Source organism: Aquitalea aquatica (assembly GCF_013911085.1).
Lineage (GTDB): Bacteria > Pseudomonadota > Gammaproteobacteria > Burkholderiales > Chromobacteriaceae > Aquitalea > Aquitalea aquatica.
The window spans coordinates 1-163249 of record NZ_JACERN010000003.1; the positions used below are offsets into that span (position 1 = coordinate 1).

A 163249-nucleotide genomic window follows, 5' to 3' on the forward strand; every position below is an offset into this window, starting at 1 on the left:
CCCGGCGTGACAGGCCGGTATTCTAACCAACTGAACTACCACTCCAAACCTTGGTGGGCGTTGACGGAGTCGAACCGCCGACATTCTGCTTGTAAGGCAGACGCTCTACCAACTGAGCTAAACGCCCTGAAACCTTTTCGCTGTCTGCGTTTGCGTCTCAGCGAGGAGGCGAATTAAAGCACAGCCGTTTTTTCAGCGCAAGGGGGTGGTTTCATTTTTTTGCATAAAACGGGCAAATCTCAAATCGACGGTTCATGCTGATTGAATTTTGTCAGACAGGGGCGTGACGGATTCTTTTGCACTCATGTATGATTGCCCGATTCGCTTAATCGGATGATGTGAATAATGAAGCCGACCTTTCTCGATTTTGAGCAGCCGATTGCCGAGCTCGAGAACAAGATAGAAGAGCTGCGTTTCGTGCAGGATGACTCCGTACTGGATATCTCCGAAGAAATCGCACGCCTGCAAAAGAAGAGTCTGGAACTGACCAAGACTCTATATGCCAAACTGTCCCCCTCGCAGATCTCCCAGGTGGCTCGCCACCCGCAGCGTCCTTATACACTGGACTACCTGCGCAGCATCTTCACGGATTTCGAAGAGCTGCATGGTGATCGATCCTTTGCCGACGACCCGGCAATCGTGGGTGGCTTGGCGCGTTTCAATGGCCAGTCTGTAATGGTGATTGGCCATCAGAAAGGCCGTGACACCAAGGAAAAGATCTACCGCAATTTCGGCATGCCACGCCCGGAAGGCTATCGCAAGGCCCTGCGCCTGATGAAGCTGGCCGAAAAATTTGGCATTCCGATCATGACCTTCGTCGATACCCCGGGTGCTTATCCTGGTATTGGCGCAGAAGAGCGCGGCCAGTCTGAAGCCATTGGTCGTAATCTCTACGAGATGGCCAGACTGCGTGTGCCTATCATCTGCACCATTATCGGTGAAGGTGGTTCTGGCGGTGCACTGGCGATTGCCGTGGGCGATCAGGTCAATATGCTGCAGTACTCTACCTATTCGGTGATTTCACCCGAAGGCTGTGCTTCCATCCTGTGGAAAACAGCCGAGCGTGCATCCGAAGCGGCCGAGGCGCTGGGCATTACGGCCAATCGTCTGAAAACCCTCGGTCTGATTGACCGCGTGGTGAGCGAACCGGTTGGCGGTGCACATCGCGATCATGCGCAAATGATGAATGCCATGAAGCGCATGCTGCAGGAGCAGTTGAAGGACTTTGCCAATCGACCGATCGAGGTGCTGCTGAAAGAGCGTTTCGAGCGTTTGATGAGTTATGGACGTTACAAGGAAGATGCAGCCTGATCTGCTGGACGCCCTGTTAGCCCACTGGCCGGACAATTTGTCCGGCCTTTGTGCTTTTGAAGTCGGGCTGAGTGGTGGGCTCGACTCCATGGTGCTGCTCTCGCTGCTGGCGCGGGCGCGTCAGTACCGACCGCAGCTGCAGCTGTCGGCAGTGCATGTGCATCATGGCTTGAACGCTGCCGCAGATGATTGGGTGCTGCACTGTCAGGATGTGTGCCAACAGTTGGCCATTCCTCTGCGTGTGGAGCGGGTCGTCATTAATCGTGCTACCGGTGAAAGCCTGGAGGCGCAGGCAAGGCAGCAGCGCTACACGGTGTTTGCCCGGTCTGCGGCCGAGGTGCTAGTGCTGGCGCATCACCTGGATGATCAATCCGAAACCGTGCTGTTGCAGCTACTGCGCGGCGGTGGAGTGCGTGCGCTGTCAGGCATGCCGGTATTGCGCAGGCTGGAGAATCTGCAGCTGTGGCGACCATTGCTAGGTTTGACCCGGCAGCAACTGGAGCAGTATGCCAGCGAGCAGGGGTTAAGTTGGGTAGAGGATGACAGTAATGCTGACATAGCCTACCGTCGCAACTTATTGCGACACCGCATCATGCCGCTGCTGCAGCAGCATGTTCCGTCTTATCGGCAACAGCTTGGACGCACTGCCTGGCATATGGCACAGGCATCGCAGCTGGTGGATGAGGTAGCGGCCGCCGATTTGGCCAGTTGCATGGCGGGTACTGCCCTGGATGTGGGGAGTATGTTGTCGCTGTCAGCCGTGCGGCAGGGTTTTTTGCTGATGGCTTGGTTGCGGAGTCTGGGGCAAGCGCAAGTGGCACCCGAGCAGCTGCAAGAGTTTCTACGCCAATTACGCGTGGCGGCTGCCGCCAGTCAGCCCTGTTTGCACTTGCCAGAGATGGTCGTTGTGCGCTATCGCCAGCAACTGTATGCGGTGCCGGTGCTGTCGCAACAGTCGGCGTGTGTGTTGCGGTTTGATCCTGCTCAGTCAGTTTGTCTGCTGCCCGGCTGGGGGGGCAGTTTGCGCTGGAAACGGCGCGGTGGTTTGACTTTGCCGTCACTTGCTGGAAATCTGCAATTGCGTCCGCGCCTGGGGGGGGAGGTGTTGCAACAGATGGTGGGGCGCAAGCCGGTAAAGAAGCTGTTGCAGGAAGCGGGTATTCCACCCTTGCTGCGGCGGCAATGGCCCTTGTTGTATGCTGCGGACGGTCGCTTGCTGGCACTGCCTGGAGTGGCGGTGGCCAGTGATTGTTTCAGTCCAGAGGGTTATTGGCCTGATTGGCAGCCTGGATTGGACGATGAAAAAAAAGCGCCCCGGTAGGGCGCTTTTTGCTTGAAGTGCTTGGGCTCAGTCACGCTCACCACTGAAAGCCATCAGCAATTGCAGCAAGCTGGTGAATAGATTGTAAATGCTGATATAGATCGACAGTGCAGCTGAAACATAGCTGGTTTCGCCGCCATCCACTACTACCTTGACCTGCCACAGAATCATCAGCGAGCTGAACAGGGCAAAGGCGGCAGCAATGGCCAGCTGCATGCCAGGCATTTGCAGGAAGATGTTGGCCACCACGGCAACCATTAACACGATGGCACCGATGGTGAGGAAGCTACCCAGCGCGGACAGGTCGCGCTTGGTAGTGCTGGCGATACCGGCCATGACGACAAAAACCAGCGAAGTAGCGGCGCCGGCTGTCATGATCAGCTGACCACCATTGCTGAAGCGCAGTGCAAATTGCAGCAAGGGGCCCAGTAGCAGGCCCATCATGAAGGTAAAGCCCAGCATCAGGAATACGCCCAGCGAGTTATTGCGATTTTTCTCGATGGCAAATACCAGGCCGTAAAAAACCGCCATGATGGCCAGCATGCCCATGATCGGACTGGCTGCCATGAAGGCAAAGTTAAGATGCGTGCCAATGAGGGCACCCATCACAGTGGGAATCATCGAAAGACCCAGCAGCGCATAAGTATTGCGTAGAACCTTGTTGCGTAGGCCGCTGGTGGTGCTGGTCTGGTAGGTATTGTGCAGGTCCGGTTGCATGCTGCCCTCTCTTGATTGGATGTTTGTCGTGCTGTTGTAAAGCTAATGTGCCTGCATTGTGACATGAAACCATGACAATGGTTCATTCGACATAGTGCTTGAACAGCGGGGAATCCTGAGGTATATTTGCCGCCTCTTTCGCGGTACTTTCTGGTACTGCTGATGGGCGAGCGTGGCGGAATTGGTAGACGCACTGGATTTAGGTTCCAGCGCCGCAAGGCGTGAGAGTTCGAGTCTCTCCGCTCGCACCACAACTTGGTTTTAGTTTTTCTCTGTAGTCCCTCGACTTTCTCTATACCCCGCCAGTTATAGCTTTCCAGCTACCTGTCCTATAAGGCAGTACGCTGGTATTTCCTTTTGTCCGACCATTTCCGCGTTCTCACTGTCCCACACTTGTCCCATGGAGTGGCCCGGAAAATGGCTACATTCGAGCGTAGGGAAGGTACCTGGCGGGTGAAGGTGCGCAAGTCAGGTGTATCACGTTCTGCAACGTTTCGCACCAAGGCTGATCGAAGCTGAAGGTAGCACGAGCACGGACGTTGCTGAGTTGGACTCTAGGTCACGTGCTATCCAATATTAGGGAGCGCGGTGTGTCACATCGCTGCAAATAAGGGCTGGCAAGCTGTTCCGTCCTCTGTTGACGTCACCCGTTGGCAGAGGACGGCAAGATGGTTTGATTAAACGGTTTGATTCAACCAGCCTGCCCATCGGCGCGTGGCTTCAGGTAGAGACCGATCAGTTGCCGGCTCCAACCCAGCAGTGCCAGCAGGCCAGTAAGGGCCACGGTGGCATACAGGCAGGCTACCCATGCTGGCGGAACAAAGTCAGCCACTACCCGAGTCAGCGCGACCACATGTACTGCCAGATAAATGCGCCACAGCCATGTTCCTGCCTGCAGTGGCAAGCCGGCATGTCCCAGAGTCACGCGTGAGACAAAGGCGATGACCATGGTCATGAAGAAGCCCACCGTGATGGCGTGCAGCGGAGCCAGCCCCAGCGAGAGCGAGGGTAACAGACCGGCCAGGGTGTACAGGCCAAATGCCACGGCCAGCCAGGCAAAGGACAGGTGCAACATCCACAGCAGCTTGACCTTGCGCGCCGGTAGCAGGCCCCAGCGCCAGCTGGTGTAGCCAAACAGCAGGGTGAGCGGCAGGTCGGCCAGCAGGCTGCTGTGCTGGGTCAGCACCAGCAAGCCGTGCAGCCAGCTGCCAGCCACCATGGCGGCCAGCAGGGAGTAGGGGCGCCACGGCTGGTTCGCCGGCAACGCGCTGCTGGTGAAGAAAGGCAGCATGCGGTGGCACACGGTCAGGAATACCGGCAGCAAAAATCCCCACAAGGCCAGATCGCGCATGATCAGCCAGTAAGCGCCATTGCCGCTGAACAGCCAGCAGCCGGCGGCCACGACACCGGCCAGTCCCAGCACAAAAGCGGCCAGAACCACCAGCGCATGGCGGCGATCCTGCTGCGGGCTGCGCCAGACCAGCCCGGCAAAGCATAAGGTGAGGCTGGCAAATCCCAGACCGTACAACAGCAGGCCGGTGAGCAGCCAGCTCTTGCCGAGCGCGAGGCCAGCCAGCCAGCCGGCCACGCCGGCAGCCAGCAGGCCAGGCGTCAGCAGATAGCGTGCCCTGCTGGGCGGGGCAACGCCCAGCCAGCGCGGGCCGGCGGTAAAGATGAAGCCGGTCATGAACAGCGGGAAAATGCCATACAGCATCAACAAGGCGTGGGCCATGACCGCAGGAATCAGTGGGGTGATGGTATGCGGGCCAAGCCGGGATGCCAGCTCGGCAAACCAGGCGGCGAACAGCAACAAGGCGCTGAGCATGCCCAGCAGGAAGGCCAGACGGTGCGGTGCACGCAGCAAGGCAGGGGGGAGGGTGTCAGGCATGATGGTCGGGCTCGCAGAAGGTGGTAGCCCAGTATCGGTGGCAGTCGTGCAAAACGGAATGATTCTCGTCAAGAAAATCCAGTCGTGTGGGGCCGGTGCGGCAGCAAGGCTGTTGGCTAGTCAGTGCGTCGCAGCCGTTGACACGGCGTCTTGCACCGCCCGGTAGCGTCGGGCGATTTTTCCACCCTGCCACAAGGCATAAGCCGCCAAGGCCAGCGTGGACAGGGCAAACAGGCCATGAAAGCGACCGGGCTGCCAGCACCACAGCGTGCCGGCCAACAGCCACAGCTGATGCAGAAGCCGCACCCGGCGCTGGGCGGACTCGGGCAGAAAGCCATGGGTGGAGGGCAGCAGGCCACGTGGCGGATTCAGCCGCTTCAAATGCAGCCAGGCCAGAAAAGGCAGGATCTTGCCCAGCATGGCCAGCGTGGCACCCAGGCCCACACCACCCAGCCACCACAGGCCAGCCAGCAGGGGCAGGTTTGGCCATTCTGTCCACCTGCTGCACAGCCAGGCGGTGACACCACCCAGCAGCAGCCAGGCCATCACGCCTTGCCATTGCCACCACAGCGGATCAGCCGGCCTCCGGCTTTGCCGCAGTAGTCGCCACGACTGCACGGCATATAGCACGACCGGGATCAGCAGCAGGCCGGCGGTTAGCCATAGCTGGTCGGGCCAGAAAAACAGGGCCAGGCTGCAGGCCAGCAGCAATAGCAGCACGGCCCGGCCGGTGCTCAGCATCCAGGCCGGGTAGGGCGGGGTAATCAGAAACATCGGAATCACGGTCTGGCTGACAGCCAGCAGCAACAGGAACAGCCAGCCCATCGCCGCCCACAGCACATGGCTGTGTAGCAGTGGCATGAGCGGCAGTGGCAGCAGGCCGCTCAGCGTCAGCACCAGTCCAAGCCCCAGCAGGGCGGTAATCAGCAGTGCCAACAAGGCCAGCGCCATGCCGCGGCTGCTGGCATCCCGCGCTGGGCTGCCGGCCAGGCCGGACAGGCCGTGCCAGGCCAGACGGAGGATGGCTGCGCATAGCAAGACTGCCGCCGCCTGCAGGGCGAGTGGGGCGAAACCAAACCAGAAACCGCCCACCAGCAAGGCTGTTCCTGCCTGCCACGGCAGGAAGATACCCAGTAGCAGGGTGGCTGCCCGGCTTGCCGGTACGGCGCTGGCCACCGCCAGCATTTGCAGCAGGGCGCCGCTCATGATGTTGCCCAGTACTCCCAGTGCCAGGGCATGGGTAAGTGCCACCAGCTGCGGGTGGTAGCGGTTGGCAGTCGGCATGTCTGCGGGCAAGAGCAAGCAGCCCAGTGCCAGCAGCCATAGCAGGCCGGCAGCAAAAAAACTGGCGGGCAAGCGCAGTGGTGGGGCGGCGTCGTAGGAAAGCCAGGCCTGACTCATGCTTTGCTGATGTACAAAATCACCCCTCCATCGCCGGACAGTTCAAAGCGGTAGTCAATGCCCTGGGCGGTGAGCATGGGCAGCAGCGGCGTGGGGTGGTGCGGCAGAATCCAGGCCAGGGTTTGCTGGTCTTGCAACTGCTCGGCGGCATCCAGAATGATTTCCATCGGCTCGGGGGGGGCGAGGTGGCGCAGGTCGACCGGGCTCATGCGCTGGCTCCTGCCATCACCATCTGTTCAAACCCGGCTATATGCTGGCTGCACATGGGGTAGAGGATGTTTTCTTCTTTCATATTGTGTTGCTGGATGAGGATGAGCAGGGTTTCGGCGTGTCCCAGCCATGCGTTGGCATCGGTGGCCAGCAATGCGTCGTCCATGTCTTGCAGTAGCAGGCGGATTTCCTGGTGTTCGTTGCGCATCACCGCTGTGGGGCCGCTGTACATGCCGGTGGCGGCTTCGAAGGCCGGGAACAGCTGCTGTTCTTCCAGCTGGAAATGTTGTTCCAGGTCGGTGCCCAGGCGCAGGCATGTCCGCCCGGCGCTAGTCCAGTCGCCGTTACGTACAGCCTGTTCGGCTTGGGCAAGAATGGCGTCGCAGTCTCGATGCTGCTGGGTGAGGCAGGCTATGGCGTTCATGGATGGTGTCCTGTGAAGCTGGGCTATCAGTAAAACCGCAGTATGCGGTGTTGCGGCTTGCCGTTTGAATGACGCGGATCAAGAACTTGCTGCTGCACGCTGCTGTGGCATGTAGGCCTGTAGTTTCTGATGCAGGGTGACGATCTGTCCAATGACCAACAGGGCGGGGGCGCTGATGTGTTCTTTCTCGATCAGGGTGGCCAGATGTTGCAAGGTGCCGCACAGGCAACGCTGTTGGGCGGAGCAGGCATTTTCCACCACGGCGACCGGCGTATCGGCCGCCCGGCCGTGGGCCAGCAGCTGGCTGGCGATGCTGGCGGCTTCGCCCAGCCCCATATAGACCACAATGGTTTGCTCGGGCGTGCAGTGGCGGGTCCAGTCCAGCGTCTGCTGCCCCTGGCGGCGATGACCGGTGACAAAGCTGCAGCCCTGGGCGTAGTCGCGATGGGTCAGCGGCAGGCCGGCACTGGCAGCCGCCCCCAGCGCGGCGCTGATGCCGGGGACCACTTCACAGGGAATGCCGGCTGTGGCCAGTGCTTCCATCTCTTCGCCGCCACGGCCGAACAGCAGCGGATCGCCGCCCTTCAGCCGTACCACCCGCCGCCCCTGGCGGGCAAGGTTGACCAATAACTGATTGATGTCCGCTTGCGGCAGGGAGTGGCGGCTGGCGCGTTTGCCCACGCAGAGGCGTTCGGCCGTGGCAGGGGCCAGCGCCAGAATGCTGCTGTCCAGCAGGTGGTCGTATAGCACGACATCTGCCTGTTGCAGGCGTTGCAGCGCACGCAGGGTGAGCAGGTCGGCGGCACCCGGCCCGGCCCCTACCAGGGCAACACTGCCAGGCCGGAATTCACCGCCGGGAATGATTGGTTTTTCCGGCGGAACAAGGGGCGTGTGCAGTACTTGATACGGGCTGTTCATGCCGGCTCCTCTGGCTGGGCCTTGAATGTGATGCTGCCAGTGTGGAAGAGCGGGGGCTGGAAATCGTTGATTCGAATCAATGCTATCGGGATGTCCGAAACCGTACATTTCGCCGCAGGTGCCGGGCTTGCCGGTACACGCAATTGAGGAGGACGTGATGAGCGCGAGCTTCACCAAATCGACGGCCCGCAACATCTTTTACGGTGGGTCGGTTTTCTTTTTCCTGATTTTCCTGGGGCTGACCGTGGATACCACCATGGCGGTGCCCAGCCATAACGCCAAGGCCCAGCTGACCGATGCCGCTGTGCGCGGCAAGAAAATCTGGGAGACACGCAACTGTGCCGGTTGCCACACGCTGATTGGCGAGGGGGCTTTCTTTGCGCCAGAGCTGGGCAATGTGTATGTGCGCCGTGGCCCGGAGTTCATCAAGGGCTGGATGAAGGCGATGCCTACCAATGTACCGGGTCGTCGCCAGATGCCGCAGTTCAACCTGAACGATGCCCAGCTGGATGATCTGGTGGCATTCCTGAAATACAGCTCGCAGATCAATACCAATAACTGGCCGCCCAATATCGAAGGCTGATCAGCAGTGCGATCAATTGCTTCCGGAGAAAACACATGAGTAATGCAACCGTGGCACCACTGCCCGCCAGCAAGGCGACAGTGAATGACCAGATAAAATACCGCTCGCAAGCGGTGGCCAAGCCCTATTTTGTGGCGGCCATCGGCCTGTTCATCGGCCAGATCCTGTTTGGCCTGATCATTGGCCTGCAGTATTTCAAGGGCGACTTCCTGTTTCCCGCCATTCCGTTTGGCACTGCACGCATGGTGCATACCAATTTGCTGATTGTCTGGCTGCTGTTCGGCTTCATGGGGGCCGGTTATTTCCTGATCCCGGAAGAGTGCGAGCGCGAACTGTACAGCCCGAAACTGGCCATCATCACCTTCTGGGTATTCCTGGTGGCGGGTGCGCTGACCATCGTTGGCTATCTGGGCCTGCCATATAACGTGCTGGCCCATATCACCGGTAACGACCTGCTGCCCACCATGGGGCGCGGTTACCTGGAGCAGCCGCTGATTACCAAGGTTGGCATCGTGCTGGTAGCGCTGTCCTTCCTGTTCAACCTGTCGATGACCCTGCTGTCCGGTCGCAAGACCAGCATCAGCATCGTGATGATGCTGGGGCTGTGGGGCCTGGCGATTTTCTTCCTGTTCTCCTTTGTGAACCCGAACAACCTGGTGCTGGACAAGTACTTCTGGTGGTGGGTAGTGCACCTGTGGGTGGAAGGCGTATGGGAACTGATCATGGGCGCCATGCTGGCCTTCGTGCTGGTGAAGGTGACCGGCGTCGACCGTGAAATCATTGAAAAATGGCTGTACCTGATCATTGCCATGACCCTGATCACCGGCATCATCGGTACCGGTCACCATTATTTCTGGATTGGCACGCCGGGCTACTGGCAGCTGCTGGGGTCCATCTTCTCGGCACTGGAACCGGTCCCCTTCTTCATGATGACGGTGTTCGCCTTCAATATGGTCAAGCGTCGTCGGCGTGAGCATCCGAACCAGGCCGCCACGCTGTGGGCGCTGGGTACCGGTGTGATGTCTTTCCTGGGCGCCGGGGTATGGGGCTTCCTGGGTACGCTGTCGGTGGTGAATTACTACACCCACGGCACCCAGCTGACTGCGGCACACGGCCATATGGCGTTCTACGGTGCTTACGCCATGGTGGTACTGACCATGATTTCCTACACCATGCCGCTGTTGCGTGGCCGTGAAGCCAACAGCGCAGCGGCGCAAAAGCTGGAAAAGACCGCCTTCTGGGTGATGACGCTGGCCATCGTGGGAATCACCCTGTCGCTGACCGCCGCCGCGGTGACCCAGGTATCGCTGCAGCGCCTGTCAGCCTCGCCCCTGTCCTTCATGGAAACCCAGCAGCACATCATGCCGATGTATTGGGCACGTTTCGGTTTTGGTCTGTGCTTCTTCACTGGCCTGATGATGTATGTCACCAGTTTTTTTGTTACCGGCAAGCGCGAAAGCTGATTAGCGGTTGAACGTAACGGCAATGAGGCGGCTTGCGGGCCGCCTCTTTGATTTTGGAGGCAGGCATGCGTGAACAAAGTCTGGCGTTGATCGAGGCGCAGCCAGCGCGCCATGTGCCAGAGCCCCATATACCGGGTGATCTGGCCATGTGGTTTTTCATCCTGGCGGAACTGGCGGTGTTCGGGGTGTTTTTCCTGGTGTACGGGGTATATCGCCGGCAGCAGCCGGCCTTGTTTGCCGAGGGCCAGACCCACCTGGATTTGCTGCTGCCCACGCTCAATACACTGCTGCTGATCGCCGGCAGTGCCTGCATGGTGGCGGCGGTGAGGCGGTTTGCCCAGGACCGGCAACGCGCGGCACGGCAATCTCTGCTGCTGGCCATGGTGTTTGGCGGCGGTTTCCTGGTGTGCAAGCTGTATGAACTGGTGGGCAAATTCATGGCCGGCATCAGCTTGTCCAGCAATGATTTCTGGATGTTCTACCTCTCGCTCACGGTGTTTCATTTCCTGCACGTGGTGCTGGGCATGGTGATTGTGGCTGCCGTTTGGTGGATGGCGCGTGATGGCCGCTATGGCCCGGGCCGGCTGGATGGCGTGGAAACCGCAGCGGCTTATTGGCATATGGTGGATCTGGTGTGGCTGGTGCTGTTTGCCCTGGTGTACGTGGCGCGCTAGCGCAGGTTCAAACCCTTATCCGGTATCAAGGATGCGGTGCTGCTTGCCCCCTATGCTGTGCACATGAACTATCCCGCACCTTCCCGTCAATGGCTGTTGTGGCTCTGGCTGAGTGGCCTGACCCTGATGGCCGCACTGTTGGCCGAACAGGGCCTGTCGCTGGGGCAGGGCGCCCTGGCCCGGCTGGTGTTGCTGCTGGCCTGGGTCAAGGGCTTCACCGTGATCGAGCACTATATGGGCCTGCGCCACGCAACCCGCTGGCTGCGGCTGGTGGTGCATGGCTGGCTGCTGCTGGTGACGGGATTGCTGATCGTAAGTTTTTGCTGAGGGCCGGACATGAATGCACCCGCACCCGCTGCTGTGGCAGCGCCGTTTTACCAGGCCCAGGGCGATGAATGCCGCCTGTTCGAAGCCGCCTGGCAACAGCAGTTGCCGGTATTGATCAAAGGCCCCACCGGCTGCGGCAAGACCCGCTTTGTTGCCCATATGGCGGCCCGGCTGGGGCTGCCGCTGATTACCGTTTCCTGCCATGACGATTTGTCCGCTGCCGATCTGGTGGGCCGCCACCTGATAGGAGATGGCCAGACAGTATGGTGTGATGGCCCGCTGACCCGTGCCCTGCGCCAGGGCGGCATTTGCTATCTGGATGAAGTGGTGGAAGCGCGCAAGGACACCACCGTGGTGCTGCACCCGCTTACCGACGACCGGCGCATGCTGCCTATCGAGCGCACTGGCGAACTGCTGGAAGCGCCGCCTTCCTTCATGCTGGTGGTGTCGTACAACCCGGGCTACCAGCATGTGCTGAAAACCCTCAAGCCCAGTACCCGCCAGCGTTTTGTTGCCATGAGCTTTGATTTTCCCGCCCCGGATGTGGAACTGGCGGTGCTGATGCAGGAAACCGGCATCGCAGAAAGCCAGGCGCGTCAGCTGGTGACGCTGGCAGGGCAGTTGCGCCGCCTGACTGGTTACGATCTGGATGAGTCGGTCAGCACCCGTCTGCTGGTGTATGCCGCCAAGCTGATGATGTCCGGCATGTCGCCGCAGCAGGCCTGCCGCACTGCACTGGCCGAGCCGCTGAGCGATGAGGCCGATACCATTGCCGCGCTGCTGGCCGTGATCGACACCCAGTTTCCCGCCAGGTAGCGCGCTCATGGAAGACATCGTAGGGGGCTGGTGGGACCGGCTGGTGCGCCGCGCGGCATACCGTGGCTACCCTGCCGCTGTCGTGGAGCTGGAAAGCATCGCCGGGCAGGCCCCGCTGTTTTTCCGTGCCATGGGCGGTGATCCGGCACTGGTATTGCGCTCTACCGTTGGCACCGAACATGGCGCACGGCGGCGGCTGATCGAGCGGCTGGCCGGCACCGGCACCAAGGTGGAACTGGCCTGGCGCGACAGCCAGGCTTTTTATCTGCCGGACAAGCTGGACCTGTACCCGGATCCGGCACTGAATCGCCAGCTGTATTTCTGGCTGATGGCCCTGGCCGCCACCCCGGTGCCACCAGGCGACTGGCTGAACCGCAACCGCGCCGCCACCGCTGCTTGCCTGGCCGCCATGCCTGGGCTGGCGCTGGTTTACCAGCGGCTGCTGACGGCCTTGCTGCCCATGCGTCCAGATCCGGCCAAGTTGCCCGAGGCCGAGGCCGCGCTCGAGCGTGCCATTCAGGCGGCCTTGCGCCAGCCGGATATCGAACAGATTTTGCCGGCCATTGCCCAGCCGCCACTGCCGGTGCCGCTGTGGCTGCATCCGGCACCGCCGCTGGTGGATCAGGCGGGCGCGGCAGCGCAGCATGAAGCACAAAACCCGCAAGGCAAGCGGCCCGACCAGCGCTCACGCCGTCGTCGCTACCGCGCCCAGCGCGTGGCGCAGGACGAACGGAAAAACGGCATGCTGCTGGTGTTTCGCGCCGAAAGCCTGTTTACCTGGGACGAGTACGTCAAGGTCAACCGCCATACCGAAGAAGACGACGACAACAATGGCGAGGCGGCGGCAGAGGACATGAACCGCCTGTCGATCGCACAGGATGCCCATACCAAGTCCAGCAAGCTGAAGTTTGATCTGGACCTGCCAGCGGCGGCGTACGATGACAGCCCGTTGGGGCCGGGCCTGAAGTTGCCGGAGTGGAACTGGAAACAGCAAAGACTGGTGGAAGACCACTGCATCATCAAGCCCATGCTGCCGCGCGATGCTCATCCGGCTGCCTTGCCCGACCGCCTGCTGCCACTGGCCCGGCGTCTGCGCCGCCAGTTCCAGGCGCTGGCTCCGGAACGGGTGCGGCGCAGCGGAGAAGCCAGCGGCCCGGATATCGATATTGATCGTGTCATCCGTTTCATGTCCGAGCGCATGAGCGGCGTGGCCATCGCCGAGCCCGCGCTCTACCAGGCGTGGCCGCCCGGTGAGCGCAGCCTGGCCTGTCTCACGCTGGCTGACCTGTCGCTGTCTACCGAAAGCTGGGTAGGGGAGTCCGGGCGAGTGATCGATGTGATACGCGACAGCCTGCTGTTGTTTGCCGAAGCGCTATCGGCCAGTGGCGACGCCTTTGGCCTGTACGGTTTTTCCTCGATCCGTCGTCAGGAAGTGCGTTTGCAGGTGTTGAAGGACTTTGCCGAACGCTACGACGACAACACCCGTGGCCGCATCATCGCCATTCGCCCCGGCTATTACACCCGTATGGGCGCGGCCATTCGCCAGAGCAGCCGCATCCTGTTGCAACAGCCGGCAGCCCGCCGCCTGCTGCTGATCATTTCCGATGGCAAGCCCAATGACCTGGATCACTACGAAGGCCGCTACGGCATCGAGGATACTCGCCAGGCCATTCTGGAAGCACGCCGCGACGGTCTGCTGCCCTTTTGCGTGACGGTGGACCGCGAGGCCGGTGACTACCTGCCACATTTGTTTGGCCATCGTGGCTATGTTGTCGTGCAGCAAGCGCAGACCCTGCCGCAGGTGCTCACCCGCCTGTACGCTGGCTTTACCCGCTGAGCTTGCTGCAGCTTTCTTGACCAGTACTCCAAGGTGTACGCACCTTTTTCTCCCGGCCCTGGTGGCCGGGATTTTTTTGGTAGGGGCCGGATGATTTCTTGATATGCATCCATGAGCGGCTTTGGCCGGGCCGGAATAATGGTACATGGCTAAAAAATTCCCGCTGAATCCACCGCACCCGGAGCGCATCTGCTGGGGCTGCGACAAATACTGCCCTGCCGACTCCCTGCAATGCGGCAATGGCTCCGGCCGTACCCAGCATCCGGCGGAGGTGCTGGGGGACGACTGGTATGAATACGGCGACTGGGGGCTGGAGGTGGAGCCGGAACAGAAATCGCTGAGCTTGCCGGAAAAGAAATGAATCTCCCCCTGAATAGCGTCGCGGTTTGTGGGCGGCGCTGCTTTGTTTAAACCATTTCCGCCCTGTGGTTAAAGCGTTGATTCGAATCAAGGAGGGGTATATGCCTGCGGGATGAAGATGCCGGCAACCAAGCATTACTGTCACGCTGGAGCCCTAACCATGAAGACCCCGCGCTTGTCCTGGCTGCCAAGAAGTGTGTTGCTGGCGGCCCTGCCTTTTTCCGTGATGCAGGCCTGGGCGGATACTACCGCCACCTCGACTTCCGCTCCGGAAGCGAAATACCAGGGAGCGGCCTCGCCGCTGGCTTCCGAGCCCATGCACCAGAACATCAACCCCAAAGCCCCGCCGATGACCGAGGCGGAATTCGGTTTGGCCAAGCAAATCTACTTCGAGCGCTGCGCCGGCTGTCACGGCGTGTTGCGCAAGGGGGCTACCGGCAAGCCGCTGACACCGGACATCACGCTGGGTCGCGGTACCGAATACCTCAAGACCTTCATCAAGTACGGTTCGCCGGCCGGCATGCCCAACTGGGGGACTTCGGGTGAGCTGTCCGATGCCCAGGTGGACCTGATGGCGCGCTATGTGCAGCAGGAACCGCCCACCCCGCCGGAATTCGGCATGAAGGACATGCTGGGGACGTGGAAGGTGCTGATTCCGCCGGAGAAACGCCCGACCCATAAGGAAAACAATCTGGATGTGGCCAATCTGTTCTCGGTGACGCTGCGGGACGCTGGCCAGATCGCGCTGATCGACGGCAATAGCAAGCAGATTGTCAGCGTGCTGAAAACCGGCTACGCCGTGCATATTTCCCGCCTGTCGCAATCCGGCCGCTACCTGTACGTGATTGGCCGTGACGGCAAGATCAACCTGATCGACCTGTGGATGGCCAAGCCGGATACCGTGGCGGAAATCCGCATCGGCCTGGAAGCCCGTTCGGTGGAAACCTCCAAGTTCAAGGGTTTTGAAGACAAGCTGGCGGTGGCCGGTGCCTACTGGCCGCCACAGTACGTGATCATGGAGGGCAACAGCCTCAAGCCGCTGAAGATTGTCGGCACCCGTGGCATGACGGTGGATAACGAATACCACCCGGAACCGCGTGTGGCCTCGATTGTGGCCAGCCACTACAAGCCGGAATTCGTCATCAATGCCAAGGAAACCGGCAAGATCATGATGGTGGATTACTCCGACCTGGCCAATCTCAAGACCACCACCATCGATGCCGCCAAGTTCCTGCATGACGGCGGCTTCGATACTACCGGCCGTTACTTCATGGTGGCGGCCAATGCCTCCAACAAAGTCGCCGTGGTGGATACCAAGCTGGACAAGCTGGCCGCGCTGGTGGATGTGGGCAAGACCCCGCACCCGGGCCGTGGTGCCAACTTTGTCGACCCGCAATACGGCCCGGTATGGGCCACCGGCCATCTGGGCGACGACAGCATCAGCCTGATCGGTACCGACCCGGACAAGCACAAGGCCCAGGCCTGGAAGGTGGTGCGGGTGCTGAAGGGGCAGGGCGGTGGTTCGCTGTTTATCAAGACTCATCCCAAATCGCACAATCTGTGGGTGGATACCGCGCTGAACCCGGATGTGGCAGTGAGCCAGAGTGCCGCCGTGTTTGACATCAATCACCTGGACAAGGGCTTTACCACCCTGCCGATTGGCGAGTGGGCCGGCCTGGGCGATGGTGCCAAGCGTGTGCTGCAGCCGGAATACAACAAGGATGGCAGCGAAGTGTGGTTCTCGGTATGGAGTGCCAAGGACAAGCAATCGGCCATCGTGGTGGTGGACGACAAGACCCGCAAGCTGAAAGCCGTGATCAAGGACCCGCGTCTGATCACCCCGACCGGCAAGTTCAATGTATTCAACACCCAGCATGACATTTATTGATCTGGGATAAGTCCTTCCTGACATTCCACTGTTGAAATCCGGCAGACAGCATATGGTCTGCCGGACCAAGGAGAATTCGATGAAGCAGCTACTGATTGCCCTGGCCCTGGGTGGGCTGATGACGGCCGGGCTGGCCCAGGCGGCCAGCGGGCCGGAACTGGCCAAGCAATACAACTGCCTGGCCTGCCACAGCGTGGATGCCAAGCTGGTTGGCCCGTCCTACAAGCAGGTGGCGGCCAAATACAAGGGCCAGGATGTCACGGCCAAACTGATGCAGAAGGTAAAGGCGGGTGGTTCCGGCAGCTTTGGTGCCATTCCGATGTCGCCTAATCCGCAAGTGCCGGATGCCGATCTCAAGCAGCTGGTGGCATGGATTCTGGCCCAGTAAGGCGTGGCCTGTGGCTGCTGGTGCTACTGGCGGCCAGCTTCTGCCAGCAGGCCGCAGCAGCACCACCGGCCGAGCCCCGTGCCGGTGAGCTGTTGCAGTTGCTGCATAAGGATTGCGGTGCCTGTCACGGTCTCAGCCTCAAGGGCGGGCTGGGCAGCCCGCTCACCCCCCAGGCGCTGGCCGGCAAGCCGGCCGACAGCCTGGTGGCCACCATTCTCAATGGCCGCCCCGGCACCCCGATGCCGCCATGGCGGCCTTTCCTTTCCGAAGAAGAAGCGCAATGGCTGGTTCAACTTTTGCAACAGGGCGGCGCACGCTAGCCCGTCTGCTGGCACCGCTGCTGTGTCTGGCCCTGGCTGGCTGTGCCAGCACGCCGCTGCGCGGCACTGGCGACCTGGGCGTGGTGATCGAACGCGCCAGCGGCAGCGTGCAGATTGTCGATAACAGTCATGCACAATCGCTGGCGCGAGTGCAGGGTCTGGGTGATCTGTCGCATGCCTCGGTGGTGTTCTCGCGTGATGCCCGCTATGCCTATGTGTTTGGCCGCGACGGTGCCATCAGCAAGGTGGACCTGCTTGCCGCCCGGCTGGTGAAACGGGTGGAACAGGCTAGCAACAGCATAGGTGGTGCCATTTCCAGTGATGGCCGAGTGATTGCCGCGCAAAACTACAGCCCCGGAGGGGTGAAGCTGTTTGATGCTGACAACCTGCAGCTATTGTCCAGCGTCAGCACGGCGGCCTTTGGCGGTGGCGAATCCAAGGTGGTGGGCCTAGCCGACATGCCGGGTAACCGCTTTGCCTTTGCCCTGTACGACAGCGGGGAAATCTGGCTGCTGGATGCCAGCACGCCCAGCGCGCCCAAGGTCCAGCGTTTCGAGCACATCGGCAAGCAGCCTTACGATGGCCTGGCCAGCAGTGATGGCCGCTATTTCATTGCCGGACTATATGGCGAAGATGGCTTGGCCTTGTTTGATAGCTGGCATGCCGACGCTGGTGTGCGGCGCATTCTGGCCGGTTATGGCCGTGGCCGGCAGGCCTTGCCGGTGTACAAGATGCCGCATTTGCGTGGCTGGTCGATTGCCGGCGACTACGCCTTCCTGCCCGCCATTGGCCAGCACGAGGTATTGGTGGCCGACAACCGCAGCTGGGCGCAGGTCGCCACGGTGCCGGTGCTGGGCCAGCCGGTATTCGTGATGGCCGAACCGGGCGGGCGGCGGGTGTGGGTCAACTTTGCCTTCCCCGACAATGACAAGGTACAGGTGATTGATGTGCCGACCCGGCAGGTGATCAAGACCCTGCAACCGGGCCGCGCCATCCTGCACATGGAATTCACCCCCCGTGGCGATGCGGTGTGGCTGTCCAGCCGCGACGACAACAAGCTCCTGGTGATCGACACCGCCACGCTCACCGTGCGCCGCACGCTGCCGGCGCTGGAGCCGTCCGGCATTTTCTTCAGCAGCCGCGCCAGCAGGATGGGGATGTGATGCCAAACCAGCCAAGCCCGTCCGCGCTGCCGCCGCGCAGCCTGCATGCCCTGGACCGTTGCCAGAAGCAGTTTCCGCTCAGCGCCACGCCCTTTGCCGACATGGCCGCCCTGTTGGGGGGTGGCTGGACGGCCAATGCCCTGCTGCAACTGCTGCAGTCGGCCCAGCAAGCTGGCCTGCTGTCGCGCTTGGGCGCAGTGTTTGCCCCCAATACCGTGGGCAGCAGCACGCTGGCCGCACTGGCCGTGCCACCGGAGCGGCTGGATGCGGTGGCTGCCTTTGTCAGCAGCCATGCCGAGGTCAACCATAACTACCAGCGCGACCACCACTTCAATCTGTGGTTTGTGGTAACCGCCAGCGATGCCGCCGCCGTGGCCGAGGTGCTGTCGCGCATCCATCTGGCCACCGGTCTGGTGCCGCTGAACCTGCCCTTGCTGCGCGAATACCATATTGATCTGGGCTTTGCGCTGGATGGCAGCAGCGCCGTGCGTCAGCCCCAACGGCAGCCGGACCCGATCCGTCCGGACTGGCGTCAGCAACGCCTGCTGGCCGCGCTGCGTGGCGGCCTGCCGCTGCAATTGCATCCTTTCCAGCTGCTGGCCAGTGGCTGCGGCCTGACCGAGCAGGAAGTGCTGCGGCAATTGCAGGAGTGGCAGGTGCAGGGCGTGTTGCGGCGCTTTGGCGCGGTACTGCGCCATGCCGAGCTGGGCTATCGCCACAATGCCATGTGCGTGTGGCAGATCGACGATGCCGCCACGCGCGAGCGCATTGCCCGGCAACTGGCTGGCGAGGCGGCGGTGACGCTGTGTTACGAGCGCCCGGCGCGGCCACCGCACTGGCCTTACCAGCTGCTTTGCATGATTCACGCCAGCGATGCCGCCAGCCTGCAGGCCGCGCTGGAACAGCTCATCCAGCGCCATGGCCTGCAGCCTTATCCGCATGCGGTATTGCCCTCACTCAAACGCTACACCCAACGTGGAGCCTGTTATGGCCATCACGCATAGCCAGGCTACGCTCAACCCGCTGGAAACCAGCATCGTCAACCAGCTGCAAGGCGGCTTTCCGCTGGATAGCAATCCCTTTGCCAGCGCCGCCGCCGTACTGGGTTGCAGCGAGCGGGCCTTGCTGCAGGGGCTGGATGGCCTGCTGCAGCGTCAGGTGCTCACCCGTTTTGGCCCGCTCTACCAGATAGAACGCATGGGCGGCTGCTTTGTGCTGGCCGCACTGGCGGTGCCGCCGGCCCGTTTCGACGAGGTCGCGGCGGCGGTCAACAGCCTGCCTGCGGTGGCGCACAACTACCAGCGCAGCCACAAGCTGAACATGTGGTTTGTACTGGCCGCCTCCAGTCAGGCCGGGATTTCCGCCGCTTGCAGTGCCATCGAACTGCTCACCGGCCTGACCGTGCATGCCTTCCCCAAACAGCGCGAATACTTTGTCGGCATGCGCTTTACCGTGGGTGGCCAGGCGGCAGTGGGACAGCTCAGTGCCGGGCGTACCTGCAAGGACGACAGCCACACGCCACCACTGGACGAAGACGACTGGCGGCTGATCCGCGCCACCCAGGCCGGGCTGCCGCTGGTGGCGCAGCCTTATCGCCAGCTGGCCGACAGCCTGCAACTGCCGGAGGACATGGTGCTGGCGCGGCTGGGGAGCATGCTGGAGCAGGGGGTGATCCGCCGCATCGGCGCAGTGCCCAATCATTACGCCATCGGCTACCGCGCCAACGGCATGGCGGTGTTCGATGTGGCGGACGAGCTGGTGGATGAACTGGGCCAGCAACTGGGCCAGCTGGATTGCGTCAGCCACTGCTATCGCCGCCCGCGTCATTTGCCGCACTGGCCGTACAACCTGTTTGCCATGGTGCATTCCAGCAGCCGGCGGGCGGTGCGCGAGCAGCAGGGCCAGCTATTGCAGCTGCTGGGCCCGGCCTGCCGCCGCCATGCCGTGCTGTTTTCCACCCGTATCCTGAAAAAATCCGGTCTGCGGGTGTAAGCCGGGATTGATCCCGTTGATACGGGTCAAGGAGCGCTGCCTGCATGTCCCCGCACACTGTCTGCCGTCACCATTGCCGGAGCCTTTCATGCTGCGCCTGACACCCTATCTGCAAAGCCTGCTCGACCCGGCAGCCGCGCCCGCACGCGGCGGCAAGCCCAGCGGCCCGGTGGTGATCTGGAACCTGATCCGCCGCTGTAACCTTACCTGTCAGCACTGTTATTCCACCTCGGCCAACAAGGACTTCCTGGGCGAGTTGTCCACTGCCGAAGCCTGTACAGTGATGGACGATCTGTATGCCTTTGGCGTGCGGGTGCTGATTCTGTCCGGTGGCGAGCCACTGCTGCGGCCGGATATTTTCGAACTGGCCGCCCGCGCCAAGGCCATGGGCTTTTATGTTGGCCTATCCAGCAATGGCACGCTGATTGATGAGTGCAATATCTCCGCGCTGGCGGCAGTGGGCTTTGATTATGTCGGGGTCAGCCTGGATGGCATCGGTGCCACCCACGACCGCTTCCGCCGCCTGGCCGGTGGCTACGAGCTGGCCTTGCGCGGCATGCGGCTGGCACGGGATGCTGGCCTCAAGGTGGGCCTGCGCTACACCATGACCGAGGACAATGCCGACGACCTGCCGGCCCTGCTGCAATTGCTGGCCGTGGAAGACATAGCCAAGTTTTACTTCTCCCATCTCAACTACGCCGGACGTGGCAACAAGCACCGTGCCGATGATGCACGCCAGCCACGCACGCGCTGGGCGATGGACTTGCTGATCGAGGCTTGTTTGCAGCACATCCGCGCTGGCCAGCCGCGCGATTTTGTTACCGGCAACAACGATGCTGATGCGGTCTACCTGCTGCACTGGGCTGCGCGTCATTACCCGGCACAGGCCGCGCAGTTGCGCCAGCGCTTGCTGGCCTGGGGGGGTAACGCCAGCGGAGTGAACGTGGCCAATATCGACAATCTGGGCAATGTGCATCCTGACACCATGTGGTGGAAGGTGACGCTGGGCAATGTGCGCGAGCGGCCGTTTTCCGCCATCTGGCGGGATGAGTCTCATCCCTTGATGGCCGGACTGCGCCAGTCGCCACGGCCGGTGGAAGGGCGCTGCGCCGCCTGTCAGCATCTGGCCATCTGCAATGGCAATACCCGGGTGCGCGCCTGGGAGCTGACCGGCAACTTCTGGGCGGCGGACCCGGCCTGTTATCTGAGCGATGAAGAAGTAGGCGTGGCCAGCGGCGTGCATGCGCTGGCACCGCTGACGCCATGGCAGAGGGAGACAGCATGATGAAGCTCTGGCTTGTTTTATTCGCCATGGCGCTTAGAGCCGCTAACAAAAACCCTGCTGCTACGTTGCGCCTCCTTGCCGTACCCTTGTACTGTCTGCGTCGGCGCGCCTTGCCCCAGGGACGCTACGCTATTTTGTTAGCCGCTCTTGGCCTGCCGCTGCAGGCTGCTCCCGCGGCAGACATGGATTCATCCGCTGCCGCGCAGTTATACGGCCAGCATTGCCAAAGCTGTCACGGGGCTGACCGCTTGGGCGGCATGGGCCCGGCCTTGCTGCCGGAAAGCCTGGAGCGGCTGAAAAGCGCCGAAATCAGCAATACCATCCGTCAGGGGCGCAGCGCCACCCAGATGGCCGGTTTTGCCGGCCAGCTGACGGATGAACAGATCAGCCAGCTCACCGCTTATGTACAAAGCGCTCCGGCCACGCCACCGCGCTGGAGCGATGCCGACATGCGTGCTTCGCACCGCCAGCCGGTGGCGCTCTCCAGCCTGCCGGCCAGGCCGCAATACACAGCCAATCCGCTCAACCTGTTTGTGGTGGTGGAGGCGGGCGATCACCATGTCACGGTGCTGGATGGCGACCGCTTCCGGCCTATCACCCGCTTTGCCAGCCACTATGCGGTGCATGGCGGGCCCAAGTTTTCCCCCGATGGCCGCTTTGTCTATTTTTCCAGCCGCGATGGCTGGGTGACCCAGTACGACCTGTACAGCCTGCAAGTTGTGGCGGACATCCGCGTGGGCCTGAATACCCGCAATATCGCGGTATCGGATGACGGTAACTGGATTCTGGCCGGCAACACCCTGCCGCAAACGCTGGTGCTGCTGGACGCCCATGGCCTGGCCCCGGTGAAAACCATTGCGGTGCGCGATGCTGCCGGTCGCCCGTCGCGGGTGTCTGCCGTGTACGAAGCCGCACCGCGCCACAGCTTTGTGGTGGCGTTAAAAGATGTGCCGGAGCTGTGGGAAATCAGCTACGACCGCCACGCCGCACCGGTTTACCCGGGTCTGGTGCATGACTACCAGATGGGCGAGGCGCTGGGTCAGCCGGGCTTTCTTACCCCGCGCGTGACGCCGCTATCCATGGTGCTGGACGACTTTTACTTCGACCCGTCTTATCAGCATGTGCTGGGTGCTTCACGCAGCGGTCAGGCGCAGGTGATCAGCCTGGATGCGCGCAGCAAGGTGGCGGACCTGCCGCTGGATGGCATGCCGCATCTGGGGTCGGGCATCAGCTTCGAGCGTGATGGCCACCGCATCATGGCCACGCCCAATCTCAAGGGCGGCCAGCTCAGCTTTGTCGACATGGACAGCTGGCAGTTGATCAGGCAGGTGCAGCTGCCGGGGCCGGGATTTTTCCTGCGCAGCCACGAAAATACGCCCTATGCCTGGGCCGATTCCATGATGAGCGCGCACAAGGACACGCTGTCCATCATCGACAAGCGCACTCTCAGCGTGGTGCGCCAGCTGGTGTTGCGGCCGGGCAAGACTACCGCCCATGTCGAGTTCACCCGCGATGGCCGTTATGCGCTGGTATCGGTGATGGAGAATCCGGGCGAGCTGATCGTGGTGGATGCGCAGACCCTGCGTGAAGTGGCGGCGCTGCCCATGGCCAAGCCCATCGGCAAATACAATGTGTTCAACAAGGTAAACCGTTCGGAGGGTACCAGCCACTAGCGCGCACCACGGCCAGAAGCCTGATCCGGCCGTGTGCTTGCTTGCCGGGCCAGGTTGGGCGAACTGGGTCGGTCGAACTAGGTCGGTTGAACTAGTTTCCTCCCTGCTTACAGCGCATGGTGGCTTTAAGGCCAGTGGCCTATAGTCGCCAGCGTGGGCGGTATCGGCCGGCTGGACGTGGCACCGCTTGTTATCCACCCGGTTTGGCATACGGAAATGACCATGGCTACTGTTGATATCCCTTCTTTCTTGCGTCACCAGCCGCTGTTTCAGGAATTGTCTGAAGCGCAGATCCAGGCATTGGTGCCGTTCACCCATGAAGTGCGAGGGGGTAAGGGGCAGGTTGTGTTCCAGAAGGGCGACCCGTGCGATGGCATGTTTCTGGTGGTGTATGGCCGGGTAAAGCTGGCCATTTCCTCATCGCAGGGCAGTGAAAAGGTGATGGAGATCATTCATCCGGGCCAGAGCTTTGCCGAAGCGGTGATGTTTCTGGGCCGTCCCTGCCCGGTGATGGCACAGTTTCTGGAGGACGGCTTTTTGCTGAAGGTGGAGGCACAGGCCATTTATCAGGCGATTGAGCGCGATGCCGCATTTGCCCGCCGCTTGCTGGCTGGCCTGGCCATGCGCCTGCATGGCCTGGTGCGGGACGTGGAGCGCTACTCCATCGAAAACTCCCTGCAGCGGGTAACTGGCTATTTGCTGCAAAATGTCGATCCGCAGCGCGGGCCACTACCGCTGGTGACGCTGCCGGTCAACAAGAACCTGATTGCTTCCCGGCTCAATCTGACGCCGGAAACCTTCTCGCGCATGCTGCACCAGCTGAGCGAGGCCGGGCTGATCGAAGTCAATGGCCGTGAAATTGTGCTCTTGGACGCTGACCGCCTGCAGGGCGCGGCCGACTGAATCAGTTTTTCAGCAGGATGGCGATCAGGTCAGACTGGGTAATGATGCCGCACAGCTTGCCATCAGCATCCACCACCGGCATGTGATGCAGGCCACCATCAGAAAAAGCCTGGCTCAGCGCGGTAATCGGCTGCAAGGCGGCAACATGGCGCACCGGGCTGGTCATGATGTCGGCCACCGTGCTGCTGTCCCAGCCTGCGCTGCCGGGCAGGTGGGCTGCTTGCCCATCACGCGGCAGGAAGAAATCATGCAATGACACAATGCCGGTCAGCGTTTGCGCAGGGTTGATGACTGGTAGCGCCTTGATCTTGTGATGGGCCAGCTTGTCCCAGGCCTCCTGCAAACTGGCCTCTGCGCCTATGCTCACCACATCGCGCGACATGATGTCCGCGCAGTGAATACCCCCCAGCCGGCGCTGCTGTGCCTGCTCCTCTGCCGCCGTCAGAATGGCGAGCAAATCCTCTTCGCTGATATCCAGTACCTCGCCATGTGCGGCCAGTGCCTGGTGCAAATCCTGCTGGCTGATGGCGCGGCGCTGGCTGGGCAGGGGGTCGGCGGTATGGTGAGCGTTGCTCGCAGGTTGAGGCCGGTGTGGATAGCCGCGGCGCAAGGCATTGTTGAACAGCAGGGCCATGCCCAGCATGAGGGCAGAGTTGACCGCTACCGGCCACAACACAAACTGGTAACCCAGGGCGCTGATGGCCGGCCCGCCCAGGACGGCGGTAATGGCGACTGCCCCGCCAGGCGGGTGCAGGCAGCGCAGTTGAAACATGGCAGCAATGGCCAGCGCACCAGCCAGGCTGGCGGCCAGCGCCGGGTCGCCAATGTAGCGGGCACAGCTGACGCCAATGGCCGCCGACAGCATATTGCCGCCGATGATGGACCAGGGCTGGGCCAATGGGCTGAACGGCACGGCAAACAGCAAGACGGCGGATGCCCCCATGGGGGCAATGAACCACGGATTGACCTGACCCAGAATCAGGTGGCTCAACAATGCGGTCACTTGCAGGCCCAGGCCGGCGCCAATACAGCCATAGAGACGTTCGCGGCGCCCAGCGCCCAAGGGGGGCGGAATAAAGCCCTGCAGGTAGTTAAGGATTGGGTTCATGAAATCAGGCGCAGTCACAGCCAGGATGGGAGGGGATTTATAATATCGCATTGCGATACAAATGACTTGCCTGATTATTACCCGGTCTTGAGTGCTTGCTGGATATTCAGCAGCAAATCGGCCGATGGGCTGTCTGCCAGATCCTTGAGCAGCAACAATTCATCACGATGGGCCTGGGCCAGTTTTTCCACCAGCTCCAGCCCCTTGGGCAGCAGGCTGATTTCCACCTGCCGGCCATCGTTTCTGCCGGGGGATTTACGCACCAGTTGCTGAGACTCACAGCGATTGATCAATCCCACCACGCTGTGATGGTGGGATTGCAGCCTTTCGGCCAATTCGGCCACCGTGGCCCAGTCCCGGTCTGGATAGCCTTGTACCTGCAACAGCAACTGGTATTGCAAGGGCGTGATGCCATGGCTTTGCGCCAGCTCCTCGCTGAAACGCAAGAACTGGCGCAAACGGTAACGAAAATCGGCCAGGCATTCAAAATCCTGTTTACAAAGCGGGCTGGACATGGGCGGGCAGGGCAATGGTAATGCGCTACCTTAACATATCCAAGCCGCTGCCAAACTGCCGACAGCTGACCTACACCAGCGGCATCATCAGCAAGGCCGCCACGAACAGCCATACCAAGGCCCCTACCGAAAACACCGTGTAGGCCATGGACTGGGTGCTGACTGAGTCGTCATGTTCAAACAAGGCATCCAGACCGTGATAGAGCAGCAGGCCCGATGCCAGCAGGCCAATCAGTCCGCACGCCATATTGAACAGCGGCGAAGGCAGCAACAAGGTGAGCGTGGATAGCCAGATGGGAAGCGGCGCAATGGCAGCCAGGCGATAGCAATCAGCAAAGGCTGGCCGCGATGGTGCATGCACCGACTGGCGGATGACCCAGGCCATCAGCGGCACCGCCAGCCAATTGGTCACCATGAATAGCAGGCTTACCACTACCCAGTGGGCAAAGGAAACCTCTGGTCCATAAACGTCACCATGAAAACTGGCGGCAAACAGAATCATCGCCGTACCCAGCAGCGAACCGGGCAAGACCAGACGATAGAAACTGGCAGCGAGCGTGGGATGGGATTGGGACAGATTGTCCCAGCTGTGGCCGGACGACCATAACATGCGCAAGGGGCTAAGTGGACTCATGGCAATCTCCTTGATAAGCAGCAGTGCTGTGATTCAAATATATCGCATTACGATATAAATGCAATGCCGATTTGCAGATAAGTGCATCTGGGGAAACGCCACCGGTTTCCCGCTGAGGGTTGTGGCACGGTATGGCGGGTGCGGTTACCCCTGTCGCAATACCGGAGTGGCGCGGGGAAAGTCATCCCGGCATGCTGCCGCGCTGGTGGTGGATGGGGGTACATCTGCAGTAGCAAGGGCTGCCCGCGATGGGGCTTTGTGAGGTGGCCGAAGCCGTGTGGATCGACATATGAACTTGAGAGCCGGTTTACGCTCCAGGAGAGGATGGGTCAGGCAAGGCGACTGGGCGTGAAAAAGCGCAATGCGCATGGAGCCCATGCGCATATTGAAGGTCGTTTCGACGCAAGATCAGCCGCGTAGCGCACAGGGTAAACAGGCTCTGGGGCTAGCGGCGCTGCACTTGCTTCATCCGGCAGTTTGGCAAGCAGTGGGCTGCTGGTGGCTGAACAGTGCCATGATGTCGTGGTCGGTGCGTGGCATGGTGGCATCGGCGGCCAGCAGGCCCTTGTCCTGTGCCAATGCCACCATTTGCAGCAGTAAGGAAGGGCTGAGTTTGGCGGCCAGCAGCATCTCGCGGTCCAGCAAGATCTGGCTGCGCTCGCCAAAACCGATGACCCGGCCCGCCGCAAACAGGGCGATATCATCCGCCAGGCGACAGGCCAGATCGACATCGTGGGTGGAAAACACGATGGTGATGCCTTGTTGCATCAGGCTGTGCAAGATCGCAATCAGCTGGGCAATGCCTTCGTGATCCAGCCCGGCGGTGGGTTCATCCAGCAGCAGCACCTCCGGGGCCATGGCCAATGCCCCGGCAATGGCTACCCGTTTCTTTTGTCCACCGGAGAGCATGTGTGGTGGGCGATTTTCCAGCCCGACCAGGCCCATGGCCTGCATGGCCTGCTCAACCCTTTGCCTGGCAGCATCAGCAGCAAGCCCCTGGTTCAATGGGCCGAAGGAAATGTCTTCAAATACCGAGGCAGCAAACAGCTGGTCGTCGGCATCCTGCAACACCAGGCCCACCTTGCTGCGCAAGCGGTTCAGCCCCTGGCGCGAGTAGGAGACGGCTTCCTGCTCCAGAAACACGCTGCCTTGATTCGGCTGCAAACTGCCATTCAGATGTTGCAGAAAAGTGCTCTTGCCCGAGCCATTTGGCCCGAGCAAGGCCAGGCAGCGGCCTTGCTGTATGGAAAGATTGATGCCTGACAGTGCAATGACATGGCCAGGAAAGGTATAGCCCAGCTGCTGGACACTGAGAATGGTGTTCATGAAAAAAGGCTTCCGATCAGCAATACGCTACCCAGCAACAGGCTGGTCCATGTCAGGCGTGTCGGGGACAGCGGCTGGGTGCGCCGCAGGACGTTGAATTCGCCATTCCAGCCACGGGCGGCCAGGCCGTTTTCCATCCTGCTGGCCCGGTCCATGGCGCGTGGAAACAGATTGGCCAGCAGCAGGCCTAGTGCGCGCAGCTGTTGCCTGCGATTGCTGTGCCCCAGTCGTGCGGCCTGGGCGGTATGCATGGCGCTGGCGGTGTCCAGCAGCAGAAACACCAGCCGGTACATGATCAAGCTGATTTCGGCGATCTCGCGCGGCAGGCCGATTGCGCGCAGGCTGGCCAGGATATCGGTCACCGGGGTGGTCAGGGCAAACAGCAGCAGGCAGCAGATACCCGCGAACGATCTGAGCAGCAGGCCGCATACGACGGGCAGCCCCGCGGGCGAGAGGCTCAGGCCATGACGCCCGACGTCAAACAGCATGGTCAGCCCGGCAGTCAGCAAGAAGCCAGCGGGGATCAGGGCATAGCGCAGCCAGAGTTGCAGCGGCACCCTGGCACCCAGCAGCGTCACGCCCAGCACGCAGGCGATGATGCAAGGAGCGCTCGGGAGGGGCGGCAGGCTGACGGCCAGCAACAGCATGCCGATAGCCAGCAGGGCTTTTTCCAGTACCGGCCTTTCCCGCCAGCGACTCAGATGCGCATATTGATCAATGCTCAGCGTCATCGCGGGCGGCCAGTCCCTGGCGTTTGCCGATGACATAGCCGATGACGCCGGCTCCAATGGCTGCCTGCAAGGCAAACAGCAGGCTTTCCACTTCGCCGCTTGGCGGCTCCCAGATGGGGGAGAACCAGGGCTGGTAGCCCGGCTTGGCGTGGGTAATGGCCGCTGTGGCCTGGTCGTCCGAGCCTGCAAACTTGCCTTCGACCAGCAGCAGCGGTAGCACCACCAGCGCGACTGTGCCCAGCAGCAGCCATTTGCTACGGGATGACTTGGCCATTAGCGTGTCTCCCCGGCAAGAATGCTGACTTTCCTGATATCGGCCACCTTACCGGCCAGCGCATCCATCACCACTACTGTCAGCATGCCCTCGGCAATGGCCAATGGCACTTGCGTCAGCGCGAAAATGCCACCGAACTTGATGGCGGCAGTCATGAAGCCACCCACCGGGTCCGGATAGGCCAGCGCCAGCTGGATCGAGGTGGTGATGTAGGTAGCCAGATCCCCCAGCGCCGCGGCAAGAAACATCGACACGGCCACCGACAAGCCAAGACGTTGCCCCAGCTTCCATAAGCCATAGCTGACCCAGGGGCCGACGATGGCCATGGAGAACAGGTTGGCCCCGAGCGTGGTCAGGCCGCCATGTGCGAGCAGCAAAGCCTGGAACAGCAAGACCATGGCCCCCAGTACCGCCATGACGGCTGGCCCGAACACCACCGCGCCAAAGCCGGTACCGGTAGGGTGGGAGCAAGACCCGGTTACGCTGGGCATTTTCAGGGCGGACAAGACAAAGGCAAAGGCCCCGGCAGCGGCCAGATTCATTCTGGCTTGCGGACGTTCCGCCAGGATTTTGCGAATGCGCCAGACACCGCCGGCAAAGAAGGGAGCAGAAACGGAATACCAGGCAAGACAGTGCTTGGCCGGCAAATAGCCTTCCATGATGTGCATGATGATGACCCACTGTGAAAGTGGCGCGGACTCTGCATATTGCCCCCCGGCAGCATGACAGGCGCGCTCACAAACGCTGATGGCAGGTCTCCTGACTTCCGGCTCCAGCAGCTTTGCTCGTCTTCCCGGCTTGGTGTCTTGCTGGTGGATGCAGCCAAGACAGCCAGTGACATGATGCGCAAAGCCTAACCGATTACAGTTGCGGGGGCAGTTGCAGCCTTGCACTGCATTCCCTTTTCACCGGCGATGCCGGCACCATCAATGGCCGTCAGGATACGCCAAGTTCATGCCCTGCGCAAAATGACCACGCCCCGGTGCCCGGCATGGTGCAGGCCTGGCGGCTTGGCACATTGCCCGCCTCGTACGGGCTGCCGGCCAGCGATTCTGACAAAGGTAGGCATCATTAGTATTTGGGTACGGCCGCCTTGCTTGCGACGAGAAAGTCATCATTTTGTTGTGCATTGCATTTCAGCTCATCCCCCGGCCTTCATCATCTATTTTGCATATATTCCCTCTTATCCCTCTTTGCCAAACGTATCCGCACAGGTGGCGGAGTAGCGACATCACGGCGAGTATCTGCGGTTGCCCGGTGTCGTTCCGGGTAACTGTATAAATTATTTGATTAAAAATAGACCAGTTTAAATAAATCTCCTGCTTGCAGTACCTGTCAGTGCGCTGCTTTTTTCTCCATTTAATAAGAAAAATTACAACACTTTCAAGAAATGTCTTCCCATCAAACAAATGTCGAGTTTACAATTGTAAATAACAACAGCTTAAACGTTTGGTATCTAATGCGCTCGACACCATGGCTGTGGTGCCGGTGCGGGTGGCAAGGCTGTTGCGGGTGGTTTGCGAGTGTTCTGGCTGGCTGTGCCTGGCACAGCCGTGAGGGAAGCTTGCAGGGAAGGGCGCTAGGACTGGCGTCCTGTCTGGGGCAGTGTGCTGCCCTGTTAATGTGATGGAGTTTTAGAAAATGAAAAAGATTGTTTCGGTTTTGGTAATCGGGTTGGGCATCTACTCTGCTGGCGCGCTGGCAGCGGATGGCACCATTACCATCAATGGCAAGATCACTGCCAATACCTGCACCATCACCGGCACCAGTGGCAGCAATGTCACCGTGACCCTGCCGACGGTGTCGACTTCTGCGCTGGCTACTGCCGGTCAGGTTGCCGGTGTCACCCCGTTTGCGCTGAACCTGAGCAACTGTAACGGCACCAGTGCCCAGACCCATTTCGAACTGGGCGCCACTGTCGACCAGAGCACGGGCAACCTGTTCAATGCCAGCGGTTCCGGCATGGCCACCAATGTGGAAGTTCAGCTGCTGAACAATACCTTCCAGCCGATCAATGTCGCCACCAGCGCCAACTCGCAGACCGTTACCTTGTCTGGCAGCTCGCCGAACAAGACCGGCACCATGAACTACTACGCACAGTACATCGCCACCGGTGGTGCATCCACCGCGGGTACGGTGAATACCAGTGTGCAGTACTCGATGATTTACAACTAAGCAGTACCCGCCCGGTGGTCTGGGGAATGCCTCCCCGGATCGCCAGGGCAATCGTTGAGGCAGGTGCAGAATGAAAAAAATAGCAAAATTCGGGGCAGTCGTATTCACCAGCATGGCCATGCTGCTGGTATCCGCCGCGCAGGCTAATGTGGTGATTACCGGGACACGCATCATCTATAAGTCAGATGATCGCGAAGTCACCATCAAGATGGACAATGTTGGCCATGACCCGGCGCTGGTACAGGTCTGGGCTGACCGTGGCAATGAAAAGTCCGAGCCCACCACGGCCGATGCGCCCTTCCTGATCATGCCGCCGATTTTTCGGGTCGACCCGGCCAAGGCGCAAACCGTGCGCCTGACCTTTACCGGCGATAGCGTGCCGCAAGATCGGGAGTCGGTATTCTGGCTGAATATCCTGGATATTCCACCCCTGCCCAAGGTGAATAATGAGCAGCACAACTATGTGCAGGTGGCCTTCCGTTCCCGCCTCAAGTTGTTCTACCGCCCGGCCGGCCTGCCCGGTAATCCGGATGATGCGGCAGACAAACTCAGCTGGCAGCTGGTGTCCCTTGGCGGGAATCTTGGCTACGCCTTGCGTGCCAGCAATGCCAGCGCCTTTCATGTCTCGCTCAATTTCAGTGCCATCCAGCTGGGTGGCCATGAATACCGCAGCGAAGGCGGCATGGTTGCACCCGGCGGCAGTAGCGATTTCAAGCTGAAAGGGCTCAATGTGCGCCCCAGCGGCGAAACGACGCTGCACTATGAAAGCATCAATGATTTTGGTGCTCCGGTTGCGCACAGCCTGCCGCTGAAACCTTGATCAATCAGGACCGGGCAGCACGACGCGATGTCGTCGTTCCTGCCGGGTTCATGCCAGATAGCGTGCTGCCATGATTAAAAATCCTAGCCGACAGGCATCGGCCTGCTGGATGCTCAAACCATTGAGCCTGATGCTGATTGCCGTGTTCAGTCCGGCTGCGGCATGGGCGGTCGATGCCAATCCGGCCGACGGTGCTGTGGCATTGAACGATGTACAGTTCAATCCGGCTTTCCTGGGGCAGACTCCGGATGGCAAGCCGCTGGACCTGTCGCGCTTCAGTGGTAGCGGCGCAGCCCTGCCGGGGACTTATCGTGCCGATGTTTTCGTCAATATGGGCTGGCTGGGCCGGCGCGATGTTGTCCTGCGCGAGCGGGATGATCACAAGGTGGTAGCCTGTTTTAACCGCGCCATGCTGGACGACATGGGTGTGGACTTCAGCCGGCTGCAAGAAAGCGACGCACTGACACGGCAAGACGCCAGCGCTTGCCATGAAATCGGTGCCATCGTGCCGGGTGCGCTCAGCAGTTTCAATGCTTCCGATCTGAAACTGGATGTCAGCATTCCCCAGCTTTATGTCCACAGCCATGCCCGTGGTTATGTTGACCCGCAATACTGGGATGCCGGTGCACCCTTTGCCGGTTTCATCAACTACAACGCCAATGCCTATCGCTATGACAACGGCAGCGCCGGCAAGACGACCCAGTATTACCTAGGCAGCAATGCCGGGTTGAATATCGGTGAGTGGCGGCTGCGCTATAACGCAGCGCTGACCCAGCAAAACTATGCCAACCAGACGGGTGATGCGCGCCATTATCAGAATATTTCCACCTATGCCCAGCACGACCTGACAGCATGGAAATCAGTACTGACGCTAGGCGACAGCTTTACCCCGTCCGATCTGTTCAGCTCGGTAGGCTTTCGCGGGGCTCAGATCAATTCTGACGACCGCATGCTGCCGGAATCAATGCAGGGCTATGCGCCTGTTGTGCGCGGTGTGGCCGAGACCAATGCCCGAGTGTCGATTCGCCAGAATGGCAATCTGATCTATGAAAACACCGTGCCGCCCGGCGAGTTCCAGATCAACGACCTGTACAACACCGGCTATGCCGGTGATCTGAATGTCACGGTTACCGAAGCCGATGGCCGTACCCGCCAGTTCGTGGTGCCGTATGCCGCAGTGCCCCAGCTGCTGCGTGCCAGTCAGTCGCGCTACAGCATCACGGCAGGCCAGCTGCGTGATGAAAGCCTCAATACCCGGCCAAACTTTATCCAGGCTACTTATCAGCGTGGCTTGAACAATACGGTCACCCTCTATGGTGGGGTGATCGCGGCCGAACACTATCAGGCCGGCATGCTGGGGGTGGCGCTGAATACGCCGTTTGGCGCGCTAGCCACCGATGTAACCCAGTCACAAGCCCACAATCTGCCCAGCATGGCAGGGTTAGGCTCGGAGCTGACCGGTCAGAGTTATCGCGTCACCTATAGCAAGCTGCTGGAGTCCACTCGCACCAACTTCACCGTGGCGGCTTACCGTTATTCGACCGAGGGCTATCTGGAGTTCAACAGCTATGCCGCGCTGATCAATCAGGGCAGCGTGGTTTACCGCACGCGCAACAAGTTCCAGCTTAATGTCGATCAGCCACTGGCCGAGGGCTGGGGCCATGTGTTCGTCAGCGGATCGACCCAGGACTACTGGAACCAGCCCGGACGTGACCTGCTATACCAGGCCGGCTATTCCAATAGCTACAAATGGGGCAGTTTCAGCGTGTCGGCTGGCCGCAGCAAAGACTCCCAGAACAACAACACCACCCAGTACATGCTCAGCATATCGATTCCGCTGGGCAAGCAGCCTACTTCGCCCTTGCTCACTGCCAGCGTTACCCGCGACAGCATGCACAATGGCAGCGAGCAGCTGTCGCTGAGCGGCTCGGCCGGCGAAATGCGCAATATCAGTTACAACGCCTATGCCAGTGCCAACCAGTTCAATGGCAGAGAGGGCAGCACAGGTGGCGGTGGCAATCTGCAATACGCCACCTCGGCCGCCACCTTCTCGGCCGGTGCCAGCAGCATGGGTGACACCTCGCAGCAATCGCTGGGAGTGAGTGGGGCGCTGGTGTTCCATCCGGGTGGGGTGACAGCAGCCCAGTCGCTGGGCGAATCCATTGCGGTGATCGAAGCCCCTGGTGCGGAAGGTGCCATGGTCAATAACGTCAACGGGGTTCGGGTCAACCACAACGGCTATGCCGTGGTGACCAACCTGATGCCCTATCGGCAAAACGACATCACGCTCGACCCCAAGGGCATGAATGAAGACGTGGAATTGCAGGAAACATCCAGCAAGCTGGCACCGCGCTCCGGCGCCATTGCCATGGTGAAATTCCCTACCCAACAGGGCAAACCGATGATCGTCCGCTTGCGGCAGGCCAATGGCGACAATCTGCCGGTAGGCGCCAGCGTACAGCAGGCCGATGGCACCGAACTGGCCATGGTGGGGCAGGGTGGACGTACCTTCCTGCGTGGTCAGGAAGGCAAGCCGCTGCGTGTTAGCTGGGGTGCACAGGCCAAGCAGCAGTGCAGCTTCAGCTACGCCAGTCCAGTGCAAGAAACCGGCACCCGCAAGAACAAGGGCTATCTGCAGACTGACGCGGTATGCCAGTAGTCACCCGACGGAGCGGGCTGCCTGTCCTGATACATGGCACGCCGGCGATCTGTCCCTTACTGAAATGGTTATGAATATGCGCAAGTACCTGCAACAGACATTCGCAGCTCTGGCTTTGCTGCTGTTATTGCTGCCCAATGCCAGCCACGCGCTGGGCTGCTGGTTGAACCAGTCCGGCGGGCCGCTGAGCAGCACATTGACGCTGCCGAATAATGTGTATATTTCCTCGATTGCGCCAACCGGAACGGTCATCTGGCAGTCTCCGCTGCAAAGCATTTCGGTGTACTGCACGCAGAGTGTGGGAGAGAACGTCTATTTCTGGGTCAACCCGACAAATCAGACGCTGGCAGCCGGTGTCCAGATCGGCATCATTTTCAATGGCGTGACTTATACCCAGACCAGCGGTGCCATCAATACCGGTATTTATGTGCCGCAAGGCGGACAGGTCACCAGTAATCTGCAGTACTCCATTGTGATATTGAAGTCGTCTAATTCACCCAGCAGTGGCGTAGTCAACATCAATAGCTACCCGGTATTCCAGCTGGATGGCAAGGGCGGCCTGAATAATGTGCCGATTAATTTTAATCAGCTGCTGAACGGCAGTGTCACCTTTACCCCGGGTGGTACTTGTGCGCTCAGTGCTGCCGATGTCAATCGCAGCATCACCCTGCCCAATGCTTCGACCTTTAATTTCCCCAGCGTCGGCAGCACCTTTGGCCGGACCTATTTCACCATTACCGCCAGCAATTGTTCGACCGGGGTAAATACCGCGACTTTCCGTTTTTCTGGTACGCCTGATAGCAATATTGCAACCGAGTTTGCCAATAACGGTACGGCTACTGGGGTGGCGGTCAATATGGCATCGGCTGGCGACGGGCTGAATATCGGTGCCAATTCGACCAACAATACCCGGGTGGTGAATGTGCAATCGCAGATGGCGCAGCTGCCGCTTTATGTCGAGTACTACCGGACCGCTGCCATGGTGCCGGGCACCGTGCAGTCGATTGTCAGCGTCACCATGTTGTATCAATAGCGCGCAGGTCTGCGCCCGTGCGGGCTGCTCCACATGAAAAAACCAGCAACTGGAATCAGGCTGCTGGTTTTTTTCGTTTTGGCGGACAGTCGTCCGCTGGGGCGTATCAGTTGTAGACAATATTGACGATGCCGTTACCCGTGGTAGTACCTTGCACTTTGCTCAAGGTCAGCGACTGGGTGTTGTCCATGCCAGCGCAGGAGGGGCCGGAGACTTGTTGGCGTGCTGCCTGATACAGACGCGGCTGACTGGCGTAAGCCAGCAGGGTGGCCGCAGGAATGGCGCAGGGGCTCTTGGCGATTTGCCCAGAAAAATCGATACGACCGCCGTTGTCGGCGCTGGCAATGTTTGCTTGCAGGCAGGCCAGGGTAATCATCACACCAATCATTTTCTTCATCACACACCTCCTGCACTCATTCGGAGCGGCATATTTTGAATCGCATAATGTGATTTAAAATAAAGCCATTCATTTGTAAGTAAACCGTGCTTGCAGTGTAGGAGTCGTGTGCTTGAAAAGCAATACTGGCAATAGTTGATATATTTAAAACAAGAATTATCAAATCAAGCAGTAGGCTGACTGCGAGGCCGTTTCAGTCTACGGATGGCCATCAGGCCTTGCCTGGCGGGGATGTCGACGGCCGGCTGGCGGCCGTTGCAGAGGGGGCGTGCTTAGTCTGGTTGTTCCAGATTGGTTTTTATCTGTTGCAATAATCGCAACAGCTCACTGCGTTGCTGGGCGGCGATGCCATCCATGGCTTTGGCGGCCAGCTGACGACCCTGCTGGCGCAAGGTGCTGTGTAGGGCCTGGCCGTCTGCTGTCAGCGTCAGGCGTACCGTGCGGCGGTCGCGCGTGTCGGCATGGGCTTGCAGCAGCCCGGCTTCCTTCAGGCGAGCAATCAGCCGGGTAAGCTGGGCCTTGTCACGCCCCGAGTGCAGGGCCAGATCGCTTTGGCTGGCTCCAGGGTGGCGAGAAAAATAGCCCAGCACCTTGCCCTCCATATGCGTCAAACCGAGCTCGTCCGCACGGATGGCAGCAAACTGCAGCGCGCGATATTGATGCATCAGCGTGTGAATGGATTCGAAAATCTGCTCGGCGGTGTCGTCAACTTGGTTGACAAGGTCAACTTTATTTTGCATATTAGGTGATATTGTCAATTAATTGGAGTGACTATGTCTAGCATTTTGCCGCAACACCGCATCGAGCGGGTCAGATATGAACTGATCAAGCGCAAGGTAACCGTCAGCAAGGTCGAGCGCGCTGGCGATGGCTTTGCCCGTATCAGCTTTACCGGGGACGATCTGGCTGGCTTCCAGTCCCTGTCTTTTGATGACCACATCAAGTTCATCTTCAGCAATGCGCAGGGTGAAACCATACTGCGCGATTACACCCCCAGTCATTGGGATGCGGCTCAGGGTGTACTGGTACTGGAGTTCGCCCTGCATGGTGCGGGTGCTGCTGCCACTTGGGCGGAACAGGCTGCGGTGGGCATGATGGCCATGATAGGCGGCCCCAAGGGTTCGATGATCATTCATTCGCAACAAGACTGGCATCTGCTGGTGGGTGATGATTCGGCTCTGCCGGCCATTCGCCGCCGCCTGGCCGAGCTGCCGGTATCCACCCACGCCGATGTCTTATTGCTGCGCCCGGCCGGGTTAGATGCCTGGTCCGTGCCGCGTCAACAAGAATGGCAGCTGCAGCAAGTAACAGCCCCGGCCGCCGTACTGACTGCCCTGCGCCAGTGGCAAGCCCCTGCGGGTAATGGCTTTGCCTGGTGCGCCGGCGAGGGTGGGCTGATGCGTCAGGTTCGCAGTATTCTGCTGGAGGAAAAAGCCCTGCCACGGGAAGGTGTACGAGTGGCGGCGTACTGGCGGCAGGGCGAGGCTGATTTTCACGAACGACTGGTTTGAGGTGAGGCTGGTATTGAAGTCCAGCATGAGTCGGCCACGATAATGCCATGGCGGAGAGGTTCTCCCGTTGCTGAAGCGGGAGCGTATCAAGCGAAAAACCGATGATGACCAGGAGGAGGTCTGCCGAGACCTTGTCAATTACGTCGAGGTATTTTATAACCCGAGGCCCCGACATAGTTCCGCAAATGGGCTATCAGCAGTAGCGTTTGCGAAACAATATCTCCAGCGGCTCAAGCGTGCCTGGTAAAACTGGGGCGATTCATTTTTTCTGGGAAATGAAACAAAACCACTTCCCTGGTGTGTTTCGAGAGCCCTGTTTTTAATGGCCGGCAGCCAGTAGCAGCAATCGAGTTAGTCCCATGCCGGCAACCAGCAAGCCAGCCAGCAGGCGCACCAGCCTTTGCTGCAGCCATTGGCGCAAGGTATCGGCAAATACGCCCATCAGCAGCAGATTGGGCAAGGTCCCCAAGCCGAAGGCCAGCATCAGCAAACCGCCCTGAGTGGCTTTGCCGCTGGCCAGGGCAGACAATGATGCACTGTATACCAGACCGCATGGCAGCCAGCCCCACAGCGTGCCAGCCAGTAGTGCGCCGCGTGGGCTGCGGATGGGTAGCAGGCGTGCCAGCAAGGGCTGCAGGCGGGCCCACACCGGTCGGCCCAGTTTTTCCAGTGCGGTAATGGCGGAGGACAGGCCGGCCAGATACAAGCCCATGGCGATCAGCATCAGGTTGGCCAACACCAACAGGGCGAGTTGTGCCGGCCGTGCCGTCAGCAAGCTGAGGCCGGCACCAGCCAGGCCGCCAAGCATGGTGCCAATCAATACATAGCTGCCAATCCGGCCGACATTGTAGGAAAGCAGGATCAGCCAGCGCTGTTGTCCGGCAGGCAGGTTTAGCGTAAGCGCGGTGATGATGCCGCCGCACATGCCCATGCAATGTCCGCCACCGAGCAGGCCAGTCAGGAAAATGATCCAGAAATTTGTTTCTAACATGCGACAGCCTGTTGCTTAAACCTCTATTCTAACAGAGCGGCTAATTGCCCGGATTGCCTCAATAATAGGCAAATTGTGACATGGTAATTGTAAAATAATCTCAAATTCTGTTTGGCATTTATGCGCGCAGCCATCTAGAAAAAAAGTTGAGCATATTGGCAATCCGCGCTGGAAAAAGGCGGTGCAAGCCCTGAGAATGCTCATTCTTTCCTGTCGGTATCGGGGATGGTCTGGTTAACAAGGCCACGCGGGCAGGAGCCGCAATGTGTAACGACCCATAGAGAAACTGAGGAAACTACATGGCCAAGTATTTGACGCTTGAACATCTGGGCCAGTCTGCAATCATCACTATCAATCATCCTCCCGCTAACTTGTGGACCATCGCCAGCCTGCAAGAGCTGGCTGAGCTGATGTTAGCCCTGCAGTCGGACAAGAGCGTGCGCTCGGTAGTGATTACCGGTGCGGGCGAAGCCTTTTTCTGTGCAGGTGCCGACCTGAAGCTGTTTGCTACCGGCAGCAAACAGGAGGCCGAGGCACTGCTGGATGCTTTTGCGGCGGCTTTTGCTGCCGTGCGCGGCTACACAGGAGTGACCGTGGCTGCCATTAATGGTTATGCGCTGGGTGGTGGCTTGGAATGCGCGCTGATGTGCGACTACATGGTGGTAGAACGTGGTGCCAGGCTGGGTTTGCCGGAGGCCAAGGTTGGCCTGTTGCCAGCAGGTGGCGGCTGCAAGAGGTTAGCTGACAAGGTGGGGGTATCCTGGGCTAAGCGCATGATTCTGGGCGGTGAGATTGTCGACGCGCAAAAGGCCTACGATATTGGTCTGGCCGAAGAAATTGTCGACCCCGGCTTTGCCAAGATCATCGCAGTCAGTCTGGCAGGCAAAGTAGCCAACCAGGCTCCGCTGGCGGTGGCGCGCGCTCGGCAGCTTATCGAAGACAGCGTGACCCTGTCGCTGGAGCAGCATCTGCAGCAGGGGCGGGCCGCCTTGCTGGATCTGGTGGGTGAGCAGGAGCAACTGGAAGGTGTGGCGGCCTTTCTGGGCAAGCGCGCACCGGGTTGGTCCGACGAGGACTGATGCGGCCAGAGGCAAGCCAGTAAAAAAGGGATGCGCGAGCATCCCTTTTTTATGTGCATCAGCCGATAAGCTGGGCCGATGATTGATTACTGCTGGATCTTGGCCTGGGCTTTCAGGTCGCCCACGTATTTTTCAATACGTGCGCCCATGATGCGCTGCGTCAGTTGCGGACGGGCATCGTCCAGCGACGGCACATTGCGTTCGGTACGCACGTCATCCAGCTTGATGATGTGCCAGCCGAACTGGGTTTTCACCGGCTTGGCAGTGACCTGGCCCTTGCTCAGCTTGGCCATGGCATCAGAGAACTCCGGTACGAAAGTACCAGCTTCTTGCCAGCCCAGATCGCCACCAGTGGCCTTGCTACCCGGATCCTTGGATTTTTCCTTGGCCAGCAGGTCGAAGGCCTTGCCCTTGCGCAGGGATTCGATCACGGCCTTGGCTTCAGCTTCGCTGGCTACCAGGATGTGGCGAGCGTGGTACTGCTTGGTTTCCGGAACCGAGGCCACCAGCTTGTCGTATTCCGCTTTCAGCTGGTCGTCAGTTACCGGATTGGCTTTCTGGAAGTCCTTGATTACGCGGTTGGCCAGGGCCATGGCTTCCATGTTCTGCAGTTCGGCCTTGAAGTCGGCAGCTTTGTCGATGCCCTTCTTGATGGCTTCCTGGCGCAGTACTTCAGCAGTAATCAGCTGATCCTTGACCATGTCCTTGGTCTTGTCGTCCGCTGCCTGACCTTGGGCGGCCATCATTTGCACGACGGCATCGATGCGGGCCTGGGAGATTTCATTGCCATTTACGGACGGGCCGGCAGCCAGTACGACGGTGGTGCTCAGGGCGGCCAGCAGGGCGCTTGCCAGCAAAGTCTTGCGCATGATGTATTCCTGTTGTTACTTGCAGTGGTGTGGTGTTACTGGATTTTCGCCTTGCCGCGCAGATCTTCCACGGCCTTGCCGATGGCTTCTTCCTGCAGCTGACGCTCGATTTGCGGTTTTACTTCTTCCAGCGGCGGCAGCTTGGCATCGCGTACATCATCAACCTTGAACACGATCCAGCCTACGCGGGTCTGCAGCGGCTTGCTGCTGATCTGACCCTTGTTCAGACCCTTCAGCATCTCCGCCAGTTGCGGTTCCATGCGGGCCAGATTGCCCCAGCCCATGTCGCCGCCATTTTGCTTGGCGGCCGGGTCGAGCGAGCGGCTCTTGGCCAGCTCTTCGAACTTGCCGCCCTTTTTCAGGCTGTCGATGATTTTCTGTGCTTCAGCTTCGCTTGCCACGGTGATCTGGTGCGCATGTACGTCCTTGGTGCCAGCGAACTTGCTCTGGGTCTGGGCGTAGCGTTCCTGCAGCTGGGTATCGCTGATTTTCACTTGCTTGAGCAGGTCGGCAAACAGCGCTTCACGCAGCATGTCCTGGCGTATTTCGTCCAGGCGCTTGGTAAAGGCCGGTTGCTGGTCCAGCTTGCGGCTCTGGGCTTCCTGCAGGATTACTTCGCGATTGATCAGCGTGTCTTTCACTTGCTGGCGCAGTGCCGGGGAGTCTTGCACATTGCCATTGCTGTTCTGCACGACCAGCGCAACGGCAGCGTCCAGATCGGTCTTGTCGATGGCCTTGCCATTGACCATGGCAATGGATTCGGCCATGGCCGGAATACTGATGCTGGCTGCCAGCAGCAGGGCAGCGATACGGGAGTTTTTCATGGATAACTCTTTCTCGAAGTCAAAGTTCGTCGGGTGTCAGTGCGCGAATGGCCAGCGCATGCACCTTGGTTTTCATCAGATCGCCGAGTGTGGCGTAAACCAGCCGGTGGCGGGCCACGCTGCCAAGCCCGGCAAAATGGCTGGAGACAATCAGCACATTGTAGTGGCCGCCGCCGGAGCGGGCGCCAGCATGGCCAGCATGGGCCGCACTGTCATCCTCGATTTCCAGATGTTCGGGTTGCAGTGCCTGCAAGGCAGCTTGCAGCAGGGCGACATCATCACTCATGCGGGGAATACCTTGCGGAAGGGCTTCACTTCCACGGCAGCGTACACGCCTGCGGCAACGTAGGGGTCGGCATCGGCCCAGTTGCGGGCTTCTTCCAGGCTGGAGAATTCCGCCACGATCAGGCTGCCGCTAAAGCCGGCGCTGCCCGGGTCAATGCTGTCGATGGCCGGACAGGGGCCTGCCAGTACCAGGCGGCCTTGTTCCTGCAGGGCGGAAAGACGAGCCAGATGTTCAGGACGGGAGGCCAGCCGCTTGTCCAGACTGCCGGGATGATCCTGGCCGCTGATGATGTACAGCATTATTTTTTATCCTCGATGTATTTGGACAGGAACAGGCTTTGCGCGATGACGAATACCACCATCAGGCCCAGACTGCCGAACAGCTTGAAGCTCAGCCAGATTTCACGGCTGAAGTTGAAGGCAACATACAGATTCAGTGCGCCCATGGCGCTGAAGAAGGTGGCCCAGGCATAGGCCAGCTTGCGCCAGATGACTTGCGGTAGCTGGATTTGCTCACCCATCAGCAGTTTCAGGCCGTTCTTGCCCAGCAGGTCGCTGACCAGCAGAGCAATGGCCATCAGCCAGTACAGTACGGTGAATTTCCAGATGATGAACAGATCGTTGTGCGAAATCACGGTTGCCGCACCCAGCACCACGCTGAGGATCAGGTTGATCCACTGCATGGCGTCCACCTTGCGGTGTTTGAACCATGTCCAGGCGAACAGCAAGGTGGTGGCTGCAACCAGCACCTTGGTGGCGAGGAACATGTCGTGGGTGATCAGGTAACTGCCGAAAAACAGGGCTACCGGAAGGAAGTCGGATAAAAATTTCATGCGGCTGATTATGGGGGCAGCCTGCCCGTTATACAAGATAGGGCAAGGCTGCAGTCAGGTTGGAAATGTTAACGATTGCTTTGTTTCACTACGCTTAAGGCGGTGGCCACCAGCGAGCTGACATCGGCCACATTGGCCGGCAGGATGACGGTGTTGTTCTGCTTGGCCAGCTGGGCAAAGGCGGCGACATATTGTTCTGCCACCTTCAGATTGACCGCTTCGATGCCGCCGTCCACCTTGATCGATTCGGCCACGCGGCGCACGGCATCGGCGGTGGCGTCCGCCACCAGGCGTAGTGCTTCGGCCTCGCCTTGCGCCTTGTTGATGGCGGCCTGCTTGTTGCCTTCGGAATTATTGATGGTGGCTTGCATCTCGCCCTGCGATTTCTGGATGGCTGCTTCGCGTGCACCGTTGGCCAGGTTGATCTGCTCCATTTTCACCCCTTCGGACTGGGCGATACGGGCGCGCTTTTCCCGTTCGGCGGTGATCTGGGCCTGCATGGAGTGCAGGATGTCCTGCGGCGGCACCAGGTCCTTGATTTCATAGCGCAATACCTTCACCCCCCAGTTGATGGCGGCTTCATCGAGCGAGGCCACCACGATCTGGTTGATTTCATCACGCTCCTCGAAGGTTTTGTCCAGTTCCATCTTGCCGATGACCGAGCGCAGCGTGGTCTGCGACAGCTGGGTGATGGCCAGCAGGTAGTCGCTGGTGCCGTAAGAGGCGCGTTGCGGGTCGGTTACCTGGAAGTACAGGATGCCATCCACTTTCAGCTGGGTATTGTCGCGGGTGATGCAGATCTGGCTGGGGACATCCAGCGGGACTTCCTTCAGGCTGTGCTTGTAGGCCAGGCGGTCGATGAAGGGGATCAGGATGTTCAGGCCTGGTGTCAGTGTGGCGTGATAACGACCGAGGCGTTCGACAATATAGGCATGCTGCTGCGGGACGACCTTGACTGACTTAATGATGAATACCACCACGGCCAGGAACAGAATGATGACGAATTCCATGATTATCGGGTTTCCGTTTGCTTGAGAGAAAGAATCAGCACATTGCCGTCGCGGCTATGAATGTAGGCCTGCATGCCGGCCTGCCATGGGCCATCACCGTTTAAGCGGGCCTGCCATTCCGTGCCGCGATAGTGGACGCGGGCAAGCCCGTCATCCAGCAGCGCACTGATGCGTACTGTTTGGCCAATGTCAGGATCATCCGCCGGCCTGGCAGTGTGATTGCTGCTACGCTGGCGGGAGCGCCAGCGTGCTACCCCGAACACCCCTATGCTGCCGCTGAGGCTGGCTAGCAACCAGCAAATTGCCTCGCTGGCTCCCGCCAGGCTGCCGATGCCGGCTACTGCCAAGGCTACTGCCAGCACCAGCAGGTAAAAGGTGCCGGTCATGAACTCTGCAATCAGTGCCAGCAGGGCTGCGACCAGCCAGATGGTATGGGTCAAGGTTAAGCATCTTTCATGACGATGGATTTGGCATTCTCGTGCCGAATGCGGCGACTGACAACTGCTTTCAGCAGTGATCACGGTCAGGTAGGTGTCTGGCCAGCACGGCTTCTTGTTCCATATCAAGCCAGCACTTGTCCAGTGCCAGCCACAGGGCTTCCAGTAATAGGACCAGGACAATCAGCAGGGCTTGCATGGTATGGCTCCTTGTGTGGCGTGGTGGTGGGGCAGGGTCGGCTTGTTTGCGCAGGCAGCTAGTGTGGAATGGCGTTACCATGCAGGCCAGTCCATCAGCTTTGACCATGGAAAGCGTAATAATGTTTCAACTGGCAGCGCCTGTCGTGGCGGAAATAGAAATCAAGAAAAGCCGTTTCATCGCCGCTTTGTATCCGGTGCAGAGCCGGGATGAAGCGATGTTGCAACTGGCGGCCCTGCGAAGGGAATGGCCCGATGCCCGCCATTATTGTGCGGTGCTGCTGGTGAGTGGTGATTCCATGCTGGACGATGATGGTGAGCCGTCCGGTACTGCGGCCCGCCCCATGTACAACGTGCTGATGCATAAGCAGTTGCACAATGTACTGGCGGTGGTGGTGCGTTACTTTGGCGGGATCAAACTGGGGGCGGGTGGCTTGGTGCGTGCCTATACTCAGGCCGTCAACACGGCATTGCAAACGGCACAGTTGCAGCCGGTGGTGCTAATGCAAAGCTGTCTGGCCCGGGTGGGTTTTGCCAGTGAATCCCGTCTGCGTCATTGCTGTGCCGAACTGGCCATCAGCGTGGGGGCGGCCGAATACGGCGAGCATGTGGTGCTGGCCTTGATGATGCCGCAAGCGCAGTGCCAGGCGCTGCAAACTCGCTTGTACGATCTGCTGGCGGGTGAGGTATATTTCATGACGGATGAGAGTTGATGCTGCCTGTCACCGTGGGGTGACGGGTGTGTGTAGCGGGTATGTTTTGATCTCGGGGAGAGAATAATGTCGCAACAGCAATACCGCCTGGTGACGCGCAGTGATTTCGACGGCCTGGTCTGTGCCGTGCTGCTGAACGAACTGGGCATGGTGAATGAAATCAAGTTTGTTCACCCCAAGGATATGCAGGATGGCAAGGTGGAAATCACCGAGCGCGATATCACCACCAATCTGCCATATGTGCCGGGTGCCTATCTGGCCTTCGATCACCATCTGTCGGAAACGCTGCGCAATGGTCAGCACGACAACCACATTATCGATCCGGCAGCCCCATCCGCTGCACGCGTGGTGTATGACCATTTCGGTGGCAAGCAGATTTTTACCCGTATCAGCGACGAAATGATGGACGCGGTGGACAAGGCTGATTCGGCCCAGTTTTCCCGTGATGAAATCCTCAATCCCACTGGCTGGGTATTGCTCAACTATCTGATGGATGCCCGCACCGGGCTGGGCCGTTTCCGCAATTTCACCGTCAGCAACTATCAACTGATGATGGACCTGATCGGCTATTGTCGCGATCACAGTATCGAAGAAATCCTGGCCTTGCCGGACGTCAAGGAGCGAGTTGATCTCTATCGACAATACGAAGAGCAGGCGCGCGAGCAGATCCAGCGCTGTGCCCAAGTGCACGACAATCTGCTGCTGCTTGATCTGCTGCAGGAAGAAACCATTTACCCGGCTAACCGCTTTCTGGTCTATGCCATGTATCCGCAGTGCAATATCTCCATCCACATGATGTGGGGTCTGAACAAGCAGAACGTCGTGTTTGCCACTGGCAAGTCGATTATTGATCGCGGCTGCCGCACCAATGTTGGTGCGCTGATGTTGCAATACGGTGGCGGTGGCCACGAGGCAGCCGGTACTTGCCAGATTGGCATTGAGCAGTATGAACAGGTGCGGGACGAGCTGATCGCCCGCATTTGCGCCGAGGCTTGATCGCCAGCAGGCATGCAAAGGGCCGCTGCATTGCAGCGGCCCTTATTTGTTGGGGCGGGTGGTTTACAGTGTCTGCAGCAGCTTTAGTGCCTGGTGCAGGTCTTCACAGACGGCCAGTGCGTTTGTTGTTTCGTGTGCGGACGGTTTTACCATGTCCGGCACTAGAATCACCCGCATGCCAGCCGCCAGTGCCGCTTGCATGCCAATCAACGAATCCTCCAGCACCACGCAGGCGGCCGGTGCAACATCCAGCAGAGCTGCTGCCGCCAGATAGACATCCGGAGCTGGTTTGGTATTGGCTACTTCGTCGCCGGCAACGGTGTGCTGGAAATAAGGCCCCAGCCCGGTACGTTGCAGCTTGATGTCACACATCAGGCGCTGGGTGGAGGTGGCCACCGCATGCGGAATGGCCTGGCTTTGCACCCAGTCCAGCACCTCGATGATGCCCGCCTTGAGCTTGAGCTCACCCGTGCTCATCAGCTCATGGTAATGGTGCCGGCAGCGCTGGCTCAGTTTCTCGGCAAGGTTGCGGTCCTGAAAATGTGCAGCGACATGGTCGAGGCTCTTGTTTACCGATAGCCCGACCATGCCCAGAATGACGTGTTCAGGGATGGGTACGCCGATTTCGGCAGCAGCGCGCAACCAAGCGTGGCCACTGACGCTCTCGGTGTCGATCATCAGTCCATCCATGTCGAACAGGACGGCTTGCATGTTTGAATTCATTGGTTTGCTTTCCTCCAGCGCGTCAGCCTAATGTGGCAAGCCCCTGCCTGCAAGCATGATGACTCTGGTATAGTGGATCGATCACCAAGTGAGCGAGGTCCATTGTGCAGTCTGTGCTGGTAGCGAATCCGAAGGGTGGTAGTGGCAAATCAACTTTAGCCACCAATCTGGCAGGTTACTTTGCCTGTTCCGGCCGAAATGTCATGCTGGGCGACGTGGATCGGCAGCAATCTTCTTTGCGCTGGTTGCAGGAACGGGCTCCGGCATTGCCGGCCATTCAGGGCTGGGAAGTGTCTGCCGGTACACCGGCCAAACCCCCCAAGGGCACGGAAGTGATTGTGCTGGATAGTGGTGCCGGCTTGCATGGCAAAAAAATGGCCTCCCTGATTGCCCGGGTCGAGCGCATCATCATTCCGATTCAGCCTTCTCCCTTCGATATGTGGGCCAGTGGTGAGTTTTTTGAACAGCTGCTGGCAGAGAAAGCGGTACGCAAAAACAAGGTATTCATGGCGGTGGTCGGCATGCGGGTTGATCCGCGCACTCGCTCGGCCAAAGAGCTGGAGCGTTTCCTGGCCGAGCACGATGTGCCGGTGCTCAGCTGGTTGCGTGATACCCAGTTGTACGTGCAGGCGGCTGCTTCAGGGATGACCTTGTTTGACTTGCCTGCCTCGCGCACCCAGAAAGACCGTGATGCCTGGAAGCCTATTCTGCAGTGGTTGGGTGAGCCACAGGATGGCTGCTGGTTCGATAAATAAATCTCCATATGAAGAAATTATTGCTTGACGTGAAGATAGTGCAGGCGTAGATTCGACCGGTAATTACGTGCGAGCCCATCGATGGCGACGCAGGAGAATCCGTAAGCGGGAGCCCATGTGGCTCCCGCTTTTTATTGGGGCCCCTGCATTTTTATCGACTACAGCCTGAAGGGAATACTTGCATGATTACTACCGAACTGAACTATGGCGACGTCTACCTCGTCCCCAAGAAAACCGTTGTGGACAGCCGCAAGGAGTGCGATACCTCGGTGCAATTCGGGCCGCGCCGTTTTGACATGCCGATCTACCCTTCCAATATGAAATCGGTGGTCGATGAGGAAACCTGCGAAGCGTTTGCCCGCCTGGGCTGGTTCTACACCATGCACCGCTTCAATGTGGACGCCTGCCGCTTTACCGCGGCCATGCAGGAAAAAGGGCTGTTTGCCTCCATCAGTGTCGGTGTCAACGACGACACCTTGCAGCAGTTGGCTGAACTGAAAGCCGCCGGCCTGACGCCGGAGTACATTACCCTGGATGTGGCCAATGCCTGGTGCGTCAAGGCCGAGCGCATGATCAAACATATCAAGCAGCAATTTCCCGGCAGCTTTCTGATCGGCGGCAATATCGCCACGGCCGAAGCCGCGCGTGATCTGGAGAGCTGGGGCTGCGATGCCATCAAGGCCGGGATTGCCGGTGGTCGTGTTTGCATTACCAAGAACAAAACCGGCTTTCACCGCCCCATGGTGAGTACAGTCAAGGATTGTGCCGCTGCAGTACAGGTGCCGGTGATTGCCGATGGCGGCATCGTCGAACACGGTGATATGGCCAAGGCGCTGGCCTGCGGTGCCAGCATGATCATGGCGGGCTCGCTGTTTGCCGGTTATGACGAGTCGGCCGGTGAAATCGTCGAAATCAACGGCAAGCATTACAAGGAATACTTTGGCAGTGCCTCGCAGTTCAACAAGGGGGCTTATGTGAATGTCGAGGGCAAGAAGATACTGGTGGAATACAAGGGCAGCATCGGTAAGTTGCTGCGTGAGCTGAAGGAAGACCTGCAGTCATCGGTCAGCTATGCCGGTGGTCGTGATCTGGCTGCCTTGAAAAGCGCAGCCATGATCCAGGTTTATCGCTGACACGAGTGTTTGGTTAAGGTCGCCAGTACTGTTGCTGGCGCTCAATGCATGCTGTAAATCCTACCCGCCATGTGCGGGTTTTTATTTGCGCACGCGGCTGGTAATCGGTGTCAGGTTTCATATGCTAAGGCTAGTGCTTTGTTGTTAGAATGGTGAGATTAAATCATTTGTTTTAAATAATTAAAATCAGAGTAAGAAAACACATCAAATGAAGATCAATCTGCCGGTCACCACCACCGAGTTGAGCGTCGATCCTGTCAACCCCATCGTCACCAAGACCGATGTGAAGGGCAGTATCACTTACGCCAACCGTGCCTTCATTGAAATCAGCGGCTTTAGCGAAGCCGAGTTGCTGGGCAAGAACCACAATATGGTGCGGCATCCGGACATGCCGCCCGCTGCCTTCGCTGATCTGTGGGATACGGTAAAGACAGGCAAACCCTGGCGCGGCATTGTGAAAAACCGCGCCAAAAACGGTGATTTCTACTGGGTGGAAGCCTATGTGACACCGATTACCGAGCATGGCCGTATCGTCGGCTATATGTCTGTGCGCTCCAGGCCGTCACGACAGGATGTGGATGCGGTCGCCGCGTTGTACCGGCAGGTCATGGACAAACAGGCCGCCCTGCCTTCCACCTTGCAGCGTTATGCCAAGCAGCGCGATGTGCTGAAGATCGCTCCGGTGCTGGCCCTGTTTGGGTCGGTAGTAGCCGTGGTTTCATTCTTTCTGCCTGACTCCATGCAACTGGTGCGTGAAGCAGTTGGCGTGAGCGGCAGCCTGCTGGCCCTGGCGGGCGGGGCCTGGGGCTGGTTGCGCATGCGTTCTGCGCTGGCGGTGCTGGATGGCCGTTTTCAGGACTTGCAGGAAGGTCGCCTGGATCATGCGATCCAGGCGCAGGAGGGCGGCTTGTTGGGCAAAGTATTGGCTTCGCTGGAAGCGTTGCGCATTCATTACCGCGCCACTATTGCCGATGTGATGCGTGCCAGCCATTACACCAAGCAGCAGGCACATGGGCTGCTGGATGACATGCATGCGCTGCAGGCGCGCTCGGTCGAGCAGCGCCAGGGCTTGAATCAGATCAGCCACAATATGGAATCACTCAGCCTGGCGGTGCAGGATGTGGTGCGCCTGGCCGAGCACAATCAGCAAGACTCGCAACACACCCAGCAGGTGGCGCGCGAAGGGCGGCAGACCATGGATGCGGCCACTACGGCGGCGCAACGGGCAGTGAGTGTGGTGTCGCAGTCACGTGGTGCCATGGTTGAGCTGGACGAAGCCATGGTCCGTATCCGCAGCATGACCAGCCTGATTCGTGAGATTGCCGATCAAACCAATCTGCTGGCGCTGAACGCTGCGATTGAGGCCGCCCGAGCCGGAGAGATGGGGCGCGGCTTTGCCGTGGTGGCTGATGAAGTCAGAAAGCTGGCCGAGCGTACCACCAAGACCACGGACTCGATTGGCGACATTGTCGAAGAAATTGGCAAGATTACCCATTCTGCCGTCAGCAGCATGGATGCCACGGTGGAGGAGGTGGACGAGGTCAATGGCCAGATCCGTCTGTCATCCGGCAATCTGCAGGGTCTGATCGAGGCGGCGGAACAATCCAGTCAGCAAGCGCAGCAACTGGCGCAGGAGATGGGTAGCAAGTCTGATTCCATCAATGTGATGGCGGCGGCGCTGGAGCAACTGAATGCGCTGTCCGAGCAGGACCTGCAAACCACGCAGTCGATTGGTGACAGTGCCAGTCACCTGGCTGAAACCTCGGTCGATTTGGCGCAGCTCACCGATACCTTTAGTAAATGGCAGCAGCGCTGAGCGGCCGCTGACGCTGGCCGAGTATGAAAAAACCTGCCCTCCCTTGCGGACGGCAGGTTTTTTCATGTGCAGGCCGGGTGGTGATCAGGAGGTGGGGCGGCAGGCAACCCAGATTGAGGTTTCCAGCTGCATGGCGATTTCGTCGCGCTGGTTGAGGGTGGTCCAGCGCAGTTGCACCACGCCAAAGCCAGGCTGGCTGCTTGAGCGTTTGCCTGTCAGCACTTCGATTTCCGCACGCAGGGTATCGCCTGGACGGGTGGGCCGCGGCCAGCGCATGTCCTTGATACCCATGCCGATCAGACCGTTAGCCACGTTTCTCAGTTCGCTGGCGGTGATCAGGCTCATGGTTAGGCTGCTGGTATGCCAGCCGGAGGCGGCCAGTCCATCGAATACGCTGGCCTTGGCTGCTTCCGGATCGGTATGGAAGGGTTGTGGGTCGAACTGGCGGGCAAAACTGATGATTTCGTCCTGGGTAATGGTATGGCTGGCGCTGTGAAACAAGCGGCCGGGTGTCAGGTCTTCGAAGTAGAGCATGGCATTACGTTTGCGTAAGTTGACGCTGCAGCATACGGTGGCGCAAGCGCCCAGTCAAAGCCTGTGCCGGGCTGCCGTTGGCAACCCGGCGATGTTTCAGATGCGTAAGGCGGCGATCAATGCACTTTCCAGTGCCAGTACGGTCTTGTCGTCCTTGAGGCCGGGGCCACTGATCAGGAAGGAGTCTTCCGCACGGCTGCCCAAGGTCATGATCTTGGCTGACTGCACGCTCAGGCGGTAGTCGGCCAGCACCTTGGCAATGCGCGCCAGCAGGCCGGGGCGGTCGCCAGCCACGATGGACAGTACATAGTAATTGTCCTTGTCATCCGGTCGGATCAGCACTTGCGGCGCAATCGGGAAGTGCTTCAGGTGGCGGCTGATGCGGCCATTGGCTGGTGGTGGCGGCGGTGTTTCCAGTCGCAGGCATTCGGCCAGCTCGAATTCGATGAAGTTGATCATGTCGCGGTAATCCCCATCGTGATGCTCGGGGATGAAGACATGAAAGGTGTCCAGTGCATAGCCGTGGCGGGTGGTGTAGACCTTGGCATCGGCAATGCTGTAGTTGGTGCGGCCGAAAAAGGCACAGGTACGGGCGAATAGCTCTGGCTTGTCCGGGGTGTAGACCAGTACCTGGATGCCTTCGTGGTCGTCCGACAGCCGGGCGCGCACCATGGGTGTTTCGATGTTGACGAAACGGTTGAGAATGCGTGCGTGCCAGGCGATTTCGCGCGCTTCGTGGCGCAGGAAGTACACCATGTCCAGCTGCGACCACAGCTTTTGCTCCACGCCGGCAGGCACGGCATACAGCCGCAGTAGGCTGAGCGCCTGGGTCTTGCGTTCTTCCAGTTCCGAATTCAGATCGACTTCGCCGCCGCGCAGCAGTACGCGCAGAGTGGCGTTGTACAGATCTTCCAGTAGCTTGGCTTTCCAGGCGTTCCATACCTTGGGGCTGGTGCCGCGGATATCGGCCACCGACAGCAAATACAGCGCTGCCAGCCGGCGCGGAGTCTGGGTCAGTTCGGCAAAGCGCTGGATGATGTCGGGGTCGTAGATGTCCTGCTTCTGCGCGATGCTGGACATGGTCAGGTGCTGCCCCACCAGCCATACCACCAGCTCGGTATCTTCGGCCGACAGTTCGTGCTGTTCGCAGAATTCGCGCGCGTCGACCATGCCCAAGGTGGAGTGGTCGCCGCCACGACCCTTGGCGATGTCATGAAACAGCCCGGCTACATACAGCACTTCCGGCCGTTCGAAGTCGTTGATCAGCCGCGACAGGAAAGGGTACTCGTGGTTGAAGGCGCTGATGGCGAAGCGGCGCAGGTTGCGCACTACCATCAGGATGTGTTCGTCCACGGTGTAGACATGGAACAGGTCATGCTGCATCTGGCCCACAATGCGGCCAAAGCCCGGCAGATAACGCCCTAACACACCATACAGATTCATGCGGCGCAGGCAGCGGGTGAGTCCGGGTTCGCGCAGCATCTGCATGAACAGGCGACGGTTTTCCGGGTTCTTACGGAAACGGTCGTTGATGTGGCTGCGGCCATGCCACAGCGCGCGCAGCATGCGCGGGGCAAAGCCGGTGAGCTCCGGATTGCGCTGCAACATCAGGAAGGCTTCCAGGATCGCCGATGGTTCTTTTTCGAATACATCGGGGCGGCGAATGCCCAGCATGCCGTTGACCGAGTAAAAGCGTTCGTTCAGGTTCTGGGTGATGCGTGGTACTTGCGAATACAGCCGGGCGCGCAGATTGGGCAGCAGAATGCCATTGAGCTGGCTTACCGTCTTGGCTGCGCGGAAGTAGAGCTGCATCACCTGTTCGCTGGCGCGCTTGGCTGGTGTGTCCTGCAAGCCCCAGGCCAAGCCCATACTTTGCTGCAGATCGAAAATCAGCCGGTCTTCGCGCCGGCGCGCCAGAATGTGCAGGTCGATGCGCAGCCGCTGCAGCTGGCGGTCGCTGTGATGGATCAGCCGCGCTTCGGCCTGGGTCAGGATGCCGCGCTGGACCAGATCGCTCCAGTTTTCGCCCAGCCCGATGGCCTTGCTGATCCACAAAATGGTGTGCAGATCACGCAGCCCGCCCGGGCTTTCCTTGATATTGGGTTCCAGATTATTGGTGACGCCAAAGTGGCGGTTGTGGCGCTGCTGCTGCTCCAGGGTCTTGCCCTCGAAGAAGGCGAGCGGGTCGCGCTGGCAGTCCAGTCGGGAAATCAGCTGGCGGTAGGGCGCTGCTGCACCGGCAATCAGGCGGTTTTCCAGCAGGTTGGTTTCGATGGTGATGTCTGCGGCAGCTTCCTGCAGGCATTCTTCAATGGTGCGTACGCTGTGGCCGACTTCCAGCCCGATATCCCACATACGGCTGATCAGTGCTGCCACGCGTTCTGGCAGTGCCGCCGGAGTGGGGGTGGGCAGCAAGACCAGCACGTCGATATCCGAGCAGGGAAATAGCTGACCACGGCCATAACCGCCAACGGCAATCAGGGTGGCATCGCTCCCCAGCCCTGCCTGTTGCCATAGCTGCTGCAGGATATGGTCCACCGCCAGACTATGCTGAGCCAGGTAATGCTGCGGATCGCGCTCACCCAGATAGTGTTCAACCAGCTGCTGGCGCTGGGTGGCCAGCTGTTTGCGCAGGTCCTGGGTCAGGTCGGAGGTGGATTCTTGCATGTCAGCGTCTTTCCTGTTTCAGGATGAGGGCGATGCCGGCGAACAGAAACAGCAAGGTGGGCACCGTGGCCGAAATCACCGGGTTCCAGCTGTATAGCAAACCCAGGTGACCGAACAGGCGGTTGATGAAGTGGAAGCCCACCCCCAGACAGATGCCGGCAAACAGCTTGAGGCCGAGCTGGCCGTGGCGACGCTGCTGCGGCGTGAACGCCAGGGCCACCAGTGCCATCGATACACAGGCCAGTGGGTAGAACAGCTTACCCCACAGGGCGATGTCGTAGCGCTGGGTTTGCTGCTTGTTGGCACTCAGGTGTTCGATGTATTTGACCAAGCTCATGGCCGACATCTGTTCCGGCACCACCAGCAGCACATTCAGGATGTCGGGTTCGATGATGGAGGTCCATTGCGCCAGCGGCACCGACTTGCTTTCGGTGTGGTCGGCATACAGATGGGTTTCCACCACATTGCTCAGCTGCCAGATATGGGTGCCGCGCAAGAAACTGCCGCGCTCGGCATAGCGGGTGGTCACCAGCTGGTAGTTGTCATCATAGGTGTAGATGCGCACGCCCAGCAGGGTGGTGTCTGGCAGCATCTCATGCACATTGATGAAATTATTGTTGTCCTTGACCCAGATGCCGGAACGGAACTCCTGTGCCACCATTGAGCGCATGGCCGACAGTTTCATGCGTTCGGCCTGTTGCAGCGAGTAGGGGCTGATGAATTCGCCCAGTGCGGTGGTCAGAATGGCGAAGCCCAGCCCAAACAGCAGCAGGGTGCGGGCAATCTGGCCCAGGGTGATGCCGCAGGTGCGGATGACCGTGTATTCGCTGGAGCTGGCTAGCTGGGTCATCGCCACCATACCGCCAATCAACACCGCCAGCGGCATTAGCTCGTAGGCATGGCCGGGGGCCTGCAGGGCGATATAGGCCAGCATCTTGCCGATGTGGTAGCCACCCTGGTTCAGGTCTGGCACTTCATGGATGATGTCGAAAAAACCATAAAGGCCCAGCAGGGCTGCCAGGGTAAACAGCGTGGACTGGGTTAGCGCGCTGATGATGTAGCGATAAATCAGTTTCATCGGGCTCTGTGCTTGTGCAGGAAGTATTTCAGGGTCTGGCGCACGGTATTGGCCGGGCGGTCGCGGTATTTCAGCAGTAAAACGGCAATGATCAGCACAATGACATGCACCACCAGAATGCTGGCCATGCCCACCTTGCCCTGAGTAATCCAGTTGCGTACCAGGGTCAGGCTGTTCTGGTACAGGAAGAAGCCGAGTAGGGCGACGACCAGATTATGGGCATGGCCGCTGCGTGGATTGTAGTAGGACAAGGGAATGGCCAGGAAAGCGAGGACCAGGCAGCTCAGCGGCATGGACAAGCGCCATACCAGCTCCGAGCGATAGGCTGGGTCACTGCTGCCAATCAGCGTGCTTGTGCTTTGTGCCTGACGGTTGTTCGGGCGTGATGCCAGCTTCTGGTTATTGCCCACAACCACGCTATAGCGTTTGAAACTGCCAACTTCGTAGTTGGACTGGCCTGGCTCGCCCACGTAACGCCGGCCATCTTCCAGCACCAGTACCCGTTCGTTGTCGTCATTAACGGTAATGTAACCACGCTTGGCAAAGATGCTGGAAACCTTGCCCTCACTCATGTCCTGCATGAAGATATTGGTGGCAGAGCCATGCTCGCCGCCATAGCTTTCAATGAAATACACCTTGCTGCCCGAGCCGCTTTCCTTGAATACGCCCGGCGCAATGGCGCTGATCTCTTCGCGCCGTTTGAGAATTTCGGCATAGACCTGGCTGCGTTCTTCAGCCCAGGGCGCGATATACAGCGATACGATACCCACCAGCAGGGCCAGCGGAATGGTGAAGCGCATCACCGGCCATACCCAGTCGCGTAGCGACAGGCCAGAAGACAACCAGACCGCCATTTCGTGATCGCGCCAGATACGGGTCAGCACCACCAGAACGGTGACGAAAACGGTAAGGATCATCAGCAGCGGAAACAGACCAAGCGCCCAGAAACCGATCAGGGCAGTCACCGCTTCATTGGCGATTTGCCCTTCGGCGGCGCGGCCCAGCAAATTGATCGCCTGGGTGGAGAGAATGATGGCCAGCAGGACGACAAATACGCCCAAGGCGGTAAAAGTCAATTCTCGGGTCAGGCTTTTACGAAAAACCATTTATCAGTGCCTTTTTGACTTTTTGTGACTAGCGTAGTGATAATTTGATTTGATAACTCTGAAACGCCGTTTTCGGCAAATTTCGGGATGGACGCAGCTTCTGTCTTCGCCTGCTACAGGCAGGGCTTTCCGGCACAAAAAACGGTGCAGACAGCCTGTCAAGAAGTGGAACAACTGACACTCGCATTACACGGGAGTACAAGATGGAATTTAACATAAAAAGCGGCAGCCCGGAAAAACAGCGCGTTGCCTGCGTGATAGTAGGTGTCTATGAATCGCGCAAGCTGACCTTTGCCGCCGATTTGCTGGATCGCATCTCCAATGGCTTCATCAGCGATGTGATTCGCCGTGGCGACATGGAAGGCAAGCTGGGCAGCACATTGCTGCTGCATTCGGTGCCGCATACCCTGTGCGACCGTGTGATGCTGGTGGGTCTGGGCAAGGAGCGCGATTTCCGAGCCAAGGAATACCGCGAAGCGGTACGCAGCTCCATCCGCAGCCTGACCCAGACCTCGGCCACCGAGGCCGTCAGCTATCTGACCGAACTCACCGTCAAGAAACACGATGTCGAGTGGATGATCGAGCAGGCCACCGTGGTCACGCTGGACGTGCTCTACCGGTTTGATCGCTTCAAGAGCAAGCAGGACGAAAGCGTGCGCGAGCCGCGCAAACTGACGCTGGCGGTGCCGCGTCGCAGCGATCTGGCGGATGGTGAGAAAGGCCTGCTGCGCGGCCTGGCCATTGGCAATGGCATGAAGCTGGCCAAGGATCTGGGCAATCTGCCGCCCAATGTTTGCACCCCCACTTATCTGGCGGCCGAGGCTGAGCGCATTGCCGCCGACTTTGGCTGCGGTGTGGAAATCTATGGCCAGACACAGCTGGAAGAGCTGGGCCTGGCGTCTTTCCTGTCGGTAGCTCGTGGCAGCGTGCAGGAACCCAAGCTGATCGTGCTGCAATATCAAGGGGCCAAGGACAAGAACGACCGTCCGCTGACGCTGGTCGGCAAGGGCATCACCTTTGATTCCGGCGGCATTTCGCTCAAGCCGGGCGAAGGCATGGATGAGATGAAGTACGATATGTGCGGTGCAGCTTCGGTACTGGGCGCTTTCCGTGCCGCAGTGGAAATGAAGCTGCCGATCAATCTGGTGGCCATCGTGCCGGCCTGCGAAAACATGCCGGCTGGTAATGCGGTCAAGCCTGGCGACATCATCACCAGCCTGTCCGGCCAGACCATCGAAGTACTGAATACCGACGCCGAAGGCCGGCTGATCCTGTGCGATGCGCTGACCTTCGCCGAGCGGTTTAATCCGGATACCGTGATTGATGTCGCCACCCTGACCGGTGCCTGCGTCATCGCCCTGGGCCACGTCGCCACCGGCCTCTACAGCAACCAGGACAGTCTGGCGCGTGAACTGCTTGCCGCCGGCGAAGAAGTGGCCGACCGCGCCTGGCACATGCCGCTGTGGGACGAGTATCAGGAATTGCTCAAGAGCCCGTTTGCCGACATGGCCAATATCGGCGGCCGACCGGGTGGCAGTATTACCGCCGCCTGCTTCCTGTCGCGCTTTGCCAAGGCCTACGACTGGGCACATCTGGATATCGCCGGCACCGCCTGGAAGAGCGGCAAGGACAAGGGTGCCACCGGTCGTCCGGTGCCACTCCTGGTGCAGTTCCTGCAGGATAGAGCCGACATCGCCCTGGGCAATGTAGTGCGTCGAGGCCGCCCGCGCCGTGAATCCCCAGAAATTGTTGAAGATGACGCGGATTGATTTTTATACCAATGTGGCCCAGCCGCAGGAGTTCGCCTGCAAGCTGGCCGCAACGGTATTCCGCAAGCAAGAGCGCCTGCTGGTGTGGCTGGAAGACGAGCGGGCGCTGGACACCTTCAGCAACCGGCTGTGGTGTCTGGGCGATACCGAGTTCATTGCCCATTGCCGGCTGGATGCTGCCGAAGCGGCACAAACGCCAATCTGGCTGACGGCCGAACTGCCGCCTACACTGCAGCATCCGGTATTGCTCAACCTGGGGGTGGAATTACCAGCCGCACCACAGCATTTTTCCCGTATTCTGGAGATAGTGGGAACCGACGAGGCGGCTTTGGCCACCGCGCGCCACCGCTTCAAGGCCTATCGAACTCTGGGCTATGAAATTCACCATCACGACATGAGCCACAAGTGACCATGAACGAGTCGCCAATGCCTGATCTGCCCTCCTGGGACGAGCTGGACCTGCCGGTACTGGATGAAGTGGTGGATGAGTCCGCCGTGCCAGTGCTGGCCGAGGAAGTGCTGGATGTACCGGATTTTGACTTTTCCAGCGAACTGGACGTGATGCAGCAAAGCTTGGTATCGCCAGATCACGGGATGGCGGAACTGGAGATTCCAGAACTGACACTGGAGGATCTGGACGTCGCCAGCCCGGCGGTCACGCCAGCCGCTGCTGGCCTGGATCTGACCGCCTTGCCGTCGCTCGATCTGGATGAGCCCTTGGCTGAAGAGCTGTCACTGCAACAGGTTCTGCCAGAAGCTCTCGCCGCTATGCCGGAAGTGGCTGCGCCGCAGCCTGCTATGCAACCGGAAACCCCTGTGGTGGCGGTGGATGGCTTCGAATTCATGCTGGATAGCCATGCCCCGGTAGAGTCCGTGCCGGACAATCTGCCCGAACAGTCGTGGCCGAGCGCCGTCTCTGCCGATTCGCTCCCAGCCGATTTGACTGCTCCGCAGCAACTGGCCGAGCGCCTGGCGCAGGTGTGGCAAACGCCGGTCGAGCCGCCTGTGGCTACCGATGATGAGATGCCCGCGGCACCGTCGGTCGCATCCCCGCCGGCTTTGCCAAGTGGCTTGTCCATTGCGCTGGATAGTCTGCCCGACGGTGTGCTGGGTGGTGGCGTGGGCAAGGTAGAAGAGGCCACGCCATCTGCTGCCGAATTGCTGGCGCGGGCGCAGGCCTTGGTCGCGGCTACCCCGGGTTCTCTAGATGAGGTATTACACGCGGCCGAGTTGGCATTGGCCCAGGAAGAAAGCTTGCAGCGTTTTCATGCTGCTCCTGCGGCGGCCCAGCAAACCTTTGCTTCGCTGGGTGAGGCCGAGTTGCAAGCCGCCATGGCGGACTTGCCGGGAGCCGTCGCAGCAGATAGCCAGGAAGAAGATTGGCCCAGTCTGGGCGATGTCGATCGCTTGAACGAAACCGAAGTGGAGTTGCCGGATGAGGCTACGGTGCAGGAGGCTGCACCGCTGCTGCAAGCTGAATGGCAGGATGAGCCGCCGGAGCATGTCACGCTGGATCCCGTGGCGGCCTTGCCCGTGCTGGAGCAGGAGGAAGGCTGGCCCAGTCTGGGTGAGATAGACAAGGATAGCGAAACCGAGGTGGATGGTGAGCCGGAGGTACTGGCAGTTAAACCTGCTGCATCTACTGTGCAGGGCTTGTTTGCCGAGTCGCCTTTTGCCAGCGAGCGGCAGTCGCCCGTACCGCCGGACGCCCCGGCTATTCCCGCTTTGCTAGACGAAGTGCAGACCGAACCGCAGGCAGTGGCAACCCAGCCAGCGCCGGCAGCCGAGCCAGTATTGCAGTCTGCAGCTGAGCCAGTCATCGAACCACCTTTGCTGGAAGAACTGGCCGGTGCCAGTTTTGCCGCAGCCATGCCGCAAACCGTCGCTCTGCCTGCTGCTGAAGCCGGCAAGGCGGTGGCGGTGCTCAATGTTGCCGCAGTGACCACCGCCACTGCCGCTTCCGCGCTGATGAACCCACAGCCCAAACCGGATGCAACCGTGGCAGTGGTGGACGAGCGTGCGCTGGTGGAGGCGATGTACGAAAAGCTGCTGCCACGGATGAAGGTGGAGCTGTCCTTGTGGCTACAAGATGCACTGGAGCTGCAGGCCAAGAACATGCTGTCCGGTGTGATGCAACAATTGAAAGAAGACTACGACATGTTGTTTGGTGAAACGCTCAAAGAAAGCCTGCGCCAGGCCATTCTGGCGCTGGGGCGCGAGCAGCAGGGGCAGCATGATGCCCCACGCGGGGAGCAAGACTGATGGGGCATCGATTGTCACGCATTGTCACCCGTACCGGGGACGATGGCAGTACCGGACTGGGTGATGGCAGCCGCGTGGGCAAGGATAGCCCGCGTGTGCGCGCACTGGGAGATGTGGATGAGCTGAACTCGGTGATCGGCGTGCTGTTGGCGGAAGAGCTGCCGGATGAGGTTGCACAGCGCTTGCTGGCGGTGCAGCATGATTTGTTTGATCTGGGTTCCGAGCTGGCTGTGCCGGGTTATGCTGCACTCAAGCCCGAGCATGTTGCTATGTTGGAAGAGTGGGTCGAAACCATGAATGCAGACCTGCCTATGCTCAAGGAATTCATCCTGCCGGGTGGCTCGCGTCAGGCTGGTCTGGCCCATCAGGCACGCTCGGTATGCCGCCGTGCCGAGCGCGCCGTGGTGACTGCCGCGCATGACAGCGAGGTGTCTACTGCAGCGCGCCAGTATCTCAACCGCCTGTCTGATGCCCTGTTTGTACTGGCCCGCCATCTGAATAAGGCACTGGGGCGCCCCGACGTACTTTGGCAGCCACATCGGCGCGACTGAGTGCGCTTATGAGCAGAAAAAAAGCCGCGAGACTCCTCGCGGCTTTTTTTCATGCAGGCGGCGCTTAGGCCGGTACGTGGCAGCTGTGTTCTGCTGACGCTGGCTGATGCAGGGTGTCCAACCATTGCAGCAGCCGTTCGGCAGTGCGCTCCCAGCGGGTGTCCAGCATCATCATGTGGCCCATGTGTGGCAGGATTTCCGCACTGACATCCAGCCGCTCGGCGGTGGCCACCACATCTTCCGGTGAAATCAGCATGTCTTCCGCTGCCCCCAGCACCAGAGCGGGCAGTGGTCGGATGGGGCGGATGGCCAGCGGATTGACCAGGGTCATGTCCATGACCGCGCGCTGACTTTCCTGCTGGCAGCACTGCGTCAGCAGGGCTGTCGTTGCATCTGGCGCATCGTGCGACAGCAGCAGGTCGCGCAGCTCGCTTTCTGCCGGATTGTAACTGCCTTGCTGATACAGGTTCAGGTTTAGCAGCAGTCCCGGTGCCTGGGTCAGCAGGCGCAGGCTGGACGACGCCAGGCCCGTGGGCGGAACCGAGGCGAGAAAGGCGGCAGCCGGCAGGGTGTGGCTGGTCAGGTATTGCTGCAGCACGAAACCACCCATGGAGTGGCCGATCATGATGGGTGTGCGCTTGATGCGTTTGACCACCGCACTCAGATTATGCACATAGTCATCAATGCTGATGGCGGACAGGTATTGATGGCCGTCGCTGTCGCCGTGGCCTTCCAGACTGATGGCCCAGCAGTCGAAGCCCTGTCGGGCAAACCAGGGCAGGAAAGTGCGCTGCCAGCACCAGGCGGCGCAAAACGCGCCGTGGACAAACAAAAGGGGCGGAGCGTCGCGCTCCGTCCCTTGAGCTGCCTCATGGATCAATTCGAGGCGTGGATGCATTTAGTCAAAGTACCTCACCAGCATGATCTGCCAGACGTGAACGTTCCCCGCGTTGCAGGGTGATATGGCCGGAATGCTCCCAGCCCTTGAAACGGTCGACCACATAGGTCAGACCGGAACTGCCCTCTGTCAGGTAGGGGGTGTCGATTTGCGAAATATTACCCAGACAGACTACCTTGGTTCCCGGACCTGCACGAGTGATCAGTGTTTTCATCTGCTTGGGCGTCAGGTTCTGCGCCTCGTCGATGATCAGGTATTTGTTGAGGAAGGTGCGGCCGCGCATGAAGTTGAGCGATTTGACCTTGATGCGCGAACGCACCAGATCGCGGGTAGCGGCACGGCCCCAGTCGCCGCCATCATCATCGCTCTTGTTGAGCACGTCGAGGTTGTCTTCCAGCGCGCCCATCCAGGGTGCCATCTTTTCCTCTTCCGTCCCAGGCAGGAAGCCGATGTCTTCACCTACCGGCACGGTCACCCGGGTCATGATGATTTCCGAATACAGCTTCTGCTCCAGTGTCATCGCCAGGCCGGCGGCCAGGGTGAGCAGGGTTTTGCCGGTACCGGCCTGACCGAGCAGGGTGATGAAGTCCACTTCCGGATCCATCAGCAGATTGAGGGCGAAGTTCTGTTCGCGGTTGCGTGCGGTAATGCCCCAGACATTGTTCTTGTGGTGGCTGTAGTCTTTCAGCGTCTGCAGCACGGCGACCTTGCCTTCTACCTTGCTGACGCGCGCTTGTAGTGGCTGCGGGCCATCCTGCCACAGCATCTGGTTGATGTGCAGATTGGGCACATCCGGGCCTTTGAGCTGGTAATAGCTGCGGCCTTGTTCCTGCCAGGACTTCATGTCCTTGCCATTGCGTTCCCAGAAAGTCTGGTCGACTTCGCGGGTGCCGGTATAGAGCAGGTCGGAATCCTGCAGCACCTTGTCGTTGAAATAATCTTCGGCATCCAGCCCCAGTGCACGGGCCTTGATGCGCATATTGATGTCCTTGGACACCAGGATGACCGAGCGCTCCGGGTGCAGCTCCTTCAGCGCCATCACGATGCCAAGAATCTGGTTGTCGGCCTTGCCGACCGGCAGTGAGGCGGGGAGTACGCTATGGATGGCCTGGGTTTGCAGGATGAGTTTGCCGGTAGCCGCTTCACGGCTGGCGTTTTTCAGGGTAATGCCGGCTTCGATCTTGGTTTCGCAACCGCTGACGATGTCGTCGAGGAAGCGGCTGGTCTGGCGTGCATTGCGCGCCACTTCGGACATGCCGCTCTTGTGCGCGTCCAGCTCTTCCAGGGTGATGATGGGGATGAAAACGTCGTGCTCTTCAAAGCGGTACAAGCTGGTAGGGTCGTGCAGCAATACATTGGTGTCCAGAACGAACAGCTTGGTGGTTTTGCTTTTTTTACGGCTTACCATGATGGACCCCTTGGTGATGCAGGGCCCGGTCGGCAGACCGGGGCACTGCGTTTAGAGAGTGTTTACAAAGGCAAGAACTTCAGCGGCGTGGCCGGGCACTTTGACCTTGCGCCACTCACGAATAATCATGCCGGCAGCATCGATCACGAAGGTGCTGCGCTCGATGCCCCTTACCTGTTTGCCGTACATGTTTTTCATTTTGATGACATCAAACAGGGTGCAAACCGTTTCCTCCGTATCGGATAGCAATTCAAACGGCAGTTCCAGCTTGGTTTTGAAGTTTTCGTGTGACTTCAGGCTGTCGCGGGAAATACCGACAATGCTGACGCCTGCGGCAGCAAACTGGCTGTGCAGGTCACGAAAATCCATGGTTTCATTGGTGCAGCCAGGGGTGCTGTCCTTGGGATAGAAGTAAATCACCAGTGGCTTGGGGGCGGCAGACAGGGAAAGCGTGGTGCCGGCGGTGCCGGACAGGGTGAAGTCGGGGCAGGCGATACCTGACATGCAAGACTCCTGAAGGTGGTGGTTGATGGGAATGCAACCGCCTTGCTTTGAGCTTAGCGGAAATTTCTTACTATTGTCATCCGGATTCTGAGCCGTATTCCTCGTGCTGGCCACGGCGTATCAGTACCAGCAGCGCGCCGTCTCCCCCCATCTCCTCACTGGCCTGACAAAATGCCAGTACCTCCGGGTGATGACTGAGCCAGGAACGCACCAGTTTTTTCAATATTGGCTGGCCGTTGGAACCAAAACCCTTGCCGTGGATGATGCGCAGGCAAGGGCCGCGCCGACGGGCGCGATGCAAGAATAGCGCCAACGCATCCTGTGCTTGGTAGCGGTCCATGCCGTGCAGGTCCAGCTGACAGGCTACTGGCCAGTGGCCATTGCGCAGGCGCTTCAGCGTCTGGCTGGGCATGCCGCTGCGACAGAACTGCCCTAGCTGCTCAGCCGGTTCGAACAGGCCAACCATATGGCGCAGCATTTCCATTTCGGAGAGTGTGGAGAGCCGGTGTTGGGCGTGCCGGTGTTTCGGGTGCGGGCTGGGTTTCTTGGGCTGATGAACATGACGCGGCGGGCTTTTCAGCGGAGTGACATCGCTGAACAGCTGTTTGAAGTCGGGTTCGGGCGGGGGCGGCGGAGGCGATGCGGGCGCGGCAGACGTGTCACGTTGACGCGTCTGCCGGCGGATTTCCTTCAATGTGTCCTTGAAGGCCTTCAAGATATTACTTCAGACTGTCCAGATAGCGCTCGGCATCCAGGGCGGCCTGGCAACCGGAGGCAGCGCTGGTCACGGCCTGGCGGTAGATGTGATCCTGTACGTCGCCGGCGGCAAATACGCCTTCCACGCTGGTCAGGGTAGCATTGCCTTCGCGGCCGCCACGGGTGATCAGGTAGCCGGTGGCATCCATTTCCAGCTGGCCCTTGAAGATGTCGGTGTTCGGCTGGTGGCCGATGGCGATGAACACGCCCATCAGCTTGATGTCTTCCGTGCTGCCGTCGGTGAATTTCAGACGGGCACCGGTCACGCCGCTGTCGTCGCCCAGTACTTCATCCAGGCTGGCGTTCAGCTTGAGGGTGATCTTGCCTTCGGCCACGCGCGACATCAGCTTGTCGATCATGATTTTTTCGGCGCGGAAGCTGTCGCGACGGTGGATCAGCGTGACATGTTTGGCGATATTGGCCAGATACAGTGCTTCTTCCACGGCGGTGTTGCCGCCACCGACCACGGCCACGTCCTGGTTGCGATAGAAGAAACCATCGCAGGTGGCGCAGGCGGAGACGCCCTTGCCGGCAAAAGCTTCTTCGGACGGCAGGCCCAGGTATTTGGCGGAAGCGCCGGTAGCAATGATGAGTGCATCGCAGGTGTATTCGCCGGCATCGCCAACCAGGCGGATCGGCTTTTCATGCAGATGAGTGGTGTGGATGTGATCGAAGATCATTTCCGTACCAAAGCGCTCGGCATGCTGCTGGAAGCGCTGCATCAGCTCCGGACCCATCACGCCGCTGGCGTCGGCAGGCCAGTTGTCCACTTCGGTAGTGGTCATCAGTTGACCACCTTGAGCCAGACCGGTGATCAGCACCGGCTTCAGATTGGCACGGGCGGCATACACGGCTGCGGTATAGCCGGCAGGGCCGGAACCAAGGATCAGGAGGGGGCTGTGACGGGTGTCGCTCATCGTGGTATTCCTGTTTTAGGTCGTTGGGTTGTCATTTTAGCAGCTTTGCCATGACAGGATGGCGCAGGCCGTCTAAACTGATCTGGTAGCATTTGTTGACTTGGGAGGTGAGGGCATGGACGGAATAAGTCAAGTAAGCGGACAGAATGTTTCATCGGCGACCGAGATTTTCGCCCTGAAAAAATCCCTGCAGGCCAGCGGCCAGTCGGTGTTGTCTCTGGTGCAAGGTGCGAGTGATACCGGTACCCAGATTACCCAGGCGGCCTCTAATCCGGCCCATCTGGGACAGAGCGTCGACGTCAGGGCCTGAGTCGGTAGCAGTCAGCAGCGGCGCAAGCCGCTTTTTTTACGCCTGTAAGAAGTGTGCTGCGAGTACGACCAATCAGCAGGAGGTGCCATATGCATCGCAAAAATGGAGTTGTCCTGTTGCTTCTGCTCGACTTGGTCATGCCGGCCGCTGCTGCGGAAAAGCCGCCGCTAGCGGGTTGGGCCAGCTATCAGGCCGGCGATTATGCTGCGGCCTTTCTCATGTTCAAAGCCGGAGCCGAGCGTGGCGACCGCGTGGCGCAATATGATCTGGCCATGCTGTACTGGCGGGGCGAGGGTGTGTCACGTGACCGGACGCTGGCCCTGAAATGGCTGCAGCAGGCTGCGGCCGCGCAGTTGTCATCCGCACAGTATGTCCTGGCACAGGTTTATGAGAGCGGCGATGGTCTGCCGCGTGACATGCCGCAGGCGACGCGTCTGTTTGAGGCCGCTGCCAGGCAGGGGCATCGCGATGCACAGGTTAGTGTGGCCACCCAGTATTACCTGGGGCGTGGTGCCCGGCAGGATTATGCCAGCGCGGCACACTGGTATCAGGCGGCGGCCGAGCAGGGTGATGTGGGAGCGCAATATCTGCTGGCCAGCCAGTATGAGCATGGGCTGGGTGTGCAGGAGAACTGGCGTGAGGCAATGCGCTGGTATAAGCGTGCCGGCGCGCAGGGGGATCGCGCAGCCCAGCTGAAAGCCAAGGCATTGGCAGATGGGCATGTCGGACAATAACAGAAGTGCAAAAACAAAATAGCAGCGCGGGATGGCTCGCACTGCTATTTTTTGATGCTGAACTCAGGCGCTTTCGCTGATGCGGCGGCTGCTGGCTTGGGTGGATGACTCCAGCAGGGACTGGTTGTTCTGGTACTGCGCCACGGCGATCTGGCCGCTGCTCTTCTGATTTTCCAGTGTGGTCTGTGCCTGATTCTGTGGCGTGGTGGCCGAGGTGCTGGCGGTGCTTTGTGTGCTGGCTGGTTTGTCCGTGCCACTGGCATTGCTATTGGCAGCCGCCGCTGTGCGCGCACTGCGATTCAGGGCAGTGCTGGTGCTGTCATTATTGCTGCGGGTATCGCTACTAGCCTGGCTGGCATTCACCGTAGCGGTGCTGCTGGTACTGGCGCTTTGACTGGCGGCCAATTGCCGGCCTAGCTCCTGTTCGACTTGCAGACGGTTCTGACTTTGTTGCGAGCGGCTGTTGCTGCTTGGGGCTGGCTGGCTGGCTGCTTGAGCCTGTAGCTGCTCGGTATTGCCTTGCGTGCGGGTGGACTGCGCCGTACTGGTGGTTTCTGCGCTGCTGCTGGCGGCGCGGGAGTTGCGGCCCTGTTGTAGCAGGCTGGCTGCCGTGCTGGCGCTACTGCTTTGCAGACGATGGATGCTGTCCATGATCGCAACTCCTGAGGTTTGATGCTAACCCTGTGATTTTAGAACACTTTGCCCCTGGTTTGCTGGAAAAGTGTAGCGGTGGTCGCGTCCGGTGTGGGTTTACTTCAACAAAACCAGTGCCAGCATGCGTTCGGCCAGTTCATCGACACTCAACTCACCTTCAGATTTATACCATTGTACGGACCAGTGCAGGCTGCCCAGCAAGGTGCGGCGCAGCAGGCGCGTGTCTTGCTTGACCAGTCCGGCGGCGGCAGCTTCGTCCAATACTTCCTGCCACAGCGCTTCGTAGCGATCACGCAGCACGATCAGGCCGGGTTTGGCAGCGGCGGAGACGCTGCGCCATTCGTACAGCATGACTTCCAGCGCGGCCTGGTTGTCGCCCAGCAGCGAGCTGAGGTGGACGTGAAATAGTGCGGATAGCTTGTCGCGCGGGTTGCGCGCGCGGGCGATGGTTGCGCCCAGTTGCTCGGTGGTGGCGCTGATGCCCAGGGCCATCACGGCGACCAGAATTTCTTCCTTGGTGCGGAAGTGATAGAACAAGCTGCCGGATTGCAGGCCAACGGCATTACCGAGGTCGCGCACGGTGGTGCGTTCGTAGCCTTGGTCGCGAAACAGTTTGGCAGCAGCGCGCACCAGTTCCATGCGGCGGCTGTTTTCTTCGGGCTGATTGTTTTTGTCTTGTACGCTCATGGTCCAGCCTATGTGCTGCGGGTCAGTTGAATGGAAATATTGCCCAGTTCAGGCAGAAAGCGCTGCGCGGCTTGCCAGGCGAGGTCTGGTTCCAGCTGCTCCAAGCAGTTGGTGTGTTGGTAAGGGCAGTTGCGTTCGAAGCAGGGGCTGCAGTCCAGATTGAGACTGACCACGGCGGCCTGTTCGGATAGCGGCGGGGTGAAGTCAGGGCTGGATGAGCCGTACAGCGCAACCAGCGGCTTGCCCAGTGCGGCTGCGACGTGCATCAGGCCGGAGTCGTTGCACACGGCCAGCCGGGCCAGTCCCATCAGGTCGATGGCTTCTTCCAGTCCGGTGCTGCCGCATAGATTGATGGCCTTGCCTGCTGCCAATTGGGCAATCTGCTCACCGATTTCCTTATCCTTGCCCGAGCCGAACAGCCAGACAGCAAAGCCAGCGGCATCAAAGCGTTTGGCCAGTTCGGCAAAGTGGCGTGCCGGCCAGCGCTTGGCTGGGCCGTACTCTGCACCGGGGCAGAAGGCGACCACTGGGCGGCTGGTGTCCAGTTGCAGACGGCTGGCAGTCTGTTGCCGGCTTTGGGCATTGGTCACCAGTGCCGGGTGGGCGATGGGGCGTGGCAGCGGTTTGTTGCGGTCTTCGGCCAGCGCGCAGAAGCGCTCCACCATCATCGGCAATTCCTGCTCGTCCAGTTCGCGACTGTCGTTGAGAATCCAGTAGCGTGACTCACCGATGAAACCGGTACGCAATGGAATGCCGGCAAACAGCGGAATCAGCGCTGATTTCAACGAATTAGGCAGGATGATGGCCTGATCGAAGCCTTCGGCTTTCAGCTGGCGTGCGGTCTGCCAGCGCTCGCGCAAGCGCAGGGCTCCGTGGCCGAACGGATTGAGATGCGCTTTGGCGACTTCCGGCATGCGCTCCAGCAAGGGCAGGGTCCAGGCTGGGGCAAATGCGTGCAGCTCCAGGCCGGGATGGCGTTCGTGCAGGCGCTGATACAGCGGCTGGGCCATGACGCTGTCGCCCACCCAGGAGGGGCCAATGACCAGTATCTTTTTCTTCATGAAGTTTTCCGCTTCCAAATCAGCGCCATCCTGCAGGATGGGGCAGGGTGGCCCTGATTTGGTGGCCGATCAAGCGAAAAAGGTGCGGGGGCCCGCACCTTTCGCTTGCTGACAGCTGCCGGGGCTCAGTGATGATGACCCACCGGGCCGGTCAGCTTGTACTGGGTGCCACAGTAAGGACAGAGCGCTTCGCCAGTCTTGTGCACGGGCAGGAATACGCGCGGATGTGAGTTCCAGGAGACCATGTCCGGCATTGGGCAATGCAGGGGCAGGTCCTTTGCGGTGACTTCGATGAGGCGTTGGGTATTTTCTTTCAGTTCAGCCATGGTCTTTCCTTGTCGGGCCGGCCGCGCCGGCCCTTGCTGCTGGGGTGTGTTTACTTGACGTAGGTCAGCCAGTGTTCGTGTTCGGCGTCGAGGCCTTTCACGATATTGAAGTACTTCTGCTGGATGGCGGCGGTGATCGGGCCACGGCTGCCTTCGCCGATGGCGCGGCGGTCCAGTTCGCGAATCGGGGTGACTTCGGCAGCGGTGCCGGTGAAGAAGGCTTCGTCCGCGCTATACACTTCGTCGCGGGTGATGCGCTTTTCAATGATTTCCAAGCCCTGTTCCTGCGCGATCTGCACCACGGTATCGCGGGTAATGCCTTCCAGGGCGGAGGTGAGGTCCGGGGTGTACAGCTTGCCCTTGCGCACGATGAAGATGTTTTCACCCGAGCCTTCGGCTACGAAACCGTCCACATCCAGCAGCAGGGCTTCGTCGTAGCCGTCTGCCGTGGCCTCGTTATTGGCGAGGATGGAGTTCATGTAGTTGCCGTTGGCCTTGGCCTTGCACATGGTGATGTTGACGTGGTGGCGGGTAAAGGACGAAGTCTTGACGCGAATGCCCTTTTCCAGGCCTTCTTCGCCCAGGTAAGCACCCCACGGCCAGGCTGCTACGATGATGCGCACGTCGTCTTTTTTCGGGGCCACGCCCAGCTTGCCCGAACCATAGAAGGCCATGGGACGGAAGTAGCAGGATTGCAGCTTGTTGGCTTTCACCACGTCCAGATGAGCCTGGTTGATGTCGTCCTTGCTGAAAGGCAGGTCCATGCCGAGGATCTTGGCGGAGCGGAACAGACGGTCGGTGTGATCCTGCAGACGGAAAATCGCCGGGCCTTTGGGAGTTTCATAGGCACGTACGCCTTCGAATACGCCCATGCCGTAGTGGAGGGTGTGGGTCAGCACATGGGTGGTGGCATCGCGCCAGTCAACCAGTTTGCCGTCATACCAGATGAATCCGTCACGATCTGCCATCGACATCTTGGAGCTCTCCGTCATTGTGTTTTGTATCCTGCCGATTATACCGTCAGCCGCCGTCTTGTGAACCGTCCGCTGCGAAAAACGCCATCAGCCCAGGCTGTCCGGTCCGAAAACCTGCAGCCATAGTTGCTGTGCCTGCTGGTAGTGGGCGCGCAGCCGGTCGCTGACTTCCACCTTGCCGCTTTCATTGAGCCGGGCGGCATGCTGTAGCTTGCGGTAGTCGCGGTAGGCGGCACGGACTTGTTCGGCCAGTTGGTGGCTGATCAGCCCTGCCTCGGCGGCAACCGCCAGCAGCGCGATATTACCGGTATTGCGGGTGAAGTCGGGCAACTGGCCGGCGTGGGCCAGAATCAGGTATTGCACGATGAATTCCACATCGATGATGCCGCCACGGGCGTGTTTGACGTCGTATTCCTGTGCCGGATGGCTTTCCAGCATGCGCTGGCGCATGGTCAGCACTTCGCTGCGCAGGGTGCCTGGATCGCGCTGCTGGGTTAGCACGTCGTGGCGGATGGCTTCGAATCCTTCGCCGATATCGGCTGCGCCGGCGACATAGCGGGCGCGGGTCAGTGCCTGGTGCTCCCATACCCAGGCCTGTTTTTCCTGATAGCTGCGAAAGGCTTGCAGCGAGCTGACCAACAGGCCGCTGGCGCCGTTGGGGCGCAGGCGCAGGTCGATGTCGTACAAGATGCCGGCGCTGGTGGCGCTGGTCAGCCAGGTGGACATTTTGCGTGCCAGGCGCGAGTACAAGTCGGTGGCATCCGGGTGATCGTCGTCATACAAGAAGATGATGTCCAGGTCCGAGGCGTAGCCCAGCTCTTTGCCGCCCAGCTTGCCGTAGCCGATGATGGCGAAACGCGGGGTATCGGTGTGGCGGCTGGGGATGTCCAGCCAGGCATGGCGCAGGGTGGCGTCCAGCACGGTGTCGGCCAGCAGGGAGAGCTGGTCGGACAGGGCCTCTACCGTCCACATGCCGGCGATGTCCTGTGCGACCAAGCGGAAGGCCTGGGCGTGCTGGAAGTGGCGCAGGGTGTCCATCTTGGCTTCTACATCGCCCTCGCATTGTTGCATCTGTTCTTGCAACTGGCTGGCCAGTGCCGGCCAGTCCGGTGTGGCGTATAGCACGCGGGCATCCAGCAGTTCATCCAGCAGGATGGGGTGGCGGGTCAGATAGTTGGACACCCAGGCACTGGCCGAGCACAGGGTGGCCAGCCGTTGCAGGGTCTGCGGGTATTCGGTTAGCAGCGCCAGGTAGGAAGCGCGGCGGCTGATGGCTTCCATCAGGTTGATGATGCGCGACAGGGTGGCCGCCGGGTTGGGGAAGTGGGTGGAGACTTCGATCAAGGGCGGGATCAGCGCGTCGAATTTCTTGCGGCCGGCCAGCGGAATCTGCTGATAGCGCTGGCTCTGCGCCAAGGCGCGCAGCTGTCCGGTGACGCCACTCACGTCATCAAAGCCCAGGCCGGAGAGTTGTTCGCTTGGGTCCTGTTCGCAGATGTCGCGCCACAAGCAGGATAGGGGGTGGTCCGGCGCGGTCTCGGTTGGCAGGATGAATACTTGTTCGAAGTGGCGGGCGACCTTGCGCCGCTCGCTATTGAGGGCGTCGAGGAAGTCCTGCCAGCCGGCAAAACCCATGCTGCTGGCGATCTTGCCCTGGTTTTCCTCGCTGGTGGGCAGGGTTTGGGTTTGCTGGTCGTCCAGGTATTGCAGGCGATGTTCCAGATTGCGCAGGAAGGCATAGGCTTCCTGTAGTTCCTGCACAGCGGCAGGTTCCAGCAGGCGCAGCTCTGCCAGCCGTTCCAGCGTGGCACGCGTGCTGCGCAATTGCAGGCTTTTGTCGCGGCCGCCGCGAATCAGCTGGAAGACCTGGGCGATGAATTCCACTTCACGAATGCCGCCTGGCCCCAGCTTGATATTGTCCACCATGTCGCGCCGCGCCACTTCGCGGCGGATTTGTGCATGCAGCTCACGCATGGCGCCATAGGCGTTGTAATCGAGATATTTGCGATAGACGAAGGGGCGCACCATGTCGGCCAGCCCGGAAATATCGCCGGTGAGTGCCTTGGCCTTGATCCAGGCGTAGCGTTCCCATTCGCGGCCCTGGGTCAGCAGGTAGTTTTCCAGCGCGGCAAAACTCATCACCAGCGGGCCGGAGTCGCCGTAGGGACGCAGCCGCATGTCGACGCGGAATACCTGGCCATCCACTGTCACGTCGTTGATCAGGCTGATGATGCGTTTGCCGACCTGGCTGAAATACTCGTGATTGCTGATCTTGCGCGGACCACTGGTTTCGCCGCCTTCGGGGTAGATGAAGATCAGGTCGATATCGGAGGAAACATTCAGTTCACCGCCGCCCAGCTTGCCCATGCCGATCACGATCAATTGCTGCACTTCTCCGCTGTCTTCGCCGATAGGCTGGCCGTATTGCGGCAGCGAGCGGCAGGCGCAGGCCAGTGCCTGCTGTACGGCAAATTCGGCTAACAAGCTGATGGTGCTGACTACCTCGTCCAGATCGGCCAGCCCGTTGTAGTCACGGCAGATCAGGCGCGCCATCACCGCCTGGCGTAAGCTGCGCAGGGGCGGGGTCATGGCCTCTGGCGTGTCAAATGCATCCCAATCGGCAAAGTCAGCCATTTCGGCACTGTCAAATGGCTGTGCCAGCCTGTCGCGCAGCAGGATTTGCTGTTCCGCTCGCGCGCCCAGCAAACGGTCCAGATAAAGTGAAAAGGCACGGCTCTGGGCAATGGCATGATCCGGGTTTGCTGGCATAATGGCGAAGCGCTCGTTTGGGTCCTGTAACACTTCATTGTATCGGTTTAGCTCATTTGGAAAAGCCCCCGCATCTGTTAGCCAGAGTCCACGTCATCAGTTTGCTGCGCAAATCGCTGCAAGCCGTCGGCCTGTTGCTGCTGTTGGCGACGCTGGTGGTGGGTGGTGGCTTTGCCGTGTTCAACTGGTGGTTCCTGCCACGGCTGGAGCAGTTTCGGCCTCAACTCGAGCAGAGTTTGTCGCAGGCTACCGGCCGCCAGGTGTCGGTGGCGTCCTTGTCCGGCGAGTGGTTGGGCGTGGCGCCGCAGTTGCAACTGCGTGGCTTGCGCATTGCTAATCCGGTGACTGCCGATGCGCTGACCCTGGAGCGGGTGGCGGTAGTACCGTCATGGTGGTCGCTACTGTCATGGGAGCCGTTGTTTTCCAGCGTGACCATCGATGGGCCGAGCGTAGCACTGCTGCGGCGGGTCGATGGTCATGTGCTGCTGAACGGCTTCGACATGAGCGCGCCGGCTGTTCATCCTCAGGCCGAGGGGAGTGAGCCATCTGCCAACTGGTTGCTCAAACACAGCCGTATCGACATCCGCCAGGCGCGCATCAGCTGGGAAGATCAGGCTTTGGGCTTGCCGCGGCTGGATCTGCAGCAGGGGCAGCTGACTCTCAGCCAGACTCTGCTGGGCCATCGTCTGCGTTTGTCCGGCCAACCAGTGGCCACCTTGGGTAAGGGCTTTGACATGGAGCTGGCCTGGCGCGGCGATGATTTTCGCCAGTGGCGCAACTGGGCCGGCAATATGCGCATACGCCTGAACGGCGCACAGGCCGGCGTGGTGTCGCGCTATATGGAAAAAATTGGCCTGATCAATAGTGGCGAAGGCAGCGGTACGCTGGAGGCTGATTTTGCCGATGGCCATGTCAACAGCCTGAGTGCCGATGTCAGCATTCACAACGCAGCCTATACCCCCAGGGATGCGCGCACGCTGGTGCTGCCGGCCATCAGTGGCAAATTGCAACTGGAACGGTCCACCAATGGCAGCTATGCCATCAATGCCTCCAATTTGACCCTGGCCAGTGCCACCGGATTGGCCTTCGATAAATCCACCATTCGTGGTGACTGGATGCCGGGCGAGCAGGGGCAGGGCAAGCTGACGCTGGATAATGTCAATGTTGCCCATCTCACCCCGTTTATCCATGCATTGGGTGGCGATGGCAACTCCTTGTTTGCCCGTTTCGCGCCCAGTGGTCATCTGAAAAATCTGTCGCTGAGTTGGAAAGGACCGCTGCAGTCGCCACGGCAGTATGCGGTGGCCACCCGTTTCGAGCAGTTGGCCTGGCAGGCATTTTCTTCAGTGCCCGGTGTCAGCGGTGTTAGCGGTGAGCTGGATTTTGGCGAGCAAGGTGGCCAGTTGCTACTGAGCAGCCGGCATGCGGCGCTCAATTATCCGGCTGTGTTTCCGCAGTTGCTCGACTTCGACCTGCTGGATGGCCGCGTGGACTGGCGTAATCACGGTGAGCAGACCGAGGTTGAATTCCACGATGTGGCTTTTGCCAATGCCGACCTCAGCGGCCATTTCGGCGGTCGTTACCAGCATGACGGCAAGGGGCCGGGAGTGGTCGACTTCACCGCCGATGTCGACAAGGTGGCCGCCGTGCGTGTGCCGGCTTATCTGCCGCATGCGGTCGGGCAGGACACCTTGCGCTGGCTGAATGCCGCCCTGCAGGGCGGTACGGCCAGCAATGTACGCATGATACTGAAGGGTGATCTGGCCAACTTCCCCTTTGCCGGTGGCAAGGGCGGGCAGTTCAGTGTGGATGCCAAGATAGATCAGGGCCGTTTGCTGTATGAAAAAGGCTGGCCAACCATCGATAATATCCAGGCGGATCTGGGTTTTCATAATGAACAGATGCTGATCTCGGCGCGCAGTGCCAGCACGCTGGGCGTGCCGCTGAGTGCTGTCAAAGTAGGGATTGATGACCTGGGGGCGGCCAATTCCACGCTTAGCGTGCAGGGGCGGGCGCAAGGGCCGCTGGCCAGCATGTTGAAATTCACCACCAGCAGTCCGGTTGATGGCTGGCTGGATGGTTTTACCGGTGGTATTCAGGCTGGTGGCAAGGCGGCACTGGATCTGCATCTGGGCATTCCATTATCCGGCAAGCAGCCGGTCAAGGTGCGGGGCGACATTCTGCTGTCCGGCAATCAACTGGCGTTCAAGGGTTTGCCGATTCCACCGGCCAGTAATGCGCATGGCACGCTGAGTTTTACCGAGTATGGCGTGGAGTCCAAAGGCGTGCAGTTTGCCGCGCTGGGCGGCCAGTTCCAGCTCAAGGCAAGTAGTACCCCGGCCGGGCGCATGAATTTTGACATTCATGGCGACGCCGACAGTCATCAGGCACTGGGCCTGTATCTGCCCTTGCTGGCGCCTTATGTCAGTGGGCATTCGCCGTTTTCGGTGCAGTTTGTCGTGCAAAAGGGGCTGGAAAACCTGACGGTGCAATCCGGCTTGCAAGGTAGCGCCATTACGGCACCGGCACCGCTTGGCAAAGCTGCTGCGGATAGCTTGCCGCTTTCCTTGCGCTTTGCGCCGGGCAAAACTCCACAGCAGCCATTCCGGCTGGATTTTGACGCCGGCAGCGTTGCCAGCGGCAGCCTGTTGCTGGATGGCCATGGCAATCTGAAAAGTGGCGTGGTCGCTGCCGGGCGTGCCATCGGCAAGCAACCTGACGAGGGGCTGGCGTTGCGGCTGGCGGCACCACAAGTCGACCTGCAGCGCTGGGTGGCGGCTATTGCCAGCCCGGGCGGAGGTCAGGGCGGTGTGACGGCAGTCAGACAAATCGACCTGCCGCTGCAGATCGAACTGGAGAGTCCGCAGCTGGACGGATGGGGCGGCAGCTTGCATCAGGTCAAGGCCAGCCTGAGTAACCGGCGTGTACGTAATGGCTGGTCGCTGGATGTACGTGCGCGGGAGTTGAGTGGCAGCGTCGATTATCTGCCTGCCGGCAGCGGCCTGCTGCGCGCCAATCTGGCTTACGCCATTCTGCGGCCATCGGACAAGGGCGGTGCGGACGAGACCGACGCGGGCATGATCGACAAGGGTGACTGGCCGGAGCTGGATATTCGTGTCGGCGACCTCATTTACCAGAACAAGACCGTCGGCAAGCTGGAGCTGCATGCTCGCCGTGAAGGGCGGGACTGGCTGCTCAATCCCTTACACTTGCAGGCAGCGGAAGGCAGCCTGCAGGGCAGTGCCCGGGTGCGGCGTGGAGAAGCCGGCAAGGAGGTGCAGGCCCGCTACCAGCTGGATAGTAGTGATGTGGGCAAGCTGCTGGCGCGCATCGGCCTGCAGGATACCTTCCGCAAGGGTGAGGGCAGCCTGTCTGGCACCATGAGCTGGCCGGGCGGTTTGTTTGATGTCAGTGCCAGCCGCCTGTCCGGCGAGATGACGCTGGCGCTGAAAAATGGCCGTTTTGCCAAGGTCGATCCCGGCGTGGCGCGCCTGCTTGGTGTGCTCAGCCTGCAGTCGCTCAGCCGTCGGGTGAAACTGGATTTTACTGATGTGTTCAGTGACGGCTTCGCCTTCGACACCATCACTGGCAATGCCCGGATCAGCAAGGGTGTGTTTGTTTCTGATAATGTGCACATGAAGGGGCCGGCTGCCGATGTCGCACTCAGTGGGCAGGTGAATCTGGCCAGTGAAACCCAGGATGTGCGCATCAGGGTGCAGCCGCATCTGGCCGAGAGCGTGGCGCTGGCTGCCGGTGCCGCACTGCTCAATCCGGTGGTGGGGGTTGCCGCGCTGGCCGCACAAAAAGTATTGCAGGACCCGTTCGGCAAGATATTGTCGGTTGACTACGCCATTACCGGTTCCTTTGCCAACCCCAAGATTGACAAGCTGGCAGCGGAACCTTTGAGAAACACCAAGCGGATACTCTCGCCATGAAACAGAAATTTATCGCTGCTGCCGTGCAAATGGTGTCCGGCACTGATGTTGCCGCCAATCTGGCCACGGCGGCACGGCTGGTAGCCGAGGCTGCCGCTGCGGGAGCCCGCTTTGTGGTGCTGCCGGAGTATTTCTGCCTGATGGGCAGACAGGATGGCGACAAGGTGGCCATCAGCGAAGAGCTCGGTCACGGGCCCATGCAGGCGGCGCTGGCTGCCATGGCTCACGACAACCAGGTATGGCTGGCTGCCGGCACCATTCCGCTGCGCTGTCCGGAGCCGGGCAAGGTGTTCAACAGCACGCTGGTGTTCGACCCCGCAGGGCAGCAGGTGGCCCGTTATGACAAGATTCATCTGTTCGGCTATACCGGCAATGGCGAACGCTATTGCGAATCCGACAGCATTCAGGCGGGTAGCACGCCGGTCAAAGTGGACATCGGTCTGGCCGAAGTGGCCTGCGGCATTTGCTATGATCTGCGCTTTCCCGAGCTGTTCCGCCAACTGGCCCCGTTTGATGTGATGATTCTGCCGGCCGCATTTACCGCGACCACCGGCGAAGCGCACTGGGAAGTGCTGCTGCGCGCCCGCGCCATCGAAAACCAGTGTTATGTGATTGCCTCCGGCCAGGGTGGCACCCATGAAAACGGCCGCAAGACCCATGGCCAGTCCATGATCATCGACCCCTGGGGGCGCATTCTCGCGCAACAGGCCTTGGGCGAAGGTGTGGTACTGGCTGAAATCGACCCCGCATTGCTGCATTCGGTGCGCAGTGGCCTGCCGGCCCTGGCGCATCGCGTGCTCTGACAGAAAGACCCACCATGCAAGACGCATTCCGCATTGCCGATCAACTCCTGCTTGCGCCTTATGGCGTGGACGAGTCCGTGATCGAAGCCACCTTCTCACGCATGCGCCAGCATGCTGTTGACTATGCCGATCTCTACTTCCAGTACACCCGCAGCGAGGGCTGGAGTCTGGAAGAGGGTATCGTCAAATCCGGCAGTTTCAGCATCGATCAGGGCGTGGGTGTTCGTGCTGTTTCCGGCGACAAGACTGCCTTTGCCTATTCCGATGATATCGGTGCCGAAGCGATTGGCCGTGCAGCCGATGCAGTGCGTGCCATCGGTGCGGTTGGTGGTGATGGCTCGGCCGGGCGTCAATCGCCGCAGCGTGCGCGTGACCTGTACCCGGCTATTGACCCCTGTCACAGCCTGGAGGCTGCGGCCAAGGTGGCGCTGCTGGAAAAAGTGGAAAAACTGGCGCGTTCCATCGACCCGCGGGTGATTCAGGTCATGGCTGGCGTGGCCTCGGAATATGACGTGGTTTACGTGGCGCGGCATGACGGCGTGCGTGCTGCCGATGTGCGCCCGCTGGTGCGGCTGTCGGTGCATGTGATTGTTGAACAGAATGGCCGTCGCGAGCAGGGCTCCGGCGGCGGCGGCGGCCGCTTTGACCTGACCCGTTTCGATGATGCCCTGGTGGAGCAATATGTTCGTCAGGCGGTGAACCAGGCGCTGATCAATCTGGAAGCACGGCCAGCACCGGCTGGGCAGATGACGGTGGTGCTGGGTTCCGGCTGGCCGGGTGTGCTGCTGCACGAAGCCATTGGCCATGGCCTGGAAGGTGATTTCAACCGCAAGGGTACTTCGGCCTTCTCCGGTAAGCTGGGCCAGCGCGTGGCCGCCGCCGGGGTGACGGTGGTGGATGACGGTACGCTGGATGGCCGACGCGGTTCGCTGGCTATCGACGACGAGGGTAACCAGACCAACCGTACCGTGCTGATCGAAGATGGCATTCTCAAGGGCTATATGCAGGATGCGATGAATGCGCGCCTGATGCAGGTGGCACCCACCGGCAATGGCCGGCGCGAATCCTATGCCCACATCCCGATGCCGCGCATGACCAATACCTATATGTTGGGCGGCCAGCACGATCCCCAGGAAATCATTGCCTCGGTCAAGGATGGCCTGTATGCCGCCAACTTTGGTGGCGGCCAGGTAGACATCACCAGCGGCAAGTTTGTGTTTTCGGCGTCGGAAGCCTGGCGCATCGAAAACGGCAAGCTGACCTATCCGGTCAAGGGTGCGACCCTGATCGGCAATGGTCCGGATGTGCTGGGACATGTTTCCATGATCGGTAACGATATGGCGCTGGATCAGGGGGTGGGTGTCTGCGGCAAGGAAGGCCAGAGCGTGCCGGTAGGGGTGGGGCAGCCTACCTTGCGCATTGATGGCGGCCTCACTGTCGGCGGCACCGCTGGCTAGCCGGCATTGCATGCTGATGTGGCCGAGCAAGGCACTGCATGCCGGCAACGGGTTGTTGCTGGCATGTTTGTTGTTTACAACTGCTGCTATCGCCCAGGATTTTGTCGTGGCGGTGGAAGAGTCGGATAACCATCCCTTCGAATACGCCAAGGGGGATGGTGCGGAGCATGGCGGTTTCCACCTGGAGGAAATCGATCAGGTGGCGGCGCGCCTGGGCTGGCATGTGGTGTACAAACCCATGCCTTGGCAGCGCGCCCTGCGCAGCCTGCAACTGGGGCGGGTGGATGCGCTCAGTTATCTTGCACGCACGCCAGAGCGAGAGGCGTATACCGTTTTCATGCCGGCGGCCATTCAACACCGGCAGTATGCCGGCTTGTTTGTGCGGCGCAGCCAGCACCGACACTTTCCTGAAAGTAACCTGCCCTGTACCTATGCGGGCTATCGCATGGCGGCTGCCAGCAACTACTTTTATGGCGACGTGGTGCAAAAAGCCATGCATTCTTGCTGGCAGGTCGAGATGACCGCCAGCTCCAAGGAAGAAGTGTTTTCCAAGCTGCTGGCCGGGCGTATCGATATCGCGGTGGCTTATGGCACCTCCTTGCAATCGCTGGCCGCCAATATGCCGGAGCTGGACTCGCAGGTGGTGGCCCTGCGCCAGCCGCGCTGGTTGATCGGTGATTTCTACCTCGGCTTTTCCCGCAAGGCGATGTCCGCGCAACGTATTGCCCGTTATCTGCAGGCGCAGCAGCAGTTTCGTAGCAGCAGCGACTATCAGCGGCTGGTACGCAAATACAATATGAAGGAATTTCTGCCCTGACACAGCCTGTGCCAGCCAGCCGCCCCACGGCATGCGCATGTTGTTGCCAGAGCCTGCACCCCGTGCAGCAGGCCATCACCCAGGCCATGCTGCAGTCCTGAAAATTCAAGTATGTCCCAGTTATTGCCAATAAATGATTGATAACGGTAGCCACCGGCTGCCGGGGGAGGGGAATGATCCGGCTGGAAGATCTGCAGATATTGCTGCACACCGCACAACTGGGCAGCCTGTCCGCTGCCGCGCGACTGCTTGATATCAGCCCTGCGGTGGCCAGTGCCGGATTGAAACGGCTGGAAGCAGAGCTACATACCCGGTTACTGGTGCGCTCCACCCGTAGCTTGCGTCTGACGACAGATGGCGAGCGCTATCTGACGCATGCCCGTGCGGCCATTGAAGCATTGCAGGCGGGCGAACAGGCGCTGGCGGCTGGTCAGCAGGCGCTACATGGCCAGCTTAGCTTGTCGATGCCTTCGGATATTGGCCGTCAGCTGTTGTGGCCGTGGCTGGATGATTTCCTCGCGCTCCACCCGGCGGTGCGTTTGCAACTGCACATCAGTGACCGGCTGGCAGATTTGTACCGCATGCCGGTAGATGTAGCCCTGCGCTATGGCGTGCCGGAAGACTCCAGCCTGGTTGCCCTGCCGCTGCTGGCCGACAACCGGCGGCTGCTGTGTGCGGCGCCGACCTATCTGCAGCAGCATGGCTGGCCGCAGCGGCCGGAAGATCTGGCTGCGCATGAGTGTCTGCGATTTGTGCTCGGTGATGCCCTGCATGAGCGCTGGCGGTTTGCCCGGCATGGCGAGTGGTCGGCGGTGACGGTGGGTGGCCGACGCAATAGCGACGATGGGGAAATCGTGCGCCGGTGGGCTGTGGCCGGGCTGGGCATCGCCTACAAGTCGCAGCTGGATGTGCTGGATGATGTGCGCAGCGGTCGCCTGCAAGCCCTGCTGACGGATTACCAGGCCGAGCCGACGCCTTTGTACCTGGTATGCCCGCATCGGCTGATGTTATCGCCCTTGATCATGCGGCTGCGTGAGTTCCTGCAACAGCGGTTGCAGGATTATGTGGCAGGAGAGGGCACAAGCCTGCGGTAAGCGGGCTTGTGCCGACCGGACTCAGCCCTGGGTGCTGAGCAGATTGCCGACCGAAGACGAGTAGCTATTGCTCTGGCTATTCTGCAGGTTCTGCAGCAGAGCACTCAGGAAGGACTGCAAATTGGCGGAGCTGTTACTGCCAGAACTGCTGCCTGAGCTACTGGAGCTGGTGTCGCTGCTGCCATTGGCTTGCTGCACGCTGCTGAGCAGATTGTTGAAGTCGCTTTGCAGGGTATTGAGCGCGCTGGAGCTGCTGGTCGTGCTGCTGCCAGAGGAGCTGGCCAGCTGCTGAATCAGACTTTGCAGCTGGCTTTCAGCATTGCCATAGGCGCTGGTGCTGCTGCTATCCGTACTGCTGTCGGAACTGCTGCTACCGGATTTCAGCGCGCTGAACAGATCATGCATGAAAGTATGCATGGCCTGCATCGGATTTTGCGTGCTGCTCGTGCTGCTGGTACTGCCATCATTGTCGCCGTCATCATCCGGCGGTGGTGGCGGAGCTTGCAAGCCAGCCAGTGCGCTATTACTCGAACCATTGCTGCTGCTGGTGCTATTGCTGCTGGATGGCGGCTGCAAGGAAATACCCAGCTGGCTGAGTGCCTGCTCCACGCTTTGCATGAAAGCGTCGTTGCCGCCACGGTGCTTGCCGTGGTGACGGGTTTCGCTGCTGCTGGACGTGCTGCTGGTCGATGTGCTGCCAGTCAGCTGGCTGCTGTAAATCGACGACGTGCTGCTGATGCCCGAAATACTCATGATAAGGCTCCCTGTGCTTGCTTGTGACTTGTGCTGTAAAGCCACCTCCAGAGATCAGGACGCGGCATTGCGCCTGCGTACGGTGCAAGTTTCGGGCCATGTGTAGTGCCTGGAAATGTAAATTTACGTCAGAAAATGTTAAGAAGTGTTAGTAAAAACAGGATTTTATCGCGCCTTTGCTAGTATTCCGCCTGTTGCTGGGCAAGCCGGATAGCTGGTATGGCAAGATTTGCCGCCAACGCGGAAGTCAGCACGGGAGTATTGCCGTCTGATCATGGCTGGTTTGGCCTGGGCGTGTGCACAGTCGGCAAGAGTTGCCGCTGTTGCGGTGGGGCAGCCGCCAGAAGTGAGAGAGGGACCCGGGCAAGCGGGCGGCGGCTGCTTGAATAGCATGATGCGGGAGCTGGCGGTTAAGGAAGGTTAATAGCCGGTAAAGCGCTATAAATCAGTGTAAAAGCCAGTAAAACTTCCCCCGCCAGTGGCCGTGATGTGGATCATGTCTGCCGATAGTCCCGGGAGAGCGGGACCTGCATAGAATAATCAGGATGGAAAATGCGAATACTGCTGGTAGATGACGATATCGAGTTGGCCGACATGCTGGGCAGCTATCTGGAGCGGGAGTCCTGCCTGGTTCAGAAGGTGAGCGATGGCACCAGTGCCGTGGTACAGGCTTTGTCCGGCCAGTTCGACCTGATGGTGCTGGATGTGATGATGCCGGGCCTCAGTGGCGTGGAAGTGCTGCGCCGGGTGCGCGAACACAGCATGTTGCCGGTATTGATGCTGACCGCACGCGGTGATGACACCGACCGTGTGCTGGGCCTGGAGCTGGGGGCGGATGACTATGTGCCCAAGCCCTGCACCCCGCGCGAGCTGCTGGCACGCATCCGCGCCATTCTTCGCCGTACGGGTAACCAAGTACAGCCGGCACAGGAAAACGATGTCTTGCGCGAAGGCCCGCTCACGATGTGGCCGGGGGAGCGTCGTGCCCAGTGGGCAGACGAAACGCTGGAACTGACCAGTACCGAATACAGCTTGCTGGAGTTGCTGGTGCGCCATGCCGGCCAGCCGGTGGGTAAGGATGTGTTGTCCAAGCAGGCGCTGGGCCGGCCGCTGGCACGTTTCGATCGCAGCGTTGATGTGCACATGAGCAGCATCCGGCAGAAGTTGTCGCGGGTGGCTCCCGGTCGTATCTGCATCCAGACCGTGGTGCGCCGCGGCTATCAGTTTATCAAGGCCTGAGTATGGGACGCCTGTTCTGGAAACTGTTTCTTATTTTGTGGCTGGCGCAGATCAGCACAGTATTCGGGGTGGGCGCGGTGTTCTGGCTCAGGCATCGCATGGAAAGCGCTGCCGCTATCGAGCAGCAGCACCCCATGGATACGGTGGTGCTGGACATGGCAGCAGCGGTGCTGCGACGCGAGGGGGCTGCCGGCTTGCGCGCCCATCTGCAGGACATGGGTGCTAATGCACGCAACCATCTATTGGTGCTGGATGATCAGCAGCATGAACTGTTGGGGCGGGCACTGCCTGTGCAGTCGGGGCTGCGGCCCATGCGTGAGGTGACGCTTGGCAATGCCGCGCATTACCGCTTGCTGCTATTGCCGCCCGGGCCGCCGGGTGGTGTGCCTGGTGGTGAGCCGGGGCACGGTCCGGGTGAGCCCAGCCCCTTCCCGTTGCTGCCCATTATTGGCGCGCTGCTGGCCAGCTTGTTGTTTGGGGCCATTCTGGCGCGCTATCTGTCCAAGCCGATCAGGCTGATGAGCGAGGCGTTCCAGTCGGTGGCCAGGGGCGAGATGGATGTGCATCTGGCCAGTGATCTGGGTAGCCGACGTGATGAGCTGGCCGATCTGGGGCGCGATTTTGATGGTTTGGCCCAGCGCTTGAAGCAGTTGATCAATGGCCAGCGCCGGCTGTTTCACGATGTATCGCACGAGCTGCGTTCGCCGCTGGCCCGGCTGAATGCCGCGGTGGATCTGGCACGACAGCAGCCGGAAAAGCTGGAGGAGTGGCTGGACCGTATCGAACGCGAATCCGGGCGGATGGATGCACTGGTGGGAGAGATTCTGGCATTGGCGCGGCTGGATGCTGAAGCATCACAACATCCGGCGGAGTGCTTGCCGGTGGATGTACTGCTGGAAGAGCTGATTACCGATGCCCAGTTCGAGGCGGAAGCCAATGGCACCAGCCTGCGGCTGCTGCAAGAGGATGCGGCCGAGGTGATGGCGCAGCCAGAGCTGTTGTCACGCGCACTGGAAAACGTGGTGCGCAATGCCATTCATCACACGAGCAAGGGTGGTCCGGTTGCACTGGCGGTGATACGAGGCAGTAGCGAGGTGACCATTGCCGTCAGCGACTGTGGGCCAGGGGTGCCGGAGCATGAGCTGAAAACCATTTTCGAGCCGTTTTTCCGCAGCGAGCAGAATACCCAGCCCGGTGGTTACGGCCTGGGGCTGGCCATGGCGCAACGCATTGTCGAGGCGCACCAGGGCCGGATACAGGCGATCAACCTGCCGCAGGGTGGTTTGCAAGTCAGCATCACCCTGCCGCTGGCCTGAGCAGGTTTAGCCGCGTGAGCGCAGGCCGCCCGAGCTGCCCAGTTCGCTGAGCAGGCGGGTGGTGGTACTGCCGCTCAGACGGAAGGGGTCCAGTACCGGGCTGGAGGAGTGCCGCAGCAACAGCGCGGCATTTTTCTTGTCGATGGGGGCCTGCGCCATCGACCAGCTGGCGAATTCGCGCTGATCGATTTCCTGGTAGGCCAGCAGCGTGACATCGCGATGCCGGTTGTCGCGGCAAATATGCTGGTACAGGGCATTCACTTCGGCACGGCCACCTTCCAGTGCCTGCACAAAGACATCGTCGCCATAGCACAGCACGCCGGTTATGCCGCTTTGCGGATTGTGCTGGTGGGCGGCGTCCAGGATCTGTTTCACCAGATCGCTGGTGATCGGGCTGCAGCTGCGGCTGGCGTAAATGAGTCGGACGAGCATGGTCAGTTTCCTCTGTGCATCAGCGACAGGAATTCCCGGCGCAGATTGGCGTCGCGCAGGAAAGAGCCGCGCATCACGCTATTGGTCATTTTCGAGTTAGTGTCTTTCACGCCGCGCCAGTGCATGCAGAAATGGTCTGCCTCCATGACGATGGCCAGGCCATCCGGTTGCAGCTTGTCCATCAGCAGGTCGGCAATCTGCATCACTGCTTCTTCCTGGATTTGCGGGCGGGTCATGACCCAGTCGATCAGCCGGGCGTATTTGGACAGACCAATCAGATTGGAATGCTCATTCGGCATCACCCCGACCCAGACCCGGCCCATGATGGGGCACAGATGGTGGGAGCAGGCGCTGCGTACCGTGATGGGGCCGACAATCATCAGCTCGTTGAGCTGTTCGATATTGGGGAATTCGGTATTCGGCGGGCTGGCTACATAGCGGCCACGAAACACCTCGCGCACAAACATCTTGGCCACACGGCGGGCTGTGTCCTGGGTGTTGTGATCGTTGACCGTATCGATGACCAGGCTTTCCAGCACACCCTGCATTTTCTCTGCCACTTCCTGTTGCAACAGGTCCAGCTCATCGTCGTGAATGAAGTCGGCAATATTGTCATTGGCGTGAAAGCGCACGCCTGCCTGTTGCAGGCGATAGCGTATGCGAGATGAAGCGCTGGCCGTCGTCATGGCCTTGTCGTCCGGTTTACTCATGGTGGGGGTGGCCCTATCTGGATGGCTGGCGTGTTCTGGGTAAGGGGCGTTGCAAGTCGCTACAGCGGTGGTGCCAGGCCTGAAGTGCCAACCGCTGTTAGCCGTGATGTGTGCGGCACCGCCTGTCCGCTGCTCGTGGCTGCCGCTTGCTGCTGCGGCAGCTGGAAGCCTTGTGCTGAATGGTAATGCGCTTGGCCGGTAGGGGAAAGGAAAAATCCGACCCTGGCGGTTTAGATGGTGTCGGCGCGGGTGGCTTTCAAGAGGACGTAGCGGTTTTGTGCTGCCGGTACAGGCAGGGCTGGCCAGATGCCTCCAGCACATCCTGGCAGGGCTGACGCTTACTCTTGATCTGCAAGGCATGACAGGCATAGGGGAAGCGGGCGTCGTGGCTGATGTAATAGTGGCGGCAGCCCTGACAGCGCTGACGAGCAGCAGGGAGGTGGCTGGTGGTGGACATCGGCTAGTGTGGCTGGTGGTTGTGGGTGGATTGTGCCGCGAGTGCTGTTGAATGTGAATATTTGTTTTAAATGGTGATGTCGGCTGTCATTTTTGATATAAAGCTGGATTGCCCTTGCTGTTTACGCCCGATTCTTCCGGTGGCGCGTGGGCCTGGTTTCTCCGGCGGCTCAAAGCGGCTGACATACATCACTATGAATATCAACCCCGTATTGGTACTGGCACCCATCTTTCTCACCACCGAGTTGCTGAGTCTGGCGCTGTGCATGGTGCTGGCTTCGCTGCGCAGCAGCGGGCTGCCCGGTGTGCGCCAATGGCTGCTGGCCAATGTGGCCGTGGTGGTCTACCTGCCATTGCTGGGTTTGCGCGACATCATCCCCGATGCCATTTCCATTGTGTTTGCCAATGGCATCGCGGCGCTGTCGGCGGCTTGTTATTACGCTGGCTGCGCCCATTTCCTGGGGCGGCCACCCCGTTGGAAATACCTGTTTGCTGGCGCCGCGCTGCAAGTGCTGGCAGTGGCTTACTGGCGTTACGGTGTCAACAGCCTGCCGTTGCGGGTGATGGCGATTTCCGGCTATGGCGCGGTGGTGTGCACCGCCACCGCCTGGCTGATGCTGCGGCATTACACGGGCCGCCGCAACAGTGTGCACTACCGGCTGCTGACTGGCCTGTCCTGCCTGTTTGCCGTGGCACAAATAGCGCGCAGTATTTATTTCGGCATGTTGCACCCCGAACCGACCAACATCATGTTGGCCAGTGGCTGGAATGTGCTGCTGCTATGCATAGGTGCCGCCATCATGCCGGCGCTATCCATGGCGGCGGTGCTGATGTTGCACGAGGCGCTGCAGACCGAGGCAGAGGAGGCCGCCAACCGCGACTTCATGACCGGCGCCTTGTCACGCAAGCATCTGTTCGCCACCGGTCAGCAGTTTATCCTGCAGGCGGCGGCTACCCGCCGTCCGCTGACCCTGCTGCTGATTGATCTGGATCATTTCAAAACCATCAATGACACCTATGGCCATGCGGCGGGCGATGAAGTACTGCGCGCCTTTGCCGACATGGTGGGCGAGCATTTGCGTGGCCGCGACGTGCTGGGGCGGCTGGGTGGCGAGGAGTTTGCCGTATTGCTGCCGGATGCCAGCGTCACCTCGGCCCAGTTGGTGGCCGAACGGCTACGCATGCGGGCGCAGCAGCATCGGGTGGTCAGCAGCTTTGGCGAGTGTCACTACAGCATCAGCATCGGCGTGGCCGGCTGGCAGAGTGGGGAAAGCTTCGACCAACTCTGCCAGCGTGCAGATCAGGCCTTGTATCAGGCCAAGAACAGTGGGCGCAACCGGGTCCATACCAGCCAGGTCGTGCCAGAGCTGCGGCCGCAGTCGGCCTGAGCCTGCGCCAGGGGGGCATCCGCGGCGGTTTCAGGCCGTGGTGTCGACGCTATTGCCCAGATGGCTGGGGTTGCTGACGTATTCGTAGACACCGACACCAAGGGCGGCGGCGGCGAGCAGCGGGTGGGCTTCCACCACCGACGCGGCCTCGGTCACGACGGAGGCGGTGGCCTTGAGAATCGCCCCGCCCGATGTGCTGATGAAAGAACCTACCGCCCCCAGAAACATAGCTTTACCCCTTAGTGCATTTCAACTGCTATCGGCAGCTGCACAGCGGGCTTGAGGCGCTTTACCCGGATTTACACCGGGCAGCAAGCGGCCATTACCAAAAGCTGGATTGCCAGGCCAGCCATGGCTGGCGGCCCGGCACGGCAGCGTCAGTCGGCCTGCTTGCGCACATCCAGTAATTCTTGCAGTTGCGACAGGGTGGAATCGTCCTTGACCACATGCTGCAACCATTCCTCCAAACTCATTTCCGCCCAGCGTGCCGCACGTTCCGCCAGCGCTGCCACCGGGCTGTGTGGTTCATGCACCCGGAAATAGCGGGCAACTTCGCCCAGCATCTGCACGGCTTGTTCGCGGCTGCGGATCTGGCCGTCAAAGTCAGACTGGTGTAGCGGGGCCGGGCTATGGATGGTGGCGGTGGGCATGGCGGGTCTGCTCTCCTGCGGGGCGGGCTGTGGCCGCGTGGTGGTCGGGGCGGCTTCCGGTGTGGTCTGCTTGCGATAACGCAATACCAGGTCCTGGCAGGCGTAGATGGCATTGCGGGCGTCCACCAGGCTGGGGGCATGTTCGCCAAAACGCTGCTCCAGTTTCTGCTCCAGCAGTTCATAGCACTGATGGGATTGCACCAGTTGCTCGTGCACGGTGGAGAACCAGCCGGCACCACACAGGGTGGCGGCTTTTTCAAAGCTTTCCCCCGGCAGCTTGCCTTCGGCAATGGCGGCCTCGCGTGCGGCGGCATCCTTCAGCCCCAGATTGTCCACTTCCCGCGATTGCTGCCAGTCGTTCCAGCCATAGCCGCCAAATTCGGGCTTCAGCAGCGGCGTGGCACGAATGGCGGCGGCCAGTTGCTGATTCAGCCATTCCAGCTTGCCGATGCGTTCGTCCAGGTCTTGTGGGTCCAGCTCCGGATAGCCATTGGCCCAGTATTGATCCAGCCAGCCGTTGAGCAGGCTCAGCCCCAGTGGCAGGCTGGCGATGCCTTGTTGCTGCAGCAGGGCTTCGGCCAGCCAGACAATCAGTTGCAGATCCTTGCTTTGCTGGCTCAGTGCCTGTTCGCACAGCCGTATGACCTTGGGCCATTCGGCGACTTTCAGTGTCTGTTCCCACTCTCCCTGGGCCAGACCAGGGTCGTCGCTGCGGCGGGCTTCGCGGATCTGGTCGAACAGTACCGAGTAACTGAGGTCTTCACCCGCCGGCTGCGGGCCGGCAATCGGTGCCAGCAGTTGTTCAAGCTTGTCTTGCATGAGGTGTCCTGAAAAATGGAGTGGCTGGCCACCCATGTGCCCATGGTCAGCCAGCACTTTTGTTTTGCGCTGGGCTTAGCCTTTGCCTACTTCGGGCATGGTGGAAATCAGTACCGCGCCGCAGCTGGTTTTGTGGCCTTCCAGTGCCACCGGCTTGCCGCCGACCAGCCAGGAAGAATCGCCCTCGACGATGCTGCAGTTGCTGTGGCCATTGCGCGGGCAGCTGACACTGTCGCCAAGGCAGGCCACCTGCTTGCCGAACAGGGCGGTGCTGGAGGCAGCGCTCACCACATTGCCGCCGTGATCGGTAGGGTCGCCAAGACGGATGACGCGTTTCATGCGGGTATTTCCTCCACGGTGGGTCGTATCACGCTCAGGCAGGCTTCATCGTGGCTGAACTGCACCAGCATGACGGGGGCACCCAGCTGGGTGCTGCGGGTAATGGCCTGTGCGGTAAGCAAGGCGGTGGTGGCGGCACCGACATCACCCCATTCGCGCACGCTGTTACTGGCCTGGTCGATGGGGTGGAGCTCGATCTGATGGCGGCTGAGCGCGCCGGACAAGGCTGAAAGGCGGGTGCCACCAACATCGACATCGCCGCTGTTATGGCTGAGCCAGGCCAGGCTGGTGGCGCGGTTATTGTCTGGCTCGGCGTCTTCCTCGCTGAAGGGGTAGTCCAGCAAGCGGCCGTTGACCAGAGCATTGTCCAGCAGGCTTTGCAACTGGCGGGCCAGCTGCATGGCGCGCATGGCTGCCGGGCCACGGCTGGCGGTGGCCAACTGGGCCAGCAGGGGCAAGGCTGCCAGTGAAGCCTGAAAGGATGGTGGCACCGGCCCCCATTCCGGCGAGCCGGCAACGGTATTTTTCTCCCAGTACGGCTGGTAGGGATCGGGCTGGTCATCCACAGGCGTCATGGCACTGGCGGCTGCTTCTTGCTGCGGCAGGTCGCTACGCAAAAACAGCATGGCAACCAGTGCAATACCGGGGCGGCCGCGCCATGCCAGTTCCGGGTCCGGGCTGTTTTCCTGCCATGACGCATCGTCCTCCTCAAAGGGCAGGCCCGGTGCATCGGCAGCTAGTACCACCAGGCCGGGCAGCTCGGGTGTTTGTTGCAGCACTTGCGCCACGCGTTCGGCCAGCGGGCCATTGCCGGGAAGGAAGCGGCAATCCTGCGCTGGTGCTTGTTGCAGGCCAAGGCTTTGTTGCACGGCTTCTTGCTGGGCAGCCTTGAGGGCTTCAAGTTGCTCGATGCCGGATAGCGTGGGCAGAACTTCGGTATACAGGGGTAGCCATGCCGCACCGGCGGCCTCGGCATACAGGCGTGACAAGGCCTCCTGCAATAGCGGGGTGATGGCATCCAGCACGTTGTCTGCTTCGATATCGTCCTGGCTAATGGCTTCCCACTCGTAAGCGCTGTCGGTTTCTGTCAGCCAGTCGGCCTCATCCTTCACTGGCAGTGCCGTGCCGAACAGCCAGCGGCAGTCTATGGTGTACTGCCTTTCGCGCAGGGCGTTCAGGTGCTGCTGCCGCGCGGCTTCGCGGGTGGCGGTTCTTTCGGCTTCAGCATTGGCGGCGGCGGCTTGCTGGGCCGCCTGCTCGCGCCGCTGCCGCAACACGCCCCACCAGCGTATTGCCAGCGTGGCCGCGACCGGCGGCACGATGTGCAATAGCAAGATGGCCGAAGGGCTGATGCGCTGCCAGCTTAGCGGCAGTACCAGCCATAACAGCCCCCACCAGCCTATGGTGAGGCCCCCAAACAGGGCGGGTAGTCTCCACATGGTGCCGGGTCCTTAGCTCAGACGCACTTTGATCTGCTCGCCCTTGAGCGAAACGGCGATTTTCTTCACCGGCTTGCCGCTGGCCATGCGGCCTAGCAGGTCGCTGGAAATCTGCGCCAGCAGGGTGCGGGTCAGGATGGCATCGGCATTGCGCGCACCGCTGTCCACATCCATGCAGCGGGCAGCGATTTGCTCGGCCAGCTCCTGCGGGAACTCCACCTTGGCGCCATGATTGCTGGCGATGCGCTGGCGGATTTTCTCCAGCTTGAGGGCAACAATCGCCTGCAGGACTTCGTCGCTGATGGGGAAGTAGGGGACGATATCCAGCCGGCCGAGCAGGGCGGGTTTGAATACCTGCTGCAAGGTGGGCCGCAGGATTTCCACCAGATCGGCTGCGGTCGGTTCGCGGTTCTCGCCTTCGACGGTGACACCGTGTTCGCACGCCCGCATCACCAGCTCGGTGCCGGTGTTGGAGGTCAGCAGGATGATGGTGTTCTTGAAGTCCACCTCGCGTCCTTCGCTGTCTTCCAGCTGGCCTTTGTCAAAGACCTGGAAGAATAGCTCCATGACATCGGGGTGGGCTTTTTCCACCTCATCCAGCAGCACCACGGAGTAGGGCTTGCGGCGTACGGCTTCGGTCAGCACACCACCTTCGCCATAACCCACATAGCCCGGAGGCGAGCCCTTCAGGCCGGACACGCTGTGCGCTTCCTGGTATTCGGACATATTGATGGTGATCAGATTACGCTCGCCGCCATACAGGGCTTCGGCCAGCGCCAGTGCGGTTTCGGTCTTGCCCACGCCGGAAGGGCCCACCAGCATGAACACGCCCTTGGGCTTGCCGGGGTCTTCCAGATTGGCCTTGGCGATCTGTACCCGTTCGGCAATCTGCGCCAGCGCATGTTGCTGGCCGATCACCCGCTCGCCCAGCAGGCTGGCCAGCCGCTGCACCTGTTCCAGCTCATTGCTGACCATGCGGCCCAGCGGGATGCCGGTCCAGCCGGAGATCACGTCGGCAATGACGCTTTCGTCCACGCATTCGAAGGCCAGCGGCTGTTGCTGTTGCAGGGCGCGCAGTGCCTTGCGCTTGAGCAGTAGCGGACTGGGCTTTTTGCTGCTGGGCTTGGCGCTGTCGGTCTGCTGTTTCAGGGCTTCGATTTCACTGACCAGCTGTTGCTGTTCTTCCCAGGCGGCGTGTAGCTGCTGCAGGTCCTGCTGCAGCAGGGCGTGACGGGTCTGCAGCTCGGCAATGCGTTCGGCATGGCCTTCTTCGCGCTGCAAGGCGGCAATCTCACGCTCGATATTGCCCAGCAAAACGCTGACATCCTCCACCGGACCGGGCTTGCCGGCGCGGGACAGGGCGACGCGGGCGCAGGCGGTATCCAGCACGCTGATGGCCTTGTCCGGCAGCTGCCGCCCGGTGATGTAGCGGCTGGACAGGTGCACGGCGGCCGTGATGGCTTCATTGAGGATGTCCACCTGATGGTGATCCTGCATGGCCTGGGTGAGCCCGCGCACCATCTGCACGGCGATGTCGGGCGCGGGCTCTTCCACTTTCACTACCTGGAAGCGGCGTGCCAGCGCGGCATCTTTTTCGAAGTATTTCTTGTATTCGGCCCAGGTAGTGGCGGCGATGGTGCGCAGTTCGCCCCGTGCCAGCGCCGGCTTCAGCAGATTGGCCGCGTCGTTCTGGCCGGCAGCACCACCTGCGCCAATCATGGTATGGGCTTCGTCGATAAACAGAATGATGGGTTGCGGGCTGGCCTTGACCTCGTCGATGACCTGACGCAGCCGGTTTTCAAACTCGCCCTTGACGCTGGCTCCGGCTTGCAGCAGCCCCAGGTCCAGCGTGCGCAGAGCCACGCCCAGCAACACATCCGGTACTTCCTGCAGCACGATCTTGCGTGCCAGCCCCTCGACCACGGCGGTTTTGCCCACGCCCGGTTCGCCGGTCAGGATGGGGTTGTTCTGGCGGCGGCGCATCAGGATGTCGATCATCTGGCGGATTTCACCATCGCGCCCGAGGATGGGGTCGATCTTGCCGGCGCGGGCCTGGGCGGTGAGGTCTATCGTGTATTTGTCGAGGGCCGGGCTGCCACGGCCTGCCGGACGCGCTGCGGCATTGTCTTGCTGCTCGCTGCTGTCGTCGTCGGCTTCCTCGCTGTCGCTGACGCCGCTGGCTGCTTCGCCGCCGTGCTGGCGCAATTGGCGGTAAGCGCCTTGCAACTGGCTGGCATCCTGGCGGGCCAGGCTGCGCGAGCCGGATTGCAGGGCATTGCGCAGGGCGTCGTCGCGCCACAGCACCAGCAGCAGGTCCAGAGTGGAGATGCTGTCCTGGCCATATTCCATGCTGGCCAGCAACCAGGCTTTTTCCAGCCATTGCGGCAGCCAGGCGGACAGCACCGGGTTGCGGGTATTGCCACTGCGGAAGGCATCCAGGGCACTATCCAGCTCGCGGTTGACCTGTGCCACCGGCAGACCCAGTGCCTGCAGCGCAGACAGCGCGGCATTGTCAGCCTGATCCAGCATGGCCAGCAGGACGTGTTCGATTTCCACTTCAAAATGGGTACGCGCCAGCGCGCGGCTGGCGGCTTGCTCTACAGCCTGGCGTGCGGTGGGAGTGAGTCGTTCGATAAGGGATTTCAAAGATACCGACATAGGTTTTCCAATAAGCACAATTCAAATCAACAAGCCTGCTGCAATTACTGCAGCAGGGCGTAACGCATATCATCCGGGTCGTGCTGTTGTGCGCCCAGCCAGCAACTGCCGCCCAGGCGCAGAGCATTGTCTGCAGCCAGCCGTGCCGGTGGTACAGCCTGTTTCTGCAATACCAGGCAGACATCCACCGCCAGATTGTGGCCAACGGCAAACTTCAGCAGCGCCTGCAAGGCCTGCGCCGCCGGGCCTCCCGGTTGCAGGGCGTCGTAACGCTGGCGGTCCATGCTGCCCAGGCGCAGCTGCAGCCTGGTCTGCCTGTCCCATACCCGTGCGCCGGCCAGCACCGAAATCCCCAGTTCGCAGGCATGGCCGCCCAGGCGGCTTTGTTCGTCCAGCGGAATATTCATCCATTGGCCGACAAACTGCTGCAGGCTGGCGGATACACCGAAAAAGCCTTCCACCAGCGCAACCAGTGCCTGGCCCGACAAGGGCTTCTGGCTGAGCAGGCCGGCAAAGTAGACGAACAGATTTTCATCTATGCCATTGTCACCTTGCAATTGCTGGCGCAAGGATTGCAGACCCAAGCCGCTCAAATCCAGCAGATTCCGGCTGAAGTCGTCTTCTTCACCCGCCTCCACGCGAATCCAGTAGCGGTATTTTTGCCAGGCCGCAAAAAACAGCGCGGCAGAGCGATGGCTGAACAGGTCGAGAAAGGCGTGCAGCGAGTCGTCCTTGTATTGCTGACGTCGCTCCAGCAGCAGCTCGGTATAGGAGGTGGGCAGTACACCGCTGGGGCCGGTGAGGCCGATGAAGCTCTGCGTCATCTCACTCAGCGCATCGCCATCCTCGGCGGCGGCTGCCGGCCGGTAAGACTGCAGTTCGCTGGGTGGAAAACTGAGCGAGGCCAGGGTGCGGAAACGCAAGCGGGGCGGCAAGGCGGCGCGGCGGCCATCGCGCTTGCGCATACTCAGTCCCAGCAGCCGTACTGCCTGGAAAAAGCTGAACTGGCTGGCGTCTTGCGCCAGCTCTGCGTTCAGATCACGAGGGCTTCGCCGGCGCGGGCTGGCCATGTCGCTACCTCCTCGTCTTGTTGCACCGTATGCACGCGCAGACGGCTGAAACTGTTCGGGCTGCAATAAAGTGCGAAGAAACGCTCCAGCACCGAGGCAAACAGGTAAACGCTGCCGCCCACGTAATAGTCGGCATCCAGCGTCAGCTGGATTTCACTGCCACGCACAAAGCCGGAGAAGTCGCGGCCACTGACCCGGCTGACTGCTGCCTGGCTGCGGATGCCGACAATGCCCTGGATTTGCCGGGTATTCACTGCCGAGTCCCCCAGGTTGTACAGGGTCAGCATTTCCTGGATCGCCTGACAGCCGGAATCGACGATGGACAGGTAATTCAGCGACAAATGCGAAATCAGCCGCCACTGCACCGCCCGTCCCAGCGGGCTGCGCTGGCTGGCGCTGGGCTTGCGCAGCAGCCGTACCCGCTTCACTACCGAATGGCCGGGCAGGGAAAAATCCGTGCGCTGGGTAGCCTGGCTGCCACCAAAGGGAATCTGCTCCGGCAGGTCGCGGTTGCTGCACAGCAGGCTCAGGCTCAATACCTCGCTGGCTGGGCGCACGGCATTGAACTGCAAGTCCACCAGATGCAGTTCCATTTCACTGCCCTTGTCACTCTGGCGGCGCGAGTTTTCACGGCTGGCATGCCAGTAAAAGCGGGGAGCCTTGAGATGACTGCCATGGCGCGTGGCGTAGAAGGGGGCGACTTCCTCGCTGCGTTCGCCTTCGGCAGATTTCTCCACGCGGACGACCCGCTGCAGCTGTACCACTTCGTAGGCCAGCGGCTTGCGCGCATCCACCACCACCGGATAGCTGGCTTTCTGATGGGTCACCCGGATGGGTTCGCCCGGCTGCTGGAACAGATTGACAATAGGCGTGCAGCCCAGCTTGAGGTGTTGGGCCTGCAACTGCGCCAGCAGCCGATGGTGGCGTTCGCTGTCCGGGTAGCGTTTCAGCATGATCTGCACGACCAGCTTGTCGCCAGGCAGCCGGCTGGTCGGCTTGTCCAGTTGCAGCAAGTCGACAAACAGGAATTTGTCCGGATAGCAGAAGTATTCGGTCAGCAGGCGATAGCCCATGAATGAGCGCTCGTCATACTCCAGCATGCCTTCGTCTTTGCCAAAGCCCACCGGCTGCAGGCAGGAGGCGGGCAGCACCCGCGTGCGTGCCGGGTCCTCGCTGCCATCGCCCACCCGCACACCCAGCGCATTGGACAGCAGCATTTCATACAGCAGATGCATCAGCGCCGGCTCGCCGTCTAGGAAAAACCGCAGTGATTGTAGGCCGATATCGCAGAGCGGCAAGCCACCCTGGCTTTGCAGCTCCAGGGTGAGGATGGCGGCGGCATCCGGCGCCAGTTGCCGCAGATAAGGCGAGGCACTGGTCAGTTCCAGCCGGGCCTTGTCCAGCGTCAGCGGGTACAGGTCTACCGGATAGGCACTGCGGAATTTGCACACCACACCCTGCATGGCCGGGGCATGCACCGGCTGGCCACGCTCCACCCGGTAGCGCTTGGCAATTTCCGGCCGCAGGGGGTCGCACTCAAACTGCACGATGCTGGCCGACGGCACGGGCTGCAGATAGTGCGGGTAGAGCACGTCCAGAAAACTGCCGGCCACTTCCGGGTAGTCATCATCCAGCTTTTTGTGGATACGGGCAGCCAGCAGCGCAAACGACTCGATCAGCCGCTCGGTATGCGGGTCCTCGCACTGGTCGCCTTCCATGTGCAGGCGACCGGCAATCTTCGGGTAGCGCCGGGCAAATTCACCGGATAGCTCGCGCAGCTGACCCAGTTCGCGTTCGTAATAGGGGAGGAGGTTTTCTAGCATGCGTTATTAGTGGCTGGATCGAGATATACGTTGTTGTGCGGACTGCTCTAGTTCCTTGCGCTTGATGTCCGTTACCCGTGGCGAGCGACAGATCAGCTGCTTGTTGCTATTGCCATCGGTGAAGAAAACAGTGCGGTAACGCAAATAAGTACCGTGTGGTTCACGTTTGGCCAGTGCCGCATGCATGAACCATGCACGGGAGTCATGCACATGCTCGTCGTACAGTGCCATCAGCTCCGGGTTTTGGGTCACTGCGTTATACAAGCCCTCACCATCTTCGCGCAGCATGACCAGTTCCTCGCCGCAGTCATCGCTGAATACGCGCGAAATGCCGGTAAAGAAGGTGGCCAGACCGCCAATCACATTGAAAGACAGAGTGGTGCGGCCGACATAATCATCAGCAAAATCCTTGGCCCCTTCTTTCAACTGGGTTTTGTCCTGTGTGGCTTCGTATTCTTTATTGATATTCGGGGTGTAAGTTTTATTGCCATCGGTAGGCTTGCCGTTCTTGACCGGTGCTTCCAGGGTGACCGCCTGGCTTTTGCCTTGCTTGCTCTGCTTTTTCCAGGCGTCTTTTTCCGCTTCTGCCTGCCAGGATGGGGTGTCTCTGGAGTGTTGATAGAAGGGGGCATTTTCATAGCCAGGGCCACCCTTCTCGTGCAGCCCTCCTGCGTAGCGGGCAATACGCCAGGCGGTGATCTGGGCGGTCTGGAACTGCAGGATGTCTTCCAGTGAGCTGCTGGCACTGGCTTGTTGACGCCAGGCTTCGAAGCGAGTGATTAAAAGTTCGCTGTAAGTATAAAGTTGGGAGGTTGATTCCTTCATAAAGCGCCATTGTTCACGTTGCTGCAGCTGGGCAATGCGCTCGGCAGAGCCATGCAATAACTCCTTATTTACTTGCAGTGGTGCTCCGGCATCAAATGCCAGCCGGTACATATGCAGCAGCGGCAGCTGTGATAGCAACATGCCTTGCCCTTCGCGGGCCTTGCCCTGGTCACCTGGCGGATAGCCGCCGCCAACATCGCTGTGCATGCCCGGATACACCCATTCACCCAGCGTGCAGGCCGGATAGCTGCGGTTGGCAATGGCGATGGAGTCCAGTGCAAAGCACAGTCGCTGCTCATGTGCACTCACCAGATGGGCGCAGCGCCGGGGCAGATGCGCCTCTGGTGGCAGTTTCATGGTTCCATCTGCCCAGCCCATATGGCCTTCTGCTCCCGGGGCCAGTTCGGTCAGTCCCACAGCCGCCACGGTATCGAACAGGCCGAGAAATTCCACGCTGAGCGGAATGCCGCACAGGCTTTCGCAGCCGTCGTCCAGCTGTTCGCGCAAGCGCCAGATAAAGGCCCGTGCTTCGGCCGCCCCGCGTGAGAAGCCGTACACATAAAGCTTGATGCTGAGAATTTCCGGTTTGTAACCGTTTTGGCGTTTGGTCAGCAAGGGGGCCAGTTGTTGTTGTATCAGCTCCCGGCGTTCCTGCCGGGTGGTGCTGCGTTGTTGTTTCACCCCGTGCTCTGATTCCACATAGCTATACTGCATGGCCTTGACTAATGCGTAAGCATCTTCAGCATCCAGTTTCTCATTTTGAGCGCTATAGGCACGGCGCAAGGCATCAATCAGTCGAGTCAGCCCCCACAGGATGCGGTCCTCGCCACCAGCGGCAAAGCTCAGGCCGCTGCCGGAGGGTTTGCCTTCACCGATCTCCTTGAAAACCGTACCCACTCCCTGCATGTAATAGCTGTAATATCCCCAGTCTCTACCATCGAGATAGCCAATTGATGCATTAAACAAGCGCCGCACATTGCTGCTGTTGACCGGATTGGCCTTGTCATCCGAGTCGCCATGGTTATTGGTGCCGTCAAAAAACAGGCTGATATTCAGTACCTGCACGCAAGGCGAGGGCTGCCCCTCCTGCCGTGCCTGGCAGTGTGCTGCATCGACCTGCTGTTGTTGCTGGCTGCGATTGGCAATGACTTCGTCCAGACGGGTGGGTAGATAACCCGCTTCAGGAAAGGCGGGGGCGATCAGTGCTGGCATGTTGGCGAGGCTCCCAGGCGGCGGATGATTTCCATGGCGCGTCCTTCGCCATATGGCAAATGACCCAATACCCTGCTGTGTTCAGTTGAGTCGATCAGTGGATAGACCTTGTCACAAGGCAGAAAAATCAGTACCAGAGAAGATACCTTTTGGTAGGGGGGTATAGGCATGGTAATACTGTGCTGGGTGTAGTTGGCTTCGTGTACCTCGTACCACTTGATTCCCTCGGCGGTGATTGAGCCATATTTCCCTCTTGGTGGCTGCTTCACTCCTCCAGGGTTCTGCCCAGGGTTTGGGTCCTTGGTCCACTCGATAGTGGCCATCATGCCGGGCTGCCATTTTTTTGGCAGGCTGACACAGCACTCTTCGCCACCACCACCGCCAATGCCCTGGCCATTAAAGCTGGCATGGACAATGGTGGCGTTTGACATGATGTTGACGACACTGGCTCCTGCACCAATGGTGGCGGGCCGGGCCATGCTTTCGCAGGCGCTCAGGCTCAGGGTGAGTAATAGCGTGGTAACAACAGTTTTCCATTGCATGGTTTCAGTCTCGCTCAAGGTGCGCGGCAGGCGAAGGCAAGGTAGTGCTCCTGCGCTTACTTGAGTGGTTTGAGCAGGGAGTTTTGATCAGGGCTGGCATGTTGCGGAGGCTCCCAGGCGGTGAATGATTTCGGGATAACGATCTTCTCGGCCACGCAAATTACCAAGCACCCTGCCAAGTTCCTTGGTGTCAATCAGCGGATAGACCTTGTCACAAGGCAGAAAAACCAGCACCAATGCACCTACCTCCTGGTAGGGCGGTACCGGGATGGTGATGCTGTGCTGGGTGTAGTTGGCTTTGTGAATGGCATACCACTTGATTACTTCGGGTGTTGTCGTGCCATCGGGGTTGTATCTGGGGGGGTTGATACCGCCTGGATTCGTGTCTGGGCTGGGGTCTTTGGTCCACTCGATAGTGGCCATCATGCCGGGCTGCCACTTCTCCGGCACGCTGACGCAGCACTCTTCGCCACCACCACCACCCATGCCCTGGCCATTAAAGCTGGCATGGACAATGGTGGCGTTTGACATGGTGTTGACGACACGTGCCCCCGCGCCAATGGTGGCTGGCCGGGCCATGCTTTCGCAGGCGCCCAGGCTCAGCAGGGTCAGCAGGTAGAGCAAAACTTGTGGAGCCAAGCTGGGGTGTCTCATGGAGCCTCCCGGCGTAAATAGCTTTCCACCAGCGGCATGCGTTCTGGTTCTGACCATAGTTTGGCCTGGTCAGCGGCGTATTGGGCGGCTACCAATCTTTTCATCAGCTCTTCTTCTGAGTCCAGGCCATACATCGCAGGTAGCAGCAAATGGTTCTGCCGCCAGGTTTCAGCGGCATGCCATAGCGACAAGGTGTGAATCTGTTCGGGCAATAAGTTCAGGTTTTCATCTGGTGGCTGTGCGGGTGCTGTGTCTGCGTGTGGCAGTTGCAGGCTGCGGGCGTGGCCGTCTCTATCCAGCCAGTGCCATTGCTGAGCGCAGCCCAGCAAGAAGTGTTGTTGCATGGGTAGCAGGCAGGCGCAGACCGGGGCAAACAGGCGAGGATCATAAAAGCGCAGCACGCCCTGTTGCCGGCCTTGATCCCACTTCACCTGCAGGCAGGCTGTCAGATGTGTTGCCAGTGCCTCAAAATCGCAAGTGCTCAGCAGAGCTAATAACCTGGGCTGACCTTGCCATTTATCCAGTCGGCGCTGCCATTTTTCCAGCAGGGCTGGTGTGTGCAGCGCTAGCCGGATCAATACCGGGCCTTCGTCGGCGGCATCGGCATGTGGGGTATCCAGCAACAAGGCGCGTGGTGGGTGCATGACGGGTAAATGGCGTTGCCAGCCATGGTTGATGCCCGATTGGTCAACGATGAAATCCAGCCATTCCAGGTCGGCGTCAAGGGCTTGCTGGCATAGCATGGTCAGCCAGTCATGAGTGGTTGGCCGAGGCGAAATCAGCAGCTGCTTCATTTGGCATTCACCAACGGGTTGGCTTGCTGAAAGGCATTGGCCATACAGCTTTTGCAAACGGTATTGGGAAAACGAGGAAACGGCAGATTCAGGCTATCCGGCCCGCTCCAGTCATGGCTGCCGCCCTTGAAACTGACGGTGCCGGGGGCGTGCAGCTCGATCTTGCCATCCTTGATTCGCACATATGCGCCACCGCTGGTCAGCAGGATTTCCTTCTTGCCATTGAATTGCTGCTTGCCCTTGGCCGAGGTAATGGTCAGGTCCTTGTCCGCGGTCAGTTCCATCGCATCACTCTGCGCCTGCACCTGCACCTTGCCCTTCGCGGCAATCAGCTTCAGCGCGATCTGGTCTTTCACCCCCGCCACAAACAGGCTGATGTGCTGGCCGACGTTGTGCAGCCAACGGCGGCCGGTGGTGTGGTTGCTGTCGCGCTGGGCGATGAGGTTGAGGTTGCTGCCGGCAGAGATTGTCTGGCTTTGTTCAGTGAGGCTCGCGATGCCGGCCGGGGCGGACAGGATGAGTAGCGGCTGTTGGCCGGCCTGGTCTTTTGCCGTTTTGCCGTCCTTGTCGGTATTGCTGCCGGCTTCCCAGGCTTTGACGGCGGCGGCGTGGTGTTGCAGGTGGCCGCTGTCTTTCTTGCCGTCTTTGCTGTTGTCCGGTTTGATGCCGTCCGGCCCGGTTTCCATGGTGTCGGCCAGTTGGCCGGTAGCGACTTCGGCCAGGCTCTGGCTGAGGCTGAGGGCGGCGTCGAGCTGGCTTTGTGCATGCTCGCGCGCCAGCTGTTTGCCGCCAGCTCCGTTTTGCGCTTCGGTGCTGATGAGCAGGCCGTGGCCGGCACGGATGGCGCCGTGCTGGTCGGTGCGCAGTTCGAAGCCTTCACCGCGCGGCTGGGCTTTGCCATTGCTGCGCGGGTGGGTGAGGAAGCCCTGGTTGAGCTGGGTTTTGCCGGGCTCGGAACTGAGCTTTGCCCGTACTTCGCCGGGGGTATCGTCGAACAGCAGCTCGTTGTACTGGCCGCCCTGGTGTTCTTTGGATTTGATGCCGGACAGGGTCTTGTTGGCTGGTAGTGCACCCGCGCCACTGAAAGCCGGGGTGGCGTGGCTGCCGTTGTACAGCACGCCGACGATGACCGGGCGGTCGATATCGCCTTCAATAAAGTCGATCAGCACTTCCTGGCCAATGCGCGGGATGAACTGGTGGCCCCAGCCTGCACCGGCGCTGGGCATGGCCACGCGCAGCCAGCAGGAGGAGCTGTCGTCCAGATTGGCGCCGATGCTCGGGTGTTCGTCCGGCCGCTGCCAGTGGAACTGCACCTTGATGCGCCCCAGTTCGTCGGTATGCACTTCTTCGCCAGCCGGGCCGACCACGGTGGCGGTCTGTACCCCTTTAGATGTCGGCTTGGCCTGGCTGCTGTGGGCGTAGGCCGGAGTCAGCGGGATGCCACGGCGCTGGGCGGTAATCTGGGTCTGGAAGGGGCTGCTGTTCTGGCTATCAGTTGATGTGGTGTCAGCACCGTTTGCCAATAAATTACGCAGGCTGCTGGCCAGATCGCCCGGCAGATTGTTGTTGGCGCGGAAGGTCTGGCCGGTGACGACAAATTCGCGCTGTTCGCTGCTGTCGGCTTCGTGTGCCGGGTGCTCGTCCAGGCGGAACCACTGGCCGGCTTGCAGGCTGCGTACCGAACCGCTGCCGCTAAACTGCTTGGCCTGCACATCGTGCGCCTGCTGGCGCAACTGGGCGTACTGGCTCAGCTGCTCGGCATCACTGGCGTAGTACAGCGACTGCGGGTCGTAATCCTGCAGCGTGGATTGCAAGGCATCGCCACTGCGGCCTTGCTGGATGCGGGTCTGGTCGCCGGTGTGCTGGGTGCTCACCGGCTGGTAGTCGAAACTGGCCAGTGCCACATTGCCGGACACTACCTGCCGCGCCGCCGACCAATCCGTCAGGCCGTCTTCTTCCTCGGTGGCATCGCTGCGATGGAAACGCACCCGCTCGCTGGCGGCCGGCGGCAGGCTGAAGGCGTCGTCGAATACCACCAGCTTGACCTGCGGATGCTCGCCATCGACATGCTCGAAACGCCAGGCATAACCCTCTTCGTGCAGCAGCCGCACGATGAAATCGAAATCGCTCTCGCGATACTGCAGACAGTAACTGCGCGGGCTGGCCGTGGCGGTGTGGAATTCCAGCGTCTGCACCTGGGCAAACACCGGGTTGTTGGCCTGATGCTCAGCCAGAATCTGCTTGACGATGTCGGGGACGGATAGGTCCTGAAACACCCGCGAGGTACGGCGCAGGCGCAGCAGGGCAAACGGCGGTTCGATAGTCAGGCCATACTTGGCAAAACCGCCATCACTACCCAGCAACTCGGCGCGCGACACCACGCCACAGCGCACTACCTCGCTGCCGTCGGCATCCAGCACGCCGAGACGGGCCGCTACTCCGAGCAGCGATTTGAGCTCGATATTGCCATCCGGCGACAGACAGCTCAGCTGATAACGATAGGCTTCCGATACGCCCTCGCTGCCGTCCAGGGTGTGCGGCAGCAGCTGCTCGGCGGCGATCTGCCCACCATCCAGCTGCAGGGTAAGCAGGCGCTGGTGCTGGGAAAAGGCGGCGGCGAAGCTGGCGAGCAGGGTGGAAAAGTCCATGGCGTCTCATCACGTCTGCTGACGTGAATCTTCACATTCTGTTGAAAGTTCAACAGTTTATGCGCCTAACATGCGCCGGACAAGGTGGAATGGCATGAATGCGTAGTTCTACTGAGTGCTACACATGGTTTTGTTGGTGACGAGGAGGCTGGGTGATGCCTGCGGATGGTGGCTGGAGGATAGAGGTCTGGCGCTCATTCATGCTTAAAGAGCCGCTAACAAAAAACCGGCTGCTGCGTTGCGCCTCCTTGTCTTCCGGGCTCCTTGTACGGTCTTGGTCGGCGCGCCTTACAACAGGGACGCTACGCTATTTTGTTGGCCGCTATAAATGAAAACGCCGTGGTAGGCCACGGCGTTGTGTTTGTTGTTGCTTGGCCCTGCTCAGCATTCCACCACGTTGACCGGTACTTCGATCACATTGATGGCCAGCCCGCCACGGGCGGTTTCCTTGTACTTGGTGCTCATGTCGCGCCCGGTGTCGCGCATGGTCTTGATGACACGATCCAGCGACACGCAGTGCTGGCCGTCGCCGCGTAGCGCCATGCGGGCGGCGTTGATGGCCTTGATCGAGGCCATGGCATTGCGTTCGATGCAGGGGACTTGCACCAGGCCGCCCACCGGGTCGCAGGTCAGGCCCAGGTTATGCTCCATGCCGATTTCCGCCGCGTTTTCCACCTGTTCCGGCGTGCCGCCCATGACTTCGGCCAGTGCACCGGCGGCCATGGAGCAGGCCGAGCCCACTTCGCCCTGGCAGCCGACTTCCGCGCCAGAGATGGAAGCATTGAGCTTGAACAAGATGCCGATGGCGCCGGCGGTCAGCAGGTAGCGCACGATGCCGTCTTCGCTGGCGCCCGGGACAAAGCGTGAATAATAGTGCATGACTGCCGGGATGATGCCGGCGGCGCCGTTGGTGGGGGCGGTGACGACGCGGCCACCGGCGGCGTTTTCCTCATTCACGGCCAGCGCATACAGATTGACCCAGTCCATCACGGTGAGCGGGTCGCGCAGAGCGGCTTCCGGTGCGGCCAGCAGCTTCTGGTACATGTCAGCGGCGCGGCGTTTTACCTTCATGCCGCCGGGCAGAATGCCTTCGCGCTGGCAGCCGCGTTTGACGCAGGCCTGCATCACGCCCCAGATGGTGAGCAGGTCGCGACGGACTTCTTCCTCGCTGCGCCAGGCCAGTTCGTTTTCCAGCATGATCTGGCTGATGCTCTTGCCCTGTTCCTTGCACAGGGCCAACAGTTCGGCGGCGGTATTGAAGGGGTGCTTGAGTTCGGTGACACCGGGTGGGGTGAAACCGGCTTCGATGGCGGCTTCATCTACTACAAAACCACCACCCACCGAGTAATAGGCGCGCTTGGACAGACTGTTGCCGGCGTCGTCGTAGGCTTCGAAAATCATGCCGTTGGGGTGGTAGGGCAGGGTCTTGCGCTTGTGCAGGATCAGGTCGTCACTCTCGTTGAAGGCGATGGCGTGTGTGCCCAGCAGGTTCAGCTGCTTGTTGTTGCGGATTGCTACCAGCAGGTCTGGTACGGCGTCGGTATCCACCAGGTCGGGCAACTCGCCGGCGAGGCCCAGCAGTACGGCGGTATCCGAGCCGTGGCCCTTGCCGGTGGCACCCAGCGAGCCATACATCTCGCTACGTACGCGACTGGTGGCTGCTAGCAGGCCGTCTTTTTCCAGCCGGGCAACAAACTGGCGGGCGGCGCGCATGGGGCCGACGGTGTGCGAGCTGGACGGGCCGATGCCAATCTTGAACAGGTCGAAAACGCTGATAGCCATATTGCTCTCTTGTCTGCTGCGGGCAGGCCGTCTGGTGGCTCTGCCGGTGTTTCGGATGCGGGCCGCTTGTTATTTGAAAGGACCCGTTGATGTGTGTGTCAGCCTGTCATGTTTTGTGTGCGTGGACTGTTCTGCTTCCGGCCATCAGGCGTCGTGAAGCGTCCGGTCCGCTGCTTGTCCACGGCGGGACATGCCGTGGTTCGGGACTGCTCATGGCGGCTGGCGCAGGGATGGCAGGCAGGAGGGGCGAGGGAAGGGCAGGCTTCATCGCTCGCAAACCGGGCAGGCCGACGCATGCTGACATGAATGCAGTCACTGCCCCCTCTGTCCTTTTGCCTGAGAGATTGCGACAGCGTGGGCTGTCTCAGGCTGCTGACAAAGTAATTTGATAGGATTGCGCAGGACCGGGCAAAGCCGGGCCTGCCGGCTTACCGATTGATTCCGCAGCCTTCCTATCTATTCCCCTTTCCCCCCGCCCTTGCCCTCACTATTGAAGAAGGGAACCTCGCTTTCTTTTCAGAAAGCGCGAGGGGTTTGTCAACAATCTTCGACAACGTGTGCTGTCTTTTCCTTCGGCGAGGCCGGGCGCGATGGCACGGTCCTTCTCTCCAGAGAGCCAGACGACGGCGCGGTTCTTTTGCCTGAGAGTTTCTGGGGCGATACCCCTTCGGCGTCACCGCAAAGGTGATCTCTCCCGCGCCATCCAGTACGGCTGGCTGGCACTGTAGATAAGCTGCCCAAGCCTGTCAACGCCAATATTGGCGCGTGTTTCAATGTGCAGTTGCAGCATGCTGCGGGCAATAAAAAAAGCCGCCTGCAAGGGCAGGGCGGCTAAGGCGGGGCAAGTGTGAATCAGTGGGCAACAGTAAAACGCTGGCGGCTATGGCGCGGCGTTTCCACTTCGTCGGCGATGGCTACGGCGAGATCGGCCACGCTGATGCCGGAAGGTGCTTCACCATCCATCAGCAGTTCCTCACCACCCAAGCGGTACTGACCGCTGCGCTCGCCCGGAGCCAGCAGGGCCGGCGGCGACAGGAATACCCAGTCCAGCGCGGTTTCGCTGCGCAGGCTGTTGAGTGCCTGGCGTGCGCCTTCGGCCCCTTCCTTGTATTCGGCCGGGAAGTGCGGGGTGTCGATCAGTTGCAGGCCTGGTGCCACGAACAGGCTGCCGGCACCGCCCACTTCCAGAAAGCGTGTCACTCCGGCCTGCTTCACCCCGGCGACGATGGCGTCGTGGCCCTGGATGAACAGGGTGCGAATGTCGCTCTTGTCCCAGCCGGGGTTGAAGGCGCTGATTACCACGTCGTGGCCGGCGACGGCGCTGGCAATGGCGGCGGCGTCATAGGCATTGGCCTTGATGGCCTGCAGCTGTGCATGTTGTGGCAGGCGTTCCGGACGGCTGACGATGGCGGTCACTTGATGCTGGCGAGCCAGCAGTTCTTGCAGAATGGCCGAGCCAACAAAACCGGTAGCGCCGATCAGTGCGATTTTCATCTTGCTTTCCTTTCGATAGTGGATGGCAGCAACTGTAATCGCTTGCGGATCTGTTGATAATCCGCCGATACTGGCATTAATAAATTAGCTGGACTTAATAATATGGAAATATTGCGGCGCATGGCGGTGTTTGCCACCGTGGTGGAGCAGGGCTCGATGATTGCGGCCTCGCGTGAGTTGGGCATGACACCTTCGGCGGTGAGTCAGCACATCAGCAAACTGGAGGCCGAACATGGTGTGTCCTTACTGCACCGGACCACACGCAGCCTCACCCTCACCGAAGCCGGCAGCCTGTTCTATCAGGGCTGTGCCGACATGCTGGCTGCTGCGCGTCTGGCCGAGCAACGCCTGAGCGAGCTGCGCGATGCGCCAGTGGGCGAATTGCGGCTGGCGGCCCCCACCGGCTTTGCCGGCCCCATGCTGACCGAGGCGCTGGCGCCGCTGCTGGCGGCGCACCCGCGGCTCAGCCTGAAGCTGTTTTTCCATGATGAGATGATTGATCTGGTGCAGCACCGCATCGATCTGGCCTTGCGCGCGGGCGACTTGAAAGATTCCAGCCTGGTGGCCCGTCATCTGGCCGACTGGGATAGCGTGCTGTGCGCTGCACCGGCCTATCTGGCCCGCCATGCGCCGATTACCCAGCCACAGCAGCTGACCGAGCACCAATGGGTGATGCTGGATCACGAACGCAGCCAGAGCTGGCTGAGCATGGAAAATGCCGAAGGGGTGGTAGTACGGCCCGAGGTGAGGGTTCGGGTCAGCAGCAATAATATCCTGGCGGCGCGGCAGTTTGTGCTGGCCGGAATGGGCTTGTCTATCCAGCCGGAGCCGGAAATCAGGCAGGAGCTGGCCGATGGCCGCTTGCTGCGCATCCTGCCCGAGTGGCGCTTGCCGGCGCTGGGCATTTACGTGGTGACACCCAGGCGCGACGCGCAGCCGGCCAAGGTGCGTTATGCCATCGACGCGCTACGTCAGCGTATGCAACAGCGCACCCCCGTGGCGGCGTGAATGGCCTGCATGATGGTCACGGCGGGTGCGTGCGGGCACGTTAGAGCTTGTTATGGCAAGGCTGCTGTTCCAGCTGGGTCAGTAGATCCATCACCTGATCAGATGCTTCTTCCATGCGTTGCAGCGCCTGTCTGGCCTTGGCGAAATCCTTGGCGTGGAAGGCGTTCAGTGCTTCCTTGCCGGCGTTGTGCACATTGGCATGCGGGGTTTCCAGCTGCATGAACTGGCTGTTTCCCTTACATTCCTGTGCGCCACGGCCTTCGTAATACCACTTGCCCAGACGGCAATGCTGGTGTGAGGACACTTTGTCTGCTGCCAGGTCGTGGTAGCCGATGAAGGCCTTGTAGATGTCCAGCTTGAACACCACATGGTCGAGCTTGACCACCTCCATGAAGCTGGTATTGGTGCCCTGGGCGATGACCCGCGCCATTTGCTCGCTGACATCCACCATGCTGCGGATGGCGGCGGCGGTTTCCAGCCCGGTGTCGCGGTAGCCGGCCACTTGGCCGGCGGCTTCGGTAACTTGCAGCTTGGTGCTGAGCGAGGCGCTTTCCACGTCGGTGACCAGCGTGGAAATTTCATTGGTGGCATTGGCTGTGCGCTCGGCCAGCTTGCGCACTTCGTCGGCTACCACGGCAAAGCCACGGCCCTGCTCACCCGCACGGGCGGCTTCGATAGCGGCGTTCAGCGCCAGCAGATTGGTCTGTTCGGCGACATCCTTGATCAACTGCACAAACTGGCGGATCTGGCTGGTCTTGCTGTTGAGCGAATCCATGGATTCGGCGGTTTTCTGCTGGGCCTGGGCAATTTCATCAAAGCTGTGTGCCAGCGTATCCACTGCGCCACGGGTGTGGTGCAGGGTGGTGACCGCATCGGCCGCTGCGCCGAAATTGTTTTCCATCAGTGCCGCCAGTTCGGCGAAGGAACCACGAATGCTGGACAGGCTGATGCAGAAGTCGCCAAAGGGCTCGACATAGCTCTGATTGCGCTGGGCCTGGCTCTGTTGTGCGCTGATTTGTGCTTCGGCCTGTTGGCGTGCCTGTTCGCTGTCCTGTAACTGCCGTTGGCTTTGTTGCAGCGCGCTTTCCAGTTCGGTCACCCGATCTTGCAGTTGCTGTATGCGTTTTTTGTTGCCTGATCCAAACATTCTTTGATGTCCCCCTGATAGCCAGCTTGTTCTATTTGAAGATCGGTTGATTCATTTTAAACACTTTACAGCTTTTTGCCTGCGCCTGGCAAAGGCAAAACGTTCACCACAAAACGGCACTGGCAGTAAATTGGCTTTTTCTTGCGAGTGGCTAGTGGTTTTTTAAATTCAATGATTTAAATGATAAGGACGGCGGGTGCTGGGGTCTTTGCGTCACATCAGATGATTTTCATAAACACCTTGTCAGTTATCACTTGGTGGTACTCGGTCAATGGCTGATTTTTGATAAGTAATGCGTTTTTTCTTGCTTAGTTTTGCCAGGACAGCTTGCTAGATTGGTGTGCATCAACAAAACCCACACCCATTACTGGAAAGCATGATGAACTACGCCAAACTGCCCCGTCTTAGCCTGATTGCTGCTTCGCTCACCCTGCTCAGCGGCTTCACCCTGGCTGCCGATACTGTCACCGTCGCCTACCAGACCGGCATCGACCCCACCAAGATTCCGCAAGCCGACGGTACTTATGAAAAGGCCACCGGCAGCCAGATCAACTGGCGCAAGTTTGAAAGCGGCTCGGAAGTGATTGCCGCCGTGGCCTCCGGCGATGTGGTGATTGGCAATCTGGGCTCCAGCCCCTTGGCTGCGGCGGCCAGCCGTGGCCTGCCCATCGTGACCTTCCTGGTAGCCGATGAAATCGGTGATGCCGAAGCCCTGGTAGTGCGCAATGGCAGCAAGATCAGCAAGCCGCAAGACCTGATCGGCAAGAAAGTGGCCGTGCCCTATGTATCCACCACCCATTACAGCCTGCTGGCCTCGCTGAAGCACTGGAAGGTCGATCCGACCAAGGTGAATGTGCTGAACCTGCGCCCGAGTGAAATTACCGCAGCCTGGCAGCGTGGTGATATTGATGCCGCCTATGTGTGGGACCCGGCACTGGGCAAGATCAAGGCCAGTGGCAAGGTGCTGACCAGTTCGGCGCAAGTGTCGAAGTGGGGTGCGCCGACTTACGATATCTGGATCGTGCGCAAGGATTTTGCCGCAGCGCACCCGGAATTCGTCAACAAATTTGCCAAGGTGTCGCTGGATGCCATTGCCGGCTACGTGGCCAATCCCAAGGCCTTTATTGCCAACAAGGACAATATCGACAAGATAAGCCGCCTGACCGGTGCGGCCGCACCTGATGTGATTGCCGGCTTGCAGGGCAACCGCTTCCTCACCCAGCAAGAGCAGATTGCCCTGCTGCAAAAGCCCTTCGTGCAGGCCGTGGCCAATACGGCGGCCTTTTTGAAGTCGCAGGGCAAGGTGGACAGCCTGCAGCCTGATTACACGCCTTATGTCAGCAACCAGTTTGTCAAAGCGGCGAAGTAATCATGACCATTCTCTCCGCCAACAAGGTGAGCGTGCGCTATCCCGGCCAAGCCCGTCCGGCACTGGCCGGGGTGTCGCTGGCCATCGGCCCGGATGATCTGACCGTTGCGCTGGGTCCGTCCGGCTGCGGCAAGACTACCCTGCTCAACCTGTTCGCCGGCTTCGTTCAGCCCGATAGCGGCACGATCAGCTTTGCTGGCCAGCCGGTGACCGGGCCGGGGGCCGAGCGGGCGGTGGTGTTTCAGCATGATGCGCTACTGCCCTGGCTGAATGTGCGTGACAACGTGGCCTTTGGCCTGCGCCTGCAAGGCGTGGCCAAGGCCGAGCGGCTGGCGCGGGCCGACGAGGTACTGCGCCTGGTTGACCTGCCCGAAGCCGGCGGTCGCTATAGCTGGCAGCTGTCCGGCGGGCAGCGTCAGCGGGTGGGCATTGCCCGGGCACTGGCCAGCCATTCGCAGGTGCTGTTGATGGACGAGCCATTTGGTGCGCTGGATGCCTTTACCCGCGAGCAAATGCAGGAGCTATTGCTGAAAGTGTGGCAACAGGCGCGCCGTCGTATCTTTCTGATTACCCACGATATCGAAGAGGCGCTGTTTTTGGCCACCGAACTGGTACTGATGTCGCCGGGGCCTGGGCGCATCGTCGAGACCCTGCGGCCGGGCTTCAGCCAGCGTTACCGGGATGGCGAGTCGGCGCGTGCCATCAAGTCCGACCCGGCCTTTATCGCCCTGCGTGAGCAATTGCTGACCACGCTGTTTGATCATCGCCGCCAGGCCGAGGAGATTGCCGCATGAATGCACTGGAAAACACCCTGGAGCAGAAACTGGCGGCGGTGGCTGCCAGCAAGCCGGTACCGGACGAGATCGTGCCTGACCCCGCCGTATTGCGCAGCGGGTGGTGGGCCCAGTATCGCCGTGGCTGGCTGAGCCTGCTCAGCCTGATTACCGTACTGGGTGGCTGGTGGGGCCTGTCGCACAGCGGCATTGTGCCGCCGCTGTTTTTGCCCTCACCGGAAGCGGTGCTGGCCAAGCTGGTCACGGTCAGCACTCAGGGCTTCATGGATGCCACGCTGTGGCAGCATCTGGCAGCCAGCTTGCAGCGCATCGTGCTGGCGCTGGCCGCCGCAGTATTGCTGGGTATTCCGCTGGGCGTGCTGATGGGTGTCAGCCCGGTGGCACGTGGCCTGCTCGATCCGCTGATCGAAGCCTATCGCCCGGTGCCGCCGCTGGCCTATCTGCCCTTGATCGTCATCTGGTTCGGCATTGGCGAATTGTCTAAGGTATTGCTGATATTCCTGGCCGTGCTGGCACCGGTGATTATCGCCACCAGTCACGGCGTGGCACAGGTAAGCCGTAACCGCCTGCGTGCAGCGCAGACGCTGGGCGCCAGCCGCAGCCAGCTGCTGTGGTTTGTCATCCTGCCGGAAGCGCTACCGGAAATTCTCACCGGCATCCGCATTGGCCTGGGTACCGGCTGGTCCACCCTGGTGGCCGCCGAACTGGTAGCCGCCACCCGCGGGCTGGGTTTTATGGTGCAGTCTGCCGCCCAGTTCCTGGTGACCGACGTGGTGATTCTGGGCATCGTGGTGATCGCCGTCATCGCCTTTGCGCTGGAACTGGGGCTGCGGCTGCTGCAACGCCGTCTGGCTCCCTGGCATGGCCAGCAGGATTAACCTTAGCGCCACTGCCGTGCGGTGGTGGCCACGACTGAATGTTGCAAGGAATACATGATGAGTTTGACGCTTACCCGTTTGTCCCCGGCGCTGGGTGCCATTGTCGAAGGCGTGGATCTGGCGCAGCCGCTGACCGACAGCCAGCAGCAGGAGATACACCAGGCGCTGCTGCAGCACCAGGTGCTGTTCTTCCGTGAGCAGGACATCAGCCCGCGCCAGCAGCGTGATTTTGCCGCTCGCTTTGGCGATCTGCACACCCACCCCATCTACCCGCAGCATCCGGATGCGCCGCAGGTGATGATTCTGGATACCGACGCGTTCGACCTGAAAGACAATGCCATCTGGCATACCGATGTCACCTTCATCGAAACCCCGCCGGCAGCTGCGGTGCTGGCGGCGCGCCAGCTGCCGGAGTTTGGTGGCGATACCCTGTGGGCCAGCAGCTTTGCCGCCTGGGATGCGCTGTCCGACCGCCTGAAAGCCTTGCTTGATGGCCTTACCGCCACCCACGACTTTACCAAGACCTTCCCGCTCAAGCGTTTTGGCCTGACGCCGGCCGACCGCGAGAAATGGGAGCAAACCCGGCGCGACAATCCGCCGCTGAGCCACCCGGTGGTGCGTACCCACCCAGAGAGCGGTCGCAAGGGCTTGTTTGTGAATGGCGGTTTCACTACCGAAATCAACGAATTGCCTGAAGAAGAGGGCGCAGCCTTGCTGGCTTTCCTGCTGGCTCATCAGGCAAGGCCAGAGTTCAGCATCCGCTGGCGCTGGCAGGCCGGGGACGTGGCTTTCTGGGACAATCGTTCCACCAGCCATTATGCGGTGGACGATTACCGCCCGACGCGCCGCATCATGCACCGTGCCACCATTCTGGGCGACAAGCCGTTCTAAGTCAGTGTGTTGCGCGGCTGAAATGACAAAAGCCACCCCGCGGGGTGGCTTTTACATGGCTGGCAGCTGGGGGCTTATTCGACAAAACGCATCTTGAACAAGCGGCCCTTGATCTTGCTGACCGACAATTGTTCGAAGGCTTGCTGGGCGATGTCGCGTTGCAGGGCAACAAAGCTGGCGCCTTCCAGCACGTTGATCTTGCCGACATGGCTGCCGGCAATGCCGCCTTCGCCGGTCAGTGCACCCAGGATATCGCCGGGGCGCAGCTTGTCACGTTTGCCGCCGGCAATTTCCAGCGTCACCATGGCCGGAATCAGCTGGCCGCCCGGAGCCGGGGTCAGTTCGGTGACTTCGGCCCAGGTGAGCGGGGCTTTCTGGTAATCCTCGATTTGCACCAGACGACGCGCATCGTTTTCGCAGGTCAGGGTCATGGCCAGGCCATGCAGCTCGCCGCGACCGGTACGGCCGATACGGTGAATGTGGATTTCCGGGTCGTGGCTCACGTCCACATTGATCACCAGATCCAGCTCCTTGATATCCAGGCCACGGGCGGCCACGTCGGTGGCCACCAGCACGGTGGTGCTCTTGTTGGCAAAGCGCAGCAGGATCTGGTCGCGGTCGCGCTGTTCCAGATCGCCATACAGGGCCAGTGCCGAGAAACCACGGTTTTGCAGGTCTTTCACCAGCTCCTTGCAGCGTTCCTTGGTATTGCAGAAGGCCAGCGCCGAAGCCGGGCGCACATGCTGCAGGATGCGGGTGACGGTTTCCAGGCGGGTTTCCGGCTTGACCTTGTAAAACCATTGTTCGATATGGTCGCCGCTGTGCAGGGCCTGTACTTTCACTTCTACCGGCTGGCGCAGGAACTGCGCGCTGGCCTTGCGGATGGTGTCCGGGTAGGTGGCCGAGAACAGCAGGGTCTGGCGGGTACGCGGGCAGGCGCGCACGATGCCGACGATTTCTTCGATGAAGCCCATGTCAATCATGCGGTCGGCCTCGTCCAGCACCAGCATTTTCACATTGGACAGATCCAGCGACTGGCGGAACAGATGGTCCTGCAGCCGGCCAGGCGTGCCCACCACGATGTGCGCGCCGTGTTCCAGCGAGCCGCGCTGCGGGCCCATGGGCGAGCCGCCCGTGAGGGTGACTACCTTGATATTGTCGATGCCGCGGGCCAAGCGGCGGATTTCCTGCGCCACCTGGTCGGCCAGTTCGCGGGTAGGGCAGAGCACCAGGCCCTGCACGGCGAACCAGCGCGGATTGATGCCGGCCAGCATGCCAAGGCCGAAGGCTGCCGTTTTGCCGCTACCGGTCTTGGCCTGGGCGATCAGGTCGCGTCCTTCCAGAATCACCGGCAGGCTTTCGGCCTGGATGGGGGTCATGCTGTGATAACCCAGGCTGTCCAGATTGGAAAGCAGGGCGGCAGGCAGCGCGGTGAGGCTGGAAAAGGCGATTTTTTTCACGGACTTGGCGATGTAACGACAGAAAGGGTGGGCAGTGTAACAGCTGCGGCGGCATTGTCCAAACAAGCCTTGCTGCACGTGGGGTAAAGCTGACGGCTTGTGGCATTTTTTGCTGTGTGCTGAATGACTTGGCACAAGAAAAAACGCCAGTGAGCGGCTCACTGGCGTTGTCGGTGGTGTTATCCGGCTTATACCTTGAAGCGGGCTACCGAGTCGTTCAGTCCTGCGGCCAGGCTTTCCAGCTCTTCTGCCGAGCGCACGGTGTGCTGGATGGCGTTGTCGTTGGTGCTGGCCAGTTCGGCAATGCTGTCGATATTGCGGGTGACGCGCTGGCTGGTTTCGCGCTGCTGCTCGGTCACCTGCACGATCTGGCGCAGACCATTGCGTACGGCGGTGGCCGAATCGCTGGCCGATTCCAGCACGCTGGCCACTTGTCCTGCCGACTGGTGGCTGGCTTCCAGCGAGGTCAGGCTGGCGGCCACCGCCTGGCGTACCGCTTCGGTCTTGTGGTTGAGCGCGCCAGTGACGGTGTCGATTTCGCGGGCGGACAGGGCGGATTTTTCCGCCAGCTTGCGCACTTCATCGGCCACCACGGCAAAGCCGCGCCCGGCTTCACCGGCGCGGGCTGCTTCAATGGCGGCATTCAGCGCCAGCAGATTGGTCTGTTCGGCGATGTCGCGCACCTGTTGCGTCATGCTGGTGATGGAGCTGGTGGATTTCACCAGCTCGGTTTCCGCCTCGGCCATCATTTCCACCGCCTGCTGCACCTGATTGACCTCCTGTTGCAGCTGGGTGAGGTTGCGGCGGCCCTGTTCCGAGCGCTGCAGGCTTTCGTCTGATTGTTCCAGCACCTGTTCGGCGTGGCGTGCGATTTCGCCGATATGCTGTGCCAGCTGCTCCACGGCTTGTGCCGCATCCTGCGACTGGGCGTTTTGGGTACGTGAACTGTCAGCCAGCTTTTCTGCACCACTGCTGAGCTGGCCGGCAGAGGAGGCTACCGTGCGGGCTGCGCTGCCAACTTGTCTGACCAGATCGGCAATCGAGCCCAGCATCTGATTGAACAGGCCGGCGGTCTGGCCGATTTCATCCTGATGGCGCACTTCCAGCCGGCGGGTAAGATCGCCTTCGCCCTTGGCCAGTTCCGACAGGCCACCGGCCATGGCTTGCAGCGGCCGGGTGACGAAGCTGCGAATAAAGAAGAAGACCACCGCCATCAGCGGCAGCGAGGCGACGACGGCGAACAGAATGCTCTGGTTGCGGAACTGGGTGACCGAGGCATAGGGTTTTTCCAGCGAAATACGCATGCTGACCGCACCCAGCGGTGTACCGGCACTCACCTGGTGGCAGCCCATGCAGTTCTTGCCCAGATAATTGGCTGATGCACGCGCCGGGTACACCACATGCAGGTGTTCGCCCAGTTGCGGGGTGGATTCGATGGCGATAAACGGCTGACCACTGGCGAGCGCCCCTTTTTCTGCCTCATCTGCCGCATGCGCCTTATCGCCGGCATTGCCGGGGCCAAACTGCTTGCTTACGGCGTCGCCACGGATCACCCGCAGCTCGCGCACCGCAGATAATTCCTTGATCTGATCCAGGAATACATCACGCTGGCCTACCGTGCCGGTCATCATCATGCCGGTGAGGCCGGCTAGCGTCATTTCATTCATGCTGCTGGCCAGATCCTTGGCCTGTGATACGGCGATGTCTCGGCTGACCGTGGTTTCCCAGGCAATCAGCCCGCTCCACGCCAGTACCAGGCAGCACCAGATGGCACTGGTCAGTCTCAGCCAGATTGGCCATTCGGAAAATTTTCTCATTGCAAACGGGAGCCCCGCCTCCTTATGTTGTTGCTTATGTTTTTATTGAGCCGTCATGGCCTGTAACAGCGGCCAGCGTAACGTAGGTCATATTAACTGTGCTTGGTTTAAGTCAAATTTTTTCCCGCGATGGCGGCATTGGCACGATGCGGCTTGGGAGATCGCGTGATTTCTGCAACAATCCCGCCTCAATCAACAGGCAGCACCTTGAATCTGGCACTTGCGTGCTGCGGTCAGGGTGCTTGGCCACCAGTCAGGAGTCCTCATGCAGCAGCCCACGTCCTCATCCAGTGTCGCCATCATCGGCGGAGGTCCGTCCGGCCTGATGGCTGCCGAGGTGCTGGCGGCTGTGGGCGTGGCGGTGACGGTGTATGACGCCATGCCGTCGGTGGGGCGCAAATTCCTGCTGGCCGGTGTCGGCGGCATGAATATCACTCACGCCGAAGCCAAGGCCGATTTCCTCAGCCGCTACCGCGAGCGTGAGGCCGAGCTGAGCGTGCTGCTGCAGGATTTCGATGCCGACCAGCTACGCGAATGGGTGCATGGGCTGGGGGTGGAAACCTTTGTCGGCAGTTCTGGCAAGGTATTTCCGCGCGAAATGAAGGCCGCCCCCTTGCTGCGTGCCTGGCTGTCGCGCTTGCGTGAAGGCGGGGTGCAGTTCCGGGTGCGCCACCGCTGGCTGGGCTGGGCTGCTCACGGCGCCTTGCGCTTCAGTACGCCAGATGGTGAATCGGAAGTTCAACACGCTGCCGTATTGCTGGCACTGGGCGGTGGTAGCTGGAAAAAGCTGGGTTCGGATGGCAGCTGGCTGCCCTTGCTCAGCGAACAGGGGGTTGCCGTGCGGCCCTTGTTGCCGGCCAATTGCGGCTTTGACTGCAACTGGAGTGCGCACTTTGCCGACAAGTTTGCCGGCCAGCCACTGAAGACGGTGACGCTGGAATTTACCGATCTGGCGGGCAATACCGTGCGCAAGACCGGCGAGTGTGTGGTGACGCACTATGGTGTGGAAGGCAATCTGATCTATGCGTTTTCCGCCGCACTGCGCGACACGCTGCTGGCGCAGGGTTCGGCCACCTGTTATCTGGATTTGTTGTCACAGAAAAGCGCCGAACAGGTACTGAGCGAAGTCGCCCACCCGCGTGGCTCGCGTTCGCTGTCCAGCCATTTGCAAAGCCGGCTCAATCTCAAGGGCGTACGGGCCGGCCTGCTGCGCGAGTGTCTGAGCAAGGAAGCCTTTACCGATATGAGCGCGCTGGCCGCCGGTATCAAGCGCCTGCCGCTGACCGTATATGCCACGCGGCCCATCGACGAAGCCATCAGCACTGCCGGTGGTGTCCGTTTCGAAGCCGTGGACGAGCGGCTGATGCTCAAGGCCTTGCCCGGGGTGTTCTGCGCCGGAGAAATGCTGGATTGGGAAGCGCCAACCGGCGGCTACCTGCTGACCGCCTGCCTGGCCAGTGGCCGCGCTGCCGGGCTGGGCATGCTGGACTGGTTAGGTCTTGAACGGGCGGTTTAACAGTGGCTGCGACCATTTTTCCACGGCAACTATTTAATTGATGGTGACGATGCAGCATGGTTGTGCGCGCCAGCACCTCCACTACCGGTGGTCTGGCAAGAGAGTGCGCCGCCGGATAACCAGCCTGTGTCGCTGCTGCGCAGTGGTGGTCATGCGGCGCTGGTCTGATGCTGCGTGCATCCTGTCTGCCACTCCCTCTCCTGCTGCTCTCCACCCACTACGCGCCGCTCACAAAAGCCCTGTTGTGGCGTTGCGCCTTTTGGTCGTACTGCTTGTTTTGTCTGTGTCGGTGCGCTTTGCCTGGGGCCACTACGCTATTTTGTTAGCCGCACTAAAGCTGCTGCCTGGCTGGTCCGCTTGGCAGTGCCCTTGCCTAATGCTCTGAATTTTTGATGTCAATGTCCTTGCTTGGCGGCTATACCGTAGCAATAGCCCGGCATGCCGGCAGCAAGGCTTGATAGCCTTGGCACAATTCAGGGTGGGGTATGCGCCAAAAAATAAGCAACAAGGTACTTCAGACCTTGTCTATTAGCCGGGCGGTTTTACTGATTGTCATCTTGTTGGGCGGAATCCAGCTGGCCTGGATTGCCGAGTTGCTGGTGGTGTCCTGGGCCAACTATCAACAAGCCGAACAGCTGATGCAGTTGAACAATATCAACCGGCAACTGTTCATGGTGGCTGATCTGTCGCGGCGTGAATCCATTCAGGCCCGCATTCTGCTGAACCGTAACACGGCACCGGGTGTGGCCGAGCGCGCCGCGTTGTCACGTTTGCAGCAGGGGACGGATTTCTGGGCCGGGCAAGTGTTGCAGTCCTTCCGGCAGTTGTCGGACGATCGTCACTATGGCGAGCAGTTTTCCGGGCAATTGCAAAATTTCAAACGGCTACGCAATGAAGTCAATTCCCGGCTGAACGAGTCCTTCGCCCGCGATGAAACCCTCAGCTATGGGCTGGAGCTGGCGATACGCAATGTCCAGGGCACACTGAGTTCCATGATGGTGGAAACCGGCAACCGCATCGACCTCAGCGGCAGTGCCGACATCAATTTGCTGGACACCATCAAGCAGGATGGCTGGCTGGTGGCGCGCAGCCTGCGGGCCGCTGCCATGGGGCTGGTGTTGCGGGCAGAGCTTAACTCCATGCTGAGTGAAACCGAGGAGGAGGACCTGCGCGCCCGCTTGGACCTGGCTGGTGTACTGCTGGAAAAACTGCGCACCGATGCCCGCTATGCCAATGATCCGCGGCTGACGCAGCGCATGCGGCAATTTTCCGCGCTGGCCCTGCAACTGAATATCCAGACCAAGCAGCAAACCCAGATATTGCGTGAGCATGGCAACAATCCGCTGGCAGCAGCCCAACTGCAAAGGCAGTTGACGCAAACCCAGGATGCTGCGCGCGATACCTTCATGGTTTTGTCCGACATGACTGGCGAACTGATCCAGCAGAATCATCAACACTATCGCCGCCTGCTGCTGCGCGACAGCTTGCTGGGAGCGTTCTTGCTGGTGCTGGGCGTGGCCTTGCTGTACTTCATGGTGCGCAAGGTGCTGCAGCCGCTCAATCATCAGCAGCGCATGCTGGATGCCGCCGGCGACGCCATCATGACCATCAGCGATAGCGGCATGATCCAGAGCGCTGCCGCCGGTGCCGAGCGTATGTTTGATTACCCGATGGGCGGGCTGCTCGGCTTGCCCATCGATCAGTTGCTACGCATGGGCGATGACCTGGACAAGGCCATGCTGCTGGCCGGGGATGAGGTGGGCATCAATTTGCAGGGCCTGGGCATGGAACGCAGCGGTCGCTGTTTTTTTGCCGGGCTGACCTTGACCCGCTTCCAGGACAGCAGTGCCCATACTGTTTATCTGCTGATCGTCCGTAATGAACACGAGCGCAGGCTGGCCGAACATTCGCTGGAGCGCAATCTGGACATGCTGTCGGCCATTTCCCATGTGGAAAACCTGATGTTGTGCCGCTGGCCGCGCGAGCAGGTGCTGAACCGGCTGCTGGATGAGTTCAAACGCTTTGCCGCAGCGGCGGATGGCTTCCTGCTGGAGCTGTTCAATGTCAGCGATGGATCGCTGAATATCAATGTGCAGGCCGGGCAGTGGCCGGCACATTTTCCAGACCTGGCCAGCATCCGGAATGAGCTGGACCCGGTCAGCTACCTGATGTCGGCCCTGGCCAACGAGTCGGCATGGGCGAGTTTGCCCGTGGTACAGGATGAACAGATTCACGCCATCATCTGCCTGCGCGGCGCGGACCCCTTGCTGGTGGAAAAGGATATCCGGCCCCTGGTCAGTTCCTGCGCCAGTATTCTGGGTTTCTATGACGAGGAAGACCGTCGCCTGCATTCGGAAGCGCAGCTACGGGCGGTATTGCAGGAAGAAGAGGCGATCTATTCCGCTTCGCCGGTCGGCCTGTTGCGGCTGAACGCCAATATGCAGATTGTCCGCGCCAACCGCATGGCCGAAGCGATGTTCCTCCGCGGCCGCGAGCAATTGCCGGGCCGGCATCTGATGGAGCTGGTGCTGTCCGACGAAGGCTGGTTCGAACTGACCAGTCAGTTGAATGACATGGTGCAAAAGCAGACCAAGCTAGGCTGCGAGATCGAATGCAAGAGCGGGCAGGGTGCGCCGATCTGGGTCTTGTTCGAGGGTATGAACCTGTTTGCTGAACAGCCGGAGCAGGGGGCGATTCTGGCCTGTATCGATATTTCCGAACGCAAGCAGGCCGAGCGCGAGTTGCTGGAAGCGCGCGATCAGGCTAATTCGGCCAATAAGGCCAAGTCGGCCTTTCTGGCCACCATGAGTCATGAAATCCGCACGCCAATGAACGGCGTGCTGGGCATGCTGGAGTTGCTGGCGATGACTGCGCTGGATGCGGAGCAGAAAGACTCGGTGGACACCATACAGGAGTCGGCGCGCACCTTGCTGCGGCTGATCGATGACATCCTGGATTTTTCCAAGATCGAGGCCGACAAGCTGGAGGTGGTGATGACCCCCACTGCGCTGCGGCCCATGTTGGAACAGGTGCATACCCTGTATTCGCAGGCAGTCGCGCGCAAAGGGCTGGAGTTCGTGCTGGAGATCGATCCACGCGTGGCCGCCGCCGTGGTGGTGGACCCCTTACGGGTACGCCAGATTTTGCAGAACTTCGTCAGCAATGCGGTGAAATTTACTGCCCATGGCCGGATTGCCTTGCGCGTGCTGTTGCTGGAAGAAGAAGGCCACTCGCAAACCTTGCGTTTTGAAGTGCAGGATAGCGGTATTGGCATCAATGCCGAGGGCCTGGCCAAACTGTTTCAGCCCTTTACTCAGGCCGAGTCCGATACCTCACGCCGCTTTGGCGGCACCGGGCTGGGGCTGACTATCTGTCGCCGGCTGGCCAAGCTGATGGGCGGGGAAGTGAGTCTGGACAGCGCGGTCGGGCAGGGTAGCTGCGCTTCGCTATTGCTGGTGGTGGCCATGGCCGATGCGCATGAATTGGAAGAATCGCTGCAACAGCTGCCGGGCGGTGCGGCCAGCCTGGTGAGCAATCAGGACCAGGCGACCCTGCCGATTCTGTTTGCCGAGGATAATCCCACCAACCGCAAGCTGGCGACCCTGCAGCTGGAAAAGCTGGGTTACCGGGTGGAACTGGCCGAAGACGGTGCCGAGGCTTATGCCAAGTGGCAGGACGGCCATTTCAGCCTGCTGCTGACCGACTGCCAGATGCCGAATACCGATGGCTACCAGTTGGCGCGGCTGATCCGTAATTATGAGGCGGAACACCCGGCCAGAACGCCGACCACCATCATCGCCTGCACCGCCAATGCCGGAGTGGAAGAGCAGGAAAAAACCAGCGCAGCCGGCATGGATGATTTTCTCACCAAGCCATTATCCATCGTGGCCTTGTCAGCCATGCTGGACAAGTATCTGGGGCCAGTGCGACAGGCAGCCGACAGCCGTACGCAGTAGTCCGGCAGCGGCCAAACAGCAGGTTTTCCCCCGGTATACCGCGCTATGGCCGCCTTTGATGGAAATCAAATAATGCATTTTTTATGCAAGCATCTATGCTGAAAAAACAAGCCGCTGCGGTTTGCAGTCTTGCCGGGCTTGCCCGCCTGGGTACAGACTGGCAGTGCCAAGTCCCCTCAGTTTGATGTCGGAGATCAGAGCCATGAAACTTGACGATTTCAACCAGGTTGCCGACCTGATCGGCCTGAAAAAACGCTCGCGCGAAGCTGTGTGGCTGATGGAAGTGGAAGGCATGACCGGCTACTTTGCTGCGCAGCAAATGGATATCAGTGAATCCACCGTTTCCCGTGCACATACCCGCTTCCGCCTGGCCCTGCGTAAGCTCAATGCCTTGTCCGGGCATCTGCCTTTATAGAATTTCTCCTGTGTTGTTGACTTGCAGCCCGGCCGCCATGCCGGGCTTTTTCTATGTGGCAGTGCTGCTGGCGGCTTGCTGGCGCATCCAGCTCAACAGCGCCTGCAGGCCGGGGTGATCGGCATAGCTGTCGGGGTAGGCCAGATAGTAGCCGCAACCGGTTTCCAGCACGGTATCGAAGGGTCGTACCAGTCGGCCCTGTTGTAGTTCGTCCTTCAGTAATTCCATATCGCCGATGGCTACCCCAAGTCCGCTGGCCGCAGCCGCCCAGGCCAGGTGGTGCAGGTCCACTACCTGGTGCTTGTATTGCGCCAGCGAGCTGATTTGCTGGCTGGCCAGCCAGGCCATCCACTCCTCGTAGTCGCGGGTGGTATGAAACAGCGTCTGCCCCGCCAGATCCTCAAGGCAGGTCAGCTGCGCCAGCATGCCGGGTGCACATACCGGGCTCAGTTTCTCCGCCAGCAGTAACTCGGCCTGCATATTGGGCCAGTGGCCGCGACCAAACAGGATGTAAGCCTGGTCGATGCTCGGGTCCAGCTCCGAAGGCTCGTACACCATGCTGTCCATGCGCAGCTGGGTAAGCGGGTATTGCTGGTAGAAGCTGCCCAGCCTTGGCATCAGCCAGCGCACGGCAAACGTCACATACACCTGTAGTGACAGGATGTCGGTCTGGGTTTTCAGCCGCCTTTCCACTTCTTTCAGTCTTTCCACCACGTCTTGTGCGACTGGCAGCAGGGTGCGGCCCGATGGCGTGGGCTGTATCTGTCGGCTGTGGCGTTGCAGCAAGGGCGTGCCGTAATGCTCTTCCAGCAGGCGGATCTGCTTGCTGATGGCGCCTTGGGTCAGGAATAGCCGGCGTGCCGCTTCAGTAAAGCTACCGCTCTGCACCACGGTCACAAAGGCACGCAGGGCGGAGAGCGAGGGAAGGTGATGGGTGTCGTTCATGACAGAATGGAATAGTTCCATGCCAATAATTCGTTCGTGCAAATTAGGTGATTTCCGTATGTTTGGCAACAAACAGCACCATCAAATGGAGACGCCATGCACCACGATTATGATTCCCAACGGCAATACACCCTGCAGCATGACCGCCGCCTGAGCGCCGCTGGCAACCATTTGCAATTCGAAGGGGTGGATCTGCCAGCGCTGGCCGCACAATTTGGCTCACCCTTGTTTGTCTATTCCGCGCCGGAAATCCGCCGCAATATCGCCGAAATCCAGCAGGCCTTTGCCGGCCATGCCGCAACCCGTATCTGCTATGCCTCCAAAGCCTGCTCGCTACTGGCCGTATTGCAAGTAGTGCGCGCGGCGGGCATCAGTATTGAAGCCAACTCCGCCAACGAGATCCGCCGCTGCCTGGCGGCTGGCTTTCTTGGCAGCGACATTGTCTACAACGGCGTGGTCAAGCGTGATGAAGAGCTGGAATTCGCCATCAGCCAGCAATTGCACGCCATCAATGTGGATAGCGAACAGGAACTGGTCGCCATCGACCGCATCAGCCGTCGCCTGGCGCAGCCGGTGCGCATCTGCCTGCGGGTGGAGCCCAATGTGAAAGCAGCCACGCATGAGGGACTGATGACCGCTTTCCGCGCCAAGTCCGGTGTGGATCTGGCTGATGCCGAGCGGATTTGCCGCCAGGTCGCCGCCATGCCCTATGTCCGCCTGTGTGGCCTGCACATGCATGTGGGCGATCAGGTGCCGGATGCCGAGCCGTTTGCCGCGGCGACGCGAGTGCTGGTGGATACCGCGCACCAGCTGGAGAAGGCCCTGAATATCCGTTTTGACATGATCAATGTCGGTGGCGGCATCCCCACGCCCTACCGCTATGCCAGCGACCGTGGCCTGGGAGGCCCGGAAAACATGCAGCCCAATATCGGGGCCGATGAATTTGCTGCGGCAGTGATTCGCGAAGTGCATGCGTGGCGGCAGGACATCGAAATCTGCATCGAGCCGGGGCGCAAGGTGGTAGGCAGCGCAGCGGTCTTGCTCACCGGCCTGGTCAGCGGCAAACGCAAGACCCTGCTCAATGAAGATGGCAGCGTGGAAGGCCAGGTGGACTGGCGCATGCTGGATGCCGGCTTCAACGCCATTCCGGATTACAAGGACTGGTATTTCTATGTCTATAACGCCAGCCGCATTGCCGACAGCCACAATCAGCCGGTCAAGCTGGGTGGCCCCTTGTGTGATGGTGGCGACTATTTCCGCCACGGCCCGCTGGGTGAGCAGTTCCTGTTGCCCGAAACCAGCGCGGTGGGCGATGTAGTGGCCTTTCTGGATGTCGGTGCCTATCAGCTGGAAAACCAGACGGTGTACAACGCCCAGCCGCGGTCGGCAGCGGTGCTGATTGAAGACGCTGCTCATTACCGGCTGATTCGCCGTCAGGAAACCTTCAGTGACATGTTGTTGCTGGAAAAAGGCTTGGATTGAAGCAGCAAGGTCACGGCCCTTGCCGGCCGTGACGTGATAACAGCAAGCAGTGCGTAGTCCCTTGCAAGAGCGTATGTCCACTTACGTCGTTTGGAGGAATAAAGATGAAGCTGAAACCCTGGTGTGCCGTGCTGTTGTCCGCTGTCGCCCTGCAGGCTGGCGCGACGGATTTGAATAATCTGCGTATCGGCATGGATGCCACTTATCCGCCGTTCGAGTCGCTCAACCCGGCCGGCCAGATCGTCGGTTTCGAAGCCGATCTGGCCGTGGCGCTGTGCAAGGAAATGAAGGCGCGCTGCACGCTGATCAATCAGGACTGGGATGGCATCATTCCTGGCCTGATCGCCAAGAAATACGATGTGATCATGTCGTCGATGACCATTACCGCTGATCGGGCCAAGGCCGTTACCTTTAGCGAGCGCTATTTCCGCACACCGCAACGCCTGATCGCCACCAAGGGCAGTACGCTCAAGTTCACGGCTGAAGGCATGAAGGGCAAGCGGGTGGGAGTGCAGCGTGGTACCACGGCTGATATGTATCTGAGCAAGTTCTGGGGGCCACGTGGCATGGATGTGGTGCGCTATGAAGACCAGGACAAAGCCTATGCCGATCTGGTGAACGGCCGGCTGGATGCCAGCTTCCAGGATGAGTTGCAGGTGGAGGCTGGTTTCCTCAAGAGCGAGCCAGGCAAGGCTTTTGCCTTTGTCGGCCCCTCCATCAACGGTGACAATGCCGCCGAGCGCGAGGTGCTGGGTTCAGGTGCCGGCATGGCGGTGCGCAAGGAAGACAAGGAGCTGGTGGCGCGTCTGAACAAGGCGATTGCTGCCGTCCGCGCCAATGGCACCTTCAAGAAACTCAGCACGCAGTATTTCGGCCGCGATATTTACTGAGCGCTACCCGCCCTCATCAAGCTGGCCACGGTGGTCGGCGCGGTGAGGGCGCTGGTTCAGGCATTGCCCGTACTGTTGTCGCTCTGACTGCTGTCCGGCCTGATCAGCGTGTAGTCGTTATTGCTGGGCAGGCCGTTCTTCTGCCAGTCGTCTAGCGTGGCCATGATGGCGTCGTGGGTCTGGGTGCTGATATCGGGCAGGCTGCCGCCAAAAGCCTGCTTGGCCTGGTCAAAGCCCAGTTGCACCGCGTCGCGGATGCTGGCGATCTTGCTGGGATCGCTGCCTATGCCTAGTCGGGCAAAATCCAGAATGCGCCGTGCGGTGTTCTTTACACCCAGTTCACCATCTTCCGATACCGCCTTGGTGGCTTCTGCCTTGGTTTGCGGGTCTACCGTCAATTTCTGCTCGCCGCTGACCACCTTGTTCCATTGCAGCCCCTGTTGCTGCACCAGATTGCCCAGCAGTTTGAGGAAATCGGACACTTGCTGGTTGGACTTGGCCAGCAGCGCAGAAACATCCACGTTTTGCGTTGCCGCGCTGCCGGGCTTGGCATAGGTCAGTGGCTGGCTGCTGCTGTCGTTCTGGCCCAGGCTGACTACTTCATCCACCGTCAACGTGCTGCTGCTGATGCTGTCACCGGTTTTGCTATCGGTCAGGGTAGTGCTGCTGAGGTTGGCGTACAGCGACAGGCTGTTGCCCGGAATGCTGCTGATGGTCATGAGCGACTCCTGCAGAGAGGAAGGTAGGGCCTGCCTGCAAAGCGGCAAGCTGATGTCTCATTATCGGTCGCTGGCGGGAAAATTTTAGTAAAAATCAATGTAATAAGGCCGGAGCGCCCAGGGGCTGCTCCGGCCTGGTGACGCAAGCTGATGAATCAGGCAGACAGTTTGCCGGCCCAGGCTTGCAGCGCCTGCAGCTGTTGTACTACCAGCGCTTGCAGACGTTCGTCTGTCAGGTTGCCCTCGGCGTCAAAACCACCGGCAAAGGCGTTGGCAAAGACTTCCGGCTTGTTCAGCGGGTGCAGGTCGAGGTATACGCAGGTCTGGCGCAAGTGGTATTGCGCACGTGAAGTCCCCATGCCGCCGCCAGCGCCGACAATCGCCACCGGCTTGCCGGCCAGCAGTGCGTTGTCCGGCTCACGCGAAGCCCAGTCCAGAGCATTTTTCAGTGCCGGAGCCATGGAATAGTTGTATTCCGGGCAGCCCAGCAGCAGGGCATCAGCACTTGCCAGCTGTGCCAGCAACTGTTGAACCGCAGCGGGCTTTTCACTGATGTCGCTATTGAAAAAGGGAAGCTGGCTGATGTCGGCGATCTCGATGCTCACGCCCGCCGGAGCATGGGCTTGCGCATAGCGCAGCAGGCCCATATTGGTAGATGCGCGACGCAGACTGCCGCAAATGGCCAGAACTTTCAGTGTGCTCATTAGTTATTCCTCGCTTGGGTTGTTCGAACCAGTACTGATGGTGCTTTATTCTAGTCAGGGCCTGTCTCAATCGCCAGGGATAACGGTAGGCGGGACAGGGCTACCCGCCAAGGCGGAGCAAGCTTTCGCATTCGTGGGCCGGAGCGCTTATAATGTACGGCTGTCCGCATTCAGAGTATTGAAACAGTGTCCGAACGATTCGCCGTATGGCTGCAATACCTCCTGCCCAAGCAGGCTTTGACTATTCTGGCCGGTAAGCTGGCCAGCGCCGAAGCCGGTGGATTGACCACGGCGGTGATCCGCTGGTTTGTTGGCCGTTATCAAGTCAACATGGCCGAGGCGGCCAACGCCGATATCGCCAGCTATCCCAGCTTCAACCAGTTTTTTACCCGTCCCTTGCGTGCTGGTGCCCGCCCACTGGCGGCCAGTGCCCTGATTTGCCCGGTGGATGGCGCGATTAGCCAGTTCGGCCCCATCCGGCAGCAACATATTTTCCAGGCCAAGGGGCATGATTACTCCACCATCGCGCTGGTGGGTGGGGATGCCGCCATGGCGGCGCATTATCAAAATGGCTTCTTTGCCACCATCTATCTGAGTCCGCGTGACTACCACCGTATCCACATGCCTTGCGATGGTCGCCTGCTGAGCATGACTTATGTGCCGGGCGCGCTGTTTTCGGTGAATCCGGCCACGGCACGTGGTGTGCCGGGGCTGTTTGCGCGTAATGAGCGCGTGGTGTGCGAGTTCGAAGGGCCGCATGGCCGCTTTGTGCTGACGCTGGTGGGGGCCACCATTGTCGGCAGCATGGCTACGGTATGGCATGGCGTGGTGAACCCGCCGCGCCCGGGGCGTGTGCAGCGCTGGGATTATCAGGACCAGCAGATTGTCATCCGCAAGGGTGAGGAAATGGGCCGCTTCCAGCTCGGTTCCACCGTGGTGTTGCTGTTCCCGCAGAGCACGGGCTTGCAGTTCAATCCGCAGTGGCAGCCGGCCAGCCCGGTGCGGTTGGGTGAGGTCATGGCCGACATCTGAGCCGTGCCTGAGTGCTGTAATAGAAAAACCGCCTGGTCAGGCGGTTTTTTCATGGTGCCAGCGGCGCAGTGTTACAGCACATCACCCGGTATACGTACCCAGCCTTCCATCAGTACGCGCGCGCTGCGGCTCATGATGGCTTTGCTCACCTGCCACTGGCCATCTTCCAGCCTGGCTTCGGCGCCCACGCGCAGCGTGCCGGAAGGGTGGCCAAAGCGCACGGACTGGCGTTCGCCACCACCGGCAGCCAGATTGACCAGCGTGCCGGGAATGGCGGCGGCGGTGCCGATGGCCACGGCAGCGGTGCCCATCATGGCATGGTGCAGCTTGCCCATGGACATGGCGCGCACGCGCAGGTCGATGTCTGCGGCGTGAATTGCTTTGCCACTGGACGCGGTATAGCCATCCGGCGGGGCGACAAAGGCAATCTTGGGTGTGTGCTGGCGGGTGGCGGCTTCGGCAATGTCCTTGATCAGGCCCATGCGGATGGCCCCGTGAGCGCGGATGGTTTCAAAGCGCGTCAGCGCAGCCGTATCACTATTGATAGCGTCTTGCAGTTCGCTGCCGTTGTAACCCAGCTCGGCCGCGTTCAGGAAAATGGTGGGGATGCCGGCATTGATCATGGTGGCCTGGAAACTGCCCACGCCCGGTACATCCAGCGTGTCCACCACATTGCCGGTGGGGAACATCGCGCCGCCGCCCTCGCCATCACCTTCGTCGGCCGGGTCGAGGAATTCCAGCTGTACTTCCGCCGCCGGGAAGGTGACGCCGTCCAATTCAAAGTCGCCGGTCTCCTGCACTTCACCATTGGTGATGGGCACATGGGCGATGATGGTTTTGCTGATATTGGCCTGCCAGATGCGCACGGTGGCCACGCCGTTGGCCGGGACGCGGCTGGCATCGACCAGTCCGCTCATGATGGCAAACGAGCCGACAGCCGCGGACAGGTTGCCGCAGTTGCCGCTCCAGTCGACAAAGGCCTTGTCGATGGCCACCTGGCCGAACAGGTAGTCCACATCGTGATCGGGGCGACTGCTCTTGGCCAGGATCACCGTCTTGCTGGTGCTGGAGGTGGCGCCACCCATGCCGTCAATCTGCTTGCCGTAGGGGTCGGGGCTGCCGATGACCCGCATCAGGATGGCATCGCGCACCGGGCCGGGCTGCTGGGCAGCGGCGGGCAGATCTTGCAGACGGAAGAACACCCCTTTGCTGGTGCCGCCGCGGATATAGGTGGCAGGGATGCGGATTTGCGGAGCATGGGCCATGCAAAGTCTCCTTGCCGGCGCGTCGTGGAGCAGGGCCGCGCCGGGTGATGAAAGTTAAGCCAGCGGCCAGCCTTGCCGGCTGACCGCTGCGCTGAGTGATGGGGTCACCCTGATCCGGCCCGACAGCGGGGACACACCGCCGGGCCGGGGGGTGAAAACTCAAACAGTCTGGGTGGACTCGATGAAGTCCTGGGCAAAGCGCTGCAGCACACCGCCAGCCTGATACACCCGCACTTCGGCGGCGGTATCCAGGCGGCAGAGCATCGGTACGCGCACGGTTTCGCCATTGCGACGATGAATCACCAGCGTCAGCGTGCCGCGCGGCGAGATTTCGCCCTCTACGTCGTAGCTTTCCGTGCCGTCAATCGCCAGTGTCTTGCGGGTGGCGCCGGGCTGGAATTCCAGCGGCAGCACGCCCATGCCCACCAGATTGGTACGGTGAATGCGCTCGAAGCCTTCGGCAGCGATGGCTTCCACCCCGGCCAGCCGCACGCCCTTGGCCGCCCAGTCACGCGAGCTGCCCTGGCCGTAGTCGGCACCGGCAACGATGATCAGCGGCTGCTTGCGCGCCATATAGGTTTCAATGGCTTCCCACATGCGGGTGACTTTGCCCTCCGGCTCGATCCGCGCCAGCGAACCCTTCTTCACCACACCGTCCACCACTGCCATTTCATTCAGCAGCTGCGGGTTGGCAAAGGTGGCGCGCTGGGCGGTCAGGTGGTCGCCACGGTGGGTGGCGTAGGAGTTGAAGTCCTCTTCCGGCAAGCCCATCTTGGCCAGGTATTCACCGGCAGCCGAGCTAGCCAGAATGGCGTTAGACGGCGACAGGTGGTCGGTGGTGATGTTGTCCGGCAATACCGCCAGCGGCAGCATGCCCTTGAGCGTGCGCTCTCCGGCCAATGCACCTTCCCAATAGGGTGGGCGGCGGATATAGGTGGACATCGGACGCCAGTCGTACAGTGGGCTCTTGGCTGCTTCGAAGCTGCCCAGATCGAACATCGGGATGTAGATCTGCTTGAACTGTTCCGGCTTCACGCAGCGGGCAACGATTTCATCAATCTCGGCATCGGACGGCCACAGGTCCTGCAGGCGGATTTCCTTGCCATCCACCACGCCCAGTACGTCTTTTTCGATGTCAAAGCGCACGGTGCCGGCAATGGCGTAGGCTACGACCAGCGGCGGTGAGGCGAGGAATGCCTGCTTGGCATAGGGGTGGATGCGGCCATCGAAGTTACGGTTGCCGGACAGCACCGCAGCGGTGTACAGGTCGCGCTCAATGATTTCCTGCTGGATTTTCGGGTCCAGTGCGCCGGACATGCCGTTACAGGTGGTGCAGGCATAGGCGACGATGCCAAAGCCGAGCTTTTCCAGCTCTGGCAGCAGGCCAGCTTCTTCCAGATACAGCTTGGCGACTTTGGAGCCGGGGGCGAACGACGATTTCACCCACGGCTTGCGCACCAGGCCCAGTTCATTGGCACGCTTGGCCAGCAGGGCGGCGGCTACTACATTGCGCGGATTGCTGGTGTTGGTGCAGCTGGTGATGGCGGCAATGATGACCGCGCCATCCGGCAGCAGGCCTTCGGCTTCTTCTGCCTGGGCCTTGGCCAGATCAACCGCAATACCGCGCTCGGCCAGTGCCGAGGTGGGCAGACGCTTGTGCGGGTTGGACGGGCCTGCCATATTGCGCACTACGCTGGACAGATCGAACTCCAGCACGCGCTCGTATTGCGCGCTCTCCAGGCTGTCGGCCCACAAACCGCTGACCTTGGCATAGTTTTCCACCAGCGCCACTTGCTCGGCTTCGCGGCCGGTCAGCTTGAGGTAGTCGATGGTTTGCTGGTCGATATAGAACATGGCGGCGGTGGCGCCATATTCCGGGCACATATTGGAGATGGTGGCACGGTCGCCAATCGACAGGCTGGCAGCACCATCACCAAAGAATTCCACATAAGCACCCACCACGCGTTCCTTGCGCAGGAACTCGGTGAGCGCCAGCACGATATCGGTGGCGGTAATGCCGGGCTGGCGCTGGCCGGTGAGCTTGACGCCGACGATGTCCGGCAGGCGCATCATGGACGGATGGCCCAGCATGACGGTTTCCGCTTCCAGGCCGCCCACGCCGATGGCGATCACGCCCAGCGCATCCACGTGCGGGGTGTGGCTGTCGGTGCCGACACAGGTGTCGGGGAAGGCCACGCCGTCACGCACCTGAATCACTGGTGACATTTTTTCCAGGTTGATCTGGTGCATGATGCCGTTGCCGGCCGGAATCACATCCACATTCTTGAAGGCGGTCTTGGTCCACTCGATGAAGTGGAAGCGGTCTTCATTGCGGCGGTCTTCAATGGCGCGGTTTTTTTCGAAAGCCTGCGGGTCGAAACCACCGCACTCCACTGCCAGCGAGTGGTCGACGATCAACTGCGTCGGCACTACCGGGTTTACCAGCGACGGGTCGCCCCCCTTGTCGGCGATGGCGTCGCGCAGACCGGCCAGATCCACCAGCGCGGTCTGGCCCAGGATGTCGTGGCATACCACGCGCGCCGGATACCAGGGGAAGTCCAGATCACGCTTGCGTTCGATCAGTTGCTTGAGCGCATCGGTCAGCAGATCGGCGTCGCAGCGGCGCACCAGTTGCTCGGCCAGTACGCGCGAGGTGTAGGGCAGGGTGGCATAGGCGCCGGGCGCAATGGCGTCAACGGCGGCGCGGGTGTCGTAGTAGTCCAGCTGGCTGCCGGGCAATCGGGTGCGGTAGTTTTTGTTCATGGCGTCGCTAAAACTCTCAGGGTGGAAGCAAAGCGGGGAGCTATCCTTGCGGCTTAGCTCCCCTGACCATCAGCGTTGTGCCAGCGGCACGAAGGCCTGATCGTCCGGGCCGGTGTAGTTGGCCGACGGGCGGATGATCTTGCCGTCAATACGTTGCTCGATCACGTGTGCGCTCCAGCCGCTGGTACGGGCAATCACGAACAGCGGGGTGAACATGGCAGTGGGCACGCCCATCATGTGATAGGACACGGCGGAGAACCAGTCCAGATTGGGGAACATCTTCTTGATGTCCCACATCACGCTTTCCAGGCGGTCTGCAATGTCGAACATCTTGCTGTCGCCAGCAGCGGCGGACAGGTTGCGCGCCACTTCCTTGATCACCTTGTTGCGCGGATCGGAGATGGTGTACACCGGGTGGCCAAAGCCGATGACCACTTCCTTGCGTTCGACGCGGGCCTTGATGTCGGCCTCGGCTTCATCCGGATTGTCGTAGCGCTTCTGGATTTCAAACGCCACTTCGTTGGCACCGCCGTGCTTGGGGCCGCGCAGCGCGCCAATGGCGCCGGTGATGCTGGAATACATGTCCGAACCGGTACCGGCAATCACGCGGCTGGTAAAGGTGGAGGCGTTGAATTCGTGCTCGGCATACAGGATCAGCGAGGTATGCATCGCCTTCACCCACAGCTCGGACGGCTTTTCACCATGCAGCAGGTGCAGGAAATGGCCGCCGATGGAATCGTCATCGGTTTCCACATCGATACGCTTGCCGTTGTGGCTGAAGTGGTACCAGTACAGCAGCATGGAGCCGAAGGAAGCCATCAGGCGGTCGGCGATGTCACGAGCGCCGGCAATATTGTGGTCGTCCTTTTCCGGCAGGGTGCAGCCCAGAGCGGATACGCCGCTGCGCATCACGTCCATCGGGTGGGCGGAGGCGGGCAGGGCTTCCAGCACGCTCTTCACCACTTGCGGCAGGCCGCGCAGGGCTTTCAGCTTTTGCTTGTAGCCGGCCAGTTCGGCCTTGTTAGGCAGCTTGCCGTGTACCAGCAGAAAGGCAACTTCTTCGAATTCGCACTGGTCGGCAATATCCAGAATGTCATAGCCGCGATAGCTCAGGTCGTTGCCGGTACGGCCAACCGTGCACAGGGCGGTATTGCCGGCGGCAACGCCGGACAGAGCGACCGATTTCTTCGGCTTGCCAGTCAGAACCACTTCAGTCATGCCATTTCTCCTAAGATGAAGTTTCTCGTCTTGCTGTTGTTATTGCGGCCGGTGCGGTCCGGTTGGTGCGGACCGTGCACTGGCGATTGCTACGTGTCTGTTTTTGCTGCTGCGGGCAATTACTTGTTTTTGCCTTCGGCAAACAGCCCATCCAGCTTTTGTTCGTAGCTGTGGTAACCCAGGTGCTCGTACAGGTCCATACGGGTTTGCATGGTGTCCAGCACGTTTTTCTGCGTGCCATCGCGGCGCAGTGCGCCGTAGACATTCAGGGCGGCCTGGCTCATGGCGCGGAAGGCGGATAGCGGATACAGCACCAGCGATACACCGTTTTCACCCAGTTCCTGGGTGGTGAACAGCGGGGTCGAGCCGAATTCGGTAATGTTGGCCAGCACCGGCACGCCAACGGCTTCGGCGAATTGCTTGTACATGGCCAGATCGGTCATGGCTTCCGGGAAGATCATGTCGGCACCGGCTTCCACGCAAGCCACGGCGCGGGCAATGGCCGAGTCCAGTCCTTCCACCGCCAGTGCGTCGGTACGGGCCATGATGACGAAGCTGTCATCCTTGCGCGCATCGGTTGCCGCCTTGACGCGGTCGACCATTTCTTCCTGGCTGACGATGGCCTTGTTCGGGCGATGGCCACAGCGCTTTTGCTGTACCTGATCTTCGATATGTACGGCAGCAGCGCCGGCTTTTTCCAGGCTCTTGATGGCGCGGGCGATATTGAAAGCGCCACCCCAACCGGTATCGATATCCACCAGCAGCGGCAGTTCGGTCACATCGGTAATGCGACGCACATCAATCAGCACGTCTTCCAGGGTGGTGATGCCCAGGTCCGGAATGCCGCAGGAGCAGGCAGCCACACCGCCACCCGACAGATACAGGGACTTGAAACCGGAGTGTTCGGCCAGACGTGCGGCATAGGCGTTGACGGCGCCCACGACTTGCAGCGGTTTTTCCTGTTCTACAGCGAGGCGAAAGCGTTGACCGGGTGTGCTCATGGCGGGGTCCTTAGTTGGATGCGGGTGACATTGCAGAGCATTCTAGCAAGTGCTTGGTTGGAGTGCAAATGCTCTATCGACAGCGGGGCAGGCGAAGGTGGTTCATGTTTTACCCAAGCTCTGGTATGTTTCGCAGCAGCAAGCTCGGGGGAACTCATTGCACGTGCCACGGTCTAGTGCTGTGTCCGCACAGCCGTACATACAACTAAACCAGTGGACAATTCAGGGAGCATTACAACGACATGAGTGATCGTGATATCGATCAACAGTTGGTGGAGCGTGCCCAGCGAGGTGAAAAAAGAGCTTTCGACCTGCTTGTTGCAAAATATCAGCGTCGTCTGGCTAGACTTTTGTCACGCTTTATTCGCGACGGCTCGGACATCGAAGATGTGACGCAAGAGGCATTTATCAAAGCGTATCGCGCTTTGCCGTCATTCCGCGGCGAGAGCGCGTTTTACACATGGCTGTACCGAATCGGCATCAATACTGCCAAGAATTTCCTCAGTTCAGCCGGGCGACGTCCGGTGGTGAACAGTGAGTTTGAGGACGAGGATGGCGAGAGCTTCGACCTGGCGTCGCAAGTTCCCGACATGAATACGCCTGAAACCGAGCTGATGAACAAGGAGATCGTGACGACAGTGAATGCTGCCGTGCAAGCCTTGCCGGAGGAGCTTAGAACGGCCATTTCATTACGTGAAATGGACGGGCTATCCTACGAAGAGATTGCACAGGTAATGAACTGTCCGATTGGCACTGTGCGCTCGCGGATTTTCCGTGCGCGTGAGGCGATTGCTGCCGAATTGCGGCCACTGCTGGATACGGCCAAAAACAGAAGGTGGTAGCTTATGAAAGAAAAATTATCCGCGCTGATGGACGGCGAGCTGGACGGGCAGCTTGCACAGAGGGCCATCAATGCCATCGCTGATGAAGAGGATCTGAAGCAGGTCTGGGATGCCTATCACCTGATTGGTGATGCCATGCGCGCGAACAGCCATGTGGCGGTGAATGTACGCCAGCAAGTGGCCGAACGCCTGGCCACCGAACCTACCGTATTGGCTCCGCGGCGCTGGTTTGCCCCGGTGCGTACGCGCCGGGCCGGTGCCGTGGCGCTGGCCGCCAGCGTCAGCTTTGCCGCGGTGGTAGGTTGGCAGCAGCTGTCACATGGCAATGCCGCTTCTGCCATGGCCGATCGTGGCGTGCCGGTTGCCGCCTTGCAGCCGGCACAGCAGCATGACGACCTGTATCTGGCTGCGCATCAGGAGATGACGGCGGATCAGAGCGTATACAAGGTTTCCTACGGAAATGGAGTTCGCCACTGATGCGTCTGACACAGCTGTCCGGGGTCTGCCTGATGGGCGTGGCGGTGCTGGCCCATGCGGATGATGACTGGCTGGTGGTAAAAAAGGTGGCTGCCGCCGCAAGGCAGCAGCCATTGAATGGTACCTACCTGCATCAGATGAACAGTTCGCTGGAAACCTTCCGCATCGTGCGTAGCGGTTCCGGCGATAACATCCAGGAAAAGCGCACCTCGCTGGATGGTCCATCGCGTGAAATTATCCGCAAGGGACAGGAGCTAACCTGTTACGCGCCGGATGCCAAGTCGTTGTCTGCCGCCAAAGTCAGTGCCATGCGCCTGTTTCCGGCTTTGCTGCCTGAGGATATCGGTAATATCGCCCAGTCTTATGGCATCAAGCGCGGTGGCAAGGATAGGGTAGCCCAGCGCGATTGCAACTGGTTCGATCTCAAGCCGAAAGACAGCAAGCGCTACCTGCTGCGCATGTGCGTGGAGCCGACCAGTTTCCTGCCTTTGAAGGTGATTACCCAGAATGCGGCCGGTGATGCGGTAGAGCAGTTCACCTTTACCGAAATCGAATTGCAGGGGCCAAAGGACAAGGGTGCTTTCCGGCCGCAATACAAGCAGAATTATGTATTGCGTAGTGCCAGCGCGCCGGCGATGGCGCTTGATGCCGATGCCCCGTCCGAGGTGAGTGGCATGCCCAGCGGCTTCAAGCTGTTGCGGGCCGTGCAGCGCACGCTGCCGGGGCAGGCGGAGCGTACCGTACGGCATATGGTGTTCAGCGACGGGCTGGTCATGCTGTCGTTGTTTATCGAGCCGCAGACTGAGGGTCGTCCGGAGCGTGCGGTCAACCTGCATGGTGCCGTCAATATGGCGACTGCTGCGCAGGGCGACTACCTGGTCACGTTGGTGGGTGATCTGCCCGAACCGACCATGATGGCGATGATCCGGAATCTCAAGATCGCACTCAAACCATGATGGTGCATGGCCTGCCTTTCCGTTTTACGGCAGGGCAGGCCATTTTGATTCCCTTTCCTGTTGTTCTGTGCAAACCACATCAAGATGGAGCGACTATGTCGATCAAAAAGCTGATCGTTGCTGCCATGCTGGCGGCATCTGCCTTCACTATTGAACCTGCTGTCGTGCTTGCTGCCGATTTGCCCGATTTTGCCCGCATTGTGGAAAGCGAGGGCAAGGCGGTGGTCAATGTCAGTACCACGGCGACCATCAAGCAGAATGTCAGCAGCCTGCCAGAAGGCATGGAGGGCGATCCCTTCTTCGAATTCTTCCGCCGCTTTGCGCCACAGCAGCAACAGGAGCGGCAGGAGCGCTCACTGGGTTCCGGTTTCATCATTTCTGCCGATGGCTATCTGCTGACCAATGCCCATGTGGTGGCGCGTGCGGATGAAATTACCGTCACCCTGACCGACAAGCGCGAATTCAAGGCCAAGGTGATTGGCTCGGATGCCCGCACCGATGTGGCCCTGCTCAAGATCGAGGCCAAAGACCTGCCGGTGGCACGGCTGGGTAATATGGCTGATGTGCGCGTGGGCGAGTGGGTGCTGGCCATTGGCTCGCCCTTCGGCTTTGAGAATACCGTGACCTCCGGCATCGTATCAGCCAAGAATCGCCTGTTACCGGATGAGAATTTCGTCCCCTTTCTGCAGACAGATGCTGCGGTCAATCCGGGTAATTCCGGCGGGCCGCTGTTTAATATGAAGGGTGAAGTGATCGGCATTAACTCGCAGATCTACAGCCGCTCTGGCGGTTTCATGGGTATTTCCTTCTCGATTCCCATCGATGTGGCGATGAATGTGGCTGATCAGCTCAAGGCCACCGGCAAGGTGAGTCGTGGTCGCATTGGCGTGGCCATCCAGGAGCTGAGCAAGGATCTGGCGGCCTCTTTCGGCTTGAGCAAGCCAGCTGGTGCGCTGGTGAATGAGGTTGAGAAAAAGAGCCCGGCAGACAAAGCCGGATTGCGTGCCGGTGATATCATCCTGTCGGTGGCGGGGCAGGCCGTTGCCTCGTCTTCCGATCTGCCGCGGCTGATTGGTGCTATCCGGCCAGGTAAGCCAGTAGCGCTGGAAGTGTGGCGCAATCGCGCCAGCCTCAAGCTGAGCGTGGTGCCGGAAGAACTGAAAAATGAAGATGCCCGCACAGCCCAGCGCGAGTATCGTGCACCACAGGCCACGCCGGATGCGCAGAACATGAAGCAGCTGGGCCTGGCATTGGCCGAGTTGACACCGCAGCAGCTGGGTAAGGCAGGTATCAAGTATGGCCTGCAAGTACGGAGAGCCAGCGGGCTGGCTGCCCGTGCCGGCGTGCAAGCCGGGGATGTCATCGTCGGGCTGGGCGGTGAGGCCATCAGCAGTTTTGGCCAGTTCAAGGCTGCGGTGACCACTGCACCCAAGGGCAGCACACTGGCCTTGCAGGTGCTGCGCCAGGGCATGACGCTGTTTATTCCATTAGCCATTGGTGGGGAAGAATGAAGCTGACCTTGTATTTCCGTGAGTACTGCAGCTTGTGCCATCAAATGTTGGCCGAACTGCAGCCATGGCAAGCCAGGCATGGTTTTGAGCTGGATGTGGTGGATGTGGATGCCGACCCGATTCTTGAGGCCAGATTCAATGAACTGGTGCCGGTATTGATGGACGGTGAGCACCAGATTTGTCACTGGCATCTGGATATTCCTGCTTTGGCTGCACATTTGGGCGAAATCGGCTAAAATCCGCGCCAGTGTGAGTTGTTAGAGGGCACGCCAGCGTGCCCTTATCTTTTTGCTGGATACCGATGAAACATATCAGAAATTTCTCGATCATTGCCCATATCGACCATGGCAAATCGACCCTGGCCGACCGCTTCATCCAGTTTTGCGGTGGCCTCGAACTGCGCGAAATGAGTGCCCAGGTGCTCGACTCGATGGATATCGAGAAAGAGCGCGGCATTACCATCAAGGCACAAACAGCTGCCCTGCAATACAAGGCGCTTGATGGTCAGGTGTACAACCTGAACCTGATCGACACCCCGGGGCACGTCGACTTCTCTTACGAGGTTTCCCGCTCGCTGTCCGCCTGCGAAGGCGCATTGCTGGTGGTGGATGCCTCGCAAGGTGTGGAAGCGCAAACCGTAGCCAACTGCTATACCGCCATCGACCTGGGGGTGGAAGTGGTGCCGGTGCTGAATAAGATCGACCTGCCGGCGGCAGAACCCGAACGCGTCAGCCAGGAAATCGAAGACATCATCGGCATCGAAGCCATTGATGCCGTGCGTGCCTCGGCCAAGTCCGGTATCGGCATTCAGGACATCCTCGAAGTGGTGGTCAGCAAGATTCCGCCGCCGGAAGGCAATCCGGATGGCCCGCTCAAAGCCCTGATCATCGACTCCTGGTTCGACAACTACGTCGGCGTGGTGATGCTGGTGCGGGTCAAGGATGGCCAGGTTCGTCCCAAGGACAAGATCAAGTTCATGGCCACTGGTGCCGAGCATCTGGTGGAGCAGGTTGGTGTGTTCTCGCCCAAGTCGGTACAGCGCGATGTGCTGAACGCGGGCGAGGTGGGCTTTATCATCGCCGGTATCAAGGAGCTGAAATCGGCCAAGGTGGGTGACACCATTACCCTGATGAAAACGCCGGCCACCGAAGCCCTGCCGGGCTTCAAGGAAGTGCAGTCGCAGGTATTTGCCGGCCTGTATCCGGTGGAAAGCCACGATTACGAAGCCCTGCGCGATGCGCTGGAAAAACTGCAACTGAACGACGCCTCGCTCAAGTACGAACCCGAGGTATCGCAGGCACTGGGCTTTGGTTTCCGTTGCGGCTTCCTGGGTCTGTTGCACCTGGAAATCGTGCAGGAACGACTGGAGCGCGAATTCGACATGGACCTGATCACCACGGCGCCGACCGTGGTGTACGAGCTGGTGTTGAAAGACGGCAGCGTAGTCCATGTGGACAATCCGTCGCGCCTGCCGGACCCGGGCAAGGTGGAAGAAATTCGCGAACCCATCATCACTGCCCATATCCTGGTGCCGCAAGACTATGTCGGCGCGGTCATCACCCTGTGTACCCTGAAGCGTGGTGTGCAGCGCAATATGCAGTATCTGGGCCGCCAGGTGATGCTCACTTACGATATGCCGATGAATGAAGTGGTGATGGACTTCTTCGACCGTCTCAAGTCCACCAGCCGTGGCTATGCTTCGCTCGACTACGAGTTCAAGGAATTCCAGTGCGCCGACCTGGTGAAGCTGGATGTACTGGTCAACAGCGAGAAAGTGGATGCGCTGAGCCTGATCGTGCACCGTGCTTCCAGCGTATATCGTGGCCGTGAGCTGGTCTCCAAAATGCGCGAACTGATCCCGCGCCAGATGTTTGATATCGCTGTGCAGGCGGCCATTGGCGGGCATATCATTGCCCGTGAAACAGTAAAGGCCTTGCGCAAGAACGTACTGGCCAAGTGCTACGGTGGCGACATCACTCGTAAGAAAAAGCTGCTGGAAAAACAAAAAGCCGGCAAGAAGCGCATGAAGCAGGTGGGTAACGTGGAAATCCCGCAAGAGGCTTTCCTGGCCATTCTTCAAGTAGGGGAAAAATAAGTGGGCGAAAACCTGTTCTGGGTATTTACCGTTGCCGTCATTGTGGGCGGCATGCTGGTGGGTTTTGGCGGTCAGCGTGAAGCCGGTGCCAAGGATTGGCCGGTTTCGGTGCAGTGGGGCTATCTGGCCCTGGTCATCGGTGGTTTCGGCCTGCTGTCCAATTACATGAGCTTCACTGCGGTGATGCTGGTGTTTGTGCTGATTACCGGCGTGGTATGGGGCCTGGACAAGTGGCTGCTGGCCAAGAAGCGCGCCGGTGAGCCCGGACACTTTGTCGAATACTCACGTGGTTTCTTCCCGGTCATCCTGGTGGTGTTCCTGCTGCGCTCTTTCCTGGTAGAACCCTTCCAGATTCCCAGCAGCTCGATGCGCCCCGGTCTGGTAGTGGGTGACTTCATCCTGGTCAACAAGTTTGCTTATGGCATCCGCGTGCCGGTGCTGAATAATGTGCTGGTGCCGGTGGGCAAGGTAAGCCGTGGCGATGTGGTGGTGTTCAACTATCCGCCCAACCCTAAGGTGAATTACATCAAGCGGGTCATCGGCGTGGCTGGCGATGTGGTGGAGTACCGTAACAAGCGCCTGACCATCAATGGCAAGGCAGTGCCGGATGAAAAAGACGGCACTTACGAGTATCTTGAGCAGGGCATGGCCATGATTCACAATGAACAGTTCAAGGAAGTCATGGATGGCAAGCCCTACCAGGTGCTGAATATTCCAGAAGCGCCGGTCGTGGCGTTGGGTCAGGTGGCTGATTTTCCGGGTCGCGATCAGTGCCAGTACGACGATAACGGCTTTGTGTGCAAGGTGCCGGCCGGCCATTACTTCATGCTGGGCGACAATCGCGACAACAGCCTGGATGGTCGTTACTGGGGCTTTGTGGAAGATCGCTTGATGGTTGGCAAGGCCTTCCTGATCTGGATGAACTTCAGTTCGCTGTCTCGTATCGGCAAGGCCATTCATTGACACCGTTTTCCGGCAGGGGGAATTCCATGCAGCGTCAGCGAGGTTTGTCAGTCATTTCGGTGTTGTTCATCATGCTCATTGTCGGTGCCGGCTTCCTGCTGGCTGGCAAGGTGCTGCCGGTGTACAACGAGTACGCCGAGGTTCGCAAGGCGGTTACCGCCATGGCCGGGGAAACCGGCAAGGGTGACATCGAACTGCGCCGGGAATTCATGAATCACGCCATGGTCGGGGGGATTTCGTCGATCAAGCCGGAAAACCTCACCATCATCACCACCGCTAACAGCGTATTCGTGCGCGCAGCCTATCGCCGCGAAGTTCCGCTGTTTGCCAATGTCAGCCTGGCTTTCGATTTCGATACCCAGGCCGGACAGACACCCCAGTAACTACAGTGAACCAAGTTGAAACCCGATTCCGGCGCCTGTCACAGGCGCTGGATTATGCATTCCAGAAGCCCGATCTGCTGCGCCAGGCGCTGACACATCGCAGCTTTGCTGCGTCCAATAACGAGCGTTTCGAATTTATTGGCGACAGCATTCTCAATTACACCGTGGCGCGCATGCTGTTTGACCAGTTTCCGCGCCTGAGTGAAGGAGAGCTGTCACGCTTGCGTGCCAATCTGGTCAACCAGAACACCCTGGCCGAAATCGCCCACGAGCTCAAACTGGGTGAGTACTTGTACCTGGGTGAGGGCGAGCTGAAAAGTGGCGGCTTCAACCGGCCGTCGATTCTGGCGGATGCGCTGGAGGCTACCTTTGCCGCAGTCAGTTTCGATGCGGATTTCCAGCGCGCCGAGCAGGTGGTGCGCCGCCTGTACGCAGGTCGCGTGGCGGCCATTGACCCTACTAAACATGCCAAGGATGCCAAGACCCGCTTGCAGGAAGCCCTGCAGGCGCGCAAATGGCCTTTGCCCAAGTACCGTATCCAGACCCAGACCGGTGAAGCCCACGAACAATGGTTCAAGGTAGTGTGCGATCTGGGTGAACTGATGATCGAATCCAGCGGTGAGGGCGGCAGCCGCCGCGCCGCCGAACAGCAGGCCGCAGAAGCCGCGCTGCTGCTTCTTGAACAAAAACTGGCCACAGGCAAGAAACACCCATGACCGAACACGCATATCATTGTGGCTTTGTTGCCATTGTTGGCCGCCCCAATGTGGGCAAGTCGACGCTGATGAACCATCTCATCGGCCAGAAAGTCAGCATTACCTCGAAAAAGGCGCAGACTACGCGCCATCGCGTCAACGGCATTCATACCGAAGACAACGCCCAGTTCATTTTTGTCGATACCCCGGGCTTTCAGACCTTCCACAAGGGCGCACTCAACGAGACGCTGAACAAGAGCGTGAAAGACTCGCTGGGTAGCGTCGACTGTGTGCTGTTCATCCTGGAAGCCATGCGCTGCAGCGCGGCCGATCGCGAAGTGATGGCGCTATTGCCCAAACACACGCCGGTCATCCTGGTGATCAACAAGCTGGACAAGGTCAAGGACAAGTTCCTGCTGCAGGAATTCATCGATGGCGTCCGCGCCGAATTCCAGTTTGCCGACTGCGAAGTGGTCAGTGCCAAGCACGGTCAGCGTCTGTCCGAGCTGCTGGACAAGGTGCGACCGCATCTGCCGGAATCCATGCCGCTGTATCCGGACGACATGGTGACCGACAAGAGCGAGCGCTTCCTGTCTGCCGAAATCGTCCGCGAAAAGCTGTTCCGCTATCTGGGCGAAGAGCTGCCGTATGAAATGAATGTGGAAGTGGAGATGTTCGAAATGGATGGCGCGCTGCGTCGCATTCACATCGCCATACTGGTGGACAAGGACAACCAGAAACCCATCGTCATCGGCAAGGGTGGTGAGAAGCTGAAGAAAATTTCCACCGAAGCACGCCTGGACATGGAAAAGCTGTTCGATGGCAAGGTCTTCCTGCAAGTCTGGGTCAAGGTCAAATCCGGCTGGGCTGACGACGTGCGCTTCCTGCGGGAATTCGGCCTGAACTGATGCCGCTCAAGCTGCCTTCTCCGCCATATTGGGCGGTGATCTTTTCCTCGCAACGCAGCGCTGCCGACCAGGGCTACGCCAATATGGCGGAACGCATGCTGCGTCTGGCCGAAGTCCAGCCCGGTTATCTGGGTGCGGAAAGCGCGCGTGACAGTGCCGGCTTTGGCATTACCGTGTCGTACTGGGACAGCGTGGAGGCGATTGCCGCCTGGCGCCAGCATGCCGAGCATCTGGTCGCGCAAAAGCTGGGGCGCGAGGTGTGGTATCGCGATTTCTCGCTGAAAGTGGCGCGGGTAGAGCGGGCCCATGCCAGCGGGCAGGGCCGGGACGCATGAGCCAGCAGGGCAGGGTAGACCGCCAGCCCGGCTACCTGCTGCACACCCAGCCCTACCGCGAAACCAGCCTGCTGGTCGAGGTGTTCACCCCGCAGCACGGCCGCTTTACCCTGGTGGCACGCGGTGCGCGCCGACCACGGGCAGATGTTCGCGGCGTACTGCTGCCGTTTCAGCCGCTGACCCTGTCCTGGTTTGGCAAGGGTGAAGTACGTACCCTGCATACCGCCGAGTGGAATGGCGGCGTGCCGCAACTGTCCGGCATCCGGCTGGTTTGCGGCTTCTATCTCAATGAACTGATGCTGAAGCTGACGGCTCGCGATGATGCCGAGCCGCGTGCCTTCACCATTTATGATCAGGCGGTGCGTGCGCTGGCACAGACGCATTCCCTGTCCAGTGTGCTGCGTCGCTACGAATTGCGGCTATTGCAGGCGCTGGGCTATGCCGGCAGCTTCGCGTGCGACCTGCATGGCGAGCTGATCGACCCCGCAGCCGACTACCTGTGCCGGGGCGGTGCCCTGCCCGAACGGGCGAGTGGCGGGCCAACTGGGCCATCAGTCTGCTTGCCCGGTGCCGAGTTGCTGGCCATCGAGGCGGATGACTATGCCGCCGCCAGCACCCGCCGTGCGGCCCGCAGCCTGCTACGCTTGCTGCTTACCGATTTGCTGGGCGAGGAGCCATTGGCCTCGCGTGAACTCTTGCAGGCCATCAACGCCATTGCCGACTGAGGCCTGCGCAACAGGAGCTGAAGATGATTTTGCTTGGTGTGAATATCGATCATGTCGCCACCCTGCGCCAGGCGCGCGGTACCCGCTACCCCAGCCCGATCGAGGCCGCACTCGTTGCCGAAACGGCGGGTGCTGACCTGATTACCCTGCATCTGCGTGAAGACCGCCGCCACATTCAGGATGCCGACGTGGTGGCCATGCGTCAGGTCGTCAAGACCCGCATGAATCTGGAAATGGCCATGACGCCGGAAATGCTGGCCAATGCCCTGGCGGTGGCTCCGGAAGACGTCTGTCTGGTACCGGAAAAACGTGAAGAAGTCACCACCGAAGGCGGTCTGGATGTGCTGGGCCACTATGCCGATGTCTGCCATTACACCGAAACCCTGCAACAGGCCGGCATCCGGGTATCCATTTTCATCGACCCGGATCGTGCCCAGATCAGCAAGGCTTACGAAGCCGGTGCCCGGGTGATTGAATTGCACACCGGTGCTTATGCTGACGCGGTACATGCTGCCGAGCGCGAGGCTGAGCTGGCACGCATCCGTGGCGCAGCGGCTTTTGCCGCCGAGCTGGGCATGGTGGTGAACGCCGGCCACGGGCTGAACTATCACAACGTCAAGCCGATTGCCGCCATTGCGCAGATTGCCGAGCTGAATATCGGTCACGCCATTATCGGCCAGGCGGTATTTGTTGGCCTGGACCGCGCCGTACGCGACATGAAGACCTTGATGCAGGAAGCCCGCCAGGGCTGAGCAGCATGCCCACCGTAATCAGCCATGCGCTAGCCGGGGCCACGCTATTGCGTCTGGCTGGCACCGGCACTGCATCGGCCTCGCGCGCCGATGGTCTGAAGGTATTGCTGCTGTGTGCTGCCGCGGCCATGCTGCCCGATCTGGACGTGGTCACCTTCAAGCTTGGCATTCCTTATGCCAGCCCCTGGGGGCATCGTGGTGTATCGCATTCCTTGCTGCTGGCCCTGCTGGCGGCGCTGTTGCTGACTGCTTGCAGCCGCGGTTTGTGGCGGCGTCTGGGCTGGTCCTTGCACTCGGCCTGCTTGCTGCTGTTTGCGGTCATCGCCAGTCATGCCGGACTGGATATGCTGACTGATGCCACGCATGGCCCAGCCTTGTTCATGCCATTCGACATGCAGCGCTATCTGCTGCCATGGCGACCGATTGAAGGGGCACCCATCTCACCACGACTATGGCTGACGGCCAAAGGCTGGCGCGTAGTCTATACCGAGCTGCTATATGTCTGGCTGCCTTGCCTGATGTTGTGGCTGCTGCGTGTTCGCTTTGCACGACGCAAGGAGCAGGCATGATCTACGGCATCGGCACCGATATGGTGGAAATCGCCCGCATGCAGGGCCTGTTGCAACGCTGGGGTGACAAGGCTGGTCGGCGTATCCTGGCCGAGGCGGAAATTCCGGATTTTCTGACGGCAGCCGATCAGGCCCGTTTCCTGGCCAAGCGCTTTGCCGTCAAGGAGGCACTGTCCAAGGCTGTGGGCACCGGGGTGGTGCAGCCGGTTTTGCTGACTGCCATTGCGGTCAGCCACGATGCGCAGGGCAAGCCCATACTGGTATTTAGCCCGGACTTGCAGGATTTTCTGCTGCAGCGTGGCGTGGTACGCAGCCATGTCTCCATCACGGACGAACGCGAGCATGCCCTGGCCTTTGTGGTATTGGAGCGGGATTAGCCTGGGTCTATCCTTGCCAAAGAATCAATCCTGAGGGCCGCCCGGTCCTCGCACTGTTTGGAGTATCAGCCATGCAAACCTTGTCGCTGCAACGTGGTCCGGTCATGGTGGATGTGGCCGGCTTCCGCCTGAGCGAAGCAGAGCGCACACGTCTGTCTCATCCGCTGGTCGGTGGTGTCATCCTGTTCCGGCGCAATTTCCAGAATATCGAACAGCTCAAGGCGCTGACCGCCGACATCCGCAGTCTGCGCAGTCCTGCACTATTGATTGCCGTCGATCACGAGGGTGGTCGGGTACAGCGTTTTCTTGAAGGTTTCACTCGTTTGCCGCCGATGAATGTGCTGGGTGAGTTGTGGCAGCAGAATGAAGCTGCTGCGCGTGCGGCTGCCGAAGATGTCGGCGTGGTGTTGGCCGCCGAGTTGCGTGCCTGCGGTATCGACTTGTCCTTTACCCCGGTGCTGGATCTGGACTGGGGGCGCTGTGCCGTTATCGGTAATCGGGCTTTTCACCGCGATCCACATATTGTCAGTGAACTGGCGCTGGCCTTGCAGCGCGGCCTGCAGCAGGGGGGTATGTCTACTTGCGGCAAGCACTTTCCTGGTCACGGTTTTGTGTCTGGCGACAGCCACTTTGTGATGCCGCAGGACGACCGCTCACTCAGCGAACTGGAAGCCGATGATCTGATTCCCTTTGCCCGCATGGCGGCCGCCGGCATGGGTTCGGTGATGCCGGCCCATGTGGTATACCCGGCAGTGGATCAGCGCCCGGCCGGTTTCTCACCGGTGTGGTTGCAGGACATCCTGCGTGGCCAGCTGGCCTTTGATGGCGTGATCTTCTCCGACGACCTGGGGATGGAAGGTGCTGCTGGTGCGGGTAGCTTTGTCGAGCGTGCCGAAGCGGCACTCGCTGCAGGCTGCGATATGGTGCTGGTTTGCAATCAGCCGGAACGCGCGGATGAGGTGTTGGCCGGTTTGCATGTGCCACCGTTGCCGAAGCTGGCTGAGCGCCTGCAACGCATGGCTGGCAGTGGGGATATTGACCGCTGGCAGCAGGCTATCGGTAGCGCCGACTTTGCCGAACGTCAGGGCCGGGTGCAGGCACTGGGTATTCCGCAGAACGTATTGCAGGGGCCGGCAGTGGGTGAGGCCAGCTAGGCCGATAAACTCGCCCAATAATCAGCAAAAAGCCGGCGCAAGCCGGCTTTTTCATTGTTGGTGGCATGTGGCTTCAGTTGGCCTGGGTGCGCCATAGCCGTGCCAGATGCGATGCCCGCACGCCAGCCATGGCGGCTGGACAGGGGGAGATTACCTTGTGCGCCGGCAAGCTGGTATCGCGAATCAGGGCATCGATATAAGCCGGGCCGTCACCATGGCGAATGGCGGCTACTTGCGGTTCGCTGGCCTTCTCGCGGCGGGCCAGCACCACGCCGATCTCATCATTGGCCAAGCGCACGAAGCTGCCAGGTGGGTAGATGCCCAGCTCCTTGATCAGCAGGGTGGTGTAAGCCGGGTCGAATTCGGTGTCCTTGCGCTGGAACAGATGCCCCAGTGCGGCGGCCGGCACCATGCCCGCGCGGTAACTGCGCGGGGTGAGCTTGGCGCAGGTGATGTCGGCCATGTGCAGGATGTGCGCCAGCGATTCGATTTCGCCGCGGGCCAGGCCATAGGGGTAGCCATTGCCCAGCCAGGACTCATGGTGAGTCTGTACCAGCCAGTGCCATAGCTCATCGCTCACGCCCGCTTCGCGCAGAATGGCGGAGCTCATCAGCGGGTGGCCGGCGATTTCTTCTTCCTGCTGCGGGGTCAGTGCTTCCTGCTGGTGGTACAGCGTGTTCTGCAGCTGACAGATCGACATATTCATGGTAAGCGCTGCCGCCAGCACGGTATGGCGTTGTTCGCTGCTTAGCTGCGGCATCCGCCGGCTAAGCAGGGCTAGCAGGGCAGTGGTATGCAAGGCATGGGCCGGGCCGTACTCGTTGAATGGCACCAAGAGCAGGCTGGCAATGACACCATCAGGGTGCTGTTCGCTCAGGCGGACAATATCGCGTACCAGCAGGCTGACCTTGCGCGGAAAGTCTTCCAGTTGCAGGGCGTAGTTGAGCAGGGTGCGGGTGCGTTGCTGCAGGAAGGCCATTTCGTGCAGTACGCTCTCGCGTACCATCATCGGATCGGCTTCGGGCAGGCTGACGGCATCCAGTTTATTGCCATCCACCGCATAGCCCATTTCCAGCAGCTTTTCACGCTGGCGGTCGCTCAGCACGAAATGCCCCTTGCTCAGCAGCAGCAGACCATTCTTGGCATAAACATCCAGCGGCAGCTCCTTGCCCATCAGAATCTGTTCGGGCACTACCTTGTCATGCAGTTGCTTCTTGTTGCGGGTGTTCATGCGGCGATGCAGTCGGCGTGGGTTGCGGGCGCTGCGCCAGCAAGGCGGCGCAGCTGCGGCAATTATATGCGGATGGCTGCTGCGGCGCTTGGCTTTTGCGGGCGCCGCCGCGGGCTCAGATTTTCCACAGGCTGGCCAGGAAGGAGATGCGCACGCCCGCCAGGCTGGACGAGCAGGGAGCGGCAATCTTGTACTGTGGGTGGCTGGTTTCTCGCAGTAATACTTCGGCATAGGCCGGGCCATCAGCCTTGCGCAGCGCGGCGACCTGCGGTTCGCTCGGCTTGTCGCGGCGGGCCAGCACCACGGCAATTTCGTTATTGACCAGTTTGACAAAGCTGCCGGGCGGGTAAATGCCCAGCTCGCGAATCAGCATGGTGGTGAAGGCACTGTCGAAATCGACATCCTTACGCTGAAACAGATTGCCCAGTGCAGTGGCGGGCAACTGCGCGCTACGATAGCGGCGCGGTGCCAGCTTGGCACAGGTGATGTCAGCCAGATGCAGCAAATGCGCCGGCGGCAGAATCTGTTTGCGCTCCAAACCAAAGGGATAGCCACTACCTTGCCAGTTTTCATGGTGGGTCTGCACCAGGGCATGCCATAGCTCGTTTTCGATGCCGGCCTCACGCAGAATCGCCGAGCTGAGCAGGGGATGTTCCTTGATCGCACTATGGTGCTGCGGGGTTAGCTGTCCCTCGTAGCTGAACAGTTCATTTTGCAGCTCGATCTGCGCGATATTCATGGTGAGCGCGGCACACAGCAGGATTTCGCGGTGACCGGGCGGCAATTTCATCTGACGGGTAATCAGTGTCAGCAGGGCGGTGGTGTGCAGCGAGTGAGCCACACCGTACTCCTGGAAAGGCAGCAGCAGCATGGAGGCCATCAGGCCGTCCGGATGGCGCTCGCTCAGGCTGATGATGGTCTGGGCGATGGCGCGTACGCGTTGCTCCAGCTCAGGCTGGGTCAGCGCGTGCAACAGCATATTGCGCACCCTTTGCTGCAGGAAGACGATTTCCTCGAACAGCGACTGACCCTTACGGTAATTGTCGACCGTTTTTTCGGCTGGCTTCACCTCGGCTGGCTGTTCGGCAAAGCCCAGCTTGATCAGGCGATGCTTCATGTCCGGCGATAGCACATAATGACCACGCTTGAGCAGCAAGATGCCGTTCTTGGCGTAGACATCCATCGGCAGTTCTTTGCCGATGGAAATGGCGCTCGATTTGAGCTTGTCGGAAAGATTATTGTCAGACATGGTGCATGGTTTCGGATTGACGCAACATTCTATGTTTTTGTCATTGCTATCGCCAGATTTATTCGGCAGAAATGATTGATAATTGTCATTGTTTGGGCAGGTCTTGCCAGGCTTTTTGCAAGCGTTTCACTGAAACCGGATAAGGTGTTTTCAATTCCTGCGCAAACAGGCTGACGCGCAGCTCCTCCAGCTGCCAGCGAAAATCCTGCAGCGCCGGTGATGGCTCGCCAGCTTCGCGCTCGCTGGCCATGCGTGCTTCCCACTTGTTCCACAGTTCACGTATCTCGGCCGCGCGCTGGCCATCCCGTTGCGGATTGGCCGGCTGCTTGTCCATGCGCAAGCTCATGGCGCGCATGTAGCGGGTAATGTGTGGCAGCTGTGACCAAGGCGTGTCGTACAGGAAGCCAGGGTAGATCAGACGGCTCAATTGCTGTTGTAGCTCATTACCCAGCCGGTGTTTCTGCATCTTGTTATACAGCGGCATGTATTCGCTGCCGATCTGGCTCAAATACTGGGTAACCGCCTGAATCACTGCCGGCAGACGGGTGCGAGCGCGGGTTTTTTGATCGTTGAAAGCCTTCTCGTTGCGTGGCAGTGCATCTTCACCGATAAAGGCACGGTCGCAGATGCAGGCAATGGCATCGGCCAGCAATTGTTCGACATTGGCTACATTGCGCAGGTTGAGGCCAATCTGGGTCATGCCGGACAGGCCTTTGCCCAGCTGTTTCATTTGTTCCTTCAATTGCAACTGCAGCAGGCGGATCACCCCGGCACGGTGGTGGCGCTCAGCCTCGGGCTGGGTGTCGAACAGGCGGATGGCCACCTTGTCCTGTTCCAGTGTCAGCGCCGGGAAACCGGTAAGCTGCTGGCGGCCACGGGCAAACTGTATGCTTTCCGGCAGTTCGCCAAAGTCCCAGCTGCTGACCTCGTCACGCTCGAAATCGGCGCTGCTGTCGCGGAAGGTGAGCTGGGCGGCCTGGCCAAACTGCTTTTGCAGGGCGAGCAGATCGCGCCCCAGGCCAATTTCCTGTTTGCCATCATCGATGATGCGGAAGTTGAACAGCAGATGTTCCGGCAGCTCCTGCTGCTTGAAGGCATCGCTGTCGACTTTCACCCCACCAGTTTCACGCAGGATGAAATGGGCCAGCTGGCCGGCAATCGGCTGCTGTTGGTCAGGATTGCTACTGAGAAAGCGGGTGACGAAATCTGGCACCGGCACGCAGCAGCGTCTCACCTGCTTGGGCAGGCCCTTGACCAATTGCTGCAGCTTTTCGCGCACCATGCCAGGCACCAGCCATTCGAACTGTGCTGGCTGCAGGCGGTTGAGAATGGCCAGTGGCACATCCATGGTGACGCCGTCCAGCGGATGCCTGGGTTCGAAGCGGTATTTCAGCCGCAGCTTGCCGTCTTCCAATTCCAGCCATTCGGGGAACTGGTTTTCCGTCACGTGCTGGGCGGCATGGCGCATCAATTCTTCGCGGGTCAGGTGCAGCAGCTTGGGCTCGGTTTTTTCCGCTTCCTTGCGCCAGGCTTCAAAGCTGGCTGCATCGACCACATCGCTGCCGATGCGCTCGTGATAGAAGGCGTACAGCGCTTCTTCATCTACCAATACATCCTGCCGGCGCGCCTTGTGTTCCAGCTGCTCCACTTCGCGGATCAACTGCTGGTTACGCTGGAAGAAGGGCGCATTGCTGACGTAATCCATGTTCACCAGTGCAGCGCGGATAAACAGCTCGCGTGCTTCCTGAGGCGCAATGCGGCCATAGCTGACGGCGCGGCGCGGAATCAGGGTCAGTCCGTACAGGGTTACCCGTTCGCTGGCCACCACTTCGCCGCGACTCTTTTCCCAGTGCGGTTCGAAATAGTGGTACTTCACCAGATGGGCGGCCAGTTTTTCCACCCATTCCGGCTCGATCTTGGCGACGCAGCGGGCGTAGAGGCGGGTGGTTTCCACCAGTTCGGCGGCCACCAGCCACTTGGGCTTGCTCTTTTTCAGGCCGGAACCGGGGAATACATGGAAGCTGACGCCACGGGCGCCCATATAGTCGTCGCCTTCCAGATTCTTCATGCCGATATTGCCTACCAGACCGGTCAGCAGCGCCTTGTGCAGATTCTCGTAGACCACGGCGTCCAGTTGCTGGCGCTTCTTCTGCGACATTTGGGCGTCGATCTGTTCGGCGTCGGCATGGGCGTCTTCACGCTTGATCAGGCCCAGTTCGCTGGCAATTTCCGCCAGCTGGCCATGCAGTTCGCGCCATTCGCGCAGGCGCAGATAGGACAGGAAATGCTCGTGGCAGGTATTCACCAGCAGGCGGTTGGACTTCTTGTGCTTGAGGGCATCGCTGAAGAAGTCCCACAGGTGCAGGTAGGACAGGAAGTCGGATTTTTCGTCGTTAAAGCGCGCCTGGGCGCGTTCGGCGGCTTCGCGGGCATCGAAAGGGCGCTCGCGCGGGTCTTGCACTGACAGCGCCGAGGCGATGATCAGCACCTCGCGCATGCAGCCGAAGTCGCGGCCGGCCAGCAGCAGGCGGCCCACTTTCGGGTCCACCGGAATGCGCGCCAGCTCCTTGCCCACGGCGGTGAGTTCGTTATTGTCGGTGACTGCACCCAGCTCGGTCAGTACCTGGTAGCCGTCGGCAATCAGGCGGCTGCTGGGCGCTTCCAGAAAGGGGAAGGCATCCACCTGGCCCAGCCGCAGCGCGGCCATGCGCAAAATTACCGCTGCCAGATTGGAGCGGATGATTTCCGGGTCGGTAAAGGCCGGGCGGGCGTTGAAGTCTTCTTCACTGTACAGGCGCACGCAGATACCGGCTTCCACCCGGCCGCAACGACCGGCGCGCTGGCGGGCGGCTGCCTGCGAAATCTTTTCCACCTGCAGCAGTTCCACCTTGGCGCGCGGGCTGTAGCGGTTGAGTCGGGCCAGACCGGTGTCGATCACATACTTGATGCCCGGTACGGTGAGCGAGGTTTCTGCCACATTGGTGGCCAGCACGATGCGCCGTCCGCCCGAAGGCTTGAAGATTTTCTGCTGGTCTTCATTGGACAGGCGAGCAAACAGCGGCAGGATTTCGTAGCCACGAATGCCGGATTTGCGCAGTTTCTCTGCCGTTTCGCGGATTTCGCGCTCACCGGGCAGGAAAACCAGCATGTCGCCAGCGCCCTGACGCGACAGCTCGTCGGCGGCATCGACGATGGCGTCTTCCATTTCCATTTCGCGTTCGTCTTCGTCGCGCTGCTTGAGCGGACGGTAACGCACTTCCACCGGGAAGGTGCGGCCGGACACTTCAATCACCGGTGCGCCGTCGAAGTGGCGGGCAAAGCGGTCGGCATCGATGGTGGCCGAGGTGATGATGATTTTCAGGTCAGGGCGGCGTGGCAGCAGTTGCTTGAGGTAGCCCAGCAGGAAGTCGATGTTGAGGCTGCGTTCGTGCGCCTCGTCGATGATGATGGTGTCGTAGCTTTCCAGATAACGGTCGGTCTGGGTTTCCGCCAGCATGATGCCGTCGGTCATCAGCTTGATGACGGATTTTTCCGACAGCTTGTCGGTAAAGCGCACCTTGAAACCGACATGCTCGCCCAGCTGCGAGCCCAGCTCCTGCGCAATACGGGTGGCCACCGAGCGTGCCGCCAGCCGGCGTGGCTGGGTATGGCCGATCAGCCCGTACACACCACGGCCAAGCTCCAGGCAGATTTTGGGAATCTGCGTGGTTTTGCCGGAGCCGGTTTCGCCACAAATGATCACCACCTGATGGCCGGCAATGGCCGCCTTGATGTCGTCCAGCTTCTGGTTGACCGGCAGGGCGTCGTCGAACAGCGGGCGCGGCATATGGTTGCGGCGGGCTTCGGCGCGGGCGGTCGAGCGCTCCAGTTGCTGGCTGATGTCGGCCAGTTGCTTGTCGGCAGGCTGGCCTTTTTTCAGGCGCTCGCCGGCATCGTTCAGCTTGCGGCGCAAGACATGGCGATCGCGGATCAGGCAATGGGCAAGGCGGGTTTTCAGTTGGGACAGCTGCTGGACAGGGGTGGTCATCGGGCAAAGAGCACTGGTTTACAGAAGGCAGCCAGTATAACAGAGGCCGGGCAGGCGCCAGAAAGCAAAAGACCGCCCTGGAGCGGTCTGTTTGATGGTTTGGGCCAGGTCGCGGCTAGCGGGCGTGCTGGGCCTGCGAGGAGCGGCCCAGCTCGTCCAGCAGTTGGTCCAGCCGTTTGATCGCATCGGCGATGGAGCGGGTTTCGGTGGACAGCGAACGGGTGGATTCACCCACCGCGGTAATGTCGCCGGCAAACTGGGCAAAGCCGTGATTCTGGCTGTTTTCTGCCTGTGCCACCTGTTCGAGCAGGCCAGCCAGCTGGCGGGTTTCCTGAATGATGCCCTGCAGGTTCTGCTGGGCTTCCCGTGCATTGTCGCGGCCGGCCTGCATCTGGTCGTTGCCATCGCGCATGGCGACGATGGCCTGATTGGTGCCGTCCACGATCAGGGTGATCTTGTTACCGATATCCAGCGTGGCATTCTGGGTGCGTTCGGCCAGCTTGCGCACTTCGTCGGCGACCACGGCAAAGCCACGGCCCATTTCGCCGGCACGGGCGGCTTCGATGGCGGCGTTCAGTGCCAGCAGATTGGTCTGGTCGGCAATGTCACGGATCAATTGCACGATGCCGTTGACCTCGGCGCTGCGCTGGCCCAGCTCTTCCAGTTTGCTGGCAGCATGCGAAATCACCTCGCCGGCCCGCCCTAGTTGCCGTACTGCCTGGTCCATCACCTCGCCACCACTATTGGCAGCCTGGCCTGCAGTGGCAGCCAGCCGGGTGGCGCTGCTGGATTGCGCGGCGTTCTGGCCGGTGACCACCGCCATCTGCTGCGCCACCACCATCATGTCTTCGGCGCGGCTGCGCTGCTCGGCCATGGTTTGCGCCATCAGCCCGGTGCTATCGGCAATGTCGCGGCTGGCGTTGGAGGCGGCCTGAATTGAGCGTGCCACCTGCTCCATCATCTCGCGCATCGCGCGGCTGGCGTGCTCGGATTCGGCTCTGGCCCGTTCCAGACGTTCCAGGCTTTTTACCTTGGCCTTGTCAAAAGCCATGGCCAGCGTCAGCACCACAATGGTCAGGCCGATCAGCGATTTGGCCTGCAGCTTGGGGATCTCCTCGCGGGCGATGGGCACGGCGGGCAGGGTGCCCGGGTCGCTGGATAGCAGGTAAAACACCGCGATGGCCAGTATGGTGAGAGCCATCCAGGTCCAGCCCGAGCGGCGGGTGGAAACAAAGATGGCGGTAAACGGGATGGAGGCAAACCACACCACGCTGGTGGACATGATGCCGCCGTTGACGTACACCATCCAGCACACCATGACAAACATGCAGCTGGTAATGAATTCGGCACAGAAGCGCACCGCTCCCGTCAGCCTGAGCAGCAGGGTGCCAAGCAGCAGGCCCAGTCCGCCCAGCGCAATGCCTATACCCATGGCACTGTGGCCCAGCATGAAGTACTCGATGGAAAACAACGGTGCGATACAGCCGGCCAACAGGCCGACGCCTACTGTGGTGCGGGCCGGGATCGCCAGTTCGGGTGACTGGCGGATGTCTTCTGGAATAAACCATTCGGTAATGGTGGTGGCAGCCATGCGGTGAGTTCTCCCTCGTAGAGCTCGATTTGTAAGTATTGTTTTGTTTTATATGCCGGGTTTTAAAAAACAAGGCGAGTCATAATGTAAAACATCCGTTTGAATGCGGCAATATCCGACCTGGAAAGGCGGCTGATCGCTGCCTTGTTACGTGAGATTTGCACCTCGGCTTTGCTTGATGTTTTTTGTAAAGATTATTTAAAACAATGGGATGGGGTTGTATCTGGCTGTTGCACCAATGGCGCAGCACGTAAAAAAAGCCCGCCGGTGAGGGCGGGCTTTGGTCGTGCTGGTCAGTTGCCGTGGTGTTAGCGCTTGTCCGCTTGAATGGCGGTCAGGGCGATGGTGTAGACGATGTCATCCACCAGTGCGCCACGCGATAGGTCATTGACCGGTTTGCGCAGGCCTTGCAGCATCGGGCCGACACTCACCACGCCGGCGGAGCGCTGCACCGCCTTGTAGGTGGTGTTGCCGGTGTTGAGGTCCGGGAAGACAAAGACGGTGGCGCGGCCGGCCACGGTGCTGTCCGGAGCCTTTTGACGGCCTACCGATTCCACGCTGGCGGCGTCGTACTGCATCGGGCCGTCGATTTCCAGGCCGGGGCGCTTTTCGCGGGCGATGCGGGTGGCTTCGCGCACTTTTTCCACATCCGAACCGCTGCCGGAGCTGCCGGTGGAGTAGGAAATCATCGCCACGCGCGGCGGAATGCCAAAAGCAGCGGCAGAGTCGGCCGACTGGATGGCGATGTCGGCCAGGTCCTCTGCGGTCGGGTCCGGGTTGACGGCACAGTCGCCGTAGACCAGTACTTGTTCCGGCATCAGCATGAAGAACACACTGGAAACCAGCTTGGCTTCCGGTGCGGTCTTGATCAGCTGCAGGGCAGGTCGGATGGTGTTGGCGGTGGTATGCACGGCACCGGATACCAGGCCGTCCACTTCGCCCAGCGCCAGCATCATGGTGCCCAGTACCACATTGTCTTCCAGTTGCTGCTCGGCCATCGGTGCGTTCAGGCCCTTGCCCTTGCGCAGTTCCACCATGGGCTGGATGTAGTTGCCGCGTACTTCGTTGGGGTCGAGGATTTCAATCGAGGCGGGCAGGGTGACGCCCTGGGCTTCGGCGATCTGTTCGATCTCCACACGGTTGCCAATCAGCACGCAGTGGGCGATGCCTTTTTCCTGGCAAATGGCGGCGGCCTTGACGGTGCGCGGCTCATTGCCTTCCGGCAGCACAATGCGCTTGCCGGCACGACGGGCTTTTTCCATCAACTGGTAACGGAAAGCCGGTGGCGGCATGCGGTGTTCGCGCGGTGCGCCAACATTGCGCTTGAGCTTGTCGGCGTCCAGGTGCTCGGCCACGAAGTCGATCACCCGCTCCATCCGTTCCAGATCGTCCGCCGGAACCTGGCGGCTCATATTGCTGAGGAAGCTGGCGGTTTCAAAGGTGTTGTGGGTGGTGGTCATCACCGGCAGGCCGCTGGTAAAGGCCTGGTGACACAGTTGCTGGATGCGCGGGTCGGGCAGCGAGTCGCAGGTCAGCAGCAGGCCGGCCAGCGGCACGCCGTTCATGGCGGCCATCGAGGTGCCCAGTACGATGTCTTCGCGATCACCAGCGGTGACGATCAGCGCGCCGGGTTTCAGCAAATGCACCACATTGGGCACGGTGCGGGCGGTTACCGCCATGCTGCGTACGCGGCGGCGGCTAATCTGGCCGGCGTGCAGCACGCGGGCCTGCAGATAATGGGCCACGTCCAGGGTGCGCGGGGCCAGCAGCTCCGGTTCGCTGGGAATGGCACCGATCATGCTCAGGCGGTTTTTCTGCAGCAGATTGCCGGCTTCCAGGATTTCCATCGCCAGTTGCTGGGCATTCTGTTCCTTGGGCAGGCGATTCAGGATGTAGCCGGCGACATGACCGGGCTGGGCACCGAAAGCCTGCAGGCTCAGTTCCAGCTGCTCGGCGATTTCGTGGCTGGCCAGCTTGTCGGCGGCGGTGACCAGAATGGTTTGCGCCTGCAGGTTGCGGGCGATCTTGGTATTGAGGAAGGTGGAGAACACTTGCTTCTGATCGGGGACCAGGCCTTCCACAATCATCAGGTCGACGTTGTGCGAGGCCTGCTGATACAGCGACACCACTTCTTCCATCAACTGGTCGATTTCGCCCTGTGCCAGCAGGTGCTCCACCCGCTCCATCGGCAAGGGTTCCGGCGGATTCAGGTGGCAGATGGCACGGGCAAAGTGGGTGGAGCGTTCCGGCGAGCTGCTGTCGGCACCCTGGGCAATGGGTTTGACAAACCCCACGCGCAAGCCGGATTGCTCCAGTGCGCGAATCATGCCCAGTGCCACCGAGGTCAGCCCGGCATCAAAGCCGGTCGGGGCCAGAAAAAAGGTATGCATGCTTGGACTCTTTCCTTAGCGCTGCCTCAGACCGACAGGCCGGCCAGCAGGGCGGTGTCGAGGGCAATCATCAGTTCTTCGTCGGTATTGATCACCAGTGCCGGCACGGAGTCGGTAGTGGTGATACGGCCAGCCTTACCTCGGACGCATTGTTCGTTGGCGGCGTCGTCCAGTTTGAGGCCCAAAAAGCCCAGCTGTTTGATTACGCGGGCGCGCAGATAGGACGAATTTTCGCCAATGCCGCCAGTAAACAGTACGCCGTCCAGTCGGCCCAGTGCCACGGTCAGGGCGGCAATGTGCTTGGCGAGGCGGTAGCTGAAGATGTCCAGTGCCAGAATCGCTTCCGGCTTGCCGGCCATGGCGGCGTCTTCCAGTTCGCGGCAGTCGCTGGACTGCTCGGATAGGCCCAGCAGGCCGGATTTCTTGTTCAGCAGATCGGTCACTCCGTTGACATCCAGGCCCAGCTCGGAAGCCAGGTAGCCAAAGATGCCCGGGTCGATATCGCCGGAGCGGGTACCCATCACCAAGCCTTCCAGCGGCGTCAGGCCCATGGTGGTGTCCACGCTTTTGCCACCCTTGATGGCGGCCGCAGAGGCGCCATTGCCCAGATGGGCGCAGACAAAGGCAGTTTCTTCCAGCGGCTTGTTCAGCAAACGTGCAGCTTCACCGGTAACAAAGCGGTAGCTGGTGCCGTGGAAGCCATAACGGCGTACGCCGTGTTCGCGGTACAGCTGCATCGGCACGGCATACAGATAAGCCTGCTGCGGCATGCTCTGATGGAAGGCGGTATCGAATACGGCTACCTGCGGCAGTCCAGGGAACTGCTGCATGCTGGTATGAATGCCCAGCAGGTGTGCCGGATTGTGCAGCGGGGCCAGCTTGGCGCATTTCTCGATTTCGGCGATGACGGTGCCATCAATGACTGCGGAGGCCTTGAAGTGTTCGCCGCCATGGACCACGCGATGGCCTACCGCCTTGACACTGTCCAGCAAGTCCAGCTCGCGCAGACGGCCGATGATGGCGTTCATCGCGGCAGTATGGTTGGCTTCTGCCAGTGGCTGGCTATCTTTCTGGCCGGCATGCTTGAAGCTGATCTGGCCTTGTTCCAGGCCCAGTTTTTCGGCGAGGCCAGTCAGGATGGCTTGTTTGCTGGCGGTGTCGATCAGGGCAAATTTCAGCGAGGAACTGCCGCAGTTGATAACGAGAATGCTTGATTTCATAGGCGCTGGAGGTAGTAAATGGCTAAAAAGGGGTCCGTTGGGAAAATAACTGTCGCCAGCCGGCATGTCGGCCATATTAGGATTATGACTGTGGCAGCAAGATGACGGGGCGGAGCAGTTGACGGGCTCCTCTTCTCTTTCCTTTGGTCGGTGTGAACCGGGCGGCGATTATCCAGTGCTGCCGCGGATGCTGCAATGCGGGATTTACCTCGCTTGCGCAACGCTGCAATCGCCTGCATTGCCGCAAGGACAAGCCTTGCCGGTGTAGCAGGCCGTGTTGGCGGCGGTGATGATGCGAGTGCATGGGCGGTAGCAGCCAGCTTTGCGCGTTGCGCTGGTCTGGTGGCCAGCCGCAAGGGCAGTAGATAAGCCCCGGCAGTATAGCATATGAATCATCAGTCACTAATGTTGCTGCGCACAATTTGAGCTAACTCAATGATTCCTATGAGGGTACAGGATGAAAATGTCCTGAATTTTGCAAAACACCATTTTGTAGTGGCAATGTTTCAGTCTGCCCTGGCTTTATTGCGCTAAAAATTGCTTGCCCCCCCTTGCCGGGGCGGGCATAATCCCGCCCTCGAAAAGCACAGGCTTGGCCTTTGTTTTAATTCATTGTTTTGATGGTTCCGTAAACTCGTTTAGCGAGATTCGGCTGGTCTTATATCTTCTACCACGGAGGTGTGGGAATAATGTCTGATCTGGCTTCTTCGCAGATGCTACAGGCGTCTGCTGCTCAGCTGCCTATCTATACTTATTTTGATCCCGCTCACTACGAGCAGGAACAAAAACAACTGTTTGCCAATGCTCCGCTGTATTACGGCCATGAGCTGATGGTGCCCAATGAAGGGGACTACCATACGCTTGACTGGCTGGGCCATGGCAAGATGCTCAAGAATGTGGGCGGTGAAATCAAGCTGATTTCCAACGTCTGCCGCCACCGTCAGGCCCTGATCTACCAGGGGCGCGGTAATGGCAACCACATGGTGTGCAATCTTCATGGCTGGACTTACGACGCCGAAGGCAAGCTGCTGGGCGCGCCGCATTTCCCGCAAACACCCTGTCTCAATCTGAATCAGACGCAACTGACGCGCTGGAACGGCCTGCTGTTTGATGCCGGCCGCGATATCGCTGCGGATCTGGCGCAGCTGGGTGTGGCGAAGCATCTGGATTTTTCCGAGTTCGCTTTCCATTCGACGCAAACCACGGAGTACGACTTCAACTGGAAAACCTTTATTGAAGTCTATTCCGAGGATTACCACGTCGATCCCTTCCATCCGGGCCTGGGCAATTTTGTTGATTGCGCGGAACTGAAATGGGAGTGGGGCGCGCAATACCATGTGCAGACGGTTGGTGTGAAAAACCAGCTGGCCCGCTCCGGTTCGCGCGTATACGGCAAGTGGCACGAGGAAGTGCGTCGCCGCTTTGCCGACCAGCAACCGGAGTTTGGTGCCATCTGGCTGACCTACTACCCCAACATCATGGTGGAGTGGTACCCGCATGTGCTGGTGGTTAGCGTGGTCATTCCGCGTGGTCCGGAAAAATGTACCGTCATTACCGAGTTCTACTACCCGGAAGACGTGGTGTATTTCGAGCCGGAATTCGTCGAAGCCGAACAGGCCGCTTACTTCGAAACCGCCAAGGAAGACGACGAAATCTGCTACCGCATGCACCAGGGCCGTCGTGCCTTGTGGCTGCGTGGCGAGAGCGAGGTGGGGCCGTACCAATACCCCACCGAGGAAGGCATGCAGCACTTCCACGAGTTCTATCGTCGTCAGATGGGCGAAGCCATGGCTGGCTAAGCCAGGGATTTCAGTGCAGAATGGCAAAGGCGCGGGTTTCCGCGCCTTTTTCTTTGTCTTGATGACAATGCACTGGCAAAAAAACATTCTCCTATTAGGGCTGTGCCTGCTGGCTGGCCCGCTGCTGGCGGCCGGTTTTGTCGATCCAGCCAGCAAGATCGGTTTCACCCTGCCTGCCGGCTGGAAAGTGCGCAGCGTGGTGCAGGAAGGCGTGCGTGTGATCAAGGTAGTGCCGCCCAAGGCGGACCAGCGCGAACGCGCTGCCATCGAAGTCACCCTGCAAGAGCGCAAGGCCGGCAAGGCGGATGTGCCTGAGCGGCTGCAGCGCCGTTTCCGCCAGGCCGAGGGCGACCGCGAAGCGGCTGTCTATACCCGTTTGAATCCGCACAATGGCCGGCTGGTTACCGAGTATCGCGAGGGCCGCTTTGTGTCTGGCCGTTTGTGGATCGTGCGGCATAATCTGCAGGTCTTTTTGCCGACGCCGGGTAAACGGCTGCTGGTTGCGCGCTGTGCAGCCAATGCTTCCGAATTCAAAACCTACCGCCGGCAACTGGAAACCATCTGCCTGTCGGCCAGCTCCCTGCGTAAACCATGATGTTTTGCCGCCCCTTCTGTTTTGTGCCAGGTGTTGCTGATGCCGGCTGATCTATTGTCGCAACTGCGGCGCGGCCAGCTGGGTGCTGGCTGGATGGTGATTGCCGCCGCCTTTTTTGCCTGGATGGGGGTGTTTGTCAAAGCCGGCGCGCAGCATTTCAATTCCATCGAGCTGCTGTTCTGGCGCACGCTGATCGGCACGGTGATCCTGGGTGTCGGAATCCGCTGGCGCGGTTTGTCCTTGTCCACACCGCATTGGCTGGGCCATATCAAGCGCAGCTTTGTCGGCTACCTGTCCGTGTCGGCGCTGTTTTACGCGCTGACTCATCTGCCGCTGTCCACGGCTGTGACACTCAATTACACCTCTTCGCTGTTTTTCTCGCTGATTTGTGTGGTCAAACTCAAGGACAAGCTGTCTCGCTCAGCGGCGCTGGCCTTGGGGCTGGGTTTTCTCGGCATTGTGCTGCTGCTGCGGCCCACCTTCAGCTCCGAGCAGTGGCTGGCGGGCGTTATCGGCGTGCTCTCGGGCGTTAGCGCCGGCTTTGCCGTGTTCCAGGTGCGCGAACTGGGGCAGATGGGTGAACCATCCTGGCGGGTGGTGTTCTGGTTTTTTGCCATTGCCTCGGTGTTTGGTTTCCTGTGGTTGCTGCTGGGGCCTGGTTTTTCTCCGGTGCATGCCGCCAATGTTTCTTCCTTGCTGGGGGTGGGGGTCTGCGGCATGTTGGGTCAGCTGGCCATGACCATGGCCTACAAGGAAGGGCGCAAATATCTGGTGGCCAGTTTTGCCTACCTTACCGTGGTTTTTTCCGCATTGTTGGGGGTGTGGCTGTGGGGTGATGCGCTGGGGTCGGATGCATTGTTGGGCATGGGGCTGATTGTCGGGGCAGGCATCCTGGCAGCGCTGCGCTGATTCATGCCAGAAACATGCCACACCTTGACGGTTGTCAGCAGAATCTTCACCGTCGCGCACTAGAATACAATCATGAGCACGCTGCCGATGCTGGCGTGGTTTCATTAACAATAACAGGCAGGACTCACACTTTAGGAGATGCAGCATGATTTCTATCCGCGAACAGGATTATGGTCTGGATGTGGCGCTGTTCAATGAATTCTCGCTGGCGGATTTCAAGCTGTTCGAGGATGCCTTGGTCAAGCGCGTGGCCGAGCAGGGCAGGCCTGATGTCTTGCTGGATTTGTCCGAGCTGGTGGATTTCACCCTGGACATGGCGATGGAAGAGGTGAAATTTGTCCGTGCCCATGAGCAGGATTTCGGCCGTATCGCATTGGTGGTCAGTGATGTGTGGATCAAGCTGGCGGCGCATATTGCCGGCCTGCTGTCACACAATCATCTGGAGTATTTTGACACGGTGGAAGAAGCGCAGGCCTGGCTGGTGCGGCCGGTTGCCGCTTGATTTTGGAGCGAATGGCGGTAGAGTAGCGGTTTTTGTTCAACACGAAAGAATAAAAACCGATGTTGAAGAGCATTGCCAGCCGTCTGGCGACTGAACTCGCCGTACGTGAAAACCAGGTGGCCGCCACTATCGAACTCATCGATGGTGGTGCCACCGTCCCCTTTATTGCCCGTTACCGCAAGGAAGTCACCGGCGGCCTGGATGATACCCAGCTGCGCACGCTGGCTGAGCGTCTGGTCTATCTGCGTGAACTGGACGAGCGGCGCAATACCATTCTTGCCAGCATTCGCGAGCAAGACAAACTGACCCCGGAATTGACGGCTGCGCTGTATGCCGCCGATAACAAGACCGCGCTGGAAGACCTGTACCTCCCCTACAAGCCCAAGCGCCGTACCAAGGCGCAAATCGCCCGCGAAGCTGGCTTGCAGCCATTGGCCGACAGTCTGCTGGCTGATCCCTCACAATCGCCGGAAGTGCTGGCGCTGACTTATCTTAATGTCGAGGCCGGTATCGGTGATGCCAAAGCCGCACTGGATGGCGCCCGCGCCATTCTGATCGAGCAGTTTGCCGAAGATGGCGAGCTGCTGGGCCGTTTGCGTGAAAAACTGTGGAACGAGGCCGAGCTGGTTGCCAGTGTGGTGGCGGGCAAGGAGCAGGAAGGCGCCAAGTTTGCCGATTACTTCGATCATCGCGAAGCGCTGCGTGCTACCCCCTCGCACCGTGCACTGGCTTTGCTGCGCGGTCGCAATGAGGGTGTGCTCAGTGTTGCGCTGAAATATCAGCCTGATGAAACCCCGATTACCGAGCGCTCCAGCTACGAGCTTCTGATTGGCCAGCGCTTCGGTGTGCAGGACAAGGGCCGTGCGGCCGACAAATGGCTGCTGGATGGGGTGCGCCTGTGCTGGCGCGCCAAGATTTTCCTGTCGCTGGAGCTGGAATTGATGGGCCGGCTGAAAGATGCCGCCGATGGTGAGGCCATCAAGGTGTTTGCCGATAATCTGCACGACTTGCTGCTGGCAGCACCGGCCGGTCAACGCGCCACGCTGGGGCTGGACCCGGGTCTGCGCACCGGGGTGAAGGTGGCGGTAGTGGATGGTACCGGCAAGGTGCTGGATACCACCGCCATCTATCCGCACGAGCCGCGTCGCGAATGGGATAAGTCCATCGCCATTCTGGCTGCGCTGTGCACCCGTCATCACGTCGACCTGATTTCCATTGGCAATGGCACCGCCAGCCGCGAAACCGACAAGCTGGCGCAAGACCTGATCAAGGCCTATCCGCAGTTGGGCATGACCAAGATCGTGGTATCCGAGGCTGGTGCTTCGGTGTATTCGGCATCCGAGCTGGCGGCCAAGGAATTTCCCGATATGGATGTCAGCCTGCGCGGTGCGGTGTCTATTGCCCGTCGTTTGCAAGACCCGCTGGCCGAGCTGGTGAAGATCGACCCCAAATCCATCGGCGTGGGTCAGTATCAGCATGACGTCAATCAAAGCCAGCTGGCTCGTGCGTTGGATGCTGTCGTGGAAGACTGCGTGAATGCCGTTGGGGTGGATGTCAATACCGCCTCGGTGCCGTTGCTGACTCGCATTTCCGGTCTCAACAGCACATTGGCCAGTAATATCGTGGCCTACCGCGACCAGAATGGCGCCTTCAAGAACCGCAAACAGTTATTGAAAGTGCCGCGGCTGGGTGACAAAACCTTCGAGCAGGCTGCTGGTTTCCTGCGCATACAGGGCGGCGACAATCCGCTGGATGCTTCATCGGTGCACCCGGAAGCCTATCCGGTTGTTGAGAAAATCGTCGCTAAACTGGGGCGCGAGGTCAAAACGCTGCTGGGTGATTCGGTAACGCTGAAGTCGGTCAAGGCAACGGACTACACGGACGAGCGTTTTGGTCTGCCGACGGTAATGGACATCCTGAAAGAACTGGACAAGCCGGGTCGTGACCCTCGTCCGGAATTCAAGACCGCTACCTTTCAGGATGGCATCGAGGACATCAAACACCTGCAGCCGGGTATGGTGTTGGAAGGGGTGGTCACCAATGTGGCCAACTTCGGTGCCTTCGTCGACATTGGCGTGCATCAGGATGGCTTGGTACATATTTCGGCGCTGTCGACCAAGTTCATCGACGACCCGCGCAAGGTGGTCAAGGCTGGCGATGTGGTCAAGGTCAAGGTGTTGGAGGTGGATGTCGCCCGCAAGCGCATTGCCCTCACCATGCGACTGAACGATGAAGTTGGCACGACCAGTCGTGGCGCGCGGCCGGAAGGTGGACGCGCTTCGGCTGATCAGCGCAAACCACAATCATCGTCGCGCGGGGCGCCGCCTGCGGGCGAGTCGGCGATGGCGGCTGCGTTTGCCAAGCTCAAGCAGCGTTGAGGCAGTTAAACGCTACAGCTCGCTATCTATATAGATAGCGTTCTTTCAAAAAGCCCGGCCCAGCCGGGCTTTTTGCTGTCTGTGCCGGTGCGGTGCCTCCTTTTAGCGCCAGCCAGACTGGTTTTCAGTACCCGGCGTAGCCGCTACTCCACGCATTGCTGTGCATCCGCAGCAAAGCTGTAATAAAACGCCCCTGGCATAATTGTTTTCCCCTCAGTCACTTAGCGCGCTGTGGGGCGGTATTTGGCCAGAATCTGCAGATTTCTTCGCGCAAAGTGTTGACGAGGGTGGGTGGTGGCGGTATAGTTCGCCTCCTCAGCAGACAACGCAGCGACGGAAACGAAACGCAGCGACCTGCACCGCTCTTTAAAAAACAGAATAACCGATAGGTGTGAGTACTTGGCGAAAGCCAAATACTTGCACTGCAAGAAGAAGAAGTACTTGTTTATTTCTTTGATCTTGCGTGCCAGAAAATTTGCTATGAGATTGAACTGAAGAGTTTGATCCTGGCTCAGATTGAACGCT

At 60.1% G+C, this 163249-nt stretch carries 150 protein-coding genes, 2 tRNA genes, 1 pseudogene and 2 riboswitches; of the genes and pseudogenes, 77 read left to right on the plus strand and 76 right to left on the minus strand.

Annotation, left to right across the window (positions count from 1 at the left end; translation table 11 throughout):
- Positions 1 to 51: 51 nt before the first annotated feature.
- Positions 52 to 127, minus strand: a tRNA-Val gene (locus H2Z84_RS00865).
- Positions 128 to 345: 218 nt separating this feature from the next.
- On the opposite strand from H2Z84_RS00865, the gene H2Z84_RS00870 reads away from it, so the two are divergent.
- A complete protein-coding gene (locus H2Z84_RS00870) occupies positions 346 to 1311 on the plus strand; it encodes an acetyl-CoA carboxylase carboxyltransferase subunit alpha (protein ID WP_124643324.1) in 966 nt (321 codons plus the stop codon).
- The gene (gene tilS / locus H2Z84_RS00875) at positions 1301 to 2632 is read left to right on the plus strand and encodes a tRNA lysidine(34) synthetase TilS (RefSeq protein WP_181834290.1); all 1332 of its coding nucleotides are present in this window, start codon (positions 1301 to 1303) and stop codon (positions 2630 to 2632) included. The genes H2Z84_RS00870 and tilS overlap by 11 nt, the downstream gene beginning before the upstream one ends.
- 27 nt (positions 2633 to 2659) lie before the next feature.
- On the opposite strand, the gene H2Z84_RS00880 is transcribed toward tilS, so the two are convergent.
- The gene (locus tag H2Z84_RS00880; RefSeq protein WP_124643327.1) at positions 2660 to 3349 is read right to left on the minus strand and encodes a Bax inhibitor-1 family protein; all 690 of its coding nucleotides are present in this window, start codon (positions 3347 to 3349) and stop codon (positions 2660 to 2662) included.
- Between the two features lie 166 nt (positions 3350 to 3515).
- On the opposite strand from H2Z84_RS00880, the gene H2Z84_RS00885 reads away from it, so the two are divergent.
- A tRNA-Leu gene (locus H2Z84_RS00885) sits at positions 3516 to 3600 on the plus strand.
- Positions 3601 to 4040: 440 nt separating this feature from the next.
- Here the strand turns inward: H2Z84_RS00885 and H2Z84_RS00890 are convergent.
- The 5 genes from H2Z84_RS00890 to cobA form a co-directional block, all read right to left on the minus strand.
- On the minus strand, positions 4041 to 5237 hold the full coding sequence (locus H2Z84_RS00890; protein ID WP_181834291.1) for an NnrS family protein: 1197 nt from the start codon (positions 5235 to 5237) through the stop codon (positions 4041 to 4043).
- A 120-nt stretch (positions 5238 to 5357) separates the two neighbouring features.
- Positions 5358 to 6638, minus strand: a complete 1281-nt coding sequence (locus H2Z84_RS00895) for a hypothetical protein (RefSeq protein WP_181834292.1) — start codon at positions 6636 to 6638, stop codon at positions 5358 to 5360.
- Positions 6635 to 6847 (minus strand): DUF2249 domain-containing protein, encoded by a 213-nt coding sequence (locus H2Z84_RS00900; protein WP_181834293.1) that lies wholly within the window; start codon positions 6845 to 6847, stop codon positions 6635 to 6637. The genes H2Z84_RS00895 and H2Z84_RS00900 overlap by 4 nt, the downstream gene beginning before the upstream one ends.
- Positions 6844 to 7272 (minus strand): hemerythrin domain-containing protein, encoded by a 429-nt coding sequence (locus tag H2Z84_RS00905; protein ID WP_181834294.1) that lies wholly within the window; start codon positions 7270 to 7272, stop codon positions 6844 to 6846. The genes H2Z84_RS00900 and H2Z84_RS00905 overlap by 4 nt, the downstream gene beginning before the upstream one ends.
- Positions 7273 to 7350: 78 nt before the next feature.
- Positions 7351 to 8190, minus strand: coding sequence for a uroporphyrinogen-III C-methyltransferase (cobA, locus tag H2Z84_RS00910; protein ID WP_181834295.1), 840 nt, complete (start codon positions 8188 to 8190; stop codon positions 7351 to 7353).
- A 157-nt stretch (positions 8191 to 8347) separates the two neighbouring features.
- Between cobA and H2Z84_RS00915 the strand changes: the two genes are divergently transcribed.
- From H2Z84_RS00915 to H2Z84_RS00990, 16 genes are all read left to right on the plus strand, one after another.
- Positions 8348 to 8773 (plus strand): c-type cytochrome, encoded by a 426-nt coding sequence (locus H2Z84_RS00915; protein WP_103523853.1) that lies wholly within the window; start codon positions 8348 to 8350, stop codon positions 8771 to 8773.
- Positions 8774 to 8808: 35 nt separating this feature from the next.
- Complete coding sequence (locus tag H2Z84_RS00920; protein WP_220272647.1) at positions 8809 to 10236, plus strand: cbb3-type cytochrome c oxidase subunit I; 1428 nt, start codon at positions 8809 to 8811, stop codon at positions 10234 to 10236.
- Positions 10237 to 10301: 65 nt separating this feature from the next.
- Positions 10302 to 10910 (plus strand): cytochrome c oxidase subunit 3, encoded by a 609-nt coding sequence (locus tag H2Z84_RS00925; RefSeq protein WP_181834296.1) that lies wholly within the window; start codon positions 10302 to 10304, stop codon positions 10908 to 10910.
- 63 nt (positions 10911 to 10973) lie between these two features.
- Positions 10974 to 11237: a cytochrome C oxidase subunit IV family protein gene (locus H2Z84_RS00930; RefSeq protein WP_181834297.1), complete on the plus strand. Its 264-nt coding sequence runs from the start codon at positions 10974 to 10976 to the stop codon at positions 11235 to 11237.
- A gap of 9 nt (positions 11238 to 11246) precedes the next feature.
- A complete protein-coding gene (locus tag H2Z84_RS00935; RefSeq protein WP_181834298.1) occupies positions 11247 to 12053 on the plus strand; it encodes a CbbQ/NirQ/NorQ/GpvN family protein in 807 nt (268 codons plus the stop codon).
- A gap of 7 nt (positions 12054 to 12060) precedes the next feature.
- Positions 12061 to 13890, plus strand: a complete 1830-nt coding sequence (locus tag H2Z84_RS00940) for a nitric oxide reductase activation protein NorD (protein ID WP_181834299.1) — start codon at positions 12061 to 12063, stop codon at positions 13888 to 13890.
- A 145-nt stretch (positions 13891 to 14035) separates the two neighbouring features.
- Positions 14036 to 14251, plus strand: coding sequence for a DUF3079 domain-containing protein (locus H2Z84_RS00945; RefSeq protein ID WP_103523847.1), 216 nt, complete (start codon positions 14036 to 14038; stop codon positions 14249 to 14251).
- 159 nt (positions 14252 to 14410) lie between these two features.
- On the plus strand, positions 14411 to 16138 hold the full coding sequence (locus H2Z84_RS00950) for a cytochrome D1 domain-containing protein (RefSeq protein WP_181834300.1): 1728 nt from the start codon (positions 14411 to 14413) through the stop codon (positions 16136 to 16138).
- A gap of 79 nt (positions 16139 to 16217) precedes the next feature.
- Positions 16218 to 16526 (plus strand): c-type cytochrome, encoded by a 309-nt coding sequence (locus H2Z84_RS00955; RefSeq protein ID WP_181834301.1) that lies wholly within the window; start codon positions 16218 to 16220, stop codon positions 16524 to 16526.
- Positions 16508 to 16846, plus strand: a complete 339-nt coding sequence (locus H2Z84_RS00960; protein WP_181834302.1) for a c-type cytochrome — start codon at positions 16508 to 16510, stop codon at positions 16844 to 16846. The genes H2Z84_RS00955 and H2Z84_RS00960 overlap by 19 nt, the downstream gene beginning before the upstream one ends.
- Positions 16807 to 18009 (plus strand): cytochrome D1 domain-containing protein, encoded by a 1203-nt coding sequence (locus tag H2Z84_RS00965; RefSeq protein WP_181834303.1) that lies wholly within the window; start codon positions 16807 to 16809, stop codon positions 18007 to 18009. Before H2Z84_RS00960 ends, H2Z84_RS00965 begins: the two co-directional genes overlap by 40 nt.
- Entirely contained in the window at positions 18009 to 19013 is a 1005-nt protein-coding gene (gene ahbB, locus H2Z84_RS00970) for a siroheme decarboxylase subunit beta (RefSeq protein WP_181834304.1), read from the plus strand. The genes H2Z84_RS00965 and ahbB (H2Z84_RS00970) overlap by 1 nt, the downstream gene beginning before the upstream one ends.
- Entirely contained in the window at positions 18997 to 20001 is a 1005-nt protein-coding gene (gene ahbB / locus H2Z84_RS00975) for a siroheme decarboxylase subunit beta (protein ID WP_181834305.1), read from the plus strand. Before ahbB (H2Z84_RS00970) ends, ahbB (H2Z84_RS00975) begins: the two co-directional genes overlap by 17 nt.
- Before the next feature lie 88 nt (positions 20002 to 20089).
- Positions 20090 to 21286: a heme d1 biosynthesis radical SAM protein NirJ gene (gene nirJ / locus H2Z84_RS00980; RefSeq protein WP_181834306.1), complete on the plus strand. Its 1197-nt coding sequence runs from the start codon at positions 20090 to 20092 to the stop codon at positions 21284 to 21286.
- A gap of 182 nt (positions 21287 to 21468) precedes the next feature.
- The gene (locus tag H2Z84_RS00985; protein WP_181834307.1) at positions 21469 to 22959 is read left to right on the plus strand and encodes a cytochrome D1 domain-containing protein; all 1491 of its coding nucleotides are present in this window, start codon (positions 21469 to 21471) and stop codon (positions 22957 to 22959) included.
- 222 nt (positions 22960 to 23181) lie between these two features.
- Positions 23182 to 23862: a Crp/Fnr family transcriptional regulator gene (locus H2Z84_RS00990; protein ID WP_181834308.1), complete on the plus strand. Its 681-nt coding sequence runs from the start codon at positions 23182 to 23184 to the stop codon at positions 23860 to 23862.
- Between the two features lies 1 nt (position 23863).
- Here H2Z84_RS00990 and H2Z84_RS00995 read toward each other — a convergent pair whose 3' ends face one another.
- From H2Z84_RS00995 to H2Z84_RS01025, 7 genes are all read right to left on the minus strand, one after another.
- The gene (locus H2Z84_RS00995; RefSeq protein ID WP_181834309.1) at positions 23864 to 24970 is read right to left on the minus strand and encodes an HPP family protein; all 1107 of its coding nucleotides are present in this window, start codon (positions 24968 to 24970) and stop codon (positions 23864 to 23866) included.
- Positions 24971 to 25047: 77 nt separating this feature from the next.
- The gene (locus H2Z84_RS01000; protein ID WP_181834310.1) at positions 25048 to 25485 is read right to left on the minus strand and encodes a MarR family transcriptional regulator; all 438 of its coding nucleotides are present in this window, start codon (positions 25483 to 25485) and stop codon (positions 25048 to 25050) included.
- 70 nt (positions 25486 to 25555) lie between these two features.
- Complete coding sequence (locus tag H2Z84_RS01005) at positions 25556 to 26119, minus strand: YIP1 family protein (protein WP_181834311.1); 564 nt, start codon at positions 26117 to 26119, stop codon at positions 25556 to 25558.
- A 465-nt stretch (positions 26120 to 26584) separates the two neighbouring features.
- The gene (locus tag H2Z84_RS01010) at positions 26585 to 27445 is read right to left on the minus strand and encodes an energy-coupling factor ABC transporter ATP-binding protein (RefSeq protein ID WP_181834312.1); all 861 of its coding nucleotides are present in this window, start codon (positions 27443 to 27445) and stop codon (positions 26585 to 26587) included.
- Positions 27442 to 28176, minus strand: coding sequence for a cobalt ECF transporter T component CbiQ (gene cbiQ / locus H2Z84_RS01015; RefSeq protein WP_181834313.1), 735 nt, complete (start codon positions 28174 to 28176; stop codon positions 27442 to 27444). Before cbiQ ends, H2Z84_RS01010 begins: the two co-directional genes overlap by 4 nt.
- A complete protein-coding gene (locus tag H2Z84_RS01020; protein WP_181834314.1) occupies positions 28160 to 28450 on the minus strand; it encodes an energy-coupling factor ABC transporter substrate-binding protein in 291 nt (96 codons plus the stop codon). Before H2Z84_RS01020 ends, cbiQ begins: the two co-directional genes overlap by 17 nt.
- Complete coding sequence (locus tag H2Z84_RS01025) at positions 28450 to 29118, minus strand: energy-coupling factor ABC transporter permease (RefSeq protein WP_181834315.1); 669 nt, start codon at positions 29116 to 29118, stop codon at positions 28450 to 28452. Before H2Z84_RS01025 ends, H2Z84_RS01020 begins: the two co-directional genes overlap by 1 nt.
- A gap of 64 nt (positions 29119 to 29182) precedes the next feature.
- Positions 29183 to 29393, minus strand: a riboswitch (cobalamin riboswitch).
- Positions 29394 to 30091: 698 nt separating this feature from the next.
- Between H2Z84_RS01025 and H2Z84_RS01030 the strand changes: the two genes are divergently transcribed.
- The 4 genes from H2Z84_RS01030 (at position 30092) to H2Z84_RS01045 (ending at position 35137) form a co-directional block, all read left to right on the plus strand.
- Positions 30092 to 30625, plus strand: a complete 534-nt coding sequence (locus H2Z84_RS01030; protein WP_124643924.1) for a fimbrial protein — start codon at positions 30092 to 30094, stop codon at positions 30623 to 30625.
- Positions 30626 to 30695: 70 nt separating this feature from the next.
- Positions 30696 to 31445: a fimbria/pilus periplasmic chaperone gene (locus tag H2Z84_RS01035; protein WP_181834316.1), complete on the plus strand. Its 750-nt coding sequence runs from the start codon at positions 30696 to 30698 to the stop codon at positions 31443 to 31445.
- Between the two features lie 70 nt (positions 31446 to 31515).
- Positions 31516 to 34104 carry a fimbria/pilus outer membrane usher protein gene (locus H2Z84_RS01040; RefSeq protein ID WP_181834317.1) on the plus strand — a complete coding sequence of 863 codons (2589 nt, stop codon included), beginning with the start codon at positions 31516 to 31518 and terminating at the stop codon, positions 34102 to 34104.
- Between the two features lie 70 nt (positions 34105 to 34174).
- Positions 34175 to 35137 carry a fimbrial protein gene (locus tag H2Z84_RS01045; protein ID WP_181834318.1) on the plus strand — a complete coding sequence of 321 codons (963 nt, stop codon included), beginning with the start codon at positions 34175 to 34177 and terminating at the stop codon, positions 35135 to 35137.
- 106 nt (positions 35138 to 35243) lie between these two features.
- Here the strand turns inward: H2Z84_RS01045 and H2Z84_RS01050 are convergent, their stop codons facing one another.
- Positions 35244 to 35534, minus strand: coding sequence for a hypothetical protein (locus tag H2Z84_RS01050; RefSeq protein WP_181834319.1), 291 nt, complete (start codon positions 35532 to 35534; stop codon positions 35244 to 35246).
- A 272-nt stretch (positions 35535 to 35806) separates the two neighbouring features.
- The gene (locus tag H2Z84_RS01055; protein ID WP_181834320.1) at positions 35807 to 36274 is read right to left on the minus strand and encodes a MarR family winged helix-turn-helix transcriptional regulator; all 468 of its coding nucleotides are present in this window, start codon (positions 36272 to 36274) and stop codon (positions 35807 to 35809) included.
- A 33-nt stretch (positions 36275 to 36307) separates the two neighbouring features.
- Between H2Z84_RS01055 and H2Z84_RS01060 the strand changes: the two genes are divergently transcribed.
- Both H2Z84_RS01060 and H2Z84_RS21190 read left to right on the plus strand, forming a co-directional pair.
- Complete coding sequence (locus H2Z84_RS01060; protein ID WP_181834321.1) at positions 36308 to 37045, plus strand: siderophore-interacting protein; 738 nt, start codon at positions 36308 to 36310, stop codon at positions 37043 to 37045.
- A 35-nt stretch (positions 37046 to 37080) separates the two neighbouring features.
- Positions 37081 to 37292, plus strand: a pseudogene (locus H2Z84_RS21190) (IS3 family transposase); the annotation flags it as partial.
- 72 nt (positions 37293 to 37364) lie between these two features.
- On the opposite strand, the gene H2Z84_RS01065 reads toward H2Z84_RS21190, so the two are convergent.
- The gene (locus H2Z84_RS01065) at positions 37365 to 38036 is read right to left on the minus strand and encodes a sulfite exporter TauE/SafE family protein (RefSeq protein WP_181834322.1); all 672 of its coding nucleotides are present in this window, start codon (positions 38034 to 38036) and stop codon (positions 37365 to 37367) included.
- 299 nt (positions 38037 to 38335) lie between these two features.
- On the opposite strand from H2Z84_RS01065, the gene H2Z84_RS01070 reads away from it, so the two are divergent.
- A complete protein-coding gene (locus H2Z84_RS01070) occupies positions 38336 to 39115 on the plus strand; it encodes an enoyl-CoA hydratase (RefSeq protein WP_181834323.1) in 780 nt (259 codons plus the stop codon).
- A gap of 86 nt (positions 39116 to 39201) precedes the next feature.
- On the opposite strand, the gene H2Z84_RS01075 is transcribed toward H2Z84_RS01070, so the two are convergent.
- The 8 genes from H2Z84_RS01075 to H2Z84_RS21195 form a co-directional block, all read right to left on the minus strand.
- Positions 39202 to 39984 (minus strand): peptidylprolyl isomerase, encoded by a 783-nt coding sequence (locus tag H2Z84_RS01075; protein ID WP_181834324.1) that lies wholly within the window; start codon positions 39982 to 39984, stop codon positions 39202 to 39204.
- 35 nt (positions 39985 to 40019) lie between these two features.
- Positions 40020 to 40808, minus strand: a complete 789-nt coding sequence (locus H2Z84_RS01080) for a peptidylprolyl isomerase (RefSeq protein ID WP_181834325.1) — start codon at positions 40806 to 40808, stop codon at positions 40020 to 40022.
- A gap of 19 nt (positions 40809 to 40827) precedes the next feature.
- Positions 40828 to 41094, minus strand: coding sequence for a BolA family protein (locus tag H2Z84_RS01085; protein WP_181834326.1), 267 nt, complete (start codon positions 41092 to 41094; stop codon positions 40828 to 40830).
- Entirely contained in the window at positions 41091 to 41393 is a 303-nt protein-coding gene (locus tag H2Z84_RS01090) for a YciI family protein (protein ID WP_124643446.1), read from the minus strand. Before H2Z84_RS01090 ends, H2Z84_RS01085 begins: the two co-directional genes overlap by 4 nt.
- Positions 41393 to 41926: a septation protein A gene (locus tag H2Z84_RS01095; protein WP_181834327.1), complete on the minus strand. Its 534-nt coding sequence runs from the start codon at positions 41924 to 41926 to the stop codon at positions 41393 to 41395. Before H2Z84_RS01095 ends, H2Z84_RS01090 begins: the two co-directional genes overlap by 1 nt.
- A 68-nt stretch (positions 41927 to 41994) precedes the next feature.
- Positions 41995 to 42936 carry an SPFH domain-containing protein gene (locus tag H2Z84_RS01100; protein WP_124643448.1) on the minus strand — a complete coding sequence of 314 codons (942 nt, stop codon included), beginning with the start codon at positions 42934 to 42936 and terminating at the stop codon, positions 41995 to 41997.
- Between the two features lie 2 nt (positions 42937 to 42938).
- Positions 42939 to 43376, minus strand: a complete 438-nt coding sequence (locus tag H2Z84_RS01105) for an NfeD family protein (protein ID WP_181834328.1) — start codon at positions 43374 to 43376, stop codon at positions 42939 to 42941.
- Between the two features lie 67 nt (positions 43377 to 43443).
- Complete coding sequence (locus H2Z84_RS21195) at positions 43444 to 43572, minus strand: hypothetical protein (protein WP_258869250.1); 129 nt, start codon at positions 43570 to 43572, stop codon at positions 43444 to 43446.
- 121 nt (positions 43573 to 43693) lie between these two features.
- Between H2Z84_RS21195 and H2Z84_RS01110 the strand changes: the two genes are divergently transcribed.
- Positions 43694 to 44284: an IMPACT family protein gene (locus tag H2Z84_RS01110; RefSeq protein ID WP_181834329.1), complete on the plus strand. Its 591-nt coding sequence runs from the start codon at positions 43694 to 43696 to the stop codon at positions 44282 to 44284.
- Between the two features lie 66 nt (positions 44285 to 44350).
- Complete coding sequence (locus H2Z84_RS01115; protein ID WP_181834330.1) at positions 44351 to 45280, plus strand: exopolyphosphatase; 930 nt, start codon at positions 44351 to 44353, stop codon at positions 45278 to 45280.
- Positions 45281 to 45343: 63 nt separating this feature from the next.
- Here H2Z84_RS01115 and H2Z84_RS01120 read toward each other — a convergent pair whose 3' ends face one another.
- Complete coding sequence (locus tag H2Z84_RS01120) at positions 45344 to 46003, minus strand: HAD family hydrolase (RefSeq protein ID WP_181834331.1); 660 nt, start codon at positions 46001 to 46003, stop codon at positions 45344 to 45346.
- Positions 46004 to 46116: 113 nt separating this feature from the next.
- Between H2Z84_RS01120 and H2Z84_RS01125 the strand changes: the two genes are divergently transcribed.
- From H2Z84_RS01125 to H2Z84_RS01135, 3 genes are all read left to right on the plus strand, one after another.
- The gene (locus H2Z84_RS01125; protein WP_309545422.1) at positions 46117 to 46758 is read left to right on the plus strand and encodes a nucleotide-binding protein; all 642 of its coding nucleotides are present in this window, start codon (positions 46117 to 46119) and stop codon (positions 46756 to 46758) included.
- Between the two features lie 182 nt (positions 46759 to 46940).
- On the plus strand, positions 46941 to 47891 hold the full coding sequence (locus H2Z84_RS01130; protein ID WP_181834332.1) for a GMP reductase: 951 nt from the start codon (positions 46941 to 46943) through the stop codon (positions 47889 to 47891).
- A 208-nt stretch (positions 47892 to 48099) separates the two neighbouring features.
- Positions 48100 to 49707, plus strand: coding sequence for a methyl-accepting chemotaxis protein (locus tag H2Z84_RS01135; protein ID WP_181834333.1), 1608 nt, complete (start codon positions 48100 to 48102; stop codon positions 49705 to 49707).
- An 84-nt stretch (positions 49708 to 49791) separates the two neighbouring features.
- Here H2Z84_RS01135 and H2Z84_RS01140 read toward each other — a convergent pair whose 3' ends face one another.
- The 4 genes from H2Z84_RS01140 to lptF form a co-directional block, all read right to left on the minus strand.
- Entirely contained in the window at positions 49792 to 50241 is a 450-nt protein-coding gene (locus tag H2Z84_RS01140; RefSeq protein WP_181834334.1) for a MaoC family dehydratase, read from the minus strand.
- Between the two features lie 96 nt (positions 50242 to 50337).
- Entirely contained in the window at positions 50338 to 52908 is a 2571-nt protein-coding gene (locus tag H2Z84_RS01145; RefSeq protein WP_181834335.1) for a [protein-PII] uridylyltransferase, read from the minus strand.
- 1 nt (position 52909) lies between these two features.
- Entirely contained in the window at positions 52910 to 53986 is a 1077-nt protein-coding gene (lptG, locus tag H2Z84_RS01150; RefSeq protein WP_181834336.1) for an LPS export ABC transporter permease LptG, read from the minus strand.
- On the minus strand, positions 53983 to 55092 hold the full coding sequence (lptF, locus tag H2Z84_RS01155) for an LPS export ABC transporter permease LptF (protein WP_181834337.1): 1110 nt from the start codon (positions 55090 to 55092) through the stop codon (positions 53983 to 53985). Before lptF ends, lptG begins: the two co-directional genes overlap by 4 nt.
- A 203-nt stretch (positions 55093 to 55295) precedes the next feature.
- On the opposite strand from lptF, the gene H2Z84_RS01160 reads away from it, so the two are divergent.
- The 4 genes from H2Z84_RS01160 to H2Z84_RS01175 are packed head-to-tail and all read left to right on the plus strand — an operon-like array spanning position 55296 to position 59674.
- Positions 55296 to 56861 (plus strand): leucyl aminopeptidase, encoded by a 1566-nt coding sequence (locus H2Z84_RS01160; protein WP_181834338.1) that lies wholly within the window; start codon positions 55296 to 55298, stop codon positions 56859 to 56861.
- Positions 56848 to 57270, plus strand: a complete 423-nt coding sequence (locus tag H2Z84_RS01165; RefSeq protein WP_181834339.1) for a DNA polymerase III subunit chi — start codon at positions 56848 to 56850, stop codon at positions 57268 to 57270. Before H2Z84_RS01160 ends, H2Z84_RS01165 begins: the two co-directional genes overlap by 14 nt.
- A gap of 2 nt (positions 57271 to 57272) precedes the next feature.
- Positions 57273 to 59123 carry a hypothetical protein gene (locus H2Z84_RS01170; RefSeq protein ID WP_220272648.1) on the plus strand — a complete coding sequence of 617 codons (1851 nt, stop codon included), beginning with the start codon at positions 57273 to 57275 and terminating at the stop codon, positions 59121 to 59123.
- Complete coding sequence (locus H2Z84_RS01175; RefSeq protein WP_181834341.1) at positions 59123 to 59674, plus strand: cob(I)yrinic acid a,c-diamide adenosyltransferase; 552 nt, start codon at positions 59123 to 59125, stop codon at positions 59672 to 59674. Before H2Z84_RS01170 ends, H2Z84_RS01175 begins: the two co-directional genes overlap by 1 nt.
- Before the next feature lie 64 nt (positions 59675 to 59738).
- On the opposite strand, the gene H2Z84_RS01180 is transcribed toward H2Z84_RS01175, so the two are convergent.
- The 5 genes from H2Z84_RS01180 to trxB form a co-directional block, all read right to left on the minus strand.
- A complete protein-coding gene (locus H2Z84_RS01180; protein ID WP_181834342.1) occupies positions 59739 to 60572 on the minus strand; it encodes an alpha/beta hydrolase in 834 nt (277 codons plus the stop codon).
- A 4-nt stretch (positions 60573 to 60576) separates the two neighbouring features.
- Complete coding sequence (locus H2Z84_RS01185; RefSeq protein WP_124643466.1) at positions 60577 to 61980, minus strand: PhoH family protein; 1404 nt, start codon at positions 61978 to 61980, stop codon at positions 60577 to 60579.
- A 51-nt stretch (positions 61981 to 62031) separates the two neighbouring features.
- Positions 62032 to 62484 (minus strand): peroxiredoxin, encoded by a 453-nt coding sequence (locus H2Z84_RS01190; RefSeq protein WP_181834343.1) that lies wholly within the window; start codon positions 62482 to 62484, stop codon positions 62032 to 62034.
- 76 nt (positions 62485 to 62560) lie between these two features.
- Complete coding sequence (locus H2Z84_RS01195; RefSeq protein ID WP_181834344.1) at positions 62561 to 63199, minus strand: Smr/MutS family protein; 639 nt, start codon at positions 63197 to 63199, stop codon at positions 62561 to 62563.
- 4 nt (positions 63200 to 63203) lie between these two features.
- Positions 63204 to 64157, minus strand: a complete 954-nt coding sequence (gene trxB / locus H2Z84_RS01200; protein ID WP_181834345.1) for a thioredoxin-disulfide reductase — start codon at positions 64155 to 64157, stop codon at positions 63204 to 63206.
- Positions 64158 to 64272: 115 nt separating this feature from the next.
- Between trxB and H2Z84_RS01205 the strand changes: the two genes are divergently transcribed.
- Positions 64273 to 64467: a hypothetical protein gene (locus tag H2Z84_RS01205; protein ID WP_181834346.1), complete on the plus strand. Its 195-nt coding sequence runs from the start codon at positions 64273 to 64275 to the stop codon at positions 64465 to 64467.
- 116 nt (positions 64468 to 64583) lie between these two features.
- A complete protein-coding gene (locus tag H2Z84_RS01210; protein WP_258869251.1) occupies positions 64584 to 65201 on the plus strand; it encodes a tetratricopeptide repeat protein in 618 nt (205 codons plus the stop codon).
- Positions 65202 to 65264: 63 nt separating this feature from the next.
- Here the strand turns inward: H2Z84_RS01210 and H2Z84_RS01215 are convergent, their stop codons facing one another.
- The 6 genes from H2Z84_RS01215 to glnE all read right to left on the minus strand — a co-directional run bounded on the left by H2Z84_RS01215 (position 65265) and on the right by glnE (position 71672).
- Positions 65265 to 65852: a hypothetical protein gene (locus tag H2Z84_RS01215; RefSeq protein WP_181834348.1), complete on the minus strand. Its 588-nt coding sequence runs from the start codon at positions 65850 to 65852 to the stop codon at positions 65265 to 65267.
- 99 nt (positions 65853 to 65951) lie between these two features.
- Complete coding sequence (locus tag H2Z84_RS01220; RefSeq protein ID WP_181834349.1) at positions 65952 to 66542, minus strand: TetR/AcrR family transcriptional regulator; 591 nt, start codon at positions 66540 to 66542, stop codon at positions 65952 to 65954.
- 8 nt (positions 66543 to 66550) lie between these two features.
- Positions 66551 to 67603 (minus strand): lipopolysaccharide heptosyltransferase II, encoded by a 1053-nt coding sequence (gene waaF, locus H2Z84_RS01225; protein WP_181834350.1) that lies wholly within the window; start codon positions 67601 to 67603, stop codon positions 66551 to 66553.
- Between the two features lie 125 nt (positions 67604 to 67728).
- Positions 67729 to 67929 carry a zinc-finger domain-containing protein gene (locus tag H2Z84_RS01230; RefSeq protein ID WP_103525570.1) on the minus strand — a complete coding sequence of 67 codons (201 nt, stop codon included), beginning with the start codon at positions 67927 to 67929 and terminating at the stop codon, positions 67729 to 67731.
- Between the two features lie 50 nt (positions 67930 to 67979).
- Positions 67980 to 68903 carry a branched-chain amino acid transaminase gene (locus tag H2Z84_RS01235; protein ID WP_124643508.1) on the minus strand — a complete coding sequence of 308 codons (924 nt, stop codon included), beginning with the start codon at positions 68901 to 68903 and terminating at the stop codon, positions 67980 to 67982.
- A gap of 87 nt (positions 68904 to 68990) precedes the next feature.
- The gene (glnE, locus tag H2Z84_RS01240; RefSeq protein ID WP_181834351.1) at positions 68991 to 71672 is read right to left on the minus strand and encodes a bifunctional [glutamate--ammonia ligase]-adenylyl-L-tyrosine phosphorylase/[glutamate--ammonia-ligase] adenylyltransferase; all 2682 of its coding nucleotides are present in this window, start codon (positions 71670 to 71672) and stop codon (positions 68991 to 68993) included.
- Between the two features lie 101 nt (positions 71673 to 71773).
- Between glnE and H2Z84_RS01245 the strand changes: the two genes are divergently transcribed.
- The 5 genes from H2Z84_RS01245 (at position 71774) to H2Z84_RS01265 (ending at position 79778) form a co-directional block, all read left to right on the plus strand.
- On the plus strand, positions 71774 to 75607 hold the full coding sequence (locus tag H2Z84_RS01245; RefSeq protein ID WP_181834352.1) for a YhdP family protein: 3834 nt from the start codon (positions 71774 to 71776) through the stop codon (positions 75605 to 75607).
- The gene (locus tag H2Z84_RS01250; RefSeq protein ID WP_181834353.1) at positions 75604 to 76410 is read left to right on the plus strand and encodes a carbon-nitrogen hydrolase family protein; all 807 of its coding nucleotides are present in this window, start codon (positions 75604 to 75606) and stop codon (positions 76408 to 76410) included. Before H2Z84_RS01245 ends, H2Z84_RS01250 begins: the two co-directional genes overlap by 4 nt.
- Positions 76411 to 76424: 14 nt before the next feature.
- Positions 76425 to 77867, plus strand: coding sequence for a metalloprotease TldD (gene tldD / locus H2Z84_RS01255; RefSeq protein WP_181834354.1), 1443 nt, complete (start codon positions 76425 to 76427; stop codon positions 77865 to 77867).
- Between the two features lie 70 nt (positions 77868 to 77937).
- Entirely contained in the window at positions 77938 to 78684 is a 747-nt protein-coding gene (locus tag H2Z84_RS01260; protein WP_181834355.1) for a substrate-binding periplasmic protein, read from the plus strand.
- 173 nt (positions 78685 to 78857) lie between these two features.
- On the plus strand, positions 78858 to 79778 hold the full coding sequence (locus tag H2Z84_RS01265; protein WP_181834356.1) for a LysR family transcriptional regulator: 921 nt from the start codon (positions 78858 to 78860) through the stop codon (positions 79776 to 79778).
- A gap of 21 nt (positions 79779 to 79799) precedes the next feature.
- Here the strand turns inward: H2Z84_RS01265 and H2Z84_RS01270 are convergent, their stop codons facing one another.
- The gene (locus H2Z84_RS01270; protein ID WP_181834357.1) at positions 79800 to 80531 is read right to left on the minus strand and encodes a cellulose 1,4-beta-cellobiosidase; all 732 of its coding nucleotides are present in this window, start codon (positions 80529 to 80531) and stop codon (positions 79800 to 79802) included.
- Positions 80532 to 81083: 552 nt separating this feature from the next.
- Here H2Z84_RS01270 and H2Z84_RS01275 point away from each other — a divergent pair.
- Both H2Z84_RS01275 and H2Z84_RS01280 read left to right on the plus strand, forming a co-directional pair.
- Positions 81084 to 81770: a response regulator transcription factor gene (locus H2Z84_RS01275; RefSeq protein ID WP_103525578.1), complete on the plus strand. Its 687-nt coding sequence runs from the start codon at positions 81084 to 81086 to the stop codon at positions 81768 to 81770.
- A gap of 2 nt (positions 81771 to 81772) precedes the next feature.
- The gene (locus H2Z84_RS01280; RefSeq protein WP_181834358.1) at positions 81773 to 83086 is read left to right on the plus strand and encodes a HAMP domain-containing sensor histidine kinase; all 1314 of its coding nucleotides are present in this window, start codon (positions 81773 to 81775) and stop codon (positions 83084 to 83086) included.
- Positions 83087 to 83092: 6 nt separating this feature from the next.
- Here H2Z84_RS01280 and H2Z84_RS01285 read toward each other — a convergent pair whose 3' ends face one another.
- From H2Z84_RS01285 to H2Z84_RS01295, 3 genes are all read right to left on the minus strand, one after another.
- Positions 83093 to 83518, minus strand: coding sequence for a BLUF domain-containing protein (locus H2Z84_RS01285; protein WP_181834359.1), 426 nt, complete (start codon positions 83516 to 83518; stop codon positions 83093 to 83095).
- A gap of 2 nt (positions 83519 to 83520) precedes the next feature.
- Positions 83521 to 84228 (minus strand): GTP cyclohydrolase I, encoded by a 708-nt coding sequence (gene folE, locus H2Z84_RS01290; RefSeq protein ID WP_181834360.1) that lies wholly within the window; start codon positions 84226 to 84228, stop codon positions 83521 to 83523.
- A gap of 256 nt (positions 84229 to 84484) precedes the next feature.
- A complete protein-coding gene (locus H2Z84_RS01295; protein WP_181834361.1) occupies positions 84485 to 84685 on the minus strand; it encodes a hypothetical protein in 201 nt (66 codons plus the stop codon).
- Positions 84686 to 84878: 193 nt separating this feature from the next.
- On the opposite strand from H2Z84_RS01295, the gene H2Z84_RS01300 reads away from it, so the two are divergent.
- Entirely contained in the window at positions 84879 to 86072 is a 1194-nt protein-coding gene (locus H2Z84_RS01300) for a GGDEF domain-containing protein (RefSeq protein WP_181834362.1), read from the plus strand.
- 30 nt (positions 86073 to 86102) lie between these two features.
- Here the strand turns inward: H2Z84_RS01300 and H2Z84_RS01305 are convergent, their stop codons facing one another.
- The 14 genes from H2Z84_RS01305 to H2Z84_RS01370 all read right to left on the minus strand — a co-directional run bounded on the left by H2Z84_RS01305 (position 86103) and on the right by H2Z84_RS01370 (position 104821).
- Positions 86103 to 86300: a hypothetical protein gene (locus tag H2Z84_RS01305; RefSeq protein WP_103525584.1), complete on the minus strand. Its 198-nt coding sequence runs from the start codon at positions 86298 to 86300 to the stop codon at positions 86103 to 86105.
- A 149-nt stretch (positions 86301 to 86449) separates the two neighbouring features.
- Positions 86450 to 87541, minus strand: a complete 1092-nt coding sequence (gene tssA, locus H2Z84_RS01310) for a type VI secretion system protein TssA (RefSeq protein ID WP_181834363.1) — start codon at positions 87539 to 87541, stop codon at positions 86450 to 86452.
- 75 nt (positions 87542 to 87616) lie between these two features.
- Positions 87617 to 87880, minus strand: coding sequence for a PAAR domain-containing protein (locus H2Z84_RS01315; RefSeq protein ID WP_181834364.1), 264 nt, complete (start codon positions 87878 to 87880; stop codon positions 87617 to 87619).
- Positions 87877 to 89319, minus strand: coding sequence for a hypothetical protein (locus H2Z84_RS01320; RefSeq protein WP_181834365.1), 1443 nt, complete (start codon positions 89317 to 89319; stop codon positions 87877 to 87879). Before H2Z84_RS01320 ends, H2Z84_RS01315 begins: the two co-directional genes overlap by 4 nt.
- 12 nt (positions 89320 to 89331) lie before the next feature.
- Positions 89332 to 91977, minus strand: a complete 2646-nt coding sequence (gene tssH, locus H2Z84_RS01325) for a type VI secretion system ATPase TssH (protein WP_181834366.1) — start codon at positions 91975 to 91977, stop codon at positions 89332 to 89334.
- Between the two features lie 44 nt (positions 91978 to 92021).
- On the minus strand, positions 92022 to 93047 hold the full coding sequence (tssG, locus tag H2Z84_RS01330; RefSeq protein WP_181834367.1) for a type VI secretion system baseplate subunit TssG: 1026 nt from the start codon (positions 93045 to 93047) through the stop codon (positions 92022 to 92024).
- The gene (tssF, locus tag H2Z84_RS01335) at positions 93011 to 94870 is read right to left on the minus strand and encodes a type VI secretion system baseplate subunit TssF (protein WP_181834368.1); all 1860 of its coding nucleotides are present in this window, start codon (positions 94868 to 94870) and stop codon (positions 93011 to 93013) included. Before tssF ends, tssG begins: the two co-directional genes overlap by 37 nt.
- A gap of 6 nt (positions 94871 to 94876) precedes the next feature.
- Positions 94877 to 96907 (minus strand): T6SS phospholipase effector Tle1-like catalytic domain-containing protein, encoded by a 2031-nt coding sequence (locus H2Z84_RS01340; RefSeq protein ID WP_181834369.1) that lies wholly within the window; start codon positions 96905 to 96907, stop codon positions 94877 to 94879.
- The gene (locus H2Z84_RS01345) at positions 96895 to 97449 is read right to left on the minus strand and encodes a DUF3304 domain-containing protein (RefSeq protein ID WP_181834370.1); all 555 of its coding nucleotides are present in this window, start codon (positions 97447 to 97449) and stop codon (positions 96895 to 96897) included. Before H2Z84_RS01345 ends, H2Z84_RS01340 begins: the two co-directional genes overlap by 13 nt.
- Before the next feature lie 87 nt (positions 97450 to 97536).
- Positions 97537 to 98103 (minus strand): DUF3304 domain-containing protein, encoded by a 567-nt coding sequence (locus H2Z84_RS01350; RefSeq protein WP_181834371.1) that lies wholly within the window; start codon positions 98101 to 98103, stop codon positions 97537 to 97539.
- Positions 98100 to 98897, minus strand: coding sequence for a toxin Tle1 chaperone Tla1 (gene tla1, locus H2Z84_RS01355; RefSeq protein ID WP_181834372.1), 798 nt, complete (start codon positions 98895 to 98897; stop codon positions 98100 to 98102). Before tla1 ends, H2Z84_RS01350 begins: the two co-directional genes overlap by 4 nt.
- Positions 98894 to 101545: a type VI secretion system Vgr family protein gene (locus H2Z84_RS01360; RefSeq protein WP_181834373.1), complete on the minus strand. Its 2652-nt coding sequence runs from the start codon at positions 101543 to 101545 to the stop codon at positions 98894 to 98896. The genes tla1 and H2Z84_RS01360 overlap by 4 nt, the downstream gene beginning before the upstream one ends.
- A 381-nt stretch (positions 101546 to 101926) precedes the next feature.
- Positions 101927 to 103327: an L-serine ammonia-lyase gene (locus tag H2Z84_RS01365; RefSeq protein ID WP_181834374.1), complete on the minus strand. Its 1401-nt coding sequence runs from the start codon at positions 103325 to 103327 to the stop codon at positions 101927 to 101929.
- A gap of 619 nt (positions 103328 to 103946) precedes the next feature.
- A riboswitch (glycine riboswitch) is annotated at positions 103947 to 104034 on the minus strand.
- 145 nt (positions 104035 to 104179) lie between these two features.
- Positions 104180 to 104821, minus strand: a complete 642-nt coding sequence (locus H2Z84_RS01370; protein ID WP_181834375.1) for an NAD(P)-dependent oxidoreductase — start codon at positions 104819 to 104821, stop codon at positions 104180 to 104182.
- Between the two features lie 102 nt (positions 104822 to 104923).
- Between H2Z84_RS01370 and H2Z84_RS01375 the strand changes: the two genes are divergently transcribed.
- The gene (locus H2Z84_RS01375) at positions 104924 to 105829 is read left to right on the plus strand and encodes a LysR family transcriptional regulator (protein WP_181834376.1); all 906 of its coding nucleotides are present in this window, start codon (positions 104924 to 104926) and stop codon (positions 105827 to 105829) included.
- 40 nt (positions 105830 to 105869) lie between these two features.
- Here the strand turns inward: H2Z84_RS01375 and H2Z84_RS01380 are convergent, their stop codons facing one another.
- The gene (locus tag H2Z84_RS01380; RefSeq protein WP_181834377.1) at positions 105870 to 106976 is read right to left on the minus strand and encodes a methyl-accepting chemotaxis protein; all 1107 of its coding nucleotides are present in this window, start codon (positions 106974 to 106976) and stop codon (positions 105870 to 105872) included.
- A 379-nt stretch (positions 106977 to 107355) separates the two neighbouring features.
- Here H2Z84_RS01380 and tauA point away from each other — a divergent pair, with 379 nt between their 5' ends.
- Genes tauA through tauD form a run of 4 tightly spaced genes read left to right on the plus strand, consistent with a single transcriptional unit; the run spans position 107356 to position 110908 of the window.
- A complete protein-coding gene (tauA, locus tag H2Z84_RS01385) occupies positions 107356 to 108345 on the plus strand; it encodes a taurine ABC transporter substrate-binding protein (protein ID WP_181834378.1) in 990 nt (329 codons plus the stop codon).
- A 2-nt stretch (positions 108346 to 108347) separates the two neighbouring features.
- Entirely contained in the window at positions 108348 to 109139 is a 792-nt protein-coding gene (gene tauB / locus H2Z84_RS01390; protein ID WP_181834379.1) for a taurine ABC transporter ATP-binding subunit, read from the plus strand.
- On the plus strand, positions 109136 to 110017 hold the full coding sequence (tauC, locus tag H2Z84_RS01395; RefSeq protein ID WP_181834380.1) for a taurine ABC transporter permease TauC: 882 nt from the start codon (positions 109136 to 109138) through the stop codon (positions 110015 to 110017). The genes tauB and tauC overlap by 4 nt, the downstream gene beginning before the upstream one ends.
- Positions 110018 to 110074: 57 nt before the next feature.
- Complete coding sequence (tauD, locus tag H2Z84_RS01400) at positions 110075 to 110908, plus strand: taurine dioxygenase (RefSeq protein ID WP_220272649.1); 834 nt, start codon at positions 110075 to 110077, stop codon at positions 110906 to 110908.
- Positions 110909 to 110982: 74 nt separating this feature from the next.
- On the opposite strand, the gene dbpA is transcribed toward tauD, so the two are convergent.
- Both dbpA and H2Z84_RS01410 read right to left on the minus strand, forming a co-directional pair.
- Positions 110983 to 112368 carry an ATP-dependent RNA helicase DbpA gene (gene dbpA / locus H2Z84_RS01405; protein WP_181834382.1) on the minus strand — a complete coding sequence of 462 codons (1386 nt, stop codon included), beginning with the start codon at positions 112366 to 112368 and terminating at the stop codon, positions 110983 to 110985.
- Between the two features lie 188 nt (positions 112369 to 112556).
- A complete protein-coding gene (locus H2Z84_RS01410; RefSeq protein WP_181834383.1) occupies positions 112557 to 114185 on the minus strand; it encodes a methyl-accepting chemotaxis protein in 1629 nt (542 codons plus the stop codon).
- 265 nt (positions 114186 to 114450) lie between these two features.
- Between H2Z84_RS01410 and H2Z84_RS01415 the strand changes: the two genes are divergently transcribed.
- The 3 genes from H2Z84_RS01415 (at position 114451) to H2Z84_RS01425 (ending at position 120072) form a co-directional block, all read left to right on the plus strand.
- Positions 114451 to 115701 (plus strand): TIGR03862 family flavoprotein, encoded by a 1251-nt coding sequence (locus H2Z84_RS01415; protein ID WP_181834384.1) that lies wholly within the window; start codon positions 114451 to 114453, stop codon positions 115699 to 115701.
- A gap of 557 nt (positions 115702 to 116258) precedes the next feature.
- On the plus strand, positions 116259 to 119657 hold the full coding sequence (locus tag H2Z84_RS01420) for an ATP-binding protein (RefSeq protein WP_181834385.1): 3399 nt from the start codon (positions 116259 to 116261) through the stop codon (positions 119655 to 119657).
- Between the two features lie 202 nt (positions 119658 to 119859).
- Positions 119860 to 120072, plus strand: a complete 213-nt coding sequence (locus tag H2Z84_RS01425) for a sigma factor-like helix-turn-helix DNA-binding protein (protein WP_059286182.1) — start codon at positions 119860 to 119862, stop codon at positions 120070 to 120072.
- A gap of 51 nt (positions 120073 to 120123) precedes the next feature.
- Here H2Z84_RS01425 and H2Z84_RS01430 read toward each other — a convergent pair whose 3' ends face one another.
- Entirely contained in the window at positions 120124 to 121038 is a 915-nt protein-coding gene (locus H2Z84_RS01430; RefSeq protein WP_181834386.1) for a LysR substrate-binding domain-containing protein, read from the minus strand.
- A 75-nt stretch (positions 121039 to 121113) separates the two neighbouring features.
- Between H2Z84_RS01430 and dokD the strand changes: the two genes are divergently transcribed.
- Together dokD and H2Z84_RS01440 are read left to right on the plus strand one after the other, a co-directional pair.
- Positions 121114 to 122499 (plus strand): ornithine/lysine decarboxylase DokD, encoded by a 1386-nt coding sequence (dokD, locus tag H2Z84_RS01435; RefSeq protein WP_181834387.1) that lies wholly within the window; start codon positions 121114 to 121116, stop codon positions 122497 to 122499.
- Positions 122500 to 122603: 104 nt separating this feature from the next.
- The gene (locus H2Z84_RS01440) at positions 122604 to 123389 is read left to right on the plus strand and encodes an ABC transporter substrate-binding protein (protein WP_124645498.1); all 786 of its coding nucleotides are present in this window, start codon (positions 122604 to 122606) and stop codon (positions 123387 to 123389) included.
- 56 nt (positions 123390 to 123445) lie between these two features.
- Here the strand turns inward: H2Z84_RS01440 and H2Z84_RS01445 are convergent, their stop codons facing one another.
- Complete coding sequence (locus H2Z84_RS01445) at positions 123446 to 124108, minus strand: hypothetical protein (protein ID WP_181834388.1); 663 nt, start codon at positions 124106 to 124108, stop codon at positions 123446 to 123448.
- A gap of 155 nt (positions 124109 to 124263) precedes the next feature.
- Positions 124264 to 124812, minus strand: coding sequence for an NADPH-dependent FMN reductase (locus H2Z84_RS01450; RefSeq protein ID WP_181834389.1), 549 nt, complete (start codon positions 124810 to 124812; stop codon positions 124264 to 124266).
- 186 nt (positions 124813 to 124998) lie between these two features.
- Here H2Z84_RS01450 and asd point away from each other — a divergent pair, with 186 nt between their 5' ends.
- Complete coding sequence (gene asd / locus H2Z84_RS01455; RefSeq protein WP_181834390.1) at positions 124999 to 125844, plus strand: archaetidylserine decarboxylase; 846 nt, start codon at positions 124999 to 125001, stop codon at positions 125842 to 125844.
- Between the two features lie 71 nt (positions 125845 to 125915).
- Here asd and prpF read toward each other — a convergent pair whose 3' ends face one another.
- The 4 genes from prpF to prpB form a co-directional block, all read right to left on the minus strand.
- Positions 125916 to 127109 carry a 2-methylaconitate cis-trans isomerase PrpF gene (gene prpF / locus H2Z84_RS01460; protein WP_181834391.1) on the minus strand — a complete coding sequence of 398 codons (1194 nt, stop codon included), beginning with the start codon at positions 127107 to 127109 and terminating at the stop codon, positions 125916 to 125918.
- A 159-nt stretch (positions 127110 to 127268) separates the two neighbouring features.
- On the minus strand, positions 127269 to 129872 hold the full coding sequence (gene acnD / locus H2Z84_RS01465) for a Fe/S-dependent 2-methylisocitrate dehydratase AcnD (RefSeq protein WP_181834392.1): 2604 nt from the start codon (positions 129870 to 129872) through the stop codon (positions 127269 to 127271).
- 69 nt (positions 129873 to 129941) lie between these two features.
- Positions 129942 to 131090 carry a bifunctional 2-methylcitrate synthase/citrate synthase gene (gene prpC / locus H2Z84_RS01470; RefSeq protein ID WP_124645492.1) on the minus strand — a complete coding sequence of 383 codons (1149 nt, stop codon included), beginning with the start codon at positions 131088 to 131090 and terminating at the stop codon, positions 129942 to 129944.
- A 119-nt stretch (positions 131091 to 131209) separates the two neighbouring features.
- The gene (prpB, locus tag H2Z84_RS01475; protein WP_103525233.1) at positions 131210 to 132091 is read right to left on the minus strand and encodes a methylisocitrate lyase; all 882 of its coding nucleotides are present in this window, start codon (positions 132089 to 132091) and stop codon (positions 131210 to 131212) included.
- A 242-nt stretch (positions 132092 to 132333) separates the two neighbouring features.
- Between prpB and rpoE the strand changes: the two genes are divergently transcribed.
- From rpoE to nagZ, 16 genes are all read left to right on the plus strand, one after another.
- The gene (rpoE, locus tag H2Z84_RS01480; protein WP_059287003.1) at positions 132334 to 132933 is read left to right on the plus strand and encodes an RNA polymerase sigma factor RpoE; all 600 of its coding nucleotides are present in this window, start codon (positions 132334 to 132336) and stop codon (positions 132931 to 132933) included.
- Positions 132934 to 132936: 3 nt separating this feature from the next.
- Complete coding sequence (locus H2Z84_RS01485; protein ID WP_181834393.1) at positions 132937 to 133410, plus strand: sigma-E factor negative regulatory protein; 474 nt, start codon at positions 132937 to 132939, stop codon at positions 133408 to 133410.
- Positions 133410 to 134366 carry a MucB/RseB C-terminal domain-containing protein gene (locus H2Z84_RS01490; RefSeq protein WP_181834394.1) on the plus strand — a complete coding sequence of 319 codons (957 nt, stop codon included), beginning with the start codon at positions 133410 to 133412 and terminating at the stop codon, positions 134364 to 134366. Before H2Z84_RS01485 ends, H2Z84_RS01490 begins: the two co-directional genes overlap by 1 nt.
- A gap of 95 nt (positions 134367 to 134461) precedes the next feature.
- A complete protein-coding gene (locus H2Z84_RS01495; RefSeq protein WP_181834395.1) occupies positions 134462 to 135877 on the plus strand; it encodes a DegQ family serine endoprotease in 1416 nt (471 codons plus the stop codon).
- On the plus strand, positions 135874 to 136113 hold the full coding sequence (locus H2Z84_RS01500) for a glutaredoxin family protein (RefSeq protein ID WP_181834396.1): 240 nt from the start codon (positions 135874 to 135876) through the stop codon (positions 136111 to 136113). Before H2Z84_RS01495 ends, H2Z84_RS01500 begins: the two co-directional genes overlap by 4 nt.
- Positions 136114 to 136178: 65 nt before the next feature.
- Positions 136179 to 137972 (plus strand): translation elongation factor 4, encoded by a 1794-nt coding sequence (gene lepA, locus H2Z84_RS01505; RefSeq protein WP_181834397.1) that lies wholly within the window; start codon positions 136179 to 136181, stop codon positions 137970 to 137972.
- Positions 137973 to 138935: a signal peptidase I gene (gene lepB / locus H2Z84_RS01510; RefSeq protein ID WP_181834398.1), complete on the plus strand. Its 963-nt coding sequence runs from the start codon at positions 137973 to 137975 to the stop codon at positions 138933 to 138935. It begins immediately after the preceding gene.
- A gap of 26 nt (positions 138936 to 138961) precedes the next feature.
- Positions 138962 to 139318, plus strand: coding sequence for a DUF4845 domain-containing protein (locus H2Z84_RS01515; protein ID WP_181834399.1), 357 nt, complete (start codon positions 138962 to 138964; stop codon positions 139316 to 139318).
- Positions 139319 to 139323: 5 nt separating this feature from the next.
- Positions 139324 to 140034, plus strand: a complete 711-nt coding sequence (gene rnc, locus H2Z84_RS01520; protein ID WP_124645485.1) for a ribonuclease III — start codon at positions 139324 to 139326, stop codon at positions 140032 to 140034.
- On the plus strand, positions 140031 to 140921 hold the full coding sequence (gene era, locus H2Z84_RS01525; protein ID WP_103525224.1) for a GTPase Era: 891 nt from the start codon (positions 140031 to 140033) through the stop codon (positions 140919 to 140921). The genes rnc and era overlap by 4 nt, the downstream gene beginning before the upstream one ends.
- Positions 140921 to 141256, plus strand: coding sequence for an antibiotic biosynthesis monooxygenase family protein (locus H2Z84_RS01530; RefSeq protein WP_181834400.1), 336 nt, complete (start codon positions 140921 to 140923; stop codon positions 141254 to 141256). Before era ends, H2Z84_RS01530 begins: the two co-directional genes overlap by 1 nt.
- Positions 141253 to 141981 carry a DNA repair protein RecO gene (gene recO, locus H2Z84_RS01535; protein WP_181834401.1) on the plus strand — a complete coding sequence of 243 codons (729 nt, stop codon included), beginning with the start codon at positions 141253 to 141255 and terminating at the stop codon, positions 141979 to 141981. Before H2Z84_RS01530 ends, recO begins: the two co-directional genes overlap by 4 nt.
- 23 nt (positions 141982 to 142004) lie before the next feature.
- Complete coding sequence (gene pdxJ / locus H2Z84_RS01540) at positions 142005 to 142733, plus strand: pyridoxine 5'-phosphate synthase (RefSeq protein ID WP_181834402.1); 729 nt, start codon at positions 142005 to 142007, stop codon at positions 142731 to 142733.
- 5 nt (positions 142734 to 142738) lie between these two features.
- Complete coding sequence (locus H2Z84_RS01545) at positions 142739 to 143302, plus strand: metal-dependent hydrolase (protein WP_181834403.1); 564 nt, start codon at positions 142739 to 142741, stop codon at positions 143300 to 143302.
- Complete coding sequence (acpS, locus tag H2Z84_RS01550) at positions 143299 to 143679, plus strand: holo-ACP synthase (RefSeq protein ID WP_181834404.1); 381 nt, start codon at positions 143299 to 143301, stop codon at positions 143677 to 143679. Before H2Z84_RS01545 ends, acpS begins: the two co-directional genes overlap by 4 nt.
- A 71-nt stretch (positions 143680 to 143750) precedes the next feature.
- Entirely contained in the window at positions 143751 to 144833 is a 1083-nt protein-coding gene (gene nagZ / locus H2Z84_RS01555) for a beta-N-acetylhexosaminidase (protein ID WP_220272651.1), read from the plus strand.
- 73 nt (positions 144834 to 144906) lie between these two features.
- On the opposite strand, the gene H2Z84_RS01560 is transcribed toward nagZ, so the two are convergent.
- From H2Z84_RS01560 to H2Z84_RS01585, 6 genes are all read right to left on the minus strand, one after another.
- A complete protein-coding gene (locus tag H2Z84_RS01560; RefSeq protein WP_181834405.1) occupies positions 144907 to 146064 on the minus strand; it encodes an HD-GYP domain-containing protein in 1158 nt (385 codons plus the stop codon).
- A gap of 115 nt (positions 146065 to 146179) precedes the next feature.
- On the minus strand, positions 146180 to 147313 hold the full coding sequence (locus H2Z84_RS01565) for an HD-GYP domain-containing protein (protein ID WP_181834406.1): 1134 nt from the start codon (positions 147311 to 147313) through the stop codon (positions 146180 to 146182).
- Positions 147314 to 147398: 85 nt separating this feature from the next.
- The gene (gene hrpA / locus H2Z84_RS01570; protein ID WP_181834407.1) at positions 147399 to 151340 is read right to left on the minus strand and encodes an ATP-dependent RNA helicase HrpA; all 3942 of its coding nucleotides are present in this window, start codon (positions 151338 to 151340) and stop codon (positions 147399 to 147401) included.
- Between the two features lie 115 nt (positions 151341 to 151455).
- Positions 151456 to 152931 (minus strand): methyl-accepting chemotaxis protein, encoded by a 1476-nt coding sequence (locus H2Z84_RS21410; protein ID WP_181834408.1) that lies wholly within the window; start codon positions 152929 to 152931, stop codon positions 151456 to 151458.
- A 308-nt stretch (positions 152932 to 153239) separates the two neighbouring features.
- Positions 153240 to 155321: a phosphate acetyltransferase gene (gene pta / locus H2Z84_RS01580; protein ID WP_181834409.1), complete on the minus strand. Its 2082-nt coding sequence runs from the start codon at positions 155319 to 155321 to the stop codon at positions 153240 to 153242.
- A 26-nt stretch (positions 155322 to 155347) separates the two neighbouring features.
- Entirely contained in the window at positions 155348 to 156541 is a 1194-nt protein-coding gene (locus H2Z84_RS01585) for an acetate/propionate family kinase (protein ID WP_181834410.1), read from the minus strand.
- A 689-nt stretch (positions 156542 to 157230) separates the two neighbouring features.
- On the opposite strand from H2Z84_RS01585, the gene H2Z84_RS01590 reads away from it, so the two are divergent.
- The 5 genes from H2Z84_RS01590 (at position 157231) to H2Z84_RS01610 (ending at position 162724) form a co-directional block, all read left to right on the plus strand.
- Positions 157231 to 158340 (plus strand): aromatic ring-hydroxylating oxygenase subunit alpha, encoded by a 1110-nt coding sequence (locus H2Z84_RS01590; protein WP_181834411.1) that lies wholly within the window; start codon positions 157231 to 157233, stop codon positions 158338 to 158340.
- A gap of 67 nt (positions 158341 to 158407) precedes the next feature.
- Positions 158408 to 158935, plus strand: a complete 528-nt coding sequence (locus H2Z84_RS01595) for a hypothetical protein (protein ID WP_181834412.1) — start codon at positions 158408 to 158410, stop codon at positions 158933 to 158935.
- A gap of 39 nt (positions 158936 to 158974) precedes the next feature.
- A complete protein-coding gene (locus tag H2Z84_RS01600) occupies positions 158975 to 159844 on the plus strand; it encodes a DMT family transporter (RefSeq protein WP_258869252.1) in 870 nt (289 codons plus the stop codon).
- A 145-nt stretch (positions 159845 to 159989) separates the two neighbouring features.
- The gene (locus H2Z84_RS01605) at positions 159990 to 160346 is read left to right on the plus strand and encodes a SpoIIAA family protein (protein ID WP_181834413.1); all 357 of its coding nucleotides are present in this window, start codon (positions 159990 to 159992) and stop codon (positions 160344 to 160346) included.
- A gap of 59 nt (positions 160347 to 160405) precedes the next feature.
- Positions 160406 to 162724, plus strand: a complete 2319-nt coding sequence (locus H2Z84_RS01610; protein WP_181834414.1) for a Tex family protein — start codon at positions 160406 to 160408, stop codon at positions 162722 to 162724.
- A 221-nt stretch (positions 162725 to 162945) separates the two neighbouring features.
- Here H2Z84_RS01610 and H2Z84_RS21065 read toward each other — a convergent pair.
- The coding region (locus tag H2Z84_RS21065; RefSeq protein ID WP_220272652.1) for a hypothetical protein at positions 162946 to 163249 on the minus strand (304 nt) is incomplete at its 5' end.

Excerpts from the sequence above, each read along its gene's own strand:
- hrpA (WP_181834407.1), bottom strand. The coding sequence starts at position 151,340 with ATGACCACCCCTGTCCAGCAGCTGTCCCAACTGAAAACCCGCCTTGCC.
- H2Z84_RS01035 (WP_181834316.1), top strand. The coding sequence starts at position 30,696 with ATGAAAAAAATAGCAAAATTCGGGGCAGTCGTATTCACCAGCATGGCC.
- H2Z84_RS01110 (WP_181834329.1), top strand. The coding sequence starts at position 43,694 with ATGTTTCAACTGGCAGCGCCTGTCGTGGCGGAAATAGAAATCAAGAAA.
- H2Z84_RS01090 (WP_124643446.1), bottom strand. The coding sequence starts at position 41,393 with ATGCTGTACATCATCAGCGGCCAGGATCATCCCGGCAGTCTGGACAAG.
- lepA (WP_181834397.1), top strand. The coding sequence starts at position 136,179 with ATGAAACATATCAGAAATTTCTCGATCATTGCCCATATCGACCATGGC.
- H2Z84_RS01145 (WP_181834335.1), bottom strand. The coding sequence starts at position 52,908 with ATGCAAGAATCCACCTCCGACCTGACCCAGGACCTGCGCAAACAGCTG.
- H2Z84_RS01250 (WP_181834353.1), top strand. The coding sequence starts at position 75,604 with ATGAAACAGAAATTTATCGCTGCTGCCGTGCAAATGGTGTCCGGCACT.
- H2Z84_RS00940 (WP_181834299.1), top strand. The coding sequence starts at position 12,061 with ATGGAAGACATCGTAGGGGGCTGGTGGGACCGGCTGGTGCGCCGCGCG.
- H2Z84_RS00900 (WP_181834293.1), bottom strand. The coding sequence starts at position 6,847 with ATGAGCCCGGTCGACCTGCGCCACCTCGCCCCCCCCGAGCCGATGGAA.
- H2Z84_RS01130 (WP_181834332.1), top strand. The coding sequence starts at position 46,941 with ATGATTACTACCGAACTGAACTATGGCGACGTCTACCTCGTCCCCAAG.
- lptF (WP_181834337.1), bottom strand. The coding sequence starts at position 55,092 with ATGGTTTTTCGTAAAAGCCTGACCCGAGAATTGACTTTTACCGCCTTG.
- H2Z84_RS01450 (WP_181834389.1), bottom strand. The coding sequence starts at position 124,812 with ATGAGCACACTGAAAGTTCTGGCCATTTGCGGCAGTCTGCGTCGCGCA.
- H2Z84_RS01170 (WP_220272648.1), top strand. The coding sequence starts at position 57,273 with ATGAACGAGTCGCCAATGCCTGATCTGCCCTCCTGGGACGAGCTGGAC.
- H2Z84_RS01265 (WP_181834356.1), top strand. The coding sequence starts at position 78,858 with ATGATCCGGCTGGAAGATCTGCAGATATTGCTGCACACCGCACAACTG.
- H2Z84_RS01070 (WP_181834323.1), top strand. The coding sequence starts at position 38,336 with ATGGCCAAGTATTTGACGCTTGAACATCTGGGCCAGTCTGCAATCATC.
- H2Z84_RS01515 (WP_181834399.1), top strand. The coding sequence starts at position 138,962 with ATGCAGCGTCAGCGAGGTTTGTCAGTCATTTCGGTGTTGTTCATCATG.
- tldD (WP_181834354.1), top strand. The coding sequence starts at position 76,425 with ATGCAAGACGCATTCCGCATTGCCGATCAACTCCTGCTTGCGCCTTAT.
- H2Z84_RS01445 (WP_181834388.1), bottom strand. The coding sequence starts at position 124,108 with ATGACCATCAGCAGCATTCCGGGCAACAGCCTGTCGCTGTACGCCAAC.
- H2Z84_RS01060 (WP_181834321.1), top strand. The coding sequence starts at position 36,308 with ATGTCTAGCATTTTGCCGCAACACCGCATCGAGCGGGTCAGATATGAA.
- H2Z84_RS01285 (WP_181834359.1), bottom strand. The coding sequence starts at position 83,518 with ATGCTCGTCCGACTCATTTACGCCAGCCGCAGCTGCAGCCCGATCACC.
- H2Z84_RS01370 (WP_181834375.1), bottom strand. The coding sequence starts at position 104,821 with ATGAAAATCGCACTGATCGGCGCTACCGGTTTTGTTGGCTCGGCCATT.
- H2Z84_RS01120 (WP_181834331.1), bottom strand. The coding sequence starts at position 46,003 with ATGAATTCAAACATGCAAGCCGTCCTGTTCGACATGGATGGACTGATG.
- H2Z84_RS00955 (WP_181834301.1), top strand. The coding sequence starts at position 16,218 with ATGAAGCAGCTACTGATTGCCCTGGCCCTGGGTGGGCTGATGACGGCC.
- tilS (WP_181834290.1), top strand. The coding sequence starts at position 1,301 with ATGCAGCCTGATCTGCTGGACGCCCTGTTAGCCCACTGGCCGGACAAT.
- H2Z84_RS01590 (WP_181834411.1), top strand. The coding sequence starts at position 157,231 with ATGTCTGATCTGGCTTCTTCGCAGATGCTACAGGCGTCTGCTGCTCAG.
- H2Z84_RS01430 (WP_181834386.1), bottom strand. The coding sequence starts at position 121,038 with ATGGAACTATTCCATTCTGTCATGAACGACACCCATCACCTTCCCTCG.
- H2Z84_RS01000 (WP_181834310.1), bottom strand. The coding sequence starts at position 25,485 with ATGTCCAGCCCGCTTTGTAAACAGGATTTTGAATGCCTGGCCGATTTT.
- nirJ (WP_181834306.1), top strand. The coding sequence starts at position 20,090 with ATGCTGCGCCTGACACCCTATCTGCAAAGCCTGCTCGACCCGGCAGCC.
- H2Z84_RS00915 (WP_103523853.1), top strand. The coding sequence starts at position 8,348 with ATGAGCGCGAGCTTCACCAAATCGACGGCCCGCAACATCTTTTACGGT.
- cbiQ (WP_181834313.1), bottom strand. The coding sequence starts at position 28,176 with ATGACGCTGAGCATTGATCAATATGCGCATCTGAGTCGCTGGCGGGAA.
- H2Z84_RS01215 (WP_181834348.1), bottom strand. The coding sequence starts at position 65,852 with ATGGACAGCATCCATCGTCTGCAAAGCAGTAGCGCCAGCACGGCAGCC.
- H2Z84_RS01180 (WP_181834342.1), bottom strand. The coding sequence starts at position 60,572 with ATGCATCCACGCCTCGAATTGATCCATGAGGCAGCTCAAGGGACGGAG.
- H2Z84_RS01315 (WP_181834364.1), bottom strand. The coding sequence starts at position 87,880 with ATGAAACGCGTCATCCGTCTTGGCGACCCTACCGATCACGGCGGCAAT.
- recO (WP_181834401.1), top strand. The coding sequence starts at position 141,253 with ATGAGCCAGCAGGGCAGGGTAGACCGCCAGCCCGGCTACCTGCTGCAC.
- H2Z84_RS01380 (WP_181834377.1), bottom strand. The coding sequence starts at position 106,976 with ATGTTTGGATCAGGCAACAAAAAACGCATACAGCAACTGCAAGATCGG.
- acnD (WP_181834392.1), bottom strand. The coding sequence starts at position 129,872 with ATGAACAAAAACTACCGCACCCGATTGCCCGGCAGCCAGCTGGACTAC.
- tssF (WP_181834368.1), bottom strand. The coding sequence starts at position 94,870 with ATGCTAGAAAACCTCCTCCCCTATTACGAACGCGAACTGGGTCAGCTG.
- H2Z84_RS01175 (WP_181834341.1), top strand. The coding sequence starts at position 59,123 with ATGGGGCATCGATTGTCACGCATTGTCACCCGTACCGGGGACGATGGC.
- H2Z84_RS01340 (WP_181834369.1), bottom strand. The coding sequence starts at position 96,907 with ATGCCAGCACTGATCGCCCCCGCCTTTCCTGAAGCGGGTTATCTACCC.
- pdxJ (WP_181834402.1), top strand. The coding sequence starts at position 142,005 with ATGATTTTGCTTGGTGTGAATATCGATCATGTCGCCACCCTGCGCCAG.
- H2Z84_RS01025 (WP_181834315.1), bottom strand. The coding sequence starts at position 29,118 with ATGCACATCATGGAAGGCTATTTGCCGGCCAAGCACTGTCTTGCCTGG.
- H2Z84_RS01040 (WP_181834317.1), top strand. The coding sequence starts at position 31,516 with ATGATTAAAAATCCTAGCCGACAGGCATCGGCCTGCTGGATGCTCAAA.
- H2Z84_RS01490 (WP_181834394.1), top strand. The coding sequence starts at position 133,410 with ATGCGTCTGACACAGCTGTCCGGGGTCTGCCTGATGGGCGTGGCGGTG.
- H2Z84_RS01020 (WP_181834314.1), bottom strand. The coding sequence starts at position 28,450 with ATGGCCAAGTCATCCCGTAGCAAATGGCTGCTGCTGGGCACAGTCGCG.
- rpoE (WP_059287003.1), top strand. The coding sequence starts at position 132,334 with ATGAGTGATCGTGATATCGATCAACAGTTGGTGGAGCGTGCCCAGCGA.
- H2Z84_RS01235 (WP_124643508.1), bottom strand. The coding sequence starts at position 68,903 with ATGTCGATGGCAGATCGTGACGGATTCATCTGGTATGACGGCAAACTG.
- H2Z84_RS00995 (WP_181834309.1), bottom strand. The coding sequence starts at position 24,970 with ATGAACCCAATCCTTAACTACCTGCAGGGCTTTATTCCGCCCCCCTTG.
- H2Z84_RS21195 (WP_258869250.1), bottom strand. The coding sequence starts at position 43,572 with ATGCAAGCCCTGCTGATTGTCCTGGTCCTATTACTGGAAGCCCTGTGG.
- H2Z84_RS01365 (WP_181834374.1), bottom strand. The coding sequence starts at position 103,327 with ATGGCTATCAGCGTTTTCGACCTGTTCAAGATTGGCATCGGCCCGTCC.
- H2Z84_RS01305 (WP_103525584.1), bottom strand. The coding sequence starts at position 86,300 with ATGTTTCTGGGGGCGGTAGGTTCTTTCATCAGCACATCGGGCGGGGCG.
- prpC (WP_124645492.1), bottom strand. The coding sequence starts at position 131,090 with ATGACTGAAGTGGTTCTGACTGGCAAGCCGAAGAAATCGGTCGCTCTG.
- H2Z84_RS01140 (WP_181834334.1), bottom strand. The coding sequence starts at position 50,241 with ATGCTCTACTTCGAAGACCTGACACCCGGCCGCTTGTTTCACAGCGCC.
- H2Z84_RS01585 (WP_181834410.1), bottom strand. The coding sequence starts at position 156,541 with ATGAAATCAAGCATTCTCGTTATCAACTGCGGCAGTTCCTCGCTGAAA.
- H2Z84_RS00960 (WP_181834302.1), top strand. The coding sequence starts at position 16,508 with ATGGATTCTGGCCCAGTAAGGCGTGGCCTGTGGCTGCTGGTGCTACTG.
- tssG (WP_181834367.1), bottom strand. The coding sequence starts at position 93,047 with ATGGCCAGCCCGCGCCGGCGAAGCCCTCGTGATCTGAACGCAGAGCTG.
- tla1 (WP_181834372.1), bottom strand. The coding sequence starts at position 98,897 with ATGAAGCAGCTGCTGATTTCGCCTCGGCCAACCACTCATGACTGGCTG.
- H2Z84_RS01425 (WP_059286182.1), top strand. The coding sequence starts at position 119,860 with ATGAAACTTGACGATTTCAACCAGGTTGCCGACCTGATCGGCCTGAAA.
- H2Z84_RS01560 (WP_181834405.1), bottom strand. The coding sequence starts at position 146,064 with ATGAACACCCGCAACAAGAAGCAACTGCATGACAAGGTAGTGCCCGAA.
- tauC (WP_181834380.1), top strand. The coding sequence starts at position 109,136 with ATGAATGCACTGGAAAACACCCTGGAGCAGAAACTGGCGGCGGTGGCT.
- H2Z84_RS00920 (WP_220272647.1), top strand. The coding sequence starts at position 8,809 with ATGAGTAATGCAACCGTGGCACCACTGCCCGCCAGCAAGGCGACAGTG.
- H2Z84_RS01375 (WP_181834376.1), top strand. The coding sequence starts at position 104,924 with ATGGAAATATTGCGGCGCATGGCGGTGTTTGCCACCGTGGTGGAGCAG.
- H2Z84_RS01410 (WP_181834383.1), bottom strand. The coding sequence starts at position 114,185 with ATGAGAAAATTTTCCGAATGGCCAATCTGGCTGAGACTGACCAGTGCC.
- prpB (WP_103525233.1), bottom strand. The coding sequence starts at position 132,091 with ATGAGCACACCCGGTCAACGCTTTCGCCTCGCTGTAGAACAGGAAAAA.
- H2Z84_RS01230 (WP_103525570.1), bottom strand. The coding sequence starts at position 67,929 with ATGGCTGAACTGAAAGAAAATACCCAACGCCTCATCGAAGTCACCGCA.
- H2Z84_RS00945 (WP_103523847.1), top strand. The coding sequence starts at position 14,036 with ATGGCTAAAAAATTCCCGCTGAATCCACCGCACCCGGAGCGCATCTGC.
- H2Z84_RS01205 (WP_181834346.1), top strand. The coding sequence starts at position 64,273 with ATGGACGGAATAAGTCAAGTAAGCGGACAGAATGTTTCATCGGCGACC.
- tssH (WP_181834366.1), bottom strand. The coding sequence starts at position 91,977 with ATGTCGGTATCTTTGAAATCCCTTATCGAACGACTCACTCCCACCGCA.
- H2Z84_RS01220 (WP_181834349.1), bottom strand. The coding sequence starts at position 66,542 with ATGAGCGTACAAGACAAAAACAATCAGCCCGAAGAAAACAGCCGCCGC.
- H2Z84_RS01320 (WP_181834365.1), bottom strand. The coding sequence starts at position 89,319 with ATGTGGAGACTACCCGCCCTGTTTGGGGGCCTCACCATAGGCTGGTGG.
- H2Z84_RS00890 (WP_181834291.1), bottom strand. The coding sequence starts at position 5,237 with ATGCCTGACACCCTCCCCCCTGCCTTGCTGCGTGCACCGCACCGTCTG.
- H2Z84_RS00935 (WP_181834298.1), top strand. The coding sequence starts at position 11,247 with ATGAATGCACCCGCACCCGCTGCTGTGGCAGCGCCGTTTTACCAGGCC.
- H2Z84_RS01160 (WP_181834338.1), top strand. The coding sequence starts at position 55,296 with ATGGAATTTAACATAAAAAGCGGCAGCCCGGAAAAACAGCGCGTTGCC.
- H2Z84_RS01075 (WP_181834324.1), bottom strand. The coding sequence starts at position 39,984 with ATGCGCAAGACTTTGCTGGCAAGCGCCCTGCTGGCCGCCCTGAGCACC.
- cobA (WP_181834295.1), bottom strand. The coding sequence starts at position 8,190 with ATGAACAGCCCGTATCAAGTACTGCACACGCCCCTTGTTCCGCCGGAA.
- H2Z84_RS01295 (WP_181834361.1), bottom strand. The coding sequence starts at position 84,685 with ATGTCCACCACCAGCCACCTCCCTGCTGCTCGTCAGCGCTGTCAGGGC.
- H2Z84_RS01080 (WP_181834325.1), bottom strand. The coding sequence starts at position 40,808 with ATGAAAAACTCCCGTATCGCTGCCCTGCTGCTGGCAGCCAGCATCAGT.
- H2Z84_RS01005 (WP_181834311.1), bottom strand. The coding sequence starts at position 26,119 with ATGAGTCCACTTAGCCCCTTGCGCATGTTATGGTCGTCCGGCCACAGC.
- H2Z84_RS00895 (WP_181834292.1), bottom strand. The coding sequence starts at position 6,638 with ATGAGTCAGGCCTGGCTTTCCTACGACGCCGCCCCACCACTGCGCTTG.
- H2Z84_RS01440 (WP_124645498.1), top strand. The coding sequence starts at position 122,604 with ATGAAGCTGAAACCCTGGTGTGCCGTGCTGTTGTCCGCTGTCGCCCTG.
- H2Z84_RS01495 (WP_181834395.1), top strand. The coding sequence starts at position 134,462 with ATGTCGATCAAAAAGCTGATCGTTGCTGCCATGCTGGCGGCATCTGCC.
- glnE (WP_181834351.1), bottom strand. The coding sequence starts at position 71,672 with ATGCCAGCAAACCCGGATCATGCCATTGCCCAGAGCCGTGCCTTTTCA.
- H2Z84_RS01545 (WP_181834403.1), top strand. The coding sequence starts at position 142,739 with ATGCCCACCGTAATCAGCCATGCGCTAGCCGGGGCCACGCTATTGCGT.
- H2Z84_RS00985 (WP_181834307.1), top strand. The coding sequence starts at position 21,469 with ATGGATTCATCCGCTGCCGCGCAGTTATACGGCCAGCATTGCCAAAGC.
- ahbB (WP_181834304.1), top strand. The coding sequence starts at position 18,009 with ATGCCAAACCAGCCAAGCCCGTCCGCGCTGCCGCCGCGCAGCCTGCAT.
- tauA (WP_181834378.1), top strand. The coding sequence starts at position 107,356 with ATGAACTACGCCAAACTGCCCCGTCTTAGCCTGATTGCTGCTTCGCTC.
- H2Z84_RS01055 (WP_181834320.1), bottom strand. The coding sequence starts at position 36,274 with ATGCAAAATAAAGTTGACCTTGTCAACCAAGTTGACGACACCGCCGAG.
- tauB (WP_181834379.1), top strand. The coding sequence starts at position 108,348 with ATGACCATTCTCTCCGCCAACAAGGTGAGCGTGCGCTATCCCGGCCAA.
- H2Z84_RS01135 (WP_181834333.1), top strand. The coding sequence starts at position 48,100 with ATGAAGATCAATCTGCCGGTCACCACCACCGAGTTGAGCGTCGATCCT.
- lptG (WP_181834336.1), bottom strand. The coding sequence starts at position 53,986 with ATGAAACTGATTTATCGCTACATCATCAGCGCGCTAACCCAGTCCACG.
- H2Z84_RS01010 (WP_181834312.1), bottom strand. The coding sequence starts at position 27,445 with ATGAACACCATTCTCAGTGTCCAGCAGCTGGGCTATACCTTTCCTGGC.
- H2Z84_RS01280 (WP_181834358.1), top strand. The coding sequence starts at position 81,773 with ATGGGACGCCTGTTCTGGAAACTGTTTCTTATTTTGTGGCTGGCGCAG.
- H2Z84_RS01600 (WP_258869252.1), top strand. The coding sequence starts at position 158,975 with ATGCCGGCTGATCTATTGTCGCAACTGCGGCGCGGCCAGCTGGGTGCT.
- H2Z84_RS01050 (WP_181834319.1), bottom strand. The coding sequence starts at position 35,534 with ATGAAGAAAATGATTGGTGTGATGATTACCCTGGCCTGCCTGCAAGCA.
- dokD (WP_181834387.1), top strand. The coding sequence starts at position 121,114 with ATGCACCACGATTATGATTCCCAACGGCAATACACCCTGCAGCATGAC.
- H2Z84_RS01030 (WP_124643924.1), top strand. The coding sequence starts at position 30,092 with ATGAAAAAGATTGTTTCGGTTTTGGTAATCGGGTTGGGCATCTACTCT.
- H2Z84_RS21410 (WP_181834408.1), bottom strand. The coding sequence starts at position 152,931 with ATGGCTGCCACCACCATTACCGAATGGTTTATTCCAGAAGACATCCGC.
- H2Z84_RS01605 (WP_181834413.1), top strand. The coding sequence starts at position 159,990 with ATGATTTCTATCCGCGAACAGGATTATGGTCTGGATGTGGCGCTGTTC.
- era (WP_103525224.1), top strand. The coding sequence starts at position 140,031 with ATGACCGAACACGCATATCATTGTGGCTTTGTTGCCATTGTTGGCCGC.
- H2Z84_RS01190 (WP_181834343.1), bottom strand. The coding sequence starts at position 62,484 with ATGTCAGGTATCGCCTGCCCCGACTTCACCCTGTCCGGCACCGCCGGC.
- H2Z84_RS01485 (WP_181834393.1), top strand. The coding sequence starts at position 132,937 with ATGAAAGAAAAATTATCCGCGCTGATGGACGGCGAGCTGGACGGGCAG.
- H2Z84_RS01345 (WP_181834370.1), bottom strand. The coding sequence starts at position 97,449 with ATGCAATGGAAAACTGTTGTTACCACGCTATTACTCACCCTGAGCCTG.
- H2Z84_RS01350 (WP_181834371.1), bottom strand. The coding sequence starts at position 98,103 with ATGAGACACCCCAGCTTGGCTCCACAAGTTTTGCTCTACCTGCTGACC.
- H2Z84_RS00950 (WP_181834300.1), top strand. The coding sequence starts at position 14,411 with ATGAAGACCCCGCGCTTGTCCTGGCTGCCAAGAAGTGTGTTGCTGGCG.
- waaF (WP_181834350.1), bottom strand. The coding sequence starts at position 67,603 with ATGAAGAAAAAGATACTGGTCATTGGCCCCTCCTGGGTGGGCGACAGC.
- H2Z84_RS00930 (WP_181834297.1), top strand. The coding sequence starts at position 10,974 with ATGAACTATCCCGCACCTTCCCGTCAATGGCTGTTGTGGCTCTGGCTG.
- trxB (WP_181834345.1), bottom strand. The coding sequence starts at position 64,157 with ATGAGCGACACCCGTCACAGCCCCCTCCTGATCCTTGGTTCCGGCCCT.
- ahbB (WP_181834305.1), top strand. The coding sequence starts at position 18,997 with ATGGCCATCACGCATAGCCAGGCTACGCTCAACCCGCTGGAAACCAGC.
- H2Z84_RS00870 (WP_124643324.1), top strand. The coding sequence starts at position 346 with ATGAAGCCGACCTTTCTCGATTTTGAGCAGCCGATTGCCGAGCTCGAG.
- H2Z84_RS01360 (WP_181834373.1), bottom strand. The coding sequence starts at position 101,545 with ATGGACTTTTCCACCCTGCTCGCCAGCTTCGCCGCCGCCTTTTCCCAG.
- tssA (WP_181834363.1), bottom strand. The coding sequence starts at position 87,541 with ATGCAAGACAAGCTTGAACAACTGCTGGCACCGATTGCCGGCCCGCAG.
- H2Z84_RS01500 (WP_181834396.1), top strand. The coding sequence starts at position 135,874 with ATGAAGCTGACCTTGTATTTCCGTGAGTACTGCAGCTTGTGCCATCAA.
- H2Z84_RS00990 (WP_181834308.1), top strand. The coding sequence starts at position 23,182 with ATGGCTACTGTTGATATCCCTTCTTTCTTGCGTCACCAGCCGCTGTTT.
- H2Z84_RS00880 (WP_124643327.1), bottom strand. The coding sequence starts at position 3,349 with ATGCAACCGGACCTGCACAATACCTACCAGACCAGCACCACCAGCGGC.
- acpS (WP_181834404.1), top strand. The coding sequence starts at position 143,299 with ATGATCTACGGCATCGGCACCGATATGGTGGAAATCGCCCGCATGCAG.
- H2Z84_RS01270 (WP_181834357.1), bottom strand. The coding sequence starts at position 80,531 with ATGAGTATTTCGGGCATCAGCAGCACGTCGTCGATTTACAGCAGCCAG.
- H2Z84_RS01610 (WP_181834414.1), top strand. The coding sequence starts at position 160,406 with ATGTTGAAGAGCATTGCCAGCCGTCTGGCGACTGAACTCGCCGTACGT.
- tauD (WP_220272649.1), top strand. The coding sequence starts at position 110,075 with ATGAGTTTGACGCTTACCCGTTTGTCCCCGGCGCTGGGTGCCATTGTC.
- H2Z84_RS01065 (WP_181834322.1), bottom strand. The coding sequence starts at position 38,036 with ATGTTAGAAACAAATTTCTGGATCATTTTCCTGACTGGCCTGCTCGGT.
- folE (WP_181834360.1), bottom strand. The coding sequence starts at position 84,228 with ATGAGTAAACCGGACGACAAGGCCATGACGACGGCCAGCGCTTCATCT.
- H2Z84_RS00905 (WP_181834294.1), bottom strand. The coding sequence starts at position 7,272 with ATGAACGCCATAGCCTGCCTCACCCAGCAGCATCGAGACTGCGACGCC.
- prpF (WP_181834391.1), bottom strand. The coding sequence starts at position 127,109 with ATGGCCCATGCTCCGCAAATCCGCATCCCTGCCACCTATATCCGCGGC.
- H2Z84_RS01530 (WP_181834400.1), top strand. The coding sequence starts at position 140,921 with ATGCCGCTCAAGCTGCCTTCTCCGCCATATTGGGCGGTGATCTTTTCC.
- H2Z84_RS01185 (WP_124643466.1), bottom strand. The coding sequence starts at position 61,980 with ATGGTAAGCCGTAAAAAAAGCAAAACCACCAAGCTGTTCGTTCTGGAC.
- H2Z84_RS01115 (WP_181834330.1), top strand. The coding sequence starts at position 44,351 with ATGTCGCAACAGCAATACCGCCTGGTGACGCGCAGTGATTTCGACGGC.
- H2Z84_RS00925 (WP_181834296.1), top strand. The coding sequence starts at position 10,302 with ATGCGTGAACAAAGTCTGGCGTTGATCGAGGCGCAGCCAGCGCGCCAT.
- H2Z84_RS01415 (WP_181834384.1), top strand. The coding sequence starts at position 114,451 with ATGCAGCAGCCCACGTCCTCATCCAGTGTCGCCATCATCGGCGGAGGT.
- H2Z84_RS01085 (WP_181834326.1), bottom strand. The coding sequence starts at position 41,094 with ATGAGTGATGATGTCGCCCTGCTGCAAGCTGCCTTGCAGGCACTGCAA.
- H2Z84_RS01595 (WP_181834412.1), top strand. The coding sequence starts at position 158,408 with ATGCACTGGCAAAAAAACATTCTCCTATTAGGGCTGTGCCTGCTGGCT.
- pta (WP_181834409.1), bottom strand. The coding sequence starts at position 155,321 with ATGCATACCTTTTTTCTGGCCCCGACCGGCTTTGATGCCGGGCTGACC.
- H2Z84_RS01165 (WP_181834339.1), top strand. The coding sequence starts at position 56,848 with ATGACGCGGATTGATTTTTATACCAATGTGGCCCAGCCGCAGGAGTTC.
- H2Z84_RS01275 (WP_103525578.1), top strand. The coding sequence starts at position 81,084 with ATGCGAATACTGCTGGTAGATGACGATATCGAGTTGGCCGACATGCTG.
- H2Z84_RS01300 (WP_181834362.1), top strand. The coding sequence starts at position 84,879 with ATGAATATCAACCCCGTATTGGTACTGGCACCCATCTTTCTCACCACC.
- nagZ (WP_220272651.1), top strand. The coding sequence starts at position 143,751 with ATGCAAACCTTGTCGCTGCAACGTGGTCCGGTCATGGTGGATGTGGCC.
- H2Z84_RS01565 (WP_181834406.1), bottom strand. The coding sequence starts at position 147,313 with ATGTCTGACAATAATCTTTCCGACAAGCTCAAATCGAGCGCCATTTCC.
- H2Z84_RS00965 (WP_181834303.1), top strand. The coding sequence starts at position 16,807 with ATGGCTGGTTCAACTTTTGCAACAGGGCGGCGCACGCTAGCCCGTCTG.
- H2Z84_RS01045 (WP_181834318.1), top strand. The coding sequence starts at position 34,175 with ATGAATATGCGCAAGTACCTGCAACAGACATTCGCAGCTCTGGCTTTG.
- H2Z84_RS01100 (WP_124643448.1), bottom strand. The coding sequence starts at position 42,936 with ATGGAATTCGTCATCATTCTGTTCCTGGCCGTGGTGGTATTCATCATT.
- H2Z84_RS01095 (WP_181834327.1), bottom strand. The coding sequence starts at position 41,926 with ATGAAATTTTTATCCGACTTCCTTCCGGTAGCCCTGTTTTTCGGCAGT.